The 227,187-nt window shown below is 59.3% G+C and carries 210 protein-coding genes, 10 tRNA genes and 1 pseudogene (1 of these 221 only partly in view); 133 read left to right on the top strand and 88 right to left on the bottom strand.

Going from position 1 to position 227,187, the window contains the following annotated elements; translation table 11 throughout:
• Positions 1 to 817, top strand: the end of a protein-coding gene (gene alsS / locus J9788_RS05720) for an acetolactate synthase AlsS (protein ID WP_033643950.1). The gene continues 869 nt to the left of window position 1, outside the view; only the last 817 of its 1,686 coding nucleotides appear in the window; its start codon lies off the left edge, out of view; the stop codon is at positions 815 to 817.
• A 143-nt stretch (positions 818 to 960) separates the two neighbouring features.
• Entirely contained in the window at positions 961 to 2,547 is a 1,587-nt protein-coding gene (locus tag J9788_RS05725; RefSeq protein WP_046896259.1) for an ABC transporter substrate-binding protein, read from the top strand.
• Positions 2,548 to 2,575: 28 nt separating this feature from the next.
• Here the strand turns inward: J9788_RS05725 and J9788_RS05730 are convergent, their stop codons facing one another.
• The 8 genes from J9788_RS05730 to J9788_RS05765 form a co-directional block, all read right to left on the bottom strand.
• Positions 2,576 to 3,382: an ABC transporter ATP-binding protein gene (locus J9788_RS05730; protein WP_004936408.1), complete on the bottom strand. Its 807-nt coding sequence runs from the start codon at positions 3,380 to 3,382 to the stop codon at positions 2,576 to 2,578.
• Positions 3,383 to 3,403: 21 nt separating this feature from the next.
• Positions 3,404 to 4,441 carry an iron-enterobactin ABC transporter permease gene (gene fepG, locus J9788_RS05735; protein WP_046896260.1) on the bottom strand — a complete coding sequence of 346 codons (1,038 nt, stop codon included), beginning with the start codon at positions 4,439 to 4,441 and terminating at the stop codon, positions 3,404 to 3,406.
• Entirely contained in the window at positions 4,441 to 5,496 is a 1,056-nt protein-coding gene (fepD, locus tag J9788_RS05740; RefSeq protein WP_182265493.1) for a Fe(3+)-siderophore ABC transporter permease, read from the bottom strand. Before fepD ends, fepG begins: the two co-directional genes overlap by 1 nt.
• Before the next feature lie 215 nt (positions 5,497 to 5,711).
• Positions 5,712 to 6,719 (bottom strand): Fe2+-enterobactin ABC transporter substrate-binding protein, encoded by a 1,008-nt coding sequence (fepB, locus tag J9788_RS05745; protein WP_046896262.1) that lies wholly within the window; start codon positions 6,717 to 6,719, stop codon positions 5,712 to 5,714.
• A 457-nt stretch (positions 6,720 to 7,176) separates the two neighbouring features.
• Positions 7,177 to 7,252 (bottom strand) — tRNA-Lys (locus J9788_RS05750).
• 7 nt (positions 7,253 to 7,259) lie between these two features.
• Positions 7,260 to 7,335, bottom strand: a tRNA-Val gene (locus J9788_RS05755).
• Positions 7,336 to 7,373: 38 nt separating this feature from the next.
• A tRNA-Val gene (locus tag J9788_RS05760) sits at positions 7,374 to 7,449 on the bottom strand.
• A 28-nt stretch (positions 7,450 to 7,477) separates the two neighbouring features.
• Positions 7,478 to 7,553: transfer RNA gene (locus J9788_RS05765), tRNA-Val, on the bottom strand.
• 294 nt (positions 7,554 to 7,847) lie between these two features.
• Between J9788_RS05765 and gltX the strand changes: the two genes are divergently transcribed.
• A complete protein-coding gene (gene gltX, locus J9788_RS05770) occupies positions 7,848 to 9,263 on the top strand; it encodes a glutamate--tRNA ligase (RefSeq protein ID WP_004936379.1) in 1,416 nt (471 codons plus the stop codon).
• A gap of 70 nt (positions 9,264 to 9,333) precedes the next feature.
• Here gltX and J9788_RS05775 read toward each other — a convergent pair whose 3' ends face one another.
• Positions 9,334 to 10,119, bottom strand: a complete 786-nt coding sequence (locus J9788_RS05775) for a formate/nitrite transporter family protein (RefSeq protein ID WP_044030747.1) — start codon at positions 10,117 to 10,119, stop codon at positions 9,334 to 9,336.
• 308 nt (positions 10,120 to 10,427) lie between these two features.
• Here J9788_RS05775 and J9788_RS05780 point away from each other — a divergent pair.
• Positions 10,428 to 10,503 (top strand) — tRNA-Ala (locus J9788_RS05780).
• A gap of 60 nt (positions 10,504 to 10,563) precedes the next feature.
• A tRNA-Ala gene (locus tag J9788_RS05785) sits at positions 10,564 to 10,639 on the top strand.
• A 157-nt stretch (positions 10,640 to 10,796) separates the two neighbouring features.
• Here J9788_RS05785 and J9788_RS05790 read toward each other — a convergent pair.
• From J9788_RS05790 to J9788_RS05805, 4 genes are all read right to left on the bottom strand, one after another.
• Entirely contained in the window at positions 10,797 to 11,777 is a 981-nt protein-coding gene (locus J9788_RS05790; RefSeq protein ID WP_182264083.1) for a fimbrial protein, read from the bottom strand.
• 112 nt (positions 11,778 to 11,889) lie between these two features.
• Positions 11,890 to 14,349 carry a fimbria/pilus outer membrane usher protein gene (locus tag J9788_RS05795; RefSeq protein ID WP_182264084.1) on the bottom strand — a complete coding sequence of 820 codons (2,460 nt, stop codon included), beginning with the start codon at positions 14,347 to 14,349 and terminating at the stop codon, positions 11,890 to 11,892.
• Between the two features lie 23 nt (positions 14,350 to 14,372).
• Positions 14,373 to 15,053 carry a molecular chaperone gene (locus J9788_RS05800; RefSeq protein WP_182264085.1) on the bottom strand — a complete coding sequence of 227 codons (681 nt, stop codon included), beginning with the start codon at positions 15,051 to 15,053 and terminating at the stop codon, positions 14,373 to 14,375.
• A 69-nt stretch (positions 15,054 to 15,122) separates the two neighbouring features.
• Positions 15,123 to 15,659 carry a fimbrial protein gene (locus J9788_RS05805; RefSeq protein WP_049866699.1) on the bottom strand — a complete coding sequence of 179 codons (537 nt, stop codon included), beginning with the start codon at positions 15,657 to 15,659 and terminating at the stop codon, positions 15,123 to 15,125.
• 472 nt (positions 15,660 to 16,131) lie between these two features.
• Between J9788_RS05805 and J9788_RS05810 the strand changes: the two genes are divergently transcribed.
• Positions 16,132 to 17,196, top strand: a complete 1,065-nt coding sequence (locus tag J9788_RS05810) for a hypothetical protein (RefSeq protein WP_046896264.1) — start codon at positions 16,132 to 16,134, stop codon at positions 17,194 to 17,196.
• Between the two features lie 311 nt (positions 17,197 to 17,507).
• Here J9788_RS05810 and J9788_RS05815 read toward each other — a convergent pair whose 3' ends face one another.
• On the bottom strand, positions 17,508 to 18,695 hold the full coding sequence (locus J9788_RS05815; protein ID WP_004936373.1) for a NupC/NupG family nucleoside CNT transporter: 1,188 nt from the start codon (positions 18,693 to 18,695) through the stop codon (positions 17,508 to 17,510).
• A 377-nt stretch (positions 18,696 to 19,072) separates the two neighbouring features.
• Between J9788_RS05815 and J9788_RS05820 the strand changes: the two genes are divergently transcribed.
• Positions 19,073 to 20,308: an Nramp family divalent metal transporter gene (locus J9788_RS05820; RefSeq protein ID WP_046896265.1), complete on the top strand. Its 1,236-nt coding sequence runs from the start codon at positions 19,073 to 19,075 to the stop codon at positions 20,306 to 20,308.
• A 41-nt stretch (positions 20,309 to 20,349) separates the two neighbouring features.
• Here the strand turns inward: J9788_RS05820 and J9788_RS05825 are convergent, their stop codons facing one another.
• On the bottom strand, positions 20,350 to 20,760 hold the full coding sequence (locus J9788_RS05825; protein ID WP_046896266.1) for a DUF2502 domain-containing protein: 411 nt from the start codon (positions 20,758 to 20,760) through the stop codon (positions 20,350 to 20,352).
• On the opposite strand from J9788_RS05825, the gene J9788_RS05830 reads away from it, so the two are divergent.
• A complete protein-coding gene (locus J9788_RS05830; RefSeq protein WP_127897177.1) occupies positions 20,759 to 20,992 on the top strand; it encodes a hypothetical protein in 234 nt (77 codons plus the stop codon). The genes J9788_RS05825 and J9788_RS05830 overlap by 2 nt on opposite strands.
• On the opposite strand, the gene mgrA is transcribed toward J9788_RS05830, so the two are convergent.
• Entirely contained in the window at positions 20,984 to 21,973 is a 990-nt protein-coding gene (gene mgrA / locus J9788_RS05835) for an L-glyceraldehyde 3-phosphate reductase (RefSeq protein ID WP_046896267.1), read from the bottom strand. The genes J9788_RS05830 and mgrA overlap by 9 nt on opposite strands.
• 191 nt (positions 21,974 to 22,164) lie before the next feature.
• On the opposite strand from mgrA, the gene J9788_RS05840 reads away from it, so the two are divergent.
• A complete protein-coding gene (locus J9788_RS05840) occupies positions 22,165 to 23,826 on the top strand; it encodes an alpha-keto acid decarboxylase family protein (protein ID WP_046896704.1) in 1,662 nt (553 codons plus the stop codon).
• Here J9788_RS05840 and J9788_RS05845 read toward each other — a convergent pair.
• Positions 23,802 to 24,692: a LysR family transcriptional regulator gene (locus J9788_RS05845; RefSeq protein ID WP_033632445.1), complete on the bottom strand. Its 891-nt coding sequence runs from the start codon at positions 24,690 to 24,692 to the stop codon at positions 23,802 to 23,804. The genes J9788_RS05840 and J9788_RS05845 overlap by 25 nt on opposite strands.
• A 96-nt stretch (positions 24,693 to 24,788) precedes the next feature.
• Here J9788_RS05845 and J9788_RS05850 point away from each other — a divergent pair, with 96 nt between their 5' ends.
• A complete protein-coding gene (locus J9788_RS05850; protein ID WP_033632446.1) occupies positions 24,789 to 25,241 on the top strand; it encodes a multidrug/biocide efflux PACE transporter in 453 nt (150 codons plus the stop codon).
• Positions 25,242 to 25,308: 67 nt separating this feature from the next.
• Positions 25,309 to 26,001: an aspartate/glutamate racemase family protein gene (locus tag J9788_RS05855; RefSeq protein WP_019453821.1), complete on the top strand. Its 693-nt coding sequence runs from the start codon at positions 25,309 to 25,311 to the stop codon at positions 25,999 to 26,001.
• Here the strand turns inward: J9788_RS05855 and J9788_RS05860 are convergent.
• Positions 25,998 to 27,245, bottom strand: a complete 1,248-nt coding sequence (locus J9788_RS05860; protein ID WP_182264086.1) for an ion channel protein — start codon at positions 27,243 to 27,245, stop codon at positions 25,998 to 26,000. The two genes, J9788_RS05855 and J9788_RS05860, sit on opposite strands and share 4 nt — an antisense overlap.
• Positions 27,246 to 27,555: 310 nt before the next feature.
• On the opposite strand from J9788_RS05860, the gene glk reads away from it, so the two are divergent.
• Positions 27,556 to 28,518, top strand: coding sequence for a glucokinase (gene glk, locus J9788_RS05865; protein ID WP_182264087.1), 963 nt, complete (start codon positions 27,556 to 27,558; stop codon positions 28,516 to 28,518).
• A 70-nt stretch (positions 28,519 to 28,588) separates the two neighbouring features.
• Here the strand turns inward: glk and J9788_RS05870 are convergent, their stop codons facing one another.
• Positions 28,589 to 29,818: an OFA family MFS transporter gene (locus tag J9788_RS05870; protein ID WP_182264088.1), complete on the bottom strand. Its 1,230-nt coding sequence runs from the start codon at positions 29,816 to 29,818 to the stop codon at positions 28,589 to 28,591.
• Between the two features lie 396 nt (positions 29,819 to 30,214).
• Between J9788_RS05870 and J9788_RS05875 the strand changes: the two genes are divergently transcribed.
• Positions 30,215 to 30,547, top strand: coding sequence for a DUF2502 domain-containing protein (locus J9788_RS05875; RefSeq protein ID WP_046896269.1), 333 nt, complete (start codon positions 30,215 to 30,217; stop codon positions 30,545 to 30,547).
• Between the two features lie 4 nt (positions 30,548 to 30,551).
• On the opposite strand, the gene J9788_RS05880 is transcribed toward J9788_RS05875, so the two are convergent.
• From J9788_RS05880 to J9788_RS05890, 3 genes are all read right to left on the bottom strand, one after another.
• Entirely contained in the window at positions 30,552 to 31,286 is a 735-nt protein-coding gene (locus J9788_RS05880) for a LytTR family DNA-binding domain-containing protein (RefSeq protein ID WP_025303751.1), read from the bottom strand.
• On the bottom strand, positions 31,283 to 32,974 hold the full coding sequence (locus J9788_RS05885; RefSeq protein ID WP_025303750.1) for a sensor histidine kinase: 1,692 nt from the start codon (positions 32,972 to 32,974) through the stop codon (positions 31,283 to 31,285). The genes J9788_RS05880 and J9788_RS05885 overlap by 4 nt, the downstream gene beginning before the upstream one ends.
• A gap of 92 nt (positions 32,975 to 33,066) precedes the next feature.
• Positions 33,067 to 34,311, bottom strand: coding sequence for a DUF1479 domain-containing protein (locus tag J9788_RS05890; protein WP_046896270.1), 1,245 nt, complete (start codon positions 34,309 to 34,311; stop codon positions 33,067 to 33,069).
• A gap of 168 nt (positions 34,312 to 34,479) precedes the next feature.
• Here J9788_RS05890 and J9788_RS05895 point away from each other — a divergent pair, with 168 nt between their 5' ends.
• From J9788_RS05895 to J9788_RS05905, 3 genes are all read left to right on the top strand, one after another.
• Positions 34,480 to 35,019 (top strand): GNAT family N-acetyltransferase, encoded by a 540-nt coding sequence (locus tag J9788_RS05895; RefSeq protein ID WP_182264089.1) that lies wholly within the window; start codon positions 34,480 to 34,482, stop codon positions 35,017 to 35,019.
• 119 nt (positions 35,020 to 35,138) lie between these two features.
• Positions 35,139 to 36,368 carry an alanine transaminase gene (gene alaC, locus J9788_RS05900; protein WP_033651990.1) on the top strand — a complete coding sequence of 410 codons (1,230 nt, stop codon included), beginning with the start codon at positions 35,139 to 35,141 and terminating at the stop codon, positions 36,366 to 36,368.
• A 111-nt stretch (positions 36,369 to 36,479) separates the two neighbouring features.
• On the top strand, positions 36,480 to 37,004 hold the full coding sequence (locus J9788_RS05905; RefSeq protein WP_033643933.1) for a cytochrome b: 525 nt from the start codon (positions 36,480 to 36,482) through the stop codon (positions 37,002 to 37,004).
• Positions 37,005 to 37,062: 58 nt separating this feature from the next.
• On the opposite strand, the gene ypdK is transcribed toward J9788_RS05905, so the two are convergent.
• The 3 genes from ypdK to J9788_RS05920 all read right to left on the bottom strand — a co-directional run bounded on the left by ypdK (position 37,063) and on the right by J9788_RS05920 (position 38,669).
• Positions 37,063 to 37,137, bottom strand: a complete 75-nt coding sequence (gene ypdK / locus J9788_RS05910; RefSeq protein ID WP_099782600.1) for a membrane protein YpdK — start codon at positions 37,135 to 37,137, stop codon at positions 37,063 to 37,065.
• 558 nt (positions 37,138 to 37,695) lie between these two features.
• Positions 37,696 to 38,133, bottom strand: coding sequence for a hypothetical protein (locus J9788_RS05915; RefSeq protein ID WP_182264090.1), 438 nt, complete (start codon positions 38,131 to 38,133; stop codon positions 37,696 to 37,698).
• 83 nt (positions 38,134 to 38,216) lie between these two features.
• Complete coding sequence (locus J9788_RS05920; protein WP_033643931.1) at positions 38,217 to 38,669, bottom strand: DUF805 domain-containing protein; 453 nt, start codon at positions 38,667 to 38,669, stop codon at positions 38,217 to 38,219.
• Positions 38,670 to 38,948: 279 nt separating this feature from the next.
• On the opposite strand from J9788_RS05920, the gene mltB reads away from it, so the two are divergent.
• Positions 38,949 to 40,037, top strand: coding sequence for a lytic murein transglycosylase B (gene mltB, locus J9788_RS05925; protein ID WP_033632457.1), 1,089 nt, complete (start codon positions 38,949 to 38,951; stop codon positions 40,035 to 40,037).
• A gap of 57 nt (positions 40,038 to 40,094) precedes the next feature.
• Here mltB and J9788_RS05930 read toward each other — a convergent pair whose 3' ends face one another.
• Positions 40,095 to 41,246 carry a porin gene (locus J9788_RS05930; RefSeq protein WP_033632458.1) on the bottom strand — a complete coding sequence of 384 codons (1,152 nt, stop codon included), beginning with the start codon at positions 41,244 to 41,246 and terminating at the stop codon, positions 40,095 to 40,097.
• Positions 41,247 to 41,642: 396 nt separating this feature from the next.
• Between J9788_RS05930 and J9788_RS05935 the strand changes: the two genes are divergently transcribed.
• From J9788_RS05935 to J9788_RS05945, 3 genes are read left to right on the top strand one after another with little or no spacing between them, the layout of a single operon-like run.
• Entirely contained in the window at positions 41,643 to 41,933 is a 291-nt protein-coding gene (locus J9788_RS05935; protein WP_033632459.1) for a hypothetical protein, read from the top strand.
• 46 nt (positions 41,934 to 41,979) lie between these two features.
• Positions 41,980 to 42,903, top strand: coding sequence for a DMT family transporter (locus tag J9788_RS05940; protein WP_046896274.1), 924 nt, complete (start codon positions 41,980 to 41,982; stop codon positions 42,901 to 42,903).
• 3 nt (positions 42,904 to 42,906) lie between these two features.
• Positions 42,907 to 43,209 (top strand): hypothetical protein, encoded by a 303-nt coding sequence (locus tag J9788_RS05945; protein ID WP_182264091.1) that lies wholly within the window; start codon positions 42,907 to 42,909, stop codon positions 43,207 to 43,209.
• Positions 43,210 to 43,220: 11 nt separating this feature from the next.
• Here J9788_RS05945 and dsdC read toward each other — a convergent pair whose 3' ends face one another.
• The 3 genes from dsdC to J9788_RS05960 form a co-directional block, all read right to left on the bottom strand.
• Positions 43,221 to 44,150 carry a DNA-binding transcriptional regulator DsdC gene (gene dsdC / locus J9788_RS05950; RefSeq protein ID WP_182264092.1) on the bottom strand — a complete coding sequence of 310 codons (930 nt, stop codon included), beginning with the start codon at positions 44,148 to 44,150 and terminating at the stop codon, positions 43,221 to 43,223.
• Between the two features lie 453 nt (positions 44,151 to 44,603).
• Positions 44,604 to 44,855, bottom strand: a complete 252-nt coding sequence (locus J9788_RS05955; protein WP_046896277.1) for a CsbD family protein — start codon at positions 44,853 to 44,855, stop codon at positions 44,604 to 44,606.
• A gap of 134 nt (positions 44,856 to 44,989) precedes the next feature.
• Positions 44,990 to 46,486, bottom strand: coding sequence for a PAS domain S-box protein (locus J9788_RS05960; protein WP_046896278.1), 1,497 nt, complete (start codon positions 46,484 to 46,486; stop codon positions 44,990 to 44,992).
• A gap of 228 nt (positions 46,487 to 46,714) precedes the next feature.
• Here J9788_RS05960 and J9788_RS05965 point away from each other — a divergent pair, with 228 nt between their 5' ends.
• The 4 genes from J9788_RS05965 (at position 46,715) to J9788_RS05980 (ending at position 49,672) form a co-directional block, all read left to right on the top strand.
• Positions 46,715 to 47,686: a hypothetical protein gene (locus J9788_RS05965; protein WP_182264093.1), complete on the top strand. Its 972-nt coding sequence runs from the start codon at positions 46,715 to 46,717 to the stop codon at positions 47,684 to 47,686.
• Between the two features lies 1 nt (position 47,687).
• A complete protein-coding gene (locus tag J9788_RS05970; RefSeq protein ID WP_033643922.1) occupies positions 47,688 to 47,909 on the top strand; it encodes a hypothetical protein in 222 nt (73 codons plus the stop codon).
• Between the two features lie 700 nt (positions 47,910 to 48,609).
• On the top strand, positions 48,610 to 49,410 hold the full coding sequence (locus J9788_RS05975) for a helix-turn-helix domain-containing protein (protein ID WP_089197288.1): 801 nt from the start codon (positions 48,610 to 48,612) through the stop codon (positions 49,408 to 49,410).
• 19 nt (positions 49,411 to 49,429) lie between these two features.
• Positions 49,430 to 49,672, top strand: coding sequence for a hypothetical protein (locus J9788_RS05980; RefSeq protein WP_182264094.1), 243 nt, complete (start codon positions 49,430 to 49,432; stop codon positions 49,670 to 49,672).
• A 71-nt stretch (positions 49,673 to 49,743) separates the two neighbouring features.
• Here J9788_RS05980 and J9788_RS05985 read toward each other — a convergent pair.
• Both J9788_RS05985 and J9788_RS05990 read right to left on the bottom strand, forming a co-directional pair.
• Positions 49,744 to 49,818, bottom strand: a tRNA-Arg gene (locus J9788_RS05985).
• A 129-nt stretch (positions 49,819 to 49,947) separates the two neighbouring features.
• Positions 49,948 to 50,874, bottom strand: coding sequence for a formate/nitrite transporter family protein (locus J9788_RS05990; RefSeq protein WP_046896283.1), 927 nt, complete (start codon positions 50,872 to 50,874; stop codon positions 49,948 to 49,950).
• Between the two features lie 229 nt (positions 50,875 to 51,103).
• Between J9788_RS05990 and ccmA the strand changes: the two genes are divergently transcribed.
• The 10 genes from ccmA to mlaA all read left to right on the top strand — a co-directional run bounded on the left by ccmA (position 51,104) and on the right by mlaA (position 58,955).
• Positions 51,104 to 51,736 carry a cytochrome c biogenesis heme-transporting ATPase CcmA gene (gene ccmA, locus J9788_RS05995; RefSeq protein WP_015378626.1) on the top strand — a complete coding sequence of 211 codons (633 nt, stop codon included), beginning with the start codon at positions 51,104 to 51,106 and terminating at the stop codon, positions 51,734 to 51,736.
• On the top strand, positions 51,736 to 52,395 hold the full coding sequence (gene ccmB, locus J9788_RS06000; RefSeq protein ID WP_049200134.1) for a heme exporter protein CcmB: 660 nt from the start codon (positions 51,736 to 51,738) through the stop codon (positions 52,393 to 52,395). The genes ccmA and ccmB overlap by 1 nt, the downstream gene beginning before the upstream one ends.
• 118 nt (positions 52,396 to 52,513) lie before the next feature.
• Positions 52,514 to 53,251 (top strand): heme ABC transporter permease, encoded by a 738-nt coding sequence (locus tag J9788_RS06005; RefSeq protein ID WP_004936270.1) that lies wholly within the window; start codon positions 52,514 to 52,516, stop codon positions 53,249 to 53,251.
• Entirely contained in the window at positions 53,248 to 53,484 is a 237-nt protein-coding gene (gene ccmD / locus J9788_RS06010; RefSeq protein ID WP_033651976.1) for a heme exporter protein CcmD, read from the top strand. Before J9788_RS06005 ends, ccmD begins: the two co-directional genes overlap by 4 nt.
• Entirely contained in the window at positions 53,481 to 53,975 is a 495-nt protein-coding gene (gene ccmE, locus J9788_RS06015; protein ID WP_004936264.1) for a cytochrome c maturation protein CcmE, read from the top strand. Before ccmD ends, ccmE begins: the two co-directional genes overlap by 4 nt.
• Positions 53,972 to 55,942, top strand: a complete 1,971-nt coding sequence (locus J9788_RS06020) for a heme lyase CcmF/NrfE family subunit (protein ID WP_033632468.1) — start codon at positions 53,972 to 53,974, stop codon at positions 55,940 to 55,942. Before ccmE ends, J9788_RS06020 begins: the two co-directional genes overlap by 4 nt.
• Positions 55,939 to 56,490 (top strand): DsbE family thiol:disulfide interchange protein, encoded by a 552-nt coding sequence (locus J9788_RS06025; RefSeq protein WP_033632469.1) that lies wholly within the window; start codon positions 55,939 to 55,941, stop codon positions 56,488 to 56,490. Before J9788_RS06020 ends, J9788_RS06025 begins: the two co-directional genes overlap by 4 nt.
• Positions 56,487 to 56,954: a cytochrome c-type biogenesis protein gene (locus J9788_RS06030; RefSeq protein ID WP_033632470.1), complete on the top strand. Its 468-nt coding sequence runs from the start codon at positions 56,487 to 56,489 to the stop codon at positions 56,952 to 56,954. The genes J9788_RS06025 and J9788_RS06030 overlap by 4 nt, the downstream gene beginning before the upstream one ends.
• Positions 56,954 to 58,168: a c-type cytochrome biogenesis protein CcmI gene (gene ccmI, locus J9788_RS06035; protein ID WP_182264095.1), complete on the top strand. Its 1,215-nt coding sequence runs from the start codon at positions 56,954 to 56,956 to the stop codon at positions 58,166 to 58,168. Before J9788_RS06030 ends, ccmI begins: the two co-directional genes overlap by 1 nt.
• A gap of 28 nt (positions 58,169 to 58,196) precedes the next feature.
• Positions 58,197 to 58,955 (top strand): phospholipid-binding lipoprotein MlaA, encoded by a 759-nt coding sequence (gene mlaA / locus J9788_RS06040; protein ID WP_033643913.1) that lies wholly within the window; start codon positions 58,197 to 58,199, stop codon positions 58,953 to 58,955.
• A gap of 117 nt (positions 58,956 to 59,072) precedes the next feature.
• Here the strand turns inward: mlaA and fadL are convergent, their stop codons facing one another.
• Positions 59,073 to 60,395, bottom strand: coding sequence for a long-chain fatty acid transporter FadL (fadL, locus tag J9788_RS06045; RefSeq protein ID WP_182264096.1), 1,323 nt, complete (start codon positions 60,393 to 60,395; stop codon positions 59,073 to 59,075).
• 405 nt (positions 60,396 to 60,800) lie between these two features.
• On the opposite strand from fadL, the gene J9788_RS06050 reads away from it, so the two are divergent.
• The 4 genes from J9788_RS06050 (at position 60,801) to sixA (ending at position 65,641) form a co-directional block, all read left to right on the top strand.
• Entirely contained in the window at positions 60,801 to 61,097 is a 297-nt protein-coding gene (locus J9788_RS06050; RefSeq protein ID WP_072145088.1) for a YfcZ/YiiS family protein, read from the top strand.
• A 196-nt stretch (positions 61,098 to 61,293) separates the two neighbouring features.
• Positions 61,294 to 62,604, top strand: a complete 1,311-nt coding sequence (gene fadI / locus J9788_RS06055) for an acetyl-CoA C-acyltransferase FadI (RefSeq protein ID WP_046896287.1) — start codon at positions 61,294 to 61,296, stop codon at positions 62,602 to 62,604.
• Positions 62,604 to 64,769, top strand: a complete 2,166-nt coding sequence (gene fadJ, locus J9788_RS06060) for a fatty acid oxidation complex subunit alpha FadJ (protein WP_182265079.1) — start codon at positions 62,604 to 62,606, stop codon at positions 64,767 to 64,769. The genes fadI and fadJ overlap by 1 nt, the downstream gene beginning before the upstream one ends.
• A 389-nt stretch (positions 64,770 to 65,158) precedes the next feature.
• Entirely contained in the window at positions 65,159 to 65,641 is a 483-nt protein-coding gene (gene sixA, locus J9788_RS06065; RefSeq protein WP_004936230.1) for a phosphohistidine phosphatase SixA, read from the top strand.
• Positions 65,642 to 65,710: 69 nt separating this feature from the next.
• Here the strand turns inward: sixA and smrB are convergent, their stop codons facing one another.
• Positions 65,711 to 66,241, bottom strand: coding sequence for an endonuclease SmrB (smrB, locus tag J9788_RS06070; RefSeq protein WP_025303720.1), 531 nt, complete (start codon positions 66,239 to 66,241; stop codon positions 65,711 to 65,713).
• Positions 66,242 to 66,411: 170 nt separating this feature from the next.
• Here smrB and prmB point away from each other — a divergent pair, with 170 nt between their 5' ends.
• From prmB to J9788_RS06100, 6 genes are all read left to right on the top strand, one after another.
• Positions 66,412 to 67,344, top strand: coding sequence for a 50S ribosomal protein L3 N(5)-glutamine methyltransferase (prmB, locus tag J9788_RS06075; RefSeq protein ID WP_004936224.1), 933 nt, complete (start codon positions 66,412 to 66,414; stop codon positions 67,342 to 67,344).
• Positions 67,345 to 67,409: 65 nt separating this feature from the next.
• On the top strand, positions 67,410 to 68,495 hold the full coding sequence (aroC, locus tag J9788_RS06080; RefSeq protein ID WP_033643909.1) for a chorismate synthase: 1,086 nt from the start codon (positions 67,410 to 67,412) through the stop codon (positions 68,493 to 68,495).
• 5 nt (positions 68,496 to 68,500) lie between these two features.
• Positions 68,501 to 69,328: a penicillin-insensitive murein endopeptidase gene (gene mepA / locus J9788_RS06085; RefSeq protein WP_025303719.1), complete on the top strand. Its 828-nt coding sequence runs from the start codon at positions 68,501 to 68,503 to the stop codon at positions 69,326 to 69,328.
• 3 nt (positions 69,329 to 69,331) lie between these two features.
• Positions 69,332 to 70,138 (top strand): sulfite exporter TauE/SafE family protein, encoded by an 807-nt coding sequence (locus J9788_RS06090; RefSeq protein ID WP_182264097.1) that lies wholly within the window; start codon positions 69,332 to 69,334, stop codon positions 70,136 to 70,138.
• Between the two features lie 92 nt (positions 70,139 to 70,230).
• Positions 70,231 to 70,788, top strand: a complete 558-nt coding sequence (locus J9788_RS06095; RefSeq protein WP_046896290.1) for an elongation factor P hydroxylase — start codon at positions 70,231 to 70,233, stop codon at positions 70,786 to 70,788.
• 32 nt (positions 70,789 to 70,820) lie between these two features.
• On the top strand, positions 70,821 to 71,102 hold the full coding sequence (locus tag J9788_RS06100; protein WP_182264098.1) for a YfcL family protein: 282 nt from the start codon (positions 70,821 to 70,823) through the stop codon (positions 71,100 to 71,102).
• Between the two features lie 40 nt (positions 71,103 to 71,142).
• On the opposite strand, the gene mnmC is transcribed toward J9788_RS06100, so the two are convergent.
• Positions 71,143 to 73,164 (bottom strand): bifunctional tRNA (5-methylaminomethyl-2-thiouridine)(34)-methyltransferase MnmD/FAD-dependent 5-carboxymethylaminomethyl-2-thiouridine(34) oxidoreductase MnmC, encoded by a 2,022-nt coding sequence (mnmC, locus tag J9788_RS06105; protein WP_182264099.1) that lies wholly within the window; start codon positions 73,162 to 73,164, stop codon positions 71,143 to 71,145.
• 170 nt (positions 73,165 to 73,334) lie between these two features.
• On the opposite strand from mnmC, the gene fabB reads away from it, so the two are divergent.
• Both fabB and J9788_RS06115 read left to right on the top strand, forming a co-directional pair.
• Positions 73,335 to 74,555 carry a beta-ketoacyl-ACP synthase I gene (gene fabB / locus J9788_RS06110; RefSeq protein WP_004936203.1) on the top strand — a complete coding sequence of 407 codons (1,221 nt, stop codon included), beginning with the start codon at positions 73,335 to 73,337 and terminating at the stop codon, positions 74,553 to 74,555.
• 212 nt (positions 74,556 to 74,767) lie between these two features.
• Positions 74,768 to 74,989 carry a hypothetical protein gene (locus J9788_RS06115; RefSeq protein WP_004936201.1) on the top strand — a complete coding sequence of 74 codons (222 nt, stop codon included), beginning with the start codon at positions 74,768 to 74,770 and terminating at the stop codon, positions 74,987 to 74,989.
• Positions 74,990 to 75,040: 51 nt separating this feature from the next.
• Here the strand turns inward: J9788_RS06115 and apbE are convergent, their stop codons facing one another.
• Positions 75,041 to 76,072, bottom strand: coding sequence for an FAD:protein FMN transferase ApbE (apbE, locus tag J9788_RS06120; protein ID WP_046896291.1), 1,032 nt, complete (start codon positions 76,070 to 76,072; stop codon positions 75,041 to 75,043).
• A 152-nt stretch (positions 76,073 to 76,224) separates the two neighbouring features.
• On the opposite strand from apbE, the gene J9788_RS06125 reads away from it, so the two are divergent.
• Positions 76,225 to 77,337, top strand: coding sequence for an SLC13 family permease (locus J9788_RS06125; RefSeq protein ID WP_046896292.1), 1,113 nt, complete (start codon positions 76,225 to 76,227; stop codon positions 77,335 to 77,337).
• Here the strand turns inward: J9788_RS06125 and pepT are convergent.
• The gene (gene pepT / locus J9788_RS06130) at positions 77,334 to 78,581 is read right to left on the bottom strand and encodes a peptidase T (protein WP_182264100.1); all 1,248 of its coding nucleotides are present in this window, start codon (positions 78,579 to 78,581) and stop codon (positions 77,334 to 77,336) included. The two genes, J9788_RS06125 and pepT, sit on opposite strands and share 4 nt — an antisense overlap.
• A 218-nt stretch (positions 78,582 to 78,799) precedes the next feature.
• Here pepT and J9788_RS06135 point away from each other — a divergent pair, with 218 nt between their 5' ends.
• Positions 78,800 to 79,696, top strand: coding sequence for an endonuclease/exonuclease/phosphatase family protein (locus J9788_RS06135; RefSeq protein ID WP_046896294.1), 897 nt, complete (start codon positions 78,800 to 78,802; stop codon positions 79,694 to 79,696).
• Between the two features lie 27 nt (positions 79,697 to 79,723).
• On the opposite strand, the gene J9788_RS06140 is transcribed toward J9788_RS06135, so the two are convergent.
• Positions 79,724 to 81,157 carry a PLP-dependent aminotransferase family protein gene (locus J9788_RS06140; protein WP_182264101.1) on the bottom strand — a complete coding sequence of 478 codons (1,434 nt, stop codon included), beginning with the start codon at positions 81,155 to 81,157 and terminating at the stop codon, positions 79,724 to 79,726.
• A 93-nt stretch (positions 81,158 to 81,250) separates the two neighbouring features.
• On the opposite strand from J9788_RS06140, the gene J9788_RS06145 reads away from it, so the two are divergent.
• Positions 81,251 to 81,706, top strand: a complete 456-nt coding sequence (locus J9788_RS06145) for a rhodanese-like domain-containing protein (protein ID WP_033643902.1) — start codon at positions 81,251 to 81,253, stop codon at positions 81,704 to 81,706.
• Between the two features lie 4 nt (positions 81,707 to 81,710).
• Here J9788_RS06145 and flk read toward each other — a convergent pair whose 3' ends face one another.
• The gene (flk, locus tag J9788_RS06150; RefSeq protein ID WP_046896296.1) at positions 81,711 to 82,739 is read right to left on the bottom strand and encodes a flagella biosynthesis regulator Flk; all 1,029 of its coding nucleotides are present in this window, start codon (positions 82,737 to 82,739) and stop codon (positions 81,711 to 81,713) included.
• 205 nt (positions 82,740 to 82,944) lie between these two features.
• Here flk and J9788_RS06155 point away from each other — a divergent pair, with 205 nt between their 5' ends.
• From J9788_RS06155 to J9788_RS06170, 4 genes are read left to right on the top strand one after another with little or no spacing between them, the layout of a single operon-like run.
• Entirely contained in the window at positions 82,945 to 83,304 is a 360-nt protein-coding gene (locus J9788_RS06155; protein WP_046896297.1) for a hypothetical protein, read from the top strand.
• 49 nt (positions 83,305 to 83,353) lie between these two features.
• Positions 83,354 to 85,390, top strand: coding sequence for a protein-disulfide reductase DsbD (locus J9788_RS06160; protein WP_182264102.1), 2,037 nt, complete (start codon positions 83,354 to 83,356; stop codon positions 85,388 to 85,390).
• Positions 85,387 to 86,103: a DsbA family protein gene (locus J9788_RS06165; RefSeq protein WP_094141798.1), complete on the top strand. Its 717-nt coding sequence runs from the start codon at positions 85,387 to 85,389 to the stop codon at positions 86,101 to 86,103. Before J9788_RS06160 ends, J9788_RS06165 begins: the two co-directional genes overlap by 4 nt.
• A complete protein-coding gene (locus tag J9788_RS06170; protein WP_046896300.1) occupies positions 86,096 to 86,596 on the top strand; it encodes a protein disulfide oxidoreductase in 501 nt (166 codons plus the stop codon). Before J9788_RS06165 ends, J9788_RS06170 begins: the two co-directional genes overlap by 8 nt.
• Here the strand turns inward: J9788_RS06170 and J9788_RS06175 are convergent.
• Positions 86,593 to 88,059 (bottom strand): PLP-dependent aminotransferase family protein, encoded by a 1,467-nt coding sequence (locus J9788_RS06175; protein ID WP_182264103.1) that lies wholly within the window; start codon positions 88,057 to 88,059, stop codon positions 86,593 to 86,595. The two genes, J9788_RS06170 and J9788_RS06175, sit on opposite strands and share 4 nt — an antisense overlap.
• A gap of 172 nt (positions 88,060 to 88,231) precedes the next feature.
• Between J9788_RS06175 and J9788_RS06180 the strand changes: the two genes are divergently transcribed.
• Both J9788_RS06180 and J9788_RS06185 read left to right on the top strand, forming a co-directional pair.
• Complete coding sequence (locus J9788_RS06180; protein ID WP_182264104.1) at positions 88,232 to 89,227, top strand: DMT family transporter; 996 nt, start codon at positions 88,232 to 88,234, stop codon at positions 89,225 to 89,227.
• 156 nt (positions 89,228 to 89,383) lie between these two features.
• Positions 89,384 to 90,013 carry a CatB-related O-acetyltransferase gene (locus J9788_RS06185; protein WP_182264105.1) on the top strand — a complete coding sequence of 210 codons (630 nt, stop codon included), beginning with the start codon at positions 89,384 to 89,386 and terminating at the stop codon, positions 90,011 to 90,013.
• Positions 90,014 to 90,047: 34 nt separating this feature from the next.
• Here the strand turns inward: J9788_RS06185 and J9788_RS06190 are convergent, their stop codons facing one another.
• From J9788_RS06190 to J9788_RS06200, 3 genes are read right to left on the bottom strand one after another with little or no spacing between them, the layout of a single operon-like run.
• The gene (locus J9788_RS06190; protein ID WP_046896304.1) at positions 90,048 to 91,565 is read right to left on the bottom strand and encodes a tripartite tricarboxylate transporter permease; all 1,518 of its coding nucleotides are present in this window, start codon (positions 91,563 to 91,565) and stop codon (positions 90,048 to 90,050) included.
• An 11-nt stretch (positions 91,566 to 91,576) separates the two neighbouring features.
• Complete coding sequence (locus J9788_RS06195) at positions 91,577 to 92,008, bottom strand: tripartite tricarboxylate transporter TctB family protein (protein WP_046896305.1); 432 nt, start codon at positions 92,006 to 92,008, stop codon at positions 91,577 to 91,579.
• 15 nt (positions 92,009 to 92,023) lie between these two features.
• Entirely contained in the window at positions 92,024 to 93,004 is a 981-nt protein-coding gene (locus J9788_RS06200) for a tripartite tricarboxylate transporter substrate binding protein (RefSeq protein ID WP_046896306.1), read from the bottom strand.
• A gap of 275 nt (positions 93,005 to 93,279) precedes the next feature.
• Between J9788_RS06200 and J9788_RS06205 the strand changes: the two genes are divergently transcribed.
• The 3 genes from J9788_RS06205 to J9788_RS06215 all read left to right on the top strand — a co-directional run bounded on the left by J9788_RS06205 (position 93,280) and on the right by J9788_RS06215 (position 95,856).
• Positions 93,280 to 93,609, top strand: coding sequence for a hypothetical protein (locus J9788_RS06205; RefSeq protein WP_046687556.1), 330 nt, complete (start codon positions 93,280 to 93,282; stop codon positions 93,607 to 93,609).
• A 167-nt stretch (positions 93,610 to 93,776) separates the two neighbouring features.
• Positions 93,777 to 94,451: a transcriptional regulator TctD gene (gene tctD / locus J9788_RS06210; protein ID WP_033643888.1), complete on the top strand. Its 675-nt coding sequence runs from the start codon at positions 93,777 to 93,779 to the stop codon at positions 94,449 to 94,451.
• Entirely contained in the window at positions 94,438 to 95,856 is a 1,419-nt protein-coding gene (locus tag J9788_RS06215) for a sensor histidine kinase (RefSeq protein WP_182264106.1), read from the top strand. The genes tctD and J9788_RS06215 overlap by 14 nt, the downstream gene beginning before the upstream one ends.
• Here J9788_RS06215 and J9788_RS06220 read toward each other — a convergent pair.
• Positions 95,853 to 96,773, bottom strand: coding sequence for a DMT family transporter (locus J9788_RS06220; RefSeq protein WP_033651953.1), 921 nt, complete (start codon positions 96,771 to 96,773; stop codon positions 95,853 to 95,855). The two genes, J9788_RS06215 and J9788_RS06220, sit on opposite strands and share 4 nt — an antisense overlap.
• A gap of 117 nt (positions 96,774 to 96,890) precedes the next feature.
• On the opposite strand from J9788_RS06220, the gene J9788_RS06225 reads away from it, so the two are divergent.
• From J9788_RS06225 to hisP, 15 genes are all read left to right on the top strand, one after another.
• Positions 96,891 to 97,664, top strand: coding sequence for a helix-turn-helix domain-containing protein (locus tag J9788_RS06225; protein WP_182264107.1), 774 nt, complete (start codon positions 96,891 to 96,893; stop codon positions 97,662 to 97,664).
• 53 nt (positions 97,665 to 97,717) lie between these two features.
• Positions 97,718 to 98,839 (top strand): 4-phosphoerythronate dehydrogenase PdxB, encoded by a 1,122-nt coding sequence (gene pdxB / locus J9788_RS06230; protein ID WP_182264108.1) that lies wholly within the window; start codon positions 97,718 to 97,720, stop codon positions 98,837 to 98,839.
• Between the two features lie 110 nt (positions 98,840 to 98,949).
• Positions 98,950 to 99,960: an aspartate-semialdehyde dehydrogenase gene (locus tag J9788_RS06235; RefSeq protein WP_046896310.1), complete on the top strand. Its 1,011-nt coding sequence runs from the start codon at positions 98,950 to 98,952 to the stop codon at positions 99,958 to 99,960.
• The gene (gene truA / locus J9788_RS06240) at positions 99,960 to 100,781 is read left to right on the top strand and encodes a tRNA pseudouridine(38-40) synthase TruA (protein WP_182264109.1); all 822 of its coding nucleotides are present in this window, start codon (positions 99,960 to 99,962) and stop codon (positions 100,779 to 100,781) included. Before J9788_RS06235 ends, truA begins: the two co-directional genes overlap by 1 nt.
• Before the next feature lie 78 nt (positions 100,782 to 100,859).
• Positions 100,860 to 101,522: a DedA family protein gene (locus J9788_RS06245; RefSeq protein ID WP_004936130.1), complete on the top strand. Its 663-nt coding sequence runs from the start codon at positions 100,860 to 100,862 to the stop codon at positions 101,520 to 101,522.
• Between the two features lie 232 nt (positions 101,523 to 101,754).
• Positions 101,755 to 102,663, top strand: a complete 909-nt coding sequence (gene accD, locus J9788_RS06250; protein ID WP_182264110.1) for an acetyl-CoA carboxylase, carboxyltransferase subunit beta — start codon at positions 101,755 to 101,757, stop codon at positions 102,661 to 102,663.
• Positions 102,664 to 102,854: 191 nt separating this feature from the next.
• A complete protein-coding gene (gene folC, locus J9788_RS06255) occupies positions 102,855 to 104,120 on the top strand; it encodes a bifunctional tetrahydrofolate synthase/dihydrofolate synthase (protein ID WP_046896313.1) in 1,266 nt (421 codons plus the stop codon).
• Positions 104,121 to 104,873 carry a cell division protein DedD gene (gene dedD, locus J9788_RS06260; protein ID WP_182264111.1) on the top strand — a complete coding sequence of 251 codons (753 nt, stop codon included), beginning with the start codon at positions 104,121 to 104,123 and terminating at the stop codon, positions 104,871 to 104,873.
• 234 nt (positions 104,874 to 105,107) lie between these two features.
• A complete protein-coding gene (gene cvpA / locus J9788_RS06265) occupies positions 105,108 to 105,608 on the top strand; it encodes a colicin V production protein (RefSeq protein WP_004936119.1) in 501 nt (166 codons plus the stop codon).
• A 21-nt stretch (positions 105,609 to 105,629) separates the two neighbouring features.
• Entirely contained in the window at positions 105,630 to 107,147 is a 1,518-nt protein-coding gene (gene purF / locus J9788_RS06270) for an amidophosphoribosyltransferase (RefSeq protein WP_033632500.1), read from the top strand.
• 139 nt (positions 107,148 to 107,286) lie between these two features.
• Entirely contained in the window at positions 107,287 to 107,859 is a 573-nt protein-coding gene (locus J9788_RS06275; protein ID WP_033643877.1) for a UbiX family flavin prenyltransferase, read from the top strand.
• 304 nt (positions 107,860 to 108,163) lie between these two features.
• The gene (gene hisJ, locus J9788_RS06280; RefSeq protein WP_033643876.1) at positions 108,164 to 108,946 is read left to right on the top strand and encodes a histidine ABC transporter substrate-binding protein HisJ; all 783 of its coding nucleotides are present in this window, start codon (positions 108,164 to 108,166) and stop codon (positions 108,944 to 108,946) included.
• 82 nt (positions 108,947 to 109,028) lie between these two features.
• A complete protein-coding gene (locus J9788_RS06285; protein WP_033635345.1) occupies positions 109,029 to 109,715 on the top strand; it encodes a histidine ABC transporter permease HisQ in 687 nt (228 codons plus the stop codon).
• On the top strand, positions 109,712 to 110,416 hold the full coding sequence (locus tag J9788_RS06290; RefSeq protein ID WP_182264112.1) for an ABC transporter permease: 705 nt from the start codon (positions 109,712 to 109,714) through the stop codon (positions 110,414 to 110,416). Before J9788_RS06285 ends, J9788_RS06290 begins: the two co-directional genes overlap by 4 nt.
• A gap of 21 nt (positions 110,417 to 110,437) precedes the next feature.
• The gene (gene hisP, locus J9788_RS06295; protein WP_004936098.1) at positions 110,438 to 111,211 is read left to right on the top strand and encodes a histidine ABC transporter ATP-binding protein HisP; all 774 of its coding nucleotides are present in this window, start codon (positions 110,438 to 110,440) and stop codon (positions 111,209 to 111,211) included.
• Positions 111,212 to 111,218: 7 nt separating this feature from the next.
• Here hisP and J9788_RS06300 read toward each other — a convergent pair whose 3' ends face one another.
• The 3 genes from J9788_RS06300 to yfcG form a co-directional block, all read right to left on the bottom strand.
• Positions 111,219 to 112,133 carry a TIGR01777 family oxidoreductase gene (locus tag J9788_RS06300; protein ID WP_182264113.1) on the bottom strand — a complete coding sequence of 305 codons (915 nt, stop codon included), beginning with the start codon at positions 112,131 to 112,133 and terminating at the stop codon, positions 111,219 to 111,221.
• A gap of 16 nt (positions 112,134 to 112,149) precedes the next feature.
• A complete protein-coding gene (folX, locus tag J9788_RS06305) occupies positions 112,150 to 112,521 on the bottom strand; it encodes a dihydroneopterin triphosphate 2'-epimerase (protein WP_025303682.1) in 372 nt (123 codons plus the stop codon).
• A gap of 110 nt (positions 112,522 to 112,631) precedes the next feature.
• Entirely contained in the window at positions 112,632 to 113,261 is a 630-nt protein-coding gene (gene yfcG, locus J9788_RS06310; RefSeq protein ID WP_016926886.1) for a GSH-dependent disulfide bond oxidoreductase, read from the bottom strand.
• A 233-nt stretch (positions 113,262 to 113,494) separates the two neighbouring features.
• On the opposite strand from yfcG, the gene yfcE reads away from it, so the two are divergent.
• Both yfcE and yfcD read left to right on the top strand, forming a co-directional pair.
• Positions 113,495 to 114,046: a phosphodiesterase gene (yfcE, locus tag J9788_RS06315; RefSeq protein ID WP_033643871.1), complete on the top strand. Its 552-nt coding sequence runs from the start codon at positions 113,495 to 113,497 to the stop codon at positions 114,044 to 114,046.
• Between the two features lie 100 nt (positions 114,047 to 114,146).
• Positions 114,147 to 114,692 carry an NUDIX hydrolase YfcD gene (gene yfcD, locus J9788_RS06320; RefSeq protein ID WP_004936086.1) on the top strand — a complete coding sequence of 182 codons (546 nt, stop codon included), beginning with the start codon at positions 114,147 to 114,149 and terminating at the stop codon, positions 114,690 to 114,692.
• A gap of 53 nt (positions 114,693 to 114,745) precedes the next feature.
• Here yfcD and J9788_RS06325 read toward each other — a convergent pair whose 3' ends face one another.
• On the bottom strand, positions 114,746 to 115,765 hold the full coding sequence (locus tag J9788_RS06325; protein ID WP_033651947.1) for a LacI family DNA-binding transcriptional regulator: 1,020 nt from the start codon (positions 115,763 to 115,765) through the stop codon (positions 114,746 to 114,748).
• 310 nt (positions 115,766 to 116,075) lie between these two features.
• Between J9788_RS06325 and J9788_RS06330 the strand changes: the two genes are divergently transcribed.
• The 5 genes from J9788_RS06330 (at position 116,076) to J9788_RS06350 (ending at position 120,116) form a co-directional block, all read left to right on the top strand.
• Positions 116,076 to 116,519, top strand: a complete 444-nt coding sequence (locus tag J9788_RS06330; protein ID WP_033643869.1) for a PTS sugar transporter subunit IIA — start codon at positions 116,076 to 116,078, stop codon at positions 116,517 to 116,519.
• Positions 116,520 to 116,611: 92 nt separating this feature from the next.
• Positions 116,612 to 116,893 carry a PTS sugar transporter subunit IIB gene (locus tag J9788_RS06335; RefSeq protein ID WP_025303676.1) on the top strand — a complete coding sequence of 94 codons (282 nt, stop codon included), beginning with the start codon at positions 116,612 to 116,614 and terminating at the stop codon, positions 116,891 to 116,893.
• Positions 116,894 to 116,916: 23 nt separating this feature from the next.
• Positions 116,917 to 118,296, top strand: a complete 1,380-nt coding sequence (locus J9788_RS06340) for a PTS ascorbate transporter subunit IIC (RefSeq protein WP_004936074.1) — start codon at positions 116,917 to 116,919, stop codon at positions 118,294 to 118,296.
• A gap of 13 nt (positions 118,297 to 118,309) precedes the next feature.
• Positions 118,310 to 119,161, top strand: coding sequence for a transketolase (locus J9788_RS06345; protein ID WP_182264114.1), 852 nt, complete (start codon positions 118,310 to 118,312; stop codon positions 119,159 to 119,161).
• Positions 119,154 to 120,116, top strand: coding sequence for a transketolase family protein (locus J9788_RS06350; protein ID WP_046896318.1), 963 nt, complete (start codon positions 119,154 to 119,156; stop codon positions 120,114 to 120,116). Before J9788_RS06345 ends, J9788_RS06350 begins: the two co-directional genes overlap by 8 nt.
• 78 nt (positions 120,117 to 120,194) lie before the next feature.
• Here the strand turns inward: J9788_RS06350 and J9788_RS06355 are convergent, their stop codons facing one another.
• From J9788_RS06355 to ackA, 3 genes are all read right to left on the bottom strand, one after another.
• The gene (locus J9788_RS06355) at positions 120,195 to 120,713 is read right to left on the bottom strand and encodes a hypothetical protein (RefSeq protein WP_019453725.1); all 519 of its coding nucleotides are present in this window, start codon (positions 120,711 to 120,713) and stop codon (positions 120,195 to 120,197) included.
• A gap of 330 nt (positions 120,714 to 121,043) precedes the next feature.
• Positions 121,044 to 123,206 (bottom strand): phosphate acetyltransferase, encoded by a 2,163-nt coding sequence (pta, locus tag J9788_RS06360; RefSeq protein WP_031300545.1) that lies wholly within the window; start codon positions 123,204 to 123,206, stop codon positions 121,044 to 121,046.
• Positions 123,207 to 123,280: 74 nt separating this feature from the next.
• Positions 123,281 to 124,483, bottom strand: a complete 1,203-nt coding sequence (gene ackA / locus J9788_RS06365) for an acetate kinase (protein WP_004936063.1) — start codon at positions 124,481 to 124,483, stop codon at positions 123,281 to 123,283.
• A gap of 358 nt (positions 124,484 to 124,841) precedes the next feature.
• Here ackA and yfbV point away from each other — a divergent pair, with 358 nt between their 5' ends.
• The 4 genes from yfbV to J9788_RS06385 all read left to right on the top strand — a co-directional run bounded on the left by yfbV (position 124,842) and on the right by J9788_RS06385 (position 128,536).
• Positions 124,842 to 125,297 (top strand): terminus macrodomain insulation protein YfbV, encoded by a 456-nt coding sequence (gene yfbV / locus J9788_RS06370; protein WP_004936061.1) that lies wholly within the window; start codon positions 124,842 to 124,844, stop codon positions 125,295 to 125,297.
• 140 nt (positions 125,298 to 125,437) lie between these two features.
• Positions 125,438 to 125,932: a YfbU family protein gene (locus J9788_RS06375; RefSeq protein WP_033643864.1), complete on the top strand. Its 495-nt coding sequence runs from the start codon at positions 125,438 to 125,440 to the stop codon at positions 125,930 to 125,932.
• Positions 125,933 to 125,949: 17 nt separating this feature from the next.
• Positions 125,950 to 126,606: a sugar phosphatase gene (locus J9788_RS06380; RefSeq protein WP_182264115.1), complete on the top strand. Its 657-nt coding sequence runs from the start codon at positions 125,950 to 125,952 to the stop codon at positions 126,604 to 126,606.
• 97 nt (positions 126,607 to 126,703) lie between these two features.
• Complete coding sequence (locus tag J9788_RS06385) at positions 126,704 to 128,536, top strand: SLC13 family permease (RefSeq protein WP_046896320.1); 1,833 nt, start codon at positions 126,704 to 126,706, stop codon at positions 128,534 to 128,536.
• 27 nt (positions 128,537 to 128,563) lie between these two features.
• Here the strand turns inward: J9788_RS06385 and yfbR are convergent, their stop codons facing one another.
• Positions 128,564 to 129,163, bottom strand: coding sequence for a 5'-deoxynucleotidase (gene yfbR, locus J9788_RS06390; protein WP_015378582.1), 600 nt, complete (start codon positions 129,161 to 129,163; stop codon positions 128,564 to 128,566).
• A 107-nt stretch (positions 129,164 to 129,270) separates the two neighbouring features.
• Positions 129,271 to 130,485 (bottom strand): pyridoxal phosphate-dependent aminotransferase, encoded by a 1,215-nt coding sequence (locus J9788_RS06395; RefSeq protein ID WP_019453720.1) that lies wholly within the window; start codon positions 130,483 to 130,485, stop codon positions 129,271 to 129,273.
• Positions 130,486 to 131,341: 856 nt separating this feature from the next.
• Here J9788_RS06395 and lrhA point away from each other — a divergent pair.
• From lrhA to nuoN, 14 genes are all read left to right on the top strand, one after another.
• On the top strand, positions 131,342 to 132,286 hold the full coding sequence (lrhA, locus tag J9788_RS06400; RefSeq protein ID WP_046896321.1) for a transcriptional regulator LrhA: 945 nt from the start codon (positions 131,342 to 131,344) through the stop codon (positions 132,284 to 132,286).
• Between the two features lie 707 nt (positions 132,287 to 132,993).
• Complete coding sequence (gene nuoA, locus J9788_RS06405; RefSeq protein ID WP_004936040.1) at positions 132,994 to 133,431, top strand: NADH-quinone oxidoreductase subunit NuoA; 438 nt, start codon at positions 132,994 to 132,996, stop codon at positions 133,429 to 133,431.
• A 15-nt stretch (positions 133,432 to 133,446) separates the two neighbouring features.
• Positions 133,447 to 134,121 carry an NADH-quinone oxidoreductase subunit B family protein gene (locus tag J9788_RS06410; RefSeq protein WP_004936039.1) on the top strand — a complete coding sequence of 225 codons (675 nt, stop codon included), beginning with the start codon at positions 133,447 to 133,449 and terminating at the stop codon, positions 134,119 to 134,121.
• 96 nt (positions 134,122 to 134,217) lie between these two features.
• Complete coding sequence (nuoC, locus tag J9788_RS06415; protein ID WP_094141780.1) at positions 134,218 to 136,014, top strand: NADH-quinone oxidoreductase subunit C/D; 1,797 nt, start codon at positions 134,218 to 134,220, stop codon at positions 136,012 to 136,014.
• Positions 136,015 to 136,016: 2 nt separating this feature from the next.
• The gene (gene nuoE / locus J9788_RS06420) at positions 136,017 to 136,568 is read left to right on the top strand and encodes an NADH-quinone oxidoreductase subunit NuoE (RefSeq protein WP_033635327.1); all 552 of its coding nucleotides are present in this window, start codon (positions 136,017 to 136,019) and stop codon (positions 136,566 to 136,568) included.
• On the top strand, positions 136,565 to 137,911 hold the full coding sequence (gene nuoF, locus J9788_RS06425; protein ID WP_182264116.1) for an NADH-quinone oxidoreductase subunit NuoF: 1,347 nt from the start codon (positions 136,565 to 136,567) through the stop codon (positions 137,909 to 137,911). Before nuoE ends, nuoF begins: the two co-directional genes overlap by 4 nt.
• Positions 137,912 to 137,988: 77 nt before the next feature.
• Complete coding sequence (gene nuoG, locus J9788_RS06430; RefSeq protein WP_048234759.1) at positions 137,989 to 140,727, top strand: NADH-quinone oxidoreductase subunit NuoG; 2,739 nt, start codon at positions 137,989 to 137,991, stop codon at positions 140,725 to 140,727.
• Positions 140,724 to 141,701 carry an NADH-quinone oxidoreductase subunit NuoH gene (nuoH, locus tag J9788_RS06435; protein ID WP_033643858.1) on the top strand — a complete coding sequence of 326 codons (978 nt, stop codon included), beginning with the start codon at positions 140,724 to 140,726 and terminating at the stop codon, positions 141,699 to 141,701. Before nuoG ends, nuoH begins: the two co-directional genes overlap by 4 nt.
• A 14-nt stretch (positions 141,702 to 141,715) precedes the next feature.
• A complete protein-coding gene (nuoI, locus tag J9788_RS06440) occupies positions 141,716 to 142,258 on the top strand; it encodes an NADH-quinone oxidoreductase subunit NuoI (RefSeq protein ID WP_025160170.1) in 543 nt (180 codons plus the stop codon).
• A gap of 13 nt (positions 142,259 to 142,271) precedes the next feature.
• Positions 142,272 to 142,829, top strand: a complete 558-nt coding sequence (gene nuoJ, locus J9788_RS06445) for an NADH-quinone oxidoreductase subunit J (protein WP_004936018.1) — start codon at positions 142,272 to 142,274, stop codon at positions 142,827 to 142,829.
• Positions 142,826 to 143,128, top strand: coding sequence for an NADH-quinone oxidoreductase subunit NuoK (gene nuoK, locus J9788_RS06450; protein ID WP_004936014.1), 303 nt, complete (start codon positions 142,826 to 142,828; stop codon positions 143,126 to 143,128). Before nuoJ ends, nuoK begins: the two co-directional genes overlap by 4 nt.
• The gene (gene nuoL, locus J9788_RS06455; protein ID WP_004936005.1) at positions 143,125 to 144,972 is read left to right on the top strand and encodes an NADH-quinone oxidoreductase subunit L; all 1,848 of its coding nucleotides are present in this window, start codon (positions 143,125 to 143,127) and stop codon (positions 144,970 to 144,972) included. Before nuoK ends, nuoL begins: the two co-directional genes overlap by 4 nt.
• Positions 144,973 to 145,067: 95 nt before the next feature.
• Entirely contained in the window at positions 145,068 to 146,597 is a 1,530-nt protein-coding gene (gene nuoM / locus J9788_RS06460) for an NADH-quinone oxidoreductase subunit M (RefSeq protein WP_033643857.1), read from the top strand.
• A 6-nt stretch (positions 146,598 to 146,603) separates the two neighbouring features.
• The gene (nuoN, locus tag J9788_RS06465; protein ID WP_033635324.1) at positions 146,604 to 148,061 is read left to right on the top strand and encodes an NADH-quinone oxidoreductase subunit NuoN; all 1,458 of its coding nucleotides are present in this window, start codon (positions 146,604 to 146,606) and stop codon (positions 148,059 to 148,061) included.
• Positions 148,062 to 148,103: 42 nt separating this feature from the next.
• On the opposite strand, the gene J9788_RS06470 is transcribed toward nuoN, so the two are convergent.
• A complete protein-coding gene (locus J9788_RS06470) occupies positions 148,104 to 148,991 on the bottom strand; it encodes a LysR family transcriptional regulator (RefSeq protein ID WP_046896322.1) in 888 nt (295 codons plus the stop codon).
• Positions 148,992 to 149,279: 288 nt separating this feature from the next.
• Between J9788_RS06470 and J9788_RS06475 the strand changes: the two genes are divergently transcribed.
• Together J9788_RS06475 and J9788_RS06480 are read left to right on the top strand one after the other, a co-directional pair.
• The gene (locus J9788_RS06475) at positions 149,280 to 150,515 is read left to right on the top strand and encodes an MFS transporter (protein WP_182264117.1); all 1,236 of its coding nucleotides are present in this window, start codon (positions 149,280 to 149,282) and stop codon (positions 150,513 to 150,515) included.
• Between the two features lie 130 nt (positions 150,516 to 150,645).
• Entirely contained in the window at positions 150,646 to 151,155 is a 510-nt protein-coding gene (locus J9788_RS06480; protein ID WP_033643854.1) for a DUF1097 domain-containing protein, read from the top strand.
• On the opposite strand, the gene J9788_RS06485 is transcribed toward J9788_RS06480, so the two are convergent.
• Positions 151,135 to 152,118: a LacI family DNA-binding transcriptional regulator gene (locus tag J9788_RS06485; protein WP_182264118.1), complete on the bottom strand. Its 984-nt coding sequence runs from the start codon at positions 152,116 to 152,118 to the stop codon at positions 151,135 to 151,137. The two genes, J9788_RS06480 and J9788_RS06485, sit on opposite strands and share 21 nt — an antisense overlap.
• A gap of 268 nt (positions 152,119 to 152,386) precedes the next feature.
• Here J9788_RS06485 and idnO point away from each other — a divergent pair, with 268 nt between their 5' ends.
• From idnO to menE, 8 genes are all read left to right on the top strand, one after another.
• Entirely contained in the window at positions 152,387 to 153,151 is a 765-nt protein-coding gene (idnO, locus tag J9788_RS06490) for a gluconate 5-dehydrogenase (protein WP_182264119.1), read from the top strand.
• Between the two features lie 23 nt (positions 153,152 to 153,174).
• Positions 153,175 to 154,206, top strand: coding sequence for an L-idonate 5-dehydrogenase (idnD, locus tag J9788_RS06495; protein WP_182264120.1), 1,032 nt, complete (start codon positions 153,175 to 153,177; stop codon positions 154,204 to 154,206).
• Positions 154,207 to 154,287: 81 nt separating this feature from the next.
• Positions 154,288 to 154,599 (top strand): stress response protein ElaB, encoded by a 312-nt coding sequence (gene elaB / locus J9788_RS06500; RefSeq protein WP_033643850.1) that lies wholly within the window; start codon positions 154,288 to 154,290, stop codon positions 154,597 to 154,599.
• Between the two features lie 380 nt (positions 154,600 to 154,979).
• Positions 154,980 to 156,656, top strand: a complete 1,677-nt coding sequence (menD, locus tag J9788_RS06505; protein WP_182264121.1) for a 2-succinyl-5-enolpyruvyl-6-hydroxy-3-cyclohexene-1-carboxylic-acid synthase — start codon at positions 154,980 to 154,982, stop codon at positions 156,654 to 156,656.
• Positions 156,653 to 157,423, top strand: a complete 771-nt coding sequence (gene menH / locus J9788_RS06510; RefSeq protein ID WP_046896327.1) for a 2-succinyl-6-hydroxy-2,4-cyclohexadiene-1-carboxylate synthase — start codon at positions 156,653 to 156,655, stop codon at positions 157,421 to 157,423. The genes menD and menH overlap by 4 nt, the downstream gene beginning before the upstream one ends.
• A gap of 11 nt (positions 157,424 to 157,434) precedes the next feature.
• The gene (gene menB / locus J9788_RS06515) at positions 157,435 to 158,292 is read left to right on the top strand and encodes a 1,4-dihydroxy-2-naphthoyl-CoA synthase (RefSeq protein ID WP_033639797.1); all 858 of its coding nucleotides are present in this window, start codon (positions 157,435 to 157,437) and stop codon (positions 158,290 to 158,292) included.
• Positions 158,292 to 159,275: an o-succinylbenzoate synthase gene (menC, locus tag J9788_RS06520; protein WP_046896328.1), complete on the top strand. Its 984-nt coding sequence runs from the start codon at positions 158,292 to 158,294 to the stop codon at positions 159,273 to 159,275. Before menB ends, menC begins: the two co-directional genes overlap by 1 nt.
• On the top strand, positions 159,263 to 160,648 hold the full coding sequence (gene menE, locus J9788_RS06525) for an o-succinylbenzoate--CoA ligase (protein WP_046896329.1): 1,386 nt from the start codon (positions 159,263 to 159,265) through the stop codon (positions 160,646 to 160,648). Before menC ends, menE begins: the two co-directional genes overlap by 13 nt.
• 44 nt (positions 160,649 to 160,692) lie before the next feature.
• On the opposite strand, the gene katA is transcribed toward menE, so the two are convergent.
• On the bottom strand, positions 160,693 to 162,129 hold the full coding sequence (gene katA / locus J9788_RS06530) for a catalase KatA (RefSeq protein WP_033651930.1): 1,437 nt from the start codon (positions 162,127 to 162,129) through the stop codon (positions 160,693 to 160,695).
• Positions 162,130 to 162,467: 338 nt separating this feature from the next.
• Here katA and J9788_RS06535 point away from each other — a divergent pair, with 338 nt between their 5' ends.
• Entirely contained in the window at positions 162,468 to 163,007 is a 540-nt protein-coding gene (locus J9788_RS06535) for a YfaZ family outer membrane protein (protein WP_033643844.1), read from the top strand.
• 61 nt (positions 163,008 to 163,068) lie between these two features.
• Here the strand turns inward: J9788_RS06535 and tyrP are convergent, their stop codons facing one another.
• Complete coding sequence (tyrP, locus tag J9788_RS06540) at positions 163,069 to 164,277, bottom strand: tyrosine transporter TyrP (protein WP_004935940.1); 1,209 nt, start codon at positions 164,275 to 164,277, stop codon at positions 163,069 to 163,071.
• A 245-nt stretch (positions 164,278 to 164,522) separates the two neighbouring features.
• On the opposite strand from tyrP, the gene J9788_RS06545 reads away from it, so the two are divergent.
• Positions 164,523 to 165,719: a nicotinamide mononucleotide deamidase-related protein YfaY gene (locus J9788_RS06545; RefSeq protein WP_033651929.1), complete on the top strand. Its 1,197-nt coding sequence runs from the start codon at positions 164,523 to 164,525 to the stop codon at positions 165,717 to 165,719.
• Between the two features lie 3 nt (positions 165,720 to 165,722).
• Here J9788_RS06545 and J9788_RS06550 read toward each other — a convergent pair whose 3' ends face one another.
• Complete coding sequence (locus tag J9788_RS06550; protein ID WP_235430892.1) at positions 165,723 to 166,931, bottom strand: NAD(P)/FAD-dependent oxidoreductase; 1,209 nt, start codon at positions 166,929 to 166,931, stop codon at positions 165,723 to 165,725.
• A 114-nt stretch (positions 166,932 to 167,045) separates the two neighbouring features.
• On the opposite strand from J9788_RS06550, the gene J9788_RS06555 reads away from it, so the two are divergent.
• On the top strand, positions 167,046 to 167,867 hold the full coding sequence (locus J9788_RS06555; RefSeq protein WP_046896332.1) for a helix-turn-helix domain-containing protein: 822 nt from the start codon (positions 167,046 to 167,048) through the stop codon (positions 167,865 to 167,867).
• Between the two features lie 231 nt (positions 167,868 to 168,098).
• Positions 168,099 to 168,251 (top strand): Hok/Gef family protein, encoded by a 153-nt coding sequence (locus tag J9788_RS25165; RefSeq protein ID WP_004935921.1) that lies wholly within the window; start codon positions 168,099 to 168,101, stop codon positions 168,249 to 168,251.
• Between the two features lie 59 nt (positions 168,252 to 168,310).
• Here J9788_RS25165 and yfaE read toward each other — a convergent pair whose 3' ends face one another.
• The 4 genes from yfaE to ubiG all read right to left on the bottom strand — a co-directional run bounded on the left by yfaE (position 168,311) and on the right by ubiG (position 173,225).
• Entirely contained in the window at positions 168,311 to 168,571 is a 261-nt protein-coding gene (yfaE, locus tag J9788_RS06565) for a class I ribonucleotide reductase maintenance protein YfaE (protein ID WP_004935919.1), read from the bottom strand.
• Positions 168,572 to 168,574: 3 nt separating this feature from the next.
• Entirely contained in the window at positions 168,575 to 169,705 is a 1,131-nt protein-coding gene (gene nrdB / locus J9788_RS06570; RefSeq protein WP_004935915.1) for a class Ia ribonucleoside-diphosphate reductase subunit beta, read from the bottom strand.
• A gap of 67 nt (positions 169,706 to 169,772) precedes the next feature.
• Positions 169,773 to 172,061, bottom strand: coding sequence for a class 1a ribonucleoside-diphosphate reductase subunit alpha (gene nrdA / locus J9788_RS06575; RefSeq protein WP_182264122.1), 2,289 nt, complete (start codon positions 172,059 to 172,061; stop codon positions 169,773 to 169,775).
• Positions 172,062 to 172,499: 438 nt separating this feature from the next.
• A complete protein-coding gene (gene ubiG / locus J9788_RS06580; protein ID WP_044032019.1) occupies positions 172,500 to 173,225 on the bottom strand; it encodes a bifunctional 2-polyprenyl-6-hydroxyphenol methylase/3-demethylubiquinol 3-O-methyltransferase UbiG in 726 nt (241 codons plus the stop codon).
• Between the two features lie 212 nt (positions 173,226 to 173,437).
• Here ubiG and gyrA point away from each other — a divergent pair, with 212 nt between their 5' ends.
• Together gyrA and rcsC are read left to right on the top strand one after the other, a co-directional pair.
• Positions 173,438 to 176,080, top strand: coding sequence for a DNA topoisomerase (ATP-hydrolyzing) subunit A (gene gyrA, locus J9788_RS06585; RefSeq protein ID WP_033643840.1), 2,643 nt, complete (start codon positions 173,438 to 173,440; stop codon positions 176,078 to 176,080).
• Between the two features lie 166 nt (positions 176,081 to 176,246).
• Positions 176,247 to 179,108: a two-component system sensor histidine kinase RcsC gene (gene rcsC, locus J9788_RS06590; protein ID WP_182264123.1), complete on the top strand. Its 2,862-nt coding sequence runs from the start codon at positions 176,247 to 176,249 to the stop codon at positions 179,106 to 179,108.
• A gap of 61 nt (positions 179,109 to 179,169) precedes the next feature.
• Here the strand turns inward: rcsC and rcsB are convergent.
• The 4 genes and pseudogenes from rcsB to J9788_RS06610 all read right to left on the bottom strand — a co-directional run bounded on the left by rcsB (position 179,170) and on the right by J9788_RS06610 (position 184,153).
• Positions 179,170 to 179,821, bottom strand: a pseudogene (gene rcsB, locus J9788_RS06595) (response regulator transcription factor RcsB).
• Positions 179,814 to 182,516, bottom strand: coding sequence for a phosphotransferase RcsD (gene rcsD, locus J9788_RS06600; protein ID WP_182264124.1), 2,703 nt, complete (start codon positions 182,514 to 182,516; stop codon positions 179,814 to 179,816). The pseudogene rcsB and the gene rcsD overlap by 8 nt, the downstream one beginning before the upstream one ends.
• Before the next feature lie 20 nt (positions 182,517 to 182,536).
• A complete protein-coding gene (locus J9788_RS06605; RefSeq protein WP_182264125.1) occupies positions 182,537 to 183,691 on the bottom strand; it encodes an MFS transporter in 1,155 nt (384 codons plus the stop codon).
• A gap of 54 nt (positions 183,692 to 183,745) precedes the next feature.
• Positions 183,746 to 184,153, bottom strand: a complete 408-nt coding sequence (locus J9788_RS06610; protein ID WP_182264126.1) for a DUF4186 domain-containing protein — start codon at positions 184,151 to 184,153, stop codon at positions 183,746 to 183,748.
• A 695-nt stretch (positions 184,154 to 184,848) separates the two neighbouring features.
• Between J9788_RS06610 and ompC the strand changes: the two genes are divergently transcribed.
• Together ompC and J9788_RS06620 are read left to right on the top strand one after the other, a co-directional pair.
• Entirely contained in the window at positions 184,849 to 185,985 is a 1,137-nt protein-coding gene (ompC, locus tag J9788_RS06615; RefSeq protein ID WP_182264127.1) for a porin OmpC, read from the top strand.
• Between the two features lie 157 nt (positions 185,986 to 186,142).
• Positions 186,143 to 186,559: a VOC family protein gene (locus tag J9788_RS06620; protein ID WP_182264128.1), complete on the top strand. Its 417-nt coding sequence runs from the start codon at positions 186,143 to 186,145 to the stop codon at positions 186,557 to 186,559.
• Here J9788_RS06620 and J9788_RS06625 read toward each other — a convergent pair.
• Positions 186,553 to 187,131, bottom strand: coding sequence for a TetR/AcrR family transcriptional regulator (locus J9788_RS06625; RefSeq protein WP_182265080.1), 579 nt, complete (start codon positions 187,129 to 187,131; stop codon positions 186,553 to 186,555). The two genes, J9788_RS06620 and J9788_RS06625, sit on opposite strands and share 7 nt — an antisense overlap.
• 108 nt (positions 187,132 to 187,239) lie before the next feature.
• On the opposite strand from J9788_RS06625, the gene J9788_RS06630 reads away from it, so the two are divergent.
• From J9788_RS06630 to J9788_RS06645, 4 genes are all read left to right on the top strand, one after another.
• On the top strand, positions 187,240 to 187,707 hold the full coding sequence (locus tag J9788_RS06630; RefSeq protein ID WP_046896339.1) for a nuclear transport factor 2 family protein: 468 nt from the start codon (positions 187,240 to 187,242) through the stop codon (positions 187,705 to 187,707).
• A gap of 127 nt (positions 187,708 to 187,834) precedes the next feature.
• Positions 187,835 to 188,164, top strand: coding sequence for an osmotically-inducible lipoprotein OsmE (gene osmE / locus J9788_RS06635; RefSeq protein WP_004935874.1), 330 nt, complete (start codon positions 187,835 to 187,837; stop codon positions 188,162 to 188,164).
• A 157-nt stretch (positions 188,165 to 188,321) separates the two neighbouring features.
• Positions 188,322 to 188,409, top strand: a tRNA-Ser gene (locus J9788_RS06640).
• Positions 188,410 to 188,415: 6 nt separating this feature from the next.
• Positions 188,416 to 188,491, top strand: a tRNA-Thr gene (locus J9788_RS06645).
• Between the two features lie 236 nt (positions 188,492 to 188,727).
• Here the strand turns inward: J9788_RS06645 and J9788_RS06650 are convergent.
• Positions 188,728 to 188,970 carry a DinI family protein gene (locus tag J9788_RS06650; protein ID WP_046896341.1) on the bottom strand — a complete coding sequence of 81 codons (243 nt, stop codon included), beginning with the start codon at positions 188,968 to 188,970 and terminating at the stop codon, positions 188,728 to 188,730.
• 797 nt (positions 188,971 to 189,767) lie between these two features.
• Here J9788_RS06650 and J9788_RS06655 point away from each other — a divergent pair.
• Together J9788_RS06655 and J9788_RS06660 are read left to right on the top strand one after the other, a co-directional pair.
• Positions 189,768 to 190,382: a helix-turn-helix domain-containing protein gene (locus J9788_RS06655; RefSeq protein ID WP_052759891.1), complete on the top strand. Its 615-nt coding sequence runs from the start codon at positions 189,768 to 189,770 to the stop codon at positions 190,380 to 190,382.
• Positions 190,383 to 190,871 (top strand): hypothetical protein, encoded by a 489-nt coding sequence (locus J9788_RS06660; RefSeq protein WP_046896343.1) that lies wholly within the window; start codon positions 190,383 to 190,385, stop codon positions 190,869 to 190,871.
• On the opposite strand, the gene J9788_RS06665 is transcribed toward J9788_RS06660, so the two are convergent.
• The 3 genes from J9788_RS06665 to J9788_RS06675 all read right to left on the bottom strand — a co-directional run bounded on the left by J9788_RS06665 (position 190,864) and on the right by J9788_RS06675 (position 193,577).
• Complete coding sequence (locus J9788_RS06665; RefSeq protein WP_182264129.1) at positions 190,864 to 191,595, bottom strand: metallophosphoesterase; 732 nt, start codon at positions 191,593 to 191,595, stop codon at positions 190,864 to 190,866. The two genes, J9788_RS06660 and J9788_RS06665, sit on opposite strands and share 8 nt — an antisense overlap.
• A 17-nt stretch (positions 191,596 to 191,612) precedes the next feature.
• Positions 191,613 to 192,275: a VUT family protein gene (locus J9788_RS06670; RefSeq protein WP_182264130.1), complete on the bottom strand. Its 663-nt coding sequence runs from the start codon at positions 192,273 to 192,275 to the stop codon at positions 191,613 to 191,615.
• A 390-nt stretch (positions 192,276 to 192,665) separates the two neighbouring features.
• Complete coding sequence (locus tag J9788_RS06675; RefSeq protein ID WP_182264131.1) at positions 192,666 to 193,577, bottom strand: LysR family transcriptional regulator; 912 nt, start codon at positions 193,575 to 193,577, stop codon at positions 192,666 to 192,668.
• Between the two features lie 125 nt (positions 193,578 to 193,702).
• Here J9788_RS06675 and J9788_RS06680 point away from each other — a divergent pair, with 125 nt between their 5' ends.
• From J9788_RS06680 to maiA, 4 genes are read left to right on the top strand one after another with little or no spacing between them, the layout of a single operon-like run.
• Positions 193,703 to 195,052 (top strand): aromatic acid/H+ symport family MFS transporter, encoded by a 1,350-nt coding sequence (locus tag J9788_RS06680; protein ID WP_182264132.1) that lies wholly within the window; start codon positions 193,703 to 193,705, stop codon positions 195,050 to 195,052.
• A gap of 19 nt (positions 195,053 to 195,071) precedes the next feature.
• Positions 195,072 to 196,109 (top strand): gentisate 1,2-dioxygenase, encoded by a 1,038-nt coding sequence (gtdA, locus tag J9788_RS06685; protein WP_182264133.1) that lies wholly within the window; start codon positions 195,072 to 195,074, stop codon positions 196,107 to 196,109.
• Between the two features lie 15 nt (positions 196,110 to 196,124).
• On the top strand, positions 196,125 to 196,826 hold the full coding sequence (locus J9788_RS06690; protein ID WP_046896349.1) for a fumarylacetoacetate hydrolase family protein: 702 nt from the start codon (positions 196,125 to 196,127) through the stop codon (positions 196,824 to 196,826).
• Between the two features lie 20 nt (positions 196,827 to 196,846).
• Positions 196,847 to 197,464 carry a maleylacetoacetate isomerase gene (gene maiA, locus J9788_RS06695; RefSeq protein ID WP_182264134.1) on the top strand — a complete coding sequence of 206 codons (618 nt, stop codon included), beginning with the start codon at positions 196,847 to 196,849 and terminating at the stop codon, positions 197,462 to 197,464.
• 166 nt (positions 197,465 to 197,630) lie between these two features.
• Here maiA and J9788_RS06700 read toward each other — a convergent pair.
• The 3 genes from J9788_RS06700 to J9788_RS06710 all read right to left on the bottom strand — a co-directional run bounded on the left by J9788_RS06700 (position 197,631) and on the right by J9788_RS06710 (position 199,804).
• Positions 197,631 to 197,707, bottom strand: a tRNA-Pro gene (locus tag J9788_RS06700).
• Between the two features lie 78 nt (positions 197,708 to 197,785).
• Entirely contained in the window at positions 197,786 to 199,567 is a 1,782-nt protein-coding gene (gene yejM / locus J9788_RS06705; RefSeq protein ID WP_182264135.1) for an LPS biosynthesis-modulating metalloenzyme YejM, read from the bottom strand.
• A gap of 9 nt (positions 199,568 to 199,576) precedes the next feature.
• Complete coding sequence (locus J9788_RS06710) at positions 199,577 to 199,804, bottom strand: YejL family protein (RefSeq protein WP_004935782.1); 228 nt, start codon at positions 199,802 to 199,804, stop codon at positions 199,577 to 199,579.
• A gap of 211 nt (positions 199,805 to 200,015) precedes the next feature.
• Here J9788_RS06710 and yejK point away from each other — a divergent pair, with 211 nt between their 5' ends.
• Complete coding sequence (gene yejK / locus J9788_RS06715; protein WP_042785067.1) at positions 200,016 to 201,023, top strand: nucleoid-associated protein YejK; 1,008 nt, start codon at positions 200,016 to 200,018, stop codon at positions 201,021 to 201,023.
• A gap of 84 nt (positions 201,024 to 201,107) precedes the next feature.
• Here the strand turns inward: yejK and rplY are convergent, their stop codons facing one another.
• Together rplY and J9788_RS06725 are read right to left on the bottom strand one after the other, a co-directional pair.
• Positions 201,108 to 201,392 (bottom strand): 50S ribosomal protein L25, encoded by a 285-nt coding sequence (gene rplY / locus J9788_RS06720; protein WP_004935776.1) that lies wholly within the window; start codon positions 201,390 to 201,392, stop codon positions 201,108 to 201,110.
• Positions 201,393 to 201,554: 162 nt separating this feature from the next.
• A complete protein-coding gene (locus tag J9788_RS06725; protein ID WP_182264136.1) occupies positions 201,555 to 203,312 on the bottom strand; it encodes a DEAD/DEAH box helicase in 1,758 nt (585 codons plus the stop codon).
• Positions 203,313 to 203,628: 316 nt separating this feature from the next.
• Between J9788_RS06725 and rsuA the strand changes: the two genes are divergently transcribed.
• The 3 genes from rsuA (at position 203,629) to J9788_RS06740 (ending at position 206,519) form a co-directional block, all read left to right on the top strand.
• Complete coding sequence (rsuA, locus tag J9788_RS06730) at positions 203,629 to 204,342, top strand: 16S rRNA pseudouridine(516) synthase RsuA (RefSeq protein ID WP_046896353.1); 714 nt, start codon at positions 203,629 to 203,631, stop codon at positions 204,340 to 204,342.
• A 41-nt stretch (positions 204,343 to 204,383) separates the two neighbouring features.
• Entirely contained in the window at positions 204,384 to 205,580 is a 1,197-nt protein-coding gene (locus J9788_RS06735; protein WP_033652528.1) for a Bcr/CflA family multidrug efflux MFS transporter, read from the top strand.
• 594 nt (positions 205,581 to 206,174) lie between these two features.
• On the top strand, positions 206,175 to 206,519 hold the full coding sequence (locus tag J9788_RS06740; protein WP_004935763.1) for a YejG family protein: 345 nt from the start codon (positions 206,175 to 206,177) through the stop codon (positions 206,517 to 206,519).
• 8 nt (positions 206,520 to 206,527) lie between these two features.
• Here the strand turns inward: J9788_RS06740 and yejF are convergent, their stop codons facing one another.
• The 8 genes from yejF to J9788_RS06780 form a co-directional block, all read right to left on the bottom strand.
• Entirely contained in the window at positions 206,528 to 208,129 is a 1,602-nt protein-coding gene (gene yejF, locus J9788_RS06745) for a microcin C ABC transporter ATP-binding protein YejF (protein ID WP_046896354.1), read from the bottom strand.
• A 1-nt stretch (position 208,130) separates the two neighbouring features.
• The gene (locus tag J9788_RS06750) at positions 208,131 to 209,156 is read right to left on the bottom strand and encodes an ABC transporter permease (protein ID WP_042785062.1); all 1,026 of its coding nucleotides are present in this window, start codon (positions 209,154 to 209,156) and stop codon (positions 208,131 to 208,133) included.
• The gene (locus J9788_RS06755) at positions 209,153 to 210,247 is read right to left on the bottom strand and encodes a microcin C ABC transporter permease YejB (RefSeq protein WP_182264137.1); all 1,095 of its coding nucleotides are present in this window, start codon (positions 210,245 to 210,247) and stop codon (positions 209,153 to 209,155) included. The genes J9788_RS06750 and J9788_RS06755 overlap by 4 nt, the downstream gene beginning before the upstream one ends.
• 9 nt (positions 210,248 to 210,256) lie before the next feature.
• Entirely contained in the window at positions 210,257 to 212,068 is a 1,812-nt protein-coding gene (locus J9788_RS06760) for an extracellular solute-binding protein (RefSeq protein ID WP_046687527.1), read from the bottom strand.
• 82 nt (positions 212,069 to 212,150) lie between these two features.
• Positions 212,151 to 213,743 (bottom strand): cyclic di-GMP phosphodiesterase, encoded by a 1,593-nt coding sequence (locus J9788_RS06765; protein WP_182264138.1) that lies wholly within the window; start codon positions 213,741 to 213,743, stop codon positions 212,151 to 212,153.
• 393 nt (positions 213,744 to 214,136) lie between these two features.
• Positions 214,137 to 214,712, bottom strand: a complete 576-nt coding sequence (gene mepS, locus J9788_RS06770) for a bifunctional murein DD-endopeptidase/murein LD-carboxypeptidase (protein ID WP_033643815.1) — start codon at positions 214,710 to 214,712, stop codon at positions 214,137 to 214,139.
• 410 nt (positions 214,713 to 215,122) lie between these two features.
• Positions 215,123 to 215,833, bottom strand: coding sequence for a phosphatase PAP2 family protein (locus J9788_RS06775; protein ID WP_033643814.1), 711 nt, complete (start codon positions 215,831 to 215,833; stop codon positions 215,123 to 215,125).
• Between the two features lie 77 nt (positions 215,834 to 215,910).
• Positions 215,911 to 216,885: a GTP-binding protein gene (locus J9788_RS06780; protein ID WP_046896357.1), complete on the bottom strand. Its 975-nt coding sequence runs from the start codon at positions 216,883 to 216,885 to the stop codon at positions 215,911 to 215,913.
• A 319-nt stretch (positions 216,886 to 217,204) separates the two neighbouring features.
• Between J9788_RS06780 and J9788_RS06785 the strand changes: the two genes are divergently transcribed.
• Positions 217,205 to 217,513 (top strand): type 1 fimbrial protein, encoded by a 309-nt coding sequence (locus J9788_RS06785; RefSeq protein WP_004935734.1) that lies wholly within the window; start codon positions 217,205 to 217,207, stop codon positions 217,511 to 217,513.
• 61 nt (positions 217,514 to 217,574) lie between these two features.
• On the opposite strand, the gene J9788_RS06790 is transcribed toward J9788_RS06785, so the two are convergent.
• Positions 217,575 to 219,047 carry a mannitol dehydrogenase family protein gene (locus tag J9788_RS06790; RefSeq protein ID WP_182264139.1) on the bottom strand — a complete coding sequence of 491 codons (1,473 nt, stop codon included), beginning with the start codon at positions 219,045 to 219,047 and terminating at the stop codon, positions 217,575 to 217,577.
• Between the two features lie 292 nt (positions 219,048 to 219,339).
• On the opposite strand from J9788_RS06790, the gene uxuA reads away from it, so the two are divergent.
• Entirely contained in the window at positions 219,340 to 220,530 is a 1,191-nt protein-coding gene (uxuA, locus tag J9788_RS06795; protein ID WP_046896359.1) for a mannonate dehydratase, read from the top strand.
• Positions 220,531 to 220,572: 42 nt separating this feature from the next.
• Here the strand turns inward: uxuA and yeiP are convergent, their stop codons facing one another.
• Together yeiP and mtr are read right to left on the bottom strand one after the other, a co-directional pair.
• Positions 220,573 to 221,145 (bottom strand): elongation factor P-like protein YeiP, encoded by a 573-nt coding sequence (gene yeiP / locus J9788_RS06800; RefSeq protein ID WP_004935725.1) that lies wholly within the window; start codon positions 221,143 to 221,145, stop codon positions 220,573 to 220,575.
• 126 nt (positions 221,146 to 221,271) lie between these two features.
• Positions 221,272 to 222,516, bottom strand: coding sequence for a tryptophan permease (gene mtr / locus J9788_RS06805; protein WP_182264140.1), 1,245 nt, complete (start codon positions 222,514 to 222,516; stop codon positions 221,272 to 221,274).
• A gap of 271 nt (positions 222,517 to 222,787) precedes the next feature.
• On the opposite strand from mtr, the gene J9788_RS06810 reads away from it, so the two are divergent.
• On the top strand, positions 222,788 to 223,042 hold the full coding sequence (locus J9788_RS06810; protein WP_019453627.1) for a YkgJ family cysteine cluster protein: 255 nt from the start codon (positions 222,788 to 222,790) through the stop codon (positions 223,040 to 223,042).
• A gap of 285 nt (positions 223,043 to 223,327) precedes the next feature.
• On the opposite strand, the gene torA is transcribed toward J9788_RS06810, so the two are convergent.
• Together torA and J9788_RS06820 are read right to left on the bottom strand one after the other, a co-directional pair.
• Positions 223,328 to 225,802: a trimethylamine-N-oxide reductase TorA gene (gene torA / locus J9788_RS06815; RefSeq protein WP_182264141.1), complete on the bottom strand. Its 2,475-nt coding sequence runs from the start codon at positions 225,800 to 225,802 to the stop codon at positions 223,328 to 223,330.
• Positions 225,803 to 225,814: 12 nt separating this feature from the next.
• Positions 225,815 to 226,975 carry a NapC/NirT family cytochrome c gene (locus J9788_RS06820; RefSeq protein WP_182264142.1) on the bottom strand — a complete coding sequence of 387 codons (1,161 nt, stop codon included), beginning with the start codon at positions 226,973 to 226,975 and terminating at the stop codon, positions 225,815 to 225,817.
• Between the last annotated feature and the right edge of the window lie 212 nt (positions 226,976 to 227,187).

A 227,187-nucleotide genomic window follows, 5' to 3' on the forward strand; every position in this document is an offset into this window, starting at 1 on the left:
TCCCTGCATGTGGAACAGCCACGGGCGGCTGAAGCTGGTGCATATCGACGTGCTGCCGGCGGACATCGATACCTGCTATCGGCCGGACGTCGAGCTGGTGGGCAACATCAGCGCCACGCTGAACATGATGACCGAAGCGTTCAATGAGGCGGTCTGCGTCCCGGCGGAGGTGGAACTGATCCTGACCGATCTCGGCCGCCAGCGCGCCGAATTGGCGGAACGCGCCGCGCGCCGCGGCGGCATGCCGATCCATCCGTTGCGCATCGTCAAGGAGCTGCAGGACATCGTCAGCGACGACGTGACGCTGTGCGTGGACATGGGCAGTTTCCACATCTGGATCGCCCGCTATCTTTACAGCTTCCGCGCTCGCCAGCTGTTGATCTCCAACGGACAGCAAACCATGGGGGTAGCGCTGCCGTGGGCCATCGGCGCGGCGCTGGTGCGCCCCGGCGACAAGGTGGTGTCAATCTCCGGCGACGGCGGCTTCATGCAGTCGAGCATGGAGCTGGAGACCGCGGTGCGGCTGAAAAACAACATCGTGCACGTGATCTGGGTCGATAACGCTTACAACATGGTGGAAATGCAGGAAGTGAACAAATACCAGCGCAAATCCGGCGTGGAGTTCGGGCCGATCGACTTCAAGGCCTACGCGGAATCCTGCGGCGCGGTTGGTTTCGCCGTGCAGTCGGTGGAAGATCTGCGGCCGATGCTGCGCAAGGCGATGGAGATCCAGGGGCCGGTGGTGGTGGCCATTCCGGTCGACTACGCCGATAACTATAAGCTGATGGCGCAGATGAACTTCAGCCAGATGATTTAATTTCATCATCCTCGCGCCGTTTCACCGGGGCAGGCCGCTTGCGCGCCTGCCCGTTTTTATGTGCGGAATTTGTCCTTTACATCGCTAACTGCATGATTTATTGCTATCCGTTCGGCTGTTTTTTCACCACTGGGGATAGCGCAATGAAAAGAAAAGCAATAACGATCGGGCTGCTGGCGTTGGCGATTGCCGGCGGCGCGCGGGCCAATACGCTGGTCTACTGTTCCGAAGGCTCGCCGGAAGGCTTCAACCCGCAGCTGTTCACCTCCGGCACCACGGTAGACGCCAGTTCGGCGGCGATCTACAACCGACTGGTGGATTTCAAACCCGGCACCGTCGAGCTGCAACCCAGCCTGGCGGAAAGCTGGGAGGTGAGCGAAGACGGCAAGCGCTATACCTTCCATCTGCGCAAGGGCGTGGCATTCCAGAGCAATAAATATTTTACGCCCACCCGCGATTTCAACGCCGATGACGTCATCTTCTCGTTTATGCGCCAGAAGGACGCCAACAACCCGTATCACAAGGTCTCCAATGGCGCCTACACCAACTTCGAGTCGATGGAGTTCGGCACGCTGATTGACCGGATCGTCAAGGTGGATGACCACACCGTGCGCTTTGAGCTCTCCCGCGCCGAGGCGCCGTTCGTCGCCGATCTGGGCATGTATTTCGCCACCATTTTATCGGCGGAATATGCCGACGCGATGCTGAAGGCCGGCACGCCGCAGCGGGTGGACAACGATCCGATCGGCACCGGGCCGTTCCAGCTGGTGCAGTACCAGAAGGACGCGAAAATCCTCTATAAGGCGTTCGACCGCTACTGGGAAGGCAAGCCGAAGCTTGATCGGCTGGTGTTCTCGATCACGCCGGATGCGGCGGTGCGTTACGCCAAGCTGCAAAAGAACGAATGCCAGGTGATGCCGTTCCCCAATCCGGCGGATCTGGCGCGCATGCGGCAGGACGGCAACATCCAGGTGATGGAAAAATCCGGCTTGAATATCGGCTTCCTGGCGTTCAACACCCAGAAGAAACCGTTGGATAACGTTAAGGTGCGCCAGGCGTTGGCGCTGGCGGTCAACAAGCCGGCGATCATCGACGCGGTGTTCCACGGCGCCGGTCAGCCGGCCAAGAACCTACTGCCGCCGGCTCAATGGGGCAGCAACGCGCAGCTTGAAGACTACCCGTATTCACCGGAGCGGGCGAAGCAGCTGTTGCAGGAGGCCGGGCTGGGGCAGGGCTTCGACATCGATCTGTGGGCGATGCCGGTGCAGCGGCCCTATAACCCCAACGCCAAGCGCATGGCGGAGATGATCCAGGCCGACTGGGCCAAAATCGGCGTGCGCGCCAAAATCGTCACCTTCGAGTGGGGCGAGTATTTACAGCGGATTAAAAACGGCGAACACCAGACCGCGCTGATGGGCTGGACCACCGCCAACGGCGATCCGGACAACTTCTTCGGCCCGCTGTTCACCTGCGCTTCGCTCGGCGGCTCCAACTCGGCGAAATGGTGCTATAAACCGTTCGACCAGCTGATCCTGCAGGCGCGCGAAGAGAACGATCACGCCAAACGGGTGGCGATGTATCAGCAGGCGCAGGTGATGATGCACGATCAGATGCCGGCGCTGATGATCGCGCACTCGACTATCTTCGAACCGGTGCGCAAGGCAGTAAAAGGCTACGAAATCGACCCGTTCGGCAAACACATTTTCAAACAGGTGTCGCTGGAGAAGTAACGACAAGGCCGGGTTAACCCGGCCTTTTTCATGCCTGCGGCGCGTCGCAGTGATAGCGGCCGCGCGGGATCACCAGCGGCGTGTGGGACAGCGGATCGTCGATGATCATGCACGGCATGCCGAACACCCGCTCCACCAGTTCGGCGGTAATGATCTCCGCCGGTTTCCCTTCCGCCACGATCTTGCCATCGCGCATGGCGATGATGTGATCGGCATAGCGGCAGGCGTGGTTGAGATCGTGCAGCACCGCGATCAAGGTTTGACCGCGCTCGCGGTTGAGCTGGCGGAACAGATCCAGCAGCTCGATCTGGTGCGCGATGTCCAGATACGTCGTCGGTTCATCCAGCAGCAGCAGCGGCGTTTGCTGCGCCAACGCCATCGCTACCCAGACGCGCTGACGCTGCCCGCCGGACAGCTCGTCGACGCTGCGATCCGCCAGTTGGCTGACGTTGGTGGCCGCCATGGCGGCTTCCACCGCCTGTTTGTCGGCCTGTGTCCACTGTTTCAGCAGGCTCTGGTGCGGATAGCGGCCGCGCGACACCAGGTCCGCCACGGTGATGCTGTCCGGTGCGATCGAGGTTTGCGGCAGCAGGCCAAGCTCGCGCGCCAGCGCCTTGGTGGCGAAACTGCTGATGTTCTTGCCGTCCAGCATCACCTCGCCGGCGCTGGGTTTCAGCAGGCGGCACAGGGCGCGCAACAGCGTCGATTTGCCGCAGGCGTTCGGCCCGACGATCACCGTAAAGGCGCCGTCGGGGATCGCCACGCTCAGATCGTCAGCGATGATTTTATTGTCGTAGCCCAGCTTCAGGTGCGAGGCGTGCAGGCGGTGGCTCATGGCATTATCACTCTTCATTATCTATCTGCGGGCCTCACGGATGAGCAGCCAAATCAGGTACAGGCCGCCGATGCAGACGGTCACGATCCCGACCGGCAGTTGGATCGGCGCGAAAAGATGTTGGGACACCACGTCGGCGCCGAGCAGCAGCGCCGCGCCCATCAGCGCCGAGGACGTCAGGGTGACCGAGGATTGCCCGGCCAAGCGGCGGGCGATTTGCGGCGCCGCCAGCGCGATAAAGGAAATCGGCCCGGCGGTGGCGGTGACGGCGGCGGTGAGGGTGACGCCGAACAGCATCAGCCACAGCCGGCTGCCTTCGGCGTTCACGCCCAGCGCGCGCGCCGTGTCGTCGCCCATTTCCAGCAGCTGCAGCCGTTTGCCCATCAACAGCGCGGCCGCGGCCGCCAGCAGGATGAACGCCGTGGCGGGCTGGGCTTTCTGCCAGGTCATGCCGTTGAGCGAGCCGGCCTGCCACATGGCGGCGTCCATGGCGCGCTCGAGCGAGGCGGTGATGATCAGCCAGGTATTGGTGGAGACCAGCACCGCGCTGATGGCGATGCCGACGATGATCAGCCGGAAGCCGGCGATGCCTTGTCGCCAGGCCAGCAGGTAGATGGCCAGCGCGGCGAGAATGCCGCCGGCCAGCGCGCCGCCGGCGATGTAGTAATAGCCGCCGTTGAACAGGGTGATGGCGATCAGCGCGCCGGTGTAAGCCCCCATGTTAAAGCCAATCACGTCCGGGCTGCCGAGCGGGTTGCGGATAATCGACTGGAAGATGGCGCCGCTCATGCCGAGCGCGGCGCCTAACAGCAGCGCCATGGCGATGCGCGGCAAGCGCCATTGGGTGACCACGGTGACCAGGTTTTTCGGCGCCTCGCCGGTCAGCGCGGCAAAAACCTGCTCCAGCGAAAGTTGCAGCGTGCCGTAGCACAGGGCGGCGACGGCCATCGCCAGACACAGCGCCAACAGTGAAAGGTTGATCAGCAGCAGGCGCAGCGGCAGGCGCCCGTTGATGACGCCGTCCGGGCGGCCGATATGCAGCGTGTGCGGCAGACTCATCACAGACCCCCCAGCGTTTTCTTGCGGCGCACCAGCCAGATCAGCATCGGCGCGCCGATGAAGGCCGCCACGATGGAAACCCGCAGTTCACCGGCCGCCAGCAAGCGGCCGACCACGTCGGCGCACAGCAGTAAAATCGGCGCCAGCAGCATGGAGTAGGGCAGGATCCAGCGTTGGTCGGGGCCGACCCACCAGCGGGCGATATGCGGCACCATCAGGCCGATGAAACTGATCGGGCCGACGGTGGCGGTCGCCGCGCCGCACAGCAGCGTAATGGCGATCACTGCGATCGCCTGAGTCAGCACTACGCGCGCGCCGAGCGCGATAGCCAGATCTTCCCCCATGCCGATGGTATTCAGCGGCCGGGCGATGAGCAGCGTCAGCAGGCAGCCGAGCAAAATGGCGGGGGCGGTCACCGGCAGGGTGGCCAGCGTGCGGATATCCAGCGTGCCGGCCTGCCAGAAGCGCAGTTGGTCGAAGGTTTGCGGATCGATCAGCGACAGCCCGGTGGTGATGCCGACCAGCACCGCGCCGATCGCCACGCCGGCCAGCGTCAGCCGCACCGGGTTGATGCGCCCGCCCGCCAGCGTGCCTATCAGGTAGACCAGCAGGGTGGTCACGGCCGCGCCGACAAAGGCGTAGGCCATATAGCTTTCGGTGGTGGCGGCGCCGAAAAACATGATGCCGATGACCACGGCGAAGCTGGCGCCGGCGTTGATGCCGAGCACGCCGGGATCGGCCAGCGGGTTGCGCGTCAATGCCTGAATCAGCGAGCCGGCGGCGCCGAGCGCCATGCCGGCCAAAATGCCCGCCAGCGTACGGGGCACCCGGGCGTTGAGAATGATGGTGCTGTCGGAGCCGCTCGCGGCGCCCTGTAGGCTGAGCCAGACGGTATGGAAGGGGATGGCTTTGGAACCCAGCATCAGGCTGGCAATGATGCACAGCAACAACAACGCCAAGCCGATACCGAACCCGGCGATGCGTTTGAAGCCACTGGCGTAAGCTGCGTGCGGTGCGGACGAAAGCGTCCGCTCAGTCGGAGTGGGTACGTTCACACCGGTAACTCCTTTATGATTTTTATTCTCATTGTTATTTGCGTTCGTGAAGGGCGCCAATAGTAACACGAGTTTACGCCCGCATGCACCCGCCGGTTGGTGGCGAAGGCGCGTGGACGATGTTAATAACTATTGATATTTCAATTGATTGAATGTGAATGGTTGCCCCGTTTGCGAAAAGCGTCGGCAGGGGACTGGCCTGCCGACGGCGTGATTCAGGGCTTTTTGAACAGCCGTTCGATTTGGTTCAGCATGTTGGTGGCGCTGTAGTAATCGAGGCGGAAGGTATCGTTGCCGACGGCGTAGACGTGCCGCTGTTCCACTGGTTCCAGATGTTTGAGGAACGGGTTGGCCAGCACCTCTTGCACTTTGCGCTCATTGGTGGCGAACAGGATCAGGGTTTTGCCGTTCAGGCCTTCGGCCATTTTTTCGCCGGAGATCTGGATGATGTCATGGCGTTTCCCCATGCTGGCGTTGCCTTTGGCGCTTTCCGGCGGGGTAGCCAGCTGGAAGCCGAGCTGGGTCAGCAGCTTGCCTTGGGCGGAGCCCGGCGTCCACAGCATGGCTTCGCGGCCGTTGTCGGCATACACCAGCGGCGTGGTCGGCTGCGGCGGCAGGGTAATCGCCTGCTTCACTTGTTCCACGCGCTGTTCGAAACGATCTTCCGCCTGTTTGGCGCCGGCTTCGTGACCGGTGATCTCACCGAGTTCGCTGGCCAGCTGTTGCCAGCTTTTGTCGCCGTAATCGAGCACCAGCGTCGGCGCAATGGCGGACAGCTGATCGTACAGTTTCAGCGCCGAATCACCGCCGGTCGCGGCGACGACGATCAAATCCGGCGCGGCGGCGGCGACGGCTTCGGCATTGGGTTCCACCTGATACAGCCGTTCGACGTGGCGCTGTTTGGCCACTTCGCTCCACTGGGTAAAGAAGCCTTGTTGATCGGCCACCAGGGGATTTGGACTGGTGGCGGCGCTGGCGACCACCGGGGCGTCGATAGCCAGCAATGTGCCGGTGATGGTGACGCTGGTAGACACGATGCGCTGCGGCGGTTTTTCCAGCGTGAACTTCCCTTTGGCGCTATCGATGGTGCGCGGCCAACTGCTGTCGGCAGCGGGGGCGGACGGTTTCTGCCCGTCGCTCTTGTCGTCCGGGCCGCAACCGCTGAGCAGCAAGGCCGCGGCGGCAATAACTGAAATGAACAGCTGACGTAAGGATAGGGTCATGAGCGGGCTCTTTCTTTCCTTGAACTAAGGCGTATCAATCCGCGTGCGGATTGCTGGGTAGTGTTATGCCCGCTAATTTACCATTCAAGCCGTCAAAATGATAACCATTCGTATCTCAGCGCGTGGCGAATGAAGAAAGGGAGGCGAACGGCAGAAACGAAAAAAGCGCCAAAAGGCGCTTTTTTCTGAATTGGTGGGTCGTGCAGGATTGATTCGGCCTGTGGCCTCACCCTGCGGGCAACGCTGCGCGTTGTCGTATCGCTGCGCGATGCTCGAGCCTCTACGGCTATCCGCCTATTTCATAGACGGCCCCTTCGGGCCAGCGCAAGCGCTGTTCAAAAGCATAAATGCTTTTGTCTCATCCTGCACAACTCGGTAAACTCTGTTGGCAAGAGGATAAGTCAGGTTTGGGTGTTACAGAAACGAAAAAAGCGCCAAAAGGCGCTTTTTTCTGAATTGGTGGGTCGTGCAGGATTCGAACCTGCGACCAATTGATTAAAAGTCAACTGCTCTACCAACTGAGCTAACGACCCGCAGAAGTGGTGGGTGATGACGGGCTCGAACCGCCGACCCCCTCCGTGTAAAGGAGATGCTCTACCAACTGAGCTAATCACCCACTTCAGGACTTCCAGGCACTGCTAAACGAGAGAATGATGGTGGGTGATGACGGGCTCGAACCGCCGACCCCCTCCGTGTAAAGGAGATGCTCTACCAACTGAGCTAATCACCCTCATTCGTTCTCATTTTTCTCAACAAGATGGTGGGCGATGACGGGCTCGAACCGCCGACCCCCTCCGTGTAAAGGAGATGCTCTACCAACTGAGCTAATCGCCCCGTCTTGTTGGAGTCGCATTATAGGGATAGTTCAAAGTGAGTCAACGGTTTTTAAAATGATTTCAATCGTTCGCCGCAAATTTAGGCAGGGCGCGATAATTATCGCCAACGGCGCCGATTCTTTGCGCAACGCTATGCGAAACTCGCCGCAAAACGCGCGAAATCGACCGGCGCAATATCGTGTCGGCGTTGAGGAATTAGCGCGTGGTGATACAATGTCGTCCACTCTTTTTTCAATTCCGAGCAATCGTCGGCCATCGCCGACACGCGTTGCGTAATAAGGCAGTGAACCCAATGAAAATCAAAACCCGTTTTGCACCGAGCCCGACCGGCTATCTTCACGTCGGCGGCGCGCGTACCGCACTTTATTCCTGGCTGTTCAGCCGCCATGCGGGCGGTGAGTTCGTTCTGCGTATCGAAGATACCGATCTGGAACGCTCTACCCAGGACGCGATCGACGCAATTATGGATGGCATGAACTGGTTGAACCTGGATTGGGATGAAGGCCCGTACTTCCAGACCAAGCGTTTCGATCGCTACAACGCGGTCATCGACGAAATGCTGGAGCAGGGCACCGCCTATAAATGCTATTGCTCCAGGGAGCGACTGGAAGCGCTGCGCGAGAAGCAGATGGAAAACGGCGAGAAGCCGCGTTACGACGGCCACTGCCGCGACAGCCAGTGCAGCCACACCGACGACGAGCCGCACGTGGTGCGCTTCCGCAACCCGCAGGAAGGATCGGTGATCTTCGACGATAAAATTCGCGGCCCGATCGAATTCAGCAACCAGGAGCTGGACGATCTGATCATCCGCCGCACCGACGGTTCGCCAACCTATAACTTCTGCGTCGTTGTCGATGACTGGGACATGGAAATCACCCACGTGATCCGTGGCGAAGACCACATCAACAACACCCCGCGCCAGATCAACATTCTGAAAGCGCTGGGCGCGCCGGTGCCGGAATACGCGCACGTGTCGATGATCCTCGGCGACGACGGTAAAAAGCTGTCCAAACGTCACGGCGCCGTGGGCGTGATGCAGTACCGCGACGACGGCTATCTGCCGCAGGCGCTGCTGAACTACCTGGTGCGTCTGGGCTGGTCCCACGGCGATCAGGAGATCTTCTCCATCGACGAGATGAAAGAGTTCTTCACGCTGGAAGCGATCAACAAATCCGCCAGCGCGTTCAACACCGAGAAGCTGCAGTGGCTGAATCACCACTACATCAACCATATGCCGGCGGAAGAAGTGGCGGTGCATCTGGCATGGCACGTTGAGCAACTGGGCATTGAAACCCGCAACGGGCCGGAACTGAAGGATATCGTCAAGCTGCTGGGCGAGCGCTGCAAGACGCTGAAAGAGATGGCGGAGTCTTGCCGTTACTTCTACGAAGACTTCAGCGAGTTCGACGCCGACGCCGCCAAGAAGCACCTGCGTCCGGTCGCGCGTCAGCCGCTGGAAGCGGTGCGCGCCAAGCTGGCCGCCATCACCGTCTGGACGCCGGAAAACGTGCACGACGCCATTCAGGGCACGGCGGATGAGCTGGGCGTCGGCATGGGCAAAGTCGGCATGCCGCTGCGCGTGGCGGTGACCGGCGCCGGCCAGTCGCCGGGCATGGACGTGACCGTGCATGCGATCGGCCAGAAGCGTTCGCTGCAGCGCATCGATATGGCGCTGGCTTACATCGCCGAGCGTGAAGCGCAGGCCTGATTAGCCTGATACGCCATCCATAAAGAAAAAGCCCCGAAGAGCGATCCCGGGGCTTTTTTATTGTCGTTTATCAGGCTTGTTCGCCGGCCGGCAATCCCGGGCGATAGGCGAGGAAATACATCAACCCGACAAAGCCGGCGCCGCCCAGCGCATTGCCGAGAAATACCGCGACGAAATTAGGCAGATACTGCTCCCAGCCCATGCCGCCGGCAAAGATGGCCGCCGGGATGATGAACATATTCGCCACCACGTGCTGGAAGCCGATGGCGACAAAAGCCATGACCGGGAACCACATGCCGATCACTTTGCCCGGCACATCTTTGCTGGCGAAGGCTAACCACACCGCCAGGCATACCAGCCAGTTGCAGCCGACGCCAGAAATGAAGGCGTGCAGGAAGTCCGCATCCACTTTGGCCTGCGCGATCGCCAGCGTCTTATGTAAAAACGCGCCTTCGGTCAGGCCCAGCAGGTGGCCGAAGAAGTAGGCGACGGCCACGCTGCCGGCGAAGTTGGCCAGGGTGACCCAAAACCAGTTGCGCAGCACGGCGATGGCGGGAATTTCACGGGCGAACCAGGCCATTGGCAAGGTCATCATGTTGCCGGTCAGCAGTTCGCCGCCGGCCAGAATGGTCAGGATCAAACCGATAGGGAACACCGCGGCGCCCAACAGCGCGCCGAAAGAGCCCCATTCGGCCGGCAGGGTGCCGATGACGTGAATATCCAACAGGAAGCCGGTAGCGATAAAGGCGCCGGCGAGAAAGCCCAGAATCAGCAGATTAGCAAGAGGGGCGCGGCTTTTGTTTACCCCGGCCTGAACGGCGAGGGCGGCGATTTCTTTTGGTGAATGCAAAGACATGACGGACTCGGTTTATCGTAATAAAGTTTATGGCGCGGGCAGTCTATGCCGCTCGGGAGCCCGACTCAAGCGCATTTCGCTAACATTCCGTTAATTAAAAATCAACGTGATATGCAGGGTCTTTTGCCATTTTGAGAAGTAGCGCGCAAAATGGATGAACTCTGCGCAAAGTGATGATTTTTTGGCGCCAAAGATGCTGATTTGGCGGCTTTTTCAACGCTTGATTCAGTAATTCAATTTAGCCGTTGACAGCTTTGAGCGGGTTTCATATTATGCGGCCCGTTCACAGCACAAAGTGATTGTGGAACGGGGCTATAGCTCAGCTGGGAGAGCGCTTGCATGGCATGCAAGAGGTCGACGGTTCGATCCCGTCTAGCTCCACCAACCTTCTTCTCAGAGAGGTTGGGGAATACCGTAACGCCGGTCAACGCGTACCAATTTTGTGGGGCTATAGCTCAGCTGGGAGAGCGCTTGCATGGCATGCAAGAGGTCGACGGTTCGATCCCGTCTAGCTCCACCACCATTTGAAAAGCCGACCTTAGGGTCGGCTTTTTGCTTTATATCCTTTTAGCTGCCTTTGTCCGCTGCTTTTACGCAAAATTTTTCCTTGATAGCCTTACTAGACGTTGCCGCTATTGCGTCCGATTTTGTCTTGGCACGTCATAACAATACTAAAATCAGCGATATGAGACGGTGAAATGAGCGACGGCATTGACTTCTCCCGGCGTGATTTTCTCTTCAGTTTGGTAATATTGCGCACTGAGTGGGATTTCATTTATCCCTATTAATGTTTCGTTTAATACGTTGGTTGCGGAACCCAACTCAAAGGGAGCGCCGTTGTGCAGAATCTGTAGGCCGATGCCGGTGGCAGCCTCTGTGGAAGGCGTAATCGCCAAAACTTGATGATGACCATTAACCGTTTCCCCGCGTATTTCCAAGTCAACTTTTGTGTTGGCATTGCACTCTAGAGCGATGTTGAAGGGAGTATTCCCGGCCACGCTGCCAGGACCGGAAAATACCCGCCGATTAACCTTGTCTAAAATAACCTGTTTCGACGGCGTGTTCAGGCGACAGCCCTCGACGGCAATATTGACGGCAGGATAATAAACGTGACCCAATCTCCTGGCATTTGAGGCTCTTAAGCAGGCATAGTTGAAAAAGAAAGGCGCGAACAAGGGCATGGTACCAGGCTGTATATCGCCTGTCTTGATAAGATAATGTTTAAAGTTAGCGCCCAGGATATAGCCGATAGGCGTCTCGCGGGGGCCATAGAACTCGATGAGGCCCGGTTTGTCATTAAGCGACATGGCAATGCCGACGCCCTTCCAACTCGTTTCATAGACAGTGATGCCATTGTACTTTAAGTCTGTCGCAGTCAGATCGGAGAAGGGCTGCATAACCAAGTCGCCTCGCTCACCCAAGGAGAAGCCCGTGTTATTTTCCAGTAATTTTACTGAAAAGTTAGATTCTCCCTGGCCGATAAGATCGCCTATTTTGGCGCCAGCCGGGACGGTAATGCTGGATTGCTCGATGCGTAGTGGATTGTGCCATATTGCACGGCAATCACCGTCTCCCTTGGCTGAAAAAGAAAATAACAAGACCAGAATGCTTACTGTTTTGGCGATCTGGGCGGCTGTGATTAGCCTTGATGTCGTCATGCTGATGTCCTTTGGCGATGTTCTCTCGCAGGTGATTTATCAGTCTGCTTGTAACTGGCTACCATGTTCTAAAATTGAATATGGCAAGCGATAGAGGTTTATTGTGTTTGTCTTATTCACACTGCAAATTAATACGCTTAATTCTTGATACAGGGTTGTTAGGGGCAATATTGTAATTACCCTGGCAACCTCTTTCTGCTCCCCAGCTCAACGCTATTGTTCCTGAGTCGGGCATGCCGCTCATATAAACCGTGTTGTTATTGCCGACGATACCCGTCTTGCCTCGGTCGGTAAGCAATGTCGCAACGGCACCGAAAGGAATCGCTGTACTCTGGTGGGCAACGTTAAAAATAATGCGATTGCCGATTTTAGAGGCAAAGTTGGCAACAACAATCGCACCTTTCGTCGGGATGACCGTTTGGCTATTTTTTTCTATTTCAACAGAGTCATCAAAGGATTGCGGATTTAAATTAATTCGATTCTTATGATAGCTGCTGATATAGGGCACCACGGCGTAACCTCGCCAATCGGTCGTTACACCGGTACTGTTGATGACTTCAACATCGCGTGCATTTGGCACCTCAACTAAAGCAATAGTGTCACCCAGCGATTGGGACAATGTAATGCCGTTGCGATGAGCCACGGCGCCGCCTCGCAGACTGTAGTTTATTCGCTGCATATCTTTATCAAAGCTGTATCCGGCGCCTATTTCGCCATATTTGCTGCGATAATAAACAGAACTGTTGCCAGCATTGCCGGGGCGATTGCTGCTTTGGGATGCAGAAACGTTATAACTGAGCTGATTATTTTCCAGCGCGGTTCCGCTTAACCCCAGTTGTTGATTGAGTTTTCCTTTGCTGCTCTTGCTTGAGGTATAATTTACCCAGCTGTTTGATTGCCATTTGTTCAGCGGGATCTGAACATTGAGCGTGGCGATCTTGTCGGGTCTGTCCGTATAGCGGCTGCTATTGTAGCCGAACCCAATATTGCAGCTAACCCCAAATTGGTTCGTGGAGAATCCCATTAGAACATTTCGTTCAACGGCGTCGCTGTGCCAATAGTTCTGTTGATAACCATTGATATATAAACTGCCAAAGTCTCGTATGGGCTGATTAATATTGATAACCAACTTGTTTCTTTTTACGCCGCGTGTCAGCCACTTTCTTTTAAGATTGGCATTCATATCATTTAGTTGCGAAAAGCTTAAGTAGCCTGACGTTGAGTATTGATAGCCGGCCAGCGTAAAGTTGGTACCCGTTGTTTCAATATTTTTTGCATACTGGATACGATATTGTTGCCCATTACGATCCTGCCCGGTGACCAACCGGCTTTTGCTATGCGTGACATCTGCAGAGAGGGAGCCCAGCAACCCCAGACTGCTGCCAATGCCGAAAGAGATTCCCTGGTGTTTTTCTGAAATAATGGCACCGCCATAGAGTGTTTTATCATCTTTAAGACCATAAATTACGGATGACTGCAGGAACTTAGCATTTTGGCTATCGTCCCGCGCAGAACGATATTCTCCGATTGTGAGTTCATTTTTTTTCATGTCCTCCCTGAGCATAATGGGAACGGAGGAAAAAGGCTGAAAGAAACTCCTTTCTGAACCATCCGCTTCTTTGATGATCACCTGTAACCCACCGCTGGAAGTGGTAGGGTAAATATCAGTTATCTCAAAACTCCCCGCAGGCACATATGTTTGATAAATCATATAGCCATTTTGTTTTATAGTGATCTCTGCATTGCTTTGCGCTATGCCTCTCACCGTCGGGGCAAACCCTCTCTGGCTATCGGGCAACATGCTCGGATCGCTTGCCAGTTTCACTCCGCGAAATTGGAAACTGTCAAAAACGTCGCCGGATGTTGAACTATCGCCAATGGTCAGCGTGTTTTTACTGTCCCTAAAGCTGCGTTCGGCATAGGTGTTAATGCTTTTCCACTTGGCGCTGTTTTGGCTTGAGTAGGTGGCATAGTTTCTAAAGCGCCAGGCATCATAGTTGAAACCGCTGCGCAAATTTAAGTATTGATTATCTTTATTTTTCGCTTTCCGCGTCTCGGTACCGCTAAAACTGTAATCTAACAAAAAGGCGCGGATGCCATCATCCCAAAGTGCAGGGTTAACCCAGTCCCTGGGATGATTTTCAATGTATGCCTGTGGGATATTTAAATCCAATCTTTGTTTGTTAAAATCAAAAACAGCCTGGCTGCCAGGAATAATTTTACTGATGGGGGATGCCGCCAGTTCACTGTCATTGACTGTTTTTATTTTATCCATGCGAACCCCCCAAGAATCGAGATCGCTGCGATGGATGCGGGGCTGCAAAATGCCTTCTGCATGATAGAAAGACACTTTTTGATTGGCAAAAAACACGTTGTCCACATAGATATCTACCCAGTAATCGCCCGGCAGTTGATGACTCGCGTTATTAAATTTGGATAAGTCAACAATAGTCTGATGATTCCTGTTTAATGCCGAGGGGTCAAAATAATCTTCAGCGAGAGCCGCAGGTGAAGAAAGAACACAAAAGAACAACACCGATGTTTTATGAGTGGTATTATTTCTTATCATCATTTTTGCATCCCCTTGCAAATTTACTATAGTGGTGCGCTTATCGCCTGAGTTATTCCCCCATAATCATTGATCGCTTGCCATCTTATTTCTTTACCATGAATTTCTTTTGGCAATAACCACTTCTTAGTGCTCTGCGGCGTAATCATGTCGGCCTCTTTCACTTCTTTACCATCGATGCTTACAGAGTAAAAAGAGACGTGGAATGGCGTTGGGTTTTTTGCCTCTAAGGTTTTTCCTTTCAGTGAGAAACGAATTTTTTTGTAGGCGTCAATGGCTTCATCTTTTGATAGATGTTTAGGCCTGTAAAATATTTTTATTCTGTTTTGAACGGTAATGAGTAACTTGTTCTCTTTTGATTTTTGGGTTGATGGTATCGATCTTACGCTTAACCAATATATTGATTCTTTATGCTGCGGCAGGTTATCTCCAGAATAAATAATTCTAAGGATGTTCTCTTGCTCTGCCTCCAACCTGAATAAGGGGGGCGTAACAATAAATGGAACCTCTTTTTTATCGTCAGATGAGAAACTTTCTACCCATGTTTGAATAAGTACGGGACTATTTTTATCTTGATTACTGACTGAAATGTTCGCTTCTTTTTTACTTTCTTCGTATACGATACGAGTACCGCCTAGCGTTACGCTTGCCGAGGCGCCGTATGAAAAAAATAATATTGCCAGCAAATAATATTTACTCTGTTTCATAAGCAAGCCGTCCTTGATGGCGCGTGCTATCAGGCCGGCAATATTTGCTGACCTGATAGACTAAGATGATCAGTTATAAGAGATGCTGAATTGTGTCGTGGCATTCGCCGGTCCGACGGTGACGGTGTCTGATGTCGCCATGTATTTCGCGACATAGGTAAAGACATTGCTGATATCTTTTTGCACACTCTGCGCTGTAGAAAATGAAGCCATTGGAATTTGCGTGGTGCCATCGGCCTCATAGATGGCTACGCCAAGACCCGTGGCCACGCCTTTCTCCGCATTGAGTGACAACAATGTCGAATTGCCTTGTGCGTATGCGCCGTCGAATTTTACCGACGCTTTTGTTACCGATTCAGGGCAGCCGGCTAAGGCAATGCTGAATTTTGTCGGCAGAGCGGTATCGCCAGCGGTCTTGAATGCCTTAGCGCTGATGTTGCCCATTGGAATGGTTTGGTTGGCACTGCCTGCTTCAACTGTGCAGGTTTGGTCGGTGACATTACCGGTAAAGTTTATGGTGCCGTCTGCTGCGGTAGCTGTGGCAATGACGGACATTGCCAAAGGAATGCCGGCAAGCAGTAGGGATCTCTGCATATGCTTATTCATATAAATATCCTTGTATAGTAACTGCGCGTAAATTATAAATTTTCAACCATCACGCTATCATATGTAAATGGGTGATAAACCCCCTCTTTTCAGGTGATTGATGCCATCATTAACATGTTAAGTTCTTATAACATTCTTGTTTTTGTTTTTTTATTGGATTTTTATTCTGTCACTAGACCTCCTTGCGGGTGTGATTTGTTAATGAAATTCAGTCTACATGAAAAAAAAATCAGCAGTCTTAATGTGCGCCAATATCGATATTTTTAGAGTATAATTCTACACATATGGTTTTTTATGCTAAGTGATTGCGAATTCATCTCAAATTTCAGCAACGTGAATAGTTTTATATTCTGATTAACTGCGTGATAGTTAATATGCTAATTAATGTTGACTGTTTGTATCTATTGACATTGATGTTGTTTTCTTGAAGAAACTATTGTTAGTGTTTCGTTACTATTGGATGAGGTTATCCATGAAAAAAAATAAAAATATCGCAATTGTGGGTGGCGGCGGGGTAACTGCGGTAATGACGGCCCTGGCTTGCGCCAGAAAAGGAATTTCCGTCGATTTCTTCCTTGATGACAGTGATTATGATGACTTTAAAACCTCCTTTGGAAATCATTGTCTGTGGCGACGCATTCACGAGAATAATCAACGCCTCAGCCGTTTTTCCACGCAGTCACAATGGATGTGGGAAAAGTTTATTCTGTCCTCCAGCGGAGAGTTTGGCAGAAAAGAGAAAATGATTCGTATTATCGAAAGATCAGAAGTCGCTCATCTTGCCCGCCTTTACGAACAGCATGACTTGCCCTATGAGGTGCAGAATTGCGGTGATGATGGGGCCATCAATTTTCCCTCTTTCATTAACTGCAAAAACAAATCTGTTTTTGTGAGTTATGACTCCATTCTGCTAAACACGGCAGAGATTTTTTCCTACTTTCAGGATGAGCTGGCGTTCTTTACCAGTGTCAATGTTTTTAGAAACAAAAACATTGGAGACTTAAACAGCATTGAAAGTGGTGTGATTTTTTTTGATGAAAACAAGCGTATATATGACACTATTATAAAATTCACAAATGGCTATAAGATCAATGAGATAAGTTCAATTTATCAAGTTTGCCCTGCCGTGAATCGGGTATTTAGAGATTATTATCTTTCCCACTCCGTGGGAAATCTTCTCTCGCCGATACTGATAACGGAAAAAGAGTACAATCTATGGGTTGTCCCTTCTGTTGATGGGACTGTCATTAGAGTGGGGGCTGATGTGCATGTCCCGCAATCCGCTGACTTGCTGATGCGAAGTTTAGATATTGATGCTTATTGTGATCGCAGGAAGTTGGACATTATATCCGAATCATTGTTTACCATTATCTCTTCCTTTTCCTATGCGGAAGGAACCTTGGCGGTCGTACCCTGTTGGACGGCGAGTGAGGATAATAAAAAAATCGTGGTTGTTGAAAGTGTAGATTCTTATTACAACGCGTCGCCAATTATTTCTGAGGAAATTACAACGCTGTTAGCGAATTCCTTCAACTAACGTTATTTCATAAAATCAACTCAGAATAAAGACACGCCTTGTCCATAGCCGAAAGGATGTGCTCATCGCCATTGCAATGATATAGCGTTTATCTCATTGCGATATGGGAACGCGCAGGCTCTAAATTAACGGGAGAAGCGATTCTTTCAACGTGTTGCCTTCGTATATAAACCGGCATAAGCGGCGTTATGGCTTGGCGCTAACCGATTTTGAGATTGACTTCCGCTTTGCGGATAGGACGAGTTACTAAGGGCTGAAGAATAATAAAAAAGGCGCCTGCAGGCGCCTTATCATTGCTGTAAATTTCAGGCTTAGCCCAGCACCAGACCCGCGATGGAAGCGGACAGGATGCTGACCAGCGTAGAGCCGTAGACCAGCTTCAGACCGAAGCGGGACACTACGTTGCCCTGGTGTTCGTTCAGGCCCTTGATCGCGCCGGCCACGATGCCGATGGAAGAGAAGTTGGCGAAGGACACCAGGAACACCGACAGGATCCCCAGACTGCGCGGCGACAGCTCGGCAGAGACTTTCTGCAGTTCCATCATGGCCACGAATTCGTTGGAAACCAGCTTGGTGGCCATGATGCTGCCGACCTGCAGGGCTTCGTGCTTAGGAATACCCATGATCCAGGCAAACGGATAGAAGAAGTAGCCGAGGATTTCCTGGAAGCTCAGGCCGAAGATGGCGCTGAACACGCCGTTAAGCGCGGCGATCAGGGCGATGAAACCAATCAGCATCGCGGCGACGATAATCGCTACTTTGAAGCCGGCCAGGATGTATTCGCCCAGCATTTCAAAGAAGCTCTGGCCTTCGTGCAGGTTGCCGAGGTGCAGCTCTTCTTCTTTATTGGTGTCATACGGGTTGACCAACGACAGCACGATAAAGGTGCTGAACATGTTCAGTACCAGCGCCGCCACCACGAACTTGGCGTCCAGCATGGTCATGTAGGCGCCGACGATGGACATGGACACCGTAGACATCGCGGTCGCTGCCATGGTGTACATGCGCTTTTCCGACATCTTGCCCAGGATATCCTTGTAGGCGATGAAGTTTTCGGATTGGCCCAGGATCAGCGAGCTGACGGCGTTGAACGACTCCAGCTTGCCCATGCCGTTCACTTTCGACAGCACGGTACCGATAATGCGGATGATGAAAGGCAGCACTTTGATGTACTGCAGAATACCGATCAGCGCCGAAATGAAGACGATCGGGCACAGCACCTTCAGGAAGAAGAACGCCAGGCCTTTGTCGCCCATGCCGCCGAACACGAAATCAGTCCCTTGTCCCGCAAACCCGAGCAGTTTGTCAAACAGCGCGGCGAATCCTTTTACGAAGCCCAAACCCGCTTCCGAATGCAGGAAAAAGTAGGCCAGCAGTACTTCGATAACCAATAATTGAATAACATAGCGAATGCGGATGCTTTTGCGATCGCGGCACACCAACAGGGCCAGGATCGCCACCACCACTATCGCCAACGCAAAGTGCGCAATATGGGACATGTTTGCTCCAAATTTGAGGCAGGCTGAATTTCGGCTGTCATTTTATGTAACGCTACGTTTAAAAACGAGACTTCTATTGCAAATATGGAAAATCATAGTGGGAGTTCTCCTAAAGTGTTGCGCAAAAGCATAAAAAATCAAGATGTTAACTCAGACATAGGAAATTCGTATTCTTGTGCTAACCTGTCTTTCAGGGGTATTGCAGCCAAAATCCCACCCCAAAAGCACGGAAATCGGCAAGTACGGTGTCGAACCCTTCGATAAAACCGTTAATGTTGGCTATTGCAGAGATAAGTTTTACCGCTCTAAATGCGCTTGATAATTATTATCATTTATATAGAGTGGAGATAAACGTAATTTCAGTAAGGGTTCAACATATGCTGAACAGTCGCGTGGTTGAAACCACCTCCGGTCGCTCCGCCAGAAAAATCAAACTCTCGCTGATGGGGCCCGCCTTCATCGCCGCTATCGGCTACATCGACCCCGGCAACTTCGCCACCAATATCCAGGCCGGCGCCTCGTTCGGCTATAGCCTGCTGTGGGTCGTGGTCTGGGCCAACGTGATGGCGATGCTGATTCAGCTGTTGTCCGCCAAGCTGGGGATCGCCACCGGGAAAAATCTGGCCGAGCATATTCGCGATCGCTTTCCGCGGCCGGCGGTGTGGGCCTATTGGGTGCAGGCGGAGATTATCGCCATGGCGACCGATCTGGCTGAGTTTATCGGCGCGGCGATCGGCTTCAAGCTGCTGCTCGGCGTCTCCTTGTTGCAGGGCGCGGTGCTGACCGGCATCGCCACCTTTTTAATTCTGATGCTGCAAAAGCGCGGGCAAAAGCCGCTGGAGTGGGTGATCGGCGGCCTGCTGCTGTTCGTCGCCGCCGCTTACATCGTCGAGCTGGCGTTCTCCCAGCCGCAGCTTGCGCCGCTGCTGAAAGGCATGGCGTTGCCCGATTTGCCCAACGGCGATGCGGTATTCCTGGCCGCCGGGGTATTGGGCGCCACCATCATGCCGCACGTGATCTATCTGCATTCGTCGCTCACCCAAGTCGGCGGTGAGCACGACAAGGCGGAGCGCTATGCCGCCACCAAAGTCGACGTCGCCGTCGCCATGACCATCGCCGGATTCGTCAACCTGGCGATGATGGCCACTGCCGCCGCCGCGTTTCATTTCAGCGGCCACAGCGGCATCGCCGATCTCGACGTGGCTTATCTGACGCTGCAACCGCTGCTCGGGCAAGCCGCCGCCACCGTGTTTGGCCTGAGCCTGGTGGCCGCCGGTCTTTCTTCCACCGTGGTGGGCACGCTGGCGGGGCAGGTGGTGATGCAAGGGTTCGTGCATTTCCATATCCCGCTGTGGCTGCGCCGCGCGGTGACCATGCTGCCGTCGTTTATCGTTATCATGCTGGGGATGGACGCCACGCGCATTCTGGTGCTGAGTCAGGTGCTGCTCAGCTTCGGCATTGCGCTGGCGCTGGTGCCGCTGCTGGCTTTCACCGGCAATCGGGCGCTGATGGGGGAGATGGTTAATGGCCCCGTGGTGCAAAACCTGGGCAAGCTGATCGTGTTGGTGGTGGTGGGGTTGAATGGCTACTTGCTGATCGGCAGCGTGCTGTAGGCGAAAACAGTGCGGGCCGGCGTTGCGCCGGCCCGTTGTCGTTAATCGCGGTCGTCATCGCCGTGGCGGCGCCAGCGATCGCGGTCATGATCGTGGTGGTGTTTTTTCTCTTTCTTCCAGTAATGCTTGTCGCAATGATGGTCGCATTTGTAATAGCGCCCGTCGCGCGAGTAGTAATATTTGCGCCAGTAGTCGCGGTCGCGCCAGCGATAGCCATCCCAGTAATAGCCACGCGGGCTGCGATCGCCGAGATAGCGTCCCTGATGGCCTTGCCACCAGTCGCGATCGCGCCAGTCGTAACCGTCCCAGTAACGGCCGCGATTGTCCTGATCGCCGATGCGCAATGAAACGCCCGGCATCAGATCGATGCTGATCCCTTCGGCGTGCGCCTGCTGTGCGGCGGGCAGTACCGTCGCCGCCAAGATGGCGGCCAAGAGCAGAGGTTTAAACATGACTTCTCCTTTCCGCTTGCGCGGCCTGGCCGTTGATCACTTTATGAAGCGCGTTCATCAGTTTAAAAAACGGCCTTATCGTTATTTTTACTGCAATATCGGCATCATAGCGCCGGCGCATGGGGTTGAATCTGAGAGCCACTCTGAAAAGGGCGCCGGAGGCCGAGATTTGAGATTTTTCTGGGGCATCGCCGCTCAATTGAGCGGCGGAATTTGTAAGCGATTACAATAAAATATTCTCGATCTGCGCAAGCTCTTCTTCAGTGAAGTGACGATTGGCCAGCATGCCCACCGCGTCTTCTATCTGCGCAGTCTTGCTGGCGCCGATCAGCACCGAGGTGACGCGATCGCCGCGCAGCACCCAGGCCAGCGCCATCTGCGACAGCTTCTGCCCGCGTTGCCGCGCCAGCGCATCGAGGCGGCGCACCTTGTCCAGTCGGTCGGCGGTCAGCTGCTCCGGCTGCAGGAAACGGCTGCCGCTGGCGGCGCGGGAATCTTGCGGGACGCCGTGCAGATAACGATCGGTCAGCAGGCCGCCCGCCAGCGGGGAGAAGGCGATCGCGCCGACGCCATGATCCGCCAGCGTATCCAGCAATTCCGCCTCCGGCCCGCGTTCAAACATCGAATACTTGGGCTGGTGGATCACGCACGGCGTGCCGAGCCGCTGCAGGATGTCGAACGCCTGGCGCGCGCGCTCGGCCGGGTAGTTGGACAAACCGACATACAGCGCTTTGCCCTGACGCACCAACAGATCCAGCGCGGCCATGGTTTCTTCCAGCGGCGTTTCCGGGTCCGGCCGATGGTGATAAAAGATATCCACATACTCCAACCCCATGCGCCTGAGGCTCTGATCGAGGCTGGCGACCAGGTACTTTTTCGAGCCCCAATCGCCGTAGGGGCCGGGCCACATGGTGTAACCGGCTTTGGATGAGACGATCAGCTCGTCGCGCCAGGCCCGCAGATCGGCGTTGAGAATGCGGCCAAAGTTTTCCTCGGCGGCGCCGGGCGGCGGGCCGTAGTTGTTGGCCAGATCGAAGTGGGTTATGCCGCGATCGAAGGCGCAGCGGATCAGGGTGCGGGCGTTGTCGTACAGCGTGGCGTCGCCAAAGTTGTGCCATAGCCCGAGCGAGACGGCGGGCAGCTTCAATCCGCTGCGGCCGCAGCGCCGGTACTCCATATCTTGATAACGCGAGGGGGAGGCTGGGTAGGACATCGTGATCCTTTGTCGGCGAAGAAGTGGCGTGTTTTGAGTGTATGCGTTTTCACAGCGTGCCGCCGAGGGGGCGATCACAAGGCCGGCATGTAACGCCAGGTTGCCGCTCGACACGGAAAGCGCTGTTCGAAAATTAACCAGTATCTTCGATACTTAAAGATAATCGCTTCAGCTGCAGACAGGTGATGATCATGACTCAGATCTACACGGTGGCCGATTATCTGCTCGATCGTCTGGCCCAGATTGGCATCCGCCACGTCTTTGGCGTGCCGGGGGATTACAACCTGCAATTCCTCGATCACGTCATCGCGCATCCGCAAATCACCTGGGTAGGCTGTGCCAACGAACTGAACGCCGCCTACGCCGCCGACGGCTATGCGCGTTGCAAACCGGCCGCGGCGCTGCTGACCACCTTCGGCGTCGGGGAGCTGAGTGCGCTGAACGGCGTGGCCGGCAGTTATGCCGAATACCTGCCGGTGATCCACGTGGTGGGCACCCCGGCGCTGCGCGCCCAGCGCGCCGGCGATTTGCTGCACCATTCGCTGGGCGATGGCGACTTCACTCACTTTGCGCGGATAGCCAAAGAAGTCAGCGTCGCACAGGCCAACCTGACCGCCGACAACGCCGCCAGGGAGATCGACCGCCTGATCGACGCCGCCTTGCTGGAGCATCGCCCGGTTTACCTGATGTTGCCCAGCGACGTCGCACAAGCGCCGCTGCCGGCCAAACCGGCGCCGCTGATGCTGCGCCAGGCCAGGCTGTCGCGGAGCGCATTGCAGGCGTTTATCGCCGCAGCGCGTGAAAAGCTGCAATCGGCGCGGCAAGTGTCGCTGCTGGCGGACTTTCTGGCGGACCGCTTTGGTGTTGAAACGGCGCTGGATAGCTGGATGCAGGAAGTGGCGATCCCACATGCCAGCCTGTTGCTCGGCAAGGGCGTGCTGGATGAGAACCGCGCAGGTTTTGTCGGCACCTACTGCGGCGGCGCTTGCGATCCGTCGGTGCAACAGTCGATCGAAAACGCCGACGTGGTGATCAACGTCGGCGTGCGCTTCACCGACACCATCACCGGGGGATTCACGCATCATCTGCCGACGGAAAAATGCATCGATATCCAACCGTTCGAAGCCTGGGTCGGTCGTCAACGGTTCAGCCGCATCCCGATGTGCGCCGCCGTGCAGGCGCTGCACCGCCTGACTCTGTCGCTGGCGTCGCGTTGGCCGTTGCCGACGATCGTCCGTCCGACGCTGCCGGAAGCCGATGGGGAAGGGTTGGATCAACAGGCTTTCTGGCGACAAATGCAGGATTTTCTGCGGCCGGGCGATATTGTGCTGGCCGATCAAGGCACGGCTTGTTTTGGTGCGGCCACGTTAACGCTGCCGCGCGGCAGCCGGATGATCGTGCAGGCGCTCTGGGGATCGATCGGCTATACCTTACCGGCGGCGTTCGGCGTGCAGACCGCCGAACCGCAGCGCCGGGTGGTGCTGTTGATCGGCGACGGTGCCGCGCAATTGACCGTGCAGGAGCTGGGATCGATGCTGCGAGATGGGCTTAAACCGGTGATCTTCGTGCTGAATAATCAGGGCTACACGATTGAACGCGCTATCCACGGGCCGGAGCAGAGTTACAACGACATCGCGCGGTGGAACTGGACGCAGCTGCCAACGGCATTGGCCGGTGGGCGGCCGGTGACGGCGTTGCGGGTCAGTCAGCCGGAGGCGCTGCGCCAGGCGCTGAGTGAAGCGGCGCAGGGCGACCGGCTGGCTTTCATCGAAGTGATGCTGCCGAAGATGGATATTCCCGAACTGCTTGAGACGATCTCGCGCGTCATTCAGTCGCGCAACGCTGCCGCCTGAGCCGCGTCGTCTTCCAGCAATCGCTCCAGCATCCAGTACCCCGCCGGGCCCGGCGGGGTCAGTTTGGACCATACCGCATCCACCGAAATCAGTTTGGGCCAGCCGCGCGGGCGCAGCTGGGTGAGCCTGCCGTGGCCGTATTGTTGCACCAGCCAGTGCGGCAGCACCGCCCAACCGAATCCCTGTTCCGCCATCTCCAGCAACAGCAGATAGCTGGGCGCCGACCAGACCAGCCCGCCTTGTCTGGCCGCTTCGGCGCCGGTGTAAGTATTCAGGATCAGCTGACGGGTGCTGGATAACTGCTCCGGAGTCGGCGCGGCGACCTGCGCCAGCGGATGCCCATGCGCGACGAACAGCCCCATTTCGGTCTGTTCAGGCAGCCGGGAGAAGGCGATATCCGGCGGATAGGTTTTTTGCACTTCCACCATGCCCAAATGCGCGCGGCCGCTTTGCAGCAGATCGATAACGTCGCCTTCCTCGGCGATCATCCATTCCAGTTCAATCTCTGGGTAACGTTGTTCAAACCGTTGCATCAGGCTGTCGTGATGCTTCGGCTGGTAGGTATCGGAAAACACCATGCTCAGGCGCGGTTCGACATTGCCCGCCAGCTGAATGCTCAGCGCGTCGAGCCGCTCGCTGGCGGCGAGGATCTCCTGCACGTGCCCCAGCACCTTGCGGCCGGCGGCGGTGAGCACCGGTTGGCGCGCGCTGCGATCGAACAGCGTCAAGGCCAGGTCTGCTTCCAGATTGGCGATGGCGGTGCTGACGGTGGATTGGCTTTTGCGCAGCTTGCGCGCGGCGGCGGAAAATGAGCCGAGTGCGGCGGCTTCCACGAATGCCTGTAACGCTTCCGGTGAATAGTGCATATATCTACTTTATCGATGGAGTCTATTTTTAATCTACCCAAAAAAGCGATGATAATCACCTGGCTTTCGCAACAACTGTTGAATAAAAGGTGATGTATGCAACTGCAAAACAAGTCTCTCATTGAACGTATCGTCCACGCCGTCGGTTTCGAGGCCATCGCCGTGATGGTTTGCGCCCCGCTGGGCGCGTGGCTGCTCAACCGCTCAATGGTGCAGGTCGGTGCGTTGGCGGTGATGCTGTCCACCGTCGCGATGCTGTGGAACATGGTTTACAACACGGTGTTCGACCGCCTGTGGCCGGTCAGCCGGGTGGTGCGTAACCTGAAGGTGCGCGCGCTGCACGCCGTCGGCTTTGAGGCCGGTTTTATCCTGATCGGCGTGCCGATCGCCGCCTGGATGCTGAGCATTTCCTGGGCGCAGGCGTTTATGCTGGAAATCGGTTTCTTCCTGTTCTTCCTGCCGTACACCATGGCCTACAACTGGCTGTACGACATGCTGCGTCAGCGCTGGTTCGAAGCGCGCCAGCCGATCAATTCCGGCGCCAAATAAGGCGTCGTCAGCCCGGCGATTCTCAGGTAAGGTCAGAGGATCGTCGGAAAATGCTGAGGAACGAAGGATGAAAGTGTTGGGCTTGCTGGGCGGCATGAGCTGGGAATCCACCATTCCGTATTACCGCACCATCAACGAGCAGGTAAAGGCGCGCCTCGGCGGGCTGCATTCGGCCAAAATCGTACTCTACAGCGTCGATTTTCAGGAGGTTGAACGCTTGCAGCACCAGGGGGATTGGGATGGCGCCGGCCGGCTGCTGGCCGCCGCCGCCGTGGCTTTGCGCGCCGCCGGCGCCGAAGCGATCGTGATCTGCACCAACACCATGCACAAGGTGGCGGAGGCGGTCGAGCAGGCCAGCGGCCTGCCGCTGATTCACATCGCCGATGCCACGGCGCTGCAGGTGCGGGAGAAAAACATTCGCCGCGTCGGGCTGCTAGGCACGCGTTTTACCATGGAGCAGACCTTCTACCGCGGCCGCCTGCAGGAATTGCACGGCATCGACGTGGTGACGCCGGTCAGCGCCGATCGTGACATCGTGCACCGCATCATCTATGACGAACTCTGCCTCGGCAAAATTCGCGACGCCTCGCGCGACGAGTATCGCCGGATCATCAGCGATCTGGAACAACAGGGCGCGCAGGGGATTATTTTCGGCTGCACCGAGATAGGCTTGCTGGTGAGCGAGCGGGATGCCTCGGTGCCGGTGTTCGACACCACCGCGATCCACGCTCGCGCCGCCGCGGCGTTCGCGCTGGCCTAATCGTCGTGCGGCGGTTGCCGGCGGTTCACCAGCATCAAGGGTTTGCCCGCCAGCGCCAGCCAGGCGGGCAGCATCACGATGCACAAGATCGGCAACAGGTGCAGATCCGGCACCACCGCCACCGCCATAAACAGGCTGAGCCAGCCGTCGCGCGTCACCACCAGCACCAGCCCCATGATGGCGCAGGAGACGGTGATCGCCGCCGGCACCGCAGGCACATGCTGGTGCAGCATCAGCCCCAGCGCCACCCCGACGAACACCGCCGGGAAGATGCGCCCGCCGCGAAAGCCGCAGGCAGCGGCGATCACCAGCGCCGCCAGCTTGGTCAGGGTAATGGTCAACAGCGCCGGCACCGAATAGTTGCCGTCTGCCGCGAGGCGTTTCATTTCATCCAGCCCTTTGAACAGGGTAATCTCTCCGCCGAACAGCGCCAGCAGGCCCAGGACAAAACCGCCCAGTCCTAACATCAACACCGGATTCTTCATCGAATGGAACAGACGGTGCGCGTGCGGGAAGCACCACAGCGCCACCATGCCGAGCGCGATGGCGATCAGCGCCACGATGGCGCCGCTGAAGATGTCCGGCAGCCGGGTTACGTCATAGGCGTCGAGTTGCAGGGCGAAATTGGGCACGAAGAACAGCTGGGTGGTGACCGCGCCGGCGGCGGCGGCCACCAGCGGGGCGAACAGCCGATCCCACAGCGGCGTTTCGTTATTGCCCGCCAGGGTTTGCGAGAAAATCAGCGCGGCGGCGACCGGCGTGCCGAACATCGCGCCGATGGTGCCCGCGGCCGCCAGGATGATCCAGTCCATGCGCGGCACCTTAGGCAACAGGCGCGCCCCCGCCGTCGCTACCAGCGCGATATTGATGGCGGTGATCGGGTTCTCCGGCCCGAGGCTGACGCCGCCGGCCAGGCCGACGATCAGCGCCAATCCCAGCCCCGGCAGGGCGGAGAGCGGCAGCGGCATGCCGATCAGCGATTCCGTCGCCGGATCCGGCCCGGCATGGCCCGGCATATAGCGCACGATCAGGCCGACCGCCACGCCGGTCAGCGTCAGCATGCCGAGCGGCCACCAGGGTGCCTGGGCGTCCAGGCTCAGCGCGTCGGGCAGCGTCACCCACAGCCATTGCTGCAGCGTAGCGGCGACTTTCATCATCAACAGCAGCACCAGACTGGAGGCGGAACCGATAATCAGCGCAGGCAAAGCAAAGGCCAACATGGCATTGGCGCGCGGATGCAGCATGGATAATCCCTTGTCGATGCCTCCCTGCGGGGCAGGGAGAGCGGGTGATTGGGCAGTGACCACAGCTTGCCAGACTATCGGCGAGCAGGCACGCATTGATATTGCCCGGCGTCGATGCTGGTTAACAGTCGCCGGAGGGCGTTTTTTGCCGCAATTTGTTTCAAATCGCGGCTTGGCAGGCCAGCTGAAACGTTTTTTGTGATCCGGATCGCTATTGGGGCGCAGATCCGAGGCGGGTGATTGTTGTTTTCGCAGCAGGATTTTACAGTGTGGGCAGCTTTTTATTTTTCATTTTGCGGAGACGAAATCAATGACCTATGCCCTCGTAGGTGATGTTGGCGGCACCAATGCCCGCCTGGCGTTGTGCACTGTTGCGACGGGTGAGATTACCCAGGCGAAAACCTATTCCGGCCTGGAGTTCGACAGCCTGGAGGCGGTGATCCGCCACTACCTGAAAGAATGCGATATCGAGGTGCAGGACGCCTGTATTGCGATCGCCTGCCCGGTGACCGAAGACTGGGTGGCGATGACCAACCACAGCTGGGCGTTCTCGATCAAAGAAATGAAGGCCAGCCTGGGGTTGAGTCATCTGGAAGTGATCAACGATTTCACCGCCGTCTCGATGGCGATCCCGATGCTTTCGCCGGACGACGTGCTGCAGTTTGGCGGCGGCGAGGCTCAGCCGGGCAAACCGATCGCGGTGTACGGCGCCGGCACCGGGCTGGGTGTTGCCCACCTGGTGCAGGTCGATCGCCGCTGGGTCAGCCTGCCGGGCGAGGGCGGCCATGTCGATTTCGCACCGAACAGCGAAGAAGAAGACATTATTCTGGAGGTGCTGCGCGGTGAAGTGGGGCACGTTTCCGCCGAGCGCGTGCTGTCCGGGCCGGGCCTGGTCAACCTGTATCGCGCCATCGTCAAGGCGGACAACCGCCTGCCGGAGAAACTGGAGCCGAAGGACATTACCGAGCGGGCGCTGGCCGACAGCTGCATCGACAGCCGCCGCGCGCTGTCGCTGTTTTGCGTGATCATGGGGCGCTTTGGCGGCAACCTGGCGCTGAATCTGGGCACCTTTGGCGGCGTGTACATCGCCGGCGGCATCGTGCCGCGCTTTATGGAATTCTTCAAGGCCTCGGGCTTCCGCGCCGCCTTCGAAGACAAGGGGCGTTTCCGCGACTATGTGCGCGACATCCCGGTGTTCATGATAACCCATGGCCAACCGGGCCTGCTGGGAGCCGGCGCGCATCTGCGCCAGACGCTGGGCATGCAGCTGTAAGCAACGCGGCGGCACGATAAAAAAAGGGGCGCAACCCGCAGGTTGCGCCCCTTGTCGTTTTCGCGGGGTATCAGGCTTTGGCCAGCTCTGCCGCCTGTGCGGTTTCTTCGCTTTCCACTTCCACGGCTTTCGGCGCTTTGATGAACAGCGTAATCAGCAAGGAGGCGGCGGACAGGACGCCAATCACCATGAAGGTGGCGTGGAAGCCGCCGAAGTATTTGGCGACGAACGAACCGGCCAGCGCGCCCAGGCCGAAGCCCTGGTAGATGATGCCGTAGTTCTTGCTGTGATTTTTCAGGCCGAAGAAGTCGCCGACAATCGCCGGGAACACGGTGATGTTGCCGCCGAAGCAGAAGGCCACCGCGCCGACGCAGATGAAGAACAGCGTGTGGTTCAGGGTCATGAAGCTCAGGGCGACAATCGCCAGCACGGTAACCAGCATGGTGAAGCTGATGACGCGCATACGGCCCACTTTATCGGACAGCGTGCCCAGGATGATGCGGCCGGCGGTATTGAAGATGGCGACGGCGGATACGGTGTTGGCGGCGGTGGCCAAGTCCATCCCGGCCAGTTGAACGCCCATGTCTTTCACGATGCCAATCAGGTACAGACCGCTCATGCAGGCGGCAAAGAAGATGGTGAACAGCAGGTAGGCTTCTTTGGTGGCCAGCATCTGGCGCACGCTGAAGTCGTTGCCCAGACCGTTAGCGCCTGGCTGTGCTGCGTTGGTCGCCAGCACCGGCTCTTTCAGCAGCAGGGAGCCGACGACGATCAGGCCCATCACGATGGCACCCCAGTAGAAGAAGGCGCCGGAAACGCCGACGTCGGCGATCAGGGCGGCATTGACGTATTTGAACAGCAGGCTGCCGCTGCCGAAGGCGCCGACGGAGATGCCGGAAATCAGGCCTTTGTTGGCCGGGAACCATTTGATCAGGTTGGACAGGGTGGAGATGTAGGCGATACCGACTGCAAAGCCCACCACCACGCCGGCCAGCAGGTAGATCATGTCGAGCGAGCTGACGTGGGCGCTGGCGATAAGGCCCAGGCCGACCAGGATGCCGGAGCACAGCGTCAGGTTGCGGATGCCGAAGCGTTCTTGCAGCTTACCGGCGAACAGCGTGGCGAAGGCCAGGAAGAAGCTGGTGATGGAGAAGGTGGTGGCGACGTCCGCCAGCCCCCAGTGGAACTTGTCGACCAGCGGCTGGTTGAACAGGCTCCAGGTGTAGATGGTGCCCAGACCCATCTGACAGATGATGGTGCCGAGAACGATTAAGCTGCGATTTGCCGGTTTGCTGTTCATGGCCGGTCTCCTTCCTGTGTGTGCGTTGCCGGGCGTGAGCCGTTGGCTGAAATTTGCGGGGTGAATCAGCGTTCCCGCGGTATGGGCTTATTATATGGCCGGCCCCTGCGGCGGGCGGCGGATCGGGAATGAGTTGCACGACGGAAGGAATGAAATGCATTTTATGCGGCGTGAGTTGCCGTTTTTGCGCCTGAAAGCCCGTGAAATGCCGGGGGTGACACGTGATCTACATCAAAGATATCAACGATTTATTGTTAATCGCCGGTGAACGATTGTGGTGGAATTGTGAAGGATGCGTCTGAAAGGCGTAAATCGGCATTGCGCCTATAGAGCGGCGGTGAGCGCGGAGCTATGTTATCTGCGATCGGACAAGGTCCGCTCTGCAGGAGCCATGAAATGAAAAAAACGCTGTTGTTACTGGCTGCGCTGCTGGCGCTGCCGCTGGCGAGCCAGGCCGACGTCTCCATCGGCGTGAACGTGCCTGGCCTGTCGTTGCATATCGGCGATCGCGACAATCGCGGCCATTACTGGGACGGCTATCGCTGGCGCGATCCGCGCTGGTGGGCCGATCACCGCCGGTATGAACGCCCGCGCGGGTACTATTACGGCCCGCCGCCCCGGGTGATTTACTACGGGCCGCCGCCGCGCGACTGGCGCGACCGGCCGCATTACCGCATGCCGCCACCGCCGCCGCCGGGGTATTACTATCGTCCGGGCCCGCGCTGGTAAGCGCTTACAGGCGCATCAGCTTGCGGAACTCTTTCACCTTGCTGCGGCTGACCGGCACTTCAAACTCGAGATCGCTCAGCCGCAGAATGTAGGTATTGTTGAACCAGGGCACGATCTCGCGGATCTTCGCCAGGTTAACGCAGTAAGAGCGGTGGCAGCGGAAGAAATGCTCTTCCGGCAGCCGGCCGTAAAACTCGGTGATGTTCATCGGCATCACGAACTCTTCCCGGCGGGTATAGACCCGCGTCACCTTTTCATCGGCGGCGGCGTAATAGATATCGTTGATGTCGGTAACGATGATCCGCTCGTCTTTGATCAGGTTGATGCTGTGGCTGCCGCGGCTCGGCGCGCTGGCCGGCTCCGTCGCGCCGGCGGGGCGATGATGCAGCGCCTCCAGCTTTTGCAGCATGGTGACGATGCGCGCCTCGTGATAGGGCTTGAGGATATAGTCGAACGCTTCGATCTCGAACGCTTCCACCGCGTGCTCTTTATAGGCGGTGATGAACACGATCGACGGCCGATGGGCGAATTTGCTGATGTTTTGCGCCAGCAACACGCCGTCCAGCGACGGGATGTTGATGTCGAGGAAAATGGCGTCGACCTGGTGGGTCTGCAGGTATTTGAGGACGTCGAGGCCATCCTCGAAGGTGGCGACGATATCGATATTGCTGTGTTTCTTGATCAGGTAGCTGAGTTCTTCCTGCGCGAGGAATTCGTCTTCCACGATAATGGCTTTCATGAGGCCTCCCCGACCGGCGGCGCGCTCGGCTCCTGGTGCAGCTTGCCGCCGTTTTTGCTGATGTAGAACGCGATTTCGGTGCCCGGCTCCAGGCGGCGGATATGCAGCCCTTCACCGTACAGCAGCGACACGCGGTGGTGTACGTTGAGCAGGCCGATATTGTGGCCCGGCATCTCGTTGCGCGCCACCCGATCGATGGTCTCCTGATTGATGCCGTGGCCGGTATCCTTCACCGAAATCTTCACCCGGTCGCCCTGATCTTTCACCGCGATCACCACTACCCCTTTGCCCTTGCAGGGCTGGATGCCGTGCACGATGGCGTTCTCCACCAGCGGCTGGATCAGCAGGCTCGGAATGCGCACCGAGACGTCGTCGTCGATGTCGTAAATCACCGTCAGCTTGGCGCCGAAACGCGCCTGTTCGATGGCGATGTAATCCTGGATCTGATGCAGCTCCTTGCGGATATCGATCAGTTCGTCGTTCAGCTCCAGGTTGTAGCGCAGGTAGCGCGACAGGTTGATGATCAGCTGGCGCGCGGTGTCCGGATTCAGACGGATGGAGGAAGAGATGGCGTTCAGCGCGTTGAACAGGAAGTGCGGGTTAATCTTGCTCTGCAGCGCGCGCATTTCGGCTTTATCCGCCATCTGGCGCAGGTGCTCGATGCGCGAAACCTCCATCTGGGTGGAGATGATCTGCGACAGCCCGACCGCCATCACCTTCAGCGTGTTGGTGATCTGGTGAGCGTGGCAGTAGTAAATTTTCAGCGCGCCGGTCACTTCGCCTTTTTCCCACAGCGGCACCACCAGCTGCGAATGGATCTGCGGCGCGGCCGGATTTTCCAGGTTGTTTTTGATGATGATTTTGCCGTGGCGAATGCTTTCGCGAGTGACGCGGCTCAGCCCTTCGCGGCCGATCGGGTAGGCTTCGCGCCCTACGCCGACGTAAGCCAGCACCTGATGGGTATCGGTGATCGCCACTGCGTCGGCGCGGATATCCTGGCGGATGATATCGCAGATGGTGGCCAGCGATTCGCTGTTGATGTTGCGGAAATAGGGCAGCGTCTTGTGGGCGATATCCAGCGCCAGCTTGGCCTGGCGCGCGGCGATCACTTCTTTTTCATCTTCGACGCTCTGCACCAGCAGCACGATCAGGCCGATGCACACCGTGCCGAGGATCATCGGCAGCGCGATCTGCGACACGATGTCGAGCCCGAGCTCGGTCGGCTTGGCCCACAGCACGATCAGTAGCATGGTGAGGGATTCGCACAGCATGCCGCCGACGATGCCGGCGCGCCAGCGCTGCTCTTTTTTGACCTTGAGGTTGATGTAACCGGCGCTGATGCCGGCGATGATGCTGGTGATAAGGCAGGGCACCGAGGTGATGCCGCCGATGTCGATCAGATAGCGGTGCACCCCGGCGATGATGCCGGTGACGATCCCCACCCAGGGGCCGAACAGGATGCCGCCGGCCATGATGGCGATGACGCGCACGTTGACCAGCGAGCCCTCAACGTTGATGCCGGAGTAGGTGCTGAACAGCGCGAACAGCGAGAAGATTGCCGTGACGATGCCGAGCTCGAGCGGCGTATGGTCTTCTTTTTGCAGCAGTTGGCGGAACAGCCGGGTGCGGGTCAGGAAAAACAGACAGATCAACATCAGCGCGGCGCGATCAAACACCGCCAACAGCATTTCAAAAAAAGGGTGCACGACGGGGTCTCGCTGCGGCCTACGGATGACGGCAGTATACCACAGCGAGAGAGGCCCGTGGCTGGGGGCGGCGGTCAGCGCATGCCGAGCTGCGCTTTGCCCAGCGGCGTCAGCAGCTCGACGGTGGCGCGGCCCTCGAAATCGACCTCGAAATCGTCGGGGGCGAAGTCCGGCGGCGTTCTGCCGTCGATAAAGCTCGGCAGCTGGCGCTGCAGATAGGCGTCGTTTTTCTCGCAGCCCGGTGCGGCGGCGATGTACATCACGTTGCTGTCGAACTCGCCGTTATGTTCGTTCTCCACCGCGTGGATCACATCGCAGTGCCAAAAGACCGTGTCGCCCGGCTCCAGATCGGGAATAGGGGAAATCCCGCTTAATAAAAGGGGATGCCATTTTTCCGAGATCGACAGCGCGCGACCCGGCGCCGCATCGCACAGATCGTCATCGGCGACGTCGTCCTGCAGCGCGCGCAGCAGCACATAGGCCATGGCGTTGGCGATCGGCACCAGGTTCAGCGTGCCGGCGTTGGTGCGCTGCGGCGTCAGCGCCGTCCAGCCCTGGAAGGTGCGGAACATCGAGCAGACTGCCGGGGAGGCTATTTCGCGCACTTCGGTGCGGCCGTCGGCGGCGAAGGGATCGTACTGCTGCCAGTTGCCGGAGAAGACGTGGCGATACACATAGCGGAAGTTCTCGTCCAGCCAGCGCTCGATGGTGCCGCTGTCGACGTGCGGCGACAGGCCCAGCGACGAGGAGTTCGGCGGGCGGCGGCGGGTGCGATCGGCGTAGGTGGCGACGCGAGTCGGATCGAAATGCTGCTTGCCGTTGCTTTCGGTGGCCCACAGGCTGTTGAGGAACACCTGCACCGCATGCATGCGCGCGTCCTGCCGCGCTTCAACCTGCGGTTTTGACCAATAGATGCCGTAAATCTGTGGCTTGCTGGCGGCCAGCTTGCCGAAATAGTTGTCTTCGGCGGCGTTTTTCAATCGCTCGACGAAGTTGTTGCGCTCGAGATAGTCGCCGATTTCCCGGTTCCAGCCTTCGGCCTTGGCGCGGGGAAACACGCCGCGAATGGCGCAGGCGCCGCGCTGTTTGATCAGCGCTATTTGTTGATCGCTGACGCGCTGCTGCAGGATATCTTCCGCGTCGATCTGCGGCACCGGATTATGGCCGGCGGCCAGTTCGCGGCGGATCTGGTCGACCTGGCCGCGGATGTTCTCCTCCAGCGCCTGAAAGACTTCGCGGTAGTTCGGCAAGGCCTGGCGCAGCTGGCGCTTGACGTTAACGATCGTCTGCGGAATATCATCGATGACTAAAGAGGCCATGGTGTTCTCCTGGTGCCGCGTGAGTCACTGCGGCGGGCAGTTGTAGGGAATCGGGCAAGACGTTATGGTTTTGTGGTTTTAACGTGAATGATTATCGGCAACCAATCGGGGAAAATAAAGAGATATCTTTCATTCGTAATTTCCTCTTTTTCGTTTTTCGGAGATTTTATGCAGCTGGTCACTGAACGTCTGCACTTACAGTCGATAACCGCCGAGGATTGGCCGCTGTTTCTGCGCCTTTACCAGGATCCTGAGGTGATCCGCTATATCGCCGATCCGCTCAGCGAAGTGGCGATCCGCGAGCGTTTCGACGCGCGGCTGCCGGCCTGGGACAAACACGGCGAACAGTGGCTGTGCCTGGTGATGCGTGAGAAGCACAGCGGGGAGGCGGTGGGCATTACCGGCTTTCGCCCGCACTGGCTGCCGTATCGGCAAGCGGAGGTGGGATACGGGAGTTTGCCTGCCGGGCAGGGCAAGGGCTATGGCAAGGAGTCGCTGCGGGCGGTGCTGGATTTTGCGGTGAACGCCTGCGGTTTTCACAAGCTGACCGCTACCGTGACCTCCGGCAACCTCGCCTCGCGCGGTCTGCTGGAGTCGTGCGGTTTTCAGTTGGAAGGCACGCTGCGCGATAACTTCCGCCTGGCGGGAGAGTGGCGCGACGACTGGCTGTTCGGGCTGCTGGCGGCGGAGTTTCAGGGCGGCAAATAAAAATATCGCGCCGGGTATCGACAAGCTCGTCGGCGCTGCGCTATTTTCGATATTCGGTCAGTTCGCTGGCCAGCGTCGCTCGGACGGTCCGGGCGCTAACGTTTATCGAGGAATCCCCTATGGCTGATAACAGTCCACAGCGCCGTTTCACGCGCATTGAACGCCTTCCCCCTTACGTATTCAACATCACCGCCGAACTGAAGATGGCCGCACGCCGTCGCGGCGAGGATATTATCGACTTCAGCATGGGTAACCCCGACGGCCCGACGCCGCCGCACATCGTGGAAAAACTGTGCGCCGTCGCCCAGCGCGATGACACCCACGGTTATTCCACCTCGCGCGGCATTCCGCGCCTGCGCCGCGCCATTTCGCGCTGGTATGCCGATCGTTATCAGGTGGATATCGATCCGGAAAGCGAAGCCATCGTCACTATCGGTTCGAAAGAGGGGCTGGCGCACCTGATGCTGGCGACCCTCGATCACGGCGATACCGTGCTGGTGCCGAACCCCAGTTACCCGATCCACATTTACGGCGCGGTGATCGCCGGCGCTCAGGTGCGCTCGGTGCCGCTGGTGGACGGCGTAGACTTCTTCGGCGAGCTGGAGCGCGCCATTCGCGAAACCATTCCGCGCCCGAAAATGATGATCCTCGGCTTCCCGTCCAACCCGACCGCGCAGTGCGTGGAGCTGGATTTCTTCGAGCGGGTGGTGGCGCTAGCCAAACAGTACAACGTGCTGGTGATCCACGATCTGGCCTATGCCGACATCGTCTATGACGGCTGGAAAGCGCCGTCGATCATGCAGGTGCCGGGGGCGAAAGACATTGCGGTGGAGTTCTTCACCCTGTCGAAAAGCTACAACATGGCCGGCTGGCGCATCGGTTTCATGGTCGGCAACCCCGAGCTGGTCAGCGCGCTGGCGCGCATCAAAAGTTATCACGACTACGGGACCTTTACGCCGCTGCAGGTCGCGGCCATCGCCGCGCTGGAAGGCGATCAGCAGTGCGTGCGCGATATCGCCGAGCAGTATCGGCAGCGCCGCAACGTGCTGGTTAAGGGGCTGCATGAGGCCGGCTGGATGGTGGAAAATCCAAAGGCGTCGATGTACGTCTGGGCGAAAATTCCCGAACCTTATGCCCATCTCGGTTCGCTGGAGTTCGCCAAACGCCTGCTGGCGGAAGCCAAGGTTTGCGTTTCGCCGGGCATCGGCTTCGGCGATTATGGCGATACCCATGTGCGCTTCGCGCTGATCGAAAATCAGGACCGTATCCGCCAGGCGGTGCGCGGCATCAAGGCGATGTTCCGTGCGGACGGGTTGCTGATGCCGGGCAAAGGCGGCGGCACCAAATAATCCTGTCAGGCCGGATGTTTGTCCGGCCTTATTTTTTCCCGCCCCAAGGTTTTCTTCATTATTTCCCCATTATGCTCGACTACGCTGAATTTTATTTTTTGGACAGAGTGTATGAGCAACCGCTACGCGCGATCGCAAATCGTTTTACATTGGTTGACGCTGCTGATGGTGATCCTCACCTACGCGGCGATGTTGCTGAAGGATTCGGTGCCGGAGGCGTGGGCGCCGCTGGTCAAAAATCTGCACTTTAATTTTGGGGCTTCGGTTTTTGCCCTGATGCTGATTCGGCTGGCGGTGCGCACTCTCCACGCGACGCCGCCGACCACGCCGCCGCTGGAGGAATGGCAGGAAGTGGGCGCCAAGATCTTCCATTGGCTGCTGTACGTGGTATTCCTGATGTTGCCGCTGCTGGGCGTGTTAACCCTGGCCTACGGCGGGAAATCGTGGACTTTACTGGGGTGGCCGGTACCGCAATGGGTGACGCCGGATCCGGTGATGCGCAAGCTGGTTAAAACGGTTCATGAGACGCTGGCGAATATCGGCTACTTTATCATTGGCGCGCATGCGCTGGCGGCGCTGTATCACCACTACCTGCGCAAGGACGACACCCTGCGCCGCATGATGCCGGGCAAATAACGGCGAACGACGGAAACGACAAAGGGACGCTCGCGCGTCCCTTTGGCTGTGTTCCCGGTCAGGCAACCATCAACATGAAGGTGCCAACCCAGGCAACCAGCATGAATGACACGCCCATCAAAAAATATTTCACTGAACAACTCCTGTCTGGAGTCCTCGCCAGCAATGATCCCGATTGTTGTGCTGAGTGTTTTATGGGCAACCTGTTTGTCGGGCGGGTTCTTCCAAACGAAAGAACAACGTCCTCGCGCGCGGGTTGTCCGGTTGTCGCGCCTCATGCTCCGTGAGGTAAAATCCGAACCGCGACAGGATCGGCGCTAATGTACTCTCAATACTGGTCTGATTTCAATACTGTGTTTTTGATCACAATTTTCGGCTGTTTTTTGAACAGGGCGCGCTGTTTTATAACGCTTTTTATCGGCGGGCGACAGGAACTAGCCCGCCGTGGCGGGCTGTAAAATAAGGGATGAAGCAATGCAGCGGCAGGCGCTCAGGCGACGGCGTTGATGCCGGTCGCCAGAATGACCCAAAAAACGAGACAAGACAGCAGAATAACGGCCCAAATATGACGGCGACTCCACTCCATTTTTAGCCTTCGTTGTTGCGACAGAGGATTAGGTAACGATCACATCGGCGCGAATGGAGGAAAATTTAGCCCCTGCGGATAATATTTTGCTTACCTGTTGCTAACTTATTGGCAAACTTCACTTATTGTCACACGCACGTCGTAGCCCAGCAGATACAGCGCCTGCTCCAACGCTTCCACCTTCGAGGCGTAACCGATATCCAGCAACCGCTCCATTTGCCCGCCGTTGAAACCCAGCTTGCGCGCCAGCGCCGCTTTACCGGTGTTTTTGCGCAGCATGGCGTTGTGCAGTTCGATTTTCAGCGCCACCAGCGCCGGCAGATGTACCCTCAACTCATCGGCTTGCAGAGGGGAAGGGGCGGGCAGGGGCAAACCTTCATCCATCGTGGCGGCGAGGGCGGCCAACAGGCTTTCCTGCGCCTCCAGTTCGATGTCTTCGCGTTTATAGCAGGCGGTTTGCCACTCGGGGAAGTCGCGAAAACCGAGCTGCCAGGCGTCGCTGTCGCGATCGAAGGCGTAATGGGCGAAGTAATGGCTGAACATGGCGATCCCTGATTAAAACCTGAATGAGGCGCTATTGTGACGGTACGGCCGGCGGATAGCCATAGCCTTGAGCGGAATGGCACTCAATCGGTCTGTTCACGCGGCTTGCGTCGCAGCCCGTCGGGCGGCAACAGCAGGGCGCAGACCATGACTGCCAGACTGAACAACGGCAGCCAGCGCGCTACCGGGCCGGGGGAGTAGTTGTTGAGCACCGAGCAAACATAGCACGCGACGGCCAACGCCCAACCGGGCAGGCCGATATCGTTGAGTCGGAACGCGGTTTTGGCCATGAACCACGTGACCAGGCCGAAACAGAACAACGCCCACACCATAATGCACAGCAGATACAGCAGCACCGAGACGAATTCGGCGCCGTCGCCGTGCGCGTGGGCGCGAAAATGGTTTTTATCCAGATAGGTCGACAGAAACGACAGCAGCACGATACCGATGGCGAAGATCGCCAGCGAGAAAATAAACGGTTTGCGCGAGATGCGCCCACGGTACAGGTCTTTGGCGAGTTGTCCGAGAGATTCCATCACAGTCCATTGTCGTGATCATTGCGGCGATAGCCGGGTGGCAAGCAGTCGGGCATTTTATCGGGGCAAACGTGGGCGTCAAGGTGATAACTTTTCTCATTTAGTTGCGGTTGAGTTTCAGCGCGGCCGCACCGGGCGTTCTTTGCCCGTGCAAAACGTCACAATTTGGCACGTTTGGCTACCTGACGCGGTCATTGGCGGCATAATCCTGTTTGTTCGCATTGAACAATGCATTAACATAACTCCCACTTATCTCTTGCATGGCTATATGGATATCCGATGCGTCACCTGGTTGCGCTTTTACCGCTGATTACCTTGCTTGCTGCCTGTAGCAGCACGCCGAAACCCAGTACCACCGCTACGCCGCAGAGCGCCCCGGTAAAGGGCGGCTTTTTGCTGAGCCCGGCGCACAGCGGCGCGCCGCTGGGTGGGGATTTCGCCAATAACCCGAATACTGCGCGCTTTATCGAGAAGATGGTGCAGGAACACGGTTTTGACCGGCAGCAGCTGCACGACGTGCTGGCGCAGGCTCGGCGATTGGATTCGGTGCTGCGGCTGATGGACAGGCAGGCGCCGACGCCGTCTACCCAGGGGCCAACCGGGCCGAATGGCTCCTGGCTGCGCTACCGCAACAAGTTCATCACCCCGGATAACGTGCAAAACGGCGTAGTGTTCTGGAATCAATATCAGGATGCGCTGCAGCGTGCCTGGCAGGTGTACGGCGTGCCGCCGGAGATTATCGTGGGGATTATCGGCGTGGAAACCCGTTGGGGCCGCGTAATGGGTAAAACCCGCATTATCGATGCGCTGGCGACGCTGGCCTTCGACTACCCGCGCCGCGCCGATTACTTCGCCGGTGAGTTGGAAACCTTCTTGCTGATGTCGCGCACCGAAGGCGACGATCCGCTCGAGTTGCGCGGCTCCTTCGCCGGTGCGATGGGCTACGGGCAGTTCATGCCTTCTTCCTTCAAAAGCTATGCGGTCGATTTCAACGGCGATGGGCATATCAACCTGTGGGATCCGGTCGATGCCATCGGCAGCGTGGCCAATTACTTCAAAGCGCACGGCTGGTCCAAAGGCGAGCCGGTCGCCATTCAGGCCAACGGCCAGGCGCCGGGGTTGGAAAACGGCTTCAAGACGCGCTACTCGGTCGCCGCGCTGGCCGAAGCCGGCCTGAGCCCGCAGGGTTCGCTCGGCGATAACCAAGAGGCCAGCCTGCTGCGGCTGGATGTCGGCACCGGCTACCAGTATTGGTACGGTCTGCCGAACTTCTACGTCATCACCCGCTATAACCACAGCACCCATTACGCCATGGCGGTATGGCAACTGGGCGAAGCGGTCGGGCGCTCGGCGCGCGGTGGCTTCTGACGCTGCGTCAATAAACGAAAAAGGCCGCTTGTGCGGCCTTTTTTGCATTCTGAGTAATCAGAAATCGTAGCGCAGACGCACCACGGTCATATCGCCGAGGTTGTCGGTGCTCGATGTCAGTACGTGCTCCACGTCAACGCGGAAACCGTAGTCGAACTGTACGGTCACCCCGAGGCCGTTATCGATGCGCTGGTAGTTGCGGCCGGTGATGTATTCCAGGCGGTCGCCCATGAAGTACGGCATCACCGATTTCACCGCGTACTGGCCAACCGGCACGGTATAACCGGCCAGGTATTCGATACCCCACGCATCGCCGGCGAAGTAATTATTAACGTCGGCTTTTTTGGTGGTCAGGAAGTCGTTGTAGTAACCGCCGCCGAAGGTCAGGGTCCAGTTGTCCGGTTTCCAGCTGATGGCGGTACCGAAAATGTTCTGGTCATAGCTCTTGCTGCCGCTGGTGGACGGATTGCGCATTTCGGCGCGGGTATAGTTCCAGGCGGTGCCCCAGGTCAGGTCCGGCGTAATGTGGTAATCCACACCCAGAGAGCCGCCGCCTTTGCGCTTGTAGCGCAGGCCGTTGCCCGGCAGGTAGTCGCTGTCGCTGAACAGGTACGAAGCGTAAACGTCCGCATCGCCGAAGCGGTTCTTGTACTTCAGCATTTTGCGTGAACGGTAAGAGCCGTCGTAGTCGCCGTTGATGCCGTTGCCCGGCGCCTGGGCCAGCATGTCGTAGTCCCAGATATCGGTCTTGGCGCCCACCACGTCATAATAAACGCTGTTCTGCTGACCGAAGGTCATCTGGCCCCAGGTATTGCTTTTCAGGCCGGTGTACAGCATGCGGCGGCTGGTGTTTCTCGCGCCGTCGGCATAGTGGTGATCCCAGTCAAACAGCGCCGGAATGTTCACGCCCAGCTCGTAGTAGCTGATCCAGCTGATATCGTCGAACAGATAGTAGTCCGCAGCGAAACGGAAGCGGGTGCCGCCGTCGAAGCCGTTACGCTTGTACGAGCCCTTGTCACCGTCGCCCGTCATGTTGTTGAACTGCGGACGAATACTGCCGCCAACGGTGAAGTTAAGGCGGCTGAGCGGATCGCCGGCCTGTGGATCTTGCTTCAGCAGGGTGATTTCCGCCTGAGCGGCGAACGACGCGCTGCCGATCGCCAGACCCAGCGCCACCGCTTGAGTCATTACGCGCAATTTCATTGCCATGTGTTATCCCTGTTTTAGGTATGACCGCCCTCATCAGCGCCGCCATGCCGATGTTTTGCGCAGAAAGCTGCATTTTTGCGCATTTTGACGGTTTTTTTGGTTTTTTAGCGGCGGGCGGCATTTGTAGCATAAACGGTAAAATAAATAATTACTTTTCTTGCTAATTATTGGCCGGTTTTTGACCATTTCGTGCGGTGAAAGTGGCCGCTCTGCCTCTCTCTCCACTCGGATGAATTCATTTAACGCCAAGGTTTATATTTTTCATTTGTCAGTCACCAACCCCAGCCTGTAATTTCAGCCATGCAAGAGATAATTAATTCCAGCCTGTCACCGCCGTATTAACGTGAGCCATTTTTGCGTAATCGGTTGGCAGGAATAAGCGATTGGGAGGTCGCCATGAGAAATCTGTTAATGCTGTTGGTGGGGCTGTTTTCATTACCGGCGATGGCGGCGGAGTCGCACGTTTGCCATTCTCAAGCTTATGATTATGCAGAGGTTAGTAAGTTAAGGTTGTCTGACGACACGCTGTTTTTCTGCCGCGACGTGGGACGCCTGACGATCCCTGAATTGGCGCGAAAAGGCTGGAAGGTGATTCACCTGGCGCAGCAAACTGAATATACCGACTCCGTCGACAGCGATGGCGAAGTTATTAAGCTTTATCAGGAAATCGTGGTGTATAAAGAATAACGCGACGGCAGCCTGTGATTATTTCAACGGCGGCGGGAATCCTATTATGAATGCAAGAATCGGTATCGACGGCAGGGCTGCCGCCGCCATGGTGATGCTATGCGCCATTTGGGGGATGCAGCAGGTGGCGATCAAGGCCGCCGAGCCGGATGTGTCGGCGGTGCTGCAAATTGCCATTCGCTCCGGTCTCGCCGCGCTGGGGGTTTACCTGCTGGCGCGTTGCCGCGGCGAGTGCTTCACCTGGGATCGCGCCACGCTGAGCGCCGGTTTGAGCGTAGGGGCATTGTTCGCGCTGGAGTTCTTTTTTGTCTCCGAAGGGCTGCGCTATACCAGCGCTTCGCATATGGCGGTGTTTTTGTACACCGCGCCGCTGTTTTCCGCTCTCGGCCTGCATTTTCTGATTCGCCAGGAACGCCTGTCGCCGGTGCAGTGGCTTGGCATGCTCATCGCCTTTGGCGGCGTGGTGTTGGCCATATCGGGCATGGCTGAGGGCAGCGGCGACGCAGCTCGGTTAAAGGGCGATCTCTACGGCCTGCTGGCGGGGATCGCCTGGGGCGGTTCTACGCTGGTGATCCGTACCACGCGTCTGGCGGAGTGCCCGGCTAAACAGACGCTGCTGTTCCAGTTGACGGGCGCCTGCGTGCTGCTGTCGTTGCTGGCGATAGCGTCGGGCAATTTGCACGTCGTCATGAGCACGGTGGCCTGGAGCAGTTTGCTGTTCCAAACGGTGATCGTGTCGTTTTTCAGCTACCTGATCTGGTTTTCACTGTTGCGCCGCTATCAGGCTTCTTCGCTGGGCATTCTCACCTTTATGACGCCGGTATTCGGCATCCTGGCTGGGGTCGTCATGCTCGGCGAGCCGCTGCAAATTGAGTTTGTATTGGGTGCCGTGCTGATCGTACTGGGGTTAATCGTGGTGAGTTGTTCATATCTTATTTATTTTGACCGTAGGGTGGCACCAAAAATATAAATTATGGATGTTGATGTACAAAATTACCAAATAAGCTGCGCAAGCCAATTCATTATTCAGATGCAAATATCCCGCTATGCCTGGGGCGTGCCGTTGATTACGCTCAGCGATAACGGTGACTTTACCGTGATAAGAAACCGAGGTTGGTCGAAATTGGCTAACGGGATGCCGCTGGAGGTTTATTACTTTGCCAATAATTCCCTGCTGACCTGGGATAAAAATCGGAAATACATCTCCTATTCAGAAGACGGGCGCATTTATTCCTGTGCGCTGCACTTCTCTTATTCCCCCAACATATGGAAATAAGCCTCTGGCCGTCAGGCCAGAGGAAAGGTCTTCATGATCCACTGCTTAAACGCGAGGATCTTCGGCCACTGCCGCTCGGAGATGGTCGAGGTAAAATAGCAGTGCTCACAGGGCACGGTCATATTGCTGAACGGGATGATCAGCTCACCGCTTTTGATCCAATCCTGCACCAGATTGAGCCGCCCCATGGCGACGCCAAGGTGCCGCGTGGCGGCCAGCACCGCAAGATCGGAGCGGTCGAACTCCATACTTTTACTGTCGGTATCCAGCCCCAGCGCAAAGTGTTGTGACCAGGTTTGCCACTCATCTTCGCCGGAGTTGTAGCGATCGTGCAGTAGCGTACAGTGAGCCAGGTTTTCCGGCGCATCATACAGATTGTGTGCGGCGGCGTACTGCGGCGTGCAGATCGGCACCATCGATTCCTGCATAAAGGCCTCTTCCAGATGCCGCCCCGAGCGCAGTTTGCCGAAGTACATCGCCAGATCCACGCCGCGGTTGGCCAGGTTGATGATTTCCTGCCCGGTCAGAATGTTGAGGTGAATGGTGGGGTGCTGGGCGATAAAGTCGCCGATGCGCGGCAGCAGCAGACATTGCACCAGGGACGGGTGCGAGTAAAGGGTCAAGGTCCCCGTCAACTCGCGATTTTTGATGTCCAGGATTTCCTGATTCAAGGTGTTGAAGGAGCTGTCCAGCGCCCATTGCATGCGTTCGCCCTCCGGCGTCAGCGTAATTCTGCGATGAAAGCGTTGGAATAGCAGAAACCCCAATTCCTTTTCGAGCAAATTAATGCGGTGGCTCACGGCACTGGGGGTGATCGACAATTCTTGTGCCGCCAGCGCAAAAGATAAATGACGGGCGACGCATTCGAAAGTATGCAGCCTGGAAAATTGATAGCTGGTCAGCGGGGTCGCCCGCTGCGAATGTTTTTTACTGGGGAACATGCTATTTCTCCGTGCGCATAATCCGGTAATATTAACATTTAATGGCGCGGAGGATAAACCCAGCCTGATTGATATATTCGGTTTTTATGTCGAGGAATTTCGTTATGTTGAGGGAAAATTAACTTACTTGCATAACAAGCGGAAATAACAGGCGCTGGGGGCGTTGATTGAGAGAGCGATGATAATCAGCAATAGGACGAATATAATAAAAGAGGTGCCGTTAAGCCGCGAGTGAAGGCGGTGTGCGACAGCTTGAACGATAAAGGCTCATGTTCCATGCGGGATATAACGGTTTCGCCATAATAATCCGTCGCATGGCGACGCAGAGCACGCGTTAAGCCCGGATGCCAACGAGAGGGAGGCAGCAATCCCCCGCCTGGCCAGAGAACCGTGCCCGGTGGCTGCCCACCGGACACGGCATTCAGGGAAAAGCGGTTTGCTCGTCGGCGCTGATCAACGGCGGCGCAGCAGCAGGCCGGCCAACAGACCTGCGCCGGCAATGAGTGCCAACGCGGCGAGGGGATTTTTCTTCATCATGCTGCCGGCGCAGCTCAGGGCGTCGCCGTATTTTTCTTGCAGCGCGCCCACTGCCTGGCGCGTGACGCCTTCGGCCTGCCAACGTTCGTTGCCGCTGACGTCGCCCGCGATTTCCTGCGCTTTGCCCGCCACTTTTTCCATCATGCCATTGGCTTTTTCGCTGTTCATTATGATGCGCTCCTTAGGTTCGATCCGTTTGGCATTCGCACAGGGCGAAAGCCTGCATTTGCACCGCCATGTTATGCACTTCACTCGGTGCTCATAAGGGGCGTTTGCATCGGTATGGCTAGTGCATTTGCAGGCTACTTGCCATTCATCGAGGCCGGTCCGCCGGTAAACAGCCCGCGTTCTCTGGCCCATACGATGGCTTCGCTGCGGCTGTGCACGCCGAGTTTGGAATAGACCGTCGCGACATGATTGCGAATGGTGTTGAGCGCCAGATTGAGGCGCGCCGCGATTTTCTTGTCCGGCAGTCCCTCGCAGATCAAACCCAGCACATCGCGCTCGCGCGGGGTGAGATCGCTGGCGGCAAACCCGGCCTGGTTGGACCGATTGATGCTTTTCACATTAGCCAGTTTTTCGATCAGGGTTTGGCTAAACCACGAGGCGTCCTGCATCACTTCCTCGATGGCGTTCACCAGCTCCAGCTCCGAGCGCTTGCGTTCGGTAATGTCCATGAGCACCAACAGATAGCAGGGCGCATTATGGATGCTGACGGCATCCGCCGAGGCCACGCAGTCGATTAACTCGCTCCCTTTCTTGCGCACCCGGATGTCCATCCCTTCAACATTGCCGGTTTTTTCCAGGGCGGCAAACAAACGGCTGCCCGCCTCGGGATCGTCAAAAACCGGGATCTCGTCGACCGATTTGCCGATCAAGGCTTCGGCGTTGTATTCGATGGCGCGGACGAAGGCTTCGTTAACATCCAGCACGCGCCGCCCGTCTGCAGTACACACCAGCGTTGGCACCGGGCTCAGGCGAAAAGACTTGGCGAACCGCTCTTCACTTTCTCGCAGCGCCGATTCAGCCTGGCGCCGGGGTTCGAGATCGGTAAACGTGAACAGCATGCAGTCGTCTTCATTGATGTCCAACGGCTGACCGGCAACCACCACCAGCTTGCTGCCTCCGTCGGGCAGTTTCAGTTCGGCCTCCATCTGCGGAATGGTGGCGCCTTCCCCCAGGCGCTGCACGGCCAGCTCTTTATGCTCGGCCTGTTGCAGGACGTCCAGTTCATAAACCGAACGCCCCAAGACCTGTTCACGTTGGTAACCGGTCATATCAAGGAACCCTTGATTGACCTTGACGTAGCGCAGATCGCTGAGCCGACAGATGACCGCCGGCGCCGGATTGGCGTTAAAGGTTTTTTCAAAGCGCTGTTCGGCGCTGGCCCACTCCGTCGCGTCGCTCATGATCAGCGCCAGCAGCTCCGGCTGCCCCTGCGGATCGGTGACGATCAGGCTCCGCAGGCGGTGCACCCAGAAACTGTCCGGATCGTCGACCTGGCGAACTTCCACCACCACATCGGTGAAGGTCTCGCCATCGGCAACCCGGTTCAAAGGGTACTGTTCCAAAGTCAGCGGATGGTTGTTGCGATAGCGCAGGGCAAAACGCGCCGCGTACTCACCGGCATTGGCCCCCAGGGCTTGCTGGTGGCTCACGCCATGCATGGCTAACGCGGCCTCGTTGGCCCATAGCAGGGTTTGATCGGTATCCGTCAGGATCACGCCGTCGGACAAGCCGGAGATGATTTGCTGCAGGTGGCCGCGGTTGGTTTCGCTGGCCAAGACGGATTGGCTCATGTGTTCTCCGCTAGACAGAAGGGGAGCGGCCTCTTAAGGCGGCCGCGGGTTACGCTACTCGCTGAGCAGCTTAGTGCATAACGTGCGTATTCGCAGGGTGTGAATGCACCAGGCGTTCTGGTGCAAATGAACCGGGACGGCCGATGATGCCGCGCGGCAGACTGAATTTGTCTGCGCGGTTTTGTGCCGTGCGTGCAATCACTTGTCCAGAAAATATAAGGAACAACGATGACCACTGTCTATGAATCAAATCGCTTTGCGTTTCAGGTGTCATGGGGCTCGATATTGGCCGGGAGTGCCGTGGCGCTGGTGACTTATCTGATATTCAGCGTGCTGGGGACGGCGATCGGTGCCCAGGCCGTGGATATGATGCAAAAGGGCAACCCGCTGAGCGGATTTGGCACCGGCACCGGGATCTGGCTGCTGGTTTCAACGCTGGCGTCGCTGGCCGCGGGCGCATTCGTCGCTGGCCGCACCGCGCCGAATCGCGGCGGCTTGCATGGCCTGCTGAGCTGGGCGATCACCACCTTGCTGACCACCTGGTTGATGGTGTCGCTGGCAAGCGGTGTGGTGGGGCTGGCTGGCAACGCGGTTGGCAAAGGGCTCTCGCTGGCGGGCAGCGGCCTGGCGGCGGCGGCGCCAAGCGTGGGCGACAGCCTGAAGCAACAGTTGGATAAAAAGGGCATCAGCCTGGACTGGAGAAACCTGGAAAGCCAGTTGAACGCAACGCTTAAGCAGACCGGTAAGCCGGAGCTGGATCCGGCTCGGTTGGAGCAGAAAGCCAATCGGGCGGCCGCCGACGGCAAACAGTCGGCCGTGGATGCCGCGGCCGATCCGGCGCAGGCCGCCACTGAGCTTAAGCAGTGGTTCGAGCGCGTTAAGCAGTCCGGTGAGCCGACGTTGAGCGCCGCCGATAAGGACGCGCTGGTGAATATTGTTGCGGCACGCACCGGCAAGAGCCGTGATGAAGCGAGCCAAATCGTCGATAACTACGCCCAGGCTTATCAGCAGGCGGTGCAGAAGGTGGAAAAACTCAAGGCCGAGGCCGAGCAGAAAGCGCGTGAAGCGGCTGATGAAGCGGCCAAGCAACTCTCTCGCGCCGCGTGGGGCTCACTGCTGATACTGCTGCTCGGCGCTGCGTTGAGCGCCGGCGTGGGGCGAATTGCCGAGTCAACCCGCCGTACCGTCACGGTGAGTTGAGATGGGCAAAAACCTGTCGTGCATCTCGCTGAATTATCGAAAAGTGGCGGGAGCGTCCGCGCCCGTACTGGTCATCGATTTTTGCAACGAGAACAACGAGCGCTACACCTTGCGCTATAACTTGCCGCCGGATACCCCGGAACGGACCGAGCGACGGGTGTCCTTGCTGCTGTATCTGTTGCGTAAGCACAGAGCGGCAGAGATCGACAACCTGACGGACTAATCCGTACATTGGATGAAAAGCCCAGCCTTGCGTGCTGGGCTTTTTTTTGAGGAGCGGGCGGTTAGGGTAACAAACTATGGCGCGTATCGGCTTGGCGCTTGACGGCGGAGAGGCTGGCGCGGTGCGGGAGCATCCATGCCCCCCGGACGGGAAGGCAATATATGACCTCTAACATGATTTGTTGATGCATCCGCTTTTTCTGTGCAGGGAAAGATAAAAAAGAAACTCACTGTTGCGACAGGTGATTATTAAGCCTGATGTTCAGGCTTTGAGTTTATTCCTCTCAGCTTCCTTAGCCACGGCTCAGGCTTTACCCATTAGCTGCAATAAGTGTTATCAACAATCAAGGCTATAAAATGCGATTTCATTTCTGATGATGAAATTCCTATTCGGCCATGCAATTGATGCGATAAAAAAACACTTTAAGATAAAAAATTTAACAGAAAGTGTGATTCTCACTGGCGGCGCAAGTGCTCCTTTAATAGATGCACTTTGTGTCGTTAAATTTTGTTTTTCGATTTTCTTGTGGGTGGATTTATATAACATGATCGTTTTCAGTTATTTATATAATGACCTCTTGGAGGGTGTAAGAATAAAAAGAAGAGGGTGTGATTTTTTAGGATTAATCTTAATGACTTAATTTCTTCGCTTAACGATTTTAATGAAAAGGATACGGATTTTATAAATGCAAGGAGCGCACATGGATTACAGAAGAGATATTCTTTTACAAGTATTGGAGTATATGGAAAAGAATATTGTGGAGGGACTTTCGGTTGAGAAGGTTTCAATTATCTCGGGTTACTCTAAATGGCATTTACAGCGGTTGTTTAAGCATTATTTTGGCATTACGCTCGGGACGTATATCAGGAATAGAAAGCTGAGCCGATCGGCTGTCTTGCTCAAACAGCATCAAGGGAACATATTGGATGTCGCCTTGGCATCGGGGTTTGCCTCTCAGCAATGCTACACCCGGGCATTCAAACGTTTCTTTGGCGAAACGCCCAACAGCTTTAGAAACAGCCGGGGATGGGATTTTTCCACGCAGATCCCCCCGTACGGCAACGATAATAAACCCTATTTCTATCATACGGTCATGCCGGATGACATCGAGATGCTGAAGCATTACAAAACATTAATTTTCCATTCTATAAGGAAATACAGAGATGCCAATGATATTGCGCAGACTAATGAGAAACGGCTAAGCAAAAATTGGGGGGCATATAATGTAGAGAAAAGCAGGGGGAATAAATGCCATGCCAATGGCAAGGATCAGGCAGTTTTTCACTCCATCTTCAACTTCTATATCCCAATGGGCAAATATATTGTTATTCCCTTTATGGGCGAGTTGCCTGAGTACGTTAATTTTTTTGAGGGGATATATGACGCTTACTTGCCGGCTATCAACGTCAAAATGAGAGAAAGCTTCTTTATCGAGCTATATAGAGATGAAAATTCAAACAGTAAGGTTATCAATGTCGATATACTTATTCCTGTGACGTAGTGATGGAAAAGGAGACGTCATGAATAGAGAAAATCGCCCCGATTCGATGAATAAACGGCACCACGCACTCCTGCTACTGTATTTAAGGCTGTCTGCCTTTGGACGAATCATCGTTGCCGGTTTAGGAAAACGGGCCATTCAATTCACGCTGGCATTTATTCTGTTCATGTTTTCAGGAAATGCGATGACCAATAATCGGGAACATCAGCCAATCGCGTTGGCAGGAATGACCTGGATGGCGTGCCTGCACCCGCAGGGATGAAATTAGGGCTGAGCAAGGGATTGAAGCAGGGGCCGCGGGCGGTCGATGCGCATTGGCTCGATAAGGAAAAATGGCGTCCCCGACTGGAATCGAACCAGTAACTAGCCCTTAGGAGGGGCTTGTTATATCCGTTTAACTACGGGGACGCTGCGGACCGGCAACCAAAGCTGCCGGGGCATTATACCTTTTTTTACCCGCAGAATAAGCGCTTAGCGGCGCGTTTGCTCAATACCTCGCCAGTTCGCGCCGAAATTTCCTCGGCTAACCGACGGCGATCACGGTTTTTCCCCGCCGTGGCGCCGTTTTTTCTCTTGCACGCGCGCCGCCTTATTTTTGGCGCTCAAATCGTTGCGGATTTGCGCGTGGCTTATCAGCGCAAAGATAAAGGTGCCGCCGATGATGTTGCCCGCCAGCGTCGGCAGGGCGAACGGATAAACGAATGCTTGCCATCCCATCGCGCCGTTGAACACCAGATACAGGATCTCCACCGAGCCGACCACGATATGCGTCAAATCGCAAATCGCCACCAGGTAGGTCATCAACACGATCACCCAGATTTTCGCCGCGCCGGCGGCCGGGAACATCCATACCATGGTGGCGATGATCCAGCCGGCCAGGATGCCGTTGGCGAACATTTCTCCCGGCGTATGGCGCATCACCTCTTCGCCCAGACTGATGAAGGCGCGGCGCGTTTCGGCGTCGAACAGCGGCATATGGGTAAACGCCAGCGCCGCCAGCGCGGTGCCGATCAGATTGCCGAGCAGCACTACGCCCCACAGGCGCAGCAGGATAAGCAGGTTGCGCGGCGTGGGCTTATGCATGATCGGCAACACCGCCGTGACGGTGTTTTCGGTAAACAGCTGCTGGCGCGCCATAATGACAATGATAAAACCGAAGGTGTAGCCGAGGTTCTCAATGAAAAAGCGGCTGGGATCGTCCGGCAAGCGGGCGTGGAAAATGCCTTTCGCCGCCAGCGAGGCGCCCATCGACAGCCCGGCGGCGATCGCCGACCACAGCAGCGCCAGCCCGTCGCGCTCCAGCTCTTTTTCGCCTTCCATCCGGATCTGCTCATGCACCGCCGCCGCGCGCGAAGGCAAATTTTCTTCCCTGACTTCGATTTCGCGTTTGCCCTGTTCCTGCTCTTCGCTCTCTACCTGCATTGTCTCATCCGGCTCGTGCTTCTGGCGTGGCTGTTCGTTCATGCTGTCGCTCCTGCTCAATAAGGGTGAGTTCACGTCATTAAGCGTAGTTGCCCGGCCTAAATGCGGCGAAATACAGAAAAAGGTAACAAGAGTTAAAATCCGCCGATTTTTTCCACGCATTCTTGATCCTGCTCGCCATATTGGCCCCTCGGCGCGCCCGCCGCAGGCTGCGTGTGGGGAAAGGCTTATGCTATGATTCGCTATCCCAAAGAAAAATATGAGTTCCCTGATGCTGGAAGCCAAAAGTCTGAGTTGCGTGCGCGATGAGCGCATCCTGTTTAGCGAGCTAAGCTTTTCAGTTCAGCCGGGCGATATCATTCAGGTAGAAGGGCCGAACGGCGCGGGCAAGACCAGTTTGCTGCGCATCCTCGCCGGTCTGGCGCGGCCGGACGGCGGTGAGGTGTGCTGGCGCGGGCGCAACACGCTGCGCGATCGCGCGGCGTATCAGCAAGATTTGCTGTTTATCGGCCATCAACCGGGCATCAAAGCCGTATTGACACCCTTCGAAAATCTGCAGTTTTATCAGGCGGTGCGCGGCGCGGCCGAGCATCAGGCCATCTGGCGCGCGCTGGAGCAGGTGGGGCTGGTGGGTTACGAAGATCTGCCGGTGGCGCAGCTGTCGGCGGGGCAGCAGCGGCGCGTGGCGCTGGCGCGCCTGTGGCTGAGCGCGGCGCCGCTGTGGATCCTCGATGAACCGTTGACGGCAATCGATAAACAGGGCGTGGCCGAGTTGATTAGCCTTTTTGAACAACATGCGCAGCGGGGCGGCATGGTATTGTTGACCACGCACCAGGATTTGGCCGGCGTCAGCCAAACGGTGGGCAAAATTCGTTTGGCGGAACACGACGCGGGGAGTTTGTGATGTTTTTGACTCTGGTGCGTCGCGAATTGAAGATCGCCTGCCGTAAAGGGTCGGAGATCGTCAACCCGCTGTGGTTTTTCCTGATTGTGATCACGCTGTTCCCGCTGGGGATTGGCCCTGAACCGCAGCTGCTGGCGCGCATTGCGCCGGGCATCGTGTGGGTGGCGGCGCTGCTGGCCTCGCTGCTGTCGCTGGAGCGGCTGTTTCGCGACGACTTTCTCGACGGTTCGCTGGAGCAGCTGTTGCTGCTGCCGACGCCGCTGCCGATGACGGTGCTGGGCAAAGTGTGTGCTCACTGGGTTGTGACGGGATTGCCGCTGCTGATCCTGTCGCCGCTGGTGGCGCTGCTGCTGTCGCTTAATATGCAAACCTGGCTGGCGGTGGCGGGTACGCTGCTGCTCGGCACGCCGACGCTGAGTCTGATCGGCGCTATCGGCGTGGGGCTGACCGTCGGCCTGCGCAAAGGGGGCGTGCTGCTCAGCCTGCTGGTGCTGCCGCTGTATATCCCGGTGCTGATCTTCGCCACCGGCGCGATCGACGCCGCCTCGATGGGCATGCCGATCGACGGTTATCTGGCGATACTCGGCGCGATGCTGGCGGGCAGCGTAACATTGGCGCCGTTTGCCACCGCGGCGGCGCTGCGAGTGAGCGTGCACTAGCTAACGTATTGAGAACAGACGGGGCAAGGCCGACAAGAGCGTACCCCACAGAAGATTTTCGCCGTTTCGAACGTTCGGAGCGGCCGACGCATAAAAATTACCGTGAGCACTGACGACAATGTGGAAATGGTTACATCAACTGGCGCGGCCCGAACGGCTGTATCACGTCTGCGGCCGCTTTATCCCCTGGCTGGGGCTGGCGGCGGCGGCCTGCCTGCTGCTTGGCTGGGCATGGGGCTTTGGCTTCGCGCCGAAGGATTATCAGCAGGGCGATAGCTTCCGCATCATTTATATTCATGTGCCGGCGGCCATGTGGTCGATGGGCATCTACGCCTCGATGGCGGTGGCGGCGTTTATCGGCCTGGTGTGGCAGATGAAAATGTCCGATACCGTGGTGGCGGCGATGGCGCCGATCGGCGCGGTGTTCACCTTTATCGCGCTGGTGACCGGCTCCGCCTGGGGTAAGCCGATGTGGGGCACCTGGTGGGTATGGGACGCGCGTCTGACCTCCGAACTGGTGCTGCTGTTCCTCTATATGGGCGTCATCGCGCTGTATAACGCTTTCGAGGACCGCCGCCTGGCGGGCCGCGCCGCCGGCATTCTGGTGCTGGTGGGCGTGGTGAACATTCCGATCATCCATTTCTCCGTCGAATGGTGGAATACGCTGCATCAGGGCTCGACCAACATGCAGCAATCCATCGCGCCAAGCATGCGCACCCCGCTGCGCTGGGCGATCCTCGGCTACCTGCTGTTGTTCGTCACGCTGACGCTGATGCGCCTGCGCAATCTGATCCTGTTCCAGGAGCGCCAACGCCCGTGGGTTGCCGGGCTGGTGAATAAGGAGCGTCAGTCATGAATGCCGCGTTCGATTCCTGGCCGGCGTTTTTCGCCATGGGCGGTTATGCCTTCTATGTCTGGCTGGCGGTTGCCGTCACGCTGATTTCGCTGTTGGGGCTGGTGGCGCACACCGTCTGGCAGCGGCGGCTATTGCTCGCCGAGATCGGCCGCCGTCAGGCGCGCGAGCGGCGCATTCGCCATGCGCAACAATCAAAACAAAAATCCGCCGCACCGCGGGAGAAATCATTGTGAATCCACGTCGTAAAAGCCGCCTTTATCTGGCGATCGTTGTGCTGATCGGCATCGCGCTGACCGCAACCCTGATGCTGTACGCGCTGCGCTCCAACATCGATCTGTTCTACACCCCGGGTGAAATCCTGCAGGGCAAGGGCGAAAACCATGAAAAGCCCGAGGTTGGCCAGCGGCTGCGCATCGGCGGCATGGTGATGCCCGGCTCGGTGAAGCGCGATCCCAATACGCTGCAGGTCAGCTTCAAGATTTACGATGCGCGCGGCGCGATCGGCGTGACCTACACCGGCATTCTGCCGGACCTGTTCCGCGAAGGGCAGGGCGTGGTGGCGCAGGGCGTGCTGGGCGAGGGCAACGTGGTCAATGCGCGCGAAGTGCTGGCCAAGCACGACGAGAAATACACTCCGCCGGAAGTGGCCGACGCGATGAAAGAGAATCACAAAGGGCCGGCGGAAGCGTATAACGCGCCGCAGGCGGAGGGCGCCAAGTCATGATGCCGGAACTGGGCAGTTTTCTGCTGTGCCTGGCGCTGGCGATCGCGCTGCTGCTGAGCATTTACCCGCAGTGGGGCGCGGCGCGGCAGGACAGCCGCATGATGGCGGTGGCCCGCCCGCTGACCTACGGCATGTTCGCCGCGATTGCGCTGGCGTTCCTGTGCCTGGTGCATGCCTTCGTAGTCAATGACTTTACCGTCGCCTACGTGGCCACCAACTCCAATACCCAACTACCGGTGTATTACCGCATCGCCGCCACCTGGGGGGCGCACGAAGGTTCGCTGCTGCTGTGGGTGCTGCTGCTGAGCTGCTGGTCGCTGGCGGTGGCGTTGTGCAGCCGGGCGATGCCACAGGACGCGGTGGCGCGGGTGTTGTCGGTGATGGGCATGATCACCGCCGGCTTCCTGCTGTTCATCATCATGACCTCCAACCCGTTCACCCGCACGCTGCCTAACTTCCCGATCGACGGCAGCGATCTCAACCCGCTGCTGCAGGATATCGGCCTGATCTTCCACCCGCCGCTGCTGTACATGGGCTATGTCGGCTTCTCGGTCGCCTTCGCGTTCGCCATCGCCTCGCTGATGGCCGGCCGGCTCGACACCGCCTGGGCGCGCTGGTCGCGCCCGTGGACCACCGCCGCCTGGGTGTTCCTCACGCTGGGCATCGTGCTCGGATCGGCCTGGGCCTACTATGAGCTGGGCTGGGGCGGCTGGTGGTTCTGGGATCCGGTGGAGAACGCTTCCTTTATGCCGTGGCTGGCCGGCACCGCGCTGATGCATTCGCTGGCGGTGACCGAGAAACGCGGCACGTTCAAAGCCTGGACGGTGTTGCTGGCGATCACCGCCTTCTCGCTGTGCCTGCTGGGCACCTTCCTGGTGCGCTCCGGCGTGCTGGTCTCGGTGCACTCCTTCGCCTCCGACCCGGCGCGCGGCATGTTTATTCTCGCCTATCTGGTGATCGTCATCGGCGGTTCGCTGCTGCTGTACGCGGTCAAGGGCGGCCAGGTGCGCAGCCGGGTGCAGCACGAGACCTTCTCGCGCGAGACCTTCCTGCTGGGCAACAACGTGTTGCTGATCGCCGCCATGCTGGTGGTGCTGTTGGGCACGTTGCTGCCGCTGGTGCACAAACAGTTGGGGCTGGGCAGCATTTCGATCGGCGAGCCGTTCTTCAACACCATGTTCACCTGGCTGATGGCGCCGTTGGCGCTGCTGTTGGGCATCGGGCCGCTGGTGCGCTGGCGCCGCGATGAGCCGGGCAAGCTGTGGCGCCGCCTCGGCGTGGCGCTGCTGGTGACGCTGGTGCTGTCGATTCTGCTGCCGTGGCTGTTGCAGGACAGCATCGCCGGCATGACGGTGGTGGGCCTGATTATGGCGCTGTGGGTGATCATCCTGACGCTGATGGAGCTGCATGAGCGCGCCACCCATCGTCACGGTTTCTGGCGCGGCCTGCGGCAGCTGTCCCGCAGCCACTGGGGCATGGTGCTCGGCCACCTCGGCGTGGCGGTGACGGTGATCGGCATCGCCTTCAGCCAGAACTACAGCGTGGAGCGCGACGTGCGGATGAAGGCCGGCGACAGCGTGGATATTCACAACTATCACTTCGTGTTCCGCGACGTGCACGACATTCGCGGCCCGAACTACAGCGGCGGCGTCGGTATCATCGACGTCACGCGCAACGGCAAGCCGGAGGCGACGCTGCACGCGGAGAAACGCTACTACAGCGTGGCGCGCAGCATGATGACCGAGGCGGCGATCGACGGCGGGTTCAGCCGCGATCTGTACGCGGCGCTGGGCGAGGAGCTGGAAGACGGCTCCTGGGCGGTGCGCCTGTATTACAAACCCTTCGTGCGCTGGATCTGGTTCGGCGGCGTCTTTATGGCGATCGGCGGCCTGCTGTGCATTCTCGACCCGCGTTATCGCATGAGCAAAAAGCTCAAGCGTGAAGGCAAGCTGGAGGCGCAATCATGAAGCGTAAGCTGCTGTTTATCCCGTTGGTGCTCTTCCTGCTGCTGGTGGTGGCCCTGATGGTGCAACTGACGCGCAACGCCGGCGGCGAAGATCCGACCATGCTGGAGTCGGCGCTGATCGGCAAACCGGTGCCGACCTTCAGGCTGGAATCGTTGGATCAGCCGGGCAAAACCTACGATCAGGCGGTGCTGCGCGACGGCAAGCCGATATTGCTCAACGTCTGGGCGACCTGGTGCCCGACCTGCCGCGCGGAGCACCAGTATCTCAATACGCTGGCGGCGCGCGGCGTGCGGGTGGTCGGCCTGAACTATAAAGACGATCGCGCCAAGGCGGTGACCTGGCTCAATTCCCTCGGCAATCCCTATGCCCTCAGCCTGTATGACGGCGATGGCATGCTGGGCTTGGATCTCGGGGTGTACGGCGCGCCTGAGACCTTCCTTATCGACGGCCAGGGGATTATTCGCTATCGCCACGCCGGCGACATGAACGAGCGCGTCTGGCAGCAGGAAGTGCTGCCGCTGTATAGAAAGTACGGGGGTGAGGCATGAGGCTGATTGTCCTGTTGTGCGCCGCGTTGCTGAGCTGGAGCGCCGCTGCGGCGATCGATACCTATCGCTTTAACTCCGTCGAGCAGGAGCAGCAGTATCGCGAGTTGACCGAACAGCTGCGTTGCCCTAAATGCCAGAACAACAGCATTGCCGATTCCAACGCCATCATCGCCGCCGACATGCGCACCAAGGTGTATGAGCTGATGATGCAGGGGCAAAGCAAGCAGCAGATCATCGACTACATGGTGGCGCGTTATGGCAATTTCGTCACCTACGAACCGCCGGTAACGCCGGCGACGCTGATCTTGTGGATCGGCCCGCTGCTGTTCGTGCTGATAGGCGGGGCGGTGGTGATCCTGCGCACCCGTCGCCGGCCCGACGCGGCGGTGGACGATGAATTCTCTGAACGGGAACGGCAGCGCCTGGCGGCGCTGTTGCAAGAGACTGACAGGAAGAAACCCTAATGGCTTTTTGGCTGATTATTTGCGTGTTGCTGGCCGGCGCCGCAGCAACGCTGGTGGTGCCGGCGATGCGCCACGGCAAGCAGAGCGCCGCCACGCGCGATGCGCTCAACAAGGCGTTCTATCAGGATCGCCTCAGCGAACTGGAGCAGGACGAGCAACAGGGCGTGGTGGCCGAGCGCCCGGAACTGGTGAAAGAGCTGCAACAGAACCTGTTGAACGACATCCCGGCCGAGCAGATGGCGCAGGCGAAGCCGATCAACCGCTGGGCGTTAGTGCCGGGCGTGCTGTTATTGCTGGCGGTGACCGTTGGCTTTTATCTGAAAACCGGCGGGCTGGCGCAGGTGCTGGACTGGCGTCTGGTGCAGGCGCAAATGCCGGAATTGCGTGAGCGCGTCGCCAATGAGCGCGCCAAACCGCTGAGCATGGAAGAGATCGCTCGCCTCGGGCTGGGGCTGCGCACCGAGCTGCAGCAGGACGATCGCAATATCAATGACTGGATGATGCTGGGGCGCGTCGGCATGGCGCTGAACAACGCCACTACCGCCACGCAGGCGTTTGCCCATGCCTATCAATTGGATCCGAATAGTCTGGAAGTGCGGCTCGGCTATGCCGAGGTCTTGACGCGATCCAACGATCCGGAGGATAACAAGCAGGCGACGCAGCTGTTGCGGCGCATGATTGCGGAAAATCACAGCGATCCGCGGGTGCTCAGCCTGTTGGCGTTTAATGCTTTCGAACAGGGCGATTTCAAACAGGCGATCGGCGCCTGGCAGGTGATGTTGCAGCTGCTGCCGGCCAACGATCCGCGCGCGGAAGTGATAAAGCGCAGTATTGCACAAGCAAAAGCCCAGGCTGGCGGAGAAACTGTTAAACTGAATGTGACTGTTTCGCTGTCACCGCAGGCGGCGAAAGCCATGCCGCCGCAGGGGACGCTGGTTATCTCGGTGACCGACGGCGTCAGCCCGGTGCCGGTCGCGGTAAAACAATTGCCGTTGAGCCGTTTTCCGCTGTCTTTCTCTCTGGACGACAGCAACGCCATGATGCCCGAGCGTCTACTCTCGGCACAGCATCAGGTGCAGGTGCGTGTGCGCCTCTCACAGGACGGATTGGCCACGCCGCAGCCGGGGGACTGGTTCGGCGAAAGCTCGCTGCAGACATTCAGCGGCAAAGAGCAGGTTAGCGTTCAGATAAACAAGCAGGTCCCTGAAAAATAAGACCGAACGTGTTTTTATGGAGAAAAATATGAACTTTCGCCTGACTGGGGTGGCATTCGCAGCGGCATTACTGGTGGGCTGTGCCAGCGCGCCAGACAATGAGCCGCAAGGGCGTTCCGATCCTCTGGAAGGATTTAACCGGACGATGTTCGACTTCAACTACAACGTCCTGGATCCTTATATCCTGCGTCCGGTCGCGGTGGCCTGGCGTGACTACGTGCCGATGCCGGCGCGTAACGGCATCAGCAACTTCACCTCTAACCTGGAAGAGCCGGCCAGCATGGTCAACGCCTTCCTGAAGGGCGATCCTTACCGCGGGATGATCCACTTCAACCGTTTCTTCCTGAACACCCTGCTCGGGATGGGCGGCCTGATCGACGTGGCCGGCATGGCCAACCCGAAACTGGCGCGCGAAGAGCCGAACCGTTTCGGCAGCACGTTGGGGCATTACGATGTGGGCTACGGTCCGTACGTGATGCTGCCAGGCTACGGCAGCTTTACCCTGCGTGAAGACGGCGGCGACTTTGCGGATACGCTGTATCCGATGCTGAGCTACCTGACTTTCTGGATGTCGGCGGGCAAATGGGTGGTCGAGGGGATCGAAACTCGCGCTCAACTGCTGGATTCCGACGGCCTGCTGCGCAACTCCTCCGATCCTTATGTCATGGTGCGTGAAGCTTACTTCCAGCGCCACGACTTCATCGCCAACGGCGGTTCGCTCAAGCCGGAAGAGAACCCGAACGCCAAGGCGATTCAGGGCGATCTGGACGAAATCGACTCGCAGTAACCGCCGGCCTTATGCCCATGAAAACCCGCCGTCTGGCGGGTTTTTTTACGCCCGCGGCGAGCGACAGGCAAAGAAAAAGCGCCCCGCGGGGCGCTTTGGCATCCATCTCAGGCGAGATTAGAAGCGGTAGTTGAAGTTGGCGCCGTACAGCCAGGCCTTGCCTTCGGAGGTGAAGGTGTAAGGACCTTCATTGATGGTGACTTTCTGGCCGTGCATGTAGGACACGCCGACGTCAACCGAGGCGTCTTTGTTGAACGCATAGGTGGTACCGGCACTCAGCCAGAAACGGTCCTGATCCGGAATGGAGATCGAACGGTTTTGGGCAGGCACCGGGCTGTCATCGAAGGCGATACCGGTACGGAAGGTCCAGTTATCGTCGTAGAAGTAGGTGGTGCCCAGCGCGATGCGGTAAGCGTCTTTGAAGCCTTCATGCTTCTGGAACAGCGTCTGGCCGTTGTTGCCGGTGGCTCTCAACTCCTGGAACTGGCTCCAGCTGGTGTAGGCCAGGCTGTAGTGAACGGCCCACTGCGGCGCCACTTTGTTGTAACCGGACAGCTCCCACATTTCAGGCAGGTGCAGGCTCAGAGAACCCGGGATGGTGGTGCCGTTGGTGCCCCACGGCAGACCTTTAGAGGCCAGCAACGGGTTGAAGGCTGAAGGCAGGCTGCTCTTGTAATCGCCGTCGAAGTCGATTTTCACTTCTGAGCGATAGGTGAAGCCGTAACGGTTGTTTTCATCCACTTCGTAGAGAATACCGGCGTTCCAGCCGAAGCCCCATTCGTCGCCTTTCAGGTGCGAAATCTGGGTATCTGCCGGGATCTGCGAAACCGGGCCGGCCAACTGTGGCGGTAACTGGCCCGATCCGGCGATCAATTTTGGCAGATCGCCGGCGTAACGCTCGAGTTTAGCCTTGGCGTAGACGGCGTCAAAACCCAGACCGAAGCTGAAGTTCTTGTTCAGGCGATAAGCGCCGCTCAGGTTCAGGTTCAGGGTTTCCAGATCGGTTTTGCCGCCCATGGAGCCCGCCGCATAACCGTTGTTGTATTCGGTCGCCAAACCAAAGTTGCTGGTGACCGAGCCGCCTACGGCGAATTGATCGTTAATCGGGTGAACATAATGCAGGTTCGGCACCCAGGCGGTCGGCGCGATGTTTTTCGCATCCAGGCTGGCGCGGGAAGGTGAGGTACCGGAAATATCTACGTCCGGATCGATGAAGACTGCGCCGAAAGAGAGTTCCGGGCGGGTATACATCATCAGCAACGCCGGGTTGCGGCTTGCGGAGGCCGCCGTATCCGCCATGGCGCCTTCGCCAGAATACGAACGTCCTAAACCAGCTGATGAGAACTCATTCAGCTGGAATCCTGCGGCAGACACGTTTGAAGAAATAATTGCCACTGCAGCTGCGAGAGCTGATTTAGTCAATAGGTTTTTCTGGCTCATGACCAAAACCTCATTATGTGTTTATTATTTAAACTATTGTTACACGAAGTAACAAGGAGCGCGGGATTGTAGGGTCCGTTATCGTTCAGACAAATCAGACCAGTGGCTGAAGTATAGGTCTGACCTGTGAAAATGTTGCAAGTTTGTTTTTGAGATATTTCCACTCTGATATCAAAAAAGAGATCTGCTTAACAAAAAGACAGTGGTAAATAACAAAATTCTTACCATTTCTTAGCAGGCGCTCCTTTTTATTTGTGATTTCCATCACTTAAAACACCCAGTAAAAGTAAGTGCTAGTGATTGCCGGCTTGGGAGCGTAAAATACCCACAGAATTTTGTGGCTTTGCGCCGGTGAATAAAACGGCAATTTGGGCTGATAACAGAGGCCCTTGAGGAGAACCAACCATGTCAGATGCAATTAATAAATGCAGCGCCCAGGAAACCGCCGCGTGTTGCTGCGTGGATGTCGGCACCGTGATGGATAACACCGATTGCACCGCATCCTACAGCCAGGTGTTCAGCAATCAACAAGATGCGGAGGCGATGCTGGCGGCGCTGAGCGAAAAGGCGCGCGCGGTCGAATCCGACCCCTGTGACATCAGCAGTAGCATTAAACCGGTTGACGGCGGCGTACAATTGGAAGCCGATTTTACCTTCGCCTGCCAGGCGGAAACCCTGATCTTCCAGCTCGGCCTGCGTTAATCCCCGCTTTACCCCCGGCGCCGCCTGCTGCGCGCCGGGGATTTCCTTCCCCGCCTCGTTCCCGATAGAAAGTGCGCCTGCTCGCAGTTTTGATCTCTGCCGGTTTGCCAAATGTAACCGTTTGGTTAACAATGACCTCATCAGGTCAGACCTCTTTCTGCCCATTGCGCTGACGTTATTTTCTTCAGGAGCATTTATGAGTAAGGCACTGCCGTTGGTGACCCGTCATGGTGACCGCATTGCGATTGTGAATGGACTGCGTACCCCCTTTGCCAAACAGGCGACCGCCTATCACGGCATTCCGGCGGTGGATTTAGGGAAAACGGCGGTGAGCGAGCTGTTGGCGCGCAGCGGTATCGAGCCGCAACTGATCGAACAACTGGTGTTCGGCCAGGTGGTGCAAATGCCCGAGGCGCCGAACATCGCGCGTGAGATCGTGCTTGGCACCGGCATGAGCGTCCATACCGACGCCTACAGCGTGTCGCGCGCCTGCGCCACCAGCTTCCAGGCGATCGCCAACGTGGCGGAGAGCATCATGGCCGGCAGCATCAGCGTCGGCATCGCCGGCGGGGCGGACTCTTCTTCCGTCTTGCCGATCGGCGTCAGCAAGGCGCTGGCGCGCACGTTGGTGGACGTCAACAAGGCGCGCACGCTGTCGCAGCGCCTCAAATTGTTCAGCCGGCTGAAATTCCGCGATCTGATGCCGGTGCCGCCGGCGGTGGCGGAGTATTCCACCGGCCTGCGCATGGGCGATACCGCCGAACAGATGGCGAAAAGCCACGGCATCACCCGTGAAGCGCAAGATGCGCTGGCGCATCGTTCCCACGAGCTGGCGGCCAAAGCCTGGCGGGAGGGGTGGCTGCGCGACGAGGTGATGACCGCCTACGTGCCGCCTTACCGCGCTCAGCTTTCTGAAGACAACAATATCCGCAAAGACTCCAGCCTGGCTTCCTACGCCAAGCTGAAACCGGCGTTCGATCGCAAGCACGGCAGCGTCACTGCGGCCAACAGCACGCCGTTGACCGACGGCGCGGCGGCGGTACTGATGATGAGCGAATCGCGCGCCAAAGAGTTGGGGCTGCAGCCGCTCGGCTATCTGCGCAGTTTCGCCTTCGCTGCCATCGATGTGTGGGAAGACATGCTGCTGGGGCCCTCCTACGCCACGCCGCTGGCGCTGGATCGCGCCGGCATCGGCCTGGCCGATCTGACGCTCATCGACATGCATGAAGCCTTCGCCGCGCAAACGCTGGCCAACCTGAAGATGTTCGCCAGCGAAGCGTTCGCCCGCGAGAAGCTTGGCCGCAGCCAGGCAATCGGCGAAGTGGACATGGACAAATTCAACGTATTGGGCGGTTCTATCGCCTATGGTCACCCGTTCGCCGCCACCGGCGCGCGCATGATTACCCAGACGCTGCGTGAGCTGAAACGCCGCGGCGGCGGGCTGGGCCTGACCACCGCCTGCGCCGCCGGCGGGTTAGGGGCCGCGATGATCGTGGAGGTGGAATGATGAGCGTCGAAAACGCATTGCACGAGCAGCGCGCCAAACCGTCGGCCTTTCAACTGACGATCCGCCCCGACAACATCGGGGTGATCACCATCGACGTGCCGGGCGACAAGGTCAATACGCTCAAGGCCGAGTTCGTCGAACAGGTTAACGACGTGCTGATCCGCGCGCAGCAGCATACTGCGCTGGAAGGGCTGGTGATCGTTTCCGGCAAGCCGGACTCGTTTATCGCCGGCGCCGATATCACCATGATCGCCGCCTGCACCAGCGCCAAAGAGGCGGAAACGCTGGCCAAGAAAGGGCAGAGCACGCTGGCGCAGATCGCCGCCTTCCCGGTGCCGGTGGTGGCGGCCATCCACGGCGCCTGCCTGGGCGGCGGGCTGGAATTGGCGCTGGCCTGCCACGGCCGCGTCTGTTCGCTGGATGACAAAACCGCGCTCGGTCTGCCGGAAGTGCAGCTGGGCTTGCTGCCGGGCTCCGGCGGCACTCAGCGCCTGCCGCGCCTGGTAGGCGCCGCCAAGGCGCTGGACATGATCCTGACCGGCAAGCACATTCGCGCCCGCCAGGCGCTGCGCATGGGGCTGGTGGACGACGCCGTGCCGCAATCGATTTTGCTGCAGACCGCCATCGAGCGGGTGAAGCAGGGCTGGAAGCATCAGCGCGAGCTGCCGTGGCAGGATCGTCTGCTCAACGGCCCGCTGGGCAGAAATCTGCTGTTCAGCATCGTGCGCAAGAAAACGTTGGCGAAAACGCACGGCAACTACCCGGCGGCGGAGCGCATTATTCAGGTGGTGCGCACCGGGCTGGATCACGGCAGCGCCAGCGGCTATGAAGCCGAAGCGCGCGCCTTTGGCGAGCTGGCGATGACGCCGCAATCGGCGGCGTTGCGCAGCCTGTTCTTCGCTTCCACCGCGCTGAAAAAAGAGCGGGGCGGCGATGCTCAGCCGCGCGCCTTGCATCGCGTCGGCATTCTCGGCGGCGGCCTGATGGGGGGCGGCATCGCCTGCGTCACCGCCACCCGCGGCGGTTTGCCGGTTCGCATCAAAGACATCAATGAAACCGGCATCAATCATGCGCTGAAATACAGTTGGGACGTGCTCGGCAAGCGGGTGCGCAGCAAGCGCATGCGCCCGGCGGAGCGGCAAAAGCAGATGATGTTGATCTCCGGCTCTACCGATTACACCGGCTTCGAGCAGGTGGATATCGTGGTCGAGGCGGTGTTTGAGGATCTGGCGCTGAAGCAGAAAATGGTGGCCGAGATTGAAGCGAACTGCGCGCCGCATACCGTGTTCGCCTCCAATACCTCCTCGCTGCCTATCGGTCAAATCGCCGAACAGGCCCAGCGGCCGCAGCAGGTGATCGGTCTGCACTACTTCAGCCCGGTGGACAAAATGCCGCTGGTGGAAGTGATCCCGCACGCTGGCACCAGCGAACAAACCATCGCCACCACCGTGGCGCTGGCGCACAAGCAGGGCAAGACCGCCATCGTGGTGGGCGACAGCGCCGGTTTTTATGTCAACCGCATCCTGGCGCCGTACATCAACGAAGCGGCGCGCTGCCTGCTGGAAGGCGAGCCCATTGAATCGCTGGACAAAGCACTGGTGGACTTCGGCTTCCCGGTCGGCCCTATCACCCTGTTGGACGAAGTGGGCATCGACGTCGGCACCAAGATCATTCCGGTGCTGGTTGAGGCGCTGGGGCCGCGCTTCGCCGCGCCTGCCGCGTTCGATGCGGTGCTGAAGGACGGGCGCAAAGGGCGCAAGAACGGCCGCGGCTTCTATCTTTACCCGAGCGAGGGGCAGCAGCGCCAGCGGCGTAAGCGCGCGGACACCTCATTGTATACGTTGCTCGGCGTCACGCCGAAGGCGCACATGCTGCCGGCGACCATTGCCCAGCGCTGCGTGATGATGATGCTGAACGAAGCGGCGCGCTGCCTGGATGAAGGCGTGATCCGCAGCGCGCGCGACGGTGACATCGGTGCGGTGTTCGGCATCGGTTTCCCGCCGTTCCTTGGCGGCCCGTTCCGCTATATGGATGAACTCGGCGCCGAGAAAGTGGTGAAGACGCTGGACTACCTGCGTCAGCAGCACGGCGAGCACTTCGCGCCCTGCGAACGCCTGCAGCGCATGGCGCAGCAGGGCGAACGTTTTTACCCGCTGGGGAGTTGAACGCAGGGCGGCCCGATTTGCACTATAGTTGCAACAGGGCCGCGTTGTGATCGCCATCACTCCTTGCGACAGCGTCAGCCCGTGAGGCTGTACAGCAAGGCTGCGGCAGCGGTAAGTTAGCTTGAGCGCCATCAATAATTTTCATGGCGAAAAGGTTAAAATTTAACCCGTTGAATTGATTGTTCTATGAGCAATCGAGGTTTGCCCGGGGAGGATTGCTGTAAAAAACAGCATTTTCTTTACGCAAACTTTCAGGCAAAATGCCCGGCCGCCATAAAGAGACGGCGCGTTATCGTTTTAAAGCTTTGGCTTTGGGGTTGTAAAACTCGGCGGTACAGCACGCACGGCGTTTCTGTATAGCGTTACTTTGTCAACAACAGCGGTGCAATATGCAAGTTTTGATTATGCGTCACGGAGAGGCGGCGCTCGAGGCAGCCAGCGATGCGGTAAGGCCCCTTACCCTGTGCGGCCGCGACGAGTCCCGTCAGATGGCGGCCTGGTTGAACACCAAGTCTGTGGATATCGAACGCGTGCTGGTCAGCCCCTATCTGCGGGCCGAACAGACGCTGGCGACGGTGCGTGAAGCCTTGACGCTGCCGGAGGGCGAAGAAGTGCTGCCCGAGCTGACGCCGGGCGGGAACGCCGAACAGGTCGGCAGCTATCTTCAGGCGCTGGCGATGCAAGGGGTGAGCTCGGTGCTGATCGTGTCGCACCTGCCGCTGGTGGGGTATCTGGTGGCGGAACTGTGTCCGGGCGAGTGCCCGCCGATGTTCGCGACCTCGGCGATCGCCAACGTCGATCTGCCGGCGGACGGCAGCTACGGCAAATTTGAATGGCAGGTCAGCCCGTCGCAGGTGATGGCCAAAGTGTGAGCCGCGGATGCGGTGCGGAATAAACTCAGGGCGATGTCTGACATCGCCCTGAGTCGTTTCTGCGGGAGGCTATTCTGCCAGCTCCACCAACAGCAGAACGGCGGCGTTGCCGCCCCATTCCTTCGGCGCCTGATGGAACGCCAGCACGTCGGGATGCTGCGCCAGCCACAGCGGCGTTTGCTGTTTGAGAATGTGTTTGCCGTGCCCGTGCATCACGCAGGCGCAGTGCACATGCTCGCGTTTGCAGGCGGCGATCAGCGCCCCCAATTCCTGCTTGGCCTGCAGCTGAGTCAGGCCGTGCAAATCAAGAAACAGCTCCGGCGAATAATCGCCGCGTCGCAGCTTCTTCAGCTCATACGGGCTGCTGCCGGGGCGCACGTAGCGCGTCGGGCCTTCCTCTTCCAGCTGCGGCTGATATTCATCTGAAAAATAATAGCTGGCATCGACCTGCTCCTGCAGCAGCCGCTGCGGCGCAACCTGTTTCACCTTGAGCTTCGGCGGGCGGTGGACGATGGTGTCCTGGCGCAGCTTTTTTGCGCCCGCCACCGACTCTCTGAAGAGCTGTTGTTCGTCTTTGCTCAGAGGGGGCTTGTTCTTCATGCTTCATTCACCGGAAATCGTTTATTTCGCTAGTTTACCTTGTGAATGAGCGCTGTCGACGCAAAACTCGGGCCAGAGTGAAAAGCGCGAGGGGCGCGCGTGATTTGTCGCGGGCTTCATGGCAAACTATGCGGCTAAATCATGAAACACAGCGCCTGCCGGAGGGCAAATTGGACAAAATTTTCGTCGACGAAGCAGTGAACGAACTGCACACCATTCAAGATATGCTGCGCTGGACGGTAAGCCGTTTCAACGCCGCCAATATCTATTATGGTCACGGAACCGACAATCCGTGGGACGAAGCGGTGCAATTGGTGCTGCCAAGCCTGTTTCTGCCGTTGGACATTCCGGAGGACATGCATACCGCTCGTCTGACTTCCAGCGAGCGCCATCGCATCGTTGAGCGCGTGATCCGCCGCGTCAACGAGCGTATCCCGGTCGCCTACCTGACCAACAAGGCCTGGTTCTGCGGCATGGAATTCTACGTCGACGAACGCGTGCTGGTGCCGCGCTCGCCGATCGGCGAGTTGATCAACGATCGTTTCAGCGCGCTGATCCCGCACCCGCCGCGCCATATTCTCGACATGTGCACCGGCAGCGGCTGCATCGCCATCGCCTGTGGCTACGCTTTCCCGGAAGCGGAAGTGGACGCGGTGGACATCTCCAGCGACGTGCTGGCGGTGACCGAGCGCAATATTCAGGCGCACGGCGTCGAGCACCAGGTGATCCCGATCCGTTCCGATCTGTTCCGCGACGTTCCCGCGATCCAGTACGATCTGATCGTCACCAACCCGCCGTACGTCGATGCGGAAGACATGTCGGATCTGCCGCAGGAGTTCCGCTTTGAGCCGGAACTGGGGCTGGCGGCGGGCAGCGACGGCCTGAAGCTGGTGCGCCGCATCCTGGCCTGCGCGCCGGACTACCTGACCGACGACGGCGTGCTGATTTGTGAAGTGGGCAACAGCATGGTACATCTGATGGAACAATATCCGGACATCCCGTTCACCTGGCTGGAATTCGAAAACGGCGGCGACGGCGTGTTCATGCTGACCAAACAGCAGCTGGTGGATTGCAAGGATCACTTCAGCCTCTATCGCAGCTAAGCCGCATTTCCAAGGCCCGCATGGCGGGCCTCATAACGATAAAAGACTAACGGTAAGGAGCCGTGATGGCAGGAAACAGTATTGGGCAGATTTTCCGCGTCACCACCTTCGGTGAATCTCACGGGGTGGCGCTGGGTTGTATCGTCGACGGCGTGCCGCCCGGCATCCCGCTCACCGAAGCCGATTTGCAACACGATCTGGACCGCCGTCGTCCGGGCACCTCGCGTTACACCACCCAGCGCCGCGAACCGGATCAGGTGCGCATTCTCTCCGGCGTATTCGAAGGCGTGACCACCGGCACCAGCATCGGTCTGATCATTGAGAACACCGATCAGCGCTCGCAAGATTACAGCGCCATCAAAGACGTGTTCCGTCCAGGACATGCCGACTACACCTACGAACAGAAATACGGTCTGCGCGACTATCGCGGCGGCGGCCGCTCTTCGGCGCGTGAAACCGCCATGCGCGTCGCGGCGGGCGCTATCGCCAAGAAATACCTGCAGCAGAAATTCGGCGTGCAGGTGCGCGGCTATCTGGCGCAGATCGGCGACGTGACCTGCGAGCTGAAAGACTGGGATCAGGTCGAACAGAACCCGTTCTTCTGCCCGGATCCGGACAAGCTGGAAGCGCTGGACGAACTGATGCGCGCGCTGAAAAAAGAGGGCGACTCCATCGGCGCCAAGGTCAGCGTGATTGCGGAAAACGTGCCGGTTGGCCTGGGCGAGCCGGTGTTTGACCGCCTCGATGCCGATCTGGCGCACGCGTTGATGAGCATCAACGCGGTGAAAGGCGTGGAGATCGGCGACGGGTTCGCCGTGGTGACCAAACGCGGCAGCGAAAACCGCGATGAAATCACCCCGGAAGGCTTCCAGAGCAACCATGCCGGCGGCATTCTCGGCGGCATCAGCAGCGGCCAACCGGTGATCGCGCATCTGGCGCTGAAGCCAACCTCCAGCATCATGGTGCCGGGCCGCACCATCAATCGCCACGGGGAAGCGGTGGAAATGGTGACGCGCGGTCGCCACGATCCGTGCGTGGGTATCCGCGCCGTACCGATCGCCGAAGCGATGATGGCGATCGTGTTGATGGATCACCTGTTGCGCCAGCGTGCGCAAAACGGTGATGTGGTTTCCGACGTGCCTCGCTGGTAATCGCCATGAAAAACTGGATGTTGGGCCTGGTGGCCCTGACGGCCTCCGCTTCCGCCATGGCGCTGACGCCGTGGCAGAAAATCGACCATCCGGTGGCCGGCGCGCCGCAGGCGGTGGGCGGTTTCGCCAACGGCTGCATCATCGGCGCGCAGCCGTTGCCGCTGAATTCACCGGATTATCAGGTGATGCGTACCGACCAGCGCCGCTATTTCGGCCATCCGGATCTGCTGGCGTTCATACAGCGCCTCAGCAGCAAAGCGAACCAGAAAGCGCTGGGCACGGTGCTGATCGGCGACATGGCGATGCCGGCCGGCGGGCGCTTCAGCAGCGGCCACGCCAGCCATCAGTCTGGGCTCGATGTCGACATCTGGCTGCAGCTGCCGCGCCAACGCTGGAGCGCGCAGCAATTGCTCAAACCGCAGCCGATCGACCTGGTGTCGGGCGACGGCAAACAGGTGGTGGCGAGCCAATGGCAACCGCAGATTGAGTCGCTGATCAAACTGGCGGCGCAGGATGCGGACGTGACGCGCATCTTTGTCAACCCGGCGATCAAGCAGCGTCTGTGCCTGGACGCCGGCGCCGATCGCGCCTGGCTGCACAAGGTGCGGCCGTGGTTCGGCCACCGTGCGCACATGCACGTGCGTCTGCGTTGTCCGGCCGGCAGCCTGGAGTGCCAGGAGCAGGATACGCCGCCGCCGGGCGATGGCTGCGGTGCCGAACTGGCGAGCTGGTTCGTACCGCATCAGCCGAACGCGAAGCCGGGCAAACCCGTGCCGCCGCCGTTACCGCCGACCTGTCAGGCATTGCTGGATCACCATTTCTCAGCGGAATAACACATGGACTGGTTCGTCATTGGCCCCGAGATGCTCGGGGTGTTGTTTGCGGTAGCGCTGCTGGCGGGGTTTATCGACTCCATCGCCGGCGGCGGCGGATTACTGACGGTGCCGGCCTTGCTGGCAGTGGGGGTTCCTCCGGCGCAGGCGCTGGCGACCAATAAGCTGCAGTCGGTCGGCGGCTCCTTCTCCGCCAGTCTGTACTTCATTCGTCGGCGAGCGGTGAACCTCAACGACCAGAAGCTGACGATTTTTCTGACGCTGACCGGCTCGATCGCCGGCGCGATTCTGGTGCAGCATATGCGCGCCGATTTGCTGCGGCAGATGCTGCCGCTGCTGGTGATCGGCATCGGTCTCTATTTCTTGTTGATGCCGCGACTGGGTGAGGAAGATCGTCAACGCCGCCTCGGCGCCTTGCCGTTCGGGCTGGTGGCCGGCGGTTGCGTCGGGTTTTACGACGGTTTCTTCGGCCCCGGCGCCGGCTCATTCTACGCGCTGGCCTACGTAACGCTGTGCGGTTTCAACCTCGCCAAGTCCACGGCGCACGCCAAAGTGCTGAACTTTACCTCCAACGTCGGCGGGTTGGCGCTGTTCATCATCGGCGGCAAGGTGGTGTGGAGCATCGGTCTGGTGATGCTGGTGGGGCAGGTGCTGGGGGCGCGTCTGGGCGCACACATGGTGCTGACCCGCGGCCAGAAATTGATTCGGCCGATGATCGTGATCGTCTCGCTGGTGATGAGTCTCAAGCTGCTTTACGACAATCACGGCGCAGAGATTCAGCAGTGGTTGACGGCCTTCGCGCACGGTTGACGATGAAAATGGGCGCCGTTTATGCGCCCGTATCCCCCCGCCGGTTATCGGGTATAATGGCCTCTTTATTTTTGTGGTTATAGAGTTTTTTTATGTCAGACACGCAGACCCGCCATCACTATGAGCAGTTGATCGAGATCTTCAATCGCTGCTTCAGCGATGACTACAACACCCGCCTGGTGAAGGGCGACGACGAACCGATCTACCTGCCGGCCGACGATGAACTGCCGTATCACCGCATCGTGTTTGCCCACGGCTTCTACGCCAGCGGCCTGCACGAAATTTCGCACTGGTGCATCGCCGGTGACGCGCGCCGTCAATTGGTGGACTTCGGTTATTGGTATTGCCCGGATGGGCGGGACGCGCAGACCCAGAGCGAATTTGAAGCGGTAGAGGTCAAACCGCAGGCGCTGGAATGGATGTTCTGCGTGGCGGCCGGTTTCCCGTTCAACGTCAGCTGCGACAACCTGAACGGCGACTGCGAGCCGGATCGCATCGCGTTTCAACGCAAGGTGCGCGCCCGGGTATTGGCGCTGCTGGAGCAGGGAATACCCACAAGGCCTGCGCGCTTTATTCAGGCGTTGCAATCGTTCTACAATACGCCACCGTTGGCGGCCGAGCACTTTCCGTATCCGGAAGATCTCAACTGACGCCACAGCCCGTTATTTAATGAGGAAATTTGATGATCGCAGAATTTGAAGCGCGCATTTTGGCGCTGATTGATGACATGGTAGAGCACGCCAGCGATGATGAACTGTTTGCCGGTGGCTACCTGCGCGGTCATCTGACGCTGGCGGTGGCCGAGGCGGAAGAGCAGGGAGAACACACCGCCGAAGCGCTGAAAGCGCGGGTGGAGGATAGCCTGCACAAAGCGATCGCCGCCGGGGAACTCTCGCCGCCGGATCAGATCCTGGTGCGCGGCATGTGGGAAAACCTCTATCAGGCTGCAACCCCTGCCGCCTGATCGTCATGCCGGGGCGCGTCGCCGCGCCCCTCAAGGTTGATTAAACCGCACGTCCTTTCAGCAATTTCCGCACCCACATCCGATTCGGATTCAACGCCGCCAGCAGGCGTGCATCGCCCGGCAACGGCTCGCCGAACAGCTGCGCCGCCAAAATTTCCGCCGCCAACGGCGCCGAACACAAGCCGCGCGAGCCTAACCCGCCGATAGCGAACAGACCGGGATAGACCGGCGCATCGGCGACGGTTTCGCCGCGCTGGTTCTGCCGCTGCAAGTCCCGATACTGCGCCAGGGTGGCCTGATAGTCCGGCAGCGCGCCGACCATCGGCAGATGATCGCGAGTGGCGCTGCGCACGCCGCAGCGCGCCTGATGCGCGCTGACGTCCACCTGCTGCGGCCAGGCCTGCTCAGGCAGGCAGCGCAGCAGGCGCTCGCGGTTCTCCTGTTGCTCCTGCTCGCGGTAGTCGGTGGCGGTGTCGCCGCGTTGGTAGCTGGCGCCGATGCAGTGGTGGCCGTTGTTGGCGTTGACCGGCGTCAGGTAGCCGTCGTAACACAATACCTGTTTCAATTGACCGAGGGCCGGCGAGCTTGGGATATGCGACACCTGCCCGCGTACCGAATACAGCGGCAGAGCTTCCGTCGGCGCCAGCTCGGCCAACCGATGGCCGTTGGCCAGGATCACCGTGGCATGGCGCCGGCTGTCGCCGTTGGCGAAATCGATGCGCCAGCCGTTTTCTTCCTGGGTCAGCGCCTGCGCATCGTGCCGGTAGTGGCAGACCAAGCCCTGACGCTGCGCCAGCGCGATAGCGCCGCGCGTCAGTTCGGCCGGGCAAAGCCAGCCGCCTAGCGGGTAGGTGATGCCGCCAAAGCCGGTATCGACGCCGCACCGTTCGCTGAGCGTCTCGCGGTCGGCCGCCATCGCCAAGGCCTGCGGCCAGTCGGTTTGCAGCATATTGGCGATCTTGGCGCCGCTCTTTTCGTCATAGGCCAACTGGCTGACGCCGCACCACTGGTGATCAAAGGCGACGCCTTGTTGCAACAGGGCATCGTACTGGCGGCGGGCGAAGGGAAACGCAGCGCTGAAAAAGCTCTCCAGCGCGTCGCCGCTGCCGTTGAGCAAAGGATAAATCGCACCCTGGCGGTTGCCGGATGCGCCCTCGGCCGCCTGCTCATCGGCGCAGTACAGCGTGACGGTGGCGCCGCGGCGCAGCAAGGCCAGCGCGGTGAGCGCGCTGGCGACGCCGCCGCCGATCAGGGCGATGTCGGCGGTGTTGTCCGCCGCCGGGCGTCGATACCAGGGCGCCGGATGTGCGGCGGGCTGCGCATCGGCCGGGAGCTCGCCGGCGAGCATCTCACGCTTTTGGCCGAAGCCTTTGCAGCGGTTGACCTGAAAACCGGCCTGTTGCAAGCCGCGGCGCACGAAGCCGGCGGCGGTAAAGGTGGCGAAGCTGCCTCCCGGCCGGGCGAAACGCGCCATGGAGGCGAACAGTTGATCGGTCCACATGTCGGGGTTTTTTGCCGGCGCGAAACCGTCGAGGAACCAGGCATCCACCTGGTTATTCATGCTGGCGTCAAACTGCGGCAGCAGATCGTTGACGTCGCCGAACCACAGATCGAGCGTAATGCGGCCTTCGGCTAACAGCAGGCGATGGCAACCCGGCAACGGCAGCGGCCACTGGGCGCGCAGCTCGTCGGCATAAGGCGCCAACTCCGGCCAGCGCGCATGCGCCGCCGCCAGGTCAGCCTGCTGCAGGGGGAATTTTTCGAAGCTGATAAAGTGCAGGCGCTGCAGCGTTGCGTCCGGCTCGGCCTGGCGAAAGCCGGCGAAGGCCTGCCACAGCGTGAGGAAATTGAGTCCGGTGCCGAACCCGGTTTCCGCCACGACAAACAGCGAGCGCGGATGGGCGGCGAAACGTTGCGGCAGCCGATTGCCGTGCAGGAAGACGTAGCGGGTTTCTTCCAGCCCATCCTGATTGGAAAAATAGACGTCATCAAACTGTTTCGAAACAGGTGTACCCTGTTCGTTCCAGGTTAGCGTTGCGGTTTGGATGGGGGCGTGGTTCACGGTCAATGGCTCGAAATTCAAGGGATGCCGCGAATTCTAACGGCGCTGGCGCCCCGGCGCAAACTGGACAACAATAAAGCTGAAAAACGCTGATCGGACTTGTTCGGCTTACATCTGTACGCTAAAGTGCGATGCAAAATCCCGTAGGTAAATAGTGGAAGAGGTATTGAATGAAACGTGCAGTGATTACTGGCCTGGGAGTTGTCTCCAGCATTGGTAATAACCAGCAGGAGGTCCTGGCAAGCCTGCAGGAAGGACGTTCTGGGATCACTTTCTCCCAGGAGCTGAAAGATTCCGGCATGCGTAGTCACGTATGGGGGCAAGTTAAGCTCGACACTACCGGCCTGATCGACCGCAAGGCGGTGCGTTTCATGAGCGACGCTTCCATCTATGCCTTCCTGGCGATGCAAGAAGCGATCGCGTCTTCCGGCCTGAAGGAAGAAGAGTATCAAAACAACCCGCGCGTAGGCCTGATCGCCGGTTCTGGCGGCGGTTCTCCGCGCTTCCAGGTGTTTGGCGCCGATGCGATGCGCAGCCCGCGCGGTCTGAAAGCGGTTGGCCCGTACGTGGTGACCAAGGCCATGGCTTCCGGCGTTTCCGCCTGCCTGGCAACGCCGTTCAAAATCCACGGCGTGAACTACTCCATCAGCTCCGCTTGTGCGACCTCCGCGCACTGCATCGGCAACGCGGTTGAGCAAATCCAGCTGGGCAAACAGGACATCGTGTTCGCCGGCGGCGGCGAAGAGCTGTGCTGGGAAATGGCCTGCGAGTTCGACGCGATGGGCGCGCTGTCCACCAAGTACAACGACACGCCGGAAAAAGCGTCCCGCACCTATGACGCCGATCGTGACGGTTTCGTCATCGCCGGCGGCGGCGGCATGGTGGTGGTTGAAGAGCTGGAGCACGCGCTGGCGCGCGGCGCGCACATCTATGCGGAAATCGTCGGCTACGGCGCGACTTCCGACGGCGCCGACATGGTTGCCCCTTCGGGCGAAGGCGCAGTGCGCTGCATGAAGATGGCGATGCAGGATCTGGATGCGCCGATCGATTACATCAACGTGCACGGCACCTCTACGCCAGTAGGCGACGTGAAAGAGCTGGGCGCCATTCGTGAAGTGTTCGGCGACAATACCCCGGCCATCTCCTCCACCAAGGCGATGACCGGCCACTCGCTGGGCGCCGCGGGCGTGCAGGAAGCGATCTACAGCCTGCTGATGCTGGAGCACGGCTTTATCGCGCCGAGCATCAACATCGAAACCCTGGATGAACAGGCGGTCGGCATGAACATCGTGACTCAGCCGACCCAGCGCGAGCTGACCACCGTGATGTCCAACAGCTTCGGCTTCGGTGGCACCAACGCCACGCTGGTGATGCGCAAACTGGCGAAATAATTCCGCCGGCGCGTCATTCCGCTAACAAGCCCGCGTTTTCGCGGGCTTTTTACTGCCCGAAGCCCACCGGCCGGGCGCTCGGAGTTTTCCCAAATCACATCCCCTGACACATCATTACCTCGCCATTACACGCGTTGGGCATACAATAGCCAGGTAGCGTGATTATCGCTCGGCGTAGCTTTCTAAAGTGATCGAACATTGAGGCAAGAAGTATGAAAAAGTTAATTGCGGTTGGGTTACTGTCGGCCGTATTGGCCGGATGCGCCACCGATTCTCCCTGCGTGCCGGTCTACGATGACCAGGGGCGTCTGGTGCACACCAACACCTGTATGAAGGGCACCACTCAGGATAACTGGGAAACCGCGGGCGCGATCGCCGGCGGCGCGGCGGCGGTTGCCGGTCTGACCCTCGGTATCATCGCGCTGACCAAGTGATCGGCGCGGAACAGGAATAAGCCCGGCCATTGCGCGCCGGGCTTTTTTATCTCACTGCACTAAAAATGCTTTGAACTGCGGCGTCATCACGGCGCTGAAACCGTCGTCGGTTTTGCTGATCAGGTAGACCGCCAGCCCTTTCTCTTCTGCAAGCTGCAACGCTTTCTCCGGGCCCAGCACCATCAAGCCGGTATCCCAGCCGTCGGCCTCGAGCGCGGTCGGGGCGATCACCGTGGCGGAAACCAGCCGGTGGCTGATCGGCCTGCCGGTGGTCGGATCGATGACATGGGAGTAACGCTGGCCGTTTTGTTCGAAGTAGTTGCGGTAGCTGCCGGCGGTGCTGATGCCGTAACCGTGCAGATCCACCAGCGCCTGCACTGCGTTTTCACGGTCAGTCGGCTTTTGGATCGCCACCCGCCAGGGTTTGCCCTGGCCGTTGACGCCGCGCGAAGAGACCGCGCCGCCTACCGACACCAGGTAGTTGGTAATGCCGTGACGGTTCATCAGGCGCACCAGCTCATCGGCGCCATAGCCTTCGCCCAGCGTCGAGAGATCGACATACATGCCCGGCAGATCTTTTTGCAGCCACTCCCCGCGACTGTCGCTGATCAGCTTCAGGTGCTGCAGGCCGATGTTCTGCTTCGCCGCGTCGATCTGCGCCTGTTCCGGCACCTTGACCGGATGCTTGTCTGGGCCAAATCCCCACAGGTTCACCAGTGGGCCGACGGTGATGTCCATGGCGCCGCCGGTATCGCGGCCGATGCGTTGGGCCATCAATACGATATCCGCCATGCCGCGCGGGATAGGCTGCGGCTCGAGGCTGGCGCTGCGGTTAAACCGCGATAGCACCGAATCGGCGCGGTAGGTAGAGATATCGTCGTTGGCCCGTTCGAGCACCGTGTCGATCTGCCGCTGCAGCTCTTGTTTGCCGATCGCGACGTCACCGCTGACCTTAACGCTGTAGAAGGTGCCCATGGTCTTGCCGTCGATATCGATTTGCGGGCGAGAGGCGGGATCGTCGCAGGCGGCGAGCAGGGCGCATAAGGCGCTGAGCAACGCCCCTTTGGCGAGCAGGGAAGCCATAACATGTCCTTTGAAACCGTGAAAGCCGCTACAAATAAAGTAAAGCGCGGCAAATGAAAAGCGAATAAAGGTAAAATAGCATTTTGCTGGCGCTGAAGCCGCGTCTGAGCTAACGTCTGCCCATTCTTTTCGGTGAGGTTCACACTGCCGCTATGAGTTCAACCGCCATTTCTCGGCTTATCCACCCCTTTGTCAAAGATCGCTTCTTGCATGCATTGCTGCTGGCCGGCGTGGCGATGTTCGCTTTTCATCCGCAACCGCTGTCGGCGCTGGGTGGTTTCATCGACGGCCGTACCCTCATCACCCTGTTGGGGCTGATGCTGCTGACCAAAGGGGTGGAGGTCAGCGGCTACTTCGATTTTGTCGGCCGCAAGATTATCAACCGCTTGCACAGCGAACGGCGGCTGGCGCTGTTCCTGGTGTTTTCCGCCGCGCTGCTGTCGTCGTTTCTTACCAACGATGTGGCGCTGTTTATCGTCATTCCGCTCACCATCACGCTGAAAAAGCTGTCGGCGCTGCCCGTTGGCCGCTTGATCATCTTCCAGGCGCTGGCGGTGAACGCCGGTTCGTTGCTGACGCCGATCGGCAACCCGCAAAATATCCTGCTGTGGAGCCGCTCCGGCCTCTCTTTCCTCGGTTTCATCGGCCAGATGGCGCCGTTTGGCGTCGCAATGATGTTGAGCCTGCTGGTGCTGACTTGGTTCAGCTTCCCGGCGCGCGACATCGTGAAAACGCCGAATACCGAGGGGTATCCCTACCAGCGGCCGCTGTTGCTGAGCTGTGTCGGGCTGTATGCGGTTTTCCTGCTGTGTCTCGATTTCGATCTGCCGTTGTACGGGCTGCTGGCGGTGTTCGTCGGTTTCTTGCTGCTGGCGCGCCGAGTGCTGTTGCAGATCGACTGGAGTCTGATTTTCGTGTTCGCCGCCATGTTCATCGATGTCGGCCTGTTTACCCGTTTGCCGCCGCTTCAGCCGGCGTTCGCCGCCATCGCCGGGCTGAGCGAGGGGAGCGTGTATGCGTTGGGCGTCGGGCTATCGCAGATCGTCAGCAACGTGCCGGCCACCATACTGTTGCTCAACTATGTGCCCTCCAGCGCTCAGCTGGCCTATGCGGTCAACGCCGGCGGCTTCGGGTTGGCGATCGGATCGCTCGCCAACCTGATTGCGCTGCGCATGGCGGGGGAGCGCAAGATCTGGTTGCGCTTCCACTATTATTCGCTGCCGCTGTTGGTATGGGCCGCGTTGCTCGGCTGGGTGATGAGCTAAGCCGGTTGGCCGCTTTGCCGCGCGGCCAGCAGGCAAATGCTGCGGGTTACCTGATAGGATTTCACGAAGGCGCTGACGGGTAAAAACTCGAAGCGCGAGTGAAAGTTATGCGCGCCGGTGAAGTAATTGGGCGTCAGGATGCCGCGGCTGGAGAGCGCCGCGCCGTCGGTGCCGCCGCGCATCGGGATCACCTTCGGCGGGATGCCGTGGGCGGCGAGGGCGCCGAAGATCAGATCGATGGCGCGCCGGTCCTCGCCGATGGCGTTGCTGATGTTGCTGTAGATGTCGCTGATGCTGCAGCTGACGTTGGCCCGCGGATAGTTGGCCGCCACCTGGCGCACCGTTTCCTCAAGGCGGGCCTTGCGCGCCTCGAACGCCGCGCGATCGAAGTCGCGAATCGACACCTTCAGCGTCGCCTGATTGGCGTTGGCGGCCAGATCGGTGAACCAGAAATAGCCCTCGCGCCCTTCGGTGTGCTCCGGAGTATCCTGCACATCGAATCGGTTAATGATGTCGTTGGCGATGCGTATCGGGTTGATTAATACGTTTTTCGCCGACATCGGGTGGGCGGTCACCCCCTCGATGCGGATCTCCGCCGCCGCCGCGTTGAAATTCTCGTACACCACTTCACCCAGTTCGCAGCAGTCGATGGTGTAGGCGAAATCGACGGGGAAACGCTGCAGATCCAGCGCCTTGGCGCCGCGCAGGCCAATTTCTTCGTCCGGCACGAACGCCACCACGATATCGCCGTGGCGATCGGCCGCGGTCAGGTTGGCCAGCAGCGTCATCACCACGGTGACCGCCGCCTTATTGTCGGCGCCCAGCACGCTGGTGCCGTCGCTGAACAGGATCTCTTCGTTCCGGTAGGGCAGGATCTCCGGATGCTCGGCGGTACGCAGCCAGATGTCCTGCTCGGCATTCAGGCATAAATCCTCGCCGGTGAAGCGCAGGCGCTGCGGGCGAATTTCGGGCGACAGGCCGACGTCCACGGTGTCGATATGCGTGATGAAGCCGATGCGCGGCGCGCCGGGTTGGGTGCCGGGCTTGCGGGCGGTCACGGTGGCGTGCTCGTCGATCTGCACGTCGGCCAGGCCGAGCCGGCGCAGCTCGTCCGCCAACAGTTGCGCCATCTCATGCTGCCCCGGCGTGCTGGGCAGGGCGGTTGCGGCGGCGTCGCTCTGGCTGGTCACCGCCAGATAGCGGAAGAAACGTTCGGTAAGCTGTTCGGCAATCGGGCTGGTCATCGGAACTCCTCGCGGTTGGCAATCTACCGGTTTTAAAACGAAATCAGCCGATTGTCCAACGGCGCAATGCGTAAACCGCCAGAATGCGAAGAATCGCGCAGAAACGAAAAATAGCGGTGCAACCAGGAAAATAGTCGCAGGTTTCTGCGGCAAAATCGGTGTTAGCTGTGGGCCGGGAAGCGCCCGCATAACACTTATCTGTCCCTCAAGGAGAATTCATGCACACCGGTCACGCTTTGCTCATCACCTTACTGTCTCTGGGCATCTCTCACAGCGCCTGGTCGTCCGCCGATACCGGGCACGCCAACAGCAACGCCAACAGCCGCGAGGTGGCCAGCGCGTTGGGCGGCCTGAAGAACAAAACCTACGAACTGGAACAGGCGCCGAAGATCCGTGTCGCCAGCTTCAATATCGCCGCCGGCAAGGTCAGCGACATGACCGCCATCGCCAAGGCGATTCGCGCGATGAACGTCGACGTGGTGGCGCTGCAGGAGGTGGATAAACTCACCGCCCGCAGCGGGCGGGTCGATCAGGCGGCGGAACTGGCGAAGCTGACCGGCATGCAGGCGGTGTTCGGCCGGGCGATCGATTTCGACGGCGGTGAATACGGCCTGGCGTTTCTCTCGAAGTATCCGCTGCACGACGCCGCGATCTATCCGTTGCCGTCCGGCCAGCGCGAGCAGCGCATCGTCTTCAGCGCCAAGGTCGATGTGCCGGAGTTCCCGACGCCGATCACCCTGTTCAACACCCATCTCGACACCAAGGAAGATCCGACGATGCGTCTGGATCAGGTGCGGGAGCTGAACGATCGCACCATCGAAGTGCGCGGCATCAAACTGCTGTTCGGCGACATGAACGACGTGCCGGGCAGCGTCACCTGGCTGGAGCTGAGCCGCTATTGGAACGACATCATGCCGGACGGGCAGGACGGCCGCAGCTGGCCGGCGGAAAACGCCGAAATCAAGGTGGATTACATCTTTAGCGGCAATGCGCAGCGTTGGCATCTTGACAGCCTGACGGTGCCGAACGCCAGCGGCGATTGGAACGGCGTGCACTGGCCGGCGGTGAGCGATCACCTGCCGCTGGTGGCGGAGATGCGCCTGACCGAGCAATAAACCGGCCGGTGTCTCTTCGGGGCAGGGCTAAGCCGCGGCGATCCGAGCCAGCCGCTCGACGGCGCTGCGGATCTCGCCCGGCGTCAGGGCCGAAAAACCCAGCAGCCATCCGTCTCGCTGGGCCTGAACCGTTTGGTATTGCGCCGTTAACCCGGGCGTAAGGACGCCGAGCCGCCGCGCCTGTTGGCTGAGTGCCGCCTCCCGGCCGGGCGGCAGCCAAACGCTGAGCTGCAGGCCGCCGGCGGCGGGAGCGGCCGTGGCGAAGTGGCTCAGCTTTTCGCGCACTTCCGTCAGCAGCACATCGCGCCGGCTGTGATAGAGCTGGCGCATGTAGCGAATATGCGCGGCGAAGTGCCCCTGGCGGATGAACTCGGCGGTCACTGCCTGCATCAATTGCGCGCTGTGGCCGTCATAGACCGTGCGCGCGGTGACGAAGGGAGCGACCAGCGCGGGCGGCACGATCAGGTACGCCAGCCGCAGCGAAGGGAACAACGATTTGGAGAAGGTGCCGAGATAGAGCACCCGGCCATGGCGATCCAGGCCTTGCATCGCCGGGATCGGCAGCCCGTCGTAGTGAAACTCGCTATCGTAATCGTCCTCGATGATCCAGGCCTGTTGCCGCTCCGCCAGCGCCAGCAACGCCAAGCGGCGCGCCAGGCTGAGCGCCGCGCCGGTCGGGTATTGGTGCGAGGGCGTCAGATAAATCAAACGCGGATCGGGCAAGGAAGGTTCTGCTTGCAGGCCGTCGCCGTCTACCGCCACCGGCGTCAGCGTGGCGCCGGCGCTGATAAAGGCGTTTCTCGCCCCGGCGTAACCCGGCTCTTCCATCCAGACACCCTCACCGCTGTCCAACAGTAAGGTGGCGATCATTTGCAGCGCCTGCTGCGAACTGGTCAGCACGATAACCTGGCTCGCATCGCAGACTACGCCGCGCGTTTGGTTGACGTGGGCGGCAATCGCTTCGCGCAGCGGCAGATAGCCTTGCGGATCGCCGTAGCGCAGCAGGCTTTCTCCCTGCAGGCGCAAGCGTTGCGCGGTCAACTGCTTCCACAAGGCCAGCGGAAACGCGCGCAGGTCCGGCGAGCCGGCAGCGAAGGCCTGAGGGTGCTGCGGATCGCGGCAGCCGCCGGTTTGCACGATCTGTTGGCCGCGCCGCGAAAGGCGCGGCATGGCGGTGCGGGTCGCCGGCGGCGGCGATTTGGCGATGCGGATAGCCACATATGTGCCCTGGCCGACGCGGCGCTGCAAATACCCTTCCGCCTCCAACTGGCCGTAGGCGGCTTCGACGGTCACCCTTGAGAGGTTCAGATCCCCAGCCAGCACTCGGCTGGAGGGCAGCCGTTGTCCGACGCTCAATGCGCCGCGGTGGATGGCCTGCCGCAATGCCGCACACAGACGTTCGCGCAGCGTGCCGATGGCCTGGGGCGATTGCTGAAACAGCGTGATCAGCGTGTGCCGCATAATGGGTCTTATCATGAGTAAAAAATGGGTATCAATCATAAGACCAAAATCGGGCACTATTGTCATCTGTCTTGAAAAACGGGAGTGAGTGATATGTCGAAAGAATCCTTGGTGCTGGCCTTTCCGCCGGCAGCGCCGGAAGAGAGCCTGGCCTATCTGGCGGCCAAGCTGAGCCGCTATGCGGATGCCTGGGACGTGGCGGAAGATTTGCGCAATGGCGTGGACGGGATGGTGGTGATCGACACCCGTGCGGAGGCGCTGTACGCCGCCGGGCATATCCCCGGCGCGCTCAGCTTGCCGCATCGCCTGATGGATGAAGCCGGCACGGCGCACCTGGATCGCCAAAAGGTGTATGTGACCTACTGCGACGGCATCGGCTGCAACGGTTCCACCAAAGGCGCCTACAAGCTGGCGAAGTTGGGGTTCAGGGTGAAGGAGTTGATTGGCGGGCTGGATTTCTGGCTGCGCGACGGCCATCCGTTGGCTATCGGCGAACTGCCGGGGTCACTGCGCTCCCGGGCGGCCGCAGCGGACTGCGGCTGCGCCTGAGGCGTTAAAACACCAGCGCCAGCACGACGGCCAACGCCAGCAGCAGCAGGATCAGCGCCACGGCGGGCTTGCTCAGCGCTTTTTGCAGCGGCAGAGGCAGGGCGGCGATTAGCGGGTTGAGCAGCGGCTGCGGTTCAACAGGAGGGCTGGCGATCGGCTGCGCCTGGCCGGCTTTCTCCAGGCGGCGGGCAAACAGCTGATGAATGGCGTCGCTCATTTGCGGATGCGTCAGCGGCGCGTTGGCGCCGCAGTTGAAGCGCGTCTGGCAATAGTCGTTCATCTGCTGCAGTTCTTGCTCATCCGCCGGCTGTTTGAGCGCCGCCAGCAGGTTGTTAAGCGTTGGCGCGTTCTGCGGGCTGAGCGCCACCTTCACCTGTAAAAACTGGTTCAGCAGCTGGAAGTGGCGTGCCGGCAGCGGATCGTTGGTTTTCACGCCCGCCAGATCGAACAGCGTTTGCCAAATTTTAGCCGGCGCTTCACCGGTCGCGGCGCTGAGTTTGGTGACCTGCTGCTGCAGGCTTTGATGCTCTGCGGGCAGCAGCGGGCGATCGCTGGTGGCGGTTTGCTGCGGTTGGGGAATGGTCAGGCCGCCGGTCTGCAACAGATTCAGCACCTGCTGCAGCTGTGGTGGGCTTAACTGGCTCAACACCGTATGGCCGAACCGTTGACGAATAAAGTCACTGACCGCCTGGCGATTATTGCCCTGCGGCAGCAACTCGGCCAGCTGTTGCAGCAGTTGGCGCCCGGCATGGTTTTGCTGCGCCTGCGTCAGGCGCGTTTGCAGCAGCTGTTCCGCCGGTTGAAAATGGCGCGCCAGCAGTTCGCCGCCTTTGTCGGCGCCGAGATCGTGACGCAGAGACGCCCAGATCTCCGCCGATTTTACCGGGCTGAGCGTCATGATTTTCACGATCAGTTTTTCCAGCGTCGTGCGCTGCGCCGGAGAGAGGGGTTGATCGTCAGTGGCCGCCGTTTTGCCCGGGGAAGGGGGGCGCTCGCCGGCGATTGGGGTGCCCGGCCCACTCAAAGGTTGCATATCACCAGTCCTTCGCTGTGTATCCCCGCAGTGTGTCTGGAGGAGAGAATCGTCATCGTACCCGGCGAAAAGCGCAGGCTTACCCTCTATGATACCTGTAATTCGCCGCCATCAATACCGCCGCTCAGACATTTCTTTACCGACAAAACGTTGCTAATCGCGTCTGCGCCGCTAAGATAACCCCAGATCTGAACATGAGGATGGCATGGTTAAACGGCAGCGGATTGCAAAATGGTTTTTATGCCTGGCTTGCCTGGTGGTGCTGACGTGCATGACCCAGCGCATGGCGGGCCTGCATGCGCTGCAGCAAACGCTGGGGATCCCGGCCGCTACCGCCGTTCAATCCAGCGACGCCGCCGAAGCGCAGCCGACGCCCTGTGAACTGAGCGCCAAATCATTGCTGGCCGCGCCGCCGGTAATGTTCGAAACCGTGCTGTTCGGGCTGGGCCTGCTGCTGGCGCTGTTGGCGCCGAGCATTGCCGCGCGTCTGCGCATTCCTCCTCCTCGCGCCATTTCTCCGCCCACCCTCAGGGTGCACCTTCGATTATGCGTCTTCCGTGAATGAGTTAATCGCCCGTTTTTCGCGGTGAATTAATCATTTATGGAGAATTAACATGTTGAAAATTATCAGGCTGGCCTGCGCTTGCCTGTTTATGCTGTGGCTGCCCGCCTTGCAGGCGGCGGACAGCGGCTGGTTGCAAAATCCGGCCAACGATCATGCCAAGGTGCGGCTGCGCGCCGACACGTCACAGCCGGGAGAGACCCGTCTGCTGCTGTCGGTCGAGCTGCAAAAAGGCTGGAAAACCTACTGGCGTTCCCCGGGCGAAGGCGGCATCGCGCCGGCTATCGTCTGGCAAGGCCACCCGCCGCCGGCGACCTGGCACTGGCCGACGCCGCAGCGTTTCGAGGTGGCCGGCATTTCCACCCAGGGCTATCACGATCGGGTCACGCTGCCGATCGTGATGCCAGGCCCGGTATCCGGCCCGTTGGCGGGCACTCTGACGTTGTCCACCTGCAGCAATGTCTGCATTCTGACCGACTACCCGTTCAGCCTGGATCTGACGGCGCCGAACGATCCGCAGTTTAACCACGACTTCGCGCAGGCGATGGGACAGGTGCCGATCGCCGCCGGGTTGACGGAGAACGTCAAGGCCGGGTATCGCAGCGGCGAGCTGCAGATTGCCGCCGAACGCGCCGCCGGTTGGCAGCGGCCCGCGCTGTTCTTCGATACGCTGGCGGATGCCGATCTCGGCAAGCCGCAGGTTGAAACCGACGGCGATCGGTTGCTGGCGCGAGTCCCGGTCAGCGATGGCTGGGGAGAGGCGGCACCGGATCTGCGCGGAAAAACGCTGACGCTGGTGATCGACGACGGCGGCATGGCGCAGCAGATTACGCTGCCGATTGGCGAGCCGCTGGCTGCGCCCGCCGGTGCGGCGTTCCCGTTATGGCAGGCGGTATTGATGGCGCTGGCGGGCGGGGTGATCCTCAATCTGATGCCGTGCGTCCTGCCGGTGTTGGGCATCAAGCTCGGTTCCATCCTGCAGGTGGAGCGGCGCGATCGGCGCAGCATACGGCTGCAGTTCCTGGCGTCGTCGCTGGGTATTGTCGCCTCGTTTATGGCGTTGGCCTTGCTAATGACGCTGCTGCGGCTCGGCAACCACGCGCTCGGCTGGGGCATTCAGTTCCAGAATCCGTGGTTTATCGGCTTTATGGTGCTGGTGACGCTGCTGTTCAGCGCCAACCTGTTTGGCCTGTTTCATCTGCGCCTCTCGTCCGATCTGAACACGTCGCTGGCCACCCATAACGGGCACGGCCTGAGCGGCCATTTCTGGCAGGGCGCCTTCGCCACGCTGCTGGCGACGCCGTGCTCGGCGCCGTTTCTCGGCACGGCGGTGGCCTTCGCGCTGGCGGCGTCGCTGCCGGTGCTGTGGGGCATGTTCATCGCGCTCGGCATCGGCATGAGTCTGCCGTGGTTGCTGATCGCCGCCTGGCCTTCGCTGGCGCTGCGCTTGCCGCGCCCCGGCCGCTGGATGAATACCGTCAAGCTGGCGATGGGGTTGTTGATGCTGGCGTCGTCGCTGTGGCTGCTGAGCCTGCTGAGCAATCATATCGGCATGCAGGCCACGCTGTGGCTGGGGGCGCTGGCGCTGCTGGCGTTGCTGCTGGCGGTGTGGCGTCAGCAGGGGGCGCGCTTGGCGGTCAAGCTGGCGGCGGGCACTGTGGTGCTGGCGGGTGTGGCCTTGCTGGCCGGTTCGCTGACCGCCGGTCTGTGGTGCCAGCCGTTGCAGGATCGGGTTCAGTGGCAACCGCTGAGCGAACAGGCGATCGCCGAGGCGCTGGCGCAACATAAACGGGTGTTCGTCGACGTGACCGCTGACTGGTGCGTGACCTGTAAAGCCAACAAATTCAATGTGCTGCTGCGCGATGACGTACAGCGGGCGTTGAGCGCTGATGACGTGGTCGCGCTGCGCGGCGACTGGAGCCGCCCGTCGGCCGACATCAGCGCCTTCCTGCAAAAGCGCGGCAGCGTCGCCGTGCCTTTCAACCAAATCTATGGCCCCGGCAGCCCGGACGGCGAGGTGTTATCCCCGCTGTTGACCCGTGACGCCGTGCTGCAAACGCTTTCCCATGCCAAAGGAACCGAACAATGAAAAAGCTACTGATTTTACTGATGATCATCGCCGCCCCGGTGTGGGCCGCCGAGCCTTTCACCCCGGCGCAAGAGGCGCGTATCAAAGAGATGATCCGCGAAACGCTGGTGTCCAACCCGGACATTCTGGCGCAGGCGGTGGATGCCTGGCAGCAGCAAACCGCAGGCCAGCAAATCAGCCAGGCTATCAAGCAGAATGCCAAAACGCTGTATCAGGATCCGGCCAGCCCGCGCCTGGGCGCCGCCAACGCCAAACTGACGCTGGTGACCTTTACCGACTATAACTGCCCGTACTGCAAGCGGTTTGATCCGATGCTGGAGAAAATCGTCAAGCAATACCCGGATGTGGCGCTGGTGGTGAAGCTGTTGCCGTTCAAGGGCGAAAGTTCGGTCAGTTCGGCGCGCGTGGCGCTCACCACCTGGCAGCAGCACCCGGAGCAATTCTGGGCCTTGCATCAGCGGTTGATGGCGAAAAAGGGCTTCCACGACAACGCCAGCATCGCCGCCGCGCAGGAGAAAACCGGCGTCAAGGCGGTGGCGCCGAGCGAACAGAGCATGACCACGCTGCGCACCAATATGGCGTTGGCGGAACAACTGGGCGTACAAGGGACGCCGGCGACGCTGATCGGCGATCGGATGCTGCCAGGGGCGGTGTCCTATGAAGAGCTGGAAACGATGGTGAAGCAGCAGCTGGCGAAGGCCAACCATGGCTAAGCTCAAGCGCTGGGGGCGCGAGTTGCTGCTGCTGGCGCTGATCGCACTGGCGGTGATCACGGTGATGGATTGGCTGAACGCGCCGCAGGCGCCGCCGGCCTTCGATGCCCAGACGCTGACCACGTTGGACGGCGAGCGCGTGTCGTTGGCGCAGCTCAGTCATGAGCGGCCGCTGCTGGTTTACTTCTGGGCCAGCTGGTGCGGCGTTTGTCGTTTCACCACGCCGGACGTCGCCCGTTTGCAGGCGGCGGGCGGCAACGTGCTGACCGTCGCGCTGCGATCGGGCGACGATACCCAGGTGAAACAGTGGCTGGCGCGCAAACGGCTGGCGCTGCCGGTGGTCAACGATCCGGCCGGCGCGCTGTCGGCGCAGTGGCGGATTGGCGTGACGCCGACCTTCGTGGTGGTCTCGCAGGGCAAGGTGGTGCAGAGCACCACCGGCTGGACCAGCTACTGGGGAATGAAGCTGCGGCTGTGGTGGGCCGCCGTCTAACCGGCGTTTTTCTCTGCTATCACTTCCTCAATCGCCCGGCCCAGCCGGGCGATGCCTTCTTCAATCTGCGGCGGCGAGTTGGCGGCGAAGTTTAGCCGCAGACTGTGCGCGCCCAGCTGTTCCTGGGCATAAAAGCATTCGCCGCGCGCGAAAGTGACGCCGTGCCGCCAGGCCACCGGCATCAGCTCGGTGGTAGTCACCGCCTCCGGCAGCGTCAGCCAGATAAACAAGCCGCCTTGCGGCGTTTCGAAACGGCACCCCGGCGGCAACCGCCGCTGCAACGCGTCGATCATCACTTCCAGATGCAGGCGATAGACGCGCCCGGCGCGCCGCAGCTGCTTGTCGTAACGGCCGACGGTGACAAACGCGTCCAGCGCCCGCTGGATCAGGCTGGAACTGGTGAAGCTGTCAACGTGCTTGCGCCGCGCGAAGCGCTGATAGTGCTCGCTGTCCGCCACCAGATAGCCGATGCGCATGCTGGGCAGCAGCATTTTGGAGAAGGTGCTGACGTAGATCACCGCGCCCGGCTGCGCCAGCGCACGCAGCGACGGCAGCTGTTTGCCCTGGTAACGCAGATCGCCGACGAAATCGTCCTCCAGGATCACCACGCCGGCCCGTTGGGCGATCGCCAGCAGGCGCCGCCGGCGAGCTTCGCTCAGGCAACGGCCGGTCGGGTTGTGGAAGTTGGGGATGGTGTAGATCAATTTGGGGCGGTGGCGTTCCAGCAACTCGGGCAATCGTTCGACCAGCATGCCGTAGCGATCGCCGGGCACGGTAACGATATTGATGCGGTGCTGGCGCAGCAGGCCCAGCGCTTCGGCGTAGGTCGGTTCTTCGACGATCACCGTATCGCCCGGCGCCAGCAGGCTTTGCACCACCAGGCTGATGGCATGCTGCGAGCCGTTGGTGATCAGCACCTGTTCCGCCTGCGTGGGGATGCCCTGTGCGCTGAGGATGCGGCTCAGCGTATCGCGCAGCGGGTAGTAGCCGCAGTATTCGCCGTAGCTGAAGGCCTCTTCCGCGTGGCGGCTGAGCACCGACAGCAGCACTTTGCGAAATGCCTCCAGTGGGAACACCTTAGGGCTGCCGACGCCGGCGGCGAAGTTGATCAGCCCCTCCGGCAGCGGGGCGTCGGCATAGCCGTCCAGCCGCGAGGTGAGGGTGGTGAAGCTCTCCAGCGGGAAGGGGGCATCGCTGGTCGGCCGGGCCGGGCGCGTTTGCGTCTGCGGGTGCGCAACATAGGCGCCGCTGCCGCGTCGCTGGTGCAAAAAGCCCTTGGCCGCCAGTTCGGCATAGGCGTTATCCACCGTCAAACGGCTGACCGCCAATTCGGCCGCCAGCGTGCGCGTCGAGGGCAGCTTGTCGCCATCCACGAACACGCCGGTGAGGATGGCGCGCCGCAGCGCTTCTTCGATCTGTAAATAGAGCGGAACGTCCTGCTCGCGATCTAACGGAATGTGCATGCGAAATTGGCCCGGTTAGGGAGAGAGCTTTTTACTATACCCCATGTCAACAGGGCTTCAAGCGCAGAAAAGTGGCCTGCATGACAAGGCCGAAAAGTGGCTATAGTGAGAAAAAATGGCCGCGTTACACTGTGCGCCTGAGCATTTATGTCGCCATTTTCCCGAGGATCTCATGTCATTACCGTCAGGCGTTTCCGCCCGGCCTTTGTTGCCCGGCGCGCGTCTCTTGCAGGGCAGCCGCCAGGGTTACGTCATCGCCATTATCAGCGCCATGCTGCTGGCCTTTACCGCCATCATCATCCGAGCGCTGACCGAATACTATCACATGCCGACCTTCGTGCTGGCGTTCTGGCGCGCGGCGCTGGTGGCGCTGGTGCTGTTGCCGCTGCTGTTGGTGGTGAAACCGCAGTGGGCGCGCCTGCGCCGTGAACAGGTATTGTTCTACGCGCTTTACGGGCTGCTGCTGGCGCTGTTCAACAGCCTGTGGACGCTGTCGGTGGCGCTGAACGGCGCATCGGTGGCGACCATTCTGACCTACTGTTCGGTGGGCTTTACCGTGTTCCTCGGCTGGGTGATGTACAGCGAACGCCTGACGCTGCGCCAGCTGCTGGTGATCGCCATCAGCCTGGGCGGTTGTTTCCTGGTCAGCAACGGCGACAGCATGGGCAATCAGCACTTCGACTTGTTGGGGCTGCTGGTGGGGATGCTGTCGGGCATCGGCTATACCCTGTATACCCTCGGCGGGCGGGTGGCCAGCGAACGGGGCTATCCGGTGTGGAACACCATTTTGTACGTTTTCGGTTTTTCGGCGCTGTATCAGCTGGTGTTCAATGCGGCGCTGACGGCGTTCCCGCTGGCGGCGTTCCACGGCATGGCCGGCGATCTGTGGTTCCTGTCGCACGGCGCGCAGGGCATTCAGTGGAGCGGCTGGCTGTTGCTGCTGGCGCTGGCCGCCGGGCCGACGCTGTTGGGCTTCGGGTTGTATAACATCAGCCTGAAAACGCTGCCGCTGGCCGTAGCCAACCTGATCCTGTCGTTGGAGCTGGTTTTCACCGCGGTGATCGCCTATTTCCTGCTGGGGGAAAACATGAATCAGCTGCAGCTGCTGGGCAGCGCGTTGGTCATGGGTGGGGTGCTGCTGTTGAAAAGCAAGACCGCCGAGGCGTGATCGGTTACCATTTCGCCTCGCAAGAGAGGCGGTAATCATGAATAACCCGAGATTGAAACGAGCGCTTATCGCTTGATGGGCCGTGTTGAGTGAACGACAACACGGCCACAGACATTCCGTTCCGTGGCTTTTATTCCCGTAACAAGAGAATACGCCATGTCCGAAAAACACTGGTCCAACACCGAACTGCTGCATCAGACGGTGACCAACCCGAATATTATCGTCAAAGGCACCCACAGCTACTACAGCGACTGCTGGGATAACGGTTTCGAACGCTCGGTGGTGCGCTATCTGCACGGCGACGCGGTCAGCCGGCAATGGCAGCCGCTGGGCGAAATAGATCGCCTGCTGATCGGCGACTATGTCTGCATCGCGGCCGAAGCGGTGATCCTGATGGGGGGCAATCACACCCATCGCATCGACTGGTTGAGCCTGTACCCGTTTATGGCAACCATCAAACAGGCGTACCGCCCCAAAGGCGATACCCGGCTGGGTGACGGTTGCTGGATTGGCATGCGGGCGATGTTGATGCCAGGGGTATCGATAGGCGAAGGGGCGATCGTCGCCGCCGGCAGCGTGGTGACCGGCGATGTTGAACCTTATGCCATCGTCGGCGGCAATCCGGCGAGGTTTATCCGTTGGCGATTCGCGCCGGAAGTCATCGCGCGCTTGCTCGCCTTGCGCATCTATGAGTTGCCTGAGGCGGACTTCGCGGCGATCCAGCCGTTGCTTGCCGATGACGATATCGATGCGTTGGAAAGGGGAATGGCGGCCCTGGGCCGTTAAACACAACGGGCGGGAAATTCCCGCCCGTTTCGCGTTACTCGGCCTTGGCCTCGATCGCCGGATGGCGGCGTTTGCGCATCAGGCGCAGCAGCGGCGGCAGCGCCAGCACCGCGACGGCCAGCACCAGCAGCGTTTGCGCGATGCTGCTGCTCCACAGGATGCCGAATTCGCCGTTGCTGATCGACAGCGCGCGGCGCAGGTTCTGCTCCAGCATCTCACCCAGCACGAAGCCCAGAATCAGCGGCGACATCGGGAAGTGCATTTTCCGCAGGATATAGCCGAACACTCCCAACCCGACCATCAACAGCAGGTCGAAGGTGGTGCTGTGTACCGCATAAACCCCCACCGCGGAAACCGCGGCGATCGCCGGCACCAGGAACCACAGCGGGATGGTCAGCATGCGGGTGAACAGGCCAACCAGCGGCAGGTTCATGATCAGCAAGATGACGTTAGCGATCAGCAGCGCGGCGATCAGCCCCCAGACGATATCCGGTTGTTCGGTAAACATCGCCGGACCGGGGGTGATGTTATACAGCGTCAGCGCCCCCATCATCACCGCCGTGGTGCCGGATCCCGGCACCCCCAACGTCAGCATCGGAATGAACGAACCGCAGGCCGAGGCGTTGTTGGCCGCTTCCGGCGCCGCGACGCCGCGGATGTCGCCTTTGCCGAAGGTGTCGCTGTTGCCGCTGATTTTCTTCTCGGTCATGTAGGTCAGCGCGCTGGCGATAGTAGCGCCGGCGCCCGGCAGAATGCCGACGAAGAAGCCGATCACCGACGAACGCAGGGTCGGGCCGGCGCACTGCGCCGCCTCTTTGCGGTTGAACAGCAACCGGCCGGTTTTACGCACCAGCTTTTGCCCGGCGCTGGTGCTTTCCAGCATCAGCAGAATTTCACTGACCGAGAACAGGCCGATCACCACCACGATAAACTGCACGCCGTCGGAGAGGTGCACGCTGTCGAAGGTAAAGCGGTAAACGCCGGTGTTGGCGTCGACGCCCACCGTCGCCAGCCCCAGGCCGATCAGCGCCGCCAGCAGCGATTTCAGCGGATTTTGGCTCATCATGCTGCCGAGGCAGGCGATGGCGAACACCATCAGGGCAAAATACTCCGCCGGGCCGAAGGCCAGCGACCAGCGGGCCAGCAGCGGCGCGAACAGAATGATGCCGCCGATGGCGATCATCGAGCCGACGAACGAGCTGACCGCCGAGATGGACAGCGCCACGCCGGCGCGCCCCTGCTGCGCCATCGGGTAGCCGTCCAGCGCGGTCATGATCGCCGCCGCATCGCCCGGCACGTTGAGCAGAATCGACGAGATGCGCCCGCCGTACTCGCAGCCGATATACACCGTCGCCAGCAGGATCAGCGCCGATTCGGCCGGCAGTTTGAGGGCGAACGCCAGAGGCAGCAGGATCGCCACGCCGTTGATCGGCCCCAGCCCCGGCAACAGGCCGACGATGGTGCCGACGAAGCAGCCAATCAGGGCGATAATCAGGTTCTGCGGCACCAGCGCCACTTCGAACCCTTGGGTCAAATACATCCAGGTATCCATCATCGCTCCCGTTAGCTCAGCCAGGCGCCGAGCGGCAGTGTGACATCGAGAAGTTGGTCAAAGGCGTAGTACAACGCTGCGCCCATGATGACGCCGGAGATGGCCGCCGCCGGCAGACTGGCCTGAAACAGCAGGCCGATGCTGAACGTCAGCAGCGCGGTCGCCAGCGGGAAACCGAGCCATTCAAACCCCCAGGCATACAGCACCAGGGTGATCACTAGCACCAGCAGCCGCTGCAGCACTTTGTGGTGCGGCCACTCCACCGCCTGTGGGCGGCGCAGCAACAACAGGGCCGCGCACAGCGCCATAAGGCTGAGGATCGCCAGCGGGAACGGGCGTGGTCCCAGCGGTTCATAGCTGTATTCGCTTTGAATGCCCCAGCCGATGAACAGCCCGCCGATACACAGCAGCAGCCAAAAGCCGGCAAAAATACGATCGCTCATGGTTTTCCCCTGCGGTTATTTGGCCAGGCCGAACACTTTCGCCTGCTCACGGTATTGGGTAACCTGATTCTTCACGTAGGCGTCTAGCTCTTTGCCTGTCAGGTTGAACTCGAACAGGCCGCGCAGATCGCGCTGCTGCTTGAATTCCTCGGTCGCCATCATTTTCTGGAAGGTGTCGATCCACCACTGATACTCCTCATCGCTGACTTTCGGCCCGACGTAGAAGCCGCGAATGATCGGCCACACCAAGCTGTATCCCTGCTCTTTGGCGGTGGGAATGTCGGCCAACTGGCCCGGCAGGCGTTGCTCGGCATACACCGCCAGCACGCGGATCTTGTCGCCCTGCAGGTAAGGCACCATTTCGCTCAGATCGCCGGATACCGCCTGGATGTGGTTGCCCAGCAGTGCGGTCACCGGCTCGCCGCCGCCTTCGAACGCCACGTAGCGCATCTTGCGCGGATCCACGCCGACTTCGCGCGCCAGCAGCGCGGTTTTCATCCAGTCCTGGCTGCCGATCGAGGCGCCGGCGCCGAACACCACGCTGTTGGGATCTTTTTGGAAAGCGTCCATCAAGTCTTTCAAGGTTTTGTAAGGCGAGTCGGCGCGCACCGCGATCATGCCGTAGTCGGTACCGACCGCCGCCAGCCATTTCACGTCGTCCACGTTGTAGCGGCCGAACTTGCCCTGGGCCAGGTTGAGCAGCGAACCGCCGGAGAAGGCCACCACGGTGCCGAACTCCGCCGGGCGCTGCGCGACGATGGCGTTGTAGGCCACCGCGCCGACGCCGCCGGGCATATAGGTGACGCGCATCGGTTTATCAATGGCCTTGGTGTCCTGCAGTGATACCTGAATCAGTTTGCAGGTCAGATCGAAGCCGCCGCCGGGTTTGGCTGGTGCGATGCACTCAGTGCGTTTGGGCGCTTCCACGGCAAAGGCCTGATTGGCCGCCAGCAGCAGGGCGGCGGCGGTAAAGGTACGGGTCATTATTTTTTTCATTGTGACTTGCCCTCGGTATTGTTCTGGTTTTGAATCCCGCCGGGTGCGGTTGCAGGATTGTTAAAACAACAACCTTTCATTTACCTTTCAGCGGACGGAAAAGTTTCCAGTCTGTGATTAGGGTCTCTTGTCGCGAGCGAACGGCGGGTGCGCTAACATAGAATGGGCGCAGAGAACAGCGCGCAAAACCGGCCAAAACCCTGCGTAATGTCAGGATTGCCGATAGTCATTCGCGTTAAAATCATCTGTAATAAAATGAATAGAGATGCAGTGATATGTTTTCGTTAGGGAAATTGTTTGGCGGCAGGGACAGCGCCAAGGTATGTGCGATTAAACGGTTGCCAGAGGTCTACGCCGAGATGGCGGGAGAAGCCGGGCAGTGTCGTTTGAAGCGCTTGCGCCCTGAGATTGGCGTATTTGAGCTGCATTTCGTCAACGCCGACGGTGAAAAGTATGCTTGCCAGATGACCGCCTGTGTGACCGGCATCGATCTGGTGTTTGCCGCCAACAACCGCTCCGTGCTGGTTTCTTCGCCGTTTACCGCCGATAAGCTGCGTCCGGTGTTGGATCTTGCTCTCGCCGATAGCCCCATCACGCTGATCTGAGGCGTCACACGAGCGCGCCCCAGTACGCATAATTGTGTGCCAGCTCCCAAAACTGGCGGCGCGGCGCTCTTTTATCCCCTTATTTTCCATGCCATTCTCTGTTATCGACCTGTTAACAGACGCCGCATCGGTGTCTGGTTGTTCAGGAAAATCAATGGAATGGGAACATGCGACTATTATTGGTTGAAGATCACCCCGAGCTGTCTCACTGGTTGCAAAAGGCGCTGACCGGCGCCGGATTTGCCGTCGACGTCGCGCCGGATGGCGTGGCCGCCGACCACCTGTTGCTTAATGAACGCTATGCGCTGGCGGTGCTGGATGTGGCGTTGCCGCGTCTGAACGGTCTCGATTTGCTGGCGCGCCTGCGCAAGCGCGGGCAGGATCTGCCGGTGCTGTTGCTGACGGCGCGCACCGACGTGACCGATCGGGTGAAAGGCCTGAATCTGGGGGCGGATGACTACCTGACCAAACCGTTTGAACTGGACGAGCTGGAGGCGCGCATTCGGGCGTTGCTGCGCCGCAGCGTCGGCGCCGCGCAGCCGGCGTTGCAATACGGCGCGTTGACCTATCATGACGAAGGTTATTTCCTGCTGGAGAGCAAACCGCTGGCGCTGACGCCGCGCGAGCTGGCGGTGCTGACCGCGCTGATGCACCGGCGCGGCCGCCCGGTGGCCAAGCAGCAGCTGTTTGAGCAGGTGTTTACGCTGTCTGACGAGGCCAATCCGGAGAGCATCGAGCTTTACGTACACCGTTTGCGAAAAAAGCTGCAGGGCAGCGACGTGGCGATCGTCACGCTGCGCGGTCTGGGCTACAGCCTGGAACTGTGCAATGCGGTGGTTTAACGCGCCGCGCTCTCTGTTTTATCAACTGCTGCTGTTTTTTGGCCTGCCGCTGCTGGCGCTGGGCGGCATCTCTATCTACACCCACTACTTCAGCGCCATGAGCGCCGCCACCCTGGCCTACGATCGCACGCTGCTGGCGTCGGCGCGCACCGTGGCGGAGCGGCTGGTGGTGCGCGAAGGCAAGCTGGTGGTCGATGTGCCTTATGTGGTGCTCGACAGCTTCGAGCGCAACATGAACGATCAGCTCTATTACGAGGTGATCTCGCCGCAGGGGAAAAGCATCTCGGGCTATGACGATTTGCCGTCGTTGCCGCCTCACATTCCACGCTCCACCCTCTATCCGGCATTGGTGCATTTCTACGATGCGGAATACCTCGGCCGGCCGATCCGCGTGGCGGCGCTGTTTCAACCGGTCAACGAGTCGGGCGTGAGCGGCATGGCGACCATTCTGGTGGCGGAAACCCTGGAATCGCGTCGTTACCTGGCGCGGCAGATGATGATCGCGGCGCTGTTGAGCCAGGGCACGGTGGTGGTGTTGACCCTGATCCTGGCGTTCGCGCTGCTCAAGCGGGTGTTGAAGCCGATGCGTAAACTCTCCGGCATCATGCTGCGGCGCGATCCGGGCGAACTGACGCCTTTGCCGCGGGTTCTTCCCTGGTCGGAGATGCAGCCGCTGCTGGTGGCCTTTAATCGTTACATCGAACGGCTGCGGCTGATGGTGGCGCGTCAGGAACGCTTCAGCGCTGACGCCTCTCACCAGCTGCGCACCCCGTTGGCGGTGCTGAAGACCCAGGTCGGGGTGGCGCTGGCCAGCGATCGGCCGCAGCAGTGGCGCGAAAGTCTGCAGGCGATGAGCGCGACGCTGGATAACACCGTGGCGCTCACCGACCGTCTGCTACACCTCTCGCGCCTGAAAGCCAGCGAGCACAGCGCCGATCGCAAGCTGCAGCCGGTCAATTTGGCGCAGGTGCTGCGTGACGCCTGTTTCTCTCGCTTGCCACAGGCGCGCAGCAAACAGATCGATCTCGGTTTCGAGGGTGAAGCGGCGTGTCAGGTCGCGGGGGAGCCGCTGCTGTTGGCCGAGCTGTGCGCCAATCTGCTGGACAACGCGCTGAAATACACGCCGCACGAGGGCGTGGTGACCGCCCGCCTTACGCGGGACAAGGCTACGGGGGAAGGGGTGCTGGAGATAGAAGACAGCGGCCCGGGCATCGCCTTGCAGGACAAGGCGTTGGCGCTGCAGCCGTTTCATCGCTTGGACAACGTGGGCGATCAGCCGGGCGCCGGTTTGGGATTGGCGTTGGTGAAGGACATCACCGCGTATCACGGCACCCGCCCGGAGCTGTTGAGCTCCGCCGCGCTGGGCGGCCTGTTGGTGCGGGTGCGTTTCAGGTTGCTGGCTTAAGCCTGTTCTTTGCAGGAATCTGCGCCTGCCGCCGGGGCTTTGGCTTTACGCGTCAGCGGCGTGCGCAGCCGCTGCGACAGGATCACGCCCAGCAGGGTGATGCCGCCGCCGATCAGGTGGTAACCGTGCAATTGCTCATGCAGGAACAGCACCGCGATAGCGGCGGTAAACACCGGCGCCAGGTTCATGAAGATCGAGGTGGTGTTGGCGCCCAGGCGCAGCACGCCCTGGATCCACAGGTACGGCGCGATGATCGAGGCCGGAATGCCGGCGAACAGCACCAGCGGCAGGTTATGGCCGTTCAAGCCGACATCCTGCGCCATCAGGAAATTCGGCAGCAGCAACAGCACGCCGAACAGGATCTGCACGTAGAGCGATTGCCAGTTCGGCAGCGCGATGGCCCAGCGTTTGGTCAACACGCCATACAGCGCGTAAGAGGCGGTGGCGAGTAGCATCATCAATTCCCCTTTGCCGATACCGTGCTGCAACAGCGCGCCGGGCTGACCGCCGCTGACCAGCCAGATCAAACCGCAGAAGGAGAGAATGCTGCCGAGCAGCACGCCGACGGTCGGCGCAATGCGCAGCAGTACGATGCTGATCAGGATGGTCAGCAGTGGGATCAGCGACACGATGATGCCCATAAACAGCGCGCTGACGCTGTGCGCCGCGTAATAGGCCAGGCTTTGATACAGCACCATGCCGAGCAAGCCGAGGATCATCAGCTTCCACCAGTTGGCGCGCACCTGCGCCCAGTTGCGAAGCACGCCCGGCAGCACAAACGGCGTCAGGGCGATCAGCGCCAGCAGCCAGCGGTAGAGCGAGATGGCCGCCGGATCGATGGCGGTGGCGGAGAGTTTGCTGACGACGGCGTTAATCGACCAAATCAGCACGGCCAGCAGGGGGAAAAGCATATTCATGACAATTATTCTCAATAGCGTCCAACATGCTGGCTAGTCTACGCGTGTCCGGTTTATCATATATAACGATATTCAGACAAAAATCGGCGTAAATAAGACAAATCACGGGACGAAACCATGCCAGAAATCCGCCATTTCCCCGAGTCGCTGATCCCGGCGCCAAACCCGGTGCAGTTTCGTTGCGAGGAGTTCAACGTCCGCACCGAATTCCAGCCGCACAGCCATACCTGGGGCCAATTGATGTGGGTCAAAGCCGGGGTGATGGTGCTGCGCATCGGCGGGCAGCGCTTTCTGGCGCCGCCGGAGTTCGTGCTGTGGACGCCGGCGGGCATCGAGCACTCCTGTTACAACCAGCGGCTGGCGCAGTGCCGCATGGTGGACATCGCGCCGGCGCTGTGCGCCGGCATGCCGGCCGATCCTTGTCTGGTCAATGTGACGCCGATCTTTCGCGCCATTGCCGAGGATTTCTATGCGCGCAAACAGTACATTCCGCAGACGGAGGCGGATTTGCGCCTCTGCCAGGTGCTGATCGACCAGCTGCATCTGTCGCCGCGCCAGCAAACCTATCTGCCGTCGTCGGACGACAAGTTTTTGGCGCCGGTGCTGGAGGCGCTGGAACATTGCCCGGCGGACAACACCTCGCTGGCGACGTGGGCGAAGCGGGTATACACCACCGAGCGCACGCTGTCTCGCCGCTGCCAGCAGGATTTGGGCATGCCGTTCAGCGAATGGCGCCAGCGCCTGCGGTTCCTGCACGCCGTGTCGCTGCTCGAACAGGGCAAAACCGTGCAGGACGTGGCGTTGGAGGTCGGCTACAGCTCCGCGTCGGCCTTTATCGTCATGTTCCAGCAGATCGCCGGCACCACCCCTGAGCGCTTTCGCCGTGCCTGATTCAGTGGCACACTATTTCGCAGACAAATAGCCGTAAACCGTCGGAGAACGCAGTGAAAATTCTGGTTGATGAAAATATGCCGTATGCGGCCGAGCTGTTCAGCCGCCTGGGCGACGTGCGGGCGGTGCCGGGGCGTCCGATCCCGCTTGAGGCGCTGGCGGATGCCGACGCGCTGATGGTGCGTTCGGTCACCAAGGTCAATGAAGCCTTGTTGGCCGGCAGCCGCATCGGTTTTGTCGGCACCGCTACCGCCGGCACCGATCACGTCGATGACGCCTGGCTGCAACGGCAGGGCATCGGGTTTTCCGCCGCGCCGGGCTGCAACGCCATCGCGGTGGTCGAGTATGTGTTCTCCGCATTGATGCTGCTGGCCGAGCGTGACGGCTTCCAGCTGCGGGATAAAACCGTCGGCATCGTTGGCGTGGGCAACGTCGGTTCGCGTCTGGACGCGCGCCTCAAAGCGCTGGGCGTGCGCACGCTGCTGTGCGATCCGCCGCGCGCCGATCGCGGCGACGCCGGGGAATTCTGGCCACTGGCGAAGTTGGTGGCCGAGGCCGACGTGCTGACCTTCCATACGCCGCTGAATAAATCCGGCCCGTATCATTCATTGCACCTGGCGAACGCCGATCTGCTGGCGGCGTTGCCGGACAACCGCATTCTGATCAACGCCTGCCGCGGGCCGGTGGTGGATAACGCCGCGTTGCTGCAGGCGCTGGAAAAAGGCAAAAAGCTGAGCACGGTGCTGGACGTGTGGGAACCGGAGCCGGATCTCGCCTTGCCGCTGTTGGCGCGGGTGGATATCGGCACCGCGCACATCGCCGGGTATACGCTGGAAGGCAAGGCGCGTGGCACCACCCAGGTGTTCGAAGCGTTCAGCCGTCATCTGGGGCAGCCGCAACAGGTGGCGCTGGCCTCGCTGCTGCCGGTGCCGGAGTTCAGCCAGATCCGTCTCAACGGCCCGCTGGATGAAGCGCGGTTAAAACGATTGATGCACTTGGTGTATGATGTGCGCCGCGATGATGCGCCGCTGCGCAAAGTCGCTGGGCAACCGGGCGAGTTCGATCGCCTGCGCAAGCACTACCAGGAACGCCGCGAGTGGTCTTCGCTGGCCGTGCAATGCGATGACAGCGCCAGCGCCGAGCTGCTCGGCAAGTTGGGCTTCAGCATCGCGTAGCGCGTAAGGTTGTCTTAAGCCAACGCCGCTACAGTGAGCGGCAAAGATTATCGGGCGGTGGCTGCACTGCCCGTCTGCTTTTATGAATGAAATACTCTGGAGAAAACCCAATGTCTGACGGCTGGAATATCGCGCTGCTCGGCGCCACTGGCGCGGTAGGTGAAGCGTTGCTGGAATTGTTGCAGGAACGCCAGTTCCCGGTGGGTGAGCTCTATCCTCTGGCAAGCGAACGCAGCGCGGGCGCCAATGTGCGCTTCAACGGCAAGTCTATTCTGGTGCAAAACGCCGAAGAGTTCGATTGGTCGCAGGCGCAGCTGGCCTTCTTCGTCGCCGGCAGCGACGCTTCCGCGCGCTATGCCGAAGAGGCCGGCAACATGGGCTGTCTGGTGATCGACACCAGCGGCCTGTTCGCCATGGAACCGGATGTGCCGCTGGTGGTGCCTGGCGTTAACCCGCAGGTGCTGGCGGATTACCGCAACCGCAACATCGTCGCGGTGGCCGACAGCATGGTCAGCCAACTGCTGACGGCGATCAAACCGCTGACCGAACAGGCGGGGCTGTCGCGCCTGCACGTCACGACGCTGATGTCGGTATCCTCGCGCGGCAAGGCGGCGGTGGACGATCTGGCTGGCCAGAGCGCGCGTCTGTTGAACGGCATCCCGGCCGAAGAAGGCGTTTTCACTAAACAGCTGGCGTTTAATATGCTGCCGCTTGTCGCCGACGAGCAGGGTAGCGTGCGCGAAGAACGCCTGATCGTCGATCAGGTGCGCAAGGTGCTGCAGGACGAAGGGTTGCCGATTTCGGTGAGCTGCATCCAGTCGCCGGTGTTTTATGGCCACGCGCAGGTCGTGCACCTGGAAGCGCTGCGTCCGCTGTCCGCCGAAGAGGCGCGCAGCGAGCTTGAAGAGGTCGAGGACGTTCAACTGAGTGAAGAGGACGATTACCCGACTCAGGTCACCGAAGCTTCCGGCAGCGATGCGCTCAGCATCGGGTGTCTGCGCAACGATTACGGCATCCCCGAGCTGTTGCAGTTCTGGACGGTGGCGGACAACGTCCGCTTCGGCGGCGCGTTGATGGCGATCGAAACCGCCGAGCGTCTGGTGCAGGAGCAGATGTACTGATGTCTGAGGTGGTCTCGCCCACTCAGCCGACGCTGAAGGTAGCGCTGGGCATCGAATATGACGGCAGCCGTTACTACGGCTGGCAGCGGCAGCAAGAAGTGGCCAGCGTGCAGGAACGGCTGGAGCAGGCGTTGAGCAAGGTGGCGGATGCGCCGATCAACGTGCTGTGCGCCGGGCGCACCGACGCCGGGGTGCACGCCACCGGGCAGGTGGTGCACTTCGAAACCACCGCGCGGCGCAAGGACGCCGCCTGGACGATGGGCGTCAACACCCATTTGCCGCCGGATATCGCGGTGCGCTGGGTGAGCCCCGTCGCTGATGATTTTCACGCGCGTTTCAGCGCCACCGCGCGCCGTTACCGCTATATTATTTTCAATCATCGCTACCGGCCGGCGGTGTTGCAACAGGGAGTGACGCATTTTTATCACCCGCTGGACGCGGACCGCATGCATCGGGCGGCGCAGGCATTGCTGGGCGAGAACGACTTTACCTCGTTTCGCGCGGTGCAATGCCAGTCGCGCACCCCGTGGCGCTGCGTAAAACACGTTAAGGTTACGCGCTACGGCGAATATATTGTGGTAGATATCAAGGCGAATGCCTTCGTGCATCACATGGTTCGCAACATCGTCGGCAGCCTGATGGAGATCGGCTGCGGCAATCAGGATGAGAACTGGATGGCCGAGTTGCTGGCGCTGAAGAATCGCAATCTGGCGGCGGCGACGGCGCGAGCCGAGGGGCTGTATCTGGTTTCCGTGGACTATCCCGACCACTTTGGCATCCCGCGGCCGCCGATGGGGCCACTGTTTTTACCCGACGATTAAACGCCGGCACGCCTGAAAGCGTCGCTCCCTTGTGCTTCTGCCGGGTGATTGAAACGCCCGGCATCAATGAGAGAATTTATGGACATCATCAAGTTTATTATTGATTTCATTCTGCATATTGATGTGCACCTGGCCGAACTGGTCGCACAATACGGCATGTGGGTCTACGCTATTCTGTTCCTGATCCTGTTTTGCGAGACCGGTTTGGTGGTGACCCCGTTCCTGCCGGGGGATTCTTTGCTGTTCGTCGCCGGCGCGCTGGCGGCTTTGCCGACCAACGATCTGAACGTGCACACCATGGTGGCGTTGATGGCCGTGGCGGCGATCATCGGCGATGCGGTGAACTACACTATCGGGCGGTTGTTCGGCGAGAAGCTGTTCAGCAACCCGAATTCGAAAATCTTCCGCCGCAGCTACCTGGATAAAACGCATCAGTTTTATGAGAAGCACGGCGGGAAGACGATTATTCTGGCGCGATTCGTGCCGATCGTGCGTACTTTTGCGCCGTTCGTCGCCGGCATGGGGCATATGTCCTATCGCCACTTCGCCGCCTACAACGTGATTGGCGCACTGGTTTGGGTGCTGCTCTTCACTTATGCTGGCTACCTGTTCGGCGATCTGCCGGTGGTGCAGGAGAACCTGAAACTGCTGATCGTCGGGATCATCATCGTTTCGATTCTGCCGGGGGTGATTGAAATTTGGCGCCACAAGCGCGCCGCCGCCCGCCAGCAAAAACAGTAAAAACATCGCGCAACCTGTCGGTTCGACCAGTTTTTTGTCCACAGCGTCGGGCCGATATGGTTTAATGAGCGACATTATGGTCTGTTCCTGCGAACAACCCTGAAACCGATGCCTCGGTCGCGCGCTTGCCGCGCGGCGTACGGGCATTTTTTCATTGGGGGTGTTTTCGGGGGGATTGTTAAAGCATGAACAGCGGACTGGCTTGTGTCAGGTTCAAACAGAAAGGTCATCGATGAGCTGGATCGAACGAATTCTTAACAAGAGCAATATCACACAAACCCGTAAGGCGAGCATTCCTGAAGGGGTTTGGACCAAATGCGACAGCTGCGGCCAGGTTCTCTACCGCGCCGAGCTGGAGCGTAATCTGGAAGTGTGTCCGAAGTGCGACCACCATATGCGCATGAGCGCGCGCGCGCGTCTGCATACCCTGCTGGATGAAGGCAGCGAAGTGGAGTTGGGCAGCGATCTGGAGCCGAGAGACGTTCTGAAATTCAAGGATTCCAAACGCTATAAAGATCGCTTGGTCGCCGCACAGAAAGCGACTGGCGAGAAAGACGCGCTGGTGGTGATGAAGGGCACGCTGTACGGCATGCCGATCGTCGCGGCGTCCTTTGAATTCGCCTTTATCGGCGGTTCGATGTCTTCCGTGGTCGGCGCGCGTTTCGTGCGTGCGGTTGAGCAGGCGCTGGAGGACAACTGTCCGCTGGTGTGCTTCTCCGCCAGCGGCGGCGCGCGCATGCAGGAAGCGCTGATGTCGCTGATGCAGATGGCGAAAACCAGCGCGGCGTTGGCCAAAATGCAGGAGCGCGGCTTGCCGTACATCTCCGTGCTGACCGACCCGACCATGGGCGGCGTCTCCGCCAGCCTGGCGATGCTGGGCGATATCAATATCGCCGAGCCGAAAGCGCTGATCGGCTTTGCCGGCCCGCGCGTGATCGAGCAGACCGTGCGCGAGAAATTGCCGCCGGGCTTCCAGCGCAGCGAGTTCCTGATCGAAAAAGGCGCGATCGACATGATCGTTCGCCGCCCGGAAATGCGCCAAACGCTGGCGAGCATTCTGTCCAAGCTGACCAACCAGCCGCAGCCGCATTTCGATGAGGCCGCGCCGGTCATTGAGCCGGAGCAGCAGGCTGACGCCTGAGGCAAAGACGGATCCCGCCCGGGTTCAGCCGCCACTTTGTGGCTAAGTGACGGCTGATGCCCGTTCCCTGCCGGCCGCGGCCTATGAGGTTGCGGTTTGCAGATGGGCGGCAGTGACGAAGCGCATCGCCTTTACTGCGGTGAGGGTGGTGCCCTGATGGATTAATGAACCCAAGTTCAGTGATGGGACTCATGCAAAACCACCAAATTCCCCAAGCCACGTCGCCATTGAGCTCGTGGCTTTACTATCTGGAACGTCTGCACAGCCAGGCGATCGAACTCGGCCTCGAACGCGTGCAGCGCGTCGCGGCGCATCTGGACTTACTGACCCCCGCTCCCACGGTGTTCACCGTTGCCGGCACTAACGGCAAAGGCACGACCTGTCGCACCCTTGAAGCCATTCTGCTGGCCGCCGGCCTGCGCGTCGGCGTCTACAGCTCACCGCATCTGGTGCGCTACACCGAACGCGTGCGCATTCAGGGGGAAGAGCTGAGCGAAGCGGAGCACAGCCGCTCGTTTGCCGCCATTGAAGCCGGCCGCGGCGAAACGTCGCTGACCTATTTTGAATTCGGCACCCTGTCGGCGCTGCAGCTGTTCAAACAGGCGCGGCTGGACGTGGTGATCCTGGAAGTCGGCCTGGGCGGGCGCCTCGACGCCACCAACATCGTCGATCCGAGCGTGGCGGTGATCACCAGCATCGCGCTCGATCACACTGACTGGCTGGGCAACGATCGCGAAAGCATCGGCCGTGAAAAGGCCGGCATTTTCCGCAGCGGCAAGCCGGCGGTAGTGGGCGAACCCGATATGCCGGACAGCATTCGCCAGGTCGCCGAAACGCTGGGCGCGCCGCTGTATCGCCGCGGTGAAGCCTGGCGCTTCAGCGAGCAGGGCGATCGCTGGCAGTGGCAGGGCGGCGACACGCTGCTGACCGATCTGCCGACGCCGAATGTGCCGCTGGCCAACGCCGCTACCGCGCTGGCGGCGCTGAACTGTTCCCCGCTGGAAATCGACGAGCGCGCGATTTTCACCGGGCTGCAGCAGGCGACGCTGCCGGGGCGTTTCCAGATCGTGCGGCGGGAGCCGATGCTGATCCTCGATGTGGCGCACAACCCGCACGCCGCCGGCTATCTCGCCGGGCGTCTGGCCAAGCTGCCGCGCGACGGCGGCAAGGTGCGAGCGGTGGTGGGCATGCTGTCGGACAAGGACATCGCCGGTACGCTGGCCTGCCTGAGCGAGCAGGTGGATGAATGGTACTGCGCACCGCTCGACGGCCCGCGCGGCGCCAGCGTCGAACTGCTGGCGCAACATCTGGCGGAACCGCGACGTTTTAATGATGTCGAAACTGCCTGGCGGCAGGCTATGCAGGATGCTGATAAACAGGATATTGTGATCGTCTGTGGATCGTTCCACACCGTTGCGCAGGTGATGGCGGCGTCAGACGAGATGCGGGGAGTGTGAGTGGCGAGTAAATTTCAGAACCGACTGGTCGGAACCGTGATTCTGGTGGCGCTGGGGGTGATCATCCTGCCAGGGTTGCTGGACGGCAAAAAGAAGCATTACGAGGATGAATTCGCGGCCATTCCTTTGGTGCCGAAGGCGGGCGACGTCGAAGAGAACGACGTGTTGCCGCCGGTGACGCAGCCGTTGCCGGCGCAGCCGCCGGAAGGGGCGGGCGCGCTGGTCGAGCAGCAGGCGGCCAACGAAGCGGCGGCGCAACAGGCGGTGCGACAGAATGCTCAGCAACCGACGCAGGTGGCGCCGCCGCCGGTCGAGACGCGTCCTCAGCCGGTGCAGCAGCAGCCGAAGCCGAAACCGGTGGAAACCAAACCGGTAGAGGTGAAACCGAAACCGGCGCCGCAGCCGAAGCCGGTGGAAGTGAAACCGACGCCTAAGCCGGAGCCGAAACCGGAACCGGCGCCGAAGCCTGAGCCGACACCGCAGCCGAAACCGGCGGAAGAAAAAGCGCCGGCCGGGCAAGCCTATGTCGTGCAGCTCGGGGCGTTGAAAAATGCCGCCAAGGCGAACGAAATTGTCGCCTCGCTGCGTCTTTCGGGCTATCGCGCCTTCACCGTGCCGTCAACGCCGGTGCAAGGGCAGATCACCCGCATCTACGTCGGCCCGGATGCTTCCAAGCAGAAGCTGCAGGCGGCATTGCCGTCGCTGAACTCGATCAGCGGGCTGAGCGGGCAGGTGAAGCCGTACGGCCGTTAAACCCCGCAGGGGCGCAGCAGGATGCGCCCCTGAATTAAGGAGTGGTGGAGAGATCTCGAGAGAAACCGCGCCTTTTACAGGTGAAATCACCTATGTAGGCGCGGCGATTGGGGATTTTCTAATCGCCGCTTTTTATTTGTAACGTGGTAGGAAATCCCCTACGCAAACGTTTTCTTTTTCTGTTAGAATTCGCCGCGAATTGGATGCAGGGGCGATTCATCATTGGAATAGTTCATGGTCTGGATTGATTACGTCATTATAGCGGTGATTGGATTTTCGGCTCTGGTGAGCCTGATCCGAGGGTTTGTTCGCGAAGCATTGTCACTTGTGACATGGGGATGTGCGTTTTTTGTTGCCAGCCATTTCTACTCTTACCTTGCGGTCTATTTCACTCGTTTTGAAGATGAACTGGTGCGAAACGGCATCGCGATCGCGATTTTGTTCATCGCGACCCTGATCGTAGGGGCTATTGTTAACTATGTGATTAGCTCACTGGTAGAGAAAACCGGGCTGTCGGGCACCGACAGGGTGCTGGGCATCTGCTTCGGCGCATTGCGCGGCGTGTTGATCGTTGCGGCGATCCTGTTCTTCCTGGATACCTTTACCGGCTTTTCACAAAGTGCCGACTGGAAACAGTCGCAGCTGATTCCCCAGTTCAGTTACGTCATCAGGTGGTTCTTTGACTACCTGCAGAGCACGTCGAGTTTCTTGCCGACCCAATTGCCGGGGCGGTAGCGCTGATGAGGAAAAGACAACATGTGCGGTATTGTCGGTATCGCCGGTTTTATGCCGGTAAACCAGTCGATTTATGATGCGCTGACGGTGCTTCAGCACCGTGGCCAGGATGCCGCAGGCATCGTCACCATTGACGCCCACAACGGGTTCCGTTTGCGCAAAGCCAACGGCCTGGTGAAGGATGTATTTGAGGCGCGCCATATGCAACGCTTGCAGGGCAACATGGGCATTGGCCATGTGCGTTACCCGACGGCCGGCAGCTCGAGCGCCTCTGAGGCCCAGCCTTTCTACGTCAACTCGCCGTTCGGCATTACGCTGGCCCACAACGGCAACCTGACCAATGCCCATGAGCTGCGCCAAAAGCTGTTCGAAAGCGGCCGCCGCCATGTCAACACCACCTCCGACTCGGAAATCCTGCTGAACGTGCTGGCCAGCGAGCTGGACCGCTTCCCGCATTATCCGCTGGAGGCCGACAACATCTTTACCGCGGTCGCCGCGATGCATCAGCAACTGCGCGGCGCTTACGCCTGCGTGGCGATGATTATCGGCCACGGCCTGCTGGCGTTCCGCGACCCGTACGGCATTCGTCCGCTGGTGATCGGCAAACGCACGCTGGAAGATGGCCGCAGCGAGTATATGGTGGCTTCCGAGAGCGTGGCGCTGGATACCCTGGGCTTTGAATTCCTGCGCGACGTGGCGCCGGGCGAAGCGGTGTACATCACCACCAAAGGCCAGCTGTTCACCCGCCAGTGCGCAGAGAATCCGAAAACCAATCCGTGCCTGTTCGAATACGTCTATTTCGCGCGCCCGGACTCCTTTATGGACAAGATCTCGGTCTACAGCGCCCGCGTGCGCATGGGCCAGAAGCTGGGCGAGAAGATTGCCCGTGAATGGGAAGATCTGGACATCGACGTGGTGATCCCGATTCCGGAAACCTCCTGCGACATCGCGCTGGAGATCGCGCGCATTCTCGACAAACCCTACCGCCAGGGCTTTGTGAAGAACCGCTACGTCGGCCGCACCTTCATCATGCCGGGCCAGCAGGCGCGTCGTCAGTCGGTGCGCCGCAAGCTGAACGCCAACCGCGCCGAGTTCCGCGACAAGAACGTGCTGCTGGTGGACGATTCCATCGTGCGCGGCACGACCTCAGAGCAGATCGTCGAGATGGCGCGCGAAGCGGGCGCCAAGCGCGTGTACCTGGCTTCCGCCGCGCCGGAAGTGCGTTTCCCTAACGTCTACGGCATCGACATGCCGAGCGCCAACGAACTGATCGCCCACGGGCGCGAAGTGGATGAAATCCGCCAAATCATCGGCGCCGATGGGCTGATCTTCCAGGATCTCGACGATCTGATCGAAGCGGTGCGTGAAGAAAACCCGGACATCACCCAGTTCGAATGCTCGGTATTCAACGGCATCTACGTGACCAAAGACGTCGATCAAAGCTATCTGGAATACCTGGAGTCGCTGCGCAACGACGACGCCAAGGCGCTGCGGGGACAGACCGAAGCGGAAAATCTGGAACTGCATAACGAAGGCTAACCGCCTGCGTTGATCCATCAGGGGGCATCGCCGCGTCTGCGGCGGTGCGCCTTGCTCCTGTGAACTTGCTTATCCCTCGCCATTGCGGCAAAGTCTGCCTGATCTTATTTTTTACTTTTTACGGCAGAGGCCATTCTTCATGAAACGACTCATCATCGGCATTTCCGGCGCCAGCGGCGCTATCTACGGCGTGCGCCTGTTACAGGTCTTGCGCGACGTCGCAGAGGTGGAAACCCATTTGGTGATGAGCAACGCTGCAAGGCAGACGCTGGCGTTGGAAACGCCGTACAGTCTGCGTGAAGTGCAGGCGCTGGCCGATGTGGTTCACGATGCGCGCGATATCGCCGCCGCCATCTCTTCCGGTTCCTTCAAAACCCTGGGCATGGCGATTTTGCCTTGTTCAGTCAAAACGCTGTCCGGCATCGTCAACAGCTACAGCGACGGACTGCTGACCCGCGCCGCCGACGTGGTGCTGAAAGAACGCCGCCGCCTGGTATTGTGCGTGCGTGAAACGCCGTTGCACCTTGGGCACCTGCGGCTGATGACGCAGGCGGTGGAAATGGGTGCAGTGATCATGCCCCCGGTGCCGGCGTTTTATCACCAGCCGAAAAGCGTGGAAGACATCATCGATCAGACCGTCAATCGGGTGATCGATCAGTTTGATATCGAATTGCCGGCCGATCTGTTTACCCGTTGGCAGGGCGCTGATTAACATTTTCATCCCCAAATTGGTACATTTGTGCAACACCGCACTGAATTAGGGCGGCGCATGCACCATAATGATCCCACTTCATCACGTTCACTGTTTCATGGCGCCGTCCTGTCGCGGCTGCCAGTGGCGCGGCCCCGAGCGGCCGATTTAATTTTGCGGTTATCGTCCCAGGAAACAGTATTGTGAAGGCCGGAGCCGTTCCCTCCGCCCGTAGCACCTAATGTGGCACGATTACTGCAAATTGATTTGGTGGGGAAAAGTAATGCCCGTAGTGGCATCAAAAAAATCAATTTGAGGGTAATTTATGAAAAAGCTGGTTAAGGTTCTTCCTTTAGTCTTGGCTTTGGCGGCCGCAAACAGCGCATTCGCCGCTATCCCATCGACATTGAAGATCGGTACCGATCCGACTTATGCGCCGTTTGAATCCAAAAACGCCAAAGGCGAGCTGGTCGGCTTCGATATCGATTTGGCCAAAGAGCTGTGCAAACGCATAAATACCCAATGCACCTTCGTGGAGAGCGACTTTGACGCGCTGATCCCATCCCTCAAGGCGAAAAAGATCGACGCTATCATCTCTTCGCTGTCCATCACCGAAAAACGCCAGCAGGAAATCGCCTTTACCGACAAGCTGTATGCCGCCAACGCCCGCCTGATCGCGCCGAAGGGGTCTAAGCTGTTGCCTACCGTGGATGCGTTGAAAGGCAAGAGCGTGGGCGTGCTGCAGGGCACGACCCAGGAAGCCTACGCCAACGCCATGTGGCAGCCGAAGGGCGTCACCGTGGTGCCTTATCAGAACCAGGATCTGGTCTACGCCGATCTGGCCTCCGGGCGCATCGACGCCGCCTTCCAGGATGAAGTGGCGGGCAGCGATGGCTTCCTGAAACAGCCGCCGGGCAAAGACTACGCGTTCGCCGGCGAATCGGTGAAGGATGACAAATTCTTCGGCGTCGGCACCGGCATGGGGCTGCGCAAAACCGATACCGAGCTGAAAGCGGCGCTGGACAAAGCCTTCGCCGAGATGCGCAAAGACGGCACCTACGATAAATACGCGAAAAAGTACTTCGACTTCGACGTCTACGGCGGCTAATCCGCTAACCGTTCCATGCTGTGACTGCGGGGCCGGTGCACCGGCTCCGATGGTTCGGATCCTAGACGACAGGGTGAAGTAGATGCTGCAAGGCTATTCCCAACTGATTTTCGAGGGGGCTCTGGTGACGCTGGAGTTGGCCCTCAGTTCCGTATTGTTGGCGGTGGTGATCGGGTTGATCGGCGCCGGCGGCAAACTCTCCCACAACCCCCTTATTTCCGGCCTGTTCGGCGCTTACACCACGCTGATCCGCGGCGTGCCCGATCTGGTGCTGATGCTGCTGATTTTTTATGGTCTGCAAATCGCCTTGAACAACATCACCACGCTGCTCGGTTTCTCGCAGATCGATATCGATCCGCTCGGTGCCGGCATCATTACCCTCGGCTTTATTTACGGCGCGTACTTTACCGAAACCTTCCGCGGCGCCTACTTGGCGGTGCCGAAAGGGCAGATTGAGGCGGCGACGGCCTACGGCTTCAGCGGCGCGCAGATCTTTCGGCGCATTTTGTTCCCGGCGATGATGCGCTTCGCCTTGCCGGGCATCGGCAACAACTGGCAGGTGATCCTGAAGGCGACGGCGCTGGTGTCTATCCTTGGCCTGAACGACGTGGTGAAAGCCACGCAGTTGGCGGGGAAAGGCACCTATCAGCCGTTCTTCTTCGCCATCGTAGCCGGCGTGGTTTACCTGATTTTTACTACCGTTTCCAACGGCGTGCTGCTGTGGCTTGAACGGCGTTACTCACTGGGCGTCAAGAGGGCCGAGCTATGATCGATATCCTGCAACAGTACTGGCAGTCGCTGCTGTGGAGCGACGGCTACCGTTTCACCGGCGTGGCGGTCACGCTGTGGCTGCTGATCGCCTCTGTGGTGATGGGCGGGCTGCTGGCGATCCCGATGGCGGTGGCGCGCGTCTCTTCCCTGCGCTGGGTGCGTTTCCCGGTATGGCTCTACACCTACGTGTTTCGCGGCACGCCGCTGTACGTGCAGTTGCTGGTGTTCTACTCCGGCATGTACAGCCTGGAAATCGTGCGCGGCAGCGAGTTTCTCAACGCGTTTTTCCGCAGCGGGCTCAACTGCACCATCCTGGCGCTGACGCTCAACACCTGCGCGTATACCACCGAGATTTTCGCCGGGGCGATCCGCTCGGTGCCGCACGGTGAAATCGAGGCCGCCAACGCCTACGGTTTCTCGCGCTTCAAGATGTATCGCTGCATCATTTTGCCTTCGGCGCTGCGCACCGCGCTGCCAGCCTACAGCAACGAAGTGATCCTGATGCTGCACTCCACCGCGCTGGCGTTTACCGCCACCGTGCCGGATCTGCTGAAGATTGCGCGCGACATCAATGCCGCGACCTATCAGCCGTTTTACGCTTTCGGCATTGCGGCGGTGTTGTACCTGATCATCTCCTACGTGTTAATCAGCCTGTTCCGCAAAGCTGAAAAACGCTGGATGGCACACGTTAGTCACTGATAAATGACGGGAAGAAAAACCATGTCTGAGAATAAATTAGCCGTCACTGAACTGCACAAACGCTATGGCGATCACGAGGTGCTGAAGGGCGTCTCGCTAGCGGCCAACGCCGGGGATGTGATCAGCATCATCGGCTCCTCCGGCTCCGGCAAAAGCACCTTTCTGCGCTGTATCAACTTCCTCGAGAAGCCGAGCGAAGGCTCGATCAGCCTGAACAACGAAGATATTCGCATGGTGCGCGACAAGGACGGCCAGCTGAAGGTATTCGACAAGAAGCAGCTGCAGCTGCTGCGCACCCGCCTGACCATGGTGTTCCAGCATTTTAACCTGTGGAGCCATATGACAGTGCTGGAGAACGTGATGGAGGCGCCGGTGCAGGTGCTGGGGCTGAGCAAGGCCGACGCGCACGAGCGCGCGGTGCGCTACCTGGATAAAGTGGGCATCGACGAGCGGGCGCGCGGCAAGTACCCGGTGCACCTGTCGGGCGGCCAGCAGCAGCGCGTCTCTATTGCCCGCGCATTGGCGATGGAGCCGGAGGTGCTGCTGTTTGACGAACCGACGTCGGCGCTGGATCCCGAGCTGGTGGGCGAGGTGCTGCGCATCATGCAGAAGCTGGCGGAGGAGGGGAAAACCATGGTGGTGGTGACGCACGAAATGGAATTTGCGCGCCACGTTTCGAACCACGTGATCTTCCTGCACAAAGGGTTGATCGAAGAGCAGGGCCCGCCGGCCGAGCTGTTCGGCAATCCCAAAAGCCCGCGCCTGCAGCAGTTCCTGTCCGGCGCGTTGAAGTAACCTCAGATCAGCGGGCTTCGGCCCGCTGATTGACAACGTCATCCAATGCCTGTTCCAGCTCCAGATAACGGAAGTGGAAACCGGCCTCTTCCAGGCGCTTCGGCACCGCCCGCTGACCGCCGAGCACCAGCACCGCCGCTTCCCCCATCAACAGCCGCATGACGAACGCCGGCACCCGCAGAAACGCCGGGCGATCGAGCACGTTGGCCAATTGGGCGGCGAATTGCTCGTTGTGCACCGGGTAAGGAGCCACCATGTTGAACGGGCCGCTCAGGGTGGCGTGATCCAGCAGATAAATAATGCCGTTGACCATGTCTTCGAGGTGGATCCACGGCAGGTATTGGCGACCGTCGCCGATCGGGCCGCCGAGCCCGAAGCGGAACGGCGGCAGCATTTTGGCCAGCGCGCCGCCCTGTGGCGCCAGCACCACGCCGGTGCGCAGCAGGCAGACGCGGGTGGTGTCGCTTTGCGCCTGCAGCGCCAGCGCTTCCCAGCGCTGACACAGCTGGTGGGTGAATTCGTCGTGCGGCGGCTCCTCTTCGGTCACCACCGCCTGCCCCTGATCGCCGTAGTAGCCGACGGCGGAACCGGAAATCAGCACGCCGGGGGGCGTGCTGCCGGCTTTGATCAGCTTCGCCAAGCGTTCGGTCAGATCCCAGCGGCTGCGGCACAGCCGCTCTTTCTGCTGCGCACTCCAGCGCTTGTCGGCGATAGGTTCGCCGGCCAGGTTGATCACCGCGTCGAATTCATCCAGCGATTGCCGGTCGTCCAGCGTTCGCCAATAGCTCGGCCGGTCACCCAGCCGGGCTCGGGCTCGCCGTTCGTCTCGGGTCAGCACCGTAATGTGGTGAGAAAGCGCCAGCAGTCTTGCCGTCAGGCTGCTGCCTATCAATCCCGTTGCGCCGGTGATCAGGATCCGCATGGTCGACCTCCCTGAATTAGTCCCGGCGGTAGCTCATGGTCATGGAAACCGAGTCGGCGTAGCGCAGGGCCAGAAGTTTATCTATCTCCACTTCAGCATAGGTCACCCAGGCGTGTTCTTTTACGATATCGAGCACATCCTGCGTTAATTTTTCCAGCAACGCGAAACGGTTATCTTCCACATGGCGGATGATCGCTTTGGTGATGGTGCGGTAGTTGAGCGCATCGGCGATATCTTCGCTGTTGCGCGCCTTGTCCGCCGGGTAGTGGATCACCACGTTGATCAGGACGTCCTGTCGGTTGTTGATTTCCTCTTCCTTGATACCGATGAACGTGCGCAGCCGCAGATTTTTAATGCGAATAACGGCGTCGGGTTGACTGAAAGACATCAGAGATTCTCCATAGGTCTGATTATTAGCGTTCAGAATACACGGAAAGTAGGGAAATGATAACGCAGGGACGATGTGACTCCCCGGCCGACGGGGAGTCGGTGGGGCACTTAGGCTTGTTCGGCCAGTTTGTAGGCGCGCTCGGTCGCCGGGCGATTGCTGATGCGCTCGAACCAGTTGCGCACCGCCGGGTAATCCGCCAGATCGATGCGCTGGCGCGGATGCGACACGACCCACGGGTAGGTGGCGATATCGGCGATGCTGTAGTTGTCGCCGCCCAGGTACGGGTGTTTTTGCAGTTCAGCTTCCAGTACGCCGTACAGCCGCTTGGTCTCCAGATGGTAACGCTCGATGGCGTAAGGCACCGGCTGCGGCGCGTAGTGGTTAAAGTGGTGATTCTGCCCGAGCATCGGCCCGAATCCGGCCACCTGCCAGAACAGCCACTGCAGGGTAGCGGCGCGTTCGCGCAGGCCTTTGCTCAGCAGCTTGCCGGTCTTCTCCGCCAGATACAGCAGGATTTCCCCGGATTCGAACAGGCTGATCGGCGCGCCGCCGTCCACCGGTTGCTGATCGACGATCGCCGGGATTTTGTTGTTGGGAGAAATGCTCAGAAAGTCCGGCTTGAACTGCTCGCCGGCGCTGATGTTTACGCGATGGATACGGTAGGGTAAGCCGACCTCTTCCAAAAACAAGGTGATCTTGTGACCATTGGGAGTAGGCGCGTAATACAGGTCAATCATGTTGCCTCCTGCGGTAAGGTGATCTGTAATTCATTACACGTTGCTGCGGTCTTCGCCGCGCACAAAGGTATATCAGAGATCCAACAATAGCAGCTAAGGATAGCAGGCTATGTGGGATTCGTCCGATGCTATCTGCGCAGTTGGATCACAATTCTCCACCGGGGCGGGCGGCGGTTTGCCGCACGTCGCCGGCGCGGTAAAATGGCGCTTATTTCCCTCTATAGGACAAGGTTATGAAGCTGATGTTCGCCTCGGATATCCACGGTTCGCTGCCGGCTACCGAACGCGTGCTGGAATTGTTCGCACAACACGGCGCCGACTGGTTGATTCTTCTGGGTGATTTGCTGAATCACGGCCCGCGCAACGCGCTGCCCGCCGGGTATCAGCCCGCTCAGGTTGCCGAACGATTGAATCGCTATAGCGACAAGATCATCGCCGTTCGCGGCAATTGCGACAGCGAGGTCGATCAGATGCTGCTGACGTTTCCCATCGAGGCGCCCTGGCAACAGGTTTTACTGCAAAAAAGACGATTGTTTTTGACCCACGGTCACCTTTATCATCCCTCGGCACTGCCGCCGTTATCCTGCGGTGACGTCCTGGCCTATGGCCATACGCATCTGCCGCAGGCGGAGCGGCAGGGTGAGATCTATTGCTTCAATCCGGGCTCGGTCAGCATCCCGAAAGGGGGCTTTCCCGCCAGCTACGGCATGTTGGAAAGCGGCACTTTGCGCGTGCTGACGCTCGACGACGGCAAGGTCGTCGCGGAGGTGGCGTTAACACGCTAAACGCACTAATTTATACACACACAATAAAAATCTTTGAAAAACACTCATTGATTAACCAGCGCGCGGGATTGCATCGCGCCAAAATAGAAGGTTTTAGAGGATGGCGGAACAGGGTCAGGCTGCAGATACCGAGTGGGTTGATATCGTCGACGAGCAAAACGAGGTGATTGCTCAATCCAGTCGTCAACAGATGCGGGCGGAGCGGCTGCGTCATCGTGCTACCTATATTGTGGTGCATGATGGGATGGGAAAAATTCTGGTGCAGCGTCGCACCGAGATCAAGGACTTCTACCCGGGCTGGCTGGACGCGACGGCGGGCGGCGTAGTGCAAAGCGGTGAAAACGTGCTGGATTCGGCGCGGCGCGAGGCGGAAGAGGAGCTGGGCATCGCCGGCGTGCCTTTCGCCGAGCACGGTCTGTTCTACTTCGAGGAAGAGCAGTGCCGGGTGTGGGGCGCGCTGTTCAGCTGCGTATCGCACGGGCCGTTCGCGCTGCAGGAAGAAGAAGTGGCCGAGGTGTGTTGGCTGACGCCGGAAGAGATCACCGCCCGCTGCGACGAGTTTACCCCGGATTCGCTGAAGGCGCTGTCGCTGTGGCTGACGCGCAACAATGAACAGGATTACGGCAAGCCGCTCGACAATCACTGAGCCGCCTGCGCATGGAAAAGCCGGTCATCGACCGGCTTTTTTTACGGGCGGATTCAGCAGCTGTCGCGGCGGCACAGCGTGGCGGGCAGGGAGCCTGGCGGCTGCCAGGGATGCTCGTTCAGCCGCGCCAGCAGCGCCTGGCCGGCCTGAATGCCGATGTCGCGATGCGGAATGGTCATGGTGGTCAGCGGCGGCTGGCACACCCGGCTGAACTCGCTGTTGCCGAAGCCCACCACCGCCAGATTGTCCGGCACCTTGATGCGCCGCCGCTGGCATTCATACAGCACGCCGCCCGCCAGTTCGTCCGACGCGCACACCAGCGCGTCCAGCTCCGGCCAGGCCAGCAAGAATTCCGGCAGCTGCTGCGCGCCGGTGCTGAAGCTGGCGGGCTGCGCGGCGTTGATGACCCGATGCGGCGACATATGGTTGCGCAGCAGCGCCTTGTGCCAGCCCTGCAGGTGCTGCTGGAAAATCCACTGTTCCTGATTGGCGCACAGCAGCCCGATATTCTGGTAACCGCTGGCGATCACCGTTTGCGTCAGCTGATACATGGCCGCCACGTAATCGATGCCGATGCTCATGTCGATCGGATCGGCGCGTACGGCGCCGATCTCCACCACCGGAATGTTGGCGGCGATCAACGCGTTGCGGGCATTTTGCGAATGCTCGACGCTGAGCAGCACCGCCGCCGCCAGGTTGTAAGAGAGCAGCGTCTCCAGCAGTTTCTCCTCGCGTTCCAGGTGGTGCTGCGACTCCGCCAGCATGATGTGATAGCCGGCGGGCTGCAGCACTTTCTGCAGGCCGGCGAACATCTCGGCGCAGCCGGATTCGGACAGGCTGGGCACCACCATGGCGATGGTGTAGGACGAGGCCGAGGCCAGCGAGCTGGCGGCCAGATTGGGCAGATAGCCCAGCTCGTTTACCGCCGCGTCTATCTTCTCGCGCAGTTTGTCCGAAACCTGTTCCGGCGTGCGCAGCGCGCGCGACACCGTCATGGTGCCGACGCCCGCCAGCTGCGCTACGTCAGCCAACGTCACCCTGCCTGTGCTGCGGCGTTTTTTACCGATCGACATGCCTAATCCCGACTGAAATGCGCGCGCGGCGCACAAAGATTGTGAGGGTGGGAAGCCGACGGCGCGGCTTCGACGATCCCAGTATGCGGCACATTCTACCCCGTAACCCGGAAGAGCGAGAAAAAATTGTGGTTAACGCCGCGCCGCGGCATAGCGTTTTGATAGCGCTATCACAGTTCTGCATGATAACGTTTTGGTAGCGCTATCTTTGTGATGCCAATCACTGTGCAGCCGAGAGGGGTTGATTAAAGTTTTACCGTCGTCGGTGAATTAATCACCGGCCGAAACCATCAACGCTTGGGAGGGTAACGTGCTGAAAGAATGGCTGACCGCCGATCATATACAGCTGTGCGAACGGGTGGAGGACTGGCGCCAGGCGGTAACGCTGAGCGCGCAACCGCTGCTGCAACGCGGGGTGATTACGCCGAATTACCTGACGGCCATCTTTCATCAGCAGGAGCAGCTTGGCCCCTACTTCGTCCTGGCGCCGGGCATCGCGATGCCGCACGCGCGGCCGGAGCAGGGCGCCAACGCGCTGGGGCTGTCGCTGCTGAAGATCCACCAGGGCGTGAATTTTCATTCTGCGGATAACGATCCGGTTCAGGTGGTGGTGATGCTTTCCGCACCCGACGGCAACAGTCACATTGAAATGATTTCGCAGTTGGCGGAATTATTTTCCGATAACACGGCGATGGAGGCGTTATTTCACGCCACAGATAAACGGCAAATTGAGGATATTATTGCCCGCTATTAACGTTTAATCACCAGGAACATTATTAATGCCCATAACGTCGGGAATATTTCCGGCGGCGCTACCCTACACGCTAAATTCAACAGGTGGATATCATGAAAATCATGGCGATTTGCGGTTCAGGTCTCGGCAGCAGCTTTATGGTGGAAATGAACATTAAAAAGGTGCTGAAAAAGATGGGGGTGGAGGCCGAGGTCGAACACTCCGATCTGTCGTCCGCCACTCCCGGCGCCGCCGACGTGTTCGTGATGGCGAAAGACATCGCCGACAGCGCCAGCGTACCGGCCGAGCAGCTGGTGGTGATCAGCAACATCATCGACATTAATGAGCTGGAAGCCAAGCTGCGCGCTTACTTCGAAGCCCACTCAATCATCTGAATAAAACGATTGGCGAGGTGGATATGTTTATCCAGGAAACGCTTAAGTTTGTGGTGGATATATTAAAGGTGCCTTCGGTACTGGTCGGGCTTATTGCGCTGATCGGTTTGCTGGCGCAAAAGAAATCGTTTTCCGACGTGGTGAAAGGCACGGTAAAAACCATTCTCGGCTTTATCGTGTTGGGCGGCGGCGCCACGGTATTGGTCGGGTCGCTCAATCCGCTGGGCGGCATGTTCGAACACGCGTTTAATATTCAGGGCATCATTCCGAATAACGAAGCTATCGTCTCCATCGCGCTAGAGAAATACGGCGCTTCCACCGCGCTGATCATGGCGTTCGGCATGGTGGCGAATATCGTGGTGGCGCGCTTTACCCGATTGAAATACATCTTCCTCACCGGCCACCACACCTTTTACATGGCCTGCATGATCGGCATCATCCTGACGGTGGCGGGCTTCGAGGGCGTACAGCTGGTGTTCACCGGCGCGCTGACCCTGGGGCTGGTGATGGCGTTCTTCCCGGCGATCGCCCAGCGCTATATGCGCCGCATCACCGGCAACGACGATATCGCCTTCGGCCACTTCGGCACCCTGGGCTACGTGCTGTCCGGTTGGATCGGCTCGAAAGTGGGGAAAAACTCGCGCTCGACCGAAGAGATGAACCTGCCGAAAAACCTCAGTTTCCTGCGCGACAGCTCCATTTCGATCTCGATGACCATGATCGTCATCTACCTGATCCTGGCGATCTGCGCCGGGCGGGCCTATGTGGAAAGCGAGCTCAGCGGCGGCCAGAACTACCTGGTGTATTCAATAATCCAGGCCATTACCTTCGCCGCCGGGGTGTTCATCATCCTGCAGGGCGTGCGCTTGATTCTGGCGGAGATCGTGCCGGCGTTCACCGGCTTCTCGGAAAAACTGGTGCCTAACGCGCGGCCGGCGCTGGATTGCCCGGTGGTGTATCCCTATGCCCCCAACGCGGTGCTGATCGGCTTCCTGTTCAGCTTCCTCGGCGGGTTGGCCGGGCTGTTCCTGCTGGGGCAACTGAAGATGGTGCTGATCCTGCCCGGCGTGGTGCCGCATTTCTTCACCGGCGCTACCGCCGGGGTGTTCGGCAACGCCACCGGCGGGCGGCGCGGCGCGATGCTGGGCGCTTTCGCCAACGGTCTGCTGATCACCTTCCTGCCGGTGCTGCTGTTGCCGGTGCTGGGGGCGCTGGGCTTTGCCAACACCACCTTCTCCGACGCCGACTTCGGCGCGATCGGCATCCTGCTGGGCAACATGGCGCGCTTTATGTCGAAAGAGATGATCATGCTGGCGATTGTCGCCGTGTTCGCGCTGCTGGTGGCGCATAACTTCCTGGGAAAACGCAAAGGCGCGCCGGCCGCTGACCGCGTCGAGAAATAACGAGGGCAGAGTGATGAATGACACAACGAGCGAAATGGAAATTGAAGAGCTGCGCGCCCTGGCGCGCGCCATCCGCCTGGAAACCTTGAAGGCGTTGACCGGGCTGGGGTTTGGCCACTACGGCGGCTGTATGTCGGTGGTCGAGACGCTGGCGGTATTGTACGGCGGCGTGATGCGCATCGATCCGGCGGATCCGGACTGGCCGGAGCGCGATGACTTCGTGCTGTCGAAGGGGCACGCCGGCCCGGCGCTGTACAGCACGCTGGCGATCAAGGGTTACTTCCCGCTGGCGGAGTTGCAAACCCTCAATCAGAACGGCACGCGCCTGCCGAGCCATCCGGACCGGCTGCGCACGCGCGGCGTGGATGCCACTACCGGCTCGCTGGGGCAGGGCGTGTCGATCGCCGCCGGCATGGCGCTGTCCCATCGGCTGGCGGGGCGCCGCAATCGGGTGTTCAGCATCCTCGGCGACGGTGAACTGAATGAAGGGCAGTGCTGGGAGGCGTTCCAGTTTATCGCCCACCATAATCTGAACAACCTGACGCTGTTTATCGATTACAACAAACAGCAGCTGGACGGCGCGCTGGACGAGGTGATCCAACCGTTCGATCTGGCCGCCAAGTTCCGCGCTTTCGGCTTTGAGGTGCAGGCCATCAAGGGCGACGACATTGCGGCGCTGTTGGCGGCGGTGAGGCCGGCGCGCGGCGGAGAACAGCGGCCGCTGGCGATCGTGCTCGACAGCATCAAGGGACAGGGGGTGACCTATTTGGAAAACCTGTCGAACTCACACCACCTGCGCCTGACGCCGGACGTGCAGCAGGAGATTGAAAAAGCCATCGCCGAACTGGAGGCCGCCCATGTTTAACGTAGTGACGCAGTTGGAAAACGACGCCGTCGAAATGCGCAAAGTCTATGCCGGCGCGGTGCGGCGGCAGATTGAAGCGGGCGCGCCGATCATCGCGCTGGAGGCGGACCTGATGAGCTCCATGGCGATGGACGGCGTGCACAAGGATCACCCGCAGCACGTGATTAACTGCGGCATCATGGAGGCCAACGTGATTGGCGTCGCCGCCGGACTGTCGCTGACCGGCCGGGTGCCTTTCGTGCACACCTTTACCGCCTTCGCCAGCCGCCGCTGTTTCGATCAGCTGTTCATGTCGCTGGATTATCAGCGCAACAACGTCAAGGTGATCGCTTCCGACGCCGGGGTGAGCGCCTGCCACAACGGCGGCACCCACATGTCGTTCGAGGATATGGGCATCGTGCGCGGGCTGGCGCACTCGGTGGTGCTGGAAGTGACCGACGCCACCATGTTCGCCGACATTCTGCGCCAGCTGATGGATCTGCGCGGCTTCTACTGGGTGCGCACCATCCGCAAGCAGGCGACGCGCATCTACCAGGACGGCTCGCGCTTTACCATCGGCAAGGGCAACCTGCTGCGCGACGGCGACGATATCACGCTGATCGCCAACGGCATCATGGTGGCGGAGGCGCTGAAGGCGGCGGAGATGCTGGCGCGGCAGGGCGTGAGCGCGGCGGTGATCGATATGTTCACCCTCAAGCCTATTGACCGTGAACTGATCAAAACCTACGCGGCCAAGACCGGACGCATCGTCACCTGTGAAAACCACAGCATTCATAACGGGCTGGGGTCGGCGGTGGCGGAGGTATTGGCTGAGGAATGCCCGACGCCGATGCGGCGTGTGGGGGTGAAGGAGCGTTACGGCCAGGTGGGCACCCAGGCGTTTTTACAGCAGGAGTACGGCCTGACCGCCGAGCACATTCTGGAGGCTGCCAAGCAGCTGCTGGCGCAGCATTAGAAAAGGCCAAGACGCCGGTCAGTGACCGGCGTTGCCTGATGGATAAGGCCATGAAACGTCGCTAAGGCAACGCGCGCCTTAACGCGGAGAATAGGTGTGTCGGTTGTTATATTCGGTATTGGGCGTGACAACGCCGAAAAACGCGTTGTGGACCCACATCTTGCAGTTATTGCAACACGGCGCGATCCTCCCATCCCCGTTGAAAGCAACGCAGTAGTAATGACGTGGGTGCAGATTGCGAGCATAAAGCTCAAGCCATACATGGGCTTCGGCACATGCGGTAAAAGGCCGCGCTTCAACTTCCTTTTTACCGCTCCACGGCAGAATCAGCCGCTGGCTTTTTTTCTCTTTCGCCTGCAGTTCTGCAATATATCGGTCAAATAGGGAGGCGTCATGCGTGATGCCTGCGCTGTGGCCCACGAAGCGGGTTAATCCCGATACCTCTCTTTTTCCCCTCGTCAGAGAGAAAGCCAGCGCCAGCATTCTGTTCGTTGTGGGGCCGAGCCGGTCGATCTTCCAGAGGTAGGAATCGTAATTAATGGCATTGTTAATGAGCGTTTTGGCTATTTTCTCAACGGACTGACCAGTGTGTGCCATAGGGTAAACCTTCAGGTTTTTTTATGAGTGTGCATAGTGTCTAGCACAAAACCCAGTCATCAGAATAAGGCGGGCCTTTAATTAAGAGTATTCTTATTTTGCGGCGGAACAGGAGTGTCTCGCTGGCGATATTGCGGCTATTTGTTTGTTTCTACGGAAATTGGTGCGCATTCAGCGTGAGGAAGGCAGCGAGCTTCGCCCGCTTGAGAGAGACATGACTTCCTCTTGAGAATAAAAAAAGCACCGCTCAATATGCTTGAGCGGTGCTTTATTGTTTACGCCAATACTCATTATCCACCACCCCGTCCGGAACGGGGCGTTAATGGGCTATCAGGCCTTGGCGGCGGCGGCGTCAGCCTGGGAAGACTGGATCGCCGTCAGCGCGACGGTGTAGACGATATCGTCAACCAGTGCGCCGCGCGACAGGTCGTTCACCGGCTTGCGCATGCCTTGCAGCATCGGCCCGATGGAGACCAGGTCAGCGGAACGCTGTACCGCTTTGTAGGTGGTGTTGCCGGTGTTCAGATCCGGGAAGATGAACACGGTCGCCTGGCCGGCCACCGGCGAGTTCGGCGCCTTGGACTTGGCGACGTCGGCCATGATGGCGGCGTCGTACTGCAGTGGGCCGTCGATGATCAGATCCGGGCGTTTTTCCTGCGCCAGACGGGTCGCTTCGCGCACTTTCTCTACGTCGCTGCCCGCACCAGAGTTGCCGGTGGAGTAGGAGATCATCGCCACGCGCGGCTCGATGCCGAAGGCTGCGGCGGAATCCGCAGACTGGATGGCGATTTCAGACAGCTGCTCGGCGGTCGGATCCGGGTTGATCGCGCAGTCGCCGTAGACCAGTACCTGGTCAGGCAGCAGCATGAAGAACACGGAGGAGACCAGCGAGCTGCCCGGTGCGGTTTTGATCAGCTGCAACGGCGGACGGATGGTGTTGGCGGTGGTGTGAACCGCGCCGGAGACCAGGCCGTCGACTTCGCCTTGTTCCAGCATCAGGGTGCCGAGCACCACGTTGTCTTCCAGCTGCTCGCGCGCGACCACTTCGGTCATGCCCTTGCTCTTACGCAGCTCAACCAGACGCGGCACGTAGTTTTCACGCACGGCGACCGGATCGACGATTTCGATGCCTTTGCCCAGCTCAACGCCTTGCGCCGCCGCGACGCGCTGGATCTCGTCCGGGTTGCCGAGCAGCACGCATTCCGCGATGCCGCGTTCGGCGCAGATGGCCGCCGCTTTCACGGTGCGCGGCTCGTCGCCTTCCGGCAGCACGATGCGCTTGCCGGCTTTACGCGCCAGCTCGGTCAGTTCGTAACGGAACGCCGGTGGAGACAGGCGGCGTGAACGCTCGGAGGTGGCGGTCAGCGAGTCGATCCACTCGGTGCTGATGTGGCTGGCCACGTAGTTCTGCACTTTCTCGATGCGCTGGTGGTCGTCCGCCGGCACTTCGAGGTTGAAGCTCTGCAGGCTCAGCGAGGTTTGCCAGGTGTTGGTGTCAACCATGAACACCGGCAGGCCGGTTTGGAAGGCGCGTTCGCACAGCTTCTTGATCGGCTCGTCGATGGCGTAGCCGCCGGTCAGCAGGATGGCGCCGATTTCCACGCCATTCATCGCCGCCAGGCAGGCGGAGACCAGCACGTCAGGGCGGTCTGCGGAGGTCACCAGCAGGGAGCCTGGGCGGAAGTGTTCCAGCATGTGCGGGATGCTGCGCGCACAGAAAGTCACGGACTTCACGCGGCGGGTCATGATGTCGCCCTCGTTGACCACGCGGGCCTTCAGGTGGCGAGCCATGTCGATGGCGCGGGTGGCGATCAGATCGAAACTCCACGGCACGCAGCCCAGAACCGGCAGCGGGCTGTTGGCGAACAGCTGTGCAGGATCGACGTGGGCGATGCTGGCCTTGGTGGAGTCGTCGAAGATTTCGGACAGGTCAGGACGGGTGCGGCCCTGATCGTCGACCGGCGCGTTCAGCTTGTTGATGATAACGCCGGTGATGTTTTTGTTCTTGCTGCCGCCGAAGCTGGTGCGCGCCAGTTCGATGCGCTCTTTCAGCTGCGCCGGGGAGTCGTTGCCCAGCGCCAGCACGAAGACGATCTCGGCGTTCAGGGTTTTGGCGATCTCGTAGTTCAGCGCGTTGGCGAACTGATGCTTGCGGGTCGGCACCAGGCCTTCGATCAGCACCACTTCCGCGTCTTTGGTGTTCTCGTGGTAACGCGCCACGATCTCTTCCATCAGCACGTCTTGCTGGTTGGAGCTCAGCAGGCCCTCAACGTAGTCCATGCGCAGCGGTTCGGCCGCCGTAATGGTGGAGTTGCTGCTGCGGATGATGGTGGTGGTCTGGTCGAGTGCGTTGTCGCCGGTGCGCGGTTGAGCGATAGGCTTGAACACGCTCAGACGAACGCCTTTTTGCTCCATGGAGCGGATGACACCCAGGCTGACGCTGGTCAGGCCGACGCTGGTGCCGGTGGGGATCAACATAATAGTACGTGACACAGAATAGTCCTCTTCACGATTAACATGAGGCTAAAACAACACCGTCAGCCTGGGCTGACGGTGTTTTGAGAGCATTACGCGGTCAGGCGGGATGCGTCCTGCGCGATGACCAACTCTTCGTTGGTCGGGATAACCAGCGCCAGGCGGCTGCCGTCTTTGGTGATGGCGCCGGATTTGCCGAAGCGAGCGGCCATGTTGCGGTCGTGGTCGATTTCGAAGCCCAGCAGGCCCAGTTTGTTCAGGGTCAGCTCACGCACCATGCCGGCGTTCTCGCCGATGCCGCCGGTGAAGATCACCGCGTCCAGACGGCCTTCCATCAGCGCGCTGTAGGCGCCGACGTATTTGGCCAGACGGTGGCAGAACACGTCCATGGCGCGTTTGGCGTCGGCTTTGCTGTCGTAGTTGTCTTCAACGTAACGGCAGTCGCTGGTGACTTCGGTCAGGCCCAGCAGGCCGGATTCTTTGGTCAGCATCTTGTTGATCTGGTCAACGCTCATGCCCAGAGAATCGTGCAGGTGGAAGATGATAGCCGGATCGATGTCACCGCTGCGGGTGCCCATCACCAGGCCTTCCAGCGGGGTCAGACCCATGGAGGTGTCAACGCACTGGCCGTTGCGCACTGCGGTGACGGAACCGCCGTTGCCCAGGTGGCAAGTGATCACGTTCACTTCTTCTACCGGCTTGTTCAGCATCTTCGCGGCTTCTTGAGTTACGTAGAAGTGGCTGGTGCCGTGTGCGCCGTAGCGGCGAACGCCGTGGTCGCGGTACAGGCTGTACGGCAGGGCGTACAGGTAAGATTCTTCCGGCATGGTCTGGTGGAACGCGGTGTCGAACACGGCAACGTTCTTGTCAGCCAGGTGAGGGAAGGATTTCAGCGCTTCCGCGATGCCGATCAGGTGAGCTGGGTTGTGCAGTGGTGCAAACGGCACGGAATCTTTGATACCCTGCAGAACTTCGTCGTTGATCACGGCGGAAGCGGTGAACTTCTCGCCGCCGTGCACGATGCGGTGGCCGATAGCGGTCAGCTGCGCAGAAAGCTCTGGTTTTTGTGCCAGAATAGTATTAACAATGAAGTTCAGCGCTTCGCTGTGTGCAGCGCCGGCCCCCAGGGCAGCTTCGTGTTTGGCGCCGTCCATTTTCCACTTGATGCGAGCTTCAGGCAGGTGGAAACACTCGGCCAAACCGGAGAGGAATTCGTCGCCGTTAACGGCATCGATGATGGCGAATTTCAGAGAAGAACTGCCGCAGTTAAGAACCAGTACTAGCTTACTCGACATGGAAGTACCTACTTAAATAGTCGTGTTGTTAAAAGAAAATCGAACACACGTGGTGAATTAATCGTCAATCAGACAACAAGCGTAGCGCATAGTGCCGATGACATTTATGATTAACATCATGTGAAGAGCACAAATCACAGGATGATGGAAAAACCGATGATTTCTCTGCGGTTTAAATAATCTTGATTTTTATAGGGCTAAAAGTTGACAAAATTTACGTCATCTTCTACCGGCCACAAGGCCGGCTTAGGATACCGATAGCCCGGTGCAAACACAAAATAAATTTAAAGCTTCAAATTTTTTAGTATGGGCTCTGGCAGCACGCTTTTAGTTTCTTTACGTGACGTTGAGGTACGCAATGACGAGCAAACCGTCCGGTTCCGTAAGCTGGTTTCAGGTCTTCCAGCGCGGGCAGCATTATATGAAAACCTGGCCGTCAGACAAACGTCTGGCACCGGTCTTTCCTGAGAACCGCGTTGCGCGTGCCACCCGTTTCGCTATCCGTTTCATGCCGCCGTTGGCGATTTTCACGCTGACCTGGCAGATCGCGCTGGGTGGCCAGCTCGGTCCGGCGATCGCCACCGCGCTGTTCGCCTGCAGCCTGCCGATGCAGGGCTTGTGGTGGCTGGGGCGCCGCTCGGTCACGCCGCTGCCGCCGACGCTGCTGCAATGGTTCCATGAGGTGCGCAACAAGCTGACGGAAGCCGGGCAGGCGGTGGCGCCGCTCGAGGGCACGCCCACCTATCAGACGTTGGCCGATCTGCTTAAGCGTGCCTTCAAGCAGTTGGATAAAACCTTCCTCGACGATCTGTAATGAAAAGGCCGCGCTGATGCGGCCTTTCTCGTGAAAGCGCCAATAACCCCGGTTTAAATCAAAGAACGGTCGAGTTGTGATTTCCTGCGTTCTTGCGCTGTGCGATGCTCCCGCCATCATACAGAAATGAGGAAATCCTGATGGAAATGACCCATGCCCAGCGCCTGATCCTGTCGAATCAGTACAAGATGATGACGCTACTCGATCCGGACAACAGCGATCGTTATCGCCGGTTGCAAACCATCGTCGAACGCGGCTTCGGCTTGCAAATGCGCGAGCTGGATCGCGACTTCGGCGAACTGAGCGAAGAGGTGTGCCGCACCATCATCAACGTGATGGAGATGCACCATGCGCTGCAGGTTTCCTGGGGCAATCTGAAAGAGAAGCAGGGGCTGGACGAGCGCCGCCTGGCGTTTCTCGGCTTCGACGCCGCCACCGAGGCGCGCTACCTGAGCTATGTGCGTTTCCTGGTCAATACCGAGGGGCGCTATACTCACTTCGATTCCGGCAGTCACGGTTTCAACGCCCAGACCAAAATGTGGGAAAAATACCAGCGTATGCTGGCGATCTGGCTGGCCTGCCCGCGCCAGTATCACTTGAGCGCCGTTGAGATAGCGCAAATCATCAATGCTTGATTAAAAAGAGGTTTTCTGTGGAGTGTAAGGGTTTTCTGTTTGATCTTGATGGCACCCTGGTGGATTCGCTGCCGGCGGTAGAGCGCGCCTGGACGCACTGGGCCGAGCGTCGCGGCGTCGATCCGCAAGCGGTGCTGGACTTCATTCACGGTAAACAGGCCATTACTTCTCTGCGCCACTTTATGCCGGGTGAAAGCGAAGCGGAAATTCAGCGCGAGTTCCAACTGCTGGAGCAGGTGGAAGCGCAGGATACCGAAGGCGTTCGCGCGCTGCCGGGCGCCATCGCGTTGTTGGAGCGCTTGAACGCGCTCGGCATCCCTTGGGCGATCGTCACCTCCGGTTCGGTGCCGGTGGCCGGCGCTCGCCGCCGGGCCGGCGGTTTGTCGCAGCCGGCGGTGTTCATCACCGCCGAGCAGGTTAAACACGGCAAGCCTCAGCCCGATGCCTACCTGCTGGGCGCCGAACGTCTGGGGCTGGCGCCGCACGAGTGCGTGGTGGTTGAAGACGCGCCGGCCGGCATTCTTTCGGGGCTGGCGGCGGGCTGCCAGGTGATTGCGGTCAACGCCCCGGCCGACGCGCCGAAGCTGGAGCAGGTCGACCTGCGGCTGGATTCGCTGGCGCAGATCGCCGTCGATAAAACGGCGCAGGGCGCGATCGTTCGCCTACTGGCCTGAGTGGCATTATCTTCACCCTAATTGATTAGACCCCGCCTTTGCGGGGTTTTTTTATGCTATTTTTTAAGCCCTTGGACATTTGCCGGATGAGGCCGTTTTGAACAGCGAATTACTGTGGGTGCTGAGTTTACTGCTGATTGCCATCGTGCTGTTTACCACCAACAAGCTGCGCATGGACGTGGTGGCGCTGTTGGTGATCATCGCCTTCGTGCTGAGCGGCACGCTCAGCCTGCAGGAGGCGACGATCGGGTTCAGCGATCCCAACGTGATTCTGATCGCCGCGCTGTTCGTGATCGGCGAAGGGTTGGTGCGCACCGGAGTGGCCTATCAGGTGGGCGACTGGCTGGTCAAAGTGGCCGGCAGCAGCGAAACCAAAATGTTGATGCTGCTGATGGTGACGGTCGCCGGGCTGGGGGCGTTTATGAGTTCGACCGGCGTGGTGGCGATCTTTATCCCGGTGGTGCTCAGCGTGACGGCCAGAATGAAGATCGCGCCGGGGCGGCTGATGATGCCGCTCAGCTTCGCCGGGCTTATCAGCGGCATGATGACGTTGGTGGCCACGCCGCCCAATATGGTGGTCAACAGCGAGCTGGTGCGCGAAGGCATCCATGGTTTCGGTTTCTTCAGCGTGACGCCGATCGGCCTGGTGGTGCTGGCGCTGGGCGTCGGCTACATGCTGATCGCCCGGCGTTGGCTGGGCAGCGGTGACGCGGGCAAAGCCGGCGACGGCTGGCAGCGCCGCACCTTCCGCGATTTGATCCGCGATTACAGACTGACCGGCCGCGCGCGGCGGCTGGCTGTCCGCAGCGCTTCGCCGCTGATCGGGCGTTCGCTGGATGAACTGCACCTGCGTGCGCGCTACGGCGCCAACGTGGTGGGCATCGAGCGCTGGAAACGCTTTCGGCGGGTGATGGTCAGCGCCTCCGGCAGCACCGAACTGCGCGAGGGTGACGTCCTCTTGATCGACATGTCGGACAGCCAGATCGATCTGCGCGAATTCTGCGGCGAACAGCGGCTGGAGCCGATGGTGCTGCGCGGCGATTACTTCTCGGAACAGTCGCGCAACGTCGGCATGGCGGAGGTTTCGCTGATCCCTGACTCGGCGCTGCTGGGCAAAAGCCTGCGCGAAGCGGCGTTCCGCAGCCGCTACGATCTGAACGTGGTGGGCATCCGCCGCCACGGCGAGACGCTGGGCGGCAAACTGGTGGACGAGCCGCTGGAGCTGGGCGACATTTTGCTGGTGATCGGCGACTGGAAGGCGATCCGTCAACTGCAGGCCAAAACCCACGACTTTATCGTGCTCAACTTGCCGGCCGAAGTGGACGAAGTGGCGCCGGCCATCACGCAGGCGCCGCACGCGCTGTTTTGCCTGGCGTTGATGGTGGCGATGATGCTGACCGACGAAATCCCCAACCCGATCGCGGCGCTGATCGCCTGTTTGCTGATGGGCAAATTCCGCTGTATCGACATGGAGAGCGCTTATAAATCGATCCATTGGCCGAGCATCATTTTGATCGTCGGCATGATGCCGTTCGCGCAGGCGCTGCAAAAGACCGGCGGGGTCAGTCTGATCGTCAGCGGGCTGATGGATGTCGCCGGCGGCGCGGGGCCGCGCGTGATGCTGCTGTGCCTGTTCGTCTTGTGCGCGACTATCGGGCTGTTTATTTCCAACACCGCGACGGCGGTGCTGATGGCGCCGATCGCCATCGCCGCCGCGCGCGAAATGGGGGTATCGCCATACCCGTTCGCGATGATTATCGCCATCGCCGCGTCCGCCGCCTTTATGACGCCGGTCTCTTCACCGGTCAACACGCTGGTGCTGGGGCCGGGCAATTACAAGTTCGGCGATTTCGTGCGTCTCGGCGTGCCGTTCACCCTGCTGGTGATGGCGGTCAGCGTGATTGTGGTGCCGTGGCTCTATGGTTTTTAACGGCGCAGCGAGGCTGCGCCGGCGGGGTTACAGCGAACTGTCGAGGCTGATTTCGTCCAGCGACAGGCTGAAGCTGGGAATGAACACTTCCATGAAGTAGTCCATCTCCGGGCTGCGGCGCTGTTCCAGGGTTTTATCCAGCCTCGCCTTGGCCAGGGTGAATTCGTTGTTGCCGGCAGACAGCTCTTCCAGGCATTTCAGGTAGGCGCACAGCGCGTCAGCCTGCTTCACCACCTGCTTTTCATCTTCGCTGTAATAATGCTCATCGAGAATGGTGCGAAAATCGTTGCGCAGCTCCGCCGGGATCATGTCCAGCAGCTTTTGCTGGGCGATCTTTTCAATCTTCTTGTACTCATGGGCGATCTGCGGATTGTAGTATTTGATCGGCGTCGGCATGTCGCCGGTGATCACTTCGCTGGCGTCATGGTACATCGCCAACAGCGCAACGCGGTCGGCGTTGAGGTTGCCGTTGAATTTGCGGTTCTTGATCACCGCCAACGCGTGGGCGACAAAGGCCACCTGCAGACTGTGTTCGGAGACGTTCTCGGTGCGCACGTTGCGCATCAGCGGCCAGCGGTTGATCAGTTTCAGGCGGGACAGATGGGCGAAGAAATGGCTCTGACTCATGGTGCTCTCTTTAACGGCAAGTGAGGGCCCCATTGTGAAGCAGTGTCGGCGAATTTTGCAACCGGGCTGTGAGGGAAGGGCGCAGCGAGGCGCTGCGCCCCTGATGATTATTGGTGATAGCCTTCCAGGAAGCGGCCCAGCTTGCCGACCGCCATTTCCAGTTCGTCAACGCGCGGCAGGGTGACGATGCGCACGTGATCCGGGTAAGGCCAGTTGAACGCGGAGCCCTGCACCAGCAGCACTTTTTCCTGCAGCAACAGATCCAGCACCAGCTTCTGGTCGTCATGGATGTTGAAGCGTTTGGCATCGATGCGCGGGAACATGTACAACGCGCCCTGCGGCTTCACGCAAGAGACGCCCGGGATGTCGTTGAGCAATTCCCAGGTGCGGTTGCGCTGTTCGTACAGGCGGCCGCCGGGCTGAATGAATTCGCTGATGCTCTGATAACCGCCCAGCGCGGTCTGAATCGCGTGCTGCATCGGCACGTTGGCGCACAGGCGCATCGAAGCCAGCATCTCCAGCCCTTCGATATAGCCTTTGGCGTGCTTTTTCGGCCCGTTCAGCACCATCCAGCCCTGGCGGAAGCCCGCCACGCGGTAGGTCTTCGACAGGCCGTTGAAGGTCACGGTCAGCAGATCCGGTGCCAGCGCGGCGATAGAGTGGTGCTCTGCTTCGTCGTACAGGATCTTGTCGTAGATCTCGTCGGCGAAGATGATCAGGTTGTGTTGACGGGCGATCTCGACGATCTGCTCAAGCAGCGCTTTGCTGTAGACCGCACCGGTCGGGTTGTTCGGGTTGATGATCACGATGCCGCGGGTGCGCGGGGTGATCTTGCTGATGATGTCGTCCAGATCCGGGAACCAGCCGGCCTGCTCATCGCACAGGTAATGTACGGCCTTGCCGCCGGATAGCGACACCGCGGCGGTCCACAGCGGGTAATCCGGTGCCGGCACCAGCATTTCGTCGCCGCTGTTGAGCAGCGCCTGCATGGACTGAACGATCAGCTCGGAGACGCCGTTGCCAATGTAGATATCCTCAACGGTCACGTCACGCATGTTGCGCGCCTGATAGTGCTGCATGATCGCTTTACGCGCCGAGAAGAGGCCTTTGGAATCGGAGTAGCCTTGCGCCGTGGGCAGATTGCGGATCACGTCGACCAGGATTTCGTCCGGGGCGTCGAAGCCGAACGGGGCAGGGTTGCCGATGTTCAGTTTCAGGACTTTATTGCCTTCTTCTTCAAGACGTTTAGCTTCTTTAAGCACCGGGCCGCGAATGTCATAGCAGACGTTGTCCAGTTTGCTGGATTTCTCAATGGGGGACATAAAAAGTTGAGCCTTTTGCTGGGATAGGGGCGCTCCTACCGTGGGACGCCGCAACCCGCCCAATGTACTCCTGGCGTAGTTGCTTTTGAAGGGTTTTGCACGCCTTTGGTGCAAATGCATGTCGTAACGGGGGATTTTAGTTATGATAAGCAAAGGTAAAGTTATTTTGTGGTTCATAATTTCATGAACTATAATTTTACTAGGGTTTTGTTCTGTTAAATCGCGCGTCGTTCAACGCGACGCGCTGGCGTCGGCACGTGGGCGTGGAGAACTGATAAGCCGAAAGGGAGAATGGTTTTCAGTAACTGTAAAGGAACGATAATACCGGAGTTGTCTGATAGCGGGTTGTCAGATGACACACCACACTAAGAAAAATGGCATATTTACATAAGCTTTACTTTATATTTTATCTTAAGAATTGTTTATGTGGTTATGAGAATATTATTTAAAGTAAAAATCTTACTGATTGAATTTATTAAATTCATTGCGTGGTGATACGAAGTCGATGCCGTTAATTATTTATATTTCTTGCTCGTAAATGCAGTCTGAACGCCAGTTGATAAGGGTTATCAGTAGCACGAATGGAGTGGAAATTAGGCAGTATGAATGAGTAAAATCTCAGGCCCGGTGGGGGTTTTCCCCGTATGCCGGCATTTAGTCCCCCGCGTTCTATAAGCAGCATCGATAGATCGCATTTCAAAAAGCGATAGAGGTAACGAATCATAAGTAATTTTTTTGCCCTCCACTTATGAGTGGGGTACTGTCATAACAGGCTCCGTCCTTTTTCAACGGCGTCTGAGAAACACACCAGGGTAGTAGTTCGTAAATTAGAATTTAAAAAAGTGAAGAATACACTATGACAACTGCAAATCGTCCGATACTTAATCTCGACCTCGATCTGCTAAGAACCTTTGTTGCGGTTGCTGATTTGAATACTTTCGCAGCGGCGGCTGTCGCCGTTTGCCGAACTCAATCAGCCGTCAGCCAACAAATGCAGCGATTAGAGCAACTGGTCGGCAAAGAACTGTTTGCCCGTCATGGGCGCAACAAACTTCTGACTGAGCATGGTATTCAGCTTCTCGGTTATGCCAGAAAAATCCTGCGCTTTAACGATGAAGCCTGTACCTCTCTGATGTACAACAATATTAAAGGTGTTCTGACCATCGGCGCTTCCGACGACACCGCCGATACCATTCTGCCTTTCCTGCTGAACCGCGTAACTGCCATCTATCCGAAGCTGGCGATTGACGTGCGCGTGAAGCGCAGCACGACGATGGTCGATCTGCTGGAAGAGGGCGAGATCGATCTGGCGGTGACCACGGCCGATCCCGCAGGGCATCCGCACATCGTGCTGCGCACGTCGCCGACGTTGTGGTACTGCGCCGCCGATTACCATTACCAGGCCGGCGAGCCGATCCCGCTGGTGGTGATGGATGAGCCAAGCCCGTTCCGTTCGCTGGCGATCAAGCAGTTGGACGAAGCCGGCATCCCGTGGCGCATCGCCTACGTCGCTTCCACGTTGTCCGCGGTGCGGGCGGCTTGCAAGGCCGGCCTGGGCGTGACCGCGCGGCCGATCGAGATGATGAGCCCTGACCTGCGGGTGCTGGGCGCAGCGGAAGGTTTGCCGCCGTTGCCGGATACCCAGTATGCGCTGTGCAAAAACGCGCAGTGCAGCAACGAGCTGGCGATGGCCATCTTCAGCGCGATGCAGGGCGGCAATGACGGCTATGGCTTTAACGGCGCGGAAGGCGGTCTCCAGAGCGATCAGGATGACGCCAGCCTGGTGGACGAAGAAGAATAACGCCTCGGCGCGATATCTGATGAAAACCTCTGCTTCGGCGGAGGTTTTTTTTGTCCTTTTTTTATCTAAAGTTGTATTTATATGTGTTTGGATGGTTTTTGAACTTTAGTTGGCTATTTTGTTAACTTTTAAGCGTTGCTGAAAAGAGAGTTTGGCCGGGTTTAATACGCCAGGTGCGTTTTTTGAGCAATAAGATTGAATGGGTTAAAGGCATGGTAATAGCAGGGTTATTTTGTTAGCTTATAGCGGCCGTTTTTGCGGCTCAAATTGAGGAAAATTGTTAAAGGCCCACACTTTTTTTGAGGATTTATGCTGAAAACGTGTCCTGGATCAAAAAAATACCCCTAGGTAGTGAGTGGAAGAACAGGGAATTCCTGAGACAATGGTATAGTAAAACTGAAATGTGCATGTTGGTTTATATCTATCTGTTTCTACACAAAAATTAACTGACACGATTTAGCCAGCCCTTGGCGCATCAAATGTTAATCAAATGATACGTATGTAAACTAGTGTGTAGATACTTTTGTCAAAGTTGACAAAAGGTTATAGAAAGGAGTAAAAAGCCCACAGAAAAACGCTGCCTAACTCGCTGTAAAAGCAGTTTGTTTGTGTGGTTATTTATCCTTCCCTTAAATCGATGTGGCGCACTAACTGCCGGTGACAAGAGCAGTGCGATCGACGCCACTTTTGATGAGTAAGCATAGAGTATGTCAACAACCACTGAAGTTATCGCTCATCACTGGGCGCTCGCCGTATTTCTCGTTGTGGCTATCGGGCTCTGCGGCTTAATGCTGCTGGGTGCGTTCTTCTTGGGCGGGAGAGCCCGGGCGCGCGCCAAACACACCCCGTTTGAATCAGGCATCGACTCGGTCGGCACGGCGCGCATGCGTTTGTCCGCCAAGTTCTACCTGGTGGCCATGTTCTTCGTTATTTTCGACGTTGAAGCCTTATACCTGTATGCCTGGTCGGTCTCGATTCGCGAGAGCGGCTGGGTAGGCTTTATCGAAGCCGCCATTTTCATTTTGGTGCTATTGGCCGGTCTGGTTTATCTGGTGCGCATCGGCGCGTTGGATTGGACTCCGGCGCGTTCCCAACGCCGCAGCAAACCGAGCACGATCACTAACACCAACAGTCATCCGCAGTAACAGCGAGGCATTAAGATGGACTATACGCTCACCCGCATAGACCCGAACGGTGAGAACGACCGTTATCCCCTGCAAAAACAGGAGATCGTCGCCGATCCCCTGGAACAACAGGTCCACCGCACGGTTTACATGGGTAAACTCGAGCATGCGCTGCATGACATGGTGAACTGGGGGCGTAAAAACTCTATTTGGCCGTATAACTTCGGCCTTTCGTGCTGTTACGTGGAGATGGTGACGTCGTTTACCGCCGTTCACGACGTGGCGCGTTTCGGTGCGGAAGTGTTGCGCGCCTCCCCGCGTCAGGCTGACCTGATGGTGGTGGCCGGCACCTGCTTCACCAAGATGGCCCCGGTCATCCAACGCCTGTACGAGCAGATGCTGGAACCGAAGTGGGTGATTTCGATGGGTGCCTGCGCCAACTCCGGCGGCATGTACGACATCTATTCCGTGGTGCAGGGCGTGGATAAGTTCCTGCCGGTTGACGTGTACATTCCCGGCTGCCCACCGCGTCCGGAAGCCTACATGCAAGCGCTGATGCTGCTGCAGGAATCTATCGGCAAAGAACGTCGCCCGCTGTCGTGGGTTGTCGGCGATCAGGGCGTTTACCGCGCCAATATGCAGTCTGAAAGAGAGCGTAAACACGGCGAGCGCATCGCGGTGACCAACCTCCGGACGCCTGACGAGATTTAAGACGTTCATTTAACGTCCATCTTAGTGCGCTATTGGTTAACACAGCGAAAAGTGAAACTTGCGGCGAATAACCCTTTAGTGTGGTGAAAAAAAATTATGACAGATTTGACGACGCACGACGCCTTGCCTGCCTGGCAGACCCGAGATCACCTTGACGACCCGGTGATCGGCGAACTGCGCAACCGTTTTGGGCCGGAAGCCTTTACTGTTCAGGCCACCCGCACCGGCATGCCCGTGGTATGGGTTAAACCTGACCAGTTACTGGAAGTAATGACGTTCCTGAGAAAACAGCCGAAGCCGTATGTCATGCTGTTCGATCTGCATGGCGTGGACGAACGTCTTCGCACCCACCGCGACGGCCTGCCCGCTGCGGATTTCTCCGTTTTCTACCATCTGATTTCCATCGAGCGCAACCGCGACATCATGCTGAAGGTGGCGCTGTCTGAAAAAGACCTGCACGTGCCTACGGCCACCAAGGTGTTCCCGAACGCCAACTGGTACGAGCGCGAAACCTGGGAAATGTTTGGCATCACCTTCGACGGCCACCCGCACCTGTCGCGCATCATGATGCCGCAGACCTGGGAAGGGCACCCGCTGCGCAAGGACTACCCGGCGCGCGCCACCGAATTCGATCCTTTCGTGTTGACCAAGCAGAAAGAAGATCTGGAGATGGAAGCGCTGACCTTCAAGCCGGAAGACTGGGGCATGAAGCGCGGCACCGAGAACGAAGACTTCATGTTCCTCAACCTCGGCCCGAACCACCCGTCCGCGCACGGTGCGTTCCGCATCATTCTGCAGCTGGACGGCGAAGAGATCGTCGACTGCGTGCCGGATATCGGTTATCACCACCGCGGCGCCGAGAAGATGGGCGAGCGTCAATCCTGGCACAGCTACATTCCGTACACCGACCGCATCGAATACCTCGGCGGCTGCGTGAACGAAATGCCTTACGTGCTGGCGGTTGAAAAGCTGGCCGGCATCAAGGTGCCGGAGCGCGTTGACACCATTCGCGTGATGCTGTCCGAACTGTTCCGCATCAACAGCCACCTGCTGTACATCTCCACCTTCATTCAGGACGTCGGCGCGATGACCCCGGTGTTCTTCGCCTTTACCGACCGCCAGAAGATCTACGATCTGGTGGAAGCGATCACCGGCTTCCGTATGCACCCGGCCTGGTTCCGCATCGGCGGCGTCGCGCACGATCTGCCGCGCGGCTGGGATCGCTTGCTGCGTGAATTCCTCGAATGGATGCCGAAGCGTCTGGATTCCTACGTGAAAGCGGCGCTGAAGAACAGCATTCTGAAAGGCCGTTCCATCGGCGTCGCGTCATACAACGCTAAAGAAGCGCTGGAATGGGGCGTGACCGGCGCCGGTCTGCGCGCCACCGGCGTCGAGTTCGACGTGCGTAAATGGCGCCCGTACTCCGGCTACGAGAACTTCGACTTCGAAGTGCCGGTCGGCGACGGCACCAGCGACTGCTACACCCGCGTGATGCTGAAGGTAGAAGAGCTGCGCCAGAGCCTGCGCATCCTCGAACAGTGCCTGAACAATATGCCGGAAGGCCCGTTCAAGGCCGATCACCCGCTGACCACGCCGCCGCCGAAAGAGCGCACGCTGCAGCACATTGAAACGCTGATCACCCACTTCCTGCAGGTTTCCTGGGGCCCGGTGATGCCAGCCAACGAATCATTCCAGATGATTGAAGCCACCAAAGGGATCAACAGCTACTACCTGACCAGCGACGGCAGCACCATGAGCTACCGCACCCGGGTACGTACGCCGAGCTTTGCGCACCTGCAGCAGATCCCATCGGTCATCCGAGGCAGCCTGGTTTCCGACCTGATCGTCTATCTGGGTAGTATCGATTTTGTAATGTCAGATGTGGACCGCTAACTATGCACTCTCAAAAAGACAATCACGCAGTCAACGATGCGCTCGAGCCCATCAATGCAGCCGCTCCTCAGAGCGGCGTTGATGCATTTGTACTGAGCGCGGAAGAACGTGATGCGATCGAGCACGAAAAGCACCATTACGAGGATCCGCGCGCCGCTTCCATCGAAGCACTGAAAATTGTGCAGAAGCAGCGCGGCTGGGTTCCGGACGGTGCGATTTACGCCATCGCGGAAGTGCTGGGCATCCCCGCCAGCGACGTAGAAGGCGTGGCCACGTTCTACAGCCAGATTTTCCGTCAGCCAGTAGGACGTCACGTGATCCGTTATTGTGACAGCGTTGTTTGTCACATCACCGGTTACCAGGGCATTCAGGCCGCTATCGAGAAGAAGCTGAACATCAAACCGGGTCAAACCACCTTTGATGGCCGCTTCACGCTGCTGCCGACCTGCTGTCTGGGCAACTGCGATAAAGGGCCGACCATGATGATTGATGACGACACGCACAGTCAGCTGAAGCCTGAAGATATCGAGACGCTACTGGAGCAGTATCAATGACCAAGCACATTGTACGCACTCCCGAAACGCATCCGCTGACCTGGCGTCTGCGCGATGACAAGCAGCCGCTGTGGCTGGACGAATACCGCAGCAAAAACGGCTATGCCGGCGCAGAGAAGGCCCTAAAAGGCCTGGCCCCGGACGAGATCGTCGGCCTGGTGAAAGATTCCGGGCTGAAGGGCCGCGGCGGCGCGGGCTTCTCCACCGGTTTGAAGTGGAGCCTGATGCCGAAGGACGAATCCATGAACATCCGTTACCTGCTGTGTAACGCCGATGAGATGGAGCCGGGCACCTATAAAGACCGCCTGTTGATGGAGCAGCTGCCGCACCTGCTGGTGGAAGGCATGCTGATCTCCGCGTTCGCGCTGAAAGCCTACCGCGGGTACATCTTCCTGCGCGGCGAGTACATCGAAGCGGCGGCGCACCTGCGTCGCGCCATCGCGGAAGCCACCGAAGCCGGCTATCTGGGCAAGAACATTCTCGGCACCGGATTTGATTTCGAGCTGATCGTCCACACCGGCGCCGGCCGTTACATCTGCGGCGAAGAGACTGCGCTGATCAACTCGCTGGAAGGCCGCCGCGCCAACCCGCGTTCCAAGCCGCCATTCCCGGCCAGTGCCGGCGTCTGGGGCAAGCCGACCTGCGTCAACAACGTCGAAACGCTGTGCAACGTGCCGGCCATTTTGGCGAACGGCGTGGAGTGGTACACCGGCATCTCCGGCAGTGAAGACAAAGGCACCAAGCTGATGGGCTTCTCCGGCCGGGTGAAAAATCCGGGCGTCTGGGAGTTGCCGTTCGGCACCACTGCGCGCGAAATCCTGGAAGATTACGCCGGTGGCATGCGCGATGGTCTGCGTTTCAAAGCCTGGCAGCCGGGCGGCGCGGGCACCGACTTCCTGACCGCCGATCACCTCGATCTGCCGATGGAATACGGCGCGATCGGCAAAGCCGGCAGCCGTCTCGGCACCGCGTTGGCGATGGCGGTAGACCACGAGATCGGCATGGTGCCGCTGGTGCGCAACCTGGAAGAGTTCTTCGCCCGCGAGTCCTGCGGCTGGTGTACGCCTTGCCGCGATGGTCTGCCGTGGAGCGTGAAGATCCTGCGCGCGTTGGAAAACGGCGAAGGGCAGCCGGGGGATATCGAAACCCTCGAACAGCTGTGCCGTTCCCTCGGCCCGGGCAAAACCTTCTGCGCCCACGCGCCAGGTGCCGTAGAGCCACTGCAAAGCGCGATTAAATATTTCCGTGAAGAGTTCGAGGCGGGTATCGCCGCGCAGCACTTCGGCAACGCGCATGCGATTGGCGGCATTCAGCCGAACAATCTGCTGAAGCAGCGCTGGTAAGCCGAACTCGCCCGAACACGGCCAGAATTTTTGATTAACGCCTGCCGCAAGGCAGGCCACTTGGAAGCATGCTGACTATGGCTACGATTCATGTAGACGGCAAAGAGTATGAGGTAGACGGGGCGGACAACCTGCTGCAGGCTTGTCTCTCCCTCGGCCTTGATATTCCTTACTTTTGCTGGCATCCGGCGCTGGGAAGCGTCGGCGCTTGCCGCCAATGTGCGGTAAAGCAATACCAAAACGCGGAAGATACGCGCGGCCGTTTGGTGATGTCCTGTATGACCCCGGCATCCGATGGCACCTTCATCTCTATCGATGACGGCGAAGCGAAGCAGTTCCGTGAAAGCGTGGTCGAGTGGTTGATGACCAACCACCCGCACGATTGCCCGGTCTGTGAGGAAGGCGGTAACTGTCACCTGCAGGATATGACGGTAATGACCGGCCACAGCTTCCGTCGCTACCGCTTCACCAAGCGCACCCACAACAACCAGGAGCTGGGGCCGTTTATCTCGCACGAGATGAACCGCTGCATCGCCTGCTACCGCTGCGTGCGTTACTACAAAGACTATGCGGACGGCACCGACTTCGGCGTGTACGGCGCACACGACAACGTCTACTTTGGTCGCCCGGAAAGCGGCACGCTGGAAAGCGAGTTCTCCGGCAACCTGGTGGAAGTGTGCCCGACCGGCGTTTTCACCGACAAAACGCACTCCGAACGCTACAACCGTAAATGGGACATGCAGTTCGCGCCGAGCATTTGCCAGCAGTGCAGCATCGGCTGTAACACCAGCCCGGGCGAGCGCTATGGCGAGCTGCGCCGTATCGAAAACCGTTACAACGGCAGCGTGAACCACTACTTCCTGTGCGACCGCGGCCGCTTCGGTTACGGCTACGTCAACCAGAAAGATCGTCCGCGTCAACCGCAGCAGCTGCGCGGCGACGACTGGATCACCCTGAACGCCGAGCAGGCGATGCAGGGCGCGGCGGACATCCTGCGTCAGGCGAAGAAAACCATCGGCATCGGCTCCCCGCGCGCCAGCCTGGAAAGCAACTTCGCGCTGCGCGAGCTGGTCGGCGCCGAGAACTACTACACCGGTATCGCTCAGGCGGAGCAATCACGCCTGGCGCTGATGCTGAACGTGCTGAAGAACGGCGGCGTTCATACGCCGGCGCTGCGTGAGATCGAAGATTACGACGCGGTGCTGGTGCTGGGCGAAGACCTGACGCAAACCGGCGCGCGCATCGCGCTGTCCGTGCGTCAGGCCGTCAAAGGCAAAGCCCGCGCGATGGCGGCGGCGCAGCGCGTGGCCGACTGGCAGATCGCGGCGGTGCAGAACATCGGCCAGCACGCCAAGTACCCGCTGTTCACCACCAACGTCGACAACACCCGCCTGGACGACATCGCCGCCTGGAACTACCGTGCGCCGGTAGACGAGCAGGCGCGCTTCGGCTTCGCCATCGCGCACGCGCTGGATAGCGCAGCGCCAGCGGTGAACGATCTGGCCGAAGGCCTGAACAAGAAAGTCGATATCATCGTGCAGGCGCTGACCGGCGCACGCAAACCGCTGATCGTGACCGGCAGCAACGCCGGCAGCGAAGCCATCATCGAAGCGGCGGCCAACATCGCCAAAGCGTTGAAGGGCCGCGGTTCCGACGTCGGCATCACCTTCGTGGCGGGCGCCGCCAACAGCATGGGCCTGGCGATGATCGGCGGCGGTTCGCTCGATCAGGCGCTGGAACAGCTGGCGAGCGGCGCAGCCGATACCGCCATCGTGATGGAAAACGATCTCTATCGTCATGCGCCGGCGGCGCAGGTGGACGCAGCGTTGGCCAAGGTCAACAACCTGATCGTCGCCGATCACCAGCGCACCGCGATCATGGACAAAGCCAACCTGATCCTCTCCTCGGCCAGCTTCGCCGAGAGCGACGGTACGCTGATCAACCAGGAAGGCCGCGCGCAGCGCTTCTTCCAGGTATACGATCCGGCTTACTACGATGACGCCAAGAAGAATCAGTTCACCGTGATGCTGGAAAGCTGGCGCTGGATGCACTCGCTGCACTCCACCTACACCAGCCGCCATGTGGACTGGACTCAGCTCGATGACGTGATCGCCGCTTGCGTCGCCGCGTTGCCGCAGCTGCAGGGCATCGTCGATGCCGCGCCGGACGCGACTTTCCGCATTCGCGGTCAGAAGCTGGCGCGTTCGCCGCACCGTTCCAGCGGCCGTACCGCCATGCGCGCCAACATCAGCGTGCACGAGCCGCGTCAGCCGCAGGATAAAGACACCATGTTCGCCTTCTCGATGGAAGGGAACAACAGCCCGCTGGCCGATCGTCAGCAGATCCCGTTCGCCTGGGCGCCAGGCTGGAACTCACCGCAGGCATGGAACAAGTTCCAGGCCGAAGTGGGCGGCAAACTGCGCCACGGCGATCCGGGCGTGCGCCTGATCGAAGCGGGGGAGGGCAGCCTCGGTTACTTCGACCGCGTGCCAGCCGCCTTCAATCCGAACGACGGCTGGCGTGTCGCGCCTTACTACCACCTGTTCGGCAGCGATGAAATGTCGCAGCGCTCTCACGTGATCCAGCAACGCATGCCGGAAGCCTACGTGATGGTCAACCCGGCCGACGCGGCGACGCTTGGCGTCAACGCGGGCAGCCTGGTGGAGTTCAGCTGTGCGGGCCAGACCTTGCGTCTGCCGGTGCGTCTGAGTGAAACCCTGACCCAGGGCCAGGTTGGTTTGCCGCTCGGCTTGCCAGGGATCCCGCCGATCTTGGTGGGTGCTAAGGTAGACAATCTGCGGGAGGCGGCACGATGAGCTGGTTTACCCCTGAGGTGATCGACATTCTGATCGCCGTTCTTAAAGCGGTCGTGATCCTGTTGGTGGTCGTGGCGTGCGGGGCATTCATGAGCTTCGGCGAACGCCGCCTGCTCGGCCTGTTCCAGAACCGTTACGGACCGAACCGTGTAGGCTGGGGCGGCTCGCTGCAGCTGGTCGCCGACATGATCAAAATGTTCTTCAAGGAAGACTGGGTGCCGAGATTCTCCGACCGGGTGATCTTCACCCTGGCGCCGATGATCGCCTTTACTTCCCTGTTGCTGGCATTTGCCATCGTACCGGTCAGCCCGACCTGGGCGGTGTCCGATCTCAACATCGGTATTCTGTTCTTCCTGATGATGGCCGGCCTGGCGGTGTACGCCGTGCTGTTCGCCGGCTGGTCGAGCAACAACAAATACTCGCTGTTGGGCGCGATGCGCGCCTCCGCGCAAACCCTGAGCTACGAAGTGTTCATCGGCCTGTCGCTGATGGGCGTGGTGATGCAGGCGGGTTCGTTCAACATGCAGGCTATCGTTGAATCGCAGGCGCACGTCTGGAACGTCATTCCGCAGTTCTTCGGCTTCGTGACCTTCGCGATCGCCGGCGTGGCGGTGTGTCACCGTCACCCGTTTGACCAGCCGGAAGCCGAGCAGGAACTGGCTGACGGTTACCACATCGAATATTCCGGCATGAAGTTCGGTCTGTTCTTCGTGGGGGAATACATCGGTATCGTCACCGTGTCCGCCCTGATTGTGACGTTGTTCTTCGGCGGCTGGCAGGGTCCGTTCCTGCCGCCATTCATCTGGTTCGCGTTGAAAACGGCCTTCTTCATGATGATGTTCATCCTGATCCGCGCCGCGCTGCCGCGTCCGCGTTATGACCAGGTGATGTCTTTCGGCTGGAAAGTGTGCCTGCCGCTGACGCTGCTGAACCTGCTGGCAACCGCCGCGGTCATTTTGTACAACGCTCAATAAGGGGTGAATAAACCATGACATTGAAAGAGTTAGTGGTTGGTTTCGGCACCCAGGTGCGCAGCATTTGGATGATTGGCATGCATGCCTTCGCCAAGCGTGAAACCCAGATGTACCCGGAAGAACCGGTTTACCTGCCGCCGCGCTACCGCGGCCGCATCGTGCTGACGCGCGATCCGGACGGCGAAGAGCGCTGCGTCGCCTGTAACCTGTGTGCGGTTGCCTGCCCGGTCGGCTGTATCTCGCTGCAAAAAGCGGAACAGAAAGACGGCCGTTGGTATCCGGAGTTCTTCCGTATCAACTTCTCGCGCTGCATCTTCTGTGGCCTGTGCGAAGAGGCTTGCCCGACTACCGCTATCCAGCTGACGCCGGATTTCGAATTGGGTGAGTACAAGCGTCAGGATCTGGTGTACGAAAAAGAAGATCTGTTGATCTCGGGGCCGGGTAAATATCCGGAATATAACTTCTACCGGATGGCCGGTATGGCGATTGACGGCAAAGCCAAAGGCGAAGCCGAAAACGAAGCCAAACCGATCGACGTCAAAGGTCTGTTGCCCTAAGGAGCCAGCAAGCATGGAAATTGCATTTTATCTGGCAGGTTTGATTGCGGTGGCCGCGACGATTCGCGTGATCACCCATACCAACCCTGTGCATGCGCTGCTGTATCTGATCGTCTCGTTACTGGCGATCTCGGCAGTCTTCTTCTCTCTCGGCGCCTACTTTGCCGCCGCGTTGGAAATCATCGTTTATGCGGGCGCCATCATGGTGCTGTTCGTGTTCGTGGTGATGATGCTGAACCTCGGCAACGTGCAGCAGCAAGAGCGCGACTGGATGAAACCGACGGTGTGGATCGGGCCTGGCCTGCTGTCACTGGCGCTGCTGGTGGTATTGATCGTTGCGATCCGCAGCGTATCCGATCAGGGCATCAGCGGTGAGATGGTTGACGCGAAGGCGGTGGGCATCAGCCTGTTCGGGCCTTACGTACTGGCGGTTGAGCTGGCTTCAATGCTGCTGTTGGCGGGTCTGGTTGTCGCCTTCCATATCGGCCGCGAGCACAAGCCTGGCGAGGTGCTGAGCAACGCGCCGGTGGGTGGCGAAATGGCGAGAAGAAAATCGGAGGAGCAAGCATGATCCCTCTTCAACATGGCCTGATCCTGGCGGCTATCCTGTTTGTGCTCGGGCTGACCGGGCTGTTGGTGCGCCGCAACCTGCTGTTTATGCTGATCAGCCTGGAAGTGATGATCAACGCTGCGGCGTTGGCGTTTATCGTGGCGGGAAGCTACTGGGGCCAGGCGGACGGGCAGGTGATGTACATCCTGGCGATCAGCCTGGCGGCAGCCGAGGCCAGTATCGGCCTGGCGCTGCTGCTGCAGCTCTACCGCCGTCGTCATACCCTGAATATTGATACTGTCAGTGAGATGCGCGGATGAACCTATTATATTTAACAATTCTGCTACCGCTGATCGGGTTCCTGCTGTTGGCATTTTCCCGCGGTCGTTGGTCTGAAAACACGGCGGCCACCGTCGGCGTGGGTTCTATCGGCCTGGCTGCGCTGGTCACGGTGTATGTGGCGATGGATTTCTTCGCCCAGAAAGCCGCCGGCGTGCAGCTGTTCGAGCAAAGCCTGTGGACCTGGATGGCCGTCGGCAACTTCAATATCGGCGTGACTCTGGTGCTGGACGGCCTGTCGCTGACCATGCTGTCGGTGGTCACCGGCGTCGGCTTCTTCATCCACATGTTCGCTTCCTGGTACATGCGCGGTGAAGAGGGCTATTCGCGCTTCTTCGCTTACACCAACCTGTTTATCGCCAGCATGGTGGTATTGGTGCTGGCGGACAACCTGCTGCTGATGTACCTGGGTTGGGAAGGCGTGGGCCTGTGCAGCTACCTGTTGATCGGTTTCTACTACAAAGATCCGGCCAACGGCGCGGCGGCGATGAAAGCCTTTATCGTGACCCGCGTGGGCGACGTGTTCCTGGCGTTCGCGCTGTTCATCCTCTACAACGAGCTGGGCACGCTGAACATCCGCGAGCTGATGATCCTGGCGCCACAGAAACTGGCGGTGGGCGACACGGCCATCACCTGGGCGACCCTGATGCTGCTGGGCGGCGCGGTCGGTAAATCGGCGCAGCTGCCGCTGCAAACCTGGTTGGCGGACGCGATGGCGGGCCCAACCCCGGTTTCCGCACTGATCCACGCGGCGACCATGGTGACCGCGGGCGTCTATCTGATCGCCCGCACGCACGGCCTGTTCCTGATGGCGCCGGAAGTGCTGCACCTGGTGGGCATCGTCGGTGCGGTCACTCTGCTGCTGGCCGGCTTCGCCGCGCTGGTACAGACCGACATCAAGCGCGTGCTCGCTTACTCCACCATGAGCCAGATCGGTTACATGTTCCTGGCGCTGGGCGTGCAGGCATGGGACGCGGCGATCTTCCACCTGATGACCCACGCGTTCTTCAAGGCGCTGCTGTTCCTGTCGTCCGGTTCGGTGATCCTGGCTTGCCACCACGAGCAAAACATCTTCAAGATGGGCGGTCTGCGCAAGAGCATCCCGCTGGTGTACGTCTGCTTCCTGGTGGGCGGCGCGGCGCTGTCTGCGTTGCCGCTGGTCACGGCCGGCTTCTTCAGTAAGGACGAGATCCTGGCGGGCGCGATGGCCAACGGCCACATCAACCTGATGGTTGCCGGCCTGGTCGGTGCGTTCATGACCTCGCTGTACACCTTCCGTATGATTTTCATCGTGTTCCATGGCGAAGAGAAAATCAAAGCGCATGCCGGTAAAGGCATCACTCACCACTTGCCACTGCTGGTTCTGCTGGTGCTGTCCACCTTCGTCGGCGCGATGATCGTGCCGCCGTTGCAGGGCGTGCTGCCGGAGACCACCGAGCTGGCGCACGGCAGCGTGCTGCGGCTTGAAATCACCTCCGGCGTGGTGGCTATCGTCGGCATTCTGCTGGCGGCCGCGCTGTGGCTGGGCAAACGCAGCCTGGTCAACAGCATCGCCAACAGTGCGCCGGGCCGTTTCTTCTCGACCTGGTGGTTCCATGCCTGGGGCTTCGACTGGCTGTATGACAAAGTGTTCGTCAAGCCGTACCTGGGCATCGCGAAGCTGCTGCAACGCGATCCGCTGAACTCGCTGATGAACCTGCCGGCCGTCTTCTCCCGCTGGGGGAACCGCGGTCTGACGGTGAGCGAGAACGGTCAGGTGCGTTGGTATATAGCGTCTATGGGTGTGGGTGCAGTGGTCGTATTGGCTCTGTTGATTTTGGTTTAATTGAATAATTTAAACAGACGCATTTTTCGGGCGTAGCGCCGGGCAGGCGCTACGTACAAAGTTTGAAATTATTCGTATAAGGGACACAAAACGCCATGCTATTACCTTGGCTAATTCTTATCCCCTTTATCGGCGGTCTGCTGTGCTGGCAGCTTGAGCGTTTCGGTACTAAGGTGCCGCGCTGGATAGCGCTGATCGCAATGGGGCTGACGTTGGCGCTCTCTCTGCAGCTGTGGATGCAGGGCGGCTATACATTGACCACGCCGAAAGGCATTCCGCAGTGGCAGAGCGAGTTCCTGCTGCCGTGGATCCCGCGCTTCGGCATCTCCATCCACCTGGCGCTGGACGGTCTGTCGCTGCTGATGGTGGTGTTGACCGGTCTGCTGGGCGTGCTGGCGATCCTCTGTTCCTGGCGTGAAATCCAGAAGTATCAGGGCTTCTTCCACCTCAACCTGCTGTGGATCCTGGGCGGCGTTATCGGCGTGTTCCTCGCCATCGACATGTTCCTGTTCTTCTTCTTCTGGGAAATGATGTTGGTGCCGATGTACTTCCTGATCGCGCTGTGGGGTCACAAGGCGTCGGACGGTAAAACCCGCATCACCGCGGCGACCAAGTTCTTCATCTACACCCAGGCCAGCGGTCTGGTGATGCTGATTGCGATCCTGGGCCTGGTGTTCGTGCACTACAACGCCACCGGCGTGTGGACCTTCGATTACGAAGACCTGCTGCAAACGCCAATGTCCCACAACGTGCAATATATGCTGATGCTGGGCTTCTTCATCGCCTTCGCGGTGAAAATGCCGGTAGTGCCGCTGCACGGCTGGTTGCCGGATGCGCACAGCCAGGCGCCAACCGCAGGTTCCGTCGACCTGGCGGGCATCTTGCTGAAAACCGCGGCCTACGGCCTGCTGCGTTTCAGCCTGCCGCTGTTCCCTGAGGCTTCGCACGAGTTCGCGCCAATCGCCATGTGGCTGGGCGTGATCGGCATCTTCTACGGCGCCTGGATGGCGTTCGCGCAGACCGACATCAAGCGCCTTATCGCTTACACCTCGGTATCGCACATGGGCTTCGTGCTGATCGCCATCTACACCGGCAGCCAGCTGGCTTACCAGGGCGCGGTTATCCAGATGATCGCGCACGGCCTGTCCGCCGCCGGCATGTTTATCATCTGTGGCCAGCTGTATGAGCGCCTGCATACCCGTGACATGCGTCAGATGGGCGGCCTGTGGGGGCGCATCAAGTTCATCCCTGCGCTGTCGCTGTTCTTCGCCGTGGCTACGCTGGGGATGCCGGGCACCGGTAACTTCGTCGGCGAATTCATGATTCTGTTCGGCAGCTACCAGGTGGTGCCTGTGATCACCGTGATCTCCACCTTCGGTCTGGTGTTCGCTTCGGTTTACTCGCTGATCATGATGCAGCGCGCTTACTACGGTGCGCCTAAATCCGACCAGCCGCTGCAGGGCATGACCGCGCGCGAACTGTTCATCATTCTGCTGCTGGTGGTGTTGCTGGTTCTGCTGGGGGTTTACCCGCAGCCGATTCTGGATACTTCCAACGCGGCGATGAGCAACGTGCAACACTGGTTTGGTTCGTCAGTTTCAGCAATTTCAACAACAAGGCCGTAATTCGCCATGACAATAACTCCTCAACAACTGATCGCACTGCTGCCGCTGTTGATCGTCGGATTGACGGTGGTGGTTGTGATGCTAGGCATTGCGTGGCGACGCGACCACTTTATCAACGCCACCCTGACCGTGATCGGTCTCAACCTGGCGCTGCTTTCGCTGTACTTTGTCGGCCAGGCAGGCCCAATGGACGTTACCCCGCTGCTGCGGGTTGACGGCTACTCGATGTTCTACACCGGGCTGGTGCTGCTGGCGAGTCTGGCGACCTGCACCTTCGCGTATCCGTGGCTGGTCGGCTATCCGGATAACCGCGAAGAGTTCTACCTGCTGGTGCTGATCGCCGCCATGGGCGGCATCCTGTTGGCGAGCGCCAACCATCTGGCTTCGCTGTTCATCGGTATCGAGCTGATCTCGCTGCCGCTGTTCGGCCTGGTGGGCTACGCCTACCGCCAGAAGCGCCCGCTGGAAGCCGCCATCAAGTACATGCTGCTGTCCGCTGCCGCGTCGTCGTTCCTGCTGTTCGGCATGGCGCTGCTGTACGCCGAATCCGGCGATCTGTCGCTGGCCGGCCTCGGCAAGAGCCTGCAGGAAAACATGATGCACCAGCCGCTGATCCTGGCCGGCATGGGCATGATGATCGTCGGTCTTGGCTTCAAGCTGTCGCTGGTGCCGTTCCAACTGTGGACGCCGGATGTGTATCAGGGCGCGCCTGCGCCGGTCTCGACCTTCCTGGCGACCGCCAGCAAGATCGCGATCTTTGCGGTCGTGATGCGTCTGTTCCTGTATGCCCCGGCCGCCGACAACGAAGCGCTGCGCATGGTGTTGTCGATCATCGCGTTCTGCTCCATCTTGTTCGGTAACCTGATGGCCATCAGCCAGACCAACATCAAGCGTCTGCTGGGCTACTCGTCGATCGCTCACCTGGGCTACCTGCTGGTGGCGCTGATTGCGGTGCAAACCCATCAGCTGTCGCTGGAAACCGCCGGCGTTTATCTGGCCGGTTACCTGTTCAGCAGCCTGGGCGCCTTCGGCGTGGTCAGCCTGATGTCCAGCCCATACCGCGGCCCGGATGCGGATTCGCTGTTCTCTTACCGTGGTCTGTTCTGGCACAAGCCAATCTTGTCCGCGGTAATGACGGTGATGATGCTGTCGCTGGCCGGTATCCCGATGACGCTGGGCTTTATCGGTAAGTTCTTCGTGATCGCGATGGGCGTCAGCGCGCACCTGTGGTGGCTGACCGGCGCAGTCGTGGTAGGCAGCGCCATCGGCCTGTACTACTACCTGCGTGTGACCGTCAGCCTGTTCCTCAGCGCGCCGGAATCGCTGCAGCGCGACACCCCGAACAACTGGGCGTTGACCGCCGGTGGCGTCGTGGTGCTGATCTCAGCCGCGCTGGTGCTGCTGTTGGGGGTTTATCCTCAGCCGCTGATTTCGCTGGTGCAGATGGCGCAGCCGACGTTCTGATAACGCTTCAGACGGTAAAAAGGTCGCTTCGGCGGCCTTTTTTTATGCGCCGGATAAGGCGGAATCGGGAGTAAACGACTCTTCCAGCGCCTGCACGACCGCGCGTATTCGGGCGGCGCGCTGCAGGTCGGGATGCAGCACCAACCAGATGTCCACCCAGTCTTTGTTCTCGGGAAAGAGGCGTACCAGCTCCGGGTCTTTATCCGCCAGAAACGCGGAGAGCAGGCCAATGCCCAGCCCGCTGCGAGTGGCCGAACGTAACAGCAGTTGCGAATTGCATTGCAGCACAACGTTGGGCTCGTGCAGGGCCTCGCCGCCGAAATCGCTCCAATGGCGCGGCACCAGTTCGCGCGGGAACATCAGCAGATCGTGCCCGCGCAGCTGCTCGCCTTTGACCGGCATGCCGCGTTGCGCCAGATAGTGCGGGCTGGCGTACAGCCCCATCTCGATGGTGGCCAGCCGCTTGATGATCAGTTCATCGTCATCGGGGCGCGCGCCGCGGATCGCCAGATCCGCGCCGTGGTAAGCGATATCGGCGATGTTCAGCGCCGTCAACAGCGTGACGGTAATGGCCGGATAGCGTTGCCGCAGATCTTGCAGCGCCGGTATCACGAAGGCTTCGGCCAGGGTATCGGTGGTGGCGATGCGCACGTTGCCGCACAGGCTTTCGTCGCCGCCGGCGGCTTTGCGAGCGATCGCCTGCACGGCATTTTCCATCTTCATCACGTCCGCCAGCATGGATTCGCCCAGCGGGCTGAGGGAGAAGGATTTTGGCGTGCGGATAAACAATTTCGAACCCAGTGAGCTTTCCAGGGCGGTGAGACGTCGGCCGACGGTCGCTTGATCAACCTGCAGCTGGTTGGCGGCTTTACGTAACGTGCCGCAGCGCGCGACGGCCAGAAAGAAGCGCGCGTCATCCCAATTCATCATGCCATTTCCTCTCTGCAGATTTGTCGGCGCCAAGTGAGCAGTGCGGGCCGGGCGAACGATACCGGTATCTATCATAAAGCGTTGTTCCGCCTGGTGGGAGAGAAAGACGGTTAACGGCACGCACATCGGCGGTTATTTCCCCGGTGATGCAAAAATGCATCGGGGTGATTCATTCTTGGCGATACTTCGCCTTTCGCCGTAACGCTATGATAAGCGCCGTTCCCGGCAGACCGGGTGAGGAAAGACGACGATGGCAGGCCGCCGCCTGCCGACTTTGGGAGTTGAAGCATGTCAGAAAATACCGCCATCCAGGACGTGGCGCCAGCAAACGCACAGGCGTCGCGCACGGCCATTTTACTGTTCCTGGCGCTGGCTTTGATGTCGGCATTGCTGAACAGCAGCGCGCCGACGCCGCTTTATCCGCTGTATCAGCAGCGGCTTGCGCTAAGCTCGGTCAGTCTGACCGTCATCTACGGCGCCTATGCCGCCGGCGTGCTGATCTCTTTGTTCGGCGTCGGCAATCTGGCCGGCAAAGTAAAGGATTTACGCAGCATGATCGTGCCGGCGTTGCTGGTGGTGTTGAGCGGCGCGCTGCTGTTCGCGCTGGCTGATACCTTTGTCATGATGCTGATGGCGCGGCTGCTGGCCGGGGTGGGCACCGGGGCGCTGACCGGCGCGGCGAACATCGCGTTGGTGCGGTTTGGGCCGCGCGACGGCGGTAAAAGCGCGGCGTTAATCGCAACGCTGTCATTCACCACCGGATTAGCGCTGGGGCCGATCTTCAGCGGCATCGCTTTGCAGACCGGTTTTCATCCCACGACGCTGCCGTTCGTTTTCATCATGGCCATTGCCGCCATGGCGGCGTTGGGCGTCATGCTGCTGTGGCCGCGTGGTCAGGTTGCGTCGCTGGCCCGCGCTGCGCCGGCCGAACAGGAAAAAAGCACGCTGCTCGATGGCCTGCGCGCTACCGGCGGTAAATTCTTTGTGTGCGCCGGAGCGCTGTTTGTCTGTTGGGCGCTGGCCGCCAGTATTTTGGCAATCGGCCCCGGCGTGGCGGAAAGGCTGTTAGGCATGCACCAGCGTGGCGTCTTTGGCTATGCGATTGCGGTGTATCTGCTGATCGCCGGCATCAGCCAGATCCTGAGCCGCCGCATTAACGCCCGTCATTCGCTGTTGTTCGGTTGCCTGGCGCAGGTGTTGGCGGCAGTGGTGTTCGCCATGGCGATCCAGTGGCATTCTCTGGGGCTGGCGGCGGCGGGGCTGGTGGTGGCCGGCTATGCTTACGGCGCCATTTTCGTCGGCAGCGCAACCCTGGTGAACTTGATTTCGCCACCGACCAGCCATGCGCGTTTGCTTTCTCTGTTTTACGTTATCGCTTATATCGCCAACTGGGTGCCGATCTTGCTGGGCGTGGTGGTCGATCGCGTCGATCTGCAGCAGGCGACCCATTTGCTGTTCTTGAGCAGCAGCGCAGTGTGCCTGTTGCTGGCATGGAAGACGTCCCGGCTGGGGTTCACTTGCTAATTATTTTGTGATGAATATCTATTTTTTATAATTAATGATTCTTTAATTACATTTATGATGTGATTTGTATCGCATAAATTGGCCCGTTTTCGGGTAAACTGCGCGCTTTCTTTTTGCTGCAGGTCACTTTATGAACGTTCTTTTCGCCATTGCCGTCACCACCGGGATCCTGTCCGGCGTTTGGGGATGGGTTGCCGTCAGTCTGGGCCTGATCGGTTGGGCCGGTTTTCTCGGCTGCACGGCCTATTTCGCCTGCCCGCAGGGCGGCCTGAAAGGGCTGTTGATCGGCGCGTTGACCTGCTGCAGCGGCGTTTTCTGGGCAATGGTCATCATCCACGGCAGCGAACTGGCGCCGCAATGGAATTTGCTGGGGTATCTGCTGACCGGCGCCGTGGCGTTCTTGATGTGCATACAGGCCAAACAGCAATGGCTGGGGTTCGTGCCCGGCACCTTTATCGGCGCCTGTGCGACCTTCGCCGGCGGCGGCGACTGGCCGCTGGTGACGCTCTCTTTGCTGGTGGGCCTGCTATTCGGCTATGCGATGAAAAACAGCGGGCTGTGGTGGGCGGCGCGCAGCGAAAAAGCCCGCGCCGCACAACCGGTCAGCCGGCATGCCGGCTCAAACGGTGCCGCCGAGTGAGAGGCGGTAGTGCAGGTCGAGACGCTCGGCGCAGGGCTCGCCCGCGATCCGCTGCAGCAACAGTTCACTGGCGGCCTTACCCATCTCAAAGCGCGGCGTGATCACGCTGGCGATGCCCGGCGTGGTCGCCTGGCCGATATCCAGACCGTGAAAACCCGATAGCGCAACCTCCTGCGGCACGCGCACGCCGAGACGCAGGCAGGCCTGCAACACGCCTACCGCCAAATCGTCGTTGGTGCACAGGATACCGTCCAACTGCGGGTAGCGTTCGCGCGCCATCGCCAGCATGTCGGCGCCGATCGAAACCGATGAGACCCGATGCGGTGTGATCTGGCGCGGCGTTTGCCCCTGAGCCGCCATGGCGCGGCAGTATCCCTGGTAACGTTTAGTGTCGCGGGCGTCGGACATGGCGCCAAAGTAAACGATATGGCGTTTGCCGCTGGCCAGCAGCGCGGCGGTCATGTCATACCCCGCCTGTTCATTGTCGAATCCCACCGCGATCCGCCCCGGCGGCGCGTCGAGATCCATCACCTGCGCGATGGGAATTTTCGCGGCGGCGAGATAGCTCTCCGCGCGCAAGGTGTGCGCCGAATCTGTGAGGATTAGCCCGGCGATTGGATAAGCCAGCAGCTGTGCGATCTGCTCTTCTTCCCGCTGCGGGCTGTAATCGTAGTTCACCACCAGCGTTTGATAACCCCGCGCCTGGGTGACGGATTCGATGCCAGCCAGCAGATCGGCGAAGATCTGGTTATTGAAAGAGGGGATCAACACGCCGATGCGCGGTTTTCTGCCGGCCTGTGCGGTATCGGCATCAGTGATGTTCAGCTCCCGCATGACCTGCGCAATACGTTCGGCGGTGTCGGCCGCCACTTTGTCCGGCGTGCGCAGAAAACGGCTGACGGTCATTTTGGTCACGCCGGCCAATTGCGCGATGTCCTGTAGCGTTACGCGGGGGTGTTTCATTCGGTAGCCTTAACGGGCGGAGCGGCAAGGGTGGATAGCGGTATGTTAACAAATCGATTTGGTGATAACAACGCATGCGATTTTATTGAAAACATTAATTTTTCAATTAGATAGGTTGGTTTTGTTCTCTCACTGTCTGCGTGAGTTCACGTTAAGGGTAACAGGGTTTCGTAACATTATTTTCAGTGATTTCCATCACGTTTTTACCGGTAACAATCGGCTGAGATAGAGGCCTGTCCGATTGGAGGCCTGAAGGCCGGGAATCACCATGAACAACCTGTTTTCTCTGGATAACAAAACCGTCTTGATCACCGGCGCCTCGCGCGGCATCGGTTTTCTGCTGGCGCGCGGTCTGGCGCAGCAAGGCGCGCATATTCTGGTCAACGCCACCACCGAAGAACATGCCCGGCACGCCGCCGATCGCCTGCGCGAAGAGGGGCTGTGCGCCGACGCGGCGGCGTTCGACGTCACCGACTCTCAGGCGGTGCATGCCGCCATCGGCCGTATCGAAACGGACATCGGCGCGATAGACGTGTTGATCAACAACGCCGGCATCCAGCGCCGTCATCCCTTCACCGAGTTCCCGGAGCAAGACTGGGACGACATCATCGCCGTCAACCAGAAGGCGGTCTTCATCGTGTCGCAGACCGTGGCCCGTTACATGGTGCCGCGCGGGCGCGGCAAGATAGTCAATATCGGCTCGATGCAAAGCGAGCTGGGACGTGACACCATCACCCCTTATGCGGCATCCAAGGGCGCGGTGAAAATGCTGACGCGCGGCATGTGCGTGGAGTTGGCGCGTTACAACATTCAGGTCAACGGCATTGCCCCCGGCTATTTCAAAACCGAGATGACGCAGGCGTTGGCCGACGACCCGGCCTTTACCGCCTGGCTAACCCAGCGCACGCCCGCCGCGCGTTGGGGGGATCCGCAGGAGCTGATCGGCGCGGCGGTGTTCCTGGCCGCCGACGCTTCCAGCTTCGTCAACGGGCAGCTGCTGTTTGTCGATGGCGGCATGTCCGCTGCGGTGTAATCCCTCTTGCGTGGAGTGTTGAGATGAAAATTCAAACCCAGTCCTGCATGGTCAACGGCAAACGCGACGTGGCGGTGATCGCGCAAGAAGTGAATTATCAGGGGCAGGGCACGCTGGTGAAAATCCGCCGCGGCGGCATCTGCGGCTCGGACCTGCATTACTTTCAGGAAGGGAAGGTCGGCAATTTTCAGGTACGCCAGCCGATGGTGCTGGGCCACGAGGCGATCGGCGAGGTGCTCGCCAGCGATTCGCCGCAGTTGCCGGTCGGGCAGAAGGTGGCGCTCAATCCCAGCAAACCCTGCGGGCAGTGCAAATATTGTCTGGCGCAGCAAAGCAATCAGTGCGTCGAAATGCGCTTTTTCGGCAGCGCGATGTATTTCCCGCACGTCGACGGCGCTTTCACCCAATACAAGGTGGTGGATAGCGTGCAGTGCATTCCTTACGCCGCCGATCGCGACGACAGGGTGATGGTATTCGCCGAACCGCTGGCGGTGGCGATCCACGCGGCGAAACAGCCCGGCGCGGTGAAGGGTAAAACGGTTTTCGTGTCCGGCGTCGGCCCGATCGGCTGTTTGCTGGTGGCGGCGCTGAAAGCGCTGGGCGCCGCCGAGATCGTCTGCGCCGATCTCAGCCCGCGCTGTCTGGAGCTCGCCGGCCAGATGGGGGCGGACTGCTGTCTGCATGCCGCAGACGACGATTTCAGCGGATATCAGCAACACAAAGGCTATTTCGACATCGCTTTCGAGGCAGCAGGGCATCCGACGTCGCTGCAGCGCTGCCTGGAAGTCACGCGCGCCAAGGGCACCGTCGTGCAGGTGGGGATGGGCGGTAGCTTCCCTGATTTCCCGCTGATGCTGTTGATCGCCAAGGAGTTGAATCTGCTCGGCTCCTTCCGCTTCGTGGAGGAATTCGCGCTGGCGGTGGCCTGGCTGGCCGGCGATGTGGTCGATCCGCTGCCGCTGCTGTCGGCGGAGTTCGCCGGGGACCAACTGGCGCAGGCGCTGGAGTTTGCCGGCGACAAGCGCCGGGCCGCCAAGGTGCAATTAGTGTTTTAGGGTAAAAGTCCGATGGCCGCAGGTGACGATCGTTGTCTATAGTGTAGGAACGCTTAATTTTTCAACCACGGAGATCTCACGATGGCAAGACATACGGATGCTGAGCAAACTACGCTGGATGACGATCTGAGAATGCTGACCGAAACGCTGGAAGAAGTGTTGCAATACAGCGGCGATCGCGCGGATCAGGCCTACATCGACATCAAGTCGCACGCCGAGCAGGCGCTGAGTGAGGTCAAGGCGCGCTGGGTGAACACCGGCGAATCCTACTATGCCCGCGCCAAAGAAGCGGTGCACCGCACCGACGACTATGTGCGGGATAAACCCTGGCACAGCGTGGGCATCGGCGCCACCGTCGGGCTGGTGCTGGGGCTGCTGCTGGCCCGCAAATAAACCACGATCCAGGGGCGGCGCAAGCCGCCTCGTTCTTTTCTGCAGACTGTGTGCTTCATCCCGCTGTTTCTCCGATAGTTCTTCCATATCCCGCCTATACTTTCCGCTAGCCGCCGCAGGCGGGGCGTTATTCCCCTGTTTTTTGTGCGGGCGGATTGAGGCCATGTCGCTGCAGGTGTAAAGTGTTTGTGTATTTATTGTTTATTTTTTGTTCTAAATCAAATAATTATCTGGTGTAAACACCCAGGGATATACGGCGTTTTTGCGCTGGCGCAAAAGCCGTGAAAATAACACCTCATATAATACAGAGCGTAACTACAGGCGCGGCGTCCGTCGGCTGCGCCGGGGACGATCTCTGCTAACTGACTTGTGAGCGAACTATGTCGACAAGTGTTTTTAATCGCCGGTGGGCGGCTGTGCTGCTCGAGGCGCTGGCCCGCCATGGGGTGCGGCATGTTTGTATCGCTCCGGGATCGCGCTCCACGCCGTTGACGCTGGCCGCTGCGGCCAACCGATCTTTTATCTGTCATACCCACTTTGATGAACGCGGGCTCGGCCATTTGGCGCTTGGGCTGGCGAAGGCGGCGCGTGAGCCGGTAGCGGTGATTGTCACGTCCGGCACCGCGGCGGCGAACCTTTACCCGGCTTTAATCGAGGCCGGCCTGACCGGTGAGCGGCTGGTGTTTCTCACCGCCGATCGGCCGCCGGAACTGATCGACTGCGGCGCCAATCAGGCGATCCGTCAAAACGGCCTCTACAGCAGCCACCCGACGTTGGCGATCGATCTGCCGCGTCCTACGCCGGATATTCCGGCCGCGTGGCTGGCCTCCAGCGTCGACAGCGCGATGGCGCGCCTGCAGCAAGGCGCGTTGCATATCAACTGCCCGTTCGCCGAACCGCTGTACGGCGGTGATGAGCGTCAGTATGCCGATTGGTCCGCCGCGCTGGGCGACTGGTGGCAGAGCGATCGGCCTTGGCTGCAGGAAAGCGAGACGCGTGCGGCGCCGTCGCCGCAGCCGGACTGGTTCTTCTGGCGGCAAAAACGCGGCGTGGTGCTGGCCGGCCGCATGAGCGCGGAAGAGGGCGCACGGCTGGCCGACTGGGCCGAGACGCTGGGCTGGCCGCTGATCGGCGATGTGCTGTCGCAGACCGGGCAACCGCTGCCCTGCGCCGATTTATGGCTCGCTCATCCGCAGGCGCAGCGCGTGTTGCAAGACGCGCAGCTGGTGGTGCAGTTCGGCGGCAGTCTGACCGGTAAACGCCTGCTGCAGTGGCAGGCGCAGTGTCGGCCGGAAGAGTATTGGGTCATCGACGAGCTGCCGGGGCGGCTCGATCCGGCCCAGCACCGGGGGCGGCGTCTGCGTGCCGGGGTGGCGCAGTGGTTGGCGCAGCATCCGGCGCAACCGCGCGCACCGTGGGCCGCCGGGCTGGCGGCCTTGGCGGATAAGGCGCTGACGGCGGCGTCCACGCATCTGCACGATAACTTTGGCGAAGCGCAGCTGGCGCACCGCCTGCCGGAACTGCTGCCGGAGAACGGCCAGCTGTTCCTCGGCAACAGCCTGGTGGTGCGACTGATCGACGCGTTAACCACGCTGCCTGTCGCTTACCCGGTATTCAGCAACCGCGGCGCCAGCGGCATCGACGGTCTGATTTCCACCGCCGCCGGCGTACAGCGCGCCACCGCCCGGCCGACGTTGGCGGTGGTGGGCGACCTTTCCGCGTTGTATGACCTCAATGCGCTGGCGTTGTTGCGCCACTGTTCGGCGCCGACGGTGCTGATCGTCGTCAACAATAACGGTGGCCAAATTTTCTCGCTGCTGCCGACGCCGGAAGAGGAACGGCAGCGCTTTTACTGCATGCCGCAAAATATCGAGTTCAGCCACGCGGCGGCGATGTTCCAGCTTGGCTACGCGCGGCCGGAGAACTGGAGCCAACTGCAACAGGCGGTTGAACAAGGCTGGCGGCGCGGCGGTGCCACGCTGATAGAACTGCAGGTGTCGCCGAGCGCAGGGGCCGAGAGTCTGCAATTCCTGGTGCAACAGATGGCGGTGCAATGATGCTGGCGACGCGAATTTTGCAACAGGGCGAAGCGGGGCGTCCGTGGCTGGTATGGCTGCACGGCCTGCTGGGCAACAACAATGAATGGCGGGTGATCGCCGCGCGTTGCCCGGAATGGCCGTCGCTGGCCATCGATCTGCCCGGCCACGGCGATTCTGTGGCGGTGAGCTGCCGCGGCTTTGACGACATCAGCGCGCAAATCGCCGCGACCCTGCAACTGCGCAATATTGAACGTTATTGGCTGGTGGGCTACTCGCTCGGCGGGCGCATCGCCATGTATCACGCTTGCCACGGCCGCCATGACGGCCTGCAAGGCGTGATCGTCGAGGGCGGCAATCCGGGGCTTGAGGACGAACAACAGCGCCGCGATCGTTGCGAGCAGGATGCGCGATGGGCGGCGCGTTTTCGCAGTGAGCCGATTGCCGAAGTCCTGGCGGACTGGTATCAGCAGCCGGTGTTCAAAGAGCTTAGCCATGTGCACCGCCAGGCGCTGATCGCCGCGCGTTCGATCAACAGCGGCCCGGCGATTGCCGACATGCTCGAAGCCACATCGCTCGGCAGACAGCCTTATCTGGCGCCGCAGCTGCGCCAACTGACCGTGCCGCTGCGGGTGCTGTGCGGTGAGAACGACCCCAAATTTCAACGGCTGGCGCGCGACGCCGGGTTGCCGTTGCGCATCGTGCCGCAGGCCGGCCACAACGCGCATCTGGCCAATCCGCAGGATTTCGTCGCCGAGCTGCAGACCTTTCTCGTTAACCCTGGTTAAAGGAACCGAACATGCTTTATCCGAATGAAGAACACCTGTATGCCGCCATCGCCTGGCAAGATTGCACCGGCGATTTCGAAGACATTCTGTATCACAAGTCCGCCGACGGCATCGCCAAAATCACCATCAACCGGCCGCAGGTGCGCAACGCGTTTCGTCCGCAAACGGTCAAAGAGATGATCGACGCGCTGGCCAACGCCCGTTACGACGACGGCATCGGCGTCATTATTCTGACCGGCGCTGGCGATAAGGCTTTCTGCTCCGGCGGCGATCAGAAAGTGCGCGGTGACTACGGCGGCTATCGCGACGACAGCGGCGTACATCACCTCAACGTGCTGGACTTCCAGCGCCAGATCCGCACCTGCCCGAAACCGGTGGTGGCGATGGTGGCCGGCTATTCGATCGGCGGCGGCCACGTGCTGCACATGATGTGCGATCTGACCATCGCGGCGGATAACGCCATCTTCGGCCAGACCGGCCCGAAAGTGGGATCGTTCGACGGCGGCTGGGGCGCGTCTTACATGGCGCGCATCGTCGGCCAGAAGAAGGCGCGCGAAATCTGGTTCCTGTGCCGCCAGTACGACGCCGCCGCCGCGCTCGACATGGGCCTGGTCAATACCGTCGTGCCGCTGGCCGATCTGGAAAAAGAGACGGTGCGCTGGTGCCGCGAAATGCTGCAGAACAGCCCGATGGCGCTGCGCTGCCTGAAGGCGGCGCTGAATGCCGACTGCGACGGCCAGGCCGGTTTGCAGGAGCTGGCGGGCAACGCCACCATGCTGTTTTACATGACCGACGAAGGGCAGGAAGGGCGCAACGCGTTCAACGAGAAGCGCCAACCGGACTTCAGCAAATTCAAGCGTAACCCGTAATGAGCGGGGCAAACCGCAGCGCGGCGCTATACCGTTACAGCCTGCCGATGGAGGCGGGCGTGGTGCTGCGCAATCAACGGTTGAAAACGCGTGACGGATGGGTGGTGCAGCTGTGTCAGGGCGAACGTGAAGGCTGGGGCGAGATCGCACCGCTGCCGGAATTCAGCCGGGAAACGCCGGCGCAGGCCGAACAGGCCGCATTGGACTGGCTGCAGGCGTGGTTGGCGGGCAACGAACCGGAGCACAGCGCGCTGCCCTCGGTGGCCTTTGGGCTCAGCTGCGCGCAGGCCGAGCTGGAGCAGCGTTTGCCGATGCAGGCGGATTTTCGCAAGGCGCCGCTGTGCACCGGCGATCCGGATGAGCTGTTCGAGACATTGAGCGCTTTACCGGGCGAGAAAGTCGCCAAGGTGAAGGTGGGGCTGTATGAGGCGGTGCGGGACGGCATGATCGTCAACGTGTTGCTGGAGGCGCTGCCGGATCTTCGGCTGCGGCTGGACGCCAACCGCAGCTGGACCCGCGCCAAGGCCGACGGCTTCGCCAGGTACGTTAGCCCGGCGTGGCGCGATCGCATCGCCTTCCTGGAAGAGCCCTGCAAGACCCGTGATGAATCGCGCGACTTCGCCCGGGCGACCGGTATCGCCATCGCCTGGGATGAGAGCGTGCGGGAGGCGGACTTTGTGGTGCAGGCCGAGCCGGGCGTGGCGGCCATCGTGATCAAGCCGACGCTGGTCGGCAGCCTGGCGCGTTGCCAGACGCTGGTGGCGCAGGCGCACGCGGCGGGCCTGACGGCGGTGATCAGCTCCAGCCTCGAATCCAGCCTGGGGTTGACCCAGCTGGCGCGCATTGCCCATTGGCTGACGCCGGATACCGTGCCGGGCCTGGACACGCTGGGGTTGATGCAGGCGCAGGTGCTGCGCCCGTGGCCGGGCAGCGCGTTGCCGCTGCTGGATGTCTCGGCGCTGGAGTGCCTATGGCGCCGTTGAACGATTGGCCGTGGCGACACTGGGCGCGCACTCAGCCGCAGGCGACGGCGCTGATGCTCGGCGAACAACCGCTGAGCTGGCTGACGTTGCAGAGCCAGGTGGATGAGCTGGCGGCGGATTTCCAGCATCAGGGCGTTGAACCGGGCTGCGGCGTGGCGCTGTGCGGTAAAAACAGCTATCCACTGCTGCTGGCCTATCTGGCGCTGTTGCAGTGCGGCGCACGCCTGCTGCCGCTCAATCCCGCCTTGCCGACGCCGCTGCTGGCGCAGCTGTTGCCGGAATTGGATATGACCTTTGTCTTCGGCCCAGACTCGTTGCCGGCGCTGCCGGAAGACGTGATTCGATTGACCCCGCCGTCGACCGAGCCGCGTTGGCCAGACCTGCCGACGTGGGATGCGCAGCGTCTGGCGACGCTGACGTTGACTTCCGGTTCCAGCGGCATGCCGAAAGCGGCCGCGCACAGCTATGCCAACCATCTGGCCAGCGCCGCCGGGGTGTTGGGGCTGATGGCGTTTCAGCGCGAGGATTGCTGGCTGCTGTCATTGCCGCTGTTTCATGTCTCCGGACAGGGCATTGTCTGGCGCTGGCTGGCGGCGGGCGCCCGGTTGGCGGTGCGCGAGATGCACCCGCTGAACGAGGCGTTGGCGGGATGCACGCATGCCTCGTTGGTGCCGACCCAGCTGTGGCGGCTGTTGGCGCAACCGCTGGCGGGCATGACGCTGAAGGCGGTGCTGCTCGGCGGCGCGATGATCCCGGTGGAACTGACCGAACGGGCGGAGGCGGCGGGGATCCGTTGCTGGTGCGGCTACGGGCTGACCGAACTGGCCTCCACGGTGTGCGCCAAGCGCGCCGATGCGCGGCCGGGTGTCGGCCTGCCGCTCGGCGGCCGCGAGGTAAAACTGGTGGATGAAGAGGTCTGGATCCGCGCCGACAGCCTGGCGCTTGGCTACTGGCGTCATGGCCATCTGCAGCCGTTGGCCGATGAACAGGGCTGGTTCGCGACCCGCGATCGCGGCGCGATGGCGGAGGGGGAACTGCGCATTCTCGGCCGGCTGGACAACCTGTTTTTCAGCGGCGGCGAAGGGGTGCAGCCGGAAGATATCGAACGCGTGCTGGCGGCGCATCCGCAGATCACGCAGGCGTTTGTGGTGCCGGTGGTGGACGCCGAATTCGGCCAGCGGCCGGTGGCGGTGATCGACGGCGATCCGTCGCTGTCGCTGGCGACGCTGCTCGCCTGGTCGCAGGATAAGCTCGCCAATTTCCAACGCCCGACGGCATTGCTTCCGCTGCCTGATGAGCTGAAAAACGGCGGCATCAAGATTTCGCGCCGCCGGTTGCAGGCGTGGGTGGCGGAGCGCCTGCGTCAGGCATAAAAAAAGCCGCCCGAAAGGGCGGCTGAGCGAATGATGACGGCGGGTTATTTCAGTCCCAACGCCTTGGCGACGCCGGCGCCGTAGTCCGGGTGCACCTTGGTGAACAGCTCGACCTGACGGCGCTGGATGTGTTCCGGCACCTGCGACAGTTCGCCGGCGATGCGGGTGAACATGCGCTGGTGCTCTTCGGCGCTCAGCAGGTTGAACAGCGCGCGCGGCTGGCTGTAGTAATCGTCGTCTTCACGATGATTCCAGTGGTCGGCCGCGCCTTCAATGCTCAGCGGCGGTTCGCTGAAGTCCGGCTGCTCCTGGAACAAGCCGAAGCTGTTCGGTTCGTAGGTTGCGCCGTTGCCGCTGTTGCCGTCCACGCGCATCGCGCCGTCGCGATGATAGTTGTGGAACGGGCATTTGGCGCCGTTCACCGGGATCTGGTGGTGGTTGACGCCCAGGCGGTAGCGGTGCGCATCGCCATAGGAGAACAGGCGGCCCTGCAGCATTTTATCCGGCGAGAAACTGATGCCCGGCACTACGTTAGCGGGGTTCATCGCCACCTGCTCAACCTCGGAGAAGTAGTTGTCGGGGTTGCGGTTCAGCTCGAAAAAGCCGACGTCGATCAGCGGATAGTCGCCGTGCGGCCAGACCTTGGTCAGATCGAACGGATTATACGGCGTCTGCGAGGCCTCATGCTCCGGCATGATCTGGATCTGCAGTTTCCAGCGCGGGAAGTCGCCGCGTTTGATCGCATCGAACAAATCGCGCTGTGAGCTTTCGCGATCCTTGGCGATGATCGCTTCCGCTTCTTCATCCATCAGGTTTTCAATGCCTTGTTCGCAGCGGAAGTGGAATTTCACCCAGAAGCGCTCGTTGGCGGCATTGATAAAGCTGAAGGTGTGGCTGCCGAAACCGTGCATGTGGCGGTAGGACTTGGGAATGCCGCGATCGCTGAAGTCGATGGTCAGCTGGTGCAGCGATTCCGGCAGGTGAGAGAAGAAATCCCACTTGTACACCGGATTACGCAGGTTGGTATGCGGATCGCGTTTCACCACGTGATTGAGATCGGGGAATTTCAGCGGATCGCGCAGATAGAACACCGGCGTATCGTTGCCCACCAAATCCCAGTTGCCTTCTTCGGTATAGAACTTCATGGCAAAACCGCGAATGTCGCGTTCGGCGTCGGCCGCGCCGCGCTCACCGGCGACGGTGGAGAAGCGGATAAACATGTCGGTCTGCTTACCGATTTCGGAGAAGATCTTGGCGCGCGTGTAGCGGGTGATGTCATGGGTGACGGTAAAGGTGCCGTAGGCGCCGGATCCTTTGGCGTGCATGCGGCGCTCGGGGATGACCTCGCGGTCGAAGTGGGCCAGTTTTTCCAGGAACCACACGTCCTGCAACAGCATCGGGCCGCGTTTGCCCGCGGTGATCACGTTATTGTTATCGACAACCGGGGCGCCGGCTGCGGTGGTCAGTCCTTTCTTGCTCATCACTTGCTCCTTATCGTAGTGCAGTTAAGTAAAGACTCGGGCGGTTTAAGCGTTCATCAGCATAGTCCTTTGGCGGGGCTTCTTCCCCTGACCTTGGTCAAAGCCACTACTAGTTGTAGCCCTATTGCCGAGCGACGGCAAATAGGTCTCGGTTATCGTTGGCATCGCCTTGACGAATATGGATTTTTGTTTGCAAATTTTTACATTTATTTGATTATTGAAGAATTTTTTCGCTTTTATCCCTTAAATACTCATTGCGCTTTGGTATAGACTCATGACGTTATTATTTTGCGTTGATTCGATCATTCGGTACGGATGACAAACCAGAGGGAAAGATGATGAAAAAGACTTGGGTCGCGTGCGCGGCAGGATTGCTGTTTGTGACCGGCGCGGCGAACGCCATCAGCGTGTCGGGCGAAGCCGGGCAACACTACACCAACCTGGGCGTTGGCATGAGCACCGGCTCTTCAGGTCTGGGCCTGACCGGCAACTGGGCGCGCAGCGACCACGACGGCAACGTCGGCAGCGTGGGGTTGAACTTCGGCGTGCCGCTGGGGCCGTTGACGGCGACCGTGGGCGCCAAAGCGCTGTACCTCAGCCCGAAAGACGGGAAAAGCGGCGGGGCGGTGGCGCTGGGCGGCGGCCTGGAGTGGGAAATTAACCGTTACTTCAGCCTGCACGGCGAAGGTTACTTTGCCCCTGAGTCTTTCACCAGCGGCGTGAAGGCCTATAACGAAGCCAGCGGCGGCCTGCGCTGGAAGTTCCGTCCGCTGAGCGTGGACGTGGGCTACCGTTACATGCAGATGGAAGGCAAAGACGGGCGTCGTGACAACACCCTGGCCGATGGCCCTTATGTCGGTGTCGGTCTGAGCTTCTGACGCTGAGCAAAAAGGGGCCATTGCGGCCCCTTTCTCTTTATCATTCCTTGTCTTTCGTCGCTTACCCGACCGCCGGCAGCATGCCGCTGGCGATACCCAGTTGGATGGCGATCACCGTTACCCCACAGACAAACACCAGCGCCAGCGCAGGGGTGCCGCCCCAGACGCGATACTGCGCCTGATGCTTTTGGCGGGTTTTCCACACCAGCAGCGAAGGCAGCAGCAGCGCCAGTACCGACAGGGCGATGGCAGCGAAACCCAGCGCCAGCACGAAACCGCGCGGGTAGAACAGCGCGAAGGCCAGCGGCGGCAGGAAGGTGATGGCGCCGGTTTGCAGGCGGCCACGCACGTTATCTTGCCGCTTGAACAGGTCAGCCAGGAAATCGAACAGCCCAAGCGCAACGCCGAGGAACGAGGTCGCCAGCGCCAGATCGGCGAACAGGTGCACCGCCAGTTCAACGTGCGGCGAAGCTACGGCATCACGCACCGCTTGCAACAGGCCATTTAGCCCGGCCTGCTGCGCCAGGATGCCGACGAAGGTGTCGGAGCTGATGCTGCCCAGCGTCGCCAGTTGCCAGAAGATATAGGCGATCAGCGGGATGGCGCTGCCGATGATGAACACCCAACGCAGTTTGCGAATGTTGCCGCCCATGTAGTTGACGATGCTCGGCACGCTGCCGTGGAAGCCAAATGAGGTGAAGATCACCGGAATGGCCGATAACGCCAGGCCTTGCTCCAGCGGCAACGTCATCAGATTGGTCTGGTGGATATTCGGCAACATCAGGCCGAGCATCACCACCAGAAACACCACTTTCGCGCTGAACAGGATGCGGTTGAATAAGTCGACCGAGTGGGTGCCGATGCACACCACGCCGCCGGCCACCAGGGTGAACAGCAGGACGCCGAGCGACACCGGGAAGTCCTGCGATGTCCATTGGCTGATGCTGGTGGCGAGCAGTTCGCCGGCGCCGCTAATGTAGGCGGCGGTGAGGGCGTACATCAGGAACATCATGCTAAAGCTGGTCAGCCACTGGCCGCCGCCGCCGAGATAACGTTTGGCGAGCGTGCCCAGACCGGTATCCGCCTGCTCATGCTGGTAAACCTCTACCAGTAACAGCGCGGTGTAACACATCAACAGCCACAGCCCGACCAGTAAGGCCAGCGTGACGCCGAAACCGACGCCGGCCGCCGCCAGCGGCATCGCCAACATCCCGGCGCCAATGGTGGTGCCCGCCACGATAAAAACACTGCCAAGAGTGCGATTCTTCACGTTTTTTCTCTACCAGCCGAAAGATTTTGAAAATTATAGGTAACGATTTATGAGGATGGCAGGATAGTGGAAGCCCTAATTTGTGTCAAACCGGCGTTACGCGCATTGTAAACTAAAGTTTACGACCTTGCGGGCGGCATGGCGCATGATGAACGACGCGATGGCGGAAATAATCCGACGGCGGCTAGTGAAAAGTTATTTACGGGCTTCTATAGTGGAATGACCAAAAAATGCGGGAGAGATCAATGTTAAGGGTGGAGATGCTCAGCACCGGCGATGAGGTGCTGCACGGGCAAATTATTGATACCAACGCCGCCTGGCTGGCGGACTACCTGTTCCAGCAGGGCGTGCCGATGAGCGGGCGGGAAACGGTAGGGGACAGCCTCTCTGCTTTGATCGAGATCCTGCAGGAACGCAGCCATATCGCCGATGTGCTGATCGTCAACGGCGGCCTGGGGCCGACCAGTGACGATTTGAGCGCGCTGGCCGCCGCGAAAGCCTGCGGCGTAGAGCTGATTGAACGGGCCGACTGGCTGGCGCGCATGGAAGCCTATTTCGCCGAGCGCGGGCGGCCGATGGCCCCTTCCAACCGCAAGCAGGCGCAGATCCCGGCCAATGCGGAAATGCTGGATAACCCGGTGGGCACCGCCTGCGGTTTCGCGTTGCAGCTGAACCAATGCCTGATGTTCTTCACCCCCGGCGTGCCTTCGGAATTCAAAGTGATGGTCGAACAGCAGATCGTGCCGCGTCTGCGCCAGCGCTTCACTTTGCCAGCGCCGCCGCTGTGCCTGCGCCTGACGACGTTCGGCACCTCCGAGAGCGATCTGGCCGCCGAACTGGATAGCCTGCCGCTGCCGCCGGACGTGGTGCTGGGGTACCGCTCGTCCAGCCCGATCATTGAGCTGAAGCTGACCGGGCCGGAAAGCCGGCGCGCGGAGATGGAGCTGGCCTGGCGACGCGTGCGCGAGGTGGCGGGGGACAACTGCATCTTCGAAGGCACCGTCGGGTTGCCGGCGACGCTGACGCAGCGCCTGAATCAGCAAGGGCTGAAGCTGGCGTTGAGCGAGCAATTCAGCGGCGGCTTGATCAACCTGCAGCTGCAGAGCGAAGGCGCGCCGCTGGCGGGGGGAGAGCTGCTGCCGGCCCATTGCATCGAAACGCTGGAAACGACGCTGGCGCGCGCCCGCTCGCTGGCGGAATTGACCGGCGCGCCGTTGGCGTTGGCGGTCAGCGCCATGCGCGATGAGCAGGTGAGCATTGCGCTGCACACGCCGCGCGGCGGGATTGGCCAGACCGTGCGTTATCGCGCGTCGCGCCACGGGCTGCGGCTGCGGCAGGAGTCGGTGGCGATGCTGGCGCTGGATATGCTGCGCCGTTGGCTGAATGGGGGCCAGGCGTGCGGTAAAAACGCCTGGCTGGAGGTGGTGGAAATTATCGAGTGACGCTCATGGCGCTGAGTTGTCTGCCTCACTGTTTTGTTGTAGCCGTTCGGACGCCAGGCGTGAAAGACGTATTACCGCCGCGCCTCGCGTTTGCAGCTCTGTACCGTAGTTCCTGAGCGCCTGCGCGGCGCTGTCTGAGTGCGCCAGATGCGCCGCCAGGCTGGCGGCGTCTACCAGCGCGGTGTTGGCGCCGAGCCCACCCGCCGGGCTCATGGCGTGCACGGCGTCGCCGAGAAAGGCGATGCGTTCGCTGTGCCATTCCGGCATCGCCGCCGTAACCTGCACCGTCCGCACGCTGAGCGACAGGGGATCCGCCAGCGCTAACGCCGTTTGCAAGGTGGGCGCCCAGCCTTGCGAGATATGCCGCACGCGCGCCTGCAACGCGGTGCTCTCCTCCAGTCCCGGGGCCCCGCCGAGACGATCAGCCGATCCGATACAGGCCCAATAGAGATAGTCGTCGACCGGCGAGAGGCGGCAATCGGGCGCGTAGTCGGCCGCCAGTTGCGCCATGGGGGCCTGAAAGCGCATCGGTTCAACCACCAGCGACATGCCGTCGGCGAAGATCACCGATACGCCGTTCAGCAGCTCAGGGGCCAATTGGGCGCGGGTCGCCGCATCGAGCGGCGTTTTGCCGTAGAGGGTGACCGCACCGCTGTCTTCGGGCCCCGCCTCGGGCAGGCAGCGCCGCCGCACCAGCGAGTTGACGCCGTCGGCGGCGATCAGCACATCGACCCGCACGTGCTCGCCGTTGGCGAACTGAAGTTCCACACCCTGCGGCGTTTGTGCAAATTCACGCAAGGTATGGCCGAAACGCACCCGGTCTTGCAGGCCGGCAAGCAGGATCTCGCGCAGCGTTTGGCGATGAATGCCGAGATCGCCGCCCGGTTCTTGCGTTTGGCGCTGGCTGGAGGGCAACCAGTGCTCGGGGCGCCGGCCGGTGAGCGGGGCAAGCTGCGGATCCCATAGATTGCTCTCGCCGCTGTTTTGCGCGCTGCCGGCGCAGAGCAAGCGGTAGTGCGCCGGCGGCAGGCAGGCGGCCAGCGCCTGCTGGCCCGACGGATCGATGCGCAGCCGGTAGCCCTGATCGCGTGCTTGCGGTGTGGTGTCGCGTTCAAACACCGTGGCGTGGATGCCGAAGCGGCGCAGTCCCTGAGCCAGACACAGGCCGCCGGGCCCGGCGCCGATAATGCCAATGCTGAATGTTGTCATCATGTTCCCTCGTGAGTCAGTGGCCAGACGGTAGCGGCCGGAAGCATTTCATTATGTCGGTGCAGGAAAAGGTTGGTATAACGGTATCTGGACTAAAAATAGTGATTAGTGGCCAATATGAATGCGAACCTTCACGCCCTCGACGCTGACTGCAGCGAATGGTCGGCGGGCCCCTGGCTGATCGCCCTTGGCGGCCGCGACGCGGCAGGCCGGGAGTATCGGTTGGGCACGCGCGAATACGACTGGCATCAGCATGTGCGCGGGCAGTTGCTGTGCGTTGAAAGCGGTTTGCTGCATGTAAGCACGGCGCAGGGCGATTGGGTGCTGCCGCCTCAGCGGGCGGGTTGGATCCCGCCGGCGACGGAGCACCGGGTGCAGGTTTGCGGCGCGCTGAGCGGCTGGAGTTTACTGCTGGCGCCGGAGGCCTGCCACAAGCTGTCGAATACACCTTGCGTTATCGGCATCAGCGCAGTGCTGCAGGCGCTGGCTCAGCGTGCGGAAGGTTGGGACAAACGCAGCGCGCTTACCCTGGAGCAGGAGCGTATGGCGCAGGTGATGCGTGACGAGATACGGCTGGCGCCGACGGAGCCGCTGTATTTACCGATGTCGTCCCATCCGCGCCTGGCCGGCGTTCTGCAGGCCTTGCTGGCGCAACCGGGGAGCGAACGTTCACTGGAGGCGTGGGCTGAATGGGGGGCGATGTCGCCGCGTACCCTGCGGCGGCTGATGATCGGCGAGACGGGGTTGAGTTTTGCCCAGTGGCGTCAGCAGGCTCGGTTGTCATATGCGTTGGCGAAGCTGGCCGAAGGCGAAACGGTGCTGCAGATTGCGGAGGCGCTGGGGTATGCCTCGCCGAGCAATTTTATCGCCATGTTTCGTAAAGCCTTCGGCGATTCCCCGGCGCGTTATTTTTCCTCATCGGCGGGAAAGGGGCGCTAAGCGAAATACTTTGAGGATAGTTATATATCCCTGATTAATCATAACCTTATAGGGGATATTCGCGGTGAGGGAATGCTGTTACTCTCTTGACGGGTGCTTGAGACTGTTCGTCTTGGGCATTGTGTGACAAGGCGGATAGATGAAAGCCCCAGACTGACTCTCAATCAGAATGGGGCTGCACATACCGCCTAGACACCGGTATGGTAGCCCCTTCACAGCAAGGAGGCAAGCATGCGCTTAAGGCATGTGTTTCACTCGCTAACCGTTGTATGTATTACGGTTTTGTTATTTATCTGGATGATAAGAGACTCGCTGTGCGAGCTGAAAATCTACCAGGAAAATATCACTATCCTGATCAGGTTGGCGTGTGAGGTGAAGCGGTAATCCTAGGGCGGGGGCAACCCCGCCTTCTGGTCTCCAGGCGTGGTTTCCGGCACCCGACTTTACATTTCCAGCTCGATATCCGTCAGCGGCATGCAGCAGCAGGGCAGGATTTCACCGGCGTTGATAAACGCCAGCGGCTGTTGGCGGTAGGCCACTTCGCCTTTCACCAGCTTCAGGCGGCAGGCGCCGCAATAGCCGGAGCGGCATTGGTACTCCACCTGCACGTCGTGCCGTTCCAGCACGTCGAGCAGGCAGTTTTCACTGTTAGGGCAAGAGAGCTGCGTGCCGGCGGCGCGCAGCGTTACGGTTGGCGTCGCCATCGCTTACAGTTCGAAGTCGCTCAGGTCGTCGGCGTTGATCTCCGAGTCGATCTGGCCAACCAGGTAGGAGCTCACTTCCACTTCCTGCGGCGCTACCTGCACGTTGTCGGACACCAACCAGGCGTTGATCCACGGGATCGGGTTGGAGCGGGTTTCGAACGGCAGACCGAGGCCGACCGCCTGCATGCGGATATTGGTGATGTATTCCACATACTGGCACAGGATGTCTTTGTTCAGGCCAATCATCGAGCCGTCGCGGAACAGGTATTCCGCCCACTCTTTCTCCTGCTGAGCGGCCAGCACGAACAGATCGTAGCACTCTTGCTGGCACTCCTCGGCGATCTCCGCCATTTCAGGATCGTCGGCGCCGGAACGCATCAGGTTCAGCATGTGCTGGGTGCCGGTCAGGTGCAGCGCTTCGTCGCGGGCGATCAGTTTGATGATTTTGGCGTTGCCTTCCATCAATTCGCGCTCGGCGAACGCGAAGGAGCAGGCAAAGCTGACGTAGAAGCGGATCGCTTCCAGCGCGTTCACGCTCATCAGGCACAGGTACAGCTGCTTCTTCAGCGCACGCAGATTGACGGTGACGGTTTTACCGTTCACCTGGTGGGTGCCTTCACCCAGCAGGTGATAGTAGCTGGTCATCTCGATCAGATCGTCGTAGTAGCCGGAAATGTCTTTCGCGCGCTTCTTGATCTCTTCGTTGGTGACGATGTCGTCGAACACCAGCGCCGGATCGTTGACGATGTTGCGGATGATGTGGGTGTAGGAACGGGAGTGGATGGTCTCGGAGAACGACCAGGTTTCCACCCAGGTTTCCAGTTCAGGGATCGAGATCAGCGGCAGCAGAGCGACGTTCGGGCTGCGGCCCTGAATGGAGTCCAGCAGGGTCTGATACTTCAGGTTGCTGATGAAGATGTGCTTCTCGTGCTCCGGCAGCGCCTGATAATCGATGCGATCGCGAGAGACGTCAACCTCTTCCGGGCGCCAGAAGAAGGAGAGCTGTTTTTCGATCAGTTTTTCGAAGATTTCATGCTTTTGCTGGTCGAAACGCGCAACGTTTACCGACTGGCCGAAGAACATCGGCTCTTGCAGCTGGTCGTTTTTGGTCTGAGAAAAAGTGGTGTAAGCCATAAGCCTGAATCCATCGTAACGTGGCTAAATGAAGGGGCCGGAAAATTCCGGCCCGCTAGGTCAAACTTTAGATCTTGCAGGCGCCGCTTTCGCAGTCATCATCGCCGGCCTTGGCAGGCTGCAAATCTTCCTGGGCGTCTTCCGCGCCGTCGCGGGTGTTTTGGTAGTACAGCGTTTTCACGCCGAACTTGTAGGTGGTGAGCAGGTCTTTCAACAGCTGCTTCATCGGCACCTTGCCGCCCGGGAAGCGGGTCGGATCGTAGTTGGTGTTGGCCGAAATCGACTGGTCGATGAATTTCTGCATCAGCCCCACCAGCTGCAGATAGCCGTCGTTGCTCGGCATTTCCCACAGCAGCTCGTAGTTGTCTTTCAGACGCTCATACTCCGGCACAACCTGGCGCAGGATGCCGTCTTTCGACGCCTTGATGCTGATGTGGCCGCGCGGCGGCTCGATGCCGTTGGTGGCGTTGGAAATCTGCGAAGAGGTTTCCGACGGCATCAGGGCGGACAGCGTCGAGTTGCGCAGGCCGGTTTCCTGGATCTCTTTACGCAGGGTTTCCCAGTCGTAGTGCAGCGGCTCGCTGCAGATCGCATCCAGGTCTTTCTTGTAGGTGTCGATCGGCAGGATGCCCTGCGAATAGGTGGTTTCGTTGAACCACGGGCAAGCGCCTTGTTCCTGCGCCAGACGGTTGGAGGCTTTCAGCAGGTAGTACTGAATGGCTTCGAACGTCTTATGGGTCAGGTTGTTGGCGCTGCCGTCGGAGTAGCGCACGCCGTTCTTCGCCAGATAATAGGCGAAGTTGATGACGCCGATGCCCAGGGTGCGGCGACCCATCGCGCCACGGTGCGCGGCCTTGATCGGATAATCCTGATAATCCAGCAGGGCGTCCAGCGAACGTACCGCCAGGGTCGCCAGCTCTTCCAGATCGTCCAGGCTGTCGATCGCGCCCAGGTTGAAGGCGGACAGGGTGCACAGCGCTATCTCGCCGTTTTCGTCGTTGACGTCTTCCAGCGGTTTGGTCGGCAGGGCGATTTCCAGACACAGGTTGGACTGGCGCACCGGCGCGATCTGCGGATCGAACGGGCTGTGGGTGTTGCAGTGGTCGACGTTCTGGATGTAGATACGGCCGGTAGAGGCGCGTTCTTGCATCATCAGCGAGAACAGCTCAACCGCTTTCACGCGCTTCTGGCGAATGCTGTCGTCTTTCTCGTACTGGGTGTACAGGCGCTCGAATTCGTCCTGATCGGCGAAGAACGCGTCATACAGCCCCGGCACGTCGGACGGGCTGAACAGAGTGATGTCTTCGCCTTTGATCAGGCGCTGGTACATCAGACGGTTCAACTGCACGCCGTAGTCCATGTGGCGCACGCGGTTGCCTTCAACGCCGCGGTTGTTTTTCAGCACCAGCAGGCTTTCCACTTCCAGGTGCCACATCGGGTAGAACAGCGTTGCCGCGCCACCGCGCACGCCGCCCTGCGAGCAGGATTTGACGGCGGTCTGGAAGTGTTTGTAGAACGGGATGCAGCCGGTATGGAAGGCTTCACCGCCACGGATCGGGCTGCCCAGCGCGCGGATGCGGCCGGCGTTGATGCCGATGCCGGCGCGTTGCGAAACGTATTTCACAATGGCGCTGGAGGTGGCGTTGATGGAGTCCAGGCTGTCGCCGCACTCGATCAGCACGCAGGAGCTGAACTGGCGGGTTGGGGTGCGCACGCCGGACATGATCGGCGTAGGCAGCGAAATCTTGAAGGTGGAAATCGCGTCGTAGAAACGTTTGACGTAGTCCAGACGAGTTTCACGCGGGTAGTTGGAGAACAGGCACGCGGACACCAGCATGTACAGGAACTGGGCGCTTTCGTAGATCTCGCCGCTGACGCGGTTCTGCACCAGATACTTGCCTTCCAGCTGCTTGACGGCGGCATAAGAGAAGTTCATGTCGCGCCAGTGATCGATAAAGGAGTCCATCTGCTCGAACTCTTCAGCGCTGTAGTCTTCCAGCAGATGTTTATCGTATTTGCCCATCTGGACCATGCGGGTCACGTGAGCGTGCAGCTTCGGCGGTTCGAACTGACCGTAAGCCTTTTTACGCAGGTGGAAGATCGCCAGGCGAGCGGCCAGGTACTGATAGTCCGGCGCATCGCGGGAGATCAGATCGGCAGCGGCTTTGATGATGGTTTCGTGAATGTCGGCGGTTTTGATGCCGTCATAAAACTGAATGTGGGAACGCAACTCTACTTGAGAAACCGAGACGTTGTGCAATCCTTCTGCGGCCCAATCGATGACCCGGTGGATTTTGTCGAGGTTGATGCGCTCTTTACGGCCATCGCGTTTAGTTACAAGCAGACTTTGGTTCATGTGGTGTTTTACCTGTCCGTATGGTGCCCCTAAGCAGAAGTGTAGTCGCTCTGCTCAGTATGTAAACACTATATATAGGGGTTGTATGTCGGTGAGGTAACAAGATAGTGAGAAAAAACGGCGTTTGCAAGTGAACAAAACCGGCCTAATTTGTGGATAACTTGGGGGTGAAATGTAACTTGCCGTTCGCAGTGCGCGCCGTGACTGGCGCGACAAGCTTGTCAATAAGCGAGATCAGATTTTACTGAAAAACTGAAAAAACCGATCGTTTGGCGCTTTATTAAACGTTAGAAAAAAACGGCATATTGATCTGATTTAATATTCTAAAAAACTGTCTACAACCGCGATTTTGATCGAAGTCGTGGAAATTAGGTATTTTTCCTAACAGCGCGTTGGCGCCGAACCCCGATAACGCAGGGCCGGCGCGGTTTACAGCGCTCAGCCTTCGTGCTGGGTGTGCACCATGTAGTTCACGTCAACGTTGCGCCCAAGCTTGAAATGATCGGTGATCGGGTTGTAATGCAGGCCGATCATGTGCTTTTCGCGCAGCGGCGTGCCGTCGACCCAGCCGATCAGTTCGGAAGGGCGAATAAACTTCTTATGATCGTGGGTGCCCTGCGGCACCATCTTCAGCACGTACTCCGCGCCGATCACCGCCATCAGCCAGGCTTTGGTGTTGCGGTTGATGGTGGAGAAGAACACGTGGCCGCCCGGTTTCACCAGTTGGGCGCAGGCGCGCACCACCGAGGCCGGATCCGGCACGTGCTCCAGCATCTCCATGCAGGTGACCACGTCGTAGCGCTGCGGGTTGACCTGAGCGTGGCTTTCCACCGTCTCCTGCACATAGGTGACGTCCATGCCGCTTTCCAGCGCGTGCAGCCGGGCGACCTGCAGCGGCTCCGCGCCCATGTCCAGCCCGGTTACCTTGGCGCCTTCGCGCGCCATGCTCTCCGCCAGAATGCCGCCGCCGCAGCCCACGTCGAGCACCTGCTTGTCAAAAATGCCGCCGGCGCGCTGCATGATGTAGTTCAGGCGCAGCGGGTTGATGCGGTGCAGCGGTTTGAACTCGCCTTCCAGATCCCACCAGCGGGAGGCGACGGCCTCGAACTTGGCGATTTCCTGGTGGTCAACGTTTTGCACTCGGCTGGATGATTCTGCGTTCATGGGCTTGTCTGGCTCCTTGTTCTCGTTGCGCGGATTATACATGTTCCGGCGCGGCATCGTCTGTGCCGATGCGTTTTTAGCGCACTTATCTGCACAATTTCCGTGAAACAGCGGCGGTTATTTTCCCGTAAAGCGTGCTTTGTGATATAGTTTTACACCTTTGCCACTATGGCAGCGGGCAGATGAATCATTAGTAGAGGGATAGCAGCTCCATGAGCGACCTTGCCAGAGAAATCACACCGGTAAACATCGAAGACGAGTTGAAAAACTCGTATCTGGACTATGCGATGTCCGTTATTGTCGGACGTGCGCTGCCAGATGTTCGTGATGGACTGAAGCCGGTTCACCGCCGCGTTCTGTACGCGATGAGCGTATTGGGTAACGACTGGAATAAACCATACAAGAAATCGGCCCGTGTCGTCGGGGACGTGATCGGTAAATATCACCCGCACGGTGACAGCGCGGTTTACGACACTATCGTGCGTATGGCTCAGCCGTTTTCACTGCGCTACATGCTGGTGGACGGCCAGGGTAACTTCGGTTCCGTCGACGGCGACTCCGCGGCGGCGATGCGTTATACCGAAGTGCGCATGTCCAAGATTGCTCACGAACTGTTGGCGGATCTGGAAAAAGAAACCGTCGACTTCGTGCCTAACTATGATGGCACCGAGCAGATCCCGGCCGTCATGCCGACCAAGATCCCGAACCTGCTGGTCAACGGCTCGTCGGGCATCGCCGTGGGCATGGCCACCAATATTCCGCCGCACAACCTGGCGGAAGTCGTCAACGGCTGCCTGGCCTATATCGACGATGAAAACATCAGCATCGAAGGGCTGATGGAACACATCCCGGGGCCGGACTTCCCGACGGCGGCGATCATCAACGGCCGCCGCGGCATTGAAGAGGCCTACCGCACCGGGCGCGGGAAAGTCTACCTGCGCGCGCGCGCGGAAGTGGAAGCCGACGCCAAGACCGGGCGCGAAACCATCATCGTTCACGAGATCCCGTATCAGGTGAACAAGGCGCGTCTGATCGAAAAGATCGCCGAGCTGGTGAAAGAAAAACGCGTGGAAGGCATCAGCGCGCTGCGCGACGAGTCCGATAAAGACGGCATGCGCATCGTGATCGAAGTCAAACGCGACGCGGTCGGCGAAGTGGTGCTGAACAACCTGTATGCGCTGACGCAGCTGCAGGTCACCTTCGGCATCAACATGGTCGCGCTGCATCAGGGGCAGCCTAAGCTGCTGAACCTGAAAGACATCCTCGAAGCCTTCGTGCGCCACCGCCGCGAGGTGGTCACCCGCCGCACCATCTTCGAACTGCGCAAGGCCCGCGACCGCGCCCATATTCTGGAAGCGCTGGCTATCGCGCTGGCCAACATCGACCCGATCATCGAGCTGATTCGCCGTGCGCCGACGCCGGCGGAAGCGAAAGTCGCGCTGGTGGCTCAGCCGTGGGATCTGGGTAACGTCAGCGCCATGCTGGAACGCGCCGGTGACGACGCCGCTCGCCCTGAGTGGCTGGAGCCGGAGTTCGGCATCCGGGACGGCAAGTACTACCTGACCGAGCAGCAGGCTCAGGCGATTCTGGATCTGCGTCTGCAGAAACTGACCGGCCTGGAGCACGAAAAGCTGCTGGACGAATATAAAGAGCTGCTCAACTTTATCGCCGAGCTGATCTTTATTCTGGAAAGCCCAGAGCGCCTGATGGAAGTGATCCGCGAAGAGCTGGTGGCGGTCAAAGAGCTGTACAACGACGGCCGTCGCACCGAGATCACCGCCAATACTTCCGACATTAACATCGAAGACCTGATCAACCAGGAAGATGTGGTGGTGACCCTGTCTCACCAGGGCTACGTGAAGTATCAGCCGCTGTCCGACTATGAAGCTCAGCGCCGCGGCGGCAAAGGCAAGTCCGCCGCGCGCATTAAAGAAGAAGACTTTATCGATCGCCTGCTGGTGGCCAACACCCACGATACGATCCTGTGCTTCTCCAGCCGTGGCCGCCTGTACTGGATGAAGGTGTATCAACTGCCTGAAGCCAGCCGTGGCGCGCGCGGCCGCCCAATCGTCAACCTGTTGCCGCTGGAAGCCGATGAGCGTATCACCGCCATTCTGCCGGTGCGCGAGTATGAAGAAGGGCGTCACGTGTTCATGGCCACCGCCAGCGGTACCGTGAAGAAAACCGCGCTGACCGAGTTCAGCCGTCCGCGCAGCGCCGGCATTATCGCCGTCAACCTCAACGAGGGCGACGAGCTGATCGGCGTTGATCTGACCGATGGTACCAACGAAGTGATGCTGTTCTCCGCCAACGGTAAAGTGGTGCGCTTCCCGGAAACGCAGGTGCGTTCGATGGGCCGCACCGCGACCGGCGTGCGCGGCATCAACCTCGGCGAAGGCGACAGCGTGATCTCCCTGATCGTGCCGCGCGGTGAGGGCGACATTCTGACCGTCACGCAAAACGGCTTCGGTAAACGTACCGCAGTCACCGAGTACCCGACCAAGTCACGCGCCACCCAGGGGGTTATCTCCATCAAGGTGAGTGAGCGTAACGGCCAGGTGGTCGGCGCCGTGCAGGTGGAAACCAGCGACCAGATCATGATGATCACCGATGCCGGCACGCTGGTGCGTACCCGCGTTTCGGAAGTCAGCGTGGTCGGTCGTAACACCCAGGGCGTGACGCTGATCCGTACGGCGGAAGACGAAAACGTCGTCGGTCTGCAGCGCGTGGCCGAGCCGGTGGAAGACGAAGAGCTGGACAGCCTGGAACCGGGCGCGGAAGCGGTGGAAGAAGACACTACGCCGCTGGACGATGGCGACGACGCGGCTGAGCCGATGGACGACGACAACGTTTAAGCAAGGTGAGGGCGTCGGCATGCCGACACCGTAATGCACTGAGACAAAAGGGCCTGGCAGCGATGCTAGGCCCTTTTTCAGTTATATGGTTTAATTGGCGCACCGAGCCGCCGGCCGCTGCGCCGGCGACAACGCGCGCCGCCACTGACTTTCGTATGGTATCCGATTGAAATATTTAGCCTCTTTTCGAACTACGCTGAAGATATCCCGCTATCTGTTCCGGGTGCTGGCGATTTTGCTGTGGTCGTTGGGAGCGCTGCTCACCACCTTTTATATTCTGAATATCCTGCATCAGAAAGAATCGGACATCCGCCAGGAGTACAACCTCAATTTCGATCAGGCGCAGGGCTATATCCGCCATTCTGCCGACATCATACGCGACATCAAGTACATGGCGGAAAACCGCCTCAACGGTTCGGTCAGCAGCCTGGACATGTTCAGCGGCGTGATCCCCGGCAAGGGCAGCCCACCGCAATTCTACCCGCTGTATCCGGAGTCTAACTGCGCCCTGAGCGCCACTTACCGCAGTTCACTCGATTCGCTGAGCGGCCTGATCCAGTATTGGAAAGAGAACTTCGTGGCGGCCTACGATCTCAACCGGGTGTTCTTTATCGGCGGCGACAGCCTGTGTCTGGCGGAATTCGGCGGCGGCAACGCGGTTGCCAACCGGGAAAACATGCTGAAGTTGCTGCACGAGCGCATTCTGAAATACCGCAACGCCAAGAATCTGGACAAAGACAACAACCTGTATTGGATTAGCCCCAGCGCGCAGCGGCCTGACATCGGTTATCTGTATGTGCTGACGCCTCTCTATATCGGCAACAAGCTGGAGGCGCTGCTGGGCATCGAGCAAACTGTCCGGCTGGAAGATTTCGTCACCGCCGGCAACCTGCCGATCGGCGTCACGCTGCTGGATGAAAACAACGATCCGATACTGCGCCTGGCGGATGGCGATCGCTATGCCGCTGCGCTCAACAGCTACCCCGAAGAGCATGCTTACTTCGGTTATGTCGACAACTACCGCGATCTGATCCTGAAAAAAGCGCTGCCGCCTTCATCGCTGAGCATCGTTTATGCGCTGCCGGTGAAAAGCGTGGTGGAACGCTTCAAAATGCTGATCCTCAATGCGCTGTTGCTGAACCTGTTGTCGGCTATCGTGCTGTTCACGCTGGCGTGGCTGTTTGAGCGCAAGATGTTCCTGCCGGCGGAGGACAATGCCTTCCGGCTGGAAGAACACGAACAGTTCAACCGCAAGATCGTCGCCTCGGCGCCGGTGGGCATCTGTATCCTGCGCATCAGCGATGGCACCAATATTCTGAGTAACGAACTGGCGCACAACTACATCAACCTGTTGACCCACGAAGATCGCGATCGCATTACGCGCATCATCTGCGAACAGCAGGCGAACTTCGTCGATGTGATGACCAGCAACAACAATAACCTGCAGATCAGCTTTGTCCATTCGCGCTACCGCAACGAAGAGGTGGCGATCTGCGTGCTGGTGGACGTCAGCGCGCGCGTGAAAATGGAAGAGTCGCTGCAGGAGATGGCGGCGGCGGCGGAGCAGGCCAGCCAGTCCAAATCGATGTTCCTGGCCACCGTCAGCCATGAGCTGCGCACGCCGCTGTACGGCATTATCGGCAACCTCGATCTGCTGCAGACCAAGGCGTTACCGCCAGGGGTCGATCGGCTGGTCAATGCGATGAACAACTCTTCCGGGCTGCTGCTTAAAATCATCAGCGATATTCTCGACTTCTCCAAAATCGAGTCCGAGCAGCTGAAGATTGAACCGCGTGAGTTCTCCTGCCTGGAGGTGATCACCCATATCGCCGGCAACTATTTGCCGTTGGTGGTGAAGAAACGTTTGGGGCTGTACTGCTTTATCGAGCAAAACGTGCCGGAGCGTATCTTCGGCGATCCGGTGCGGCTGCAGCAGGTGCTGTCCAACCTGGTGAACAACGCCATCAAGTTCACCGATACCGGCTGCATCGTGCTGCAGGTCTGCACCCGCGGCAGCTACCTGGAATTCAGCGTGCGCGATACCGGCGTTGGTATTCCGGAGAAGGAGATCTCACGCCTGTTCGATCCGTTCTTCCAAGTGGGCACCGGCGTGCAGCGCCACTTCCAGGGCACCGGTTTGGGGCTGGCGATCTGCGAGAAATTGGTCAACCTGATGGACGGCGACGTCTCCGTCGAGTCCGAACCGGGGCTGGGCAGCTTGTTCAGCATTCGCATTCCATTGTTTAACGCCCAGTTCCCGATCCCGCAGGCCAGCGATACCTGGCAGGGCCGGCGGCTGTGGCTGGATATCCGCAATCAGCGGCTGGAAGGCTACCTGATGGCGATTCTGGGCGGCTACGGCGCCGATATCCAGCGATATGACGGACAGAAGACCGCCGCCGACGAGGTGATGCTCAGCGATTATCCGCTGATGCTGAATACGCCGCTGTTGGCTCAGATCCAGTTCTCGACCGAACATATCGGCCCGTCGCTGGAAACCCGGCCAGGCTATTGGATGCACAGCACCTCTACGCCGCGTGAAACGCTGACCTTGATCAACCGATTGTTCGGCGTCGGCAACGGCGCGGCAGAGGCGCTGGTGCAGCTGCCGGTGCCCGCTAAGGCCAGCGCGGCGGACAACGGCGATATTCATCTGCTGGTGGTCGACGATCATCCGATCAACCGTCGTCTGCTTTCCGATCAGCTGGGGTCGCTGGGGTATCAGGTGGTGACCGCCAACGACGGCGTAGATGCGCTCGGCGTACTGAAACAGCACCACGTCGATATTGTGTTGACCGACGTCAATATGCCGAACATGGATGGCTATCGCCTGACGCAGGCGCTGCGGCAGATGCAGTTCAGCGCGCCGGTGATTGGTGTGACGGCGAACGCATTGGCGGAGGAGAAGCAGCGCTGTCTCGAGGCGGGCATGGATAATTGCCTGTCGAAACCGGTTACGCTGGAGACGCTGGAGCAGACATTGGCTTATTACAGCCAGCAGGTGCGCTACAACCGCAGCGAGGCCTGAAAAGCAAACAGGCACGGCGGATGCCGTGCCTGTTTGGCGTTAACCTGCCGCGAGGCGGGCTTTAGTCTTTGTCCAACGGCGTCATGCTGACGGACGAGAGGTAGTTGAGCAGGGCGATGTCGTTTTCGACGCCCAGCTTCATCATCGCCGATTTCTTCTGGCTGCTGATGGTTTTGATGCTGCGGTTGAGTTTCTTGGCGATTTCGGTCACCAGGAAACCTTCGGCGAACAGACGCAGCACTTCGCTCTCTTTCGGCGACAGGCGTTTGTCGCCATAGCCGCTGGCGCTGATTTTCTCCAGCAGTTTGGAGACGCTTTCCGGCGTGAACTTCTATGCCTTTCTGCAGGGCGGCCAGCGCCTTCGGCAGATCGGTCGGCGCGCCTTGTTTCAGCACGATGCCTTCGATATCCAGATCCAATACCGCGCTCAGGATCGCCGGGTTGTTGTTCATGGTCAGCACAATGATCGACAACTGCGGATAATGACGCTTGATGTACTTAATCAGCGTGATGCCGTCGCCATACTTGTCACCCGGCATCGACAGATCGGTGATCAGCACGTTGGCATCCAGCTTGGACAGATTGTTGATCAGTGCGGTTGAGTCTTCGAACTCCCCAACGACATTCACCCATTCAATTTGCTCAAGTGACTTCCGGATGCCAAACAGTACGATAGGATGGTCATCAGCAATAATTACGTTCAGGTTATTCATGTTGTTGGCTACCTTGCTTCAGCAGTCTGCTGACGAAAAAATCAATCTGACTGATGTTATTCTCGATCTCGGGCGCATCACCTTCTGCGATGCGCTGTTCTAACGATTCGCACAGCTGCTTGCCGGGAAGCAGATTTAACATGGCAAACACGCCTTTCAGGCGGTGTGCGGTTTGTGACAGCGCATTGAAATCACTGCTGCCCGCCTCAGTATACAGTTTTTTGACATCATCGGGTACTGTATCGACAAACAGCCCATAGTAATCACTTGATTTCAATTGTTTTTCATAGAGTTGGATATCTTCTGAGCTCAGTGAAAGCGGACTTTCTTCCTGCTCCAGCGCGGCCATTTGCTGTTCGATCAGCATCAGCACGGCGTCGATTAATGCGCCGTTCAGGTTATAGTTCACCCGAATGTAGCGTTTATCCAGCGCTTGCCAACCCGGTTCATCGGTCGCCAGCAACAGCGTGTAATCATCGGCTCGCTGCGGGTTATCGGTCAGCAGCACGTCATAATCGCGGTTGACCGCGCGATCTTCGGCGACGAGGCAGTCGGCGCCGTAAGCCTGCAACAGGCGGGTCACGATGCCGCGCACTTCATCTGAGGTGATGTCCAGCAGGGCGGTGACGCCGTCGAGCAGCTTTTCCTGTTCCTGCGGCTCTTTTCTCTCCATCTCCATGGCGACGCGAATGGTATAGCGAGTACCGATATCCACTTTGCTGCGAATGTCCAACTGGCCGTTAAGCTTTTTGCACAGCTGGTTGCACAGGAAGAAAGTGAGGCCGGAACCGTGGTTGAAGCGGTCCACCAGCGTCTGGCTGAGGAACGGGTAATTGAGGTTGCTGATCTCTTCGTTGGAGATGCCGGAGCCGGTGTCGTTGATTTGGAAAATCAGGCGATCCGGGTGTTCGGGCTCGTGGTCGATGACCAGAGAAATCTTGCCGCAGGCGGTGGTGATAATGGCGTAATGCACCAGCAGCGAGATCACTTTGCGCAGCGCGTTGGCGTCGCCGATGTAGTTCTGTTCGACGTCCAGCTGGAAATGCTTGAACAGCGCCAGCCCCTTTTGATTGAGAGCGGGCAGGGCTTCCAGCAGCAACTCGTCGATGATCGCCGCCGGGTTGAACGGCTCGCGCGTCGGTTGCCAGTCCTGGGTTTCCAGCCGCGTCAGCAGCGTGATGTTATCGATCAATCCCAGCACCGACGACGACGCCGCCGTCAGTTGGCCCAGCAGCGCCTGCCGTTGTTCCTCATCCGGCTGGTTGCGCAGGCTGTCGACCAGATCGTGCATCTGGCGCACCGGCTGATTCAGTTCGATGCCCAGGTTGTGCAACATCAGTTTGCGCGCCTGCACGTTCTTGTCGTATTCACGCCGTGCCTGCTGCAGCCGCTTGTTCACCATGACCTCTTTATCCTGATCGTGCATCAGGAACAGGTAGGTATCCGGCGACAGTTGGCTGCGGAAAATGCGGATTTCATACACCTCGTTGTTGACCGTTGCCTGAATGACGCCGTGGTGCTGTTCGGCCATGTGGGCGATTTTTTGCAGGCTGAGGTGCGGCAGCAGATGTTCGGCGATTTTGTTGCTGGCGATCACCGCATTGTTGGCGAAGCTGTAAACCAGCAGGCCGGAGGGCAGGCTGGCGATGATCTCTTGATTCAGCGCGCGCTCGGCCTCCAGCTCAACCGCCATATTTTCGCTCGGGCGGATGTACTGGCGGCGGATAAAGTAGATGCTCAGCATCGAGAGCGCCAACAGCAGCAGGTTGACCGCGATCAGCCAGATGTTGTTGCGCAGCAGATCGATGGCCAGATTAATGGCCGAAACGCGATACACCACCTTCAGCGGCGCATTGGGCAGGGCGGCGCTGAACTCCACCCAGCCGCCGCTCATCGCCGCCTGGGCGCCGAGGGCGGTTTCCGCCGGGATGGCGCTGTCGTCGAGCTCGACATCGTCCGGCTGCAGCAGGAAATTGGCGCGGGCCAGGTTGGCCGGAATGATGTCGTTGATCGGCAAGTCGAAGGCGATCACCGTCGCCAGATGTCCTGGCTGATTAAAGGTGGTGCGAATCGAGAACGAATAGGCGTTCTGGAAGCGCTGTTTGCGCAGATCGGAAAAGCTCTCGCGTTCGTCGAGCATATTGGCCTGTTGCAGCATCTCGGCGCGGCGTTCGTCCGCCGAAGTGGTCAGGTAGCTTTCCCTAAAGCGTGAAGCCAGCTCTTTGAGCGGCTGAGTGGTGATCAGACTGAGGCTGTTGTCCTGACCATTGAGGTAATACATGGCGTAGCTCTCGGTCTTGGCGCCCCAACGGTTGTCCAGGTAGTCCGAGATGTTGGCGATCATCGCCAGCGTGTTCTCGTCATGGCTGCCGAAGATCACCGCGTCGGTTTTCTTGTGCGGCTTCTCGACATAGTAGACGTCGGGGCGCAGGCGGGTTTCCTGCAAACCGGGATCGACATTCTGCGCCGGCGCGTTGCCGAATTTGTCATAGACCTGATAGGTCATGTAGCGATAGGTATCGATGCGCTTTTGCAGCGAACCGGCGATGCTGTTCAGCGTGTACTTCTTTTCCGCCAGCCAGGCGTTGGTGTAGTTGTAGCCATACAGGCCGATGCCGATCGTCAGCAGCACGATAAACAGCAGGAAGCAGCGAGTGATATTGCTGGAGCTAATGGTCAGTTGTTTATTTTGCATAGTGGCTGCGCATTCCTGAATCAGCGAGTGACGGCCCTGGCGCTGGCAGTCACCGCCAACAGCAGAGCGGCTACGCAGGCGAAGGCCACCGTCAGGCTGGAAAACTGAGCGATAAAGCCGATCAGCGCCGGGCCGGCCAGAATGCCGGCATAGCCGACGGTGGTAACGGATGCGATCGCCAAATTGGCCGGCATATCGCGTTGGTTGCCCGCGGCGCTGAACAGAATCGGCACGACGTTGGAAGCGCCCAGGCCAACCAGCATAAAGCCGACCAGCGAAACGGTGGCGTGATTGAAGGCGATAGCCAGGCTGAGACCGACAGCGGCGCACAGGCTGCCCAGCAGCAGCACCCGGTAGCGGCCCAGCGAGTTCACCACCCGATCGCCATTGAGGCGGCCGAGCGTCATGGTGATGGAAAACAGCGCATAGCCCAGCCCGGCCTGGCTGTGTTCGACGGCGCGCAGCGTGGTGAGGAACAGCGCGCTCCAGTCGAGCATCGAGCCTTCCGCCAGGAACATGATAAAGCACAGAATGCCGATAAACATCACCCAACCGCGCGGCAAGACGAACATCGGTCCGCCGTCGTCGGCGCCGCTGTCACGCAGCAGATGGCGGCTGGCGAACGCCAGCAGCACGATCACCGCCAGCACGGTGATCAGGGTGGATTGCAGCGGCGTCAGCCCCAGCCACAGCAGCGCGCTGACGCCGCCTGCGCCGGCGATGCCGCCGATGCTGAAGAAGCCGTGAAAGCCGGACATCATCGCCTTGCCGCTGTTGCGCTCGACGATAACCGCCTGCACGTTCATCGCCACGTCTATCATGCCGATCGCCGCGCCGAACAACAGCAGCGCCACGGCCATGCCGCCGAGGGAGTCCATCAGCGCCAGCAACGGCAAATCGATGCACAGCCCCAGCCCCGCCATCAGGATCACCGCGCGGCAGCCCAGTTTGCCGGTCAGGAAGCCGGTCAGCGGCATCGCCAACATGGAGCCGGCGCCGATACATAACAACAGCAGGCCGAGCGAGCCGTCATCGAGGCCTATGCGCGTTTTGGCGAAGGGCACCAGCGGCGCCCAAGCGGCCATGCCGAGGCCGGCGACGAAAAAGGCCAGGCGGGTGGCGATCTGTTGAGGAACGCCGGGCGTTTGCTGTTCATTGCACAAGGTGGCTGTCATGTAAGCGTCAGGATCTTGGGTCAAAAGAGTGGCGAAAGTTACTGACAGTTTTTATCACAATCCGCGATCCGGGTCGAAAAGATTCGCGCCTGATTCCTCTCCGGCGCCGCCTCGGCGCACCAGCCACAGGGCGATCGCCTGGACAATATAGTCTTTTTGCTGCTCGTCCAGCGCGACGCCCTGCGGTATGCCGTGCCATTTTTCCAGGCAGCTTCGGCAGCAGGTGGCGGTGGCGTGTTGGGCGACGAACACCGGGTGGCCGCGCATCGGCGTCTGCTTGCCATCGTTTTTGGGGTGGGCGGCGGCCAGACGGCGATCGATAAAGTCGCGGGCATGGCTGAGGATCAGCGGCAAGCCTTTGTCGTCAAGATAGCTCTGGTCTTTGGGATTCAAACGGAAACGGGCGCGGAAGGGGGAGCCTTGCAGCCGCCGCCATAGCGCCTCTGGGTGAAATGGCATCATGTCTTTACTCGCTGGGGGTGAGCTTTTTTTCAGGCTACCAGAAGTGAAACTCTGCGGCCAATTTTGCCTGCGACGCACAATATCAGGCAAGATAAAGCACGAAATGAAAAACAAATTCAATTTGTAGACCAAAATAAGAGAAAAGATTAGCAATTAGTGCGGATGTAAATTGGCGAAACTATATCGTGAGGTTATTTATTTGCGTGCTATTTGTGCGGATTGAAATTGTGAGGGAAGTATGGGGGCAAATAAAAAACCGGCCAGAAGCCGGTTAAAGGTATGCAGAAATTATCTTCGGATAATGAAGGTAATAATGAAAATAATGATGATAGCGAGGTGATTATAGCGGCTGCGTGCAGGCGGCGTTTTGGCACAATGTGCTTATTGTCCAGTACAATTGTATGGTTGGCTTTTTTTTCTTAAGGATTTGTATAACTGCATGATTTTTTATCAATTAATCTATTCTTTGTCTTTAAGTGCTTTATTTTGTTTGTCGGTAATGTTTTGTGAAAGTTCGCGCGTATTTACATTTTGAAGCCTTTATTAATTACACTGAAACACTATCGGATACTTGGTATCATTTTCTTTCTGGATTAATATAACCCTTGTTACCAGAATGGTAATGCACAGTCGTGCTAATAATGCTCGAAAAGGGCAGTGGCCGTAGCTCGACATAATTAACGAGGATAATAACGATGAAACTTCGAGTACTCTCTCTGATGGTACCCGCACTGCTGGTTGCAGGCACAGCAGGCGCGGCGGAAATCTACAACAAAGACGGTAATAAACTGGATTTGTACGGTAAAGTCGACGGTCTTCACTATTTCTCCAGCAACAACGGCGTGGACGGCGACCAGTCTTATATGCGTTTTGGCCTGCGCGGCGAAACGCAAATCAGCGATCAACTGACCGGCTACGGCCAGTGGGAATATCAGGCTAACCTGAACCACGCTGAAAACCAGGACAACAAGAACTTCACCCGTTACGGCTTCGCCGGTCTGAAATTCGGCGACTACGGCTCCTTCGACTACGGCCGTAATACCGGCGTGCTGTACGACGTCGCGGCGTATACCGACTTGCAGCCTGAGTTCGACGGTATGACCTACGGCGCCGACCAGTTCATGTTCCAGCGTTCCAGCGGCCTGGCGACTTACCGTAACAACGACTTCTTCGGTCTGGTTGACGGCCTGAACTTCGCCCTGCAGTACCAGGGTAAAAACGGCAATGGCGAAGAGACCAACAACGGTCGCGACGTCCTTGGCCAGAACGGCGAAGGCTACGGTATGTCCATGAGCTATGACATGGGCTACGGCATCAGCGCGGCGGGCGCCTTCTTCAACTCTCGCCGCACCAGCGAGCAGAACGGCGCTAACGGTCACCAGAACATCATGGGCCGCGGCGACAAGGCCGAAGGTTACTCCGGCGGTCTGAAATATGACGCCAACGACGTCTACCTGGCGGTGATGTTCACCCAGTCCTACAACGCGGCGCGTTTCGGCAGCTCTGCCAAGGATGATGGTGCTTACGGCTACGCCAACAAGGCGCAGAGCTTCGAAGCCTATGCGCACTACCAGTTCGATTTCGGTCTGCGTCCGTTCGTCGGCTATAACCAGACCAAAGGTAAAGACCTGGGCCGCGCCGGTAACGGCAAGGACTACGGCGATCAAGACCTGGTCAAATTCGTCGACCTGGGTGCGACCTACTTCTTCAACAAAAACATGTCTACCTATGTTGATTACAAAATCAACCTGCTGGACAACAACGACTTCACCGACGCTGCCGGTATCAACACCGACAACGTGGTTGCCGTGGGCCTGGTTTACCAGTTCTAAGCATCTCAGTGTGAACGTCATCGCGCGGCCTTCGGGCCGCGTTTTTTTTGCCTGTAAACCGGTAAAAAAGCACGGATTGATCCGCTATCGGCACGGGAAGCACCGTGGTTTTCCTCCTCTAAGCCTACGCTGTCAGTACAAAAAAGAGGGGGATGATATGGAACTCAAGATCGATAAGGTGATCGAAACGGTGCTGTACGTCAGCGATATTGAGCGCGCGGACGCCTTCTACCGAGAAGTGCTGAGGTTGCCGGCGATGGTCGCCAACGAGCGGTTCCGCGCCTATAACGTTGGCGATCGGAGCGTATTGTTGCTGTTTGTCGAGGGCGATTCGCTGCGCGGGGCGCGTTATCCGACCGGCTTTATTCCCGCGCACGATGGCGTGGGTCCGGCGCATATCGGGCTGGCGGTGGCGAAAGACCAACTGCCGCACTGGGAACGGCATCTGACGGCCAACGGCGTGGAGATTGAGGGGCGCATGCGTTGGGATCACGGTGGCGAGAGCATTTACTTTCGCGATCCCGACGCCCACCTGTTGGAACTGGTGACGCCGGGCATCTGGGCCAATTACTGATCGAACCCGCCTTGCGCCAACAACGCCAGCGCGGCATTCAGCACCTGCAACGCCGGCTGCGGCTGGCGCTCAATCTGCACCCTGACGATGGCGCCGTCGATCAGCATCGCCAATATCGCAGCGTGCTGTTCCCGCTGCGGGCCTGCGGGCAGGTGGCGCGCCAGTTCATCCGTCATCTGTTGCTTATGCCGGCCGGCGAGGTGCAGGCTTTCCGGCAGCAGATCGGCGATCTCCACGGCCGTATTGATAAACGCGCAGCCGCGAAAACGCGGATCGTCGAACCATTCCGCCAGGCAGGGCGCCAGCGCCGGCAGTAACCCGCCGCTCTGCGCCACATGTCGATCCAACGCTGTACTGAACCAGGTTAGCCACTGCTGGTGGCGATAGGCCAAAAACGCCGTAATCAAATCGTGCTTGCTAGGAAAGTGGCGATAAAACGTCACCTTAGTGACGCCTGATTCCTTGATGATGCGATCGATGCCGGTGGCGCGGATCCCTTCCTGATAGAACAGATCGTGGGCCGTCAGCAGGATGCGCTGACGGGCGGGCAAGGTATTGCGATCGGTGGTCATCATTTTTCTCCCTGGCTATTTTCGAGTGATTGTAGACAACTCTGTCTACATGCGCTAGCGTAATGATGTAGACAGAATTGTCTACACACCTTCACCCAGGAGATGATCATGAGCATTAAACCCCCATTGCCGCCTTTTACCCGTGAATCCGCCATCGAAAAAGTACGGTTGGCGGAAGATGCCTGGAACAGCCGCGATCCTGAGCGGGTGTCGCAGGTCTATTCCCTCGATACCCATTGGCGTAATCGCGCGGAGTTTGTCGACGGCCGCGCGGCGGTGGTCGCATTTTTGCAACGCAAGTGGGCGAAAGAGCTGGAGTATCGGCTGATTAAGGAACTGTGGGCGTTTGACGGCGCGCGCATCGCGGTGCGTTTCGCCTATGAGTGGCACGACGATTCCGGCAACTGGTATCGCAGCTTCGGCAACGAAAACTGGGAGTTCAATCAGGAAGGGTTGATGATCAACCGCCATGCCTGCATCAACGACATGCCGATTCGCGAACAGGATCGGCGTTTTCATTGGCCGCTCGGTCGGCGCCCGGACGATGTCCCGGCGCTGAGCGATTTCGGCTTTTGAATCCGATGTCGCGCCCGCGCCGGCCGAACGTGAGAAAAAGCGCACCGATCGACAAAGGGGAGTTTGTAGAAAAGCCTTTCCACTTCTAGACTTAGGGGACAACAAACGTACTCCAAGAGGACAAGCTATGACGAAGAAGTTGGTTTTGGCCGTCGGCACTGCGGCGGTATTTTCCATTCTTGCCGGCTGCACCGCCTATGACCGTGCAACCAGTTATGTCAATGAGCCGGTGGTCAGCGATGTCAAAGTAGGGATGACCAAGCAGCAGGTGCGGGCGATTGCCGGTCCGCCGTCGACGTCCGCCACGCTGATCCATGCGCAGGGCACTTGCGACACCTATGCGGTCGCGCCGCGCGATGGCAAAGTGCAAACGTATTTTGTCAGCTACAACGACACGGGCCATGTCATGAATAAGGGCTATCAAACCTGTTCAGACTACGATTCGCAGCCGAAGTAATCGCGTTTCAGCCGAACATAAAAGCCTCGCTTTTGCGGGGCTTTTCATTTTTTAAGCGTTTAAGGCCTGAAGTTTAGGCAACTGCGCCGCCGATGCGATTTTTTTGCATCAAAACGATAGACATTTCATAACGGTATCGCTAATATCAGCGCCCATTGGAAGGATGGCCGAGTGGTTTAAGGCAACGGTCTTGAAAACCGTCGAGTGTAACAGCTCCCAGAGTTCGAATCTCTGTCCTTCCGCCAAATTCAGCCGGCTTAGCTCAGTAGGTAGAGCAACTGACTTGTAATCAGTAGGTCACCAGTTCGATTCCGGTAGCCGGCACCATGACAGAGGCCCCAGCAGCGATGCTGGGGCTTTTTGTTATGCTGCTTGTACGAGGAAGAGGTGTCCACGCAGGAATACACGCTTCGAAGTGCGCCAGGATTAACCGATAATCGGGGGCATGTGCCGCAGTCAGTCCTTTGACCCAAGGGGGTATTCGCTGCGGAACCGGAGGTTGAGCGGTGCGATATGCTGGTGGAAATAATAGCCGGTGGGTCAGCCCGGCTTTCAGATTGGGTTTATATATCCATAACCAGCCACTGATCCGCTTCTTCGAACATCTCTTCCAACATCCTGTTCAGCTTTTCGCGATCGCTTTTGCTGGCGTCGGAGTTCAGGCCGTTGGCCTGCATCGGTTTCACGCGCACTTCCGCCTCCGGGAACAACGCATGCACGCGTTTTTCCAGCTCGTTGCGAATAATCTCGGCGGCGTTGGGCAGCCCAGCGACGTTGCGTTTGTCGTATACCAATTCTACAAACATGACTCACCTGTAAACACTGATTTAATGTACAGTATTCTGGCCTGAGGCGCTCGGGTTGGCAAGAGGGGGGGGGGCAATTTTGCATGAGGCGTTCATTCTTGCTTGCGCAGCGGGTGGCCAAGCCTGCCGCTGAATCTTTTTCTTACGTCTGGCCGATGGCCTGCATTTTCCCTGCTCGCTTCGCGCGTTGAATCTTCAAAGGACGCGATTATCCCCTCGGTGCCTGTGTTTTTCTCCTGTACAACTCAGTACGTAGGGCGGTGGCGCCGGGCTGGGTGCTCCCTGGTGTTGGGGGCCCGACGCCACCTTTCTGGTCGCCGTTCTTGGCATAAAATCGATCAACGCAGGTATGTACCGGAACTCGACGTTACGGGCCCTGACGCTGCTCCTTCGTGTTCTGAAGGAGAAAAAATCCCGAGTGTTAGGCAATAGTCGCTCTATGAGCGCTGAATAAAACATTCATCTCATTTTCTTTAAAATTATTGAACCGGGATGCGTCTTGCTCTCCAGGTTGGCTTCTGCGCGTTAAATTGCTGCGGAGTTAATGTAGTGTTTTTATAAGCAAATTGAATTATTTCAATGGCAGCCAGTCGCGTTCGTCAAGAACGGTGGTTTTTAATAAAATTGTTTTATTACAATGGTTTTTCTGTATTTTCATATACCTTTCGCCCTGGGCCATTGTCATGTTCACCCAGTAAGTGGTTTAATATTTTTAAATTCACTTTAATGACGCTAAAGTATAGGGTTAAAACATTATAATGCAACTAAACAACATTAAAATATCAGAAGAAAATGGTATGTCATTGAAAATGATTGGTGAAAACCTCACTTACCTCATGCGTATGCACGGGATTGACGCCAGTCGGTTGAGCTGCGAAACAGGGATAGGTATTGCCACGATCAATAATCTGAGGAAAGGCGTGGGGAATCCCACGATCGCCACGCTTGCGTCAATTGGTGAGTTTTTCAGCGTAAAAGTAGGAGAGCTGACTGACAAGGATTTAAGCGCCGCGGGAGAGGGTAAACACAATGTGAGATCGCTTCCGCTCATTAGCTACAGCGATGTAGAGCGTTTCTTGGCCAACACGATCAGAACGGCAGATACCTATACGACAGAAGTCGATGACATGACGGACGATTCGCTGTTTGTGGTAGAGATAACGAATAATTCACTGTCGCCTGAATTAGACCGTGGAACGTATTGTGTGATCTCCCTCAAGGAGCCATTTTGCGATGGCGATATCGTCTTGGTTAAGCTGAAAAATTACCCAATATGTTTAAGGCGAGTTTTTGTTTCCGACGACGACTTGTTGTTTACAAACATCTCATTAGATTCAGATAGCAGTGTGAAGTCCTATAGCGATTATGCGATCGTCGGTGTTCTATTGAAAACGATAAAGAGGCTGAAATAAATGGATTTATTTAAAATAATGAGAAAGTTAAGAAAGATATACTCTCCCAGTTACCTATACACGTTAGATCGTAGCGTTATCCGAACGGCGGATGGATATTGGCTTTTCAAAGAGTTTGGCACCCATACTTTCGTGAAAAAAAGCTGGGGGCAACTCATTGAGGGCGATTTTCTCAGGCACGTTAACCCGAAAGACATCGCTTTTATCGCCGAGACCGAATCTAAGATAAAAGTCGCCTCGGCCAAACTGTCGATTCATGAAGAGAAACGAAACTGTATGTGGACGTTGAAAAATGACGTTGACTCGATATCAATATCAGGGGCGGATTTTCTAAGGGATCGCGATCTTGTTGACAAAACGGAGTCCCTGGATGCGACAAAAATAGCCTTTTATGCCGGGGTAAAGGAAGGCAGAGCACTCTCTGCCTCATTGAAAAATGCAAAGAAAAGTGACAGGTCTAAAAAAACAATACTGACGTTGATTAAATAAACCAGGGTTCGACGTGAATATGCTCATCGAAGGTAATCACGCTGAAAGCCGAATTGTCTATGGTACTGACATCGCTTGTGCCGTTTTTCCATTGCGAACAAATCGCCGGGGAAACAGAGATTAAGGTATCCCCCAGCTTTCTTTGGAATAACGTATGTGCATGGCCTGAGCCGATAAACTTAACGTTTAACCGTTGGCAGAGGCTCAAAAGCTCCTCAGCATTGCTTAACATACAACTATCAACAATGGGCGTGCCTACAGGAATAGGGTGATGATGTAGGAAGACGGCGATCTTTTTATTGCCGCTCGAGACTATGGCTTTTTCAAGCGTTTCGAGCGAATGCGTCGAGACCCTGCCGAAATCTTCATTATCGACCACCGAGTCGATGCTGAGCATGCGCCATTCGTCATCTTCAAACGAGTTTATATCATAGCTGCCGCCCTGTTTACGGGCTTCATTGTCCAGGTTTTTTTTGTTGTCGTGATTGCCTGGGAACAGATAGAAAGGTAATGAAGTGCGATTCATTATTTTAAAGAAGCGCTCATAAGAGGGAATATCGCCATCATGCGAGATGTCACCTGTCACAATGATTAAGTTGGCATTAATTTTGTCGGCATTGGCGTTAATGAAGTCAATCGCCCTTTCGAAATTAGCAAGATGCTTCGAAGCCAGCGCGCTTGCATTAGGCATAATATGTATGTCACTAATCTGAATTACTTTCATGCTATACCCTGTTGATATTACTTAAATGGATTGTATGAAGTGCCCCAATCATAGTGATCGGTGTTTTCTATCTTCTTCACCCACTCGACTAAGGCGATAGCGAGCGGTAGCAATACAATAGAGACGACAACTTTATAAGACCACGTCGTGCTTATGATGTTAACCAACTCTATAAAGGTATATTTTCCTGAAAGACTTATCGGATAGGCTGTCAGCAACAGGGCGGCCTGTGTAGACATGGAACCAATAATATATCGGATAAAGAAGTATTTTCCTGAGAAAATAATCTTCATCTTTGAAATAATAAAACCATTGACGAAATAAGCGACCGGAACGGACACCCAGGTGCCTATCATGACTCGCCAAAATTCATGGTATAAAGAATAATAGTGCGTGGCGATATCATTGTTTTCTGGCTGAATAACGGCTGAGAGATTAAGTATTATGACATATAAGCTTTGGCAGAACACCATGATCCATATTGCTCTTACCGACAATTTATAGCCGTAAACCTCAGTCAGCAATGTTGATATCAAGAAACACAAGGAGAATACAATGCCGCTTGCCGTTATTTTAAAACCATAGATATCAAAGACTTTATAAACCAACGTGTCGCAGGTGATCATAATGGTCACCGTCAGGCCAACAAAAAGGCCATAGAGATTGAGATTTCCTTGCATTTTTACTCCTTATTTAGTCCGTGTTCTTCTGTTATTAATTATCCATACTTATTTAACGCGCAAATTACGCAACCCGCGAGTCGCATAATGAGACGCGAATAATGTCACATGGCCATCATGCCTCTTTATTCAAGCAAGACAACAACGCCTTCTCCCCTCCGTGCCCGGCTGGCGAGAGCGTCACGCCAAGTTTTGCGGAGAATGCTGATGGCCTGTTCGGCGGGGAGAGAGGATTTTACCCTGATTCATTAATATTGCTAATGAATATATTGCCTGGTTCACGCAGTGTCAATCAAGAACGAAGGGCACAGCAAACCGCGGCCGTGAAAAGTCGCTGCGCAGGTTGTTACGGAATTTAAGGGTAGCCACAACCGGGGCGGGGGCCGGTTTTTATCTGGCCTGCGTCAGCAGCTGCAAAAAGCGGCTCAGTGCGGCAAAAGGCGGCTCGCTGTTGCGCCAGAAGACGCCCACGCTGCCTTTCTGCTCTATCTTCGGCAGGTTCAGGATCGCCAGTTGCCCCTGACTGGCATAACGCTGCGCCAGCCGTAGAGAAAGAATGGAGATCATGTCGCTGCTTTGCAGCAGGTTGGTGCTGACGTTCATCGATGCTGATTCAACCGTGTTTTCAGGCAGCATCACGCCGTTATCTGCCAACGCATTATCGATGCTGAGGCGGATTGGCGTGCCGGTCGGCCAGACTATCCAGCGCCAGTGGGTGAGATCGTGCCAGGTGAGGGAGGCGGATTTTGCCAGCGGATGGTGAGGGCGGGCAACGAAGCATACCGGTTCGGTGTAGAGCACTTGATAGTTGAGCGGCAGTTGCAGCGCCCGCCCTCCGACGCGGCCCACGACGACATCCACCGCGCCCGCGAGCAGATCGTGCAGCAGCGGGGTCATCACCTTTTCCTCAATATTGAGATGCAGCGTCGGCATTTCCTGCAGCAGGCTCAATATGGCCTGCGAAACGCAGTCGGTCGCCACCGGCGAGCAGCCGATTTTCAGGCTTCCCACCAGCCCGCTTTGCTTAAAGCGGGCGATTTCAGACTGCGAACGCTCCAGATCATGGATCAAACGCTGCGCATGCTGAAGCAGCAATTTCCCCCCCTCGGAGGGGCGTAGCCCTTTGCTATGCCGCTCAAAGAGCGTGAGCCCAATCTCATCTTCAAGCTGCGACAACCATTTTGACAGAGCGGGTTGGGAGATGTTCATCATCCGCGCAACGTGGGTCAGATTGCCCTGTTCACCCAATGCCACCAACATTTGCAGATGGTGCAGCTTCAATTTCTGCGCCCAGTTCGCCATTTGTTATAACCCTCCGGTTATGTCTCCGCCCGAAAAGCCATTGTACATTTTATCGCTAAAGATACAAATTTGTAACATACCTAAAACAACACAGACATCTCCCTACCTGCTCCGAGGCGCTCACTATGACTCAACGGCGTGATTTACAAGCACTGATCGACGCAGCCCCTATCGGCAAGACGCAGTGGCGCGTCATTCTCTGCTGCTTTTTGGTGGTGATGCTCGATGGTTTTGACACCGCCGCCATTGGTTTCATCGCGCCCGACATCCGCGCCCAGTGGCAGCTGTCCGCCGGTGAGCTGGCGCCGCTGTTTGGGGCGGGATTGCTGGGATTGACGGCGGGCGCGCTGCTTTGCGGTCCGCTCTCTGACCGCTATGGCCGCAAGCGCGTTATCGAACTCTGCGTGGCGCTGTTTGGCGCGCTGAGCCTGATTTCGGCCTTCTCCCCCGATCTGCAAACGCTGGTCGTTTTGCGTTTTCTCACCGGCTTGGGCCTGGGGGGCGCGATGCCGAACACCATCACGATGACCTCTGAATATCTGCCCGCTCGCCGCCGTGGCGCGCTGGTCACGCTGATGTTCTGCGGTTTCACGCTCGGTTCGGCCCTGGGCGGGATCGTCAGCGCCCAACTGGTGCCGAGGGTGGGGTGGTCCGGCATTTTGGTGCTCGGCGGCGTCTTGCCGTTGATGCTCTTTGCGGCGCTGCTATTTGCCCTGCCGGAATCCCCGCGCTGGCAGGTTCGCCGCCAACTGCCGCAAAAGGTGATTGCCAAAACGGTCAGCGCCATGACTGGCGAGTGCGATAAAGAGACCCATTTTTATCTGAACGAAGCCGCCACGGCGGCCAAAGGCAGCATCAGCCCACTGTTCGCCGGCCGCCAGTTGCGCATCACCCTCATGCTCTGGGCGGTTTTTTTCATGAGCATGCTGATCATCTACCTGCTCTCCAGCTGGATGCCGACGCTGCTTAACCACCGCGGTATTGATCTGCGGCATGCCTCCTGGGTGACCGCCGCTTTCCAGATAGGCGGCACGGTGGGCGCGCTGGGGTTGGGCGTGTTGATGGACAAATGCAATCCCTTCCGGGTGTTGGCGGTGAGCTACGCCTTGGGTGCCGTGTGTATTGTCATGATTGGCCTGAGCGAGAACGGCCTGTGGCAAATGGCGCTGGCCATCTTCGGCACCGGCATCGGCATCAGCGGGTCGCAGGTCGGGCTGAATGCCTTGACCGCCACGCTCTATCCGACGCAAAGCCGGGCGACGGGCGTCAGCTGGTCCAATGCCATTGGCCGCTGCGGCGCGATTGTCGGCTCGCTTTCCGGCGGCGTGATGATGGCGATGAATTTCTCATTCGATACGCTATTTTTCATTATTGCCCTTCCGGCGGCGCTCAGTACGGTGATGTTAATGCTGCTGACGGCTGTTGTTCGCCTGTCTGCCCCAGCCCCTGACACGTTGCCTCGCGCAGCGTCGTGAATGAAAAAGGAGAATCCCTATGCCTGAACGCCATCAGGATGTTAACCCCAGCCGCCAGCAGTTTTACCGGCAGATTTCCGGGCAGAACCTGATCCCGTTGTGGGAGTCGCTGCACCATCTGGTGCCGTCAACGCCGAATGCAAACTGCGCCCCGGCTTACTGGAACTATCAGGAGATTCGCCCGCACCTGCTGGCCAGCGGCGAGTTGATTGGTGCCAAAGAAGCAGTGCGCCGCGTGCTGGTGCTGGAAAACCCGATGTTGCGCGGACAAGCCGCCATCACCCCAACGCTGTACGCCGGATTGCAGTTGATCATGCCGGGCGAAATCGCGCCGAGCCATCGCCATAATCAGTCCGCGTTGCGTTTTATCGTCGAAGGGAAAGGGGCATTTACCGCCGTTGACGGCGAACGAACGCAAATGCATGAAGGCGACTTCATTTTAACGCCGCAGTGGCGCTGGCACGATCACGGCAATCCCGGTGCTGAGCCGGTGGTATGGCTGGACGGTCTGGATCTGCCGCTGGTGAACTTGCTGGGCTGCGGTTTCGCGGAAGACTATCCGCAAGAACAGCAGCCCGTGACGCGCCGGGAGGGGGATTATTTACCGCGTTATGCGGCCAATATGCTGCCGCTGCGCCATCAAAAAGGCAACTCATCGCCGATTTTCAACTACCGCTACGATCGCAGTCGCGAAACGCTGTACGACCTCACCCGCATCGGGGACGCCGACGAGTGGGACGGCTACAAGATGCGCTACGTCAATCCGGTGACCGGCGGCTATCCCATGCCCTCGATGGGCGCTTTCCTGCAACTGTTGCCGAAAGGCTTTTCCTCACGAAAGGCGCGCACCACGGACAGCACCCTCTACCACGTGGTGGAAGGGCGCGGCCAGGTCAGCATCGGCAACGAAACCCTTCACTTTTCGGCAAAAGATATCTTCGTGGCGCCGACTTGGTTCGACGTGTCGTTCCAGGCGGACGAAGACACTGTGTTATTCAGTTTTTCGGATCGGCCGGTTCAGGAAGCCCTGGGATTGTTCCGTGAAGCACGTTATTAATTTGGGAGAGACAACATGACGCAATACGTATTTGCACCGCCAGCCCCCGTGACTGTTCCTGTCGTGGGGAGTGATAAACAGTTCCCCGTGCGCCGTGTCTACTGCGTCGGGCGCAACTATGCCGCCCATGCCCGCGAAATGGGTTTTGATCCGGATCGTGAGCCGCCGTTCTTCTTCTGCAAGCCTGCCGATGCGGTGGTGCCGGTGGCGGCCGGCGAAACGCTGGCGCTGCCGTATCCGGCGCAAACGGACAACTATCACTACGAAATCGAATTGGTGGTGGCGATTGGCAAACGGGGGAGCGATATTCCGTTGGAAAAGGCGCATGAATATATCTGGGGATATGCCACGGGCCTGGACATGACCCGGCGCGATCGGCAGATGGACATGCGTCAAATGGGGCGCCCATGGGAAATCGGCAAGTCGTTCGATCTCTCTGCACCCATCGCGCCACTGCATAAAGCCGGCGACAGCGCAGACGTCAACACTGCGCCTATCTGGCTGCAGGTCAATGGCAGCGATCGTCAGCGCAGCGACATCCGTCATCTGATCTGGTCGGTGAATGAAACCATCAGCTATCTGTCCGGCTTTTTTGAGCTGCAGCCCGGCGATCTGATTTTTACCGGCACGCCGGAAGGGGTGGGCGCGGTGGTGAAAGGCGATGTGATTACCGGGAATGTAGAGGGGCTTACCCCTATCGCCGTGAAGATTGTCTGAGGCTGATTCTGAGGTGAATGATGAAGCTGTACAGTTTTTTTAATAGCTCAGCGTCCTACCGCGTGCGCATTGCGCTGGCGCTGAAAGGTATCCATTACCAGACGGTGGGCGTCAATATTCGCATCGGGCAGCAGAATGAGCTGGCTTATCGGCGCATGAACCCGGTCGGGCTGGTGCCGACGCTGCTCACGGACGACGGCGAGTCTCTCAGCCAGTCGCTGGCGATTACCGACTGGCTGGATCGCCATTTCCCCCAGTCGCCGCTGTTGCCGACGGCCGATCCGGCGCGCAGCCGGGTACTGGAAATCGTTTATGTCATCGCTTGCGATACTCACCCGGTCAATAACCTACGGGTGTTACGCTACCTGAGTGAAGAGCTGAAGGTGAATGAGGAAGAGAAAAAACGCTGGTATGCGCACTGGATCCGGCAAGGGCTGAGCGCCGTGGAACAGCTGTTGCTCCAGAGGCCGCCAGGGCCCTTCTGCGTTGGCGACAGCCCGACGTTGGCGGATTGCTGCCTGATCCCTCAGTGGGCGAATGCCCTGCGGATGGGGTGCGATCTGAGCGGGTATCCGCGCTGTAAAGCGATTTACGACGCCTGTACTCAGCTCCCGGCGTTCATCGCCGCAGCGCCCTAAAACCAACAAGACAAAATCTCAGCCTGAGCCTGATAAGGAGAAAGGCCGTCGCGAAAGCGAGGCGCGCAATGATCGTTGGGGGAGGCAGGGGCGAAGCGGCTGCGCTCTTATCCTCTCAAAGTGCAGACGAAAAAAAACCTGCTGTTACAGCAGGTTTTCTTGAATTTGGTCGGCATGAGAGGATTCGAACCTCCGACCCCCGACACCCCATGACGGTGCGCTACCAGGCTGCGCTACATGCCGACGCTATGAAAAATCATACTACCGATTCTCGATGTTTATGCAAGCGCCTTACCACTTGATTGCTTTAGTTTTAAGCAGTTAGTTGGCGATAAAGCGTTTTACATCGGTCAGCACCTGCAACAGCAGAGCAAGCTGCGGTTTCTCGTCTTTTATTTCATCACCGCTCTGATCGTAGACGCGATAGTTGCCGCTGTTGTCCAGCATCAGCGTCTGCGTCGGCGTGGTGATCACCAGCTGGTTGCCATCGCCGGTGGCGATCCAGTTGTTGCGGCGCTGGGCGGTAAACAGATCTTCGCCCTGCGAATAGTCTTTCGGCGCGGTTTTCACGTGCAGCAGCCGTTGCATCAAGGTACGCATCACGTCGTTATGGCCGGTCAGCTTGTTGATGGTCTGCGCCGGCGTGCCCGGCCAGTGGATCACCAGCGGCACCTGCAGCTGCGCCTGGTTGAAGGCGGTGCCGGCGCCCCATTGGCCTTTGCCGCTGTCGTTGAACTCGACGCCGTGCTCGGCGGTGATCACCACCACGGTTTTATCCAGCAGGCCGCGCTGTTTCAGGGTGTCCAGCACCTGGGCTATCTGGGCGTCCACGTCCTGGGCGCCGGTGCGATAGCGTTGGATAAAATCGGCCGGCGCCGGAGTTTTAGCACTTTCGGCCGGCTCGGCGCCGCTGAAGTTGATATAGGAGAACCACGGCTCTTTGTCGCCCTGATCCGTCAGCCAGCGTTGCCATTGCTGCGTGGTCTGCGCGTCGCTTTGCGGCGCCGGCGTCGGCAGCGAGAAGTCGGTCAACAGGGCCTGACGGTACAGGCTGGCGTTGAAGCCGTCGGACGAGAACAGCCCCAGTTGGTAACCTTGCTCGCCGAGCGCGTTGATCAGCGCCGACGGCTTGCGGCCGGCGAGCACGCTGTCCAGATAGGTCGGGGAAATGCCGTAGAACAGGCCGAACAGCCCGGTGTCAGCGTGGTTGCCCGAGCTGTAGTGATCGCTGAAGCGCACGTTTTCCTGGGCGAAACGCGTCAGCGTCGGCATGTCCTGCGCCACGTCTTTGGCGCGAATGCCGTCCACCACGATCATCAGCAGGTTATAGCCGCTGCCCTTATCGCCGTAGCTGAGATCGCTGAGCGGGTACTCCACCGCCACCGCTTCCGGATTGCCCTGTTGCACCAGGCGGCGTTCATATTCTTGCTGATCGAGCAGGCCGTGTTTTTCGAGGAACTTGCGCGCGGTCATCGGGTACGAGAGCGGCAGGTTGGCCCGCTGCATGGTGATCGGGCGATAGAAGTTGGCGTCGGCCCAGATGTAAATCAGGTGCGAGGCGAAAAAGGCGCTGATGAACAGCGCCGCCAGCGGCTTGCCGAAACGGCGGCGGTTCAGGCTGCGCAGCTTCTGCCAGCTCCAGGTGCCGAACAGCATCTCCACCAGGAAGATCACCGGCACGCAGATAAACATCAGCTGCCAGTCGCGCGACAGCTCGCTTTGATCCGGGTTGACCACCAGATCCCACACCACCGGATTGAGGTGCAGGTGGAAATGGGAGAACACCTCGCTGTCGACCAGCAACAGCGTGAGCCCGGCGGTGGCCAGCGCGGCGGAAATAAATCGCAGCAGCCGCTGCGACATCACCACGAAGGTGAGCGGGAAGATCACCAGCAAATAGCCAGCGAACACGATAAAGCTGAAATGCCCCAGCAGGCTGACCAGGGCATAGACCCGGCCCAGCAGGGAAGCGGGCCAGTCGGTGACAAACAGGTAGCGGCTGCCCAGCCCAAGGGCGAGCAGGATGTTGAATAAGGCGAACCAGTGCCCCCAGCTGATCATCTGGGAGACTTTTTCACGATAACGCTGACGGTTTGTCACCATAAATAAATATTAATGCGCTTTATCTTCACGGACAGAAGCCTGCAGGGCTTCCGCGAACGATCTCGCCAGGGTTTTCCGCTGCGCGGGGGCAACGCTGGTGTTGATCAAATTAGTGACCATATTGCCCAGCACCATCAGGGAAAGATCGGTGGGGGTATGGTGTTTTTCCAGAACATTGACCAGCTCTGAGAGCAGTTGTTCAACGTGTTCGTCACTGTAACGGGATGATTGTGGCATAAAATTGCGCTTAGTAATCTGCAAAGTGCCCTATCTTACCGTATAGGACAGTGATTTTCCGCTCTTTTATCACTTCCTGTCATTCGGGAAAGGGTTCGCCCGTGACGGGGCCGCTCACCGCTGCGCCTTTCCGGTTTGCCGCGGTTTTTTAGTATTGCAGGGCGGGGCCTTCAGTGTTTGAATACGCGCCTAAAGAACAGGAGGATTTACCATGAGTCTGGATATCGACCAGATCGCTCTGCACCAGTTGGTGAAACGCGACGAGCAAACGCTGGACGTGGTGCTGCGCGATTCCTTGCTTCCCACCAACGCGGCGGTGGAAGAAATGATGGCGGAACTGCATCGCGTCTACAGCGCCAAGAGCAAGGCCCTGGGCTTGTTCAACGAGGGCAGCGAGCTGGCGGAAGCGCTGCGCACCTGCCGCAAGGACGATAAGGACTTTCTGGCCTTCAGCCGCGCGGCGACCGGCCGTCTGCGCGACGAACTGGCGAAGTATCCATTCGCCGAAGGCGGCGTGGTGCTGTTCGGCCAATACCGCTATCTGGCGGTCGAGTACCTGCTGATCGCGGTGCTGAACAGCCGTAACAGCATGCGCGTCAACGAAGAGCTGGATATCAACACTACGCACTATCTGGACATCAACAACGCCGATATCGTTGCGCGCATCGATCTGACCGAGTGGGAAACCAACCCGGAATCGACCCGCTATCTGACCTTCCTGCGAGGGCGCGTGGGCCGTAAGGTCGCCGACTTCTTCATGGATTTCCTGGCGGCGTCCGAAGGGTTGGACACCAAGGCGCAAAACCGCGGGCTGCTGCAGGCGGTGGACGACTACTGCGCCGACGCGCAGCTGGACAAGAATGAGCGCCAGTCGGTGCGCCAGCAGGTGTACAGCTACTGCAACGAACAGCTGCAGGCGGGCGAAGAGATCGAACTGCAGGCGCTGTCGCAGGAGTTGTCGCCGGTCGGTGAGAAAGACTTCATGCAGTTCTCCAGCGAGCAAGGCTATCAGCTGGAAGACAGCTTCCCGGCGGATCGCGGCACGCTGCGCCAGCTGACCAAATTCGCCGGCAGCGGCGGCGGTATCAGTCTGAACTTCGACGCCATGCTGCTGGGCGAGCGCATTTTCTGGGATGCAGCCACCGACACGCTGACCATCAGAGGCACGCCGCCGAACCTGCGCGATCAGCTGCAGCGCCGGACCGGCAGCGGCAAGTAAGCTTGCCGAATCGCAGACAATAAAAAACGCCGCAATTGCGGCGTTCTTTATTTCGGCGTCCCGAAAGGTTCGAAAACGTAGCGATTAAACGCGAACGAAGTCGATGTGAGCCAGTTTTGGCTTGAACGGGTGACGCTGTACAGCCTGAACCTTAACTTTGGTTTCTTTACCGTCGATAACCAGAGTTACTGCTTCGCTGTAGAATTCTGGTTTAGCTTCCATGTTCTTGACAGAATCATGATCCAATTCGATGGAAACTGCAGCTTCTTTGCCACCGTAAACGATAGCTGGGAATTTGTTTGCTGCACGCAGGCGGCGGCTCGCACCTTTACCCTGGTCTTTACGTACTTCTGCATTGATAGTGAACATTGTTTTTTCTCTTAAAAGAAAATTTACCCTGCTACAGGCGACCCAAGTAGCAAGTTCGGAATTCCGCTTTAACGCTGGGCAGGCCCAGGTAAAGCGCGCGGCATTTTAACGGAAAGCCGCCCGCAGGGCAACGAAAACCTGCCCAGATTGAGGGCCGCTCGCTCAGGCCAACTGATTGGCGCGGCGGAAACGGCCTTGATAATCGAACACTTTCTCACGCACCTGCCAAAACTGCCCGCGCTTGCGTGCCACCACGAAATCCGGATGGCGCAGCGCTTGCCGTTGCGCCAGCACGTCGGCGGCGGTGTGCCAGGCGAACGGCACGCCCGGCGCGCGCTGGTGCGGGCGCAGGAACAGCATCTCGAACGCTTTGCGCTGCGCCGGCGTCTGCAGGCGGAAGCGCTCGCTGGTACTGGTGCCGTCCTCGTCGTAATAGGTGGCCTTCAGCCATTCGCCCTTGTCGTCGCGGCCGCTTTGCAACTCCATGCCGCCGCAGCGCAGCACCAGCGCGTCTTTCAGCTTCAGCGCCGCCTTCAGCATGTCGTCAGGATCGACCAACACCTCCTGACACTGATGGCAACGGCGCGCGGCGATGTCGTTCTCCGCGCCGCAGTGCGGGCAGCTCTTGAACCGGAAGCGGTAATCGCACTGTTCGCGGTGGCCGTCGTCGTCCTCCAGCCAGCCCTGGCAGCGGCGGCCGTAGTGTTCGATGATGTCGCCGTTTTCGGTGCACTTGCCCCAGAACAGGTTGGCGAAGCCGCAGGCCGGGCAGAACACCTGCACCGGCTGGCTGTCGCCGTGCGGTTTGCTGACGCCGACCTCCGGCGTAAACAGATCGTGCGGGTTGCCGGCGTAGTCGAGGATCAGGCAATCCTTTTTGTCGGGCGCCAAACGCAGCCCGCGCCCGACGATCTGCTGATACAGGCTGACGGACTCGGTGGGGCGCAGGATAGCGATCAGGTCGACGTGCGGCGCGTCGAAGCCGGTGGTTAACACCGCCACGTTGACCAGATAGCGCAGATGCTGCTGTTTGAACGCCTCGATGAGCGCATCGCGCTCGGCGGGCGGCGTTTCGGCGCTGACCAGCGCGGCTTCGCCGTTCGGCAGCAGGCCGTGGATCTCGCGGGCGTGTTCGACGGTGGCGGCGAAGATCATCACGCCTTTGCGGTCGTCGGCGTACTCTACAATCTGGCTGATGATATGCGGCGTGACGCGGTTTTGCCGTTTCAGCTCACGGTTCAGGTCCGCTTCGCTGAACAGGCCGTTGCTCCTGGCCTCCAGACGGCTGAAGTCGTATTGCACGATCGGCATATCCAGCCGCTCCGGCGGCACCAGAAAACCGTGTTTAATCATGTAGCGCAGCGGCAGCTCATAGATGCAGTCGCGAAACAGACTGGCGCCGTCGCCGCGGGTGAAACCGTGGTAGTGGTACTGGTAAATCCAACCTTTGCCCAGCCGGTACGGCGTGGCGGTCAGCCCCAGCAGCCGCAATTGCGGGTTGGTTTTCTGCAAATGCTGGATGATTTGTTGGTACTGGCTGTCGTCGTCGTCACTGATGCGGTGGCATTCATCGACGATCAGTAGCGAAAAGGCGCCGTCGAACAGCGGCAGGTTGCGCGCCACCGACTGCACGCTGCCGAACACCACTTTGCCGGCGCTCTCTTTTTGTTGCAGACCGGCGGCGAAGATGTCCGCCTCCAGGCCGTAGGCGCAGTATTTGGCGTGGTTTTGCGCCACCAGTTCCTTGACGTGCGCCAACACCAGCACCCGCCCACGGGCTCGCTTCGCCAGTTCGGCGATCACCAGGCTTTTGCCGGCGCCGGTCGGCAGCACGATCAGCGCCGGTTCGGGACGCCGCCGGAAATGGTTGATGGTGGCTTCGACCGCTTCCAGTTGGTAGGGGCGTAGGGTAAAGGCCATAAATGAACGCCGTAGGTTGGAATGGGCCGCGGGGGTTAGGTTTGTCAGCGCTGTTGCCACAGAAACGCTGACATTTTACGCCCCGGGCGACCGAGAAATGTCTATATTATGCCTTCTGAGCGCGCGCGGTGCGAGAAGCGTGAAAATTACCCCTGTCGGGCAACGCGTTGTGTCGCTATACTTGTGTGACAGCAATCGCTGTTCCCCCACGCGATTCCCCCCCTGAACCTGCTATTTGCACCCGGTGCAACGGCGGGCGTCATATTTTGGCAATACGATCAATGCGATCATAACAACGACAGGCAAAGCAGATCCCATGCGATTGGACAAGTTTTTATCTCAGCAGTTAGGTATCAGCCGTGCGCTGGTCGCGCGCGAACTTCGGGCTAAACGCGTCACCGTGGACGGTGAGGTAGTGAAGAGCGGGGCTGTCAAACTGACCCCGGAGCAAGAAGTGGCGTTCGACGGCAATCCGCTGCAGCAGCAGAACGGCCCGCGCTATTTCATGCTCAACAAACCGCAGGGCTACGTCTGCTCTACCGACGATCCCGATCATCCGACGGTGCTGTATTTCCTCGATGAGCCGGTCGCGTACAAACTGCACGCCGCCGGGCGGCTGGATATAGACACCACCGGGCTGGTGCTGATGACTGACGACGGCCAGTGGTCGCACCGCGTCACCTCGCCGCGCCACCACTGCGAGAAAACCTATCTGGTGACGCTGGAGCACCCGCTGGCGGAAGACACCGCGCAGCGTTTCGCCGCAGGGGTGCAACTGCACAACGAGAAAGATCTGACGCGGCCGGCGACGCTGGAGCAGGTTGACGAGCATGTGGTGCGCCTGACCATCAGCGAAGGGCGCTACCACCAGGTGAAGCGGATGTTCGCTGCGGTCGGCAACCGGGTGATCGCGTTGCACCGTGAGCGCATCGGCGCCATCGTGCTGGATGACGATCTTGCGCCGGGCGAATACCGTCCACTGACCGAAGAAGAGATCGCCAGCGTGGGCGCGCCGCACCTGCAGGACTGATAACCGATCATTGATTGCGGCCGATTAAGGAGTCGTGGAACGTGCAACAGAACCGAACCTCTCATCTCGGTTTGATTTTTATTCTGGGCCTGCTGTCCATGCTGATGCCGCTGGCCATCGACATGTACCTGCCCAGCATGCCGGTGATCGCCGCCCAGTTTGGCGTCGAGTCCGGCAGCGTGCAGATGACGCTCAGCGCCTATATGCTCGGCTTCGCCTTCGGGCAGCTGTTCTATGGGCCGATGTCGGACAGCATCGGCCGCAAACCGGTGATCTTGTGGGGAACGCTGATCTTCGCCATCGCCGGTTGCGCCTGCGCCATGGCGCAGTCGATCGATCAGCTGATCGGACTGCGTTTCTTGCACGGCCTGGCCGCCGCCGCCGCTAGCGTGGTGATCAACGCCTTGATGCGCGACATGTTCACCAAGGACGAGTTCTCGCGCATGATGTCGTTCGTCATTCTGGTGATGACCATCGCGCCGCTGCTGGCACCGATGATCGGCGGGGCGCTGCTGCTGTGGTTCAACTGGCATGCCATCTTCTGGACCATGGGCGCCGCGGCGCTGATCGGTTCACTGTTGGTGGCCTTGTTCATCAAGGAGACGTTGCCGAAAGAGCGGCGACAGCGGTTCCACCTGCGCACTACGCTGGGCAATTTCGGTTCGCTGTTTCGTCACAAGCGGGTGCTGAGCTACATGCTGGCCAGCGCCTTCTCGTTCGCCGGCATGTTCTCGTTCCTCAGCGCCGGGCCGTTCGTCTACATCGAACTGAACCAGGTTTCGCCGCAGCACTTCGGTTACTACTTTGCGCTGAATATCGTCTTCCTGTTCCTGACGACGCTGATCAACAGCCGCAACGTGCGGCGATTCGGCGCGGTCAAGATGTTCAAGCTGGGGCTGCTGGTGCAGCTGGCGATGGGGCTGTGGCTGCTGGCGGTGAGCGCCGTCGGGCTGGGCTTCTGGGCGCTGGTGATCGGCGTAGCGGTCTATCTGGGATGCATCGCGATGATCTCCTCCAACGCCATGGCGGTGATCCTGGATGATTTTCCGCATATGGCGGGCACCGCGTCTTCCCTGGCCGGCACGTTGCGGTTCAGCATCGGCGCGCTGGTGGGCGCGGTGCTGTCGATGGCGCCGGGCAAGAGCGCCTGGCCGATGGTCACCTCGATGGCGCTGTGCAGCATTGTGGCGGTGTTGTTCTATCTGTACGCCAGCCGGCCGCGCGATCGCGCAGCCTGACGTTCTCCAGGTTCGGGGCGAAGTTGCCCCGAGCCGTCAAAGGGTTGCGCCTTGCCAGTTTGTGGTGCAACCGGCAATGAAAATTTTGTTGCTAAACATATGCCTGCTAATCAATGGGTCATTTACCCTTCTGTGTGCTTTTTGTTAAAAAATACCGTCGCTGAGCTGCCCGATATCCTCCGGTATCGCGGCGTTTTGCCGGCGGGTCGGTGCGGGCGGTTTGCAATAGGGGTGATGTAAATCAAGGCATTAGTGGAGGACGGTGCGCTAACGCGACGGGTGAAATGTTTCTTCAATGTAAAAATATGGCGACGAAAAAGTAGTCGCATTGCAAGAAAAAAGAGTTGAGATCGCTGCGGGAAAGGGTTACATATAACGCAAAAATGCGAGCTGAGTCGCAAAATGCCGTGAAATAACACCGTACGGCGCGCCAAAAAATGGCACGGCATCGGCAAGCACGGGGTCAGGTTAATCGCTTGCGGCAAAATTTACATTTAAATAACATTTGTGCGCGGCAGAGTCGGGAGTCAACGGCTATAACTTAGTAACCCTGTCAGGTAAAAGTGTTTCACCTTTTCAAACTAGGGATTTCATGTGGAGAGTATCCAACTTTCGGTAGTGCATCGCTTGCCGCAAAGTTATCGTTGGCTATCCGGTTTCACCGGCGTAAAGGTCGAACCGATTCCGTTTAACGGAATAGACGAGGATAACAACCTGATTGGGCTGAAGCTGCTCAGCCATGAAGGGGCCGAGGCCTGGCAGGTGATGCAACAGCTTAATCTGTCGTTGCAGGAGATTCAGGTCGACTGCGCGATCGTCGAATGGGAAGGGGAACCTTGCCTGTTCGTGCAGCGCAGCGATGAGAGCGCGACGATGTGCCGCCTGAAAAACGTCGGTGCCGCGATCGCCGAACCGCTCAGCGCGCAATACCCCTTCTGAATTCGCCGCTAATCCGCCAACTGCAACAGTTGTCGGGTATAGTCGGCTGCAGGCGCCGCGAAAATGGCCCGGCAGTCCCCTTGCTCAACCACTTCCCCCTGTCGCAGCACGATGACCTGGTGGCATAGCGAACGCACCACCTGCAGGTCATGGCTGATGAACAGATAAGCCAGCCGGTGGCGTTGCTGCAGCGATTTCAGCAGCGTCAGGATCTGCGCCTGCACCGATTTATCCAGTGAAGAGGTCGGCTCGTCGAGGATCAGCAGCTGCGGCTGCAGGATCAGCGCGCGCGCGATGGCGATACGCTGGCGCTGACCGCCGGAAAACTCGGTAGGGTAACGATGGCGCAGCTGCGGATCCAGGCCGACCTCCTGCAACACCTCGATCACGCGCTGCTCCCGCTGCTCGGCGTTCAGCCGCTGGTGCACTTCCAACCCTTCGGCGATGATCTGCTGTACGTTCAGGCGCGGGTTGAGGGCGGAATACGGGTCCTGGAAGACGATTTGCATCCGGCTGCGGTAGGGCAGCATTTGTTTCATCGTCAGCGGGTGCAGCGGTTCGCCGTCGAACCAGATGGCGCCCTGCGAGGCCAGCAGACGCAATAGCGCTAACCCGGTGGTGCTTTTACCCGATCCGGATTCCCCCACCAGCCCCACGCTTTCCCCGGCGCGCAACTCGAAGCTCAACGATTTCAGCGCATAGTGATAATCCACCGTGCGGCGCAGCAGGCCGCGCCGGATGGGGAAGCGCACCTGCAGATCTTCCACCTTGAGCAGCGGCCGCTCGTCGCCGGGGCGCACGGTGGGCAGCGGCAGCGGTTCGCCAACGTCTTCGGCGGCCAGCAGCTGCTGCGTGTAGGGATGCTGCGGCCGGCTGAACAGCTGCGTGCGGCTGTTTTGCTCCACGCAGCGCCCTTGGCGCATCACCGCCACGTTGTCCGCCAGACGGCGCACAATATTCAGGTTATGGGTGATGAACAGCAACCCCATGCCCATTTCTTGTTTCAATTCTTGCAACAGCGTCAGGATCTGCGCCTGGATAGTCACGTCGAGCGCGGTGGTGGGTTCGTCGGCGATCAGTAATTGCGGGCGGGTTAACACCGCCATGGCGATCATCACGCGTTGGCGTTCACCGCCGGAGAGCTGATGCGGATAGTCCTGCAACCGGGTTTTGGCCTGGCGGATGCCGACGCGCTCCAGACAGTCGACGATCTCTGCGCGCGCGGCTTCGCGCCGCAGGCCGCGGTGCAGCATCAGCACTTCCGCCAGTTGCTTCTCAATGGTGTGCAGCGGATTGAGCGACACCATCGGTTCCTGAAAGATCATCGCGATCTGATTACCGCGCACTTTGCGCAGGTCAGCCTCCGGCGCATGCAGCAACGAGTTGCCGTTGAACAGAATATCGCCGCCAGGGTAAACCACCGGCGGCGCGGGCAGCAGTCGCAGTATCGACAGGGCGGTGACGCTTTTGCCGGAGCCGGATTCTCCCACCAGCGCCAGCGTTTCCGCCGGGGCTATTTGTAAAGAGAGTTCGTTGACCACCGGCGTGACGGCGTCGCCCTGACGGAAGGCGATGCTGAGATCCTGGATGGCGAGCAGAGGTGTAGCCATATCAATGCGCCTTGCTGGGGTCAAAGGCGTCGCGTACCGCTTCGCCGATAAAGATTAATAACGACAGCAGCACTGCCAGCACCAGGAAGGCGGTGATGCCGAGCCACGGCGCCTGCAGATTGTTTTTGCCTTGCAGCAGCAGTTCGCCGAGCGACGGCGAACCGATCGGCAGACCGAAGCCGAGAAAATCGAGCGACGTCAGGGTGGTGATCGAGCCGCAGAGGATAAACGGCAGGAAGGTCAGCGTCGCCACCATGGCGTTGGGCAGCATGTGGCGGGACATGATGACCCGATCCGGCACGCCCATGGCGCGCGCGGCGCGGATATAGTCATAGTTGCGGGTGCGCAGGAACTCGGCGCGCACCACGCCCACCAGGCTCATCCAGCCGAAAAGAATAGTGATGCCGAGCAGCCACCAGAAATTGGGCTGGACGATGCTCGACAGCAGAATGATCAGAAACAGCGTCGGCATGCCCGACCACACTTCGATAAAGCGTTGCCCCCACAGATCGAAACGCCCGCCGTAATACCCCTGCGTCGCGCCGACGCACACGCCGATCAGGCTGGAAAACAGCGTCAGCGCCAGGCCGAACAGCATCGAAATGCGAAAACCATACAGCACGCGGGCCAGCACGTCGCCGCCGTTGCTGTCGGTGCCCAGCAGGTTATGGCGCGAAGGCGGGGAGGGGAAGGGCACTTCGGTGGCGAAGTTGATCGTGTCGTAGCTGAAACGGATCGGCGCCCAGATCGCCCAGCCGTGCCGGTCGATTTGGCGCTGGACGAACGGATCCTGATAGTCGGCTTCGGTGTTCAGTTCGCCGCCGAACGCGGTTTCGCTGTAGTTGATCATAAACGGCAGGTATAGCCGGCCTTCATAACGCACCAACAGCGGTTTGTCGTTGGCGATAAGATCGGCGGCCAGGCTCAGGGTGAACAGCGCCAGAAAGATCCACAGTGACCAGTAACCGCGGCGGTTGCGGCGAAAACGCGCCCAGCGCGCCTGATTGATTGGGCTAAGGCGGCTCATTGGCGGGCCTCGAAGTCAATGCGCGGATCGACCAGGGTATAGGTGATATCGCTGAGAATGTTCAACAGCAGGCCGATCAGGGTGAAGATATACAACGTGCCGAACATCACCGGGTAGTCGCGCTGCAGCGTGGCGTCGTAACCCAGCAGCCCCAGGCCGTTGAGCGAGAACATCACCTCAATCAGCAGCGAGCCGGTGAAAAACATGCTGATAAAGGTGGCCGGAAAACCGGCGATCACCAGCAGCATGGCGTTGCGGAACACGTGGCGGTACAGGATCTTTTTCTCGTCCAGACCCTTGGCGCGGGCGGTGGTGACGTACTGTTTGCGGATTTCATCGAGGAACGAGTTTTTGGTCAGCATGGTCAGGGTGGCGAAACCGCCGATCACCGTCGCCAGCACCGGCAGCGTGATGTGCCACAGATAGTCGGCGATCTTCGCCGGCCACGAGAGGGTATCGAAGTTGCTGGAGACCAGGCCGCGCAGCGGGAACCAGTCGAGATAGCTGCCGCCGGCGAACAGCACGATCAGCAGGATGGCGAACAGGAACGCAGGAATGGCGTAGCCGATAATGATCAGCGTGCTGCTCCAGGTATCGAACGCGCTGCCGTTGTGGACGGCCTTGAGGATGCCGAGCGGGATCGACACCAGATAGATGATCAGCGTGCTCCACAGGCCCAGCGTGATGGAGACCGGCAGGCTTTGGCCGATCAGCTGCATCACTGAAGCGCCGCGAAACAGGCTGTCGCCGAAGTCAAAACGCATGTAGTTCCACAGCATGGTGAAGTAGCGCTCGTGCAGCGGTTTGTCGAAGCCGTAACGCTTAGTGATCTCGGCGATCACCTCCGGATCCAAACCGCGCGAACCGCGGTATTGGCCTTCAGTTGCGGCGGGAACGCCGGCACGAGCATGGCCCAGGCCTTCATTCACGCCGCCGCTGCCAAAACCGCTGCCCTGACCCAGTTCGATGGCGGCGATGGCCTGATCGACCGGGCCGCCGGGGGCGATTTGCACGATAAAAAAGTTGATGGTGATGATCGCCCACAGCGTGGGGATCACCAGCAACAGTCTGCGTATCAGATAGGCTGCCATGCCGACTCCTTATTGCCGTTGAGCCGGCAAGCGCGCCGCCTTGTTGACGTCGTACCACCAGTTGTCGAAGCCGATGGCGTAGGCCGGGCGGATCGGCGGCGTGGAGAACTTGTCCCAATAGGCGTAGCGGTCGTGGTTGGAGTACCACATCGGCAGCATGTAGCGGTTCCAGGTCAACACCCGATCCAACGCGCGGCCGAGCGGCAGCAGCGCTTTTTCGTCGCCCTGATGCTCAGCGATTTGCCTGACCAGGCTGTCGACCGCCGGATCCTTGACGCCGGGGGTGTTATAGCTGGAGTTGATGTACTCCGAATCCCAAATGATGCGTAAATTGGCGGTGGGGAACGGCATCGCCATATACACCGTCGGCATCATATCGAAGTCGCGTTCGCGCATGCGGCGCGTATATTGCGAGGCGTCGATCTCGCGGATTGCCATATCGATGCCCAACCGCTGCAGGTTGTGGCGGAACGGCAACACGTACTGGAAGTTGCTGCCGCTCAGCAGCATCAGCTCAAAGGCGAACGGCTGGCCGGTTTTGGCGTTGACCAACTTTTGATTTTTGACCACCCAACCGGCCTCTTTCAACAGTTGGGTCGCCTTCAGCAGATTTTGCCGATCGTTGCCGCTGCCGTCGGAGGCGGGCGGTTGATAGATGCTGGTGAACACCTCAGGCGGCACCTGGCCTTTGAGCGGCGCCAGCAGCGCCAGTTCGGCGGCGTCCGGATAGCCGCGGGCGGCGTAGGCGGTGTTTTGGAAATAGCTGTCGGCGCGTTGATAGGCGTTGTAATACAGCGCCTTGTTCATCCAGTTAAAGTCGAAAGCCAGGGTGATCGCTTCGCGCACGCGCGGGTCGGCAAACAGCGGTTTTTGGATGTTGAACGCCAGCCAGCGGGTGTTTTGCGCCGCCTGGTTGGTTTCGTCCTGTTTGATGATGTAGTTGCGCGCGAAGTTGCCGCCCTGATACTGGGTGGCCCAGCTCTTGGGCGACGGCTCGATGCGGAAATCGTAAGCGCCGGCCTTGAACGCTTCCAGCGCCACTTTATCGTCCAGATAATAATCGTAGCGAATGCTGTCGAAGTTATAGCGGCCGCGGTTCACCGGCAGATTGGCGGCCCAGTAGTCGCGCACCCGTTGATAGGTGATGTACTGGCCGAGGCGATAATCGCCGATTTTATACGGGCCGCTGGCCAACGGCGGCGTGTTGAGCGGCTCGTTGAGCTTATGGTTTTGCCAAAAGGCGGCCGGGAGAATAGGCAGGCTGCCGAATAACGACAGCATCGCTTCTTTGTTCGGCTGCGGGAATTCAATGCGCACCGTCAACCGAGAGATGGCTTTGACCGTGACGCCTTTGTAGTAGGAGCGAAACTGCGGCACGCCCTCGGCCATGAATTTGCTGAAGGTGAAGGCCACGTCGGCGGCGGTGATCGGGCTGCCGTCGTGGAAACGCGCGCGGGCGTTGATATCCACTTCCACCCAACGCATGTCGGCCGGGAAACGCGCCGATTCGGCAATCAACGGATAAAAGCTGCCGGGTTCGTCGTCGGACGTTGCGAACAGAGTATCGTAGAGTTCGTCGGTACGCGCACCGGGCACGCCGCGGGTGGCGAAGCGGTTGAAGTTATCGTAGGTGCCGATGGCCGCCAGCCGCACGTCGCCGCCTTTGGGCGCCGCCGGATTGACGTAGTCGAAATGGCTGAAGTCGGCGGCGTATTTCGGTTCACCGAGAAGGGCGAAAGCGTAGCTTTCGTTGAGGGCTTCGGCCTGCGAGGCGAAGCTCAGTGCCGAGAGCACCAGAGCAGCGAAAATGCGCACGGACATCAGACGTTAAGCTCCTGCTGTGGAATAAAGTACAACCGGCGCCTAGCATAACATTCTTCGGGCGGGCGCAGGGTAAAGATGCTTAAAGATTAACTATTTTTTCCTGATAATCAAAGACCTGATGAGCGTTGCAGTAAGCGACGAAATTAGCGATGCTAAGCGGCTTGCTGAAGTAATAGCCCTGCATGAAGTTAACGCCGCGTTCTTGCAGGAACTGCATCTGCTCGGCGGTTTCCACGCCTTCAGCCACCGTCAGCATTTTCAGCTTTTTCGCCAGCGAAATCACCGCATCCAGCACCGGCGCGGTGACCGTGTCCTGGCCGATGGTGTTGACGAAGCCGCGATCGATCTTCAGGTAATCCATGGTGAAACGCTCAAGATAAATAAGCGCGCTGTGGCCGGTGCCAAAATCGTCCACCGCGATCTCGATGCCCTGTTTATGCAGCCAGTCGAACTCCGCCAGTGCGCTCTCTTCCTCCACCATGCCGCGTTCGGTGATTTCGAACACCAGCGTAAAGTAATCGCCCGGCAGCTGCGCCAACAGTTCATACACGTCCTGATGGAATGACGGCGCGCTAAGGTGGGCGGGGGAAATATTGAGGCCGATCTTGCTTCCCCGCGGCAGCGCCTTGGCGAGCTGCGGCGCATCTTCGGCAATCAGCCTGAACAGATGGCGGGTGAGCGGCACGATCAGCCCGTTGCTTTCGGCGTATGGGATAAAGACATCCGGGGGAATGCGGCCCTCGATAGGGTGCTGCCAGCGGATCAACGCTTCCAGCCCGCCGATGCTGTTGCTGCCGCTATGGAACACCGGCTGATATTCGATGAAGAACTCGTTGCGCTTGATGCCGCGCAGTAGCGCGCGCTCCGGGCTTTGCCGCAACAGCAGCATGTAGTAGCAGAGCACGCCGATCATCAGCGACAGCACCAGGCTGCCCAGCAGCGTCAGGCGAATATCGTTGGGCGTCAGTTTCTCGTTGTAGAACAGGATGCTCAGCGGCAGATTGGGCAGCGTCAGGGTATCCGCCTTGTCTTGTGGCAACTGCGCGATCGGCATCAGGTTCGGGCTGAAGGTGGTCAGCGCGCGGTTGCCCATCACGATGGCGATGCCCGGCGCCTGCTCGTCATGCGAAGTGAACAGCAGGTAGGGCATCAAATTGATGTCCAGCGTGGCGAGGATGCCGGTCGCCGATGCGCCAGGATGCCGCAGCCAAACCGCGACCGCCGGCTTGTCCGGTACGATCGGCGTGCCCTGCTGCAGCTTCAGATCCAAAGGCAGGTGGGTATCGATGTCCTGATACACGTTTTTCATCGGCAGCATCATGTCGCCGGTGGCGGAGGAGCAGTAGGCGTAACCGTCTTTCACCAGCAGGAAGGTGCGCACGCCGCTGGTAAAGGCCGCCTGATAGGTGATGTCCGACTGGCTTGAGAGACAGGGTTTGTCCAGCAGCGGCATCATTTTTTGCATGACATCCGTCAGGTGCGAGATATAACCCAGCGCGAATTTTTGCGTACGCGCTTCAACCTTGTGTTGATATTGCGTGCGCTGGTGGTTGATCAAAGAAAGTGTGACCGCGGTGAATAGCGTAAAAAATAGCAGAGCGGCGACGACGCTTTTGGCCAGACTGCGCTGTCGGTGCGACACGCTGCGAGAAAACGCCCTTTTCAAGCCCATAACCGAGACCTCTGCAACGTGGCGTCAGGCGTGTCGCGCAGCCATTTAATGGATTGTGCCAACGGCTTTTTTTTCATTTTTTGCCTTTTATCCTGTACCCAACCGGCGACGCCGTTTAAATACAAGGCGTCGCCGACAGAAATATAATGCACCTATTTAAGCGGAAACGTTTTAAATAACGCCGGGCGCGCCGTTGCCGTCATCTGACGATAATAGGCGAGTTTTTCCTCGTCGGCGCGATTTCCGGCCGGCAGTTTATCAAAATAATGGTGTGAGGTGACGATAAGGCCTGGCTCAGCCCCGGGGGCTCTTGTTCGACAGCCAAAAAAAACGCCGCCCGTAGGCGGCGTTTATCGCTCGTTTGGTATTCAGGATCTTCAGGGCGTTGCGCCGTCAGCCGTTGGTCAACACTCGGCGCGCTTCTCGGTAACGTTTATTCCAATAGTTATCGGTCAGCTTGGAAATCATGACGCCACTGCTGGTAGAAGCGTGAACGAACTGATCGTTGCCTAAATAGATGCCGACATGGCGCCCGGTAGAACCGGCGCGGAACAGCACCAAATCGCCGGCGCGCAGTTTGGTGCGCTGGATTTTCTTACCGAGGTCTTCCTGTTCGTAGGTAGAACGCGGTAAATCCATGCCGAACTGTTCGCGGAAGGTGCGTTGTACAAACGCCGAGCAATCGATGCCGCGCTTGGTGTCACCGCCTAAACGGTAGCGAACGCCTTTCCAGTCCGCGTACTGATCCATAATCTTTGACTTGACGTCAACGTTGCGGACCATCGCTTCGAATTCATCCTGAGAGGCTTGCAGTAAAAGACCGTCTTTGTCATTAACTGCACGCATCTCAGTTTGTGCGTTACTCAAGTTCGAAGTGTGAGTCGAGCTGCACGCTGACAGCATAACCGCAGCGGCAATTGCAGGGACTACCCGCAAAAAATATCTCAGAAACGGTTGAGATTTGACCATTGTTGTTGTTTTCCCTTGAAGTCCTTAACGACGAAAGTCGCTACCTGAAAAATGCCAAACGAAACGAGCCTAGTCCGCACCTGTTGCATCGACAATCAGTTACCGTTGAAAACGTGCGGGAACGCACATTTTTATCGGATTCCGTACTGATTCGACTTAAACCAGGCACAAACGCATCTGAGATTACCGGAACAAATAGGGGATTGCGAGTCTTTTTCCGGTCTTTTTTATATGAATTTGTGATGTAACATAATGTAAAACTTCATATAAAAAACGCCAATTGTCCGATGTATGAATCTGGCGTGAAATCAGGTTGCAAAAGCGTTAACGGGAGGCAGAGAAATTTTGCGCATCGCGAGGGGATAAAATGCGGGAGGCGGGCGCCTCCCGGAATGACTTATAGACGTAAGTTATGGTTGGCCGGGGCGGTGCTTGCCGGGCAACAGGCGATTCAACCGTTCGATAATCCAGTCGCTGCAAGGCGTCATCAGCACCCAACTGGCGCCAACCAAGACCACGGACAGCGAGCCTACGGCGATATCGGTAAACCAGTGGGCGCCAATCATCACGCGCGGCAATGAAAAGATCAGCGTAATCAGCAGGGCGACGGCAAAGGCGCCGCGGCCGAAATAGCGCAGCATAAAGCAGGAAAAAATAATCAGCATCATGCCGTGGTCGCCGGGGAAGCTGTCGCCGGAGGCGTCCTTGGTGGGGATGCCGGTCAATGCGCTGACGCGATTGATATTGTCGAAGGTCAGGGTGGGGCTCGGATGCTTCACCGGCAGCAGGTGGCCAAGCTGATTCAGCACCACGGCGGTCAGCAGCATCACCACGCCGGTGATCACCAGACGGCGGCGGCCGGCGGCGTCCTGCTTCAGGTAGAAGTACAAATACAGCAGGCCCATGGCGAGCAGCGAAATCACATCGAACGCGCGGTTATTGGTGATGGCGACCAGATGCAAAAATGCCGGGTCGGTGGCCAGATGGCGGTTAAAGAAGAAGAAGATCGCCGAATCCAGGGTAAACCAGCCGCCGTGATTGGCCGGCAGGAACCAGGACAGAAACAGCGCAACGCCCAGTAAGTTGAAGAAGAGAATGAAGGGTAAATTGCGGCGTGTCATGACATAAACCTGTTGGAAAAATGAAAACGAAACAAAACCGGCCGCCCTGCGGCAACCGGGGGGCAACGGTACGGGGTTTAACTTAAACGAATCTTAAACAAGGCGGATTGCAGGGCGTTCCAGTCGGCATTTTCGCTGTGGATCAGTTCAACCCGGCTGTCGAGCGGCGCGTTCGGGCGGGTTTCGATGTTGAGATCCTGGCCCTGGCGATTGATCAGCAACGTGCCTTCGGGGATGCGCACCACGCCTTTGGCACGTTCGACCGGCGCCAGCCGCACCCATTCCATAAAGCCGACGGTATCGAACCGGGTGTCGCCGTCAAAAATCCAGCCGCAGCTGGTGAAGCCTTGCCCTTCGTTCAGCGCTCGCCGCCAACGCGCGTTCTCCGGCAGCCGCAACGCCGCCAGTCCTTGCGTTTTCGCCTGACCATGATGATGTCGTGCGTCCGGCAATTCTGTACGATTTGTGCGAGGAAGTGACAACAGCGCGACATCCGCCTCGCCTTGCGCGATGGCGTAGCAGGGACGCTGCAGCGGATCTTGCGCCGTCCAGGCTTCCAGCGCCCGTCTGTCTTCCGGCCGATAGGTATCGCTTTTGCTGGCCAGGATAACGTCGGCCGCGGCCAGCTGATCGCGGAAGTTTTCGTTGTCGCGGTAGCGGGGCTGACTGAGTTGACGGGCATCCAGCAGGCACAGCGTGGCCTGCAGATCGATCCAGCCGGCATAGCTCTCCTGGGTCAGCAGCGACAGGATTTGCTTCGGATGCCCGAGTCCGGTCGGCTCGATCAGCAGCCGGTCCGGTTTGGCCTGCTGCAACAGCATATTCAGACCCACCTGCATCGGCAGGCCGTTGACGCAGCACATGCAGCCGCCGGGGATCTCTTTGAGCACCGCGCCGCTGTCCGCCAGCAGCGCGCCGTCGATGCCGATCTCGCCGAATTCGTTGACCAGTACCGCCCAGCGTTCATGCTCGGGTTTATGGGCCAGCAAATGGCGGATGGCGGTGGTTTTACCGCTGCCGAGGAAGCCGGTAATCAGATTGGTTTTAGTCATTAATCATTCCTGGGTGCAAAAATCAACCTGCCTTATAAATGAGCGACTCTGCGCGGTCGCGGCGGCGAGTGCGATTTAATTTGTGCTCTACCTCGCAAATTTTGCACGCCACGATGCGCTTTTCAACCGGCAAAATCCACCTTTCTTGGCAAGAAAATTCTTAGATAAAACCCTGTATTAGATGCGGTTAACTTTTGTTAGTAGCTTGTTTTTACATTGTTAATGACGCGATTAACGATCAAATCCCGTCCCTTTCCTTGCGATTATTCCGAACAAGATCCTCTATGGTTAAATTGGCTTAACTAAAAATGAGGTTGCCATGAATACCTTTCGGTTATTTTTGATCGTAGGAATGTTGTTTTCATGGACGGCAGTGAGTCAGGCAGGAGTGGCCGGCGGGGTAATTCGCTTCGTCGGCTCTATCGTTGAAAGTCCTTGCACGGTCAAGATTGCAGATTCTAAGGCGAATACGCAATGTTACCGCAACGGCCAGCATTATCAGGCCCAGCAAGCGTTGTCAGGTTTTGATACTACACGCAAAGAACTTCCGCTGAATCTTGGCACAACCGAAATGAAGTGGGTAGACCAACAGAAAAAACTTGCTGTTATGACGGTCGTTTATCGTTAAGTCGTTCCGCCATGCCGGCGTAACGTTACGCCGGCATGGTTATTCTCAGCCTGCGGGCACTTCACCGCTCCACCCACTCCTTCACCGTTTCACGCGCACCGCGATCGCGCAGTGACAAATAGGCTTGCGTCACCGCCTCGGTAAACGCGGCATGCGTCGCCAACTGTTCGCCAAACACCGATTTCAGCGCCAGGAGCGCCGTTACGCGCCGCCGATCGTCCGGAGTGGCGGCGATCGTTTGTTGCAGGACATCTGCCAGCGGATCGCGAATGTCGATGGGCTGGCCGGCGTCATCGACACCGCCGACGTACCGCATCCAGCCCGCCACGCCCAGCGCCAGCCCGCTATAGTCGCCGCCGTGCCGCAGATGCCAGCGCACGGCGTCCAGCAGGCGCTGCGGCAGCTTTTGCGTGCCGTCCATGGCGATCTGCCAGGTGAGGTGTTGCAGCGCCGGATTGCTGAAGCGCGCGATAAGCTGCGCGGCGTAGTCGGGCAGACTGATGCCGGTGACGCTCAGGGTCGGGGCCTGCTCGCGCAGCATCAGCCGCTGTGCGGCGCGGCGGTAGTGCTCGTCCGTCATGCACTCGTTGATATAGCGGTAGCCGCCCAGGTAACCGAGATATGCCAGGAACGAGTGGCTGCCGTTCAGCATGCGCAGCTTCATATGCTCAAACGGCAGCACATCGCGGACCAACTGGGCGCCGGCCAGCTCCCACGCCGGGCGTCCGGCGGCGAAATTGTCTTCCACGACCCATTGAATGAAGGGCTCGCAGGCGATGGCGCATTCGTCACGTACGCCGCCCAGCGCGGCGGCGATCTCATCCAGCGTGGCCGGCGTGGCGGCCGGCACGATGCGATCGACCATGGTGCAGGGGAAGGTGGCGGCGGAGGCGATCCAGTCGGCGAGCGACGGATCCCGCGCCTGCGCCAAATCGAGCACCGCCCGGCGCAGCACGTGGCCGTTCTCCGGAATATTGTCGCAGGAGAGCAGGGTGAAGGCGGGCAGCTCGCGTTCACGCCGTAGCCGCAGCGCCTCCACCAAAATGCCGGGTGCGGTCTGCGGCTGATGCGGCGCCGCCAGATCGGCGACGATCCCCGGATGCCGCCGATCCAGCCGCCCGCTGCCGGGTTCGATGCAGTAGCCCTTTTCGGTAATGGTCATCGAGACGATCGCCACCTGCGGCTCGGCCAGCTTCTCCAACACCGCGGCAATGCCCTCCAGCTTGCGGTGCACGCTCTCATGCACTGCGCCGATCACCAGGGCCTGATGGCCGTCCGCGCCTTTCTCCAGCACGCTGTATAAATGATCCTGTTGCCGCAGCGCCTGAAACAGCGGCACGCCGCCGGACAGGCTGACCTCGCAAATGCCCCAGTCGCCGCCCTGGGCGTTCAACACCCGATCGGTCAGCAGCGCCTGATGCGCACGGTGGAATGCGCCGAAACCCAGGTGCACGATGCGGCTGCGCAGGGCCCGGCGATCATAATTCGGTTGCCGGACGGCGCCCGGCAGCGGGGTGTTGGCGATCGTATTCATCTCATCTCCAAAGCGAGTAGACAGCTGGCGGGCCACTTGCGTCAAGTTAGCGGACCAGTTTGCCGACGCATGGACAGCGGGGCGCCGGCGATAAAAAACTGCCATCAGTCTAAAGTTGTCGGCAGGTTAAGGGAATTGGTCAGGCCAAAATAAGCCAGAATCGTGAAGCGGATCAACCCATGGACGGTTCAATTTTGACAGCGTGCGGCGAAAGAGTAAGTTAAAGCTAGCTGATATCTAAATTAAACTGGTATAACAACATCGCGATGCGAGACAGACATAAGGACACAACATGGAACAAACATGGCGTTGGTATGGCCCGAACGATCCGGTCTCTTTGGATGACGTGCGTCAGGCCGGGGCGACCGGGGTGGTCACGGCGCTGCACCATATTGCGAACGGCGAAGTCTGGCCGATCGACGAGATCCGCGCGCGGCAGGCGCTGCTGGCGGAAAAAGGGCTGGTGTGGTCGGTGGTGGAGAGCGTGCCGGTACATGAAGAGATCAAAACCCACAGCGGCGATTGGCGGCGGCATATCGCCAACTATCAACAGACGCTGCGCAACCTCGCGGCCTGCGGCATCGACACCGTCTGCTACAACTTCATGCCGATCCTCGACTGGACGCGCACCGATCTGGCCTATTCGCTGCCGGACGGCGCCAAAGCGCTGCGTTTCGATCACATCGCCTTCGCCGCGTTCGAGCTGCATATCCTGCAACGCGCCGGCGCCGAGGCGGACTATACGGCGCAAGAGCGCAGTCAGGCGGCAGCCTATTTCGCCGCCATGAGCGAGGAGGAGAAAGCCACGCTGACGGGCAACATCATCGCCGGGCTGCCGGGGGCGGAAGAAGGCTATACGTTGGAGCAGTTCCGCCGCCGCCTGGCGGAATACGACGGCATCGACAAGGCGCAACTGCGCGAAAACATGGCGGTCTTTCTGCGCGCCATCGTGCCGGTGGCGGAAGAGGCCGGCATCCGGCTGGCGGTGCATCCCGACGATCCGCCGCGGCCGATCCTCGGCCTGCCGCGCATCGTCTCCACGATCGAAGACATGCAGTGGCTGAAGCAGACCGTCGACAGCATTCATAACGGCTTCACCATGTGCACCGGTTCCTACGGCGTGCGCGCCGACAACGATCTGGTGCGGATGATTGAAACCTTCGGCGATCGCATTCACTTTACCCACTTACGCGCCACCTGCCGCGAGGAAAACCCGAAAAGCTTCCACGAGGGGGCGCATCTGCAGGGCGATGTGGACATGGTGGCGGTGATCGAAGCGATCCTGACCGAAGAACTGCGTCGGCAGCGGGCGGGCGATCGGCGGCCGATCCCGATGCGCCCCGATCATGGGCATCAGATGCTGGACGATTTGAAAAAGAAAACCAATCCGGGCTATTCGGCCATCGGGCGGTTGAAAGGGCTGGCGGAGCTGCGCGGCGTCGAGCTGGCGCTCAAGCGGCGCTTTTTCCCGGAATTGCCGTAGCGGAAAATGAAACGGGGCCGAGTATCGGCCCCGCTGACGCGACTAGTCGGCGCGGCTCATGTAGCGGCGTTCGGCGATATGAATGCGGATCTTGTCGCCGGCGCTGAGGTATTCCGGCACATGGATCACCAGACCGGTCGCCATGGTGGCCGGCTTGTTGCGGGCGCTGGCGGAAGCGCCTTTGATGCCCGGCGCGGTCTCGACGATTTCCATATCCACGGTCTGCGGCAGCTCCAGCGCCAGCACCTGGCCATCCAACGTCAGCACCTGCATGCCCGGCAGGCCGCCTTCCGGAATGAACAGCAGTTCGTCTTCGATCTGGTCTTTCTTGAAGATGTACGGCGTGTAATCTTCGTCATCCATAAACACGTATTCTTCGCCGTCGATATAGGAGAAGTTCACCTTGCGGCGCGACAGGGAAATGGTGTCCAGGATATCGTCGCCCTTGAAGCGTTCTTCCACTTTCAGGCCGGTGCGCACGTCGGAGAAGCGCATTTTGTACAGGGTGCTGGCGCCGCGGGCGCTCGGGCTCTGCACGTCGATATCTTTTACCAGCAGCAGCTTGCCGTTGTAGCTGATCGCCATGCCGCGTTTAATTTCGTTAGCTCTTGCCATTTCAATTCATCCGCAATGAAGAGTATTAGAGAAGTTGCGACAAGGTACTCGCGCCGCCGATTTCAGGCAAGAGCCCGGCGCAAAAACAGTGCGGGAAAGGGAGGGCGGCAGCCCTCCCGTCGGGGATTACCGGAAGACCGGCAGCAGGCCGAACAGCGACAGAATATGTGCGGCGGCGTTGATCAGTCCAAACAGGATGACGAACAGGATCACGGCATGGCCGCCCGGTGCGCGATAACCGGCCTGCGGGTAGCGGCGGCGGCTGGCGCGCGCCATCAGCGCCGGCACGATCACCGCCCAGATGGTGGCCGCCAGCCCGGCGAAGCCGATGGCGTACAGGAAGCCGTTCGGGAACAGCAGCGCGGCCAGGGTCGGCGGCACGAAGGTCACCAGCGCGGTCTTGCTGCGCCCGACGGCGTCGTCCTTGAACTTGCAGAAGTCCGCCAGATAATCGAACAGGCCCAGCGACACGCCGAGGAACGAGCTGGCCAGCGCCATATAGGAGAAGGCGTTCAGCAGTTGGCTGACGGTCTGGCTGCTGGAGACGTTGCCCATTTGCTTGAGCAGGCTGCCGATATTGCCGCCCTCGGCGATCACCTGCTTAAAGGCGTCGCGCGCGATATTGCCCTGAATCACATACTGCCACAGGATGTAGATAGCCAATGCCAACAGGGTGCCGTACACCAGGCTGCGCACCACGGAGCCGCTGTCCTTGTGGTAGTACTTCACCAGCCCGGGAATGTTGCCGTGGTAGCCGAACGAGGTCAGCAGGTAAGGCAACGCCGCCAGGGCGTAAGGCAGATAGCTGGCCTGGTCATCACCGGTGTTGAACAGCACCGCAGGCTGCACGTGGGTGAACATGTCGCCCACCGACATCACGAAGGTGATCACCATGCCGCCGATCAGAATGGTGCTCAGGCGGTCGACCGCGCGGGTGGAGAGCCAGACGATAAACGCCACGACCAGCGCGAACACCAGGCCGGCGGTGGTCTGGCCGACGCCGACGATGCCCTCCAGCGTGTGCGCGATGATCGAACCGCCCGCGGAAATATAGGCGTAGGTCAGGATATACAGCACGAACGCCACCGACAGACCGTTCACGGCGTTCCAGCCTTTGCCCAGCAGATCCTTGACCATGGTGTTGAAGCTGGCGCCGCTCGGATAGTGCAGCGTGGCTTCGAGGATCATCAGGCCGGAAAGCAACATGCAGGCCCAGGTATACACCAGCAGCGCGACGGAGCCGCTGAACCAGACACCGGAAGTGACGATCGGGATGGAAAACATGCCGGCGCCTACGGCGGTACCGGCAATGATCATCGCGCCGCCGAGAACGGAAGGGCGGGCTAGCTTCTCGATGGTGTCCGTAGACATGTGCGCTCCTGATGGAAGAGGTTCTTTTGTACTAGCTCAATGGTACATGGGTGCATGGCGCATGTAAAGCGTGGTAATTGCACGCTTCACGCGTTTTTGTCCTTGAATTGCGGCTTTTTGGGCGTTTATTCGCCAGGCGGCGAATCAGGCGGGGCAAGACGGTTGCGGGACGAGTGTAAAGATCGCCAAGGCGCAGGGATTCTGCTGGCGGCCGCCGCACGCGGCTGCTATTGTCGCGCTTCTTTTCCCCAGCCCACCAGGAGTAGCGCTGATGGACTGTCGCAGCGACTGCGGCGCCTGCTGTATCGCGCCGTCAATATCCAGCCCGATCCCCGGCATGCCGAACGGCAAGCCCGCCAATACCCGCTGCATTCATTTGGATGAACAGCTGCGCTGCGGCCTGTTTCATTCGCCGCTGCGGCCGAAGGTGTGCGGCAGCCTGCAGCCGAGCCGCGACATGTGCCACGATCACCGCGATCAGGCGCTGATCTATCTCGCCAGGCTGGAAGCGGACACCGCGCCCTAAGCGTCTTTCAACCGCCACAGACACAGCGTCGCGCCTGCCGCCATCGCCAGCGCGGCGTAAAACACCGCATGGTAGTTCCAGATTTCCGCTACCGCAGCCGACCCGGATGGTGTGGGGGAACGGCGTTGTGGCTGTCTCTCCAGGTGCCGTTCATGGCGGTCGCAGAGAACTAGCGGATATTTAAGGCCATTCCTTTTGCACGGCACGTACAGAGACTGGATAAAAAAATGCCGGTCAGGTTTAACTGACCGGCATTGCGCGTTGCGCCCTCTGTTTACCGCGGGATCAGGCGCCTTGCGGCACGGCGTGCGCGGTATTTTTCAGCGCCGGCCCCTGATACTTCTCGATCTGCAGCTGCGCCATCTGCCCGCAGTTGCCCTGCGCCAGGCTGGAGGAACCGATGTCGAAGGTCAGGCAGTTGACGTTGCCGTTCTTGCACAGCGAGCCGGGCTGCGCCGGATCGGCCGGATCGAACCAGGCGCCTTCGCTGATGCGCACCACGCCAGGCCGCACGTCTTCGCTGACCACCGCCCCCACCAGGATCTGGCCGCGATCGTTAAACGCCCGCACCAGATCGCCGCCGGTGATGCCGCGCGGCTGCGCGTCCTGCGGGTGGATCAGGATCGCTTCACGATCCGCCACCGCGTATTTCTTGCGCAGCGGCGTATTGTCGAGCTGGGAGTGCAGCCGGTTGGTCGGGTGCGCGGTATTGAGCGACAGCGGATACTTGGCCGCTTCCGGCCCGCGATACCACTCGTGCGGCGGCATCCAGGTCGGGATACCCGGGCAATCCTCATAATGCATTTTGGCGATGGCGTCGGAGTAGATTTCGATCTTGCCCGACGGCGTGCCCAGCGGGTTCAGCAGCGGGTTTTCGCGGTAATCGGCGAAGCGCACCCACTGCTTATTGGCCTCCGGCACCGGGAAACGCACGTAGTTATTGGATCGCCAGAACATGTCGAACGGCGGCAGCGCCACCCGCGCGGCGCGCGCCTGGTTTTTCATGTCGTCGTACATGCCTTTCAGCCACTGGGTTTCATCCTTGCCCTCGGTAAAGGCCTCCTGCACGCCCAGCTTGGCCGCCATCGCCGAGAAGATGTCGAAGTCGCTGCGCGACTCGTGCTGCGGCGGCACGCATTGATGCATTGGGAACACGTAGAGCTGCGAATAGTCGCCGCCCATTTCCAGATCGTTGCGCTCGTAGCTGGTGGTGGCCGGCAGGACGATATCGGCATGCTTGGCGGTGGCGGTCCAGTAAGGTTCGTTGACCACGATGGTGTCCGGCCGCTGCCAGGCTTTGACCAGGTTATTGGTGTCTTGATGCTGGTGGAAGGTGTTGCCGCCCGCCACATACACCATTTTCACCTCGGGGTAGGTGACCTTGGCGCCGTTGAAGTCGATGGTTTTGCCCGGATTGCTCAGGCATTCGGCGATGCGCGCCACCGGGATCGGCGCCGGTGAGTTCTTCGGCGCGTTGCCGGCGGAGATGCCGGCGATGATGCCGCCCTTGGCGGTCGGGCTGCCGCCGGACGAATAGTGGTAGCTGAAGCCGAAGCCGCCGCCCGGCAGGCCGATCTGGCCGAGCATCGCCGCCACCGTCACCAGCAGCCAGTGCTGCTGTTCGCCGTGATGCTGGCGCTGAATGCCCCAGCCGCCCATGATCATGGTGCGATGTTTCGCCATCTCGCGCGCCAGCGCGCGCAGCGTGTCGGCATCGACGCCGCTGATGTCGGCCGCCCATTCGGCGGTTTTCGCCACGCCGTCGTTCTCACCCAGCAGGTAGGCCTGGAACTTGTCGAAGCCGACGGTATAGGTTTTCAGGAAGTCCGGGTTATGCAGCTTCTCGGTCAGCAGCGTATGGGCGATGCCGATCAGCATGGCGCCGTCGGTGTAAGGGTGCGGGGCGATCCACTGCGCATTGACGAACTTGGCGCTGTCGTTGTGTACCGGATCGATGCTGATCACCCGGGTGCCTTTTTTCTTCAGCGCCTCGAAGCCGGTCTGGCCGACGTGATCCGGCACGTTCCAGCTGTTTTTCAGCGTGACCATCGGGTTGCAGCCCCACAGGATCACCAGCTCGCTGTTCTCGATCACGTTCGGCCAGGCGGTCTGCTGTTCGTAGACCTCCATCGAGCCGACCACGTGCGACATGATCACCTGTGCCGCGCCGGTGGAGTAGTCGCCGGCGTAGCCGAGGAAGCCGCCGGTCAGGTTCATCAGGCGCTGCAGCAGCGTGCGGCTGTTGTGCAGCATGCCGACGCTTTTCCAGCCGTAGGAACCGGCGTAGATCGATTGCGGGCCGTGATCTTTTTGCAGGCGGGTGATCTCATTGCACACCAGCTCGGTCGCTTTGTCCCAGCTGACGCGCACCCACTCGTCGCGGCCGCGCAGCTCGGTGCGGCTGCCGGGGCCGCCTTCCAGCCAGCTTTTGCGCACCATCGGGTATTTGATGCGGTTCTCGGCGTGCACCTGATAAGGCGCCATGGTGATCAGCTCATTGGGATACGGATCGTCCTGCACCGGCTGCACGCCGACCATCTTGCCGTCCTGCACGATGGCTTCAAACGCGCCCCAGTGGGCGCCGGTCAGGATGCCTTTCTGCGCCTGACGCAAGACGATGAACTGCGGCAGCGCTTCGCTGATGGCCTGCGCCAGCGCCGCTTTGGGCCATAATCCCGCCAGCAGCGGGGCGGCGGTCAGCGCGGCGGCGCCGGTCAGGAAGCGGCGGCGGCTCATGGTTAACGGTTTTTGGTTGCTCATTGCGCTTCTCCCTTAAAGCTTGGCCGGTGCGGCAGGTGGCATGTCGCTGGCGTGTTTTTGTACGTATTGTGTCAGCACGCGCAGCTGTTCCTGCGTCAGCGAGGTACGCGGCGCCATGCCTTTGATGACGCCGATCCATTGGTTGGCGTTGAAGCGATCGAGCGCGGTCAGCCCGTGGCAGCCGGTGCAGTTGGCCGACATCATGTCCGCGGCGTAGCGCCAGATTTTTTGCTGATCGTCGATCAGCTGCTTGCGCGGCAGCCACACCTGCAGAGAGACCTGATGCCAGACCAGGCCGGTTTCCGCATCGGTCTGGGTGGACGCGGTCTTCAGCTGTTTGCGCGCGTCTTCACCCAGCAGCACGCTGAGGATGCGCTTGCCCTGCGCGGCGTAGAACACTTCGCTGACCCCGTCTTGCTGCCAGCCGCTCACGGTGGCCAGCACCTTGTCGCCATCCTGTTTCACCACCTGCACTTCGGTGGACGGCATCAGGTTGCCGGCATTATGGCTGTCGTCTGCGTTGAGGAAGAACGGTTCGGTGGCGATGGTGTAGAGGGTGGTAGCGCCCGGTGCGGTCAGCGCTGCGGTCTTGGCCAGCTCGGCGGCGCCGGCCTGGGTTTCGCCGCTCATGTCCGGCAGGATGTGGGCCACGCCTTTATGGCAGTCGATGCAGGTTTCGCCCTGTTTGATCGCCACCGGGTGCTGCAGGCGCGCTTCGGGACGCTGGGCGGTGATGTCCATGGCGTCGTAGCTGTGGCAGGAGCGGCAGGTGGCCGAATCGTTCTCTTTCAGCGTTTTCCAGACCGACTGCGCCATCGCCAGCTTGTGCGCTTCATATTTTTCCGGCGTATCGATGGTGCCGACCATCTCGCCGTAGATGTCTTTTACCGCGCGGATCTTGGTCCACAGGTAATCGATCGGCTGGTGCGGCACGTGGCAGTCGGCGCACTCGGCGCGGATACCCTTGGTGTTTTGGAAGTGGACGCTGCCCTGATATTCGGCCAGCGGTTGTTGCATGGTGTGGCAGGAAACGCAGAAGGCGGTATCGCTGGTTTTATGGAAGACGGTGGCGGTCCCGGCCAACAGCGCCGCGCCGAGGATAATCCCCAGCAGCAAAAGCCATAGCCATCCCCACCGGCGCTTTTTTTCAAAGCCAGTCAGTTTTTTGCTCATGGTAAACCCGCTTATAATTATGAATTTAAAATAAAATCTTGCCAAAAGGCCGCCGACCGGAGGTCAGAATGCCACGTCGATTGCAGGGGTAATGATAGAAGAGGGTTAACCCCATGGGGTTATCCGTAGTCAAAAAAATGGCGTATATCGCAAAAAATAGCGTTATATTCTATTTTATATAGCGGTGGGGCTGTGAGGCAGGGAACGCGAAC

The organism is Serratia sp. X10, assembly GCF_017811775.1.
In the GTDB taxonomy this organism is placed as follows: Bacteria; Pseudomonadota; Gammaproteobacteria; order Enterobacterales; family Enterobacteriaceae; genus Serratia; species Serratia ureilytica.

Coding starts and splice junctions, on each gene's coding strand:
- J9788_RS06180 (WP_182264104.1), top strand. CDS start 88,232: ATGTCATTACCGTCAGGCGTTTCCGCCCGGCCTTTGTTGCCCGGCGCG.
- yfcE (WP_033643871.1), top strand. CDS start 113,495: ATGAAGCTGATGTTCGCCTCGGATATCCACGGTTCGCTGCCGGCTACC.
- J9788_RS06275 (WP_033643877.1), top strand. CDS start 107,287: ATGAAACGACTCATCATCGGCATTTCCGGCGCCAGCGGCGCTATCTAC.
- tctD (WP_033643888.1), top strand. CDS start 93,777: ATGCGACTATTATTGGTTGAAGATCACCCCGAGCTGTCTCACTGGTTG.
- J9788_RS06475 (WP_182264117.1), top strand. CDS start 149,280: ATGTCAGAAAATACCGCCATCCAGGACGTGGCGCCAGCAAACGCACAG.
- J9788_RS06135 (WP_046896294.1), top strand. CDS start 78,800: ATGCACACCGGTCACGCTTTGCTCATCACCTTACTGTCTCTGGGCATC.
- hisP (WP_004936098.1), top strand. CDS start 110,438: ATGTCTGAGAATAAATTAGCCGTCACTGAACTGCACAAACGCTATGGC.
- J9788_RS06190 (WP_046896304.1), bottom strand. CDS start 91,565: ATGGATACCTGGATGTATTTGACCCAAGGGTTCGAAGTGGCGCTGGTG.
- menC (WP_046896328.1), top strand. CDS start 158,292: ATGAGCGGGGCAAACCGCAGCGCGGCGCTATACCGTTACAGCCTGCCG.
- cvpA (WP_004936119.1), top strand. CDS start 105,108: ATGGTCTGGATTGATTACGTCATTATAGCGGTGATTGGATTTTCGGCT.
- J9788_RS06725 (WP_182264136.1), bottom strand. CDS start 203,312: ATGGCCTTTACCCTACGCCCCTACCAACTGGAAGCGGTCGAAGCCACC.
- J9788_RS06660 (WP_046896343.1), top strand. CDS start 190,383: ATGGATTTATTTAAAATAATGAGAAAGTTAAGAAAGATATACTCTCCC.
- J9788_RS06005 (WP_004936270.1), top strand. CDS start 52,514: ATGTGGAAATGGTTACATCAACTGGCGCGGCCCGAACGGCTGTATCAC.
- J9788_RS05795 (WP_182264084.1), bottom strand. CDS start 14,349: ATGATGATAAGAAATAATACCACTCATAAAACATCGGTGTTGTTCTTT.
- J9788_RS05810 (WP_046896264.1), top strand. CDS start 16,132: ATGAAAAAAAATAAAAATATCGCAATTGTGGGTGGCGGCGGGGTAACT.
- J9788_RS06395 (WP_019453720.1), bottom strand. CDS start 130,485: ATGTCCCCCATTGAGAAATCCAGCAAACTGGACAACGTCTGCTATGAC.
- J9788_RS06605 (WP_182264125.1), bottom strand. CDS start 183,691: ATGACAGCCACCTTGTGCAATGAACAGCAAACGCCCGGCGTTCCTCAA.
- aroC (WP_033643909.1), top strand. CDS start 67,410: ATGGCAGGAAACAGTATTGGGCAGATTTTCCGCGTCACCACCTTCGGT.
- nuoM (WP_033643857.1), top strand. CDS start 145,068: ATGCTATTACCTTGGCTAATTCTTATCCCCTTTATCGGCGGTCTGCTG.
- J9788_RS06655 (WP_052759891.1), top strand. CDS start 189,768: ATGTCATTGAAAATGATTGGTGAAAACCTCACTTACCTCATGCGTATG.
- J9788_RS06410 (WP_004936039.1), top strand. CDS start 133,447: ATGGACTATACGCTCACCCGCATAGACCCGAACGGTGAGAACGACCGT.
- rplY (WP_004935776.1), bottom strand. CDS start 201,392: ATGTTCACTATCAATGCAGAAGTACGTAAAGACCAGGGTAAAGGTGCG.
- J9788_RS06650 (WP_046896341.1), bottom strand. CDS start 188,970: ATGTTTGTAGAATTGGTATACGACAAACGCAACGTCGCTGGGCTGCCC.
- J9788_RS06710 (WP_004935782.1), bottom strand. CDS start 199,804: ATGCCACAATCATCCCGTTACAGTGACGAACACGTTGAACAACTGCTC.
- J9788_RS05725 (WP_046896259.1), top strand. CDS start 961: ATGAAAAGAAAAGCAATAACGATCGGGCTGCTGGCGTTGGCGATTGCC.
- mlaA (WP_033643913.1), top strand. CDS start 58,197: ATGAACTTTCGCCTGACTGGGGTGGCATTCGCAGCGGCATTACTGGTG.
- J9788_RS05850 (WP_033632446.1), top strand. CDS start 24,789: ATGCAACTGCAAAACAAGTCTCTCATTGAACGTATCGTCCACGCCGTC.
- J9788_RS05930 (WP_033632458.1), bottom strand. CDS start 41,246: ATGGCAATGAAATTGCGCGTAATGACTCAAGCGGTGGCGCTGGGTCTG.
- J9788_RS05965 (WP_182264093.1), top strand. CDS start 46,715: ATGACCACTGTCTATGAATCAAATCGCTTTGCGTTTCAGGTGTCATGG.
- J9788_RS06140 (WP_182264101.1), bottom strand. CDS start 81,157: ATGCGGCACACGCTGATCACGCTGTTTCAGCAATCGCCCCAGGCCATC.
- yeiP (WP_004935725.1), bottom strand. CDS start 221,145: ATGGCAAGAGCTAACGAAATTAAACGCGGCATGGCGATCAGCTACAAC.
- J9788_RS05775 (WP_044030747.1), bottom strand. CDS start 10,119: ATGTCTTTGCATTCACCAAAAGAAATCGCCGCCCTCGCCGTTCAGGCC.
- nuoN (WP_033635324.1), top strand. CDS start 146,604: ATGACAATAACTCCTCAACAACTGATCGCACTGCTGCCGCTGTTGATC.
- truA (WP_182264109.1), top strand. CDS start 99,960: ATGTCTGAGGTGGTCTCGCCCACTCAGCCGACGCTGAAGGTAGCGCTG.
- J9788_RS06630 (WP_046896339.1), top strand. CDS start 187,240: ATGAGCATTAAACCCCCATTGCCGCCTTTTACCCGTGAATCCGCCATC.
- J9788_RS06620 (WP_182264128.1), top strand. CDS start 186,143: ATGGAACTCAAGATCGATAAGGTGATCGAAACGGTGCTGTACGTCAGC.
- J9788_RS06095 (WP_046896290.1), top strand. CDS start 70,231: ATGTCAGACACGCAGACCCGCCATCACTATGAGCAGTTGATCGAGATC.
- J9788_RS06025 (WP_033632469.1), top strand. CDS start 55,939: ATGAAGCGTAAGCTGCTGTTTATCCCGTTGGTGCTCTTCCTGCTGCTG.
- nrdA (WP_182264122.1), bottom strand. CDS start 172,061: ATGAACCAAAGTCTGCTTGTAACTAAACGCGATGGCCGTAAAGAGCGC.
- J9788_RS05820 (WP_046896265.1), top strand. CDS start 19,073: ATGCTGAACAGTCGCGTGGTTGAAACCACCTCCGGTCGCTCCGCCAGA.
- J9788_RS05905 (WP_033643933.1), top strand. CDS start 36,480: ATGAGCAACCGCTACGCGCGATCGCAAATCGTTTTACATTGGTTGACG.
- J9788_RS05805 (WP_049866699.1), bottom strand. CDS start 15,659: ATGAATAAGCATATGCAGAGATCCCTACTGCTTGCCGGCATTCCTTTG.
- J9788_RS06470 (WP_046896322.1), bottom strand. CDS start 148,991: ATGATGAATTGGGATGACGCGCGCTTCTTTCTGGCCGTCGCGCGCTGC.
- J9788_RS06245 (WP_004936130.1), top strand. CDS start 100,860: ATGGACATCATCAAGTTTATTATTGATTTCATTCTGCATATTGATGTG.
- J9788_RS06200 (WP_046896306.1), bottom strand. CDS start 93,004: ATGAAAAAAATAATGACCCGTACCTTTACCGCCGCCGCCCTGCTGCTG.
- J9788_RS06485 (WP_182264118.1), bottom strand. CDS start 152,118: ATGAAACACCCCCGCGTAACGCTACAGGACATCGCGCAATTGGCCGGC.
- J9788_RS06195 (WP_046896305.1), bottom strand. CDS start 92,008: ATGAGCGATCGTATTTTTGCCGGCTTTTGGCTGCTGCTGTGTATCGGC.
- J9788_RS05825 (WP_046896266.1), bottom strand. CDS start 20,760: ATGTTTAAACCTCTGCTCTTGGCCGCCATCTTGGCGGCGACGGTACTG.
- pepT (WP_182264100.1), bottom strand. CDS start 78,581: ATGACCAGCCCGATTGCCGAACAGCTTACCGAACGTTTCTTCCGCTAT.
- J9788_RS06100 (WP_182264098.1), top strand. CDS start 70,821: ATGATCGCAGAATTTGAAGCGCGCATTTTGGCGCTGATTGATGACATG.
- rsuA (WP_046896353.1), top strand. CDS start 203,629: ATGCGATTGGACAAGTTTTTATCTCAGCAGTTAGGTATCAGCCGTGCG.
- gyrA (WP_033643840.1), top strand. CDS start 173,438: ATGAGCGACCTTGCCAGAGAAATCACACCGGTAAACATCGAAGACGAG.
- nuoG (WP_048234759.1), top strand. CDS start 137,989: ATGGCTACGATTCATGTAGACGGCAAAGAGTATGAGGTAGACGGGGCG.
- J9788_RS06810 (WP_019453627.1), top strand. CDS start 222,788: ATGGACTGTCGCAGCGACTGCGGCGCCTGCTGTATCGCGCCGTCAATA.
- J9788_RS06225 (WP_182264107.1), top strand. CDS start 96,891: ATGCCAGAAATCCGCCATTTCCCCGAGTCGCTGATCCCGGCGCCAAAC.
- J9788_RS05890 (WP_046896270.1), bottom strand. CDS start 34,311: ATGGCCTCTTTAGTCATCGATGATATTCCGCAGACGATCGTTAACGTC.
- folX (WP_025303682.1), bottom strand. CDS start 112,521: ATGTCTTTCAGTCAACCCGACGCCGTTATTCGCATTAAAAATCTGCGG.
- purF (WP_033632500.1), top strand. CDS start 105,630: ATGTGCGGTATTGTCGGTATCGCCGGTTTTATGCCGGTAAACCAGTCG.
- J9788_RS05830 (WP_127897177.1), top strand. CDS start 20,759: ATGACTTCTCCTTTCCGCTTGCGCGGCCTGGCCGTTGATCACTTTATG.
- J9788_RS06165 (WP_094141798.1), top strand. CDS start 85,387: ATGAAAAAGCTACTGATTTTACTGATGATCATCGCCGCCCCGGTGTGG.
- katA (WP_033651930.1), bottom strand. CDS start 162,129: ATGAGCAAGAAAGGACTGACCACCGCAGCCGGCGCCCCGGTTGTCGAT.
- mepS (WP_033643815.1), bottom strand. CDS start 214,712: ATGGTCAAATCTCAACCGTTTCTGAGATATTTTTTGCGGGTAGTCCCT.
- gltX (WP_004936379.1), top strand. CDS start 7,848: ATGAAAATCAAAACCCGTTTTGCACCGAGCCCGACCGGCTATCTTCAC.
- J9788_RS05730 (WP_004936408.1), bottom strand. CDS start 3,382: ATGAGCCACCGCCTGCACGCCTCGCACCTGAAGCTGGGCTACGACAAT.
- J9788_RS06355 (WP_019453725.1), bottom strand. CDS start 120,713: ATGGCACACACTGGTCAGTCCGTTGAGAAAATAGCCAAAACGCTCATT.
- J9788_RS05840 (WP_046896704.1), top strand. CDS start 22,165: ATGACTCAGATCTACACGGTGGCCGATTATCTGCTCGATCGTCTGGCC.
- mltB (WP_033632457.1), top strand. CDS start 38,949: ATGCGTCACCTGGTTGCGCTTTTACCGCTGATTACCTTGCTTGCTGCC.
- J9788_RS06030 (WP_033632470.1), top strand. CDS start 56,487: ATGAGGCTGATTGTCCTGTTGTGCGCCGCGTTGCTGAGCTGGAGCGCC.
- nuoL (WP_004936005.1), top strand. CDS start 143,125: ATGAACCTATTATATTTAACAATTCTGCTACCGCTGATCGGGTTCCTG.
- fepG (WP_046896260.1), bottom strand. CDS start 4,441: ATGAGTCTGCCGCACACGCTGCATATCGGCCGCCCGGACGGCGTCATC.
- yfcG (WP_016926886.1), bottom strand. CDS start 113,261: ATGATTGACCTGTATTACGCGCCTACTCCCAATGGTCACAAGATCACC.
- ubiG (WP_044032019.1), bottom strand. CDS start 173,225: ATGAACGCAGAATCATCCAGCCGAGTGCAAAACGTTGACCACCAGGAA.
- J9788_RS05920 (WP_033643931.1), bottom strand. CDS start 38,669: ATGGAATCTCTCGGACAACTCGCCAAAGACCTGTACCGTGGGCGCATC.
- J9788_RS05990 (WP_046896283.1), bottom strand. CDS start 50,874: ATGAACGAACAGCCACGCCAGAAGCACGAGCCGGATGAGACAATGCAG.
- apbE (WP_046896291.1), bottom strand. CDS start 76,072: ATGGCTTCCCTGCTCGCCAAAGGGGCGTTGCTCAGCGCCTTATGCGCC.
- J9788_RS06235 (WP_046896310.1), top strand. CDS start 98,950: ATGTCTGACGGCTGGAATATCGCGCTGCTCGGCGCCACTGGCGCGGTA.
- J9788_RS06670 (WP_182264130.1), bottom strand. CDS start 192,275: ATGCAAGGAAATCTCAATCTCTATGGCCTTTTTGTTGGCCTGACGGTG.
- J9788_RS06345 (WP_182264114.1), top strand. CDS start 118,310: ATGAATGACACAACGAGCGAAATGGAAATTGAAGAGCTGCGCGCCCTG.
- nuoJ (WP_004936018.1), top strand. CDS start 142,272: ATGGAAATTGCATTTTATCTGGCAGGTTTGATTGCGGTGGCCGCGACG.
- menH (WP_046896327.1), top strand. CDS start 156,653: ATGATGCTGGCGACGCGAATTTTGCAACAGGGCGAAGCGGGGCGTCCG.
- hisJ (WP_033643876.1), top strand. CDS start 108,164: ATGAAAAAGCTGGTTAAGGTTCTTCCTTTAGTCTTGGCTTTGGCGGCC.
- J9788_RS06780 (WP_046896357.1), bottom strand. CDS start 216,885: ATGACTAAAACCAATCTGATTACCGGCTTCCTCGGCAGCGGTAAAACC.
- J9788_RS05880 (WP_025303751.1), bottom strand. CDS start 31,286: ATGAAAGCCATTATCGTGGAAGACGAATTCCTCGCGCAGGAAGAACTC.
- sixA (WP_004936230.1), top strand. CDS start 65,159: ATGCAAGTTTTGATTATGCGTCACGGAGAGGCGGCGCTCGAGGCAGCC.
- maiA (WP_182264134.1), top strand. CDS start 196,847: ATGAAGCTGTACAGTTTTTTTAATAGCTCAGCGTCCTACCGCGTGCGC.
- J9788_RS05975 (WP_089197288.1), top strand. CDS start 48,610: ATGGATTACAGAAGAGATATTCTTTTACAAGTATTGGAGTATATGGAA.
- J9788_RS06690 (WP_046896349.1), top strand. CDS start 196,125: ATGACGCAATACGTATTTGCACCGCCAGCCCCCGTGACTGTTCCTGTC.
- J9788_RS05960 (WP_046896278.1), bottom strand. CDS start 46,486: ATGAGCCAATCCGTCTTGGCCAGCGAAACCAACCGCGGCCACCTGCAG.
- ccmD (WP_033651976.1), top strand. CDS start 53,248: ATGAATGCCGCGTTCGATTCCTGGCCGGCGTTTTTCGCCATGGGCGGT.
- J9788_RS06535 (WP_033643844.1), top strand. CDS start 162,468: ATGAAAAAGACTTGGGTCGCGTGCGCGGCAGGATTGCTGTTTGTGACC.
- J9788_RS06175 (WP_182264103.1), bottom strand. CDS start 88,059: ATGCACATTCCGTTAGATCGCGAGCAGGACGTTCCGCTCTATTTACAG.
- ccmB (WP_049200134.1), top strand. CDS start 51,736: ATGTTTTTGACTCTGGTGCGTCGCGAATTGAAGATCGCCTGCCGTAAA.
- J9788_RS06350 (WP_046896318.1), top strand. CDS start 119,154: ATGTTTAACGTAGTGACGCAGTTGGAAAACGACGCCGTCGAAATGCGC.
- J9788_RS06125 (WP_046896292.1), top strand. CDS start 76,225: ATGAGTTCAACCGCCATTTCTCGGCTTATCCACCCCTTTGTCAAAGAT.
- J9788_RS06665 (WP_182264129.1), bottom strand. CDS start 191,595: ATGAAAGTAATTCAGATTAGTGACATACATATTATGCCTAATGCAAGC.
- J9788_RS06050 (WP_072145088.1), top strand. CDS start 60,801: ATGTCAGATGCAATTAATAAATGCAGCGCCCAGGAAACCGCCGCGTGT.
- J9788_RS05815 (WP_004936373.1), bottom strand. CDS start 18,695: ATGTCCCATATTGCGCACTTTGCGTTGGCGATAGTGGTGGTGGCGATC.
- J9788_RS06340 (WP_004936074.1), top strand. CDS start 116,917: ATGTTTATCCAGGAAACGCTTAAGTTTGTGGTGGATATATTAAAGGTG.
- gtdA (WP_182264133.1), top strand. CDS start 195,072: ATGCCTGAACGCCATCAGGATGTTAACCCCAGCCGCCAGCAGTTTTAC.
- J9788_RS06550 (WP_235430892.1), bottom strand. CDS start 166,931: ATGATGACAACATTCAGCATTGGCATTATCGGCGCCGGGCCCGGCGGC.
- nuoK (WP_004936014.1), top strand. CDS start 142,826: ATGATCCCTCTTCAACATGGCCTGATCCTGGCGGCTATCCTGTTTGTG.
- J9788_RS06545 (WP_033651929.1), top strand. CDS start 164,523: ATGTTAAGGGTGGAGATGCTCAGCACCGGCGATGAGGTGCTGCACGGG.
- J9788_RS06115 (WP_004936201.1), top strand. CDS start 74,768: ATGAAAAAGTTAATTGCGGTTGGGTTACTGTCGGCCGTATTGGCCGGA.
- J9788_RS06145 (WP_033643902.1), top strand. CDS start 81,251: ATGTCGAAAGAATCCTTGGTGCTGGCCTTTCCGCCGGCAGCGCCGGAA.
- ccmI (WP_182264095.1), top strand. CDS start 56,954: ATGGCTTTTTGGCTGATTATTTGCGTGTTGCTGGCCGGCGCCGCAGCA.
- J9788_RS05935 (WP_033632459.1), top strand. CDS start 41,643: ATGAGAAATCTGTTAATGCTGTTGGTGGGGCTGTTTTCATTACCGGCG.
- smrB (WP_025303720.1), bottom strand. CDS start 66,241: ATGAAGAACAAGCCCCCTCTGAGCAAAGACGAACAACAGCTCTTCAGA.
- J9788_RS06775 (WP_033643814.1), bottom strand. CDS start 215,833: ATGACACGCCGCAATTTACCCTTCATTCTCTTCTTCAACTTACTGGGC.
- nuoC (WP_094141780.1), top strand. CDS start 134,218: ATGACAGATTTGACGACGCACGACGCCTTGCCTGCCTGGCAGACCCGA.
- nuoE (WP_033635327.1), top strand. CDS start 136,017: ATGCACTCTCAAAAAGACAATCACGCAGTCAACGATGCGCTCGAGCCC.
- J9788_RS05945 (WP_182264091.1), top strand. CDS start 42,907: ATGGATGTTGATGTACAAAATTACCAAATAAGCTGCGCAAGCCAATTC.
- J9788_RS06220 (WP_033651953.1), bottom strand. CDS start 96,773: ATGAATATGCTTTTCCCCCTGCTGGCCGTGCTGATTTGGTCGATTAAC.
- yfaE (WP_004935919.1), bottom strand. CDS start 168,571: ATGGCGACGCCAACCGTAACGCTGCGCGCCGCCGGCACGCAGCTCTCT.
- J9788_RS06300 (WP_182264113.1), bottom strand. CDS start 112,133: ATGCGGATCCTGATCACCGGCGCAACGGGATTGATAGGCAGCAGCCTG.
- flk (WP_046896296.1), bottom strand. CDS start 82,739: ATGCAACCTTTGAGTGGGCCGGGCACCCCAATCGCCGGCGAGCGCCCC.
- yejM (WP_182264135.1), bottom strand. CDS start 199,567: ATGGTGACAAACCGTCAGCGTTATCGTGAAAAAGTCTCCCAGATGATC.
- rcsD (WP_182264124.1), bottom strand. CDS start 182,516: ATGCAAAATAAACAACTGACCATTAGCTCCAGCAATATCACTCGCTGC.
- J9788_RS06480 (WP_033643854.1), top strand. CDS start 150,646: ATGAACGTTCTTTTCGCCATTGCCGTCACCACCGGGATCCTGTCCGGC.
- J9788_RS05915 (WP_182264090.1), bottom strand. CDS start 38,133: ATGTTCAGCCATTACTTCGCCCATTACGCCTTCGATCGCGACAGCGAC.
- J9788_RS05980 (WP_182264094.1), top strand. CDS start 49,430: ATGAATAGAGAAAATCGCCCCGATTCGATGAATAAACGGCACCACGCA.
- J9788_RS05940 (WP_046896274.1), top strand. CDS start 41,980: ATGAATGCAAGAATCGGTATCGACGGCAGGGCTGCCGCCGCCATGGTG.
- J9788_RS06785 (WP_004935734.1), top strand. CDS start 217,205: ATGAATACCTTTCGGTTATTTTTGATCGTAGGAATGTTGTTTTCATGG.
- yejF (WP_046896354.1), bottom strand. CDS start 208,129: ATGGCTACACCTCTGCTCGCCATCCAGGATCTCAGCATCGCCTTCCGT.
- J9788_RS05800 (WP_182264085.1), bottom strand. CDS start 15,053: ATGAAACAGAGTAAATATTATTTGCTGGCAATATTATTTTTTTCATAC.
- ackA (WP_004936063.1), bottom strand. CDS start 124,483: ATGTCGAGTAAGCTAGTACTGGTTCTTAACTGCGGCAGTTCTTCTCTG.
- J9788_RS06610 (WP_182264126.1), bottom strand. CDS start 184,153: ATGATGCCATTTCACCCAGAGGCGCTATGGCGGCGGCTGCAAGGCTCC.
- yfcD (WP_004936086.1), top strand. CDS start 114,147: ATGGCGGAACAGGGTCAGGCTGCAGATACCGAGTGGGTTGATATCGTC.
- J9788_RS05790 (WP_182264083.1), bottom strand. CDS start 11,777: ATGACGACATCAAGGCTAATCACAGCCGCCCAGATCGCCAAAACAGTA.
- yfbR (WP_015378582.1), bottom strand. CDS start 129,163: ATGAGTCAGAGCCATTTCTTCGCCCATCTGTCCCGCCTGAAACTGATC.
- J9788_RS05860 (WP_182264086.1), bottom strand. CDS start 27,245: ATGCTGCATCCGCGCGCCAATGCCATGTTGGCCTTTGCTTTGCCTGCG.
- nuoA (WP_004936040.1), top strand. CDS start 132,994: ATGTCAACAACCACTGAAGTTATCGCTCATCACTGGGCGCTCGCCGTA.
- J9788_RS06325 (WP_033651947.1), bottom strand. CDS start 115,765: ATGTCGATCGGTAAAAAACGCCGCAGCACAGGCAGGGTGACGTTGGCT.
- J9788_RS06755 (WP_182264137.1), bottom strand. CDS start 210,247: ATGGCAGCCTATCTGATACGCAGACTGTTGCTGGTGATCCCCACGCTG.
- fadJ (WP_182265079.1), top strand. CDS start 62,604: ATGAGCGTCGAAAACGCATTGCACGAGCAGCGCGCCAAACCGTCGGCC.
- alaC (WP_033651990.1), top strand. CDS start 35,139: ATGGCTGATAACAGTCCACAGCGCCGTTTCACGCGCATTGAACGCCTT.
- ccmA (WP_015378626.1), top strand. CDS start 51,104: ATGCTGGAAGCCAAAAGTCTGAGTTGCGTGCGCGATGAGCGCATCCTG.
- J9788_RS06675 (WP_182264131.1), bottom strand. CDS start 193,577: ATGGCGAACTGGGCGCAGAAATTGAAGCTGCACCATCTGCAAATGTTG.
- elaB (WP_033643850.1), top strand. CDS start 154,288: ATGGCAAGACATACGGATGCTGAGCAAACTACGCTGGATGACGATCTG.
- idnO (WP_182264119.1), top strand. CDS start 152,387: ATGAACAACCTGTTTTCTCTGGATAACAAAACCGTCTTGATCACCGGC.
- torA (WP_182264141.1), bottom strand. CDS start 225,802: ATGAGCAACCAAAAACCGTTAACCATGAGCCGCCGCCGCTTCCTGACC.
- idnD (WP_182264120.1), top strand. CDS start 153,175: ATGAAAATTCAAACCCAGTCCTGCATGGTCAACGGCAAACGCGACGTG.
- J9788_RS06750 (WP_042785062.1), bottom strand. CDS start 209,156: ATGAGCCGCCTTAGCCCAATCAATCAGGCGCGCTGGGCGCGTTTTCGC.
- fadL (WP_182264096.1), bottom strand. CDS start 60,395: ATGAGCCAGAAAAACCTATTGACTAAATCAGCTCTCGCAGCTGCAGTG.
- J9788_RS06205 (WP_046687556.1), top strand. CDS start 93,280: ATGTTTTCGTTAGGGAAATTGTTTGGCGGCAGGGACAGCGCCAAGGTA.
- J9788_RS06790 (WP_182264139.1), bottom strand. CDS start 219,047: ATGAATACGATCGCCAACACCCCGCTGCCGGGCGCCGTCCGGCAACCG.
- ompC (WP_182264127.1), top strand. CDS start 184,849: ATGAAACTTCGAGTACTCTCTCTGATGGTACCCGCACTGCTGGTTGCA.
- mepA (WP_025303719.1), top strand. CDS start 68,501: ATGAAAAACTGGATGTTGGGCCTGGTGGCCCTGACGGCCTCCGCTTCC.
- J9788_RS06160 (WP_182264102.1), top strand. CDS start 83,354: ATGTTGAAAATTATCAGGCTGGCCTGCGCTTGCCTGTTTATGCTGTGG.
- mgrA (WP_046896267.1), bottom strand. CDS start 21,973: ATGTCCTACCCAGCCTCCCCCTCGCGTTATCAAGATATGGAGTACCGG.
- fabB (WP_004936203.1), top strand. CDS start 73,335: ATGAAACGTGCAGTGATTACTGGCCTGGGAGTTGTCTCCAGCATTGGT.
- J9788_RS05955 (WP_046896277.1), bottom strand. CDS start 44,855: ATGAACAGCGAAAAAGCCAATGGCATGATGGAAAAAGTGGCGGGCAAA.
- J9788_RS06290 (WP_182264112.1), top strand. CDS start 109,712: ATGATCGATATCCTGCAACAGTACTGGCAGTCGCTGCTGTGGAGCGAC.
- folC (WP_046896313.1), top strand. CDS start 102,855: ATGCAAAACCACCAAATTCCCCAAGCCACGTCGCCATTGAGCTCGTGG.
- yfbV (WP_004936061.1), top strand. CDS start 124,842: ATGACGAGCAAACCGTCCGGTTCCGTAAGCTGGTTTCAGGTCTTCCAG.
- menD (WP_182264121.1), top strand. CDS start 154,980: ATGTCGACAAGTGTTTTTAATCGCCGGTGGGCGGCTGTGCTGCTCGAG.
- J9788_RS06760 (WP_046687527.1), bottom strand. CDS start 212,068: ATGTCCGTGCGCATTTTCGCTGCTCTGGTGCTCTCGGCACTGAGCTTC.
- J9788_RS06765 (WP_182264138.1), bottom strand. CDS start 213,743: ATGGGCTTGAAAAGGGCGTTTTCTCGCAGCGTGTCGCACCGACAGCGC.
- J9788_RS06680 (WP_182264132.1), top strand. CDS start 193,703: ATGACTCAACGGCGTGATTTACAAGCACTGATCGACGCAGCCCCTATC.
- menB (WP_033639797.1), top strand. CDS start 157,435: ATGCTTTATCCGAATGAAGAACACCTGTATGCCGCCATCGCCTGGCAA.
- J9788_RS06375 (WP_033643864.1), top strand. CDS start 125,438: ATGGAAATGACCCATGCCCAGCGCCTGATCCTGTCGAATCAGTACAAG.
- J9788_RS06185 (WP_182264105.1), top strand. CDS start 89,384: ATGTCCGAAAAACACTGGTCCAACACCGAACTGCTGCATCAGACGGTG.
- J9788_RS05845 (WP_033632445.1), bottom strand. CDS start 24,692: ATGCACTATTCACCGGAAGCGTTACAGGCATTCGTGGAAGCCGCCGCA.
- osmE (WP_004935874.1), top strand. CDS start 187,835: ATGACGAAGAAGTTGGTTTTGGCCGTCGGCACTGCGGCGGTATTTTCC.
- lrhA (WP_046896321.1), top strand. CDS start 131,342: ATGACAACTGCAAATCGTCCGATACTTAATCTCGACCTCGATCTGCTA.
- fepB (WP_046896262.1), bottom strand. CDS start 6,719: ATGACCCTATCCTTACGTCAGCTGTTCATTTCAGTTATTGCCGCCGCG.
- J9788_RS05970 (WP_033643922.1), top strand. CDS start 47,688: ATGGGCAAAAACCTGTCGTGCATCTCGCTGAATTATCGAAAAGTGGCG.
- J9788_RS06335 (WP_025303676.1), top strand. CDS start 116,612: ATGAAAATCATGGCGATTTGCGGTTCAGGTCTCGGCAGCAGCTTTATG.
- mtr (WP_182264140.1), bottom strand. CDS start 222,516: ATGTCTACGGACACCATCGAGAAGCTAGCCCGCCCTTCCGTTCTCGGC.
- J9788_RS06285 (WP_033635345.1), top strand. CDS start 109,029: ATGCTGCAAGGCTATTCCCAACTGATTTTCGAGGGGGCTCTGGTGACG.
- J9788_RS05855 (WP_019453821.1), top strand. CDS start 25,309: ATGAAAGTGTTGGGCTTGCTGGGCGGCATGAGCTGGGAATCCACCATT.
- nuoF (WP_182264116.1), top strand. CDS start 136,565: ATGACCAAGCACATTGTACGCACTCCCGAAACGCATCCGCTGACCTGG.
- nrdB (WP_004935915.1), bottom strand. CDS start 169,705: ATGGCTTACACCACTTTTTCTCAGACCAAAAACGACCAGCTGCAAGAG.
- J9788_RS05895 (WP_182264089.1), top strand. CDS start 34,480: ATGCAGCTGGTCACTGAACGTCTGCACTTACAGTCGATAACCGCCGAG.
- J9788_RS06555 (WP_046896332.1), top strand. CDS start 167,046: ATGAATGCGAACCTTCACGCCCTCGACGCTGACTGCAGCGAATGGTCG.
- menE (WP_046896329.1), top strand. CDS start 159,263: ATGGCGCCGTTGAACGATTGGCCGTGGCGACACTGGGCGCGCACTCAG.
- accD (WP_182264110.1), top strand. CDS start 101,755: ATGAGCTGGATCGAACGAATTCTTAACAAGAGCAATATCACACAAACC.
- J9788_RS06820 (WP_182264142.1), bottom strand. CDS start 226,975: ATGAGCAAAAAACTGACTGGCTTTGAAAAAAAGCGCCGGTGGGGATGG.
- nuoI (WP_025160170.1), top strand. CDS start 141,716: ATGACATTGAAAGAGTTAGTGGTTGGTTTCGGCACCCAGGTGCGCAGC.
- fadI (WP_046896287.1), top strand. CDS start 61,294: ATGAGTAAGGCACTGCCGTTGGTGACCCGTCATGGTGACCGCATTGCG.
- glk (WP_182264087.1), top strand. CDS start 27,556: ATGACCTATGCCCTCGTAGGTGATGTTGGCGGCACCAATGCCCGCCTG.
- dsdC (WP_182264092.1), bottom strand. CDS start 44,150: ATGTTCCCCAGTAAAAAACATTCGCAGCGGGCGACCCCGCTGACCAGC.
- J9788_RS06020 (WP_033632468.1), top strand. CDS start 53,972: ATGATGCCGGAACTGGGCAGTTTTCTGCTGTGCCTGGCGCTGGCGATC.
- J9788_RS05870 (WP_182264088.1), bottom strand. CDS start 29,818: ATGAACAGCAAACCGGCAAATCGCAGCTTAATCGTTCTCGGCACCATC.
- yejK (WP_042785067.1), top strand. CDS start 200,016: ATGAGTCTGGATATCGACCAGATCGCTCTGCACCAGTTGGTGAAACGC.
- J9788_RS06090 (WP_182264097.1), top strand. CDS start 69,332: ATGGACTGGTTCGTCATTGGCCCCGAGATGCTCGGGGTGTTGTTTGCG.
- nuoH (WP_033643858.1), top strand. CDS start 140,724: ATGAGCTGGTTTACCCCTGAGGTGATCGACATTCTGATCGCCGTTCTT.
- J9788_RS06625 (WP_182265080.1), bottom strand. CDS start 187,131: ATGACCACCGATCGCAATACCTTGCCCGCCCGTCAGCGCATCCTGCTG.
- J9788_RS05885 (WP_025303750.1), bottom strand. CDS start 32,974: ATGCTGTTGGCGGTGTTTGATCGCGCCGCGCTGATGTTGATCTGTCTG.
- J9788_RS05875 (WP_046896269.1), top strand. CDS start 30,215: ATGAAAAAAACGCTGTTGTTACTGGCTGCGCTGCTGGCGCTGCCGCTG.
- uxuA (WP_046896359.1), top strand. CDS start 219,340: ATGGAACAAACATGGCGTTGGTATGGCCCGAACGATCCGGTCTCTTTG.
- J9788_RS06155 (WP_046896297.1), top strand. CDS start 82,945: ATGGTTAAACGGCAGCGGATTGCAAAATGGTTTTTATGCCTGGCTTGC.
- J9788_RS06215 (WP_182264106.1), top strand. CDS start 94,438: ATGCGGTGGTTTAACGCGCCGCGCTCTCTGTTTTATCAACTGCTGCTG.
- J9788_RS25165 (WP_004935921.1), top strand. CDS start 168,099: ATGCGCTTAAGGCATGTGTTTCACTCGCTAACCGTTGTATGTATTACG.
- J9788_RS06170 (WP_046896300.1), top strand. CDS start 86,096: ATGGCTAAGCTCAAGCGCTGGGGGCGCGAGTTGCTGCTGCTGGCGCTG.